The 224,506-nt window shown below is 69.1% G+C and carries 199 protein-coding genes, 8 tRNA genes, 1 pseudogene and 1 riboswitch (2 of these 209 only partly in view); of the genes and pseudogenes, 111 read left to right on the top strand and 97 right to left on the bottom strand.

Annotated features, from left to right (window positions below; translation table 11 throughout):
* The 3 genes in view from hrpB to ABOD76_RS18385 are tightly spaced (at most 17 nt apart) and all read right to left on the bottom strand, a layout consistent with a single transcriptional unit that may run on beyond the window.
* Positions 1-2,005, bottom strand: the 5' portion of a protein-coding gene (hrpB, locus tag ABOD76_RS18395; RefSeq protein WP_350243409.1) for an ATP-dependent helicase HrpB. 488 nt of this gene lie to the left of the window's left edge; only the first 2,005 of its 2,493 coding nucleotides appear in the window; the start codon lies at positions 2,003-2,005; the stop codon falls past the left edge of the window.
* A gap of 1 nt (position 2,006) precedes the next feature.
* Positions 2,007-2,678 (bottom strand): HAD family hydrolase, encoded by a 672-nt coding sequence (locus ABOD76_RS18390; RefSeq protein ID WP_350243408.1) that lies wholly within the window; start codon positions 2,676-2,678, stop codon positions 2,007-2,009.
* A 17-nt stretch (positions 2,679-2,695) separates the two neighbouring features.
* Complete coding sequence (locus tag ABOD76_RS18385) at positions 2,696-3,385, bottom strand: SDR family oxidoreductase (RefSeq protein WP_350243407.1); 690 nt, start codon at positions 3,383-3,385, stop codon at positions 2,696-2,698.
* Between the two features lie 103 nt (positions 3,386-3,488).
* Here ABOD76_RS18385 and ABOD76_RS18380 point away from each other — a divergent pair, with 103 nt between their 5' ends.
* On the top strand, positions 3,489-4,004 hold the full coding sequence (locus ABOD76_RS18380) for a phosphatase domain-containing putative toxin (RefSeq protein ID WP_350243406.1): 516 nt from the start codon (positions 3,489-3,491) through the stop codon (positions 4,002-4,004).
* 65 nt (positions 4,005-4,069) lie between these two features.
* Here ABOD76_RS18380 and rho read toward each other — a convergent pair whose 3' ends face one another.
* Entirely contained in the window at positions 4,070-5,359 is a 1,290-nt protein-coding gene (rho, locus tag ABOD76_RS18375) for a transcription termination factor Rho (RefSeq protein WP_350243405.1), read from the bottom strand.
* 636 nt (positions 5,360-5,995) lie between these two features.
* Here rho and ileS point away from each other — a divergent pair.
* The 4 genes from ileS to ABOD76_RS18355 all read left to right on the top strand — a co-directional run bounded on the left by ileS (position 5,996) and on the right by ABOD76_RS18355 (position 10,843).
* Positions 5,996-9,160 (top strand): isoleucine--tRNA ligase, encoded by a 3,165-nt coding sequence (gene ileS, locus ABOD76_RS18370; protein ID WP_350243404.1) that lies wholly within the window; start codon positions 5,996-5,998, stop codon positions 9,158-9,160.
* A 130-nt stretch (positions 9,161-9,290) separates the two neighbouring features.
* Positions 9,291-10,067 (top strand): methyltransferase domain-containing protein, encoded by a 777-nt coding sequence (locus ABOD76_RS18365; protein WP_350243403.1) that lies wholly within the window; start codon positions 9,291-9,293, stop codon positions 10,065-10,067.
* Positions 10,068-10,117: 50 nt separating this feature from the next.
* The gene (locus ABOD76_RS18360; protein ID WP_350243402.1) at positions 10,118-10,495 is read left to right on the top strand and encodes a DUF1622 domain-containing protein; all 378 of its coding nucleotides are present in this window, start codon (positions 10,118-10,120) and stop codon (positions 10,493-10,495) included.
* Positions 10,496-10,843, top strand: a complete 348-nt coding sequence (locus tag ABOD76_RS18355) for a DUF1622 domain-containing protein (RefSeq protein ID WP_350243401.1) — start codon at positions 10,496-10,498, stop codon at positions 10,841-10,843.
* 9 nt (positions 10,844-10,852) lie between these two features.
* Here the strand turns inward: ABOD76_RS18355 and trpA are convergent, their stop codons facing one another.
* The 3 genes from trpA to gluQRS are packed head-to-tail and all read right to left on the bottom strand — an operon-like array spanning position 10,853 to position 13,837.
* Positions 10,853-11,662, bottom strand: a complete 810-nt coding sequence (gene trpA / locus ABOD76_RS18350) for a tryptophan synthase subunit alpha (RefSeq protein ID WP_350243400.1) — start codon at positions 11,660-11,662, stop codon at positions 10,853-10,855.
* Complete coding sequence (gene trpB / locus ABOD76_RS18345; protein ID WP_350243399.1) at positions 11,659-12,903, bottom strand: tryptophan synthase subunit beta; 1,245 nt, start codon at positions 12,901-12,903, stop codon at positions 11,659-11,661. Before trpB ends, trpA begins: the two co-directional genes overlap by 4 nt.
* 55 nt (positions 12,904-12,958) lie before the next feature.
* Positions 12,959-13,837 (bottom strand): tRNA glutamyl-Q(34) synthetase GluQRS, encoded by an 879-nt coding sequence (gene gluQRS / locus ABOD76_RS18340; RefSeq protein WP_350243398.1) that lies wholly within the window; start codon positions 13,835-13,837, stop codon positions 12,959-12,961.
* 40 nt (positions 13,838-13,877) lie between these two features.
* Here gluQRS and ABOD76_RS18335 point away from each other — a divergent pair, with 40 nt between their 5' ends.
* On the top strand, positions 13,878-14,375 hold the full coding sequence (locus ABOD76_RS18335) for a DinB family protein (protein WP_350243397.1): 498 nt from the start codon (positions 13,878-13,880) through the stop codon (positions 14,373-14,375).
* Positions 14,376-14,420: 45 nt separating this feature from the next.
* On the opposite strand, the gene ABOD76_RS18330 is transcribed toward ABOD76_RS18335, so the two are convergent.
* Complete coding sequence (locus tag ABOD76_RS18330) at positions 14,421-15,419, bottom strand: PhoH family protein (protein WP_350245305.1); 999 nt, start codon at positions 15,417-15,419, stop codon at positions 14,421-14,423.
* Positions 15,420-15,843: 424 nt separating this feature from the next.
* Here ABOD76_RS18330 and aroE point away from each other — a divergent pair, with 424 nt between their 5' ends.
* The 4 genes from aroE to ABOD76_RS18310 are packed head-to-tail and all read left to right on the top strand — an operon-like array spanning position 15,844 to position 21,312.
* Positions 15,844-16,614: a shikimate dehydrogenase gene (gene aroE / locus ABOD76_RS18325; RefSeq protein WP_350243396.1), complete on the top strand. Its 771-nt coding sequence runs from the start codon at positions 15,844-15,846 to the stop codon at positions 16,612-16,614.
* The gene (locus ABOD76_RS18320; protein WP_350243395.1) at positions 16,611-19,628 is read left to right on the top strand and encodes a CHASE domain-containing protein; all 3,018 of its coding nucleotides are present in this window, start codon (positions 16,611-16,613) and stop codon (positions 19,626-19,628) included. Before aroE ends, ABOD76_RS18320 begins: the two co-directional genes overlap by 4 nt.
* Positions 19,625-20,833 (top strand): ATP-binding response regulator, encoded by a 1,209-nt coding sequence (locus ABOD76_RS18315; RefSeq protein ID WP_350243394.1) that lies wholly within the window; start codon positions 19,625-19,627, stop codon positions 20,831-20,833. Before ABOD76_RS18320 ends, ABOD76_RS18315 begins: the two co-directional genes overlap by 4 nt.
* A 56-nt stretch (positions 20,834-20,889) precedes the next feature.
* Positions 20,890-21,312 (top strand): OsmC family protein, encoded by a 423-nt coding sequence (locus ABOD76_RS18310; RefSeq protein ID WP_350243393.1) that lies wholly within the window; start codon positions 20,890-20,892, stop codon positions 21,310-21,312.
* Here the strand turns inward: ABOD76_RS18310 and ABOD76_RS18305 are convergent.
* Complete coding sequence (locus ABOD76_RS18305; RefSeq protein ID WP_350243392.1) at positions 21,309-22,355, bottom strand: lactonase family protein; 1,047 nt, start codon at positions 22,353-22,355, stop codon at positions 21,309-21,311. The genes ABOD76_RS18310 and ABOD76_RS18305 overlap by 4 nt on opposite strands.
* A 135-nt stretch (positions 22,356-22,490) precedes the next feature.
* Here ABOD76_RS18305 and pgi point away from each other — a divergent pair, with 135 nt between their 5' ends.
* The 3 genes from pgi (at position 22,491) to ABOD76_RS18290 (ending at position 25,707) form a co-directional block, all read left to right on the top strand.
* Positions 22,491-24,122, top strand: a complete 1,632-nt coding sequence (gene pgi / locus ABOD76_RS18300) for a glucose-6-phosphate isomerase (protein WP_350243391.1) — start codon at positions 22,491-22,493, stop codon at positions 24,120-24,122.
* Between the two features lie 95 nt (positions 24,123-24,217).
* Positions 24,218-25,318 (top strand): butyrate kinase, encoded by a 1,101-nt coding sequence (locus tag ABOD76_RS18295; protein WP_350243390.1) that lies wholly within the window; start codon positions 24,218-24,220, stop codon positions 25,316-25,318.
* A gap of 5 nt (positions 25,319-25,323) precedes the next feature.
* Positions 25,324-25,707 (top strand): hypothetical protein, encoded by a 384-nt coding sequence (locus ABOD76_RS18290; protein WP_350243389.1) that lies wholly within the window; start codon positions 25,324-25,326, stop codon positions 25,705-25,707.
* A 120-nt stretch (positions 25,708-25,827) separates the two neighbouring features.
* Here the strand turns inward: ABOD76_RS18290 and ABOD76_RS18285 are convergent, their stop codons facing one another.
* Positions 25,828-27,000, bottom strand: a complete 1,173-nt coding sequence (locus tag ABOD76_RS18285) for an MFS transporter (RefSeq protein ID WP_350243388.1) — start codon at positions 26,998-27,000, stop codon at positions 25,828-25,830.
* 232 nt (positions 27,001-27,232) lie between these two features.
* On the opposite strand from ABOD76_RS18285, the gene trpS reads away from it, so the two are divergent.
* Both trpS and ABOD76_RS18275 read left to right on the top strand, forming a co-directional pair.
* Positions 27,233-28,237, top strand: a complete 1,005-nt coding sequence (trpS, locus tag ABOD76_RS18280) for a tryptophan--tRNA ligase (RefSeq protein WP_350245304.1) — start codon at positions 27,233-27,235, stop codon at positions 28,235-28,237.
* Between the two features lie 15 nt (positions 28,238-28,252).
* Positions 28,253-28,993: a ScpA family protein gene (locus ABOD76_RS18275; protein ID WP_350243387.1), complete on the top strand. Its 741-nt coding sequence runs from the start codon at positions 28,253-28,255 to the stop codon at positions 28,991-28,993.
* Between the two features lie 108 nt (positions 28,994-29,101).
* On the opposite strand, the gene ABOD76_RS18270 is transcribed toward ABOD76_RS18275, so the two are convergent.
* A complete protein-coding gene (locus tag ABOD76_RS18270; RefSeq protein ID WP_350243386.1) occupies positions 29,102-29,725 on the bottom strand; it encodes a CBS and ACT domain-containing protein in 624 nt (207 codons plus the stop codon).
* Between the two features lie 63 nt (positions 29,726-29,788).
* Here ABOD76_RS18270 and ABOD76_RS18265 point away from each other — a divergent pair, with 63 nt between their 5' ends.
* The 3 genes from ABOD76_RS18265 to ABOD76_RS18255 all read left to right on the top strand — a co-directional run bounded on the left by ABOD76_RS18265 (position 29,789) and on the right by ABOD76_RS18255 (position 32,368).
* On the top strand, positions 29,789-30,298 hold the full coding sequence (locus ABOD76_RS18265; RefSeq protein ID WP_350243385.1) for an OmpH family outer membrane protein: 510 nt from the start codon (positions 29,789-29,791) through the stop codon (positions 30,296-30,298).
* Positions 30,299-30,387: 89 nt separating this feature from the next.
* Positions 30,388-30,873: an OmpH family outer membrane protein gene (locus ABOD76_RS18260; protein WP_350243384.1), complete on the top strand. Its 486-nt coding sequence runs from the start codon at positions 30,388-30,390 to the stop codon at positions 30,871-30,873.
* A gap of 211 nt (positions 30,874-31,084) precedes the next feature.
* On the top strand, positions 31,085-32,368 hold the full coding sequence (locus ABOD76_RS18255; protein ID WP_350243383.1) for an MFS transporter: 1,284 nt from the start codon (positions 31,085-31,087) through the stop codon (positions 32,366-32,368).
* Between the two features lie 65 nt (positions 32,369-32,433).
* On the opposite strand, the gene ABOD76_RS18250 is transcribed toward ABOD76_RS18255, so the two are convergent.
* On the bottom strand, positions 32,434-35,337 hold the full coding sequence (locus tag ABOD76_RS18250; protein WP_350243382.1) for an insulinase family protein: 2,904 nt from the start codon (positions 35,335-35,337) through the stop codon (positions 32,434-32,436).
* 114 nt (positions 35,338-35,451) lie between these two features.
* Here ABOD76_RS18250 and ABOD76_RS18245 point away from each other — a divergent pair, with 114 nt between their 5' ends.
* From ABOD76_RS18245 to ABOD76_RS18230, 4 genes are read left to right on the top strand one after another with little or no spacing between them, the layout of a single operon-like run.
* A complete protein-coding gene (locus ABOD76_RS18245) occupies positions 35,452-36,456 on the top strand; it encodes an Ig domain-containing protein (protein ID WP_350243381.1) in 1,005 nt (334 codons plus the stop codon).
* Positions 36,453-36,902 carry a hypothetical protein gene (locus tag ABOD76_RS18240; protein ID WP_350243380.1) on the top strand — a complete coding sequence of 150 codons (450 nt, stop codon included), beginning with the start codon at positions 36,453-36,455 and terminating at the stop codon, positions 36,900-36,902. Before ABOD76_RS18245 ends, ABOD76_RS18240 begins: the two co-directional genes overlap by 4 nt.
* Entirely contained in the window at positions 36,899-37,438 is a 540-nt protein-coding gene (locus ABOD76_RS18235; protein WP_350243379.1) for a hypothetical protein, read from the top strand. Before ABOD76_RS18240 ends, ABOD76_RS18235 begins: the two co-directional genes overlap by 4 nt.
* Positions 37,435-37,644 (top strand): RNA-binding S4 domain-containing protein, encoded by a 210-nt coding sequence (locus tag ABOD76_RS18230; protein WP_350243378.1) that lies wholly within the window; start codon positions 37,435-37,437, stop codon positions 37,642-37,644. The genes ABOD76_RS18235 and ABOD76_RS18230 overlap by 4 nt, the downstream gene beginning before the upstream one ends.
* Positions 37,645-37,699: 55 nt before the next feature.
* On the opposite strand, the gene serA is transcribed toward ABOD76_RS18230, so the two are convergent.
* Positions 37,700-39,322, bottom strand: a complete 1,623-nt coding sequence (gene serA, locus ABOD76_RS18225) for a phosphoglycerate dehydrogenase (protein ID WP_350243377.1) — start codon at positions 39,320-39,322, stop codon at positions 37,700-37,702.
* Between the two features lie 103 nt (positions 39,323-39,425).
* Between serA and ABOD76_RS18220 the strand changes: the two genes are divergently transcribed.
* Entirely contained in the window at positions 39,426-40,220 is a 795-nt protein-coding gene (locus tag ABOD76_RS18220) for a hypothetical protein (protein WP_350243376.1), read from the top strand.
* Positions 40,221-40,429: 209 nt separating this feature from the next.
* Here the strand turns inward: ABOD76_RS18220 and recD2 are convergent, their stop codons facing one another.
* Positions 40,430-42,535 (bottom strand): SF1B family DNA helicase RecD2, encoded by a 2,106-nt coding sequence (gene recD2, locus ABOD76_RS18215; protein WP_350243375.1) that lies wholly within the window; start codon positions 42,533-42,535, stop codon positions 40,430-40,432.
* A 266-nt stretch (positions 42,536-42,801) separates the two neighbouring features.
* Between recD2 and ABOD76_RS18210 the strand changes: the two genes are divergently transcribed.
* From ABOD76_RS18210 to ABOD76_RS18180, 7 genes are read left to right on the top strand one after another with little or no spacing between them, the layout of a single operon-like run.
* A complete protein-coding gene (locus ABOD76_RS18210; RefSeq protein WP_350243374.1) occupies positions 42,802-43,464 on the top strand; it encodes a hypothetical protein in 663 nt (220 codons plus the stop codon).
* Positions 43,464-44,519, top strand: coding sequence for an AAA family ATPase (locus tag ABOD76_RS18205; RefSeq protein WP_350243373.1), 1,056 nt, complete (start codon positions 43,464-43,466; stop codon positions 44,517-44,519). Before ABOD76_RS18210 ends, ABOD76_RS18205 begins: the two co-directional genes overlap by 1 nt.
* The gene (locus ABOD76_RS18200) at positions 44,506-45,486 is read left to right on the top strand and encodes a DUF58 domain-containing protein (protein WP_350243372.1); all 981 of its coding nucleotides are present in this window, start codon (positions 44,506-44,508) and stop codon (positions 45,484-45,486) included. Before ABOD76_RS18205 ends, ABOD76_RS18200 begins: the two co-directional genes overlap by 14 nt.
* Entirely contained in the window at positions 45,483-46,496 is a 1,014-nt protein-coding gene (locus tag ABOD76_RS18195) for a VWA domain-containing protein (protein WP_350243371.1), read from the top strand. The genes ABOD76_RS18200 and ABOD76_RS18195 overlap by 4 nt, the downstream gene beginning before the upstream one ends.
* Positions 46,493-47,467 (top strand): VWA domain-containing protein, encoded by a 975-nt coding sequence (locus tag ABOD76_RS18190; RefSeq protein WP_350243370.1) that lies wholly within the window; start codon positions 46,493-46,495, stop codon positions 47,465-47,467. Before ABOD76_RS18195 ends, ABOD76_RS18190 begins: the two co-directional genes overlap by 4 nt.
* Before the next feature lie 59 nt (positions 47,468-47,526).
* A complete protein-coding gene (locus ABOD76_RS18185) occupies positions 47,527-48,708 on the top strand; it encodes an exonuclease SbcCD subunit D (RefSeq protein ID WP_350243369.1) in 1,182 nt (393 codons plus the stop codon).
* Positions 48,705-51,449: an SMC family ATPase gene (locus ABOD76_RS18180; RefSeq protein ID WP_350243368.1), complete on the top strand. Its 2,745-nt coding sequence runs from the start codon at positions 48,705-48,707 to the stop codon at positions 51,447-51,449. The genes ABOD76_RS18185 and ABOD76_RS18180 overlap by 4 nt, the downstream gene beginning before the upstream one ends.
* A 21-nt stretch (positions 51,450-51,470) precedes the next feature.
* On the opposite strand, the gene ABOD76_RS18175 is transcribed toward ABOD76_RS18180, so the two are convergent.
* The 3 genes from ABOD76_RS18175 to ABOD76_RS18165 are packed head-to-tail and all read right to left on the bottom strand — an operon-like array spanning position 51,471 to position 55,009.
* Positions 51,471-52,826: a hypothetical protein gene (locus ABOD76_RS18175; protein ID WP_350243367.1), complete on the bottom strand. Its 1,356-nt coding sequence runs from the start codon at positions 52,824-52,826 to the stop codon at positions 51,471-51,473.
* Positions 52,827-52,858: 32 nt separating this feature from the next.
* Complete coding sequence (locus ABOD76_RS18170; protein ID WP_350243366.1) at positions 52,859-53,995, bottom strand: vWA domain-containing protein; 1,137 nt, start codon at positions 53,993-53,995, stop codon at positions 52,859-52,861.
* 6 nt (positions 53,996-54,001) lie between these two features.
* On the bottom strand, positions 54,002-55,009 hold the full coding sequence (locus ABOD76_RS18165; protein ID WP_350243365.1) for an ATP-binding protein: 1,008 nt from the start codon (positions 55,007-55,009) through the stop codon (positions 54,002-54,004).
* Positions 55,010-55,329: 320 nt separating this feature from the next.
* Here ABOD76_RS18165 and ABOD76_RS18160 point away from each other — a divergent pair, with 320 nt between their 5' ends.
* The 9 genes from ABOD76_RS18160 (at position 55,330) to ABOD76_RS18120 (ending at position 68,894) form a co-directional block, all read left to right on the top strand.
* Positions 55,330-56,652 carry a S8 family peptidase gene (locus ABOD76_RS18160; protein WP_350243364.1) on the top strand — a complete coding sequence of 441 codons (1,323 nt, stop codon included), beginning with the start codon at positions 55,330-55,332 and terminating at the stop codon, positions 56,650-56,652.
* Between the two features lie 26 nt (positions 56,653-56,678).
* Positions 56,679-58,703, top strand: a complete 2,025-nt coding sequence (locus ABOD76_RS18155) for an HD domain-containing phosphohydrolase (protein ID WP_350243363.1) — start codon at positions 56,679-56,681, stop codon at positions 58,701-58,703.
* Positions 58,704-58,818: 115 nt separating this feature from the next.
* Positions 58,819-61,134, top strand: coding sequence for an endonuclease MutS2 (locus tag ABOD76_RS18150; RefSeq protein WP_350243362.1), 2,316 nt, complete (start codon positions 58,819-58,821; stop codon positions 61,132-61,134).
* Positions 61,135-61,204: 70 nt separating this feature from the next.
* Positions 61,205-62,293 carry a hypothetical protein gene (locus ABOD76_RS18145; protein WP_350243361.1) on the top strand — a complete coding sequence of 363 codons (1,089 nt, stop codon included), beginning with the start codon at positions 61,205-61,207 and terminating at the stop codon, positions 62,291-62,293.
* A gap of 58 nt (positions 62,294-62,351) precedes the next feature.
* The gene (gene rlmN / locus ABOD76_RS18140; RefSeq protein ID WP_350243360.1) at positions 62,352-63,386 is read left to right on the top strand and encodes a 23S rRNA (adenine(2503)-C(2))-methyltransferase RlmN; all 1,035 of its coding nucleotides are present in this window, start codon (positions 62,352-62,354) and stop codon (positions 63,384-63,386) included.
* Positions 63,387-63,500: 114 nt separating this feature from the next.
* Entirely contained in the window at positions 63,501-65,087 is a 1,587-nt protein-coding gene (locus tag ABOD76_RS18135) for a tetratricopeptide repeat protein (RefSeq protein WP_350243359.1), read from the top strand.
* Positions 65,088-65,154: 67 nt separating this feature from the next.
* Positions 65,155-66,231, top strand: coding sequence for an SPOR domain-containing protein (locus ABOD76_RS18130; RefSeq protein WP_350243358.1), 1,077 nt, complete (start codon positions 65,155-65,157; stop codon positions 66,229-66,231).
* Positions 66,232-66,241: 10 nt separating this feature from the next.
* Positions 66,242-66,988 carry a redox-sensing transcriptional repressor Rex gene (locus tag ABOD76_RS18125; protein ID WP_350245303.1) on the top strand — a complete coding sequence of 249 codons (747 nt, stop codon included), beginning with the start codon at positions 66,242-66,244 and terminating at the stop codon, positions 66,986-66,988.
* Positions 66,989-66,992: 4 nt separating this feature from the next.
* A complete protein-coding gene (locus ABOD76_RS18120) occupies positions 66,993-68,894 on the top strand; it encodes a hypothetical protein (RefSeq protein ID WP_350243357.1) in 1,902 nt (633 codons plus the stop codon).
* 58 nt (positions 68,895-68,952) lie between these two features.
* Here the strand turns inward: ABOD76_RS18120 and ABOD76_RS18115 are convergent, their stop codons facing one another.
* The 6 genes from ABOD76_RS18115 to ybeY all read right to left on the bottom strand — a co-directional run bounded on the left by ABOD76_RS18115 (position 68,953) and on the right by ybeY (position 75,344).
* Positions 68,953-69,786 carry an SDR family oxidoreductase gene (locus tag ABOD76_RS18115; protein WP_350243356.1) on the bottom strand — a complete coding sequence of 278 codons (834 nt, stop codon included), beginning with the start codon at positions 69,784-69,786 and terminating at the stop codon, positions 68,953-68,955.
* Between the two features lie 225 nt (positions 69,787-70,011).
* Positions 70,012-72,351 carry an ATP-dependent DNA helicase RecG gene (gene recG / locus ABOD76_RS18110; protein WP_350243355.1) on the bottom strand — a complete coding sequence of 780 codons (2,340 nt, stop codon included), beginning with the start codon at positions 72,349-72,351 and terminating at the stop codon, positions 70,012-70,014.
* A 64-nt stretch (positions 72,352-72,415) separates the two neighbouring features.
* On the bottom strand, positions 72,416-72,850 hold the full coding sequence (gene cdd / locus ABOD76_RS18105) for a cytidine deaminase (protein ID WP_350243354.1): 435 nt from the start codon (positions 72,848-72,850) through the stop codon (positions 72,416-72,418).
* On the bottom strand, positions 72,828-74,189 hold the full coding sequence (locus ABOD76_RS18100) for a hemolysin family protein (protein ID WP_350243353.1): 1,362 nt from the start codon (positions 74,187-74,189) through the stop codon (positions 72,828-72,830). Before ABOD76_RS18100 ends, cdd begins: the two co-directional genes overlap by 23 nt.
* A gap of 228 nt (positions 74,190-74,417) precedes the next feature.
* Positions 74,418-74,771: a diacylglycerol kinase gene (locus ABOD76_RS18095; RefSeq protein WP_350243352.1), complete on the bottom strand. Its 354-nt coding sequence runs from the start codon at positions 74,769-74,771 to the stop codon at positions 74,418-74,420.
* Between the two features lie 105 nt (positions 74,772-74,876).
* Entirely contained in the window at positions 74,877-75,344 is a 468-nt protein-coding gene (gene ybeY / locus ABOD76_RS18090) for an rRNA maturation RNase YbeY (RefSeq protein ID WP_350243351.1), read from the bottom strand.
* Positions 75,345-75,428: 84 nt separating this feature from the next.
* On the opposite strand from ybeY, the gene ABOD76_RS18085 reads away from it, so the two are divergent.
* On the top strand, positions 75,429-76,196 hold the full coding sequence (locus ABOD76_RS18085) for a hypothetical protein (RefSeq protein WP_350243350.1): 768 nt from the start codon (positions 75,429-75,431) through the stop codon (positions 76,194-76,196).
* A gap of 57 nt (positions 76,197-76,253) precedes the next feature.
* On the opposite strand, the gene ABOD76_RS18080 is transcribed toward ABOD76_RS18085, so the two are convergent.
* Positions 76,254-77,912 carry an acyl-CoA carboxylase subunit beta gene (locus ABOD76_RS18080; protein ID WP_350243349.1) on the bottom strand — a complete coding sequence of 553 codons (1,659 nt, stop codon included), beginning with the start codon at positions 77,910-77,912 and terminating at the stop codon, positions 76,254-76,256.
* 63 nt (positions 77,913-77,975) lie between these two features.
* On the opposite strand from ABOD76_RS18080, the gene ABOD76_RS18075 reads away from it, so the two are divergent.
* Positions 77,976-78,968 (top strand): heme-dependent oxidative N-demethylase subunit alpha family protein, encoded by a 993-nt coding sequence (locus ABOD76_RS18075; RefSeq protein WP_350243348.1) that lies wholly within the window; start codon positions 77,976-77,978, stop codon positions 78,966-78,968.
* Here the strand turns inward: ABOD76_RS18075 and ABOD76_RS18070 are convergent.
* The gene (locus ABOD76_RS18070; protein ID WP_350243347.1) at positions 78,953-79,564 is read right to left on the bottom strand and encodes a dihydrofolate reductase family protein; all 612 of its coding nucleotides are present in this window, start codon (positions 79,562-79,564) and stop codon (positions 78,953-78,955) included. The two genes, ABOD76_RS18075 and ABOD76_RS18070, sit on opposite strands and share 16 nt — an antisense overlap.
* Positions 79,565-79,663: 99 nt before the next feature.
* Complete coding sequence (locus tag ABOD76_RS18065) at positions 79,664-81,595, bottom strand: alpha-amylase family glycosyl hydrolase (RefSeq protein WP_350243346.1); 1,932 nt, start codon at positions 81,593-81,595, stop codon at positions 79,664-79,666.
* A gap of 160 nt (positions 81,596-81,755) precedes the next feature.
* On the opposite strand from ABOD76_RS18065, the gene ABOD76_RS18060 reads away from it, so the two are divergent.
* The 7 genes from ABOD76_RS18060 (at position 81,756) to ABOD76_RS18030 (ending at position 89,689) form a co-directional block, all read left to right on the top strand.
* Positions 81,756-82,163, top strand: coding sequence for a ribonuclease domain-containing protein (locus ABOD76_RS18060; RefSeq protein WP_350243345.1), 408 nt, complete (start codon positions 81,756-81,758; stop codon positions 82,161-82,163).
* A complete protein-coding gene (locus ABOD76_RS18055) occupies positions 82,160-82,531 on the top strand; it encodes a barstar family protein (protein ID WP_350243344.1) in 372 nt (123 codons plus the stop codon). The genes ABOD76_RS18060 and ABOD76_RS18055 overlap by 4 nt, the downstream gene beginning before the upstream one ends.
* 41 nt (positions 82,532-82,572) lie before the next feature.
* Positions 82,573-83,562 (top strand): tRNA (adenosine(37)-N6)-threonylcarbamoyltransferase complex transferase subunit TsaD, encoded by a 990-nt coding sequence (gene tsaD, locus ABOD76_RS18050; RefSeq protein ID WP_350243343.1) that lies wholly within the window; start codon positions 82,573-82,575, stop codon positions 83,560-83,562.
* A 17-nt stretch (positions 83,563-83,579) separates the two neighbouring features.
* The gene (locus ABOD76_RS18045; protein WP_350243342.1) at positions 83,580-84,749 is read left to right on the top strand and encodes a pyridoxal phosphate-dependent aminotransferase; all 1,170 of its coding nucleotides are present in this window, start codon (positions 83,580-83,582) and stop codon (positions 84,747-84,749) included.
* Between the two features lie 92 nt (positions 84,750-84,841).
* Positions 84,842-87,454, top strand: coding sequence for a preprotein translocase subunit SecA (gene secA, locus ABOD76_RS18040; RefSeq protein ID WP_350243341.1), 2,613 nt, complete (start codon positions 84,842-84,844; stop codon positions 87,452-87,454).
* Between the two features lie 195 nt (positions 87,455-87,649).
* The gene (locus ABOD76_RS18035) at positions 87,650-88,819 is read left to right on the top strand and encodes an ABC transporter ATP-binding protein (protein WP_350243340.1); all 1,170 of its coding nucleotides are present in this window, start codon (positions 87,650-87,652) and stop codon (positions 88,817-88,819) included.
* Positions 88,820-88,936: 117 nt separating this feature from the next.
* Positions 88,937-89,689: an ABC transporter substrate-binding protein gene (locus ABOD76_RS18030; RefSeq protein WP_350243339.1), complete on the top strand. Its 753-nt coding sequence runs from the start codon at positions 88,937-88,939 to the stop codon at positions 89,687-89,689.
* A gap of 43 nt (positions 89,690-89,732) precedes the next feature.
* Here ABOD76_RS18030 and ABOD76_RS18025 read toward each other — a convergent pair whose 3' ends face one another.
* Positions 89,733-90,422 carry a PIG-L deacetylase family protein gene (locus ABOD76_RS18025; RefSeq protein ID WP_350243338.1) on the bottom strand — a complete coding sequence of 230 codons (690 nt, stop codon included), beginning with the start codon at positions 90,420-90,422 and terminating at the stop codon, positions 89,733-89,735.
* Between the two features lie 110 nt (positions 90,423-90,532).
* Between ABOD76_RS18025 and rnhA the strand changes: the two genes are divergently transcribed.
* Positions 90,533-91,075, top strand: coding sequence for a ribonuclease HI (rnhA, locus tag ABOD76_RS18020; protein ID WP_350243337.1), 543 nt, complete (start codon positions 90,533-90,535; stop codon positions 91,073-91,075).
* Position 91,076: 1 nt separating this feature from the next.
* On the opposite strand, the gene ABOD76_RS18015 is transcribed toward rnhA, so the two are convergent.
* The 5 genes from ABOD76_RS18015 to deoC all read right to left on the bottom strand — a co-directional run bounded on the left by ABOD76_RS18015 (position 91,077) and on the right by deoC (position 95,690).
* Positions 91,077-93,002, bottom strand: coding sequence for a peptidoglycan D,D-transpeptidase FtsI family protein (locus ABOD76_RS18015; RefSeq protein WP_350243336.1), 1,926 nt, complete (start codon positions 93,000-93,002; stop codon positions 91,077-91,079).
* 19 nt (positions 93,003-93,021) lie between these two features.
* Complete coding sequence (locus ABOD76_RS18010; RefSeq protein ID WP_350243335.1) at positions 93,022-93,543, bottom strand: Rod shape-determining protein MreD; 522 nt, start codon at positions 93,541-93,543, stop codon at positions 93,022-93,024.
* A gap of 73 nt (positions 93,544-93,616) precedes the next feature.
* A complete protein-coding gene (gene mreC, locus ABOD76_RS18005) occupies positions 93,617-94,432 on the bottom strand; it encodes a rod shape-determining protein MreC (protein ID WP_350243334.1) in 816 nt (271 codons plus the stop codon).
* On the bottom strand, positions 94,429-95,019 hold the full coding sequence (locus ABOD76_RS18000) for a Maf family protein (RefSeq protein ID WP_350243333.1): 591 nt from the start codon (positions 95,017-95,019) through the stop codon (positions 94,429-94,431). Before ABOD76_RS18000 ends, mreC begins: the two co-directional genes overlap by 4 nt.
* An 8-nt stretch (positions 95,020-95,027) precedes the next feature.
* A complete protein-coding gene (deoC, locus tag ABOD76_RS17995; protein ID WP_350243332.1) occupies positions 95,028-95,690 on the bottom strand; it encodes a deoxyribose-phosphate aldolase in 663 nt (220 codons plus the stop codon).
* 68 nt (positions 95,691-95,758) lie between these two features.
* Between deoC and ABOD76_RS17990 the strand changes: the two genes are divergently transcribed.
* From ABOD76_RS17990 to ABOD76_RS17970, 5 genes are all read left to right on the top strand, one after another.
* A complete protein-coding gene (locus ABOD76_RS17990) occupies positions 95,759-96,268 on the top strand; it encodes a peroxiredoxin (protein ID WP_350243331.1) in 510 nt (169 codons plus the stop codon).
* A complete protein-coding gene (gene rpiA / locus ABOD76_RS17985) occupies positions 96,261-96,950 on the top strand; it encodes a ribose 5-phosphate isomerase A (RefSeq protein WP_350243330.1) in 690 nt (229 codons plus the stop codon). The genes ABOD76_RS17990 and rpiA overlap by 8 nt, the downstream gene beginning before the upstream one ends.
* A gap of 2 nt (positions 96,951-96,952) precedes the next feature.
* A complete protein-coding gene (gene proB, locus ABOD76_RS17980) occupies positions 96,953-98,041 on the top strand; it encodes a glutamate 5-kinase (RefSeq protein WP_350243329.1) in 1,089 nt (362 codons plus the stop codon).
* A gap of 267 nt (positions 98,042-98,308) precedes the next feature.
* Entirely contained in the window at positions 98,309-99,151 is an 843-nt protein-coding gene (locus ABOD76_RS17975) for a DegV family protein (protein ID WP_350243328.1), read from the top strand.
* Between the two features lie 39 nt (positions 99,152-99,190).
* On the top strand, positions 99,191-99,559 hold the full coding sequence (locus ABOD76_RS17970) for a hypothetical protein (protein WP_350243327.1): 369 nt from the start codon (positions 99,191-99,193) through the stop codon (positions 99,557-99,559).
* 59 nt (positions 99,560-99,618) lie between these two features.
* On the opposite strand, the gene rpsT is transcribed toward ABOD76_RS17970, so the two are convergent.
* A complete protein-coding gene (gene rpsT, locus ABOD76_RS17965; RefSeq protein WP_350243326.1) occupies positions 99,619-99,900 on the bottom strand; it encodes a 30S ribosomal protein S20 in 282 nt (93 codons plus the stop codon).
* Positions 99,901-100,084: 184 nt separating this feature from the next.
* Between rpsT and ABOD76_RS17960 the strand changes: the two genes are divergently transcribed.
* Positions 100,085-100,585, top strand: a complete 501-nt coding sequence (locus tag ABOD76_RS17960; protein WP_350243325.1) for a RecX family transcriptional regulator — start codon at positions 100,085-100,087, stop codon at positions 100,583-100,585.
* Here the strand turns inward: ABOD76_RS17960 and ABOD76_RS17955 are convergent.
* Entirely contained in the window at positions 100,571-102,016 is a 1,446-nt protein-coding gene (locus tag ABOD76_RS17955; RefSeq protein ID WP_350243324.1) for a nicotinate phosphoribosyltransferase, read from the bottom strand. The genes ABOD76_RS17960 and ABOD76_RS17955 overlap by 15 nt on opposite strands.
* Positions 102,017-102,076: 60 nt before the next feature.
* Here ABOD76_RS17955 and nadE point away from each other — a divergent pair, with 60 nt between their 5' ends.
* A complete protein-coding gene (gene nadE, locus ABOD76_RS17950) occupies positions 102,077-102,913 on the top strand; it encodes an ammonia-dependent NAD(+) synthetase (protein WP_350243323.1) in 837 nt (278 codons plus the stop codon).
* Between the two features lie 102 nt (positions 102,914-103,015).
* Here nadE and ABOD76_RS17945 read toward each other — a convergent pair whose 3' ends face one another.
* From ABOD76_RS17945 to ABOD76_RS17910, 8 genes are all read right to left on the bottom strand, one after another.
* Positions 103,016-103,474, bottom strand: a complete 459-nt coding sequence (locus tag ABOD76_RS17945; RefSeq protein ID WP_350243322.1) for a YbjN domain-containing protein — start codon at positions 103,472-103,474, stop codon at positions 103,016-103,018.
* A gap of 76 nt (positions 103,475-103,550) precedes the next feature.
* A complete protein-coding gene (locus tag ABOD76_RS17940; RefSeq protein WP_350243321.1) occupies positions 103,551-104,072 on the bottom strand; it encodes a septal ring lytic transglycosylase RlpA family protein in 522 nt (173 codons plus the stop codon).
* On the bottom strand, positions 104,069-105,127 hold the full coding sequence (locus ABOD76_RS17935) for a M24 family metallopeptidase (protein ID WP_350243320.1): 1,059 nt from the start codon (positions 105,125-105,127) through the stop codon (positions 104,069-104,071). Before ABOD76_RS17935 ends, ABOD76_RS17940 begins: the two co-directional genes overlap by 4 nt.
* A gap of 92 nt (positions 105,128-105,219) precedes the next feature.
* Positions 105,220-105,975, bottom strand: coding sequence for a triose-phosphate isomerase (tpiA, locus tag ABOD76_RS17930; protein ID WP_350243319.1), 756 nt, complete (start codon positions 105,973-105,975; stop codon positions 105,220-105,222).
* A gap of 47 nt (positions 105,976-106,022) precedes the next feature.
* Positions 106,023-107,192, bottom strand: coding sequence for a phosphoglycerate kinase (locus ABOD76_RS17925; protein WP_350243318.1), 1,170 nt, complete (start codon positions 107,190-107,192; stop codon positions 106,023-106,025).
* A gap of 102 nt (positions 107,193-107,294) precedes the next feature.
* Positions 107,295-108,290 (bottom strand): type I glyceraldehyde-3-phosphate dehydrogenase, encoded by a 996-nt coding sequence (gene gap / locus ABOD76_RS17920; RefSeq protein ID WP_350243317.1) that lies wholly within the window; start codon positions 108,288-108,290, stop codon positions 107,295-107,297.
* Positions 108,291-108,654: 364 nt separating this feature from the next.
* Positions 108,655-108,729 (bottom strand) — tRNA-Val (locus ABOD76_RS17915).
* A 16-nt stretch (positions 108,730-108,745) separates the two neighbouring features.
* Positions 108,746-108,821 (bottom strand) — tRNA-Ile (locus ABOD76_RS17910).
* Between the two features lie 87 nt (positions 108,822-108,908).
* Here ABOD76_RS17910 and apaG point away from each other — a divergent pair.
* Positions 108,909-109,319, top strand: a complete 411-nt coding sequence (gene apaG / locus ABOD76_RS17905; RefSeq protein WP_350243316.1) for a Co2+/Mg2+ efflux protein ApaG — start codon at positions 108,909-108,911, stop codon at positions 109,317-109,319.
* Positions 109,319-109,834 carry a GNAT family N-acetyltransferase gene (locus ABOD76_RS17900; protein WP_350243315.1) on the top strand — a complete coding sequence of 172 codons (516 nt, stop codon included), beginning with the start codon at positions 109,319-109,321 and terminating at the stop codon, positions 109,832-109,834. The genes apaG and ABOD76_RS17900 overlap by 1 nt, the downstream gene beginning before the upstream one ends.
* Here ABOD76_RS17900 and ABOD76_RS17895 read toward each other — a convergent pair.
* Positions 109,831-111,594, bottom strand: coding sequence for a GAF domain-containing sensor histidine kinase (locus ABOD76_RS17895; RefSeq protein ID WP_350243314.1), 1,764 nt, complete (start codon positions 111,592-111,594; stop codon positions 109,831-109,833). The two genes, ABOD76_RS17900 and ABOD76_RS17895, sit on opposite strands and share 4 nt — an antisense overlap.
* A 9-nt stretch (positions 111,595-111,603) precedes the next feature.
* Entirely contained in the window at positions 111,604-112,392 is a 789-nt protein-coding gene (locus tag ABOD76_RS17890; protein WP_350243313.1) for an RNA methyltransferase, read from the bottom strand.
* 201 nt (positions 112,393-112,593) lie between these two features.
* Here ABOD76_RS17890 and ABOD76_RS17885 point away from each other — a divergent pair, with 201 nt between their 5' ends.
* The gene (locus ABOD76_RS17885) at positions 112,594-116,079 is read left to right on the top strand and encodes a tetratricopeptide repeat protein (RefSeq protein ID WP_350243312.1); all 3,486 of its coding nucleotides are present in this window, start codon (positions 112,594-112,596) and stop codon (positions 116,077-116,079) included.
* 63 nt (positions 116,080-116,142) lie between these two features.
* On the opposite strand, the gene ABOD76_RS17880 is transcribed toward ABOD76_RS17885, so the two are convergent.
* From ABOD76_RS17880 to ABOD76_RS17870, 3 genes are all read right to left on the bottom strand, one after another.
* A complete protein-coding gene (locus tag ABOD76_RS17880; protein ID WP_350243311.1) occupies positions 116,143-117,243 on the bottom strand; it encodes a S8 family peptidase in 1,101 nt (366 codons plus the stop codon).
* Between the two features lie 10 nt (positions 117,244-117,253).
* Positions 117,254-118,585 carry a S8 family peptidase gene (locus ABOD76_RS17875; RefSeq protein ID WP_350243310.1) on the bottom strand — a complete coding sequence of 444 codons (1,332 nt, stop codon included), beginning with the start codon at positions 118,583-118,585 and terminating at the stop codon, positions 117,254-117,256.
* Positions 118,586-118,904: 319 nt separating this feature from the next.
* Complete coding sequence (locus ABOD76_RS17870; protein WP_350243309.1) at positions 118,905-121,418, bottom strand: heavy metal translocating P-type ATPase; 2,514 nt, start codon at positions 121,416-121,418, stop codon at positions 118,905-118,907.
* Between the two features lie 162 nt (positions 121,419-121,580).
* Between ABOD76_RS17870 and ABOD76_RS17865 the strand changes: the two genes are divergently transcribed.
* Both ABOD76_RS17865 and ABOD76_RS17860 read left to right on the top strand, forming a co-directional pair.
* The gene (locus ABOD76_RS17865; RefSeq protein WP_350243308.1) at positions 121,581-121,784 is read left to right on the top strand and encodes a CopZ family metallochaperone; all 204 of its coding nucleotides are present in this window, start codon (positions 121,581-121,583) and stop codon (positions 121,782-121,784) included.
* 72 nt (positions 121,785-121,856) lie between these two features.
* On the top strand, positions 121,857-122,120 hold the full coding sequence (locus ABOD76_RS17860) for a metal-sensitive transcriptional regulator (RefSeq protein WP_350245302.1): 264 nt from the start codon (positions 121,857-121,859) through the stop codon (positions 122,118-122,120).
* Between the two features lie 22 nt (positions 122,121-122,142).
* On the opposite strand, the gene ABOD76_RS17855 is transcribed toward ABOD76_RS17860, so the two are convergent.
* Genes ABOD76_RS17855 through ABOD76_RS17840 form a run of 4 tightly spaced genes read right to left on the bottom strand, consistent with a single transcriptional unit; the run spans position 122,143 to position 126,049 of the window.
* Positions 122,143-122,877, bottom strand: coding sequence for a glucose 1-dehydrogenase (locus ABOD76_RS17855; protein ID WP_350243307.1), 735 nt, complete (start codon positions 122,875-122,877; stop codon positions 122,143-122,145).
* Between the two features lie 60 nt (positions 122,878-122,937).
* Positions 122,938-123,996 (bottom strand): LysM peptidoglycan-binding domain-containing M23 family metallopeptidase, encoded by a 1,059-nt coding sequence (locus ABOD76_RS17850; protein ID WP_350243306.1) that lies wholly within the window; start codon positions 123,994-123,996, stop codon positions 122,938-122,940.
* 26 nt (positions 123,997-124,022) lie between these two features.
* Positions 124,023-125,249, bottom strand: a complete 1,227-nt coding sequence (locus ABOD76_RS17845) for a LysM peptidoglycan-binding domain-containing protein (RefSeq protein ID WP_350243305.1) — start codon at positions 125,247-125,249, stop codon at positions 124,023-124,025.
* A gap of 8 nt (positions 125,250-125,257) precedes the next feature.
* Positions 125,258-126,049, bottom strand: coding sequence for a M23 family metallopeptidase (locus tag ABOD76_RS17840; RefSeq protein WP_350243304.1), 792 nt, complete (start codon positions 126,047-126,049; stop codon positions 125,258-125,260).
* A gap of 174 nt (positions 126,050-126,223) precedes the next feature.
* On the opposite strand from ABOD76_RS17840, the gene ABOD76_RS17835 reads away from it, so the two are divergent.
* Positions 126,224-126,973, top strand: coding sequence for a carboxypeptidase-like regulatory domain-containing protein (locus ABOD76_RS17835; protein ID WP_350243303.1), 750 nt, complete (start codon positions 126,224-126,226; stop codon positions 126,971-126,973).
* Between the two features lie 93 nt (positions 126,974-127,066).
* Positions 127,067-127,276 (top strand): hypothetical protein, encoded by a 210-nt coding sequence (locus ABOD76_RS17830; protein ID WP_350243302.1) that lies wholly within the window; start codon positions 127,067-127,069, stop codon positions 127,274-127,276.
* Between the two features lie 283 nt (positions 127,277-127,559).
* Here ABOD76_RS17830 and ABOD76_RS17825 read toward each other — a convergent pair whose 3' ends face one another.
* Together ABOD76_RS17825 and ABOD76_RS17820 are read right to left on the bottom strand one after the other, a co-directional pair.
* Positions 127,560-127,955: a DUF1801 domain-containing protein gene (locus ABOD76_RS17825; RefSeq protein ID WP_350243301.1), complete on the bottom strand. Its 396-nt coding sequence runs from the start codon at positions 127,953-127,955 to the stop codon at positions 127,560-127,562.
* 149 nt (positions 127,956-128,104) lie between these two features.
* Positions 128,105-131,275 carry a glycoside hydrolase family 2 TIM barrel-domain containing protein gene (locus tag ABOD76_RS17820; protein ID WP_350243300.1) on the bottom strand — a complete coding sequence of 1,057 codons (3,171 nt, stop codon included), beginning with the start codon at positions 131,273-131,275 and terminating at the stop codon, positions 128,105-128,107.
* A gap of 377 nt (positions 131,276-131,652) precedes the next feature.
* Between ABOD76_RS17820 and ABOD76_RS17815 the strand changes: the two genes are divergently transcribed.
* The 5 genes from ABOD76_RS17815 (at position 131,653) to ABOD76_RS17795 (ending at position 137,193) form a co-directional block, all read left to right on the top strand.
* Positions 131,653-132,813: a benzoate/H(+) symporter BenE family transporter gene (locus tag ABOD76_RS17815; RefSeq protein WP_350243299.1), complete on the top strand. Its 1,161-nt coding sequence runs from the start codon at positions 131,653-131,655 to the stop codon at positions 132,811-132,813.
* A 443-nt stretch (positions 132,814-133,256) separates the two neighbouring features.
* Entirely contained in the window at positions 133,257-133,754 is a 498-nt protein-coding gene (locus tag ABOD76_RS17810; protein WP_350243298.1) for a GIY-YIG nuclease family protein, read from the top strand.
* A 190-nt stretch (positions 133,755-133,944) separates the two neighbouring features.
* On the top strand, positions 133,945-135,954 hold the full coding sequence (gene topA / locus ABOD76_RS17805) for a type I DNA topoisomerase (protein ID WP_350243297.1): 2,010 nt from the start codon (positions 133,945-133,947) through the stop codon (positions 135,952-135,954).
* A gap of 346 nt (positions 135,955-136,300) precedes the next feature.
* Positions 136,301-136,693 (top strand): helix-turn-helix transcriptional regulator, encoded by a 393-nt coding sequence (locus ABOD76_RS17800; protein WP_350243296.1) that lies wholly within the window; start codon positions 136,301-136,303, stop codon positions 136,691-136,693.
* A gap of 101 nt (positions 136,694-136,794) precedes the next feature.
* The gene (locus tag ABOD76_RS17795; protein WP_350243295.1) at positions 136,795-137,193 is read left to right on the top strand and encodes a hypothetical protein; all 399 of its coding nucleotides are present in this window, start codon (positions 136,795-136,797) and stop codon (positions 137,191-137,193) included.
* 202 nt (positions 137,194-137,395) lie between these two features.
* On the opposite strand, the gene ABOD76_RS17790 is transcribed toward ABOD76_RS17795, so the two are convergent.
* Positions 137,396-138,886: an alpha-N-arabinofuranosidase gene (locus ABOD76_RS17790; protein ID WP_350243294.1), complete on the bottom strand. Its 1,491-nt coding sequence runs from the start codon at positions 138,884-138,886 to the stop codon at positions 137,396-137,398.
* A gap of 497 nt (positions 138,887-139,383) precedes the next feature.
* On the opposite strand from ABOD76_RS17790, the pseudogene ABOD76_RS17785 reads away from it, so the two are divergent.
* A pseudogene (locus ABOD76_RS17785) lies at positions 139,384-140,509 on the top strand (IS630 family transposase).
* Between the two features lie 240 nt (positions 140,510-140,749).
* On the opposite strand, the gene ABOD76_RS17780 reads toward ABOD76_RS17785, so the two are convergent.
* From ABOD76_RS17780 to ABOD76_RS17760, 5 genes are all read right to left on the bottom strand, one after another.
* Positions 140,750-140,824: transfer RNA gene (locus ABOD76_RS17780), tRNA-Thr, on the bottom strand.
* 567 nt (positions 140,825-141,391) lie between these two features.
* Positions 141,392-144,175: a GAF domain-containing protein gene (locus ABOD76_RS17775; protein ID WP_350243293.1), complete on the bottom strand. Its 2,784-nt coding sequence runs from the start codon at positions 144,173-144,175 to the stop codon at positions 141,392-141,394.
* 149 nt (positions 144,176-144,324) lie between these two features.
* Positions 144,325-144,400, bottom strand: a tRNA-Phe gene (locus tag ABOD76_RS17770).
* Between the two features lie 25 nt (positions 144,401-144,425).
* Positions 144,426-144,501 (bottom strand) — tRNA-Asp (locus ABOD76_RS17765).
* An 86-nt stretch (positions 144,502-144,587) separates the two neighbouring features.
* Positions 144,588-145,676 carry a S8 family serine peptidase gene (locus ABOD76_RS17760; protein WP_350243292.1) on the bottom strand — a complete coding sequence of 363 codons (1,089 nt, stop codon included), beginning with the start codon at positions 145,674-145,676 and terminating at the stop codon, positions 144,588-144,590.
* Between the two features lie 54 nt (positions 145,677-145,730).
* On the opposite strand from ABOD76_RS17760, the gene ABOD76_RS17755 reads away from it, so the two are divergent.
* From ABOD76_RS17755 to ABOD76_RS17740, 4 genes are all read left to right on the top strand, one after another.
* A complete protein-coding gene (locus ABOD76_RS17755; RefSeq protein ID WP_350243291.1) occupies positions 145,731-146,504 on the top strand; it encodes an SDR family NAD(P)-dependent oxidoreductase in 774 nt (257 codons plus the stop codon).
* 125 nt (positions 146,505-146,629) lie between these two features.
* Complete coding sequence (locus ABOD76_RS17750; protein WP_350243290.1) at positions 146,630-147,724, top strand: App1 family protein; 1,095 nt, start codon at positions 146,630-146,632, stop codon at positions 147,722-147,724.
* A 196-nt stretch (positions 147,725-147,920) separates the two neighbouring features.
* On the top strand, positions 147,921-148,487 hold the full coding sequence (locus tag ABOD76_RS17745; protein ID WP_350243289.1) for a hypothetical protein: 567 nt from the start codon (positions 147,921-147,923) through the stop codon (positions 148,485-148,487).
* A gap of 88 nt (positions 148,488-148,575) precedes the next feature.
* Positions 148,576-149,448 carry a carboxypeptidase-like regulatory domain-containing protein gene (locus ABOD76_RS17740; RefSeq protein ID WP_350243288.1) on the top strand — a complete coding sequence of 291 codons (873 nt, stop codon included), beginning with the start codon at positions 148,576-148,578 and terminating at the stop codon, positions 149,446-149,448.
* Between the two features lie 97 nt (positions 149,449-149,545).
* On the opposite strand, the gene ABOD76_RS17735 is transcribed toward ABOD76_RS17740, so the two are convergent.
* Positions 149,546-149,620: transfer RNA gene (locus ABOD76_RS17735), tRNA-Val, on the bottom strand.
* A gap of 35 nt (positions 149,621-149,655) precedes the next feature.
* Positions 149,656-151,059, bottom strand: a complete 1,404-nt coding sequence (locus ABOD76_RS17730) for an amidase family protein (RefSeq protein ID WP_350243287.1) — start codon at positions 151,057-151,059, stop codon at positions 149,656-149,658.
* A gap of 55 nt (positions 151,060-151,114) precedes the next feature.
* Here ABOD76_RS17730 and ABOD76_RS17725 point away from each other — a divergent pair, with 55 nt between their 5' ends.
* Positions 151,115-151,960 carry a prephenate dehydratase gene (locus ABOD76_RS17725; protein WP_350243286.1) on the top strand — a complete coding sequence of 282 codons (846 nt, stop codon included), beginning with the start codon at positions 151,115-151,117 and terminating at the stop codon, positions 151,958-151,960.
* 1 nt (position 151,961) lies between these two features.
* Here ABOD76_RS17725 and ABOD76_RS17720 read toward each other — a convergent pair whose 3' ends face one another.
* The 4 genes from ABOD76_RS17720 to ABOD76_RS17705 form a co-directional block, all read right to left on the bottom strand.
* Complete coding sequence (locus tag ABOD76_RS17720) at positions 151,962-152,666, bottom strand: metallophosphoesterase (protein ID WP_350243285.1); 705 nt, start codon at positions 152,664-152,666, stop codon at positions 151,962-151,964.
* A 72-nt stretch (positions 152,667-152,738) separates the two neighbouring features.
* Positions 152,739-152,815, bottom strand: a tRNA-Pro gene (locus tag ABOD76_RS17715).
* Between the two features lie 77 nt (positions 152,816-152,892).
* Positions 152,893-153,501: an HAD family hydrolase gene (locus tag ABOD76_RS17710; protein WP_350243284.1), complete on the bottom strand. Its 609-nt coding sequence runs from the start codon at positions 153,499-153,501 to the stop codon at positions 152,893-152,895.
* A gap of 73 nt (positions 153,502-153,574) precedes the next feature.
* Complete coding sequence (locus ABOD76_RS17705; protein ID WP_350243283.1) at positions 153,575-154,084, bottom strand: DUF4142 domain-containing protein; 510 nt, start codon at positions 154,082-154,084, stop codon at positions 153,575-153,577.
* 290 nt (positions 154,085-154,374) lie between these two features.
* On the opposite strand from ABOD76_RS17705, the gene cysS reads away from it, so the two are divergent.
* On the top strand, positions 154,375-155,841 hold the full coding sequence (gene cysS / locus ABOD76_RS17700; RefSeq protein ID WP_350243282.1) for a cysteine--tRNA ligase: 1,467 nt from the start codon (positions 154,375-154,377) through the stop codon (positions 155,839-155,841).
* Positions 155,842-155,847: 6 nt separating this feature from the next.
* Here the strand turns inward: cysS and ABOD76_RS17695 are convergent, their stop codons facing one another.
* The 3 genes from ABOD76_RS17695 to ABOD76_RS17685 form a co-directional block, all read right to left on the bottom strand.
* The gene (locus tag ABOD76_RS17695) at positions 155,848-156,816 is read right to left on the bottom strand and encodes an adenylyltransferase/cytidyltransferase family protein (RefSeq protein WP_350243281.1); all 969 of its coding nucleotides are present in this window, start codon (positions 156,814-156,816) and stop codon (positions 155,848-155,850) included.
* A gap of 11 nt (positions 156,817-156,827) precedes the next feature.
* A complete protein-coding gene (locus ABOD76_RS17690) occupies positions 156,828-157,205 on the bottom strand; it encodes an NADH-quinone oxidoreductase subunit 15 (protein WP_350243280.1) in 378 nt (125 codons plus the stop codon).
* 69 nt (positions 157,206-157,274) lie between these two features.
* A complete protein-coding gene (locus tag ABOD76_RS17685; protein ID WP_350243279.1) occupies positions 157,275-157,868 on the bottom strand; it encodes a hypothetical protein in 594 nt (197 codons plus the stop codon).
* A gap of 82 nt (positions 157,869-157,950) precedes the next feature.
* Here ABOD76_RS17685 and ABOD76_RS17680 point away from each other — a divergent pair, with 82 nt between their 5' ends.
* Positions 157,951-159,774 carry an arginine--tRNA ligase gene (locus ABOD76_RS17680; RefSeq protein ID WP_350243278.1) on the top strand — a complete coding sequence of 608 codons (1,824 nt, stop codon included), beginning with the start codon at positions 157,951-157,953 and terminating at the stop codon, positions 159,772-159,774.
* Positions 159,775-159,860: 86 nt separating this feature from the next.
* On the top strand, positions 159,861-160,043 hold the full coding sequence (locus tag ABOD76_RS17675; RefSeq protein ID WP_350243277.1) for a hypothetical protein: 183 nt from the start codon (positions 159,861-159,863) through the stop codon (positions 160,041-160,043).
* A 55-nt stretch (positions 160,044-160,098) separates the two neighbouring features.
* On the opposite strand, the gene ABOD76_RS17670 is transcribed toward ABOD76_RS17675, so the two are convergent.
* On the bottom strand, positions 160,099-160,491 hold the full coding sequence (locus tag ABOD76_RS17670) for an Hsp20/alpha crystallin family protein (protein ID WP_350243276.1): 393 nt from the start codon (positions 160,489-160,491) through the stop codon (positions 160,099-160,101).
* A 70-nt stretch (positions 160,492-160,561) separates the two neighbouring features.
* Here ABOD76_RS17670 and miaA point away from each other — a divergent pair, with 70 nt between their 5' ends.
* The 3 genes from miaA to ABOD76_RS17655 all read left to right on the top strand — a co-directional run bounded on the left by miaA (position 160,562) and on the right by ABOD76_RS17655 (position 162,477).
* On the top strand, positions 160,562-161,479 hold the full coding sequence (gene miaA / locus ABOD76_RS17665) for a tRNA (adenosine(37)-N6)-dimethylallyltransferase MiaA (protein WP_350245301.1): 918 nt from the start codon (positions 160,562-160,564) through the stop codon (positions 161,477-161,479).
* Complete coding sequence (locus ABOD76_RS17660; protein WP_350243275.1) at positions 161,476-162,240, top strand: SDR family NAD(P)-dependent oxidoreductase; 765 nt, start codon at positions 161,476-161,478, stop codon at positions 162,238-162,240. Before miaA ends, ABOD76_RS17660 begins: the two co-directional genes overlap by 4 nt.
* Before the next feature lie 69 nt (positions 162,241-162,309).
* A complete protein-coding gene (locus tag ABOD76_RS17655; protein WP_350243274.1) occupies positions 162,310-162,477 on the top strand; it encodes a hypothetical protein in 168 nt (55 codons plus the stop codon).
* Here ABOD76_RS17655 and ABOD76_RS17650 read toward each other — a convergent pair.
* Entirely contained in the window at positions 162,460-163,230 is a 771-nt protein-coding gene (locus ABOD76_RS17650; RefSeq protein WP_350243273.1) for a hypothetical protein, read from the bottom strand. The genes ABOD76_RS17655 and ABOD76_RS17650 overlap by 18 nt on opposite strands.
* A gap of 83 nt (positions 163,231-163,313) precedes the next feature.
* Between ABOD76_RS17650 and ABOD76_RS17645 the strand changes: the two genes are divergently transcribed.
* Entirely contained in the window at positions 163,314-163,742 is a 429-nt protein-coding gene (locus tag ABOD76_RS17645) for a GNAT family N-acetyltransferase (protein ID WP_350243272.1), read from the top strand.
* Between the two features lie 205 nt (positions 163,743-163,947).
* Here the strand turns inward: ABOD76_RS17645 and uvrC are convergent, their stop codons facing one another.
* Positions 163,948-165,798 carry an excinuclease ABC subunit UvrC gene (gene uvrC / locus ABOD76_RS17640; protein WP_350243271.1) on the bottom strand — a complete coding sequence of 617 codons (1,851 nt, stop codon included), beginning with the start codon at positions 165,796-165,798 and terminating at the stop codon, positions 163,948-163,950.
* A gap of 189 nt (positions 165,799-165,987) precedes the next feature.
* On the opposite strand from uvrC, the gene guaB reads away from it, so the two are divergent.
* Entirely contained in the window at positions 165,988-167,490 is a 1,503-nt protein-coding gene (gene guaB / locus ABOD76_RS17635; protein WP_350243270.1) for an IMP dehydrogenase, read from the top strand.
* A gap of 44 nt (positions 167,491-167,534) precedes the next feature.
* Here the strand turns inward: guaB and ABOD76_RS17630 are convergent.
* The 3 genes from ABOD76_RS17630 to ABOD76_RS17620 form a co-directional block, all read right to left on the bottom strand.
* Positions 167,535-167,610, bottom strand: a tRNA-Ala gene (locus tag ABOD76_RS17630).
* A 66-nt stretch (positions 167,611-167,676) separates the two neighbouring features.
* Positions 167,677-168,441, bottom strand: coding sequence for a metallophosphoesterase (locus tag ABOD76_RS17625; protein WP_350243269.1), 765 nt, complete (start codon positions 168,439-168,441; stop codon positions 167,677-167,679).
* Positions 168,442-168,493: 52 nt separating this feature from the next.
* Positions 168,494-169,099: a single-stranded DNA-binding protein gene (locus tag ABOD76_RS17620; RefSeq protein ID WP_350243268.1), complete on the bottom strand. Its 606-nt coding sequence runs from the start codon at positions 169,097-169,099 to the stop codon at positions 168,494-168,496.
* Between the two features lie 120 nt (positions 169,100-169,219).
* Between ABOD76_RS17620 and ABOD76_RS17615 the strand changes: the two genes are divergently transcribed.
* Genes ABOD76_RS17615 through ABOD76_RS17585 form a run of 7 tightly spaced genes read left to right on the top strand, consistent with a single transcriptional unit; the run spans position 169,220 to position 174,224 of the window.
* Positions 169,220-170,116 carry an ABC transporter ATP-binding protein gene (locus ABOD76_RS17615; protein ID WP_350243267.1) on the top strand — a complete coding sequence of 299 codons (897 nt, stop codon included), beginning with the start codon at positions 169,220-169,222 and terminating at the stop codon, positions 170,114-170,116.
* An 11-nt stretch (positions 170,117-170,127) separates the two neighbouring features.
* The gene (locus ABOD76_RS17610) at positions 170,128-170,925 is read left to right on the top strand and encodes an ABC transporter permease (protein WP_350243266.1); all 798 of its coding nucleotides are present in this window, start codon (positions 170,128-170,130) and stop codon (positions 170,923-170,925) included.
* An 8-nt stretch (positions 170,926-170,933) separates the two neighbouring features.
* Positions 170,934-172,094 (top strand): sensor histidine kinase, encoded by a 1,161-nt coding sequence (locus ABOD76_RS17605; RefSeq protein WP_350243265.1) that lies wholly within the window; start codon positions 170,934-170,936, stop codon positions 172,092-172,094.
* Positions 172,091-172,693: a response regulator transcription factor gene (locus ABOD76_RS17600; RefSeq protein ID WP_350243264.1), complete on the top strand. Its 603-nt coding sequence runs from the start codon at positions 172,091-172,093 to the stop codon at positions 172,691-172,693. The genes ABOD76_RS17605 and ABOD76_RS17600 overlap by 4 nt, the downstream gene beginning before the upstream one ends.
* Positions 172,694-172,712: 19 nt before the next feature.
* A complete protein-coding gene (locus ABOD76_RS17595) occupies positions 172,713-173,270 on the top strand; it encodes a UbiX family flavin prenyltransferase (RefSeq protein ID WP_350243263.1) in 558 nt (185 codons plus the stop codon).
* Entirely contained in the window at positions 173,267-173,929 is a 663-nt protein-coding gene (ispD, locus tag ABOD76_RS17590) for a 2-C-methyl-D-erythritol 4-phosphate cytidylyltransferase (RefSeq protein WP_350243262.1), read from the top strand. The genes ABOD76_RS17595 and ispD overlap by 4 nt, the downstream gene beginning before the upstream one ends.
* A complete protein-coding gene (locus ABOD76_RS17585) occupies positions 173,922-174,224 on the top strand; it encodes a GNAT family N-acetyltransferase (protein ID WP_350243261.1) in 303 nt (100 codons plus the stop codon). Before ispD ends, ABOD76_RS17585 begins: the two co-directional genes overlap by 8 nt.
* 89 nt (positions 174,225-174,313) lie before the next feature.
* Here ABOD76_RS17585 and aspS read toward each other — a convergent pair whose 3' ends face one another.
* On the bottom strand, positions 174,314-176,059 hold the full coding sequence (gene aspS, locus ABOD76_RS17580; protein ID WP_350243260.1) for an aspartate--tRNA ligase: 1,746 nt from the start codon (positions 176,057-176,059) through the stop codon (positions 174,314-174,316).
* Positions 176,056-177,390 (bottom strand): histidine--tRNA ligase, encoded by a 1,335-nt coding sequence (gene hisS / locus ABOD76_RS17575; protein WP_350243259.1) that lies wholly within the window; start codon positions 177,388-177,390, stop codon positions 176,056-176,058. Before hisS ends, aspS begins: the two co-directional genes overlap by 4 nt.
* A gap of 214 nt (positions 177,391-177,604) precedes the next feature.
* Between hisS and ABOD76_RS17570 the strand changes: the two genes are divergently transcribed.
* Positions 177,605-178,378: an MHYT domain-containing protein gene (locus ABOD76_RS17570; protein ID WP_350243258.1), complete on the top strand. Its 774-nt coding sequence runs from the start codon at positions 177,605-177,607 to the stop codon at positions 178,376-178,378.
* Positions 178,379-178,433: 55 nt separating this feature from the next.
* Here the strand turns inward: ABOD76_RS17570 and ABOD76_RS17565 are convergent, their stop codons facing one another.
* Positions 178,434-179,138 (bottom strand): metallophosphoesterase family protein, encoded by a 705-nt coding sequence (locus tag ABOD76_RS17565; RefSeq protein ID WP_350243257.1) that lies wholly within the window; start codon positions 179,136-179,138, stop codon positions 178,434-178,436.
* 94 nt (positions 179,139-179,232) lie between these two features.
* Here ABOD76_RS17565 and lnt point away from each other — a divergent pair, with 94 nt between their 5' ends.
* From lnt to ABOD76_RS17550, 3 genes are all read left to right on the top strand, one after another.
* Complete coding sequence (gene lnt, locus ABOD76_RS17560; protein WP_350243256.1) at positions 179,233-180,687, top strand: apolipoprotein N-acyltransferase; 1,455 nt, start codon at positions 179,233-179,235, stop codon at positions 180,685-180,687.
* A 101-nt stretch (positions 180,688-180,788) separates the two neighbouring features.
* Positions 180,789-181,898: an acetate/propionate family kinase gene (locus tag ABOD76_RS17555; RefSeq protein WP_350243255.1), complete on the top strand. Its 1,110-nt coding sequence runs from the start codon at positions 180,789-180,791 to the stop codon at positions 181,896-181,898.
* Between the two features lie 120 nt (positions 181,899-182,018).
* Positions 182,019-183,197: an alanine--glyoxylate aminotransferase family protein gene (locus ABOD76_RS17550; RefSeq protein ID WP_350243254.1), complete on the top strand. Its 1,179-nt coding sequence runs from the start codon at positions 182,019-182,021 to the stop codon at positions 183,195-183,197.
* A 55-nt stretch (positions 183,198-183,252) separates the two neighbouring features.
* Here ABOD76_RS17550 and ABOD76_RS17545 read toward each other — a convergent pair whose 3' ends face one another.
* Positions 183,253-183,624: an IPT/TIG domain-containing protein gene (locus ABOD76_RS17545; RefSeq protein WP_350243253.1), complete on the bottom strand. Its 372-nt coding sequence runs from the start codon at positions 183,622-183,624 to the stop codon at positions 183,253-183,255.
* A 37-nt stretch (positions 183,625-183,661) separates the two neighbouring features.
* Here ABOD76_RS17545 and ABOD76_RS17540 point away from each other — a divergent pair, with 37 nt between their 5' ends.
* Positions 183,662-184,594, top strand: a complete 933-nt coding sequence (locus ABOD76_RS17540; RefSeq protein ID WP_350243252.1) for a diacylglycerol/lipid kinase family protein — start codon at positions 183,662-183,664, stop codon at positions 184,592-184,594.
* Between the two features lie 84 nt (positions 184,595-184,678).
* Here the strand turns inward: ABOD76_RS17540 and sugE are convergent, their stop codons facing one another.
* The gene (gene sugE / locus ABOD76_RS17535; protein ID WP_350243251.1) at positions 184,679-185,002 is read right to left on the bottom strand and encodes a quaternary ammonium compound efflux SMR transporter SugE; all 324 of its coding nucleotides are present in this window, start codon (positions 185,000-185,002) and stop codon (positions 184,679-184,681) included.
* 18 nt (positions 185,003-185,020) lie between these two features.
* Positions 185,021-185,089, bottom strand: a riboswitch (guanidine-III (ykkC-III) riboswitch).
* Positions 185,090-185,200: 111 nt separating this feature from the next.
* Between sugE and ABOD76_RS17530 the strand changes: the two genes are divergently transcribed.
* From ABOD76_RS17530 to ABOD76_RS17520, 3 genes are all read left to right on the top strand, one after another.
* Positions 185,201-186,193, top strand: a complete 993-nt coding sequence (locus ABOD76_RS17530) for a tyrosine-type recombinase/integrase (RefSeq protein WP_350243250.1) — start codon at positions 185,201-185,203, stop codon at positions 186,191-186,193.
* A gap of 117 nt (positions 186,194-186,310) precedes the next feature.
* The gene (locus ABOD76_RS17525; protein ID WP_350243249.1) at positions 186,311-187,192 is read left to right on the top strand and encodes a PhzF family phenazine biosynthesis protein; all 882 of its coding nucleotides are present in this window, start codon (positions 186,311-186,313) and stop codon (positions 187,190-187,192) included.
* Between the two features lie 43 nt (positions 187,193-187,235).
* Positions 187,236-188,030, top strand: a complete 795-nt coding sequence (locus ABOD76_RS17520; RefSeq protein ID WP_350243248.1) for a Cof-type HAD-IIB family hydrolase — start codon at positions 187,236-187,238, stop codon at positions 188,028-188,030.
* A 103-nt stretch (positions 188,031-188,133) separates the two neighbouring features.
* Here ABOD76_RS17520 and pepF read toward each other — a convergent pair whose 3' ends face one another.
* Positions 188,134-189,942 (bottom strand): oligoendopeptidase F, encoded by a 1,809-nt coding sequence (pepF, locus tag ABOD76_RS17515; RefSeq protein WP_350243247.1) that lies wholly within the window; start codon positions 189,940-189,942, stop codon positions 188,134-188,136.
* A 122-nt stretch (positions 189,943-190,064) separates the two neighbouring features.
* On the opposite strand from pepF, the gene ABOD76_RS17510 reads away from it, so the two are divergent.
* The 3 genes from ABOD76_RS17510 (at position 190,065) to ABOD76_RS17500 (ending at position 193,393) form a co-directional block, all read left to right on the top strand.
* On the top strand, positions 190,065-191,180 hold the full coding sequence (locus ABOD76_RS17510; protein ID WP_350243246.1) for an alpha/beta hydrolase: 1,116 nt from the start codon (positions 190,065-190,067) through the stop codon (positions 191,178-191,180).
* Between the two features lie 128 nt (positions 191,181-191,308).
* Entirely contained in the window at positions 191,309-192,889 is a 1,581-nt protein-coding gene (locus ABOD76_RS17505; RefSeq protein ID WP_350243245.1) for an L-glutamate gamma-semialdehyde dehydrogenase, read from the top strand.
* A 6-nt stretch (positions 192,890-192,895) separates the two neighbouring features.
* Positions 192,896-193,393, top strand: coding sequence for a DinB family protein (locus ABOD76_RS17500; RefSeq protein WP_350243244.1), 498 nt, complete (start codon positions 192,896-192,898; stop codon positions 193,391-193,393).
* 16 nt (positions 193,394-193,409) lie between these two features.
* Here ABOD76_RS17500 and ABOD76_RS17495 read toward each other — a convergent pair whose 3' ends face one another.
* A complete protein-coding gene (locus tag ABOD76_RS17495; protein WP_350243243.1) occupies positions 193,410-193,766 on the bottom strand; it encodes a DUF4180 domain-containing protein in 357 nt (118 codons plus the stop codon).
* Between the two features lie 45 nt (positions 193,767-193,811).
* Here ABOD76_RS17495 and ABOD76_RS17490 point away from each other — a divergent pair, with 45 nt between their 5' ends.
* The 4 genes from ABOD76_RS17490 to ABOD76_RS17475 all read left to right on the top strand — a co-directional run bounded on the left by ABOD76_RS17490 (position 193,812) and on the right by ABOD76_RS17475 (position 196,754).
* Positions 193,812-194,300: a DinB family protein gene (locus ABOD76_RS17490; protein WP_350243242.1), complete on the top strand. Its 489-nt coding sequence runs from the start codon at positions 193,812-193,814 to the stop codon at positions 194,298-194,300.
* Positions 194,294-194,773 carry a DinB family protein gene (locus tag ABOD76_RS17485; RefSeq protein ID WP_350243241.1) on the top strand — a complete coding sequence of 160 codons (480 nt, stop codon included), beginning with the start codon at positions 194,294-194,296 and terminating at the stop codon, positions 194,771-194,773. The genes ABOD76_RS17490 and ABOD76_RS17485 overlap by 7 nt, the downstream gene beginning before the upstream one ends.
* 24 nt (positions 194,774-194,797) lie before the next feature.
* Positions 194,798-196,087, top strand: a complete 1,290-nt coding sequence (locus tag ABOD76_RS17480) for an aspartate aminotransferase family protein (protein ID WP_350243240.1) — start codon at positions 194,798-194,800, stop codon at positions 196,085-196,087.
* Positions 196,088-196,151: 64 nt separating this feature from the next.
* Complete coding sequence (locus ABOD76_RS17475; protein ID WP_350243239.1) at positions 196,152-196,754, top strand: Rad52/Rad22 family DNA repair protein; 603 nt, start codon at positions 196,152-196,154, stop codon at positions 196,752-196,754.
* Positions 196,755-196,892: 138 nt separating this feature from the next.
* On the opposite strand, the gene ABOD76_RS17470 is transcribed toward ABOD76_RS17475, so the two are convergent.
* The 7 genes from ABOD76_RS17470 to ABOD76_RS17440 all read right to left on the bottom strand — a co-directional run bounded on the left by ABOD76_RS17470 (position 196,893) and on the right by ABOD76_RS17440 (position 202,275).
* Complete coding sequence (locus ABOD76_RS17470; RefSeq protein ID WP_350243238.1) at positions 196,893-197,885, bottom strand: hypothetical protein; 993 nt, start codon at positions 197,883-197,885, stop codon at positions 196,893-196,895.
* Between the two features lie 109 nt (positions 197,886-197,994).
* Positions 197,995-199,239, bottom strand: a complete 1,245-nt coding sequence (locus ABOD76_RS17465; RefSeq protein WP_350243237.1) for an ABC transporter permease — start codon at positions 199,237-199,239, stop codon at positions 197,995-197,997.
* Positions 199,236-199,976 (bottom strand): ABC transporter ATP-binding protein, encoded by a 741-nt coding sequence (locus tag ABOD76_RS17460; protein ID WP_350243236.1) that lies wholly within the window; start codon positions 199,974-199,976, stop codon positions 199,236-199,238. The genes ABOD76_RS17465 and ABOD76_RS17460 overlap by 4 nt, the downstream gene beginning before the upstream one ends.
* On the bottom strand, positions 199,963-200,178 hold the full coding sequence (locus tag ABOD76_RS17455) for a helix-turn-helix transcriptional regulator (protein ID WP_350243235.1): 216 nt from the start codon (positions 200,176-200,178) through the stop codon (positions 199,963-199,965). The genes ABOD76_RS17460 and ABOD76_RS17455 overlap by 14 nt, the downstream gene beginning before the upstream one ends.
* Positions 200,179-200,202: 24 nt before the next feature.
* Entirely contained in the window at positions 200,203-200,619 is a 417-nt protein-coding gene (locus ABOD76_RS17450; RefSeq protein WP_350243234.1) for a hypothetical protein, read from the bottom strand.
* 189 nt (positions 200,620-200,808) lie between these two features.
* Positions 200,809-201,534 carry a DivIVA domain-containing protein gene (locus ABOD76_RS17445; protein WP_350243233.1) on the bottom strand — a complete coding sequence of 242 codons (726 nt, stop codon included), beginning with the start codon at positions 201,532-201,534 and terminating at the stop codon, positions 200,809-200,811.
* A gap of 72 nt (positions 201,535-201,606) precedes the next feature.
* Positions 201,607-202,275, bottom strand: coding sequence for a YggS family pyridoxal phosphate enzyme (locus ABOD76_RS17440; RefSeq protein ID WP_350243232.1), 669 nt, complete (start codon positions 202,273-202,275; stop codon positions 201,607-201,609).
* Between the two features lie 178 nt (positions 202,276-202,453).
* Between ABOD76_RS17440 and ABOD76_RS17435 the strand changes: the two genes are divergently transcribed.
* Positions 202,454-205,096, top strand: coding sequence for a BamA/OMP85 family outer membrane protein (locus ABOD76_RS17435; RefSeq protein ID WP_350243231.1), 2,643 nt, complete (start codon positions 202,454-202,456; stop codon positions 205,094-205,096).
* Between the two features lie 63 nt (positions 205,097-205,159).
* Here the strand turns inward: ABOD76_RS17435 and ABOD76_RS17430 are convergent, their stop codons facing one another.
* The 3 genes from ABOD76_RS17430 to ABOD76_RS17420 are packed head-to-tail and all read right to left on the bottom strand — an operon-like array spanning position 205,160 to position 209,713.
* On the bottom strand, positions 205,160-206,767 hold the full coding sequence (locus tag ABOD76_RS17430) for a DUF3084 domain-containing protein (protein ID WP_350243230.1): 1,608 nt from the start codon (positions 206,765-206,767) through the stop codon (positions 205,160-205,162).
* A gap of 52 nt (positions 206,768-206,819) precedes the next feature.
* On the bottom strand, positions 206,820-208,850 hold the full coding sequence (locus ABOD76_RS17425) for a thioredoxin domain-containing protein (protein WP_350243229.1): 2,031 nt from the start codon (positions 208,848-208,850) through the stop codon (positions 206,820-206,822).
* A gap of 59 nt (positions 208,851-208,909) precedes the next feature.
* The gene (locus ABOD76_RS17420) at positions 208,910-209,713 is read right to left on the bottom strand and encodes a type III pantothenate kinase (RefSeq protein WP_350243228.1); all 804 of its coding nucleotides are present in this window, start codon (positions 209,711-209,713) and stop codon (positions 208,910-208,912) included.
* A gap of 88 nt (positions 209,714-209,801) precedes the next feature.
* On the opposite strand from ABOD76_RS17420, the gene asnS reads away from it, so the two are divergent.
* The gene (asnS, locus tag ABOD76_RS17415) at positions 209,802-211,151 is read left to right on the top strand and encodes an asparagine--tRNA ligase (protein ID WP_350243227.1); all 1,350 of its coding nucleotides are present in this window, start codon (positions 209,802-209,804) and stop codon (positions 211,149-211,151) included.
* A 76-nt stretch (positions 211,152-211,227) separates the two neighbouring features.
* Here the strand turns inward: asnS and ABOD76_RS17410 are convergent, their stop codons facing one another.
* From ABOD76_RS17410 to ispG, 5 genes are all read right to left on the bottom strand, one after another.
* Positions 211,228-211,401: a hypothetical protein gene (locus tag ABOD76_RS17410; protein WP_350243226.1), complete on the bottom strand. Its 174-nt coding sequence runs from the start codon at positions 211,399-211,401 to the stop codon at positions 211,228-211,230.
* 549 nt (positions 211,402-211,950) lie between these two features.
* Positions 211,951-213,375, bottom strand: a complete 1,425-nt coding sequence (locus ABOD76_RS17405) for an aspartate kinase (RefSeq protein ID WP_380129702.1) — start codon at positions 213,373-213,375, stop codon at positions 211,951-211,953.
* Positions 213,376-213,442: 67 nt separating this feature from the next.
* Positions 213,443-214,243, bottom strand: coding sequence for a type I methionyl aminopeptidase (gene map, locus ABOD76_RS17400; protein ID WP_350243224.1), 801 nt, complete (start codon positions 214,241-214,243; stop codon positions 213,443-213,445).
* Positions 214,244-214,298: 55 nt separating this feature from the next.
* Positions 214,299-214,697: a DUF4259 domain-containing protein gene (locus ABOD76_RS17395; RefSeq protein ID WP_350243223.1), complete on the bottom strand. Its 399-nt coding sequence runs from the start codon at positions 214,695-214,697 to the stop codon at positions 214,299-214,301.
* Between the two features lie 28 nt (positions 214,698-214,725).
* Positions 214,726-215,961 (bottom strand): flavodoxin-dependent (E)-4-hydroxy-3-methylbut-2-enyl-diphosphate synthase, encoded by a 1,236-nt coding sequence (gene ispG, locus ABOD76_RS17390; protein ID WP_350243222.1) that lies wholly within the window; start codon positions 215,959-215,961, stop codon positions 214,726-214,728.
* 213 nt (positions 215,962-216,174) lie between these two features.
* Between ispG and ABOD76_RS17385 the strand changes: the two genes are divergently transcribed.
* The gene (locus ABOD76_RS17385; RefSeq protein ID WP_350243221.1) at positions 216,175-217,197 is read left to right on the top strand and encodes a LysM peptidoglycan-binding domain-containing protein; all 1,023 of its coding nucleotides are present in this window, start codon (positions 216,175-216,177) and stop codon (positions 217,195-217,197) included.
* On the opposite strand, the gene ABOD76_RS17380 is transcribed toward ABOD76_RS17385, so the two are convergent.
* Positions 217,156-217,554, bottom strand: coding sequence for a M67 family metallopeptidase (locus tag ABOD76_RS17380; RefSeq protein WP_350243220.1), 399 nt, complete (start codon positions 217,552-217,554; stop codon positions 217,156-217,158). The two genes, ABOD76_RS17385 and ABOD76_RS17380, sit on opposite strands and share 42 nt — an antisense overlap.
* 226 nt (positions 217,555-217,780) lie before the next feature.
* Here ABOD76_RS17380 and ABOD76_RS17375 point away from each other — a divergent pair, with 226 nt between their 5' ends.
* From ABOD76_RS17375 to ABOD76_RS17360, 4 genes are all read left to right on the top strand, one after another.
* On the top strand, positions 217,781-219,673 hold the full coding sequence (locus ABOD76_RS17375; RefSeq protein WP_350243219.1) for an Ig-like domain-containing protein: 1,893 nt from the start codon (positions 217,781-217,783) through the stop codon (positions 219,671-219,673).
* Positions 219,674-219,759: 86 nt separating this feature from the next.
* Positions 219,760-220,779, top strand: coding sequence for a WD40 repeat domain-containing protein (locus ABOD76_RS17370; RefSeq protein ID WP_350243218.1), 1,020 nt, complete (start codon positions 219,760-219,762; stop codon positions 220,777-220,779).
* Between the two features lie 182 nt (positions 220,780-220,961).
* Positions 220,962-222,098 carry a GGDEF domain-containing protein gene (locus ABOD76_RS17365; RefSeq protein ID WP_350243217.1) on the top strand — a complete coding sequence of 379 codons (1,137 nt, stop codon included), beginning with the start codon at positions 220,962-220,964 and terminating at the stop codon, positions 222,096-222,098.
* A 42-nt stretch (positions 222,099-222,140) separates the two neighbouring features.
* Positions 222,141-224,506, top strand: the 5' portion of a protein-coding gene (locus ABOD76_RS17360; protein ID WP_350243216.1) for a DNA translocase FtsK. It continues 811 nt past the right edge of the window; only the first 2,366 of its 3,177 coding nucleotides appear in the window; the start codon lies at positions 222,141-222,143; the stop codon falls past the right edge of the window.

Here is a 224,506-nt window from a genome sequence, read left to right as displayed (position 1 = left end):
AGCCGTCCTGGGGCCGCCAGTGGCCCAGGCTCAGCACCCGCGCCTGCCACTGCCGGGCGTCGTCGGTCCAGTTCAGCCGGGCCAGCCCCTCCTGCCGCACGGCGCCCGTCATGGCGGCGGCCCGCAGCTCGGCCGGCAGCTGCCGCAGCGGTTCGGCGGCCAGGACCAGTGCGCCCACCCGCTGTTCCCGCTGGGCGATCAGCGTGCCGCTGCGGCTGTCCCAGCGCACGTGCTGCACCTCCTGCCTGCGGTCGTCCAGAGCCTCCGGGGCCAGCGGGGCCGCCAGATAGATGCGGCCCTCTCCGGCCCGCAGGCGCGAGTCCAGGTGCGCCACCGCCAGCAGCGGGGTGCCGGCCAGCGGGTCGGCGTCCGGCAGGCGCACCCCCTGCCCCCCAGCCAGCAGGTAGCGGGCCGGGTCGCCCTCCCGCTGCTGCGCCACCCGCTCCGGGTACGCCCAGGCCACCAGCTGCCCCACCCGGTGCGGATCGGCGGGCCGGTCATCGGGCCGCACGCCCAGCGCCTGCCGCCACTGCCGGCTCAGCCGCTCGGTGCGCTCCAGCACCGCCACGTCGCCGGGGGTAGGCAGCCGCGCCCGCCAGCGCCGCAGCGCCGTGAGCCGCTCGGTCAGGTCGCTGCCGGCGCCCTGCAGCGGGTCACGCTCCTCCAGCAGGGCGGCGAGGTCGGCGGCCAGCGCGCCTTGCCCGGCGCGCTGGCCCTCGCGCAGCAGGTGGGCCAACCGCGGATGGGTCGGCAGCGACAGCAGCTCCAGCCCACGGGAGGTGGCGCGTCCCGCGTCGTCCAGGGCGTCCAGCTCGCGCAGCAGCTCGCGGGCCGCCTCGACGCGGGGGGGTGGCGGCGTGTCGAGCCACTGCAGCGTGCCGGGGTCCGGCGTGCCCCAGCCGCTCAGCTCCAGCGTGAGCGGGGCCAGGTCTGCGCCCAGGATTTCCGGAAGAAAGCGCTCGGCCAGGGCCGCCTGGGTGCGCTCGCTCCACAGCCGCAGCGCCACGCCGGGCGCGGTGCGGCCCGCCCGGCCCGCGCGCTGGTCGGCGGCGTCGCGCGTTACGCGCACCGTGACCAGTCGGCTCAGGCCGCTGCCCGGGTCGAACTCCGAGCGGCGGCTGAGCCCGCTGTCAATCACGATCCGCACGCCGTCAATGGTCAGCGACGTCTCGGCGATGCTGGTGGCCAGCACCACCTTGCGCCGCCCCTGCGGGTCCGGCAGGATGGCGCGGCTCTGCGCGGCGAGCGGCAGGTCGCCGTAGAGCGGCAGCACGCTCAGCTGCGGGTGCTGGCCGCTGAGCGTGCCCGCCGCCCGCCGGATCTCGGCCACGCCCGGCAGGAAGGCCAGCACGTCGCCCGGTTCCTGGTCCAGCAGCCGGTTCACGGCGCTCACCACGGCGGCGTCCGCGGGCCCGCTGGGGTCTGACGGCAGGTAGCGCACCTCCACCGGGTAGGCCCGGCCCTCGGACGCCACCAGCGGCACGCCGCCCAGCCGGGCCGGCAGCTGTGGGTCCAGCGTGGCGGACATCAGCAGCACCCGCAGGTCCGGCCGCAGCGAGTCCTGCACCTCCCGGGTCAGGGCCAGCGCCAGATCCGTCTGCAGGCTGCGCTCGTGGAACTCGTCGAACAGGATCAGGCCGATGCCGGACAGTTCCGGGTCCGCCTGCAGCCGCCTTGTCAGAATGCCCTCGGTCATGACGATGATCCGGGTGCGCGCCGAGGTGCGGCTCTCGAAGCGCACCTGTGAGCCCACCGTGCCGCCCACCTCCTCGCCCAGCGTGGCCGCCATGCGCGCCGCCACGCTGCGGGCCGCCACGCGGCGCGGCTGCAGCACCACGATCTGCTGCTCGGCCAGCCACGGTTCCGCGAGCAGCGCCAGCGGCACCGCCGTGCTCTTGCCGGCGCCGGGCGGGGCCTGCAGCACGCTGAGCGGCGCCCCGGCCAGCACCGCCCTCAGCTGCGGCAGCACCTCGAAGATGGGAAGCAGGGTGGTCACGCGGGCCATGCTAGAGCAGATGGGGTCGGTCTGGAGGGGCGGTTCCGGTGAAGCGCCCCTCCACCACCGCCACCACGTCCCGCAGATCCGCCAGGACGAACTCCGGGGTCACGCCTTCCGGGAGCGGGTGGGAGGTGGGCAGCCAAGCGGCGCGCATGCCCGCCTGCTGCGGTCCCTGGACGTCGTTGAGCGGCGAGTCGCCCACGAACAGCACCTCGGCCGCGGATAGACCCAGGCCCTCCAGCGCCCGCCGGTAGATGGGCGGGTCGGGTTTGCGGCAGCCCGCCTCCTCTGAAATGACCACCACATCGAAGGCCTCGGTCAAGGCCAGCCCGGTCAGACACTCGCGCTGCTTGACGGTCCAGCCGTTGGTCACCACGCCCAGCCGGAGGCCACGCGCCCGCAGCGCCGCCAGCACCTGCTGGGTGTGCGGCATCCGGCCCAGGTCATTCCAGGCATGATCGTCGTAATCCTGCAGCAGTGCTTCCACACCGTGATCCAGCCGGAAGTCCTGCACCAGCTGTTCGAACACCCGCCGCTTGGACACGTATCCGAAGTCGTCCAGCAGGATGAAACGCTCCGCATAACCCTCCGGGACCGGAAAACGGCGGACATGCCCACTCAGATAGCGCCTCACCGTCTCGGCGCGGTCGTGCAGGGTGCCGTCCAGGTCGAACAGCACGCCGCGAATCGGCGGGGTCAGCGCGGCCCCGGCCTCAGGCTCAGCTCCGGCAGTACGGCGTCCCGGGGCAGCTCCAGCACGTAGCGGATCGCGTCGGCCACCGTGCCCGCCTGCAGGAACAAGCCGCCGTCATAGCGGCCGCCCTCCTGCGACACCACCTTCTGCTGCATGGCGGTGTCGGTGCGGCCCGGGAACACGGTGGTGACGCGCACGCCGTGTGGCGCCTCCTCGGCCCGCAGGGCGTCGGCCAGCGCCCGCAGCGCGAACTTGCTGGCCGCGTAGCTGCCCCACCCGGGGCTCGCCGCCAGTCCGGCCCCGCTGTTCACGAACACCACGGTGCCGCGCTCCGCACGGATCAGCGGCAGCAGCAGCCGGGTCAGTTCGGCGGGCGCCACCACGTTCACCGCCAGCGTCTGGCTCCAGATGTGGTAATCCTGCCCGGCCACCGGCCCCAGCTCCACCACGCCCGCGTTGTGAATCACGTTGGTGACGCGCTCCAACGGGGCGATGGCGGCGGCAAAACGCTCCGGGGCGTGCAGGTCCAGCAGCAGCGGCGTGGCGTGCGGCAGCTCGGCGCACAGGGCCTTCAGCCGCGCCTCGTCGCGGCCCTGCAGCAGCAGGTCGTGGCCGTCCAGTTGCTGGGCAAGGGCCGAGCCGATGCCGCCGCTGGCACCGGTGATGAGCGTGACGGGTCGGGGTGCAGTCATGGCAGGAGTGTAGCGGCTGGGCCGGCGCCCCTTCCGTGGGCTGTAAATCCGGGTGGAGCGGCTTCTCAGGTCCGGAGTGGCCGGAACCCGTATCCTGACCGATATGACGACCGAAGAACCCCCCTTGCGGGTGGACTGGATCGAGACTTCACTGTGGCCCGGACACCTGGGCCTGAGCGCCGCCCCGGGCCGGCAGGGCGGCATTCACAACCGGGACCTGGAGGCCGACCTGAAGCGGCTGCGGCATGACTACGGCGTGCAGACGCTGGTGTCGCTGCTGAGCGTGAACGAGGCCAAGGCCAACGGCCTAGGCCGCTACGACGCGCAGGCCGATGACATCGGCTTCGATGTGATTCACCACGCCATGCCGGACGTGCCCGCCGACCTGCGCGCCTACACCGCCTTCGTGGACGAGGTGATGAACCGGCTGCTGGACGGTGAGACGGTGGCGGTCCACGGGCTGGGCGGACGCGGGCGCGGCGGCGTGCTGGCGGCCAGCCTGCTGATCCAGGCGGGCATGGACGCGGAACAGGCCCTGGACGTGGTGCGCACGGCCCGGGCGGGTGCAGTCCCCACCGAGGCCCAGGAGCGCTTCGTGGAACAGTTCGCGGAAGTCTGAAGCGGGCTTTCACGGCACACAGAACAGGGGCGGCCCACACGTGGGCCGCCCCTGGCTGTTCCGGTTCAGTTGCCGGCCAGCGCCGAGAGGAACTCCTGGTTGTTGCGGGTCTTGTTCATGCGGCCCAGCAGCATCTCCATCGCGTCGGCCGGGTCCATGTCCGAGATGACCTTGCGCAGCAGCCACATCTTCTGCAGCACCTCGGGGGCCAGCAGCAGCTCCTCGCGGCGGGTGCCGGACTTCAGGATGTCCAGGGCCGGGAACACGCGGCGCTCCTCCAGCCGGCGCGACAGCACCAGTTCCGAGTTGCCGGTGCCCTTGAACTCCTCGAAGATCACGTCGTCCATGCGCGAGCCGGTCTCGACCAGGGCGGTGGCCAGGATGGTGAGGCTGCCGCCCTCGCGGATGTTGCGGGCCGCGCCCAGGAAGCGTTTGGGCCAGTGCAGCGCGTTGCTGTCGAGACCGCCCGAGAGCGTGCGGCCGGTGGGCGGCGTCACCAGGTTGTTGGCGCGGGCCAGTCGGGTGATGCTGTCCAGCAGGATCACCACGTGGCCGCCCTCCTCCACGATGCGCCGCGCCCGTTCGTGCACGAACTCTGCCACCCGCACGTGGTTCTGCGGCGGCTCGTCGAAGGTGCTGGCCACCACCTGGGCGCCCTGCACGCTCTCGCGGAAGTCCGTCACTTCCTCGGGGCGCTCGTCCACCAGCAGCACCATCACGGTCACGTCCGGGTAGTTGCGCACGATGCTGTTGGCGATCTTCTTGAGCAGGGTGGTTTTACCGGCCTTGGGCGGCGCCACGATCAGCGCGCGCTGCCCCAGGCCGATGGGGGTCAGCAGGTCCACCACCCGCAGGGCCAGCCCGTCGTCGCGGCCCGGCTCCTCCAGCACCAGCTGGCGCTCCGGGAAGGTGGGCGTCAGGTCATCGAAGCGCGGACGAGCGCGGGCCGCGTCCGGGTCCAGCCCGTTGATGGCCTCCACCTGCGAAAGGGTGCCGTAGCGCTCGTTCTCGCGCGGCCGGCGGGCGCGCCCGATCACCTCGTCGCCGGTGCGCAGGTGGTACTGCTTGATGACGCCGGCCGTGACCAGCACGCTGCGCGAGTTCTGGTCCAGCAGGTCCGACTGCAGGAAGCCGTAGCCGTCCGGCGCGATTTCCAGGTAGCCGCGGGCCAGCGTCTGGCCGCCGCGCTCCGCCTGACGCTCCATGATGCTCAGCGCCAGGGCGTCCTTCTTGAGTTTGCGGTACTGCTCGATGCCCAGGTTGGCGGCGATCAGGTGCAGTTCCGGGAGAATTTTCTGCTGCAGCTCGTTGTACTGGAAGATGGGTTCCCGCAGGGCAGACGTTAACTCGGTCATGAAACTCCTCTCTGCACGCCTGAATGAGGGGCAGGGTGTGTGCACCGGTGGCAGGGCCAGCCGGGCAGCCTTGTTCCGGCGCATTGGGCGGAAGACACCTTCAGAATAAAACAAAACGGGATGAAACATTGTCCCGCTGCTCAGGAATGGAAGCGGCCCGCTTGACCGGGCCGGGCCAGGCCCCTAGCATGAAGGCAGCCCCAGGTGGGCTGACAGTTCAGCAGGCGAACGTGAGGACAGTAGGCGTGGACAGCCACCACGAGCGAGTCAGGGACGGTGAGAGCCTGACGGAGCGGCCCCGCGACCGAACATCACCTCCCGCGCCGGAGGAAGAACCGCCGCCCACAGCGGCCCAGTAGACCCTCCCGGACGCTCCTCGGCAGTGAGCAGAACGAGGTTGCCTGCGGGCAACGAAGTTGGGTGGTACCACGCATCGAAAAGGTCCTTTTCGGCGCGTCCCAGCACACACGCTGAGACGCGCCGTTGTCGTTTGTCGCGGCGGTCCGAGGGGAGGGCACACATGAAACAGCACCGCAGACTGGTCCGGTTCGCCCTCACGCGAATTTCTCCAGCGGTGTGGCCCGCCTGAACCTTCCCGCCCGTGCCCCGGATTCCACCCTTCCCGACGAGGTCCCTATGTTCAAACCCGTGCAGCAGAACCCGCATTTTCCCAGCCTGGAGGAGCAGACTCAGCGCTTCTGGCAGGAGCGCGACATCTTCGCGCGCAGCCTGAAGCAGACCGAGGGCCAGCCGCTCTTCTCGTTCTACGAGGGACCGCCCACCGCCAACGGCCTGCCGGGCATCCACCACGTGCAGGCGCGCAGCTTCAAGGACCTGTTTCCGCGCTTCCGCACCATGCAGGGCTACCACGTGCCGCGCAAGGCCGGCTGGGATACCCACGGCCTGCCGGTGGAACTGGGCGTGGAGAAGCGCCTGGGCCTGAACAGCAAGCGCGAGGTGGAGGCCTACGGTATCGACAAGTTCAACGCCGAGTGCCGCGCCAGCGTGTTCGAGTACGAGAACGAGTGGCGGCGCTTCACCGAGCGCATGGCGTACTGGGTGGACCTGGACGACGCCTATATGACGCTCAACCGCGAGTACATCGAGAGCATCTGGTGGAGCCTCAAGCAGCTGGACGGCAAGGGCCTGCTGTACAAGGGCTTCCGGGTGGCGCCGTACTGTCCCAAGGACGGCACCACGCTCAGCAACGCCGAGGTGAGCGAGGGGTACAAGGACATCCAGGACCCCAGCGTCTACGTCACCTTCGACCTGAAGGAGCCGCAGGCGCTGGGCCTGCCGGACGGCAGCGCCTTCCTGGTGTGGACCACCACCCCCTGGACCCTGCCGTACAACGTGGGCGTGGCGATCCACCCGGACTTCGAGTACGTGGCCGCGAAGGACGAGCACGGCAAGGTGCTGATTCTGGCGCGCAGCCTGCTGACGGAAGTGCTGGGCGAGGACGCCGAGGTGGTCACCAGCTTTGCCGGGCGCGAGCTGGACCGCGTGCCGTACCGGCCGCCCTTCACCGAGGCCTACGACGCCGAGGGCGAGGGCAAGCCGGTGTGGACGAGCGGCCTGGACACCTACGTCTCCGACACGGACGGGACCGGCATCGTGCACACCGCGCCGGCCTTTGGTGAGGACGACATGCGGCTGGCCCGCAACTACGGCTTCCCGGTCATCGTGGGTGTGGATGAGGCGGGCAAGCACCGGTACGGCCCCTGGGCGGGCGTGTTCTTCCGCGACGCGAACACCGCCATCGTCCGGGACCTGCGCGAGCGCGGCATCATGTGGCGCGAGAAGAACTTCGTGCACAGCTACCCGCACTGCTGGCGCTGCGGCACCCCGCTGATGTACTACGCCACCGAGAGCTGGTACCTGAACAACACCCGCCTCAAGGACCGGCTGATCGAGCTGAACCAGCAGATCGACTGGCACCCGCCGCACATCAGGAACGGGCGCTACGGCGGCTGGCTGGAGAACCTGATCGACTGGAACCTCAGCCGCAACCGCTACTGGGGCACCCCGCTGCCGGTCTGGGAAGCCGAGGACGGCGAGTACCACGTGGTCGGCAGCTACGAGGAACTTGCGGCGTTGACCGGCCGCGACGACGTGGCGCAGGCGAGCTTCGATCCGCACCGGCCCTACATCGACGACGTGACCTTCGAGCGGGACGGCAAGCTGTTCCGGCGGGTGCCGTACGTGCTGGACGTCTGGTACGACAGCGGCAGCATGCCGTTCGCGCAGCACCACTACCCCTTCGAGAACCGCGAGGTGTTCGAGAGCCGCTTCCCCGCCGACTTCATCGCGGAGGCCATCGACCAGACGCGCGGCTGGTTCAACAGCCTGCACCAGATCGGCACGATGGTGTTCGACAGCGTGGCCTACAAGAGCGTGATCTGCTCCGGGCACATCCTGGACGAGAAGGGCAACAAGATGAGCAAGTCCAGGGGCAACATCGTCAACCCCTGGGACGTGTTCGCGGAATTCGGCGCCGACGCGGCCCGCTGGTACATGTTCGTGTCGGCCCCGCCGGAACTCAGCCGCCGCTTCGGCATGAACCTGGTGGGCGAGTCGTTCCGCAGCTACTTCCTGACGCTGTGGAACACCTACAGCTTCTTCGTGCTGTACGCCAACCTGGACCGGCCGGACCTGTCCAGCGCTCCGGCGGTGGACGAGCGCCCCGAGGTGGACCGCTGGCTGCTGGCCCGGCTGCAGGCAGTGGTGCAGACCGTCACCGAGCGGCTGGAGAACCTGGACCCCACCGGCAGCAGCCGCGCGCTGCAGGCCTTCGTGGTGGAGGACCTGAGCAACTGGTACGTGCGCCGGAACCGCCGCCGCTTCTGGAGCGGGGACGGGCAGGTGGACACCGCCGCCTACGCGACCCTGCACACCGCCCTCAAGACGGTGACGCTGCTGACCGCTCCCTTCACGCCCTTCCTGGCCGAGGAGCTGTACCAGAACCTGGTGCGGAGCGTGGACCCCGCCGCCCCCGAGAGCGTGCACCTCGCCAGCTGGCCGGTGGTGGACGAGGCGGTTCTGAACGCGCCGCTGGTGTCCGAGATGGACGCGGTGCTGCGGGTGGTGGGCCTGGGCCGGGCGGTGCGCGGTCAGACCAACCTGCGTCAGCGTCAGCCGCTGCCTCGGGTGCTGCTGCGGGCGCGCACCACCGACCAGACGGCCGCCCTGGGCCGCTTCGCGGAGCAGATCAAGGAGGAGCTGAACGTCAAGGAGGTGGAGCTGCTGGACCAGTTCGCGGAGGTGGTCAGCTACCAGCTGCGCCCCAACCTGCCGGTGCTGGGCAAGAAGTTCGGCAAGGCGGTGCCGCAGGTGCGGGCCGCGCTGCAGCAGGCCGATGCCAGCGAGATCGCTCGGGCGGTGCGGGACGGGCAGCAGTTCGAGGTGGTGGCCCCCACCGGCGAGCGCTTCGAGCTGGGGCCGGACGAGGTGCTGGTGGACGCCCGCAGCCCGGAGGGCCTGGCCGCGATGGAGGAGGCCGGCTACCTGGTCGCCTTCGACACGGAACTGACGCGCGAGCTGGTGCTGGAAGGCCTGGCCCGCGACCTGGTGCGCGGCATTCAGGACGGCCGCAAGCGGGCGGGCTTCGAGGTACAGGACCGCATCACCCTGCACCTGGACTTGCAGGACGACGCGCGCGAGGCGGCCGAGGCGTGGCAGGAATACCTGATGTCCGAGACGCTGGCCGAGACGCTCACCTTCGGGCAGGCCAGCGGGTTCGAGGCCGAGCTGGAGGGCGGAAAAGCCTACCTGGAGCGGGTGGAGATGATCAGCCACAACTGAGCTGAGCAGGGAAGGGGCCGCTCCGGGTGGGGCGGCCCTTTTTGTGTCGAACAGTGGAGGTGCGCCACTTCGTGGGTCTGTTACCACCAGAGTACGCACACCGACTCCTTCCGCCTGCCTACCCTGAGCCATGACCTGGAACCCGGACGTCTACCACCGCCACCGGACCGCCCGTGACGCCCCCGCCCACGACCTGATGGCCCTGCTGCCGCCGCACCCGTACCGTTCGGTGGTGGACCTGGGCTGCGGCACCGGGCAGCACACCCTGACCCTGAGCCGGCAGTTTCCAGAAGCGCAGGTGCTGGGGCTGGACAGCAGCGCGGAGATGCTGGCCCGCGCGTCGGAGCATCACGCGCCCAACCTGACGTTTCAGCAGGCGGATCTTCAGGACCTGCACGGCACCTTCGACCTGATGTTCTCCAATGCGGCGCTGCAGTGGCTCCCGGACCACCCGGCGCTGCTGGAACGACTCTGGCCCCACCTGAACCTGGGAGGGATGCTGGCCGTGCAGGTGCCGAGCAATCACGACCACCCCAGCCACCGCCTGCTCAGCGAGACGGCCGACGAGTTCCGGGAGGAACTGGCGGGCTTCACCCGCTTCGGGCCGGTGGCCGGGCACAGCCCGGTGCTGACGCCCGTGCAGTACGCCGAGGTGCTGCACCATCTGGGTGCCACAGACATCGTGGCGATGAGCCGGGTGTATCCGGTGGTGCTGCCGGGCGCGGAAGGGGTGCTGGACTGGGTGCGCGGCACGGCGCTGGTGCCGTACCTGGGCCGCCTGACGCCGGAGGATGGGGCGCGCTTCGAGGCGGCGTATCTGGCCCGACTGAAGGCCGAGTGGCCCGACCCGGAGGTCTACTACCCCTTCCTGCGGACCCTGTTCGTGGCGCAGAAGCCTCAGGGCTGACTCAAGATGTCGGGTGACGATACTTCGCCTCCGGCCACTACAGTGGCGGTATGGAGCAGTTGTTCAAGGCCTGGACCGGCTACCTCGCCTCCGGTGTGGAGGCGGCGGCCGGCATCATCATCGCCTTTGCCGCCATCGAGGCCACCTGGCGTGCGCTCGGCGTGTTTCTGGCCCGGCCCGCCGCTCCGGACGAGGCGAAGGAGGGCGTGCGGCTGCGGCTGGCCCGCTGGCTGGCGGTGGCGCTGGAATTCGAGCTGGCCGCCGACATCCTGCGCACCGCCATCGCGCCCAGCTGGGACGAGATCGGGAAGCTGGCTGCCATCGCCGCGCTGCGGACCATCCTGAACTATTTCCTGCAGAAGGAGATCGAACAGAACGCCGAGCGCCAGCGGGCCGTCCAGGGTCACACGCCGATCAAGGGCGGCTAGGTGGACGGCCTGCCGTTCCGCACCGTCTCGCTGCTGATCGAGGCGGTCGGGAGCCTGTATGTGGTGGGGTATGCCGTGGCCGCCCTGCTGACCCTGCTGCGCGGGCAGGCGGGCACCCGCATCACCGCCGCCCGCCTGCTGGTGGCCGAGGGCGCGCTGGCGGGCCTGAACTTCAAGGTGGCCGCCACGCTGCTGCGGACCATCGAGCTGCACAGCTGGCCGGAGATCGGGATGTTCGTGGCTGTCTTCGCGCTCCGGACACTGCTCAAACGGGTCTTCAGCTGGGAGCAGCGGCGGCTGAGGGCAGACGCAGCGGGCCGGGCGCCGTTGAATGCGCCCGGCCCCTGAGCGGCGCCTTTACTTGCCGCAGCCGCTCAGGATCTCGTCGGCCAGCGGGCCCAGGGGCTGCCCGTGCTCCAGCGCCGCGATGAACGCGCTGCCCACCACCACGCCGTCGGCGCCGGCGCCCTGAGCCACCGCCCGAGCCGTGGCCGCGTCCTTGACGCCGAAGCCCACCGCCACCGGCAGCTGGGTGTGCTGGCGGGCCAGCTGCACCAGCGCCGGCACCTCGCCCAGCGCGTTGCCCTCACGCGCGCCGGTCACGCCGGTCACGCTGACCGCGTACACGAAGCCGGTGCAGGCCTCCGTCACCAGCTTCACCCGCGCCGGGGTGCTGGTGGGCGCGATCAGGAAGGTCAGGGCCAGCCCGTGCCGGGTGGCCAGCTCGCGGATCTCGTCGTCCTGATCCGGCGGCAGGTCCGGCAGGATCAGGCCGTCCACGCCCACCTCGGCCGCCAGCCGCATGAATTCCTCCGGGCCCACTGCGTACACCGGGTTGATGTAAGTCATGATCAGCAGCGGCACGTCGGTGGTGGGGCGCAGCTGCCGCACGAACTCCAGCGTGCGGCGGGTGCTGGTGCCGGCCCGGATCGCCTGCTCGCCGGCCCGCTGGATGGTGGGGCCATCGCCCAGCGGGTCCGAGAAGGGAATGCCGATCTCCATCAGGTCGGCCCGGGCCAGCAGCTCGGCCGCCACTGCCGGAAAGCGGTCCTGGTCCGGGTAGCCGGCGGTCATGAACGGAATGAAGGCGGCGCGGCCCTGGTCGGCGGCCCGCTGGAAGGCCGCGTGGATGCGCTGGGTGCGGGTGGGGGCGTCCAGGGTGGTCATGCGCTCACCGCCGTCTGCCCCTCGGCCTCCACGGCCTGCAGCAGCCGGGCCACCTCGGCCACGTCCTTGTCACCGCGCCCGGAGAGGTTCACCACGATGGTCTTCCCGGCCCCCAGTTCGGCGGCCAGTTGCATCGCCGCGTGGATCGCGTGCGCCGACTCCAGTGCCGGAATGATGCCCTCCTCGCGCGCCAGCAGTTGCAAGGCGGCCAGCGCCTCGGCGTCGCTGACCGGCACGTACTCCGCCACGCCCTCGGTGCTGTAGTAGCAGTGCTCCGGCCCGATGCCCGGGTAGTCCAGGCCCGCGCTGATGCTGTGCGCGTGCTCGATCTGGCCTTCCGAGTCGTTGAGCAGGTACATCATGGCGCCGTGCAGCACCCCGATGCGCCCGCCCGCCACGCTGGCCGCGTGCCGCCCGCTGTCCACGCCCTCGCCGGCCGCCTCGGTGCCCACCAGCCGGGGACGCTCTTCAGCAGGCAGATACGCGAACGGCGCGAAGATGCCGATGGCGTTGCTGCCGCCGCCCACGCACGCCACCACCGCGTCCGGCACGGTGCGGCCCTCCAGCGCCTGAAGCTGCACCTTCACTTCCTCCCCGATCACGCTCTGGAAGTCGCGGACCATCGCGGGGTAGGGGTGCGGCCCCACCACCGAGCCGATGATGTAGAAGGTGTCGCGCACGTTGGTCACCCAGTCGCGGATGGCCTCGTTGGTGGCGTCCTTGAGGGTGCTGGTGCCGCTGGTGACCTCGCGCACCTCGGCGCCCAGCAGTTTCATGCGGAACACGTTGAGGTTCTGGCGGCGGATGTCCTCGGCGCCCATGTACACGATGCAGTCCAGGCCCATCAGGGCGCAGGCGGTGGCGGTGGCCACCCCGTGCTGCCCCGCGCCCGTCTCGGCGATGATGCGCCGCTTGCCCATGCGCTTTGCGAGCAGCGCCTGCCCGATGCAGTTGTTGATCTTGTGGGCGCCGGTGTGGTTCAGGTCCTCGCGCTTCAGGTAGATGGTGGCGCCGCCAGCCAGCCGGGTCAGGTTCTGGGCCAGATACAGGCCGCTGGGGCGGCCCACGTATTCGCGCAGCAGGGTTTCGTACTCGGCCAGGAAGGCCGGGTCCTGCCGGGCCTCGGCGTAGGCGGCCTCCAGTTCGTCGAGCGCTGGGATCAGTGTCTCGGGCACGTACCGGCCCCCGAAACGGCCGTAGCGGCCCCGCGCATCCGGCAGCGGGTAAGATGGAAGTTGCATACCCCAGGCTAGCCCCAACGGTCGTTAGGCCAGCACAGAAACTTAGACAAGTTGTCTAAGTTTGGAGCGCGGCGGGTTCCAGCACCTTCAGTCGGTACAGCCGGAGGAGCGCGTCCAGATCGGCGGTTTCATCAGTCTCCCAGCCCAGCGACCGGATCAGGGTGGTGCGGACCGCTGCGGGTGCGGCGCCACCTGCTCGCAGTTGCTGCACGCTGGGCGCGCCGCCGCGTTTGGCCAGCCGCTCGCCCTGGAAGTCGGTCATCAGCGGCACATGCCAGTAACGCGGCTCCGGGCAGCCCAGCGCCCGCTGCAGCGCCACCTGCCGGGGCGTGGCGGTCCACAGGTCCGCGCCACGCAGCACGTCGGTCACGCCCATCTCGGCGTCGTCCACCACCACCGCGAGGTGGTAGGCGTACACCCCGTCGTTGCGCTGCAGCACCACGTCGCCCACCTCGGTCGGCAGGTGCTGGCAGAGTGTCTCCGCAGTCCAGTGGTCGCGCACACACACGGTCTCGTCCGGCACCCGCCACCGCAGCGCGCCGGGGCGGCCCGGAAGACACCCGTTCCGGCAGGTGCCGGGGTAGACCAGCTCCGGCCCGTGCGGGGCGCCCGCCGACTCCAGAATCTCGCGGCGGGTGCAGGTACAGCGGTAGGTGGGCAGCCGCTCCAGCGCGTCCCGGTACAGCGCCAGCCGCGCCGACTGCCGGACCTCCCGGTCCCAGTCCAGGCCCAGCCACCTCAGGTCGTCGCGGGCAGTCTGCTCGGCGCCCGGCCGCACCCGGCCGGTGTCCAGATCCTCGAAGCGCAAAAGGTGGCGGCCGCCCAGCGCCCGGCTGTGCAGCCACGCCAGCAGCGCCGTTCGAAGGTTGCCCAGGTGCATCGGTCCGGTGGGGCTGGGCGCGAAGCGGCCCACGACCGGCGCAGGGAACAGCATGGCCCGAGGGTACCATTCGCCGCGGCGTGTGCTCGTCGGCATGACCAGTCCCGCTACCACCGATCCGCTGCGCCGCCAGCTGCGGGCGCTGCTGACCCGGCCCCAGGCCCACCTGACGCTGGAGGGTGTGGCGCAGGGCTATCCGCTCGACCGCATCAACACCACGCTGCCGGGGCTGCCCTACACCGCCTGGGCGCTGCTGGAGCACCTGCGCTTCACCCAGCGCGACATCCTGAACTTCGTGCGGGAGGGGGCGGCGTACCGGGCACCGGAGTGGCCGCGCGAGTACTGGCCGGCCCAGCAGCCGGGCGACCGGTCCAGCTGGCAGGCGAGCCTGCAGCAGGTACAGGCTGATCTGGAGGCGCTGCTGGCCCTGATGGACGATCCGGGCCGCGACCTGCACGCCCCGGTGGAGGGCGGTGACGGGCAGACGCTGCTGTGCGAACTGTTGCTGGTGGCTGACCATACCAGCTACCACCTGGGTCAGCTGGAGCTGCTCAAGCGGCTGCTGACCGAGACGAAGCGCCAGCAGGCATAAAAAAAGGCAGGCGGGACATTCCCGCCGGCCTCACGGCAGAGCAACTCAGCTGGTGGTCTTGCGGTCGCCCTCGTCCTCGGGGATGCTCAGGTCGCCGCGCCGGGCCGCGCGGCGGTCCTGCTCGGCTTCCTCGGCCGCCTCGTAGGCCTTGATGATGCGGCCGACCAGCGGGTGACGCACCACGTCCACGTCGGTGAACTCGTGGAACCCGATGCCCTCGATGCGGCTCAGGACCCGCTTGGCCATCGCCAGACCGCTGGTCACGTGGCGCGGCAGGTCGATCTGGGTGACGTCGCCGGTCACGACCACCTTGCTGGAAAAGCCCATGCGGGTCAGGAACATCTTCATCTGCTCGCCGGTGGTGTTCTGCGCCTCGTCCAGAATCACGAAGGCGTCGTTGAGGGTCCGGCCGCGCATGAACGCGAGCGGGGCCACCTCAATGACGCCGCTGGTCAGGTACGACTCGAACTTCTCCTGGTCCATCATGTCGTACAGCGCGTCGTAGAGCGGGCGCAGGTAGGGGTCGATCTTGGCCTGCAGGTCGCCGGGCAGGAACCCCAGCTTCTCGCCGGCCTCGACCGCCGGCCGGGTCAGGATGATGCGTTTGACCCGCTTGTTCTTCAGGGCGTTGACGGCCATCGCCACCGCCAGGTAGGTTTTGCCGGTGCCGGCCGGACCCACCCCGAAGGTGATGTCGCAGCGTTCAATCAGGTCCAGGTACAGCTTCTGGCCCGGGGTTTTGGGTTTCATGCCGCGCGGCAGCACCGGGCTGCCCTGGGTCTCGGCCGCCAGCGACCGGCCCTCGCTGCTCAGCCGCGACACGCGCGCGATGGCGTCGGGGGTCAGCTCGGTGCCGCCGCGCACCAGATCCAGCGCGTCCTGCACCAGCCGCTCGGACGCGGCCACCTGCGCCGCCTCGCCCTGAATGCTGATCATCTCGCCGCGCGCGGTGAGCCGGGCAGGCGCCAGTTCGCGCAGCCGGCGGAAGTTCTCGTCTCCAGCGCCAAACAGTGCCTTGGCCTCTTCCGGCGAGCGGAGCGCGATCTGACGGGCGACGGTGCCGGTCTGCGGGGCGGAACTGAGGTTGGGTTCGTTCAAGAGGACTCCAGACTGTCCGGTGATGTCACGCGTCCACAGGCCAGCCTCCCCCCCGGACTTGGTTCCGGGGGAGAGGAGGTAGCTTCGCGCATTTGGACGTCCTCATTCTCATCCGGCGCGGCGCAGGCCGACGTGGGGCAGTTCACATTGATGCGCCTCGGGCCGCTCGGCCAGGGCACGCTTCAGGCACGCTGAATGCCGCCTCAGGCCCATCACACCCGCACGGGCATGGGCGGTGCTCAACTCAGCCGTGATCCGCCGTCCCACCCGCCCACCTGCTGTCCCGATTCCCACGGATGCCAGCTACACTGCGGGAGTGAAGCGGGCCTATCTTTTCGCAGACCCAGCCGCCCACTCGCGGTCGCCGGCCATGCACAATGCTGCCTTCCGGAGCGTGCAGATGAACGGCGTCTATGAGGCGCGCCGGGTGACGCCTGCCGAGCTGGCCGGAGCGGTGGCCGGGCTGCGCGCCGACGACGTGCTGGGCGCCAACCTGAGCCTGCCGCACAAGGAAGCGGTGCTGCCGCTGCTGGACGACCTGAGCCCGGCGGCCCGGACCATCGGGGCCGTGAACACCATCATCAACAGGCATGGGCGCCTCACCGGGGACAACACCGACGCTCCGGGCCTGATCGAGGCGCTGCGGGAAGCGGGGGGCGGCGTGCCGGGCGCGTCAGCGGTCGTGCTGGGGGCTGGTGGGGCAGCCCGCGCGGCAGTGTATGCGCTGCGGGGCCAGGAACGCCGGGTGTACATCGTGAACCGGACGTTTCAGAAGGCTCAGGAACTCGCCGCCGACTGGCAGACGCCCAGCGCCGAATTCCAGGTCATTGCCGCCCGCCGCGAGGCTGTGCCCTGGGCCGACATCGGCCTGATCGTCAACGCGAGCAGCGCGGGGCTGGATGCCCCGGAGCAGACGCCGCTGCCGGACCTGCCCCGGCTGGCGCCCGGCGCGCTGGTCTACGACATGGTGTATAAGCCCGCCCGGACCCGGCTGATGCGTGACGCCGAGGCGGCCGGATTCCATGCCGTCAACGGCCTCGGAATGCTGGCCCATCAGGCGCGGCTCGCCTTTGAGCTGTGGACCGGACAGGCGGTGCCAGTGCAGGTCTTTCTGGACGCGCTGGAGGTGCCGGGAGCGTGAACACCCCGCCGGGCCAGCCACCCCGCCGGGGCGCGCGGCTGCTGCACCTGCTGCTGCTGCCGGCGGCGCCTGTGTATGTGCTGACCCTGGTGCTGCTGCTGACCGCGGTGCTGGCGGCGGTGGTGGCCCGGCTGGTCCATGAGCAGCAGCAGACGCGCTTCGAGCGCGAGGTGGTCGCCTACGAGCGCGAGCTGAACCAGCGGCTGGCCAGCATCTCCGACGCCCTGAACGCCACCCGTTCCATGTGGCAGGCCAGCGGCCCGGTGAGCCGGCCGACCTTCGAGGCTTTCGTGGCGGGCCTGAACCTGCCGCAGCGCTACCCGGGCCTGTCCAGCGTGGGTTACGCGCCGCTGGTGCCGGCTGAGCAAAAGGACGCCTTTGTGCGCCGGCAGCAGGCCAGTGATCCGGCGCATCCGCTTCAGCTGCATCCGGCCAGCATCCAACCGTATGTGGTGCCGGTGGTGTACATCACCCCGTCGGTCAACGCTGCGACCCGTGGCTACGACATGTACAGCGAACCGGTGCGCCGCGCCGCTCTGGAGCAGGCGCGCATCACCCGGCAGCTGCGCGCCTCGGGCCGGGTGACCCTGATGAACATGGCGGCGGGCGAACAGGACCGGCGCGGGCTGCTGCTGTACCTGCCGATCGTGGACCGGGGAACGGTGAGCGGCTACATTTATGCGCCGCTGCAGCTGACCCATCTGCTGCCCACCATCATCGGTCGGGGGGGCACCACCCCGCTCTCGCTGCATGTGCAGGCGAACGGGCAGAACCTGTACGGTGAGCCGCTGCCCAACGCGCCCTTTCGGCTGACTGATCAGCTGACCTTTGCCGGTCAGGTCTGGGACTTGACGCTCTCTGCCCCTGCGGGCTTCGGACGCGACGAGGCCGCCAACACTCCCTGGCTGGTGCTGCTGGCCGGATTTACGGTGGCGCTGCTGGCCGCGATGGCCAACCAGTCTCAGGTGCGGGCGCGGCAGCAGGCCGAGGAGGTGAATGGCCGGCTGGTGGCCTCGCGCGCCGAGCTGGAACGCTCCCGGGCCGAGTTCGAGGCGGTGTTCCGCTCGATGCAGGACACAGCGGTGTTCGCGGACCCCTCCGGGCAGGTGCTGTTTGCCAACGACGCGCTGGAGCGCTCCTTCGGGCTGCGGCCCCACGAGATCCGGGGCGCCCCGCTGGCCGGACTGCACGGCGACGACGCGCTGTTGGCGCAGCTGGACCGCCAGCCGGGACCACACACGGTGACCACCCTGTTCCGGCGCCGGGGCGGACAGACTTTCTACGGCGAGATGCAGCGCAACCCGGTGCTGAGCGAGCGGGGCGACCTGCTGGGCCAGCTGGAGGTGATCCGCGACATCAGCGAGCGGCGGCGCTCGGCCCAGGCGCTGCGCGACAGCGAGCAGCGCTACCGGGGCGTGCTGGAGAGCATGCCGCAGATCGTGTGGCTCACCGATGCCCAGGGCGTGATCACCCTGCTCAACCAGCGCTGGGCCGACTATGTGGGCGGCGAAGGCAGCGGGGAGCAGCGGACGCGCAGTCTGGCCCCTTACGTGCATCCGGCCGACCGCGAGCGGTTTCAGGACACCTGGCGGACCGCCGTCCAGAGCGAGACCCCTTTCGAGCTGGAGCACCGGCTGCGCTCCGCGTCCGGCGACTACCGCACCTTCGTGTCGCGCGGCCTGCCGGTGCGCGGTACCCAGGGACGGGTACTGGAGTGGGTGGGCACCAGCACGGACATCGATGATCAGGTGTACAGCGAGATGGCCAGCCGCCTGCTGGCGGACCTGGGTCAGGCGCTGAGCGTGCGCCTCACCGACGAGGCCGACCTGCGCCGGGTGCTGACGCTGCTGACCAGCACCTACGCGGACGCCGCCGCGCTGTGGCTGGCCGAGAACATGCACGAGCCGGTGGTCCAGGTGCGCGACGCTCAGCTGCTGGAGCGGGTGCCCGCTCTGTCACGCATCGGTCCGTTCGTGCAGCAGCAGCTGGGCACCGGCACGGTGCAGCGCTTCCGCCGCGAGCAGATGGAGCCGCTGGGCCTGCTCAGCGGGCTGCTGCTGCCGCTGACACTGCAGGGCGGCGACTCGCTGGGGGTGCTGGCGCTGGGCTTCCAGCACGCCGAGCGCGCCCGCGACCTGGAGGTGGGGCAGGAACTGGCCAGCCGGCTGGTGACGGCGCTGGAGAACCGGCGGCTGTACGCCAGCGCCGAGCAGGCCCGGGCAAGCGTGCAGGAGCTGAACGCCACGCTGGAGGAACGGGTGCGGCAGCGCACCGACGAGCTGTCCAGCCGCAGCGCGGAGCTGGGCGCGGCCAACCGCGAACTGGAAGCCTTCAGCTACAGCGTGTCGCACGACCTGCGCACCCCGCTGCGCCACATCACCGGCTTTGCCGACCTGCTGCGCAAGGAAAGCGAGCAGCCGGGCGGGGCCGGGCTGAGCGCCAAGGCCCAGCGCTACCTGAACATCATCAACGAGTCGGCGGCGCGCATGAACGTCCTGATCGACGATCTGCTGGAGTTCTCCCGCACGTCCCGCGCCGAGATGCGGCAGGTGCCGGTGGAGCTGGACAGCGTGGTGGCGATGGTGGTGCGTGAGCTGGCCCCCGATCAGCAGGACCGGAAGGTGGAGTGGCACATCGGGCCGCTGCCAACCGTAATGGGGGACCCGGCGCTGATCCGGCAGGTATACAGTAATCTGCTGTCCAATGCCCTCAAATACACCCGCCCACGCGAACGGGCCGTCATCGAGGTCGGGGCACACACTGAATCCGGAGAGACAATCGTGAGCATTCGTGACAATGGGGTCGGTTTTGATCCGCAGTACGTGGACAAGCTGTTCGGGGTGTTCCAGCGGCTGCACCGTGCCGACGAGTTTGAGGGCACCGGCATCGGGCTGGCCAATGTGCGGCGCATCGTCGCGCGCCACGGCGGGCGGGTCTGGGCCGAGTCGGACCTCCCGGACGGTCCGGGCGCGCGTTTCTCGGTAGTGCTGCCACTGGCGCAGGTGATGGCATGATGCCCGACGCGCCGCTGCGGGTGCTGCACCTGGAAGACAGCGAGCTGGACCATGAGCTGGTGCGGGCCGTGCTGGAAGAGCAGCTGCCGGAGCCGGAACTGCTGCGTGTGGAGGACGAGGCCGGCTTCCGGGCCGCCCTGCGCGACTTTCAGCCGCAGCTGATCCTGTCGGACTTCTCGCTGCCCACCTACGACGGTCTGAGCGCCTTCGAGGAGGCGCACGCCACCGCCCCGAACCTGCCGTTCGTGATCGTGACCGGCGCGATGGGTGAGGAGGTGGCGGTGGACACGCTGCGGCGCGGCGTGACCGACTACGTGCTCAAACAGCGGCTGGAGCGGCTGGCCCCGGCCGTTCGGCGGGCGCTGGCCGAGGCCGCCGAACGCGAGCGGCGCCGGCAGGCCGAGGAGGAGGTGCGCGGCCTGAACCTCAGCCTGCAGGCGCGGGTGGAGGAGGTGGAGCAGCTCAACCGCATTGCGGAGGAGCGGCGGGTGCAGCTGGAACAGAGTGCCAAACAGCTGGCCGAGTCCCTGACGCTGCAGAAGACCTTCCTGGCGGAAACCAGCCACGAGCTGCGCACGCCGCTCACGGCGCTGCTCGGCTACCTGCGGCGGCTGGAGCGCGAGATCGGGGTCAGCCAGACGCTCAGCGACGCGCAGCGGGTGGCCCAGAACATGACCCGCCTGGTCAACGACCTGCTGCAGCTGACGCGCGGCGAGCTGGTGCAGAACATCGAGCCGCACTTCGTGGACCTGGGCGAGCTGCTGCGCGCGGTGGGCCGCGATTACAGCATCCGGGTCCGCACGCCCGCGCTGGAGGTGGTGGCGGATCCGGGGCGGCTCAACCAGGTGTTCGTCAACCTAGTGAGCAACGCGCTGCGGGTCTGCAACGATCCGGCACTGGTCTGGATTGACGCGCATCAGGACGACCATCACGTGTATGTGGACGTGGTGGACCATGGGCCGGGCATCCCGGACGACATCAAGCCGCGCATCTTCGACAAGTTCTTCCGCGGCAAGGAGGCTGGCTCGGCCGGGCTGGGCCTCACCATCGCCCAGCAGGTGGTGCAGGCGCACCAGGGCAGCATCGTGGTGCTGGACACGCCGGGCGGCGGCGCCACCTTCCGGGTGCGGCTGCCGATCATCGACGAGGATGACGAGGCGCAGGACGACATGCTGCTGGAAACCTCGCTGCTGGATCTGGACTAGGCTGCAAACGTGCCGCACCTGCTGCGTCCGGCACCGGCAGGCGGTACGCTGGGTCCATGAAGAAGACCATGCATGTCACGTGGCTGGGCGAGCAGCGCTATGTGGCGCAGAACGAGACCGGGCAGCAGGTGATCATCGACAACAGCGAGCTGAAGCTGGGCGTGGGGCCGATGGAGGCGCTGCTCTCGGCGCTGGCCACCTGCACCGCCTACGACGTGGTGCAGGTGATGAACAAGCGCCGCACGCCGCTGCAGACCTACCGCATCGAGGTGGAGGGCGAGCGTGCCGAGGAGCATCCTCGCCGCTACACCACCATCACAGTGCGGCACATCGCGTCGGGCAAGGGCGTGACCGAGGAGCAGCTGAGCAAGGCGGCCCACCTCAGCCACGAGAAGTACTGCTCGGTGGCCGCCTCGCTCAACAGCGAGATCGTGGTGGAGACAGTGCTGGAGCAGGCCGCCGAGGTCGCCGCCGGCTAACCGAACAGCAGGTGGGTGGGCTGGCCCAGCTGGGCGAGCGGCTGCGGCTGGCCCAGCTGGCTGCCGTTCCAGTCCAGGCGGGTGACGGTGTCGCCCCGCTCACCGGCCACCAGCACCTGCCGCCCGTCCGGCGAGAAGCAGAAGTGGCGCGGCCAGTGGGTGCCGCACGGCACGTGCCCCTCCAGTTGCAGGTGCCCGTCCGGCTGCACCGAGAACACCGCGAGCGTGTCCGGGCCGCGCACCGACATCAGCACGTGTCGCCCGTCGGCGGTGCTGTGGACCTCTGCCGGCAGCCAGTCCGGCTGCGCGTCGTCGGAGAGCAACACGTTCTGCTGCTGGTGCAGCTGTCCGTCCGCGAACCGGAACACCGTCAGCGAGTTGCCCAGCTCTCCGGCCAGATAACAGGTCTGTCCGTCCGGCGCGAACGCGAGGTGGCGCGGGCCGGTGCCTTCCGGCATGGCCGCGCTGCCGTGCAGGTGGGGTCGGCCGTCCGGGTCCAGCCGGAAGATCACCACCCGGTCGCTGCCCAGGTCCGGCACCAGCAGCCACTGGCCGTCCGGAGACAGGTGCACTTCATGGGCGTGCGGCCCGTCCTGCCGCTCCGGGTCCGGCCCCTGGCCCTGCAGCTGATGCAGCACCTCGGCGGGGCCAGGGGTGCCGTCCTCGGCCAGCGGCAGCGCCGCCACCGTGCCGGAAACGTAGTTGGCCACGTACAGCATCCGCCCGGACGGATGCACGCTCAGGTGGCAGGGTGAATCGCCGCCGCTCGCCTGGGCCGGCAGCGGGTGCAGCGGCAGGCCCTCCGGCGACAGCCGCAGCGCCAGCACCTGCCCCGGCTGGCCGTCCTTGTCCAGCACCGTCTCGCTCGCCGCATAGAGGGTATGGCCCTGTGGATGCAGCGCCAGGTACGAGGGGTTGAGCAGACCGCGCTGCTGGTGTAGCAGCTGCAGCTGCCCGCTGGCGGGGTCGTGACGGAAGACGGAAATGCCCGGCTGCTCCGCCGTGGCGTAGCTGCCCACATACAGCAGGGACGCAGAAGTCATGCCTCAGACCTTAGCCCAAGCGGAGCGTGACAGGTCCACAGGTCTGGAGAAGCTCAAGCCGCCTCCCTTCGGCAGTGGGTATGCTCTGGTGAACTGGCTTTCTGACCCTTCCCGCCCGCTCTGAAAGGACCCACCATGACGACCCTGACCCAGCTTCCGGCCTGGACTGCCCTCGACGCCCACACCCAGACCCTCAAGCGCCTGCACCTGCGCGAGCTGTTCGCCCAGGACCCCCAGCGCGGCGAACGGCTGACGGTGGAGGCCGCCGGCCTGTACCTGGACTACAGCAAGAATCGTGTGACCGACGAAACGCTTCAGCTGCTGCTGGAGCTGGCGCGCGCGACGGGCGTGGAGCAGCGCCGGGACGCGATGTTCGCGGGCGAGCGCATCAACGTGACCGAGGGCCGGGCGGTGCTGCACACCGCGCTGCGCGCCCCCAGAGACGCAACCGTCTTGGTGGATGGCCAGAACGTGGTGCCGGAAGTCCACGAGGTGCTGGACCGCATGGCCACCTTCGCGGACCAGATCCGTTCGGGCGGCTGGCGGGGCCACACCGGAAAGCCGATCCGCAACATCGTCAACATCGGCATCGGGGGGTCGGACCTGGGGCCGGTGATGGCGTATCAGGCGCTCACCTTCTACAGCCAGCGCGACCTGACCCTGCGCTTCGTGTCGAACGTGGACGGCAGCGAGTTCGTGGAGGCGGTGCGCGACCTGGATCCGCAGGAGACGCTGTTCATTGTCAGTTCCAAGACCTTCACCACCCAGGAGACGATGGCGAACGCCCAGAGCGCCCGCGCCTGGCTGCTGGCCGCACTCCACGACGACGCGGCGGTGGCGCGGCATTTCGTGGCGGTCAGCACCAACGCGCAGGAGGTCGGCAAGTTCGGCATCGACACGGCCAACATGTTCGGCTTCTGGGACTGGGTGGGGGGGCGTTACAGCATGGACAGCGCCATCGGCCTGTCGCTGATGATCGCAGTGGGGCCGGACCACTTCCGTGAGCTGCTCGCCGGCTTCCACGACATGGACCAGCACTTCCGCACGGCGCCGCTGGAGCAGAACATGCCGGTGCTGCTGGCCCTGATCGGGCTGCTGTACAACGATTTCTTCGATGCCCAGACGGTGGCGGTGCTGCCCTACGACCACTACCTGAGCCATTTCAGCGCCTACCTGCAGCAGCTGGACATGGAGAGCAACGGCAAGCACGTGACGCTGGATGGACAGACGGTGGACTACCAGACTGGACCGGTGATCTGGGGCCAGCCGGGCACCAACGGCCAGCACGCCTTCTACCAGCTGATCCACCAGGGCACCAAGTTGATTCCCTGTGACTTCATCGGCTTCGCGCGCAGCCTCAACACCCTGCCGCCCCACCACGACCTGCTGATGGCCAACGTGTTTGCCCAGACCGAGGCGCTGGCGTTTGGCAAGACGGCCGAGGAGGTGGAGGCGGACGGGGTCAAGGCGGAGCAGGTGGCCCACCGGGTCTTTGAGGGCAACCGGCCCACCAACACCATCCTGGCCGAGGTGCTGACGCCGCGCATCCTGGGCGCCCTGATCGCGCTCTACGAGCACAAGGTGTTCGTGCAGGGCGCCATCTGGGACATCAACAGCTTCGACCAGTGGGGGGTGGAACTGGGCAAGGTGCTGGCCAGCCGCATCGTGCCGGAGCTGCAGGCGGAGCAGGAGCCGCCGCTGGACCACGACAGCAGCACCAACGCCCTCATTCGCCGCTACCGGCAGCAGAAGGCCAGCGGCAGCTGAGGCCGCGCCCAGCGCGTGCGGCGGGCCGGCCCGCCGCGGCCGGAACCTGACTGGTCTATGGCAGAACCGTGAGAGCTCTGCTAGCCTGGGCCAGCATGATCGCCTATGTGATCAACCCCGGCAGTTCCACCACCCGCCTCGCCCTGGCCGAAATCTCGGCCCCGGAGGCGGCGGCGCTGGCCGGACAGCTGCGCCTGACGCTGACCCGCGCCGAGGTGCAGCACGCCGAACCGCTGGACGCCGGCACCCCGCCGGACGAGCAGCTGCTGACGGTGCTGACCAGCCTGCGTGACCTGCTGCGCGAGTGGCCCGCCCCCGACGCGGTGGTGGCGCGGGGCGGCCTGATCGGGCAGGTGGAGGCCGGCACCTACCGGGTCACGCCGCAGCTGGCGGCGCACACGCTGGCCAGCCAGACCGGCGAGTACACCGCCCGCATCGGGGCCAGTCTGGCGCTGGCGCTGGCCGCCGACTACAACGTGCCGGCGTTCATTGTGGACCCGCCCAGCGTGGACGAGCTGATTCCGGAAGCGCGGGTGAGCGGCGTGCCGGAACTGGAGCGCACCGGGCGCTTCCACGCGTTGAATGCCCGGCTGGTGGCGCGGCGGGCCGCCTTCGAGGTGGGACGGCGCCTGGAGGACGCGCGGGTGGTGGTGGCGCACCTGGGCGCCGGGGTCAGCGTCACGGCCTTCGATCAGGGGCGGGCCATCGACACCAGCGGCATCGTGCTGGACGAGGGACCGTTCAGCGCCAACCGCGCCGGCACGCTGCCGCTCCGGGGCCTGCTGGACCTGGCCTACAGCATTCCGCGCCCGGAACTGGAGCAGCGCCTGAAGTACCAGTCCGGTTTCCGGGGCCTGACCGGCACCGCGGACCTGCGTGAGCTGGAGCGCCGCGAGCAGACTGACCCGGCGGTGCGGCTGGTGGCCGACGCCTTCGCCCATCAGGTGGCCAAGGCGCTGGGCGCCTACAGCGCGGCGCTGCCGGGTCGCCCTCACGCGGTGGCCATCTCCGGCGGCATCGCGCGCTGGGTGCGGCTGGTGGACCGCATCGAGCGCCGGGTGGCGTGGATGGCGCCGCTCACCGTGATTCCTGGCGAACTGGAACTCGAAGCCTTGGCGGAGGGCGCCGGCCGGGTGCTGCTGGGGCTGGAGGCCCCGCACGACTGGACCGCTCCGTCGCCGGACGTGTCATCCTGACGGGCATGGCACGCCGCACGCAGCGAAGAACCACCTCCTCAGACGCCGCCCCGATCCGGGCCACCAGCATGTGGCGGGTGGATCAGGTGTTCCTGAGCCGCAGCGGCATCCGGACCGAGGTGACGGCCAGCCTGGTGAACGACCAGGGCGGCCTGCGGAATCTGGCGGTGGTGGCGCCCACCGAAGACCCGCGCGAGGCGGTGCGGCACGCGGCCCGTTTCGTGGCCGGGAAGGGCAACGTCTCCAGCGCCCGCAACGCCCGGGTCCGCTGGGCACGCGAGCAGGCCGCCACCGAGCAGGACAACCTGGTGCGCGACTTTCAGCTGGAGGACGAATTCCTGGACGCCTTCGAGGAGACCCTGCAGGAGATCCGGGACCGGATGCGCTGAGCGGCAGCGCGCCTGACCAGAGCGGTGGCTCCGTTGAGATGCACATGCAAGCCCGTTGCCCGGCTCGGGCCACGACCTGCTTAGGAGCTCTGGTTTCCTGTTTTCTCCTTGCCTTCGGGTTCAGTCGGCGGCCACTGGGGCCGACTGAACGGCCGGACGGGCCCGGAATGCGCTCAGCAGCGGCAGCAGGCTGAGCGCCGCGCAGGTCCAGGCCAGTGGCGCGAAGCCGGTCTGGGCCAGCAGCCAGCCGCCCAGCAGGGTTCCGGCAGCCGAGGCGAGGTACCCGAGCGCGTCCACCTGCCCCTGCACGCTGCGGTAGGGCGTGAGGGCGGTGCTGCCGGCCACGAAGCACAGGCTCCAGCCGAGCCCCAGCACGAACATGCTCGGCCCCAGCCACGCTCCGCCCAGCAGGGCGCTCAGCGCGGCGGCCAGCAGCAGCAGCGCCCCCGCCACGTACCCGAAGCGCTGGCCCAGCCGGTCCAGCAGCGGCCCGCTCAGCCAGCTGAAGCCGAACATGCCAGTGATGTGCAGCGTGACCAGTCCCGCCACCTGCAGGTGGTCCATGCCCATGTGGTGAGCGCGCAGCGGCGTCAGACTCATCAGCGTGACCATCAGGCCCTGCGCCGTGACCACCGACAGCGCGGGCCAGCGCACCTCCCGGTCCCAGAGCCGCAGCTGGGGGGCAGCGCTGGCCGGGCGGGCGGGGTCGGCCACCACCCGCACCGGCCGCCACGCCGCGGTGAGCAGCGCGCCGCCCAGCAGGAAGGCGCCGCCCAGCAGCCAGCCGATCACCTCGCTGGAGGTGTACAGCCGCGCCGCCAGCGTGGTCAGCAGGCCCGACAGCGCGGTGGTGGCCACCGACCCCAGCACCGAGGCCAGCATCATCGCGCCCATCACGGTGCCGCGCACCCGCGCGGGCACATGTTCGGCCACCGCGTACCGGGCCTGCTGGTAGCCGCCCTGGGCCGCCCCGACCAGCGCTGCGCCCAGCAGGAACAACGGCACCACATGGTGCCAGCCGCCCAGGAAGCCCAGCAGGGCCCCCAGCACCCCCAGCAGATAGGCGGCGATCAGGCCCGGTTTGCGCCCGCGCACCATCAGCCGCCCGAACAGCCCGGCCGAGAGGGCAGCCGACAGCGTGACCAGCGTGCTGGGCAGGCCAGCCAGCGACTCGCGGCCCAGGCTGCTCATCACCAGACTGGCCAGCACGGTGCTGGCGGTGGTCGCGCCGGTCGCCAGCGCCTGGGCCAGAAACAGCAGCGCCAGGCCCGGCGCGGCGCGTGAAGGGGTCATGGCGGCAGTCTAGCGGAGGACCCCGGCGCGGGTGCGCTACACTGACACCATGAAGCTCCCCGCGACGTGGTGGTGGCCCAGCCTGCCTGGGTAGAGTCGCCGCATGTCTGTTGCGTCCGCCCAGGGAACGGTACCGGGCGGATTTTTTTGATGTCCATTTCCCCAGTTCAGGAGACCAGCCATGACCATCCAGACCGACACGGCGCCCGGCGCGTCCGCTAGCATGCCCCGCATGACCCGCGTGTTTTCAGGCATTCAGCCGACCGGAGAGCCGCACATCGGCAACTACTTCGGGGCGATGCAGAACTATGTGAAGCTGGGCGAGCAGTACGGCAAGAACGCCCTGTACTGCATCGTGGACCTGCACGCGCCCACCAACCCGGCCGCCTACCAGCCGGAGTTGCTGGCCGAGCGCACCTTCGAGATGGCGCTGGCCAACCTGGCGGTGGGCCTGGACCCGCAGCAGGTGGTGTTCTTCGTGCAGTCGCACATCCGTGAACACAGCGAGCTGAGCTGGATCCTGACGCTGCAGACCCCGGTGGGTGAGCTGGAGCGCATGACCCAGTACAAGGACAAGGCCCAGAAGCTGGAGAGTACCCCGGCGGGCCTGCTGATGTACCCGGTGCTGATGGCCGCCGACATCCTGCTGTACAAGGCCGACACAGTGCCGGTGGGCGAGGACCAGACCCAGCACATCGAGCTGGCCCGCGAGATTGCCCGGCGCTTCAACCACACCTACGGCCCCACCTTCCCGGAGCCGAAGGCGGTGTACGCACAGGACGCGCTGCGGATTCCCGGGGTGGACGGGCAGGGCAAGATGAGCAAGAGCAAGGGCGAGAGCAGCACCCTGGGCCTGTTCGAAAGTCTTGACAGCATCTGGAACAAGCTGCGGGTGGCCCCCACCGACCCGGCCCGGGTGCGCCGCACCGACCCCGGCGACCCGGAAAAGTGCCTGGTGGGCGACTACCACAAGTTGTTCAGCGACGACCAGACGATCCTGGAGGTCTATGACGGCTGCCGCACCGCCGGCATTGGCTGCATCGACTGCAAGAAGCGGCTGATGGTGGGCATCGAGCGCACCCTGGTCCCGATCCAGCAGCGTGGGGCGGAACTGCGGGCCCAGCCGGACGACGTGCGGGACGCGCTGGAGCACGGGGCAGCCCAGGCGCGTCAGATTGCCGAGCCAGTGATGGACGAGGTGCGCGGGAAGGTCGGCTTTCTGGGAAGCCGCCGCTAGGGTGCGGCGCCGGGCATGACCGTGCTGGACGCCGGCAGGGCAGCCGCCTTCGAGGTGCGGCTGCCCTGCCATCACGGCGATCTGGCCGGGCTGGCCCAGCGGCTGCGCTCCGGGGCGGTGCTGCCCTCGGAGGTGCCGCTGCTGGCGCTGACGCGAGACGTGCTGGCCTGGGCGCAGCGTTCGGCTCAGGCCCAGCCGGAGCGGTACGCGGAGCTGCTGCCGGCGCTGGCCGGGGTGATCGCGCTGAAGGCCCGGCTGCTGCTGCCGCGCCCTGAAGCGGAAGCGCTGCCCGACGACCCTGACGACGATCCGCTGGACGAGGTGGTGGAGGCGGTTTCGGCGCTGGCCGAGCTGGAGACGCTGGTGCAGCTGTTGGCCCAACGTCGCCGGGAGCGGGAGCGGCTGATTCCTGCAGCGGCGCTGGATCTGGGCCTGCCGCGCCGGGAACGCCGGCAGGACGGCCGCAAGGGGCTGGCCCGCCTGCTGAAAGCGGCACAGAACGCTGTGCGCGACGTGCAGGTGCCGCTGCTGGCCCGTGACCGCCTGACCCTGCAGGACGCGCTGCGGGCGCTGCGGGCCTTCGCGGGGCGGCTGAGCAGCTTCACCTTCCGGGCCGTGCCCACCCAGGACTGGGCCGAGCAGGGCACCTACTTTGCCGCACTGCTGGAGGGCGTCCGGGAGGGGGACTTCGAGGTGGAGCAGCCGGATCAGTACGGCGACATCCTGATCCGGCGCCTCGGCCCCGCCAGTGAGTAAAGGTTGGGGCCAGGGTCTAGGGCGAGCAGAAGACGCGGATGTAGACCCGTCCACAGGGCAAGTGCAGGCTCAGAAAGAGCGGCGCGTCCCCTGAGGCGTCAACAGCCCTCAGTCCTGCACCTCAATGCCAGCCGCCCGCACCCGTTCGGCCAGACCGGCGGTGTCCTCGCCCACCGCGCGCATCACGAAGCGCCGCTGGCCCTCGCGCGCGCCGAAGGTGGCCACGCTGATGATGTTGCTCGGCTGCACCGCCGCCGCCGCCCGGCTCAGGCTCCCCGGCACGTCCGGCATCATCAGCGTCAGGCGCCGCCCGCCCTCGTGCATGCCCAGAATGTCAATGAACGCGCGCAGCACATCGCTGACCGTGATGATGCCGCTCAGCTGTCCGGCGCTGTTCAGCACCGGCAGGCCGCCCACCGCATGGTCCTGCATCCGCAGGGCCGCGTCCTCCATGTACTCGTCCTCCTGAGCGGTGATGACCGGCCGGGCCATCATCTCGCTGACCTCGAGCTTGGAGAGCATGTAGTTCAGCTCCCAGACGCTCAGGGTGGTGGCGCGGCTGGGCATGGCATCTTTGAGGTCCTTGCGGGTGGTGATGCCGATCAGCTCACCGTGCTCCACCACCGGCAGGCGCCGGAAGCCGTGCTCCTTGAGCAGCTTCAGGGCGTCCATCACCGGGGTGGAGGGGGCCACCGTCACGGGGCCGGCGGTCATCCAGTCGCGTACCAGCATGGGCCCAGTGTACGCGCCGCTTTGCCTGACGTGCCGCTGACCACCCCTATCATGTTGCTCAAAGTGAGCCATGCTAACTTTCCGTTTATGAAGGCGAAATTACTTGCTCCCATCGCTGTCGTGGCGGCGCTGGGTTTTGGAACCCTGGTCCCGCACGCGCAGACCGCTCCCCAGAAAGTCGGCTTCGTGGACGTGCAGAAGGTGCTGCAGGCGCACCCGAAGAACGCGTCCGTCAAGGCCATTCAGGACAAGGCCTCGGCCGAGCTGAACGGGCTGGACAAGCAGATCAAGGCCATTCAGGCCAAGGGCACGGCGGCCACCGCCGCCGAGAAGGACCAGCTGACCCAGCTGACCACCACCATCCAGGCCAAGGCCAAGGATTATGACGCGCAGCTGAGCAAGGCCGTGGCCCCCATCGAGACGGCCGTGGACGCCGCTGTCGCCTCCACCGCTAAGGCGCAGGGCTTCTCCATCGTGATGGACCGCGCCCAGGCCGCCACCAATGGCCTTGTGGTGTACGCCGACCAGAGCACCGACATCACCGACGCGGTGGTCAAGAACCTCAAGCCCTGAGCAGTGCCCGCGCAGCGTCACCAGAGCGCTGCGGCCCCCGGCGATCCGGGGGTTTTTTTCGGCCCGCCAGGGCCAGGTCAGGAGATGACATGAAGACTTGGATGCTGCTTGCCCCGCTGGCCCTGCTGGTAACGGTGCCGCACGCCCAGCAGGCGAAGGCCCGGGTGGGCATCGTGAACGTGCAGCTGGTGGTGCAGGCGATGCCCGGCGGCGCGAACTACGTGGCCCTGAGCAAGAAGGCCGACACCGACCTGCAGGCCCGGACCCAGAAGGTGCAGGAGCTGGCCGCCCGGCTGCGCAGCGGCAAGGCCACCGCCGCCGACCGCACCGCGTATGTGGACGCCCAGAAGGCCTACACCACCACGGCCCAGAGTTACAGCAAGCAGCTGAGCACCGCCTTCACGCCGCTGGCCAGCAAGGTGAATGCCGCGGTGGCAGCCGTGGCCAAGAGCAGCGGCTACAGCGTGGTGCTGGACCGCCGCGTGGCGCTCACCAACGGTCTGGTGGTGTACGCCAACGAGCAGGCCACTGACCTGACGGCGGCCGTCAAGGCGCGGGTTGTCAGCGGGAAGTAAAGGGGGAAAGGGGCGGGCCGGGGAATTGGATCCCCGGCCCGCCCTTTGCGTTGTTCCGGCGCAACCCGCCGAGTAACACCTCCCATAAGGGCGGTGCTCACGCCCCCTCAAACATACCGGGCCTATGCTGGGGCCATGCAGTGTCGTTCGTTCCACGCGCGCCCACGGGCGTGAACAGTCTGCCGTCGTTCGGGCCGGCACAGGTGACCCGGTGAGTGCCGTCCAGCGTCTGCAGGACTGGCGCTTCAACACCTTCCGTGCCCTGCGGCATCCGAGCTACCGCCGCTTCTGGCTGTCGCAGATGCTCAGCCTGGTGGGCAGCTGGATGCAGACCACCGCCCAGAGCTACCTGGTGCTGGAACTCACCGGCAACAACAGCGCCGCGCTCGGCTGGGTCACGGTGGCGCAGTTCACGCCCAGCCTGCTGCTCTCGCTGTTTGCCGGCGCCATCATCGACCGCACGCCGCGCCGCCAGATCCTGCTCACCACCCAGGTGGTGCTGATGGCCACCGCCATCGCGCTGGCGGTCACCACCCAGCTGGGCATCGTGTCGCTGCCACTGGTGCTGATGCTGGCCGCCATAGCCGGCACCGCCAACGCCTTTGACATGCCGGCCCGTCAGAGCATGGTCGCGGATTTCGTGCCGCGCGAGGACGTGCCGAACGCGGTGGCGCTCAACAGCCTGAGCTTCAACCTGTCGCGCACACTTGGGCAGGCGGTGTTCGGTCTGGTGGCCGCGCTGGGCGTGTCGCTGCTGGCCGGCGGCAACGAGAACAACATCGCCCGGCTGGCGTTTCCCTTCTACCTCAACGTGGTGTCGTTCGTGGTGGTGATCGTGGTGATCGCCACGCTGCCGTTCCCGGCCCGCGAGCGAGGCAACCGCCCCGCCATGCTGCAGGACATCCGCGAGGGCCTGCACTACGTGCGCGGCACGCCCAGCATCCGCACTACTCTGCTGCTGGTCGGGCTGCTGAGCGCCACCATCATCAACTTCAACGTGATCATTCCCTACTTCGCCCGCGCCGTGTTTGGCCTGCGCGAGGCCGGGTTCGGGGCACTCAACGCCGCGTTCGGGCTGGGGGCGATGGTGGGGGCGCTGTGGCAGGCCAGCCGGCCCAACCCGCTGCGCAACATGCGGCTGGGGGCCGTGCTGCTGATCATCAGCGGCGCGCTGCTGGCGGCGGTGCCGAACAGCCTGCTGGCCGCCCCAGTGCTGGCGGCCTGCGGCTTTGCGATGCTGACCTTTCTGATCAGCGCCAACAGCTCGGTGCAGCTGAGCATTCCGGACCTGCTGCGGGGCCGGGTGATGAGCCTGTACTCGTTCGTGCTGGTGGGCATGGGGCCGCTGGGGGCGGTGGTGTCCAGCTTCCTGATCTCCAGGACCGGGCCGTTCGGACCGCGCTGGGGCATCCTGGTGCTGGCCGGGCTGGCCGCCGTGGTGGTGCTGCTGCTGTGGCGGCAGGTGCCGCGCGAGCTGCCCAGGATCCGGGGCTAGCCGGGCAGCCAGCAAAAAAAGGGGCCACGGCATGCTCGCCGTGGCCCCCTTTTGCTGGCCGCGCTTCAGATCGCCTGCACCTCGAAGGTCAGGCCGGCGGACGCGGTCTCGGGGTTGGGGTCCTTGCCGGCCACCAGCGCGTAGGCGGCGCGCTCGGGGGTCAGGTAGGTGTCCATCACCCGGCGCAGGTCGTCGAGCGTGACGGCCAGCAGGCGGGTCTTGTACTGCTCCTGCAGCTCGGCGGTGTAGCCGCCCAGGTCGCCGTAGAAGCGCATCCGGCCCACGGTGTCGGGGCTGGTCAGCGGGTCCAGCTGCTTGCTGGCCGACAGGATCGCCTCGGTCAGCTCGCGGTCGGACAGGGCCGTGTCCAGGAAGGCGCGGGCCTCGCGGAAGGCGCGGTAGGTGCGTCCGATGTGCGGGTCGCGGTAGCTGGTCATCCGGAACACGCCGCTGTGGGTGTCGAAGCCGGCGTTGCCGCCGTATGCGCCGCCCTTCTCACGCAGCTCGCGCAGCAGGTACTCGGTGCCGAGCAGCTTGCTCAGCGCCAGCAGGGCCGGGCTGTCCGGATGGGTGTACGGCACCGTCTGGAACGCCACAGCGTTGTAGGCCACCGGGGTGTCGGTGGTGCGCGCCTGGGGCACGCGCGGGGCCAGCGGCACCTGCAGCGAGGGGGCGGCCTGTCCGCCGAACAGTCCGGTCAGGCTGGACAGCTCCAGTCCCAGGTCCGGCTGGCTGGCGGTCAGGGCGATGCGGGCCGCGCCGGTCAGGATCGCCTGCTGCAGGGCCTGGAACCGGTCCATCACTTCGCTCCAGCTGGCGGTGCTCAGCAGCGCCTCCAGCCGCTTGAGGGCCTCCAGGCCGCTCTGACGCTCCTCCAGCGCCGCTTCCGGGCTCAGCTGCGCCGCGGCCAGCCGCCCGGCGTAGGCGTTGCCGCTGCTCACGATGCTGGCCCGCACGCCGGCCACCCGCTGCTTGACCAGCTGCTCCAGCCGGCCCGCATCGAACTGCGGCTCCGCCAGCACGTCGCGCAGCAGCGTGACCAGTTCAGCGGCGTTGCGGCTGAGCGCCTTGCCTCCGAAGGTGATGCTGACCCGCAGGTCGTCCAGCCGCTCCGGCCCGGTGCCCACGCCCGCCGAGGCGCTGATGCCGCCGGTCAGGGCCTCAATGCGGCGCGTCAGGGCCACGTAGTCCTGGCCGGCCGCGCCGCTGCGCGTGACCGCAAAGGCGTACAGCGGGAGCCACTCCAGCAGGTCACCGCTCAGCTGCGGCAGCCGCACCTGCACGTCCAGGTACACCAGCCCGCTGGTCGGCTGCTCGATGCGGCCCACCACCGCCCCGCCCTGCTGGTCCAGCGTGTAGGCGGGGCGCGGCACGGTGCGGGTCACGTCGTCCAGCGTCAGGGTCGGCAGCAGGCTCAGGTCGTCCTGCTCGTCCTGGCTGGCCTGCAGGCTCAGCGCCTCCTGCACCACGCGCGCCTTGTCCTCGTCGGTGAAGTTGGCACTCAGCCGCGCCACCATCTCGCGTTCGGCCTCCACCTGCCGGGCCGGCTGCTCCGGGTCCGGCACCAGCGTCAGTGAGACGCGGTGCGGGTTGGTGAGCAGCTGCTCCCGGATCGCCTGCTCGAACACCGGCCCCTGGGCGCGCTGCTCGGCCAGCCACGCCAGCGAGGCGTCCAGGTTCAGGCCGCTGACCGGGTCGCCGCCGTACAGCCACGGCCCGATGGCCCGGAACATCACCTTGAAGCTGTAGGGCCAGCCGGCGTTCGAGACCTCCTTCTGCGCGATCTCGAACTGGTGCAGCGCGCTGTCCACCAGCGCCGGGTCAATGCCCGCGTCCGCGATCTGCTGCAGCGTGTCCAGCACCACCCGATGCACCTGCGGGGCCCTGTCGGCGCTGAGGCCCTTGAGGCCCACCGCGAAGGCGCCCTCGCGGAAGTTGTCGTGATAGCCGCTGCCGTCCGAGAGGGCGCTGCCCAGCCCCGACTCGATCAGCGGGCGGTACAGCGGGGCCGCCGGGTTGCCCAGCAGCACCTCCGAGAGCACGCTCCACAGCAGGTTCTGGTGCGGATCGAAGCTGTAACCGAGCTTCCAGGCCACCAGGGCCTGCGCGCCGCGCTCCACGTCACTGGACGGGTAGCTCACCTGCTGCTCGATGGGCGCGCTGTAGGACGGCTGATCCGGAATCGAGACGTCCAGCGCGTTCGGCTGGAAGTGCTGCATCACCCCGGCCTCAATGGCGTCCAGGTAGCGCTCCAGCGGCAGGTTGCCGTAGGTGTAGAAGTAGGCGTTGCTGGGGTGGTAGTGCGCGGCGTGGAAGTCCTTGAGCCCCTGGTAGGTGAGGCTGGGAATCTCCGACGGCTCGCCGCCCGAGTTGTTGGCGTAGGTCAGGTCCGGGTACAGGCCCTTCTGGACGGCCTTCCACAGCACGCTGCTGGGCGTGGCCATGGCGCCCTTCATCTCGTTGTAGACCACGCCCTGCATCTTCAGCTCACTGCTGCTGTCGGCGGGGTCCGCGTACTCAAAGCGGTGGCCGTCGCGGCGGAAGCTCTCGTAGCGCAGCAGCGGGAAGAACGCGGCGTCCAGGTACACGCCCAGCAGGTTGAAGTAGTCGCGCTCGTTGCGGGTGGAGTAGAGGTAGGTGGTCCAGTCGGACGCCGTCATGGCGTTCATGAAGGTGTTGAGCGAGCGCGGAATCATGGCGAAGAACGGGTCCGGCACCGGGTAGGTGCGGCTGCCCATCAGCGCGATGTGCTCCAGGATGTGCGCCACCCCGGTGCTGTCCTGCGGCACGGTCGGAAAGAACACCGCGAAGGTCTGGTTGTCGTCGTCGCGCGCCACATGCAGGTGCCGGGCGCCCAGGTCGTGGCGCAGCACGTAGACGGTGGCCTGAATGGCGCTGAGGGGTTCGACCCGCTCCACGGTGTAGCGGCCCAGCCGGGTGCCGGCCGAGATCTGATCAGTCACGGTCATGCGGGGATGATAGCGCTTGCTCCGCGGCCGCCTGGAAGCCAGGGCACACGTCGCGGCGGCCGGGCACATGAACCGTGCCGCCGCCTCCTCATCCGTTGCGGGTAGACTGCCGGTATGCGACGTCGTCTCCTGTGGCCCCTGGGGCTGACCCTGAGCGTGGTGCTGGCCGCCTGCGGCAGCACCGGCACCAGCAGCACCACCAGTACCAGTGACGCCCTGTATTTCGCGACCTCCAACGTGCCGGTCGGCTACGTGGGCGAGAGCTACAGCACCGATATCCAGATGGCGGGCGGCATCGGCCCGTACAGCCTGAAGCTCACCGACGGCCAGCTGCCGGAGGGCCTGACGCTCAGCGGGCGCACCATCACCGGGCGGCCCAGCAAGGCCGGGCTCTACACCTTCACGCTGGAGGCCAGCGACGCCGCGCTCTCCAGCAAGGTCCAGAAGATCACGCTCAACGTGGCGGCGCTGCCGCCGCTGAGCCTGAACCTGCAGCTGCCCAAGAGCGAGGTGCGCGGCGAAACGCGCCTGCCGCTGACCATCAGCGGGCCGCGCGGGGTGCGGGCCGCCCGGTACGTGTGGAAGATGCCCGCGGGCCTGAATGTCACGCGCATTGTGCCGTCCAACAACAAGACGGTGATCTTCTGGAAGGTGTCGTCCGGAACCCTCACCATGGACCTGGGCTTCAAGAGCACGCCGGCCAACGGCGCCCAGCTCGCCATGCTGACCGTGCGGCCCAGCAAACCGGTGACGCTCACGGCGTCCGGCGCCGTCACGACCGCGGTGGGGGCCGACGGTGTGGCGCTCGGCCAGCCGGTGACCGCCTCGGTGCCGTCCGCCCCGGCCGGTTCGCCCAGCACGCCCGCCGCCGGGCAGCCGTCGGTGCCGTCCACCACTGAACCGTCCACCCCAGCAGACCAGACGCTCTCGGTGCCGTCCACGCCGGTCAGCGTGCCTACCCCACCGGTCAGCACTCCGGCCACCCCCACCACGCCAGACCCGGCCCCCGCCGACCCCAACACCGAGGACTCCGGTTCCGATGAGCCCGGCAGCATTCCGCTTCCGCCAATGGAGCAGCAGACCCCGCCGGCACCCAGCACTCCGGGAGGTGGCTCGTGAGGCGCGCTCCCTATGCGCTGGCCGCCCTGCTGCTGGGCAGCGTCTCGGCCACCACCGCGCCGACCCTGACCCTGGCCCAGCAGGCGCAGCGGGCCCAGGTGATCGTGCGCGCCACGCTCGGCACGCCGCTGCAGGTGACGGAGGAGGGCGTGGGCTACACGGTGGTGCCGCTCAAGGTGACCGAGACGCTGGCCGGTGACGCGGCCCAGCTGCCGCAGAACCAGGGCGGGCCGGCCCTGTACTTCCTGAGTGGAGCAGAAGGCCTGCCCACCTTCCAGGCCGGACAGGACGCGATGCTGCTGCTCTACACCGGACGGCTCGACAGCCCCCTGGTGGGCTACAACCAGGGGGTCTACGTGCAGGTGAACGGCCAGCTGACCAGCGGGACCCTCAAGACCATGGACGCCCTCAGGTCCGCCATCGTGGCGGCGCGGGGGCAGCGATGAGGCGGGCGGTGATGCTGGGTCTGGCGGCGCTGCTGGGCAGTGCCTCGGCCGCCACGGTGCGGCTGCGGCCCCAGAATCCGCAGATCGAGCAGATTATCGCGGACGTGCTGAAACGCATTTCCAGCGAGGGGCTGCCGCTCACGCTCGACAAGAGCAGCGGCACCATCCTCGCACTGGGCGGCAGTGGCGCCACCGCCCGGGTGGCCTTCAACCCGGATGTGAGCGCCCGCACCCTCAACACTGCCGACGGCAAGCGGATCGAGTTCAATCCCAAGGGGCCGCAGCCGCTCAAGGACGCGGTGGAGGCCGAGCTGCTCAAGGAACTGGGACTGAGCGCCCTGACGCCCGAGGCCGCCCGTCTGCGCTTTTCGGGGGTCGACATCAACGGCGACGGCAAGGTGGACACCGCCGATCTGGCGCTGCTGATGGGCAGCTACGGTCAGAGCGGCAGCAACCAGCGCGGCGACCTGAACAACGATGGCCACGTGGATGACCTGGACCTGCAGATTTTCAGCAAGGCCTACCGGCTGCCATGACAGACGCGCCCGAACGTTCCGAGGTGATGGACCTTCAGGACTACCTGAAGCTGGCCGGGCTGGTGGGGACCGGCGGTGAGGCCAAATTCATGATTCAGACCGGCGAGGTGCGGCTCAACGGCGAGGTCGAGACGCGCCGCCGCAAGAAGATCCGCCGGGGTGACCGGGTCTTCATTGACGGCAAGGAGCACGTGGTCGAGTTCTGAGAGCAAAAGACGGCGGGCGGCCAGAGAAATCTGGCCGCCCGCCTGTCACACCTGCCTACACGCGCACCAGGAAGGCCGAGTCGATCACGTCCAGGGCGCGGACCTGCTCCAGCTGCTCGGCGCTCAGGCCGTCGTCCAGGGTGAGGGTGAACAGGGCCTCGCCGCCCTTCTCGGCGCGGCCCAGGGCCATGCCGGCGATGTTCACGCCCCACTCGCCCAGCAGGGTGCTGAGCTTGGCCACCGCGCCCGGCTTGTCCTGGTTGCTCGCAATCAGGATGTAGCCTTCCGGCTCCAGCTCCACCCGGAAGTCACGCAGGCGGGTCAGCCGGGCGTTGCGCCCGAACACGGTGCCGCCCACCGTGCGGAAGCGGTCGCGGTCGCCGCCCTGGTGCGCCTGCACGATCACCTCGGTCTGGTAGTCGGGGCTCTCCGGCTGCTCGCGCACCGTCACGTTCAGGCCGCGCTCGCGGGCCAGGGCACGGGCGTTGATCATGTTGGGCCGCTCGTCGGTGGTGGCGCCCAGGTACCCGACCAGCACGCTGGTCAGCACCGGGGTGGGGTCGGCGGGGAATTCGCCCCGGAAGGTGACTTCCAGGTCGCCGGCGCCCGGCAGAAGCTGCGCCAGGATCTTGCCGAGCTTCTCGCCCAGGTCCAGGTAGCCGCCCAGCGCCTGCATGGTCTTGGGGTCCAGTGCCGGGGCGTTCACGGCGCCCTTGCTTACGTCGCCCTGCAGCGCGGCCAGCACCCGGTCCACAATCTCAGCCCCCACCCGTTCCTGCGCCTCGAAGGTGTTGGCCCCCAGGTGCGCGGTGATGCCCAGGTTGGGCGCGCCCAGGAAGATGTGGTCCGGGGTGGGCGGCTCGTCCACGAACACGTCCACGCCGGCGGCGAACAGGTGGCCGCTGTGCAGCGCGTCCACCAGCGCCTGCTCGTCGATGATGCCGCCGCGCGCCGCGTTCACCGCAATGGCGCCGGGCTTCAGGCGGGCCAGTTCGGCCGCTCCGATCATCCCGCGCGTCTCGTCGGTCAGTGGCGTGTGGACCGTCAGGAAATCCACCTGCGAGAGCAGTTCGTCCAGGGTGGCCGCCCGGCGCACGTCCTGGCGCTCGAACTTGTTCTCCGGCACGTAGGGATCGTAGGCCACCACGTTCATCCGCAGGCCCTGGGCACGGCTGGCCACAATGCTGCCGATGCGCCCCAGCCCCACGATGCCGAGCGTCTTGTCCTTGAGCTCGATGCCCAGGAACTTGCGGTCCCAGACGCCCTTGCGGGTCTGGCTATCGCTGCGGGTCAGGCCGCGTGCGGCCGCCATCAGGTGCATGATGGCCAGCTCCGCCGCCGAGACGTTGTTGCTCTCGGGGGCGTTCAGCACCAACACGCCCTTCAGGGAGGCGTAGTCCAGGTCGATGTTGTCCACACCCACCCCGCCACGTCCCACCACCTTCAGGCGCTCGCCCGCCGCATCCAGCAGTTCCCGGTCCACCTTGGTGCGCGAGCGGGTGATCAGGGCGTCGAACTCCGGCAGACGGCGCAGCACGTCCGCGCGCGGCATGTTGGCCACGTACTCGATGTCGAACCCGGCGAAGTCCAAGGTGCCGGGATTCATCTCGTCGCAGATCAGCACCCGGAACGGCTGAAGCTGGACGGCGGCCTGGGCGGTGGGGGCGGCTGAGGTCATAGGTCAGGGTAACGCAGCGTCACATGGGCCACGAACATTTGTCTGTGGGAGCGGACCACAAGTGTGGGCGGATTGCGGCCAAGGCCGGGCTACAGTGCCGGGCGTGAAGACTCGAATGATGCTGGGTGTGGTGGCCTTGACGGCGGTATTGAGCGCGTGTGGTGGACCGGCCGTGACCGGCGGTGGGATGCCGGCCGACCCGAACGTCTCCACGTTGAGCACGCTGAACGGGCAGGTCTCCGGCTTGGGCAACGGGGTGGCTACGCTGGAACTGTTGGTGGACAACTCCCGTCAGAAGTCGGCCAGCAATCCGGTGATCGCCAAGACGCAGGTGGGTGCAAGCGGTGCGTTCGGTCTAAAGCTGCCGGGGGCCACCGCTCTGGACTCGTACCTTCTGCCGGTCAGCTTGACAATCAGCACGGCACAGTGTTCTGGAGAGCTTACCTCCAGCACGCCCGGCGCGAGGAGCTTCGAGTTCGCGGTGCTGGACTTGACCCGCAATTCTATCTACGTTGACTCGCTGCTGAATGTCAGCGCAGAGGATCAGAGCGACAGCACAACGTACCGCGTAACGGTGACCGGTCGGCGCTGGGCCTATCTGGATCAGGCCACCACCATGGGCGGCTCCTATGCCTGTCAGGATGTGGACGCGGACACCGCCACCACGATCAACAGCACTTACCATTGGAACTCGGTGGTGAAGGCCGGCTGGAACGTACAGACGGAGACGACGGTCTTCACCGGCCAGCGGGATGGCCCCGCCCTTACGGCTGAGACCACCGTCACCACGGCCGCTGATGCACCCACCACCTGGATCCGCGCAAGCAGTCTGACCACGCTCTCGCTCCACGATAATGTCCTGCGTTCAGCGGCTCGTTTGGTACGCTCTCACCTGTGAGCTGAGCGCTGGCTCTACTTCAGGGCTCGGGAGTGAATATAGCCGTCTCTATAAATTGTTCTTTGAAGCAGCTCAGGGCACGGTTCTAGCATTGCAACCAAACCAACGGAGCAAGGGTCGGCGTGAAGGGGCAGTGGACAGCACCAATGAAGAGAAACGACACTCAGCATCTGCTGAGTGTCGTTTCTTTGATGTGGAATCTCCAGAACCTATGCGCTGCGAATCCGTTCCAGCAGATGTGTGCAGCGCTCCTCGCGCTGGCGGCGGGCAGCCACTTCCCAGGCGCGGGTGGATCCGGCCGCCACGAAGCGCTCGCGGGCGCGGGTCAGGGCGGTGTAGGCCAAGTTACGGCTGAGCATCGGCGCGTGGACCTCGTGCAGCACGCCCAGCACGGTGCCCCACTCGCTGCCCTGGGCGCGGTGAACGGTCAGGGCGTAGCCGAGCGTCAGGTTGAACAGCTCGGCACCGCTCAGTTCCACCACGTTGCCGTCAAAGTCCACCTGCAGGCGGCCCGGCCCGGCACTCAGCACCGTGCCGAGCGTGCCGTTGAACACCTCGTTTTGGTAGTCATTCTTGGTCTGCACCACCACGTCGCCTGGCCGGGCCTCACCGTCCGCGATGCGGGTACCACCTTCGCCGGGGTTGAAGATGCCCTGCAGGTGGTGGTTGAGCATCTCCACGCCCAGTGGTCCCTTGCGCATGGGCGTCAGCACCTGCACCTGTGAAGGCCCGCCCAGTTCGCGCACCAGCAGCGCCACCCGCCGCGCCCCGCCGTCCGGTTCCACCGCCACCTGACTCAGGCGGGCGTCGCCCCACTGCGGCGCCTCGCCGTGCTGCAGGCCGTGCGCCGCCGCGATGATCGGGTTCTGGGCCGCCTGACGGTAGACCTTCTGCAGCCGGATGGTGGGGGCAGCCTGGGTGAGTGCCATCAGGGGCAGCCCCGCGTCCACCGGGGGCAACTGGTCCACGTCGCCCACCAGCAGCACCCGCGCGCCCGGGGCCACCGCCGACAGCAGCGACAGCATCAGCGCGTCGCCGCACATGCTCACCTCGTCCACGATGATCAGGTCGTGCATCACCGGTTCCAGGTGGTTGTTCCGGAAGCCGCCGGGGCCGTACCCGAGCAGCCGGTGGATGGTGCTGGCGGTGCGCCCGGTCAGCTCGCCCAGCCGCCGCGCCGCCTTGCCGGTGGGCGCGCACAGGCCCACGTCCAGGCCCAGCGCCTCCGCCAGATCTGCCACCCGCCGGGTGGTGGTGGACTTGCCGGTGCCGGGGCCGCCGGTCAGCACCACCAGCCGCTGGTCGCGCAGCAGTTCCAGCACCTGTGCCTGGGCGTCGTCCAGCCCTCTGGCAGCGTTGTCCCGGACCTCCCAGGCCTCGGCGGGCGGGGTGGCCAGCAGCACGCGGATGGTCTGGGCCAGCTTGCGCTCGGCGCGCAGGGCGTGCGGCAGGTAGATGCGCCCGTCGTCGTCCTTGAGGCGGGAGAACTCCAGCGCGTTGTCCAGCGCCAGCTGCGCCTGCGGCAGCCCCACGCGGGTGTAGTGCATGATGCCCTTCACTGCCCGCTCGCGCGGCAGGTAGCTGTGGCCGCCCTGAAGCGCCGCCTGCTGCAATGCGTACACGGCGGCGGCCGTCAGGCGGCGCGGGTCATCCTGCGGCACGCCCTGGGCCTGCGCCAGCCGGTCGGCCGTCAGGAAGCCGATGCCTTCCACCTCGGTCAGGGCGTACAGGTCCTGCTGCAGGTGGTCGAGCGCCGGCTCTCCGAAGTGTTTCAGCGCCTTCTGCGCCTGCGAGATGCTCAGGCCCAGGCCCTGCAGCCCCGCCAGCAGCCGCCGTTCCGAGCCCTGGGAACTCCAGCTCTGGACCATCTTGTGCAGGGTGCTCTGGGTCACGCCCGGCACCTGCAACAGCAGCTGCGGCTCGCTGCCCAGCACGTCGAAGGTGCCGGCCCCGAAATGCCGCGCGATGCGCCCGGCCAGCACCTTGCCCACCCCATCCACCCGCGCTTCCAGGTAGGCAGCCACGCCCTCCGGCGTGAGGTCTGCCGGCACCGCCTCTAGGATCAGGTTCAGCACTCGGTACTGGTAGCCGTACTCGCGGTGTTCTTCCATCACGACGTCGGCACTGAAGGTGTCACCCACCTCGATGGGCGGCATCAGGCCCACCAGGGTGGCGTCCGGGTCCTCGCCCTCCTCGTTCTTCAGGCGGGCCAGCGCCACCGTGAAGCCGCTTTCGGCCCGGAAGCGCACCTTGTTGACGCTGCCCGTAACGCGCAACTGAACCGGAGCGTGGACATCAGAGTGAGGGGCGGCCATTTCGTCCTGAGCATAGCATCCGTGCCCGGCCGGCTCCCGGCGGCCGGCCGCGCCGGGAACGCCCCAGCCGGGCAGAGCGGATTTTCATCCAGCCTTTACCCTTGTGCCGGGAGCGCCGGATTGGTGAAGCGCTTCAGGCTTCTCGCAGAAGGAGGGCCTACAGTGAAGGCCAGGGCCAACAGGCAACTTGCCAGCGCGGCCCGGGAGGTCGGCGTGGTCGGTTCTGGCAACGTGCATCCGCATCTCATTGCGCCGGGAAATGCCCCGTGAAGGCCCTCCTCTGTGGAGTGGCGCTGCTGGCTGGAAGCCTGGGCTTTCTGGCCGGGCGCGGCAGCGTGGGCGAATCTGCCCCGGCCCTGTCGCTGACGGTCCCCCAGAAGCAGACGGCTGGGCCACGCGTGCAGCGGGTGGTGGACGACACCCTGCGCGATCAGCAGAAGGTTCCGGGCGATGAAGCCCCTGCCGCCCCGCAGGCCGCGCCGGGAGGCGTGCCGGAGGCCCCAGGTGGAGCGGCGCCCCCATCCCAGTCGGCCCCCGACCAGGCACAGCAGGCCCCCAACGATCCGCAGGAACTGGTGCCGCTGGCGCCCGGTCAGCAGCCGGGCCAGGGGCAGGGCCAGCCGCAGCCGGGGCAGGGTCCGCCGCCGCCCGCCGGTCAGGGCCAGTGCACCCTGCTGTACATGAATGGCCAGCTGTACCAGCTGCAGCCGGGGCAGTCCCCCCCGGGCCAGCAGCCGGGACCGGGCCAGGGCAACCAGCCGGGTCCCGGTCAGCCGGGCGGCGACAACGAACTGATCCCGCTGACCCCGTATACCGGCCCCTCCCCGATTCCCGGCCTGCCCACCACGCCGTTCGGCTCGCCCACCACGCCAGACCCGACCGCCCCCACCACCCCCGCCCCCAACTTCGATCCCCGCCTGAGGTCCTGATGACGAGTGAACCCAAGCTGACCCCCCTGTCGCCCCAGGCCGTCACCCAGGCTGCCGCCCGCCTGCGCACCCTGCTCTTCGAGGTCAAGCGGGTGATCGTGGGGCAGGACCTGATGCTGGAACGGCTGCTGGTGGCCCTGATCGCGCGCGGCCACGTGCTGATCGAGGGAGTACCGGGGCTGGCCAAGACGCTGGCCATCCGCACCACCGCCGACGCCATCGGCGCCACCTTCCGCCGGGTGCAGTTCACCCCGGACCTGGTGCCGGCGGACCTGATCGGCACGCGCATCTATAACCAGCGCGACGGGCGCTTCGAGGTGGAACTTGGGCCGGTCTTCGCCAACCTGATCTTGGCCGACGAGATCAACCGCGCCCCCGCGAAAATCCAGTCGGCGCTGCTGGAGGCGATGCAGGAGCGGCAGGTGACTATCGGCCTGGAGACCTTCCGGCTGCCGGACCCGTTCCTGGTGCTGGCCACCCAGAACCCGATCGAGTCGGAGGGCACCTACTTCCTGCCGGAGGCGCAGGTGGACCGTTTCATGTTCAAGGTGATGATCGGGTACCCCGGCTTCCACGAAGAGATGACGGTGGTGGAGCGGGTGTCGCAGCGCTTCCCGGCCATTCAGGAGCAGCTCACGGTGGATGAGCTGCGCGAGCTGCAGGGCATGGCTGATCAGGTGTACGTGCATCCGGCGGTCACCGAGTACGCCGTCACGCTGGCGCGCGCCACCCGTGACCCCGGCGAGGTGCGGCTGCCGGAACTGAAGCGCGCCATCACCTACGGCGCCAGCCCGCGCGCCAGCGTGAACCTGATCCTGGGCGCCAAGGCGCTGGCGATCGTGCGGGGCCGCGAGTACGCCCTGCCGGAGGACGTGCGCGACTTGGCCCCGGAGGTGCTGCGTCACCGCATCATGCTCAGCTACGAGGGGCTGGCCGAGGACGTGCGGCTGGAGGAGGTGGTGCAGCGCATCGTGGCGGCCGTGCCGCTGCCGCGCGTTCACCTGGGCGACCCGCATCAGGCGCCGGCGGCGCCCTCTCCTCATGAGCCTGCTTAGCCGCCGCCGGCGGGCGGCCCCCCCCACACCGCCGCCCGCTCCGGCCAGCCCGGCACGCGCGCCGCTGGAGCTGCCGGCCCACCTGCTGCGCCGGCTGGAGATGCAAGTGCTGCGCCGGCTGGACGGCTTCCTGTTCGGCGACTATCGGGGGCTGTTCTACGGCCCCAGCCTGGACCTCGCGGAGGTGCGCGAGTACCAGCCGGGCGACGAGGTGCGGCGCATGGACTGGAACGTGACGGCCCGCACCGGTCGCCTGCACGTCCGCCAGTATCGCGAGGAGCGCGAGCTGACTGCCTGGCTGGTGGTGGACACCTCCAGCAGCCTGAACTTCGGCACCCGCCGGGTGCTGAAGCGCGATCTGGTGCGCGAGTTCGTGGGCCTGGCCAGCCTGGTGATCACCCGCCACGGCGACCGGGTGGGGGCCATGACCTTCGGGACCGGCGCCCGGATGGCCCCGCCGCGCACCGGCCGGGCGCAGGCGCTGGCGGTGCTGTCGCTGCTGACGCCCGGTCCGGGGTCCGGCGTGCCGGCGCCGACAAAGAGCAGCGACCTGGAGACGGCCCTGACCGGGGTGGAACGCACCCTGCGCCGCCGCTCGCTGGTGTTCGTGATCTCGGACTTCCTAGAGCTGGCCACTCCCGACGGCAAGGGCTGGTCCGGGGCGCTTGGGCGGCTGGCGCAGCGGCACGACGTGGTGGCGGTGCGTGTCTCAGACCCGGCCGAGCGGGTGCTGCCGGACGTGGGCGGCGTGCGCCTGCGCGACCCGGAGAGCGGCGAGGAGCTGTGGCTGGACACCTCCGATCCGCAGGTCCGGGCCGCGCACGCCCGGCTGGTGGCGACCCGCGACGCGGCGCTGCGCCACGCGCTGCGGGCGGCCCAGGTGGACCTGCTGGACCTGGACACCCAGCACGACCCGGTGGCCCCGATGCTGCGCTTCACGGCGGCGCGGCGGGGGAGGCGCGCATGACCTTTACCTTCCCGGCGCTGCTGTGGCTGCTGCTGCTGGTGCCGCTCGCGGTGTGGGTGCTGTGGGCGGCGGCCCGGCGGCGTGACCTGCGCCAGCGCGCCTACGCCGACGCCCACCTGCTGGGGTCGGTGCTGAGCCCTGGGCGGCCCTCGCGCGCCCGCTGGCCGCTGGGGTTGCAGCTCGGGGCGCTGGCGCTGCTGCTGTTCGGGGCCGCCCAGCCGGTGGCCCAGCCGATCCTGCCGCAGAACCGGGCGGCTGTGATGATCGCGCTGGACGCCTCGCGCTCGATGCTCGCCGACGACGTGAAGCCCACCCGGCTAGAGGCGGCGCGGCAGGTGGCCCGCGAGTTCGTGCGGCTGGCGCCGCGCAGCACCCGCATCGGCCTGCTGACCTTCTCGGACAACGCCTCGGTGCTGGTGCTGCCGACCACCGACCGTCAGGCGCTGCTGGACGCCATCGGCCGGGTGCAGCCGGCCCAGGCCACCAGCTTTGCCGGCGCGCTGGTCAGCGGCGTCCGGGCGCTGCCGGGCCGCGCCGCCGTGGTGCCGCCCAAGGAACTGACCCCCGACCGGACCGTCACGCCGTCCACCCCCTCCACGCCCACCAACCCGGCCACGCTGCCGCCCGGCGCCATCCTGATGCTCTCGGACGGCATCTCCAACCGCGGGGCCAGCCCGCTGATCGCGGCCCGCTTCGCCTCGGACAACCGGGTCAAGCTGTACGCCGTGGCGCTGGGCAAGCCGGGCGGCTCGGTCAGCGTGATCGGCGGGCAGACGGTCTTTGTGCCGTTCGATACCGCCACGCTGCAGCAGCTGACCCAGCTGACCGGTGGGCGCTTCCTGTCGCCGCCCGGGGCCGAGCAGCTGAAAGCGCTCTTCCATGAGCTCGGCACCGTGATTCGCTGGGAGCCGGGCCGACTGGACCTGGGCGGGGTGCTGGCCGGCGTGTCGGCGCTGCTGCTGCTGATCGGCGGGGCGCTGTCGCTGCGCTGGCAGCGGAGGGTCCCGTGAGTTTCCTATGGCCCTGGGCGCTGCTGGCCCTGCTGGCGGTGCCGCTGCTGGTGTGGGTGTACCGGCGCGGCCTGGGTGGCCCGGCGCACTCGGCGGCGCTGCATCCGGACCTGCGGCTGCTGGCGCAGGCCAGCCGTCAGCCCCGCTCACTGCGGCGTCACCTTCCGGCCGGCCTGTATCTGGCGGCCCTGGCGCTCGGGCTGATCGCGCTGGCGCGGCCCACCGCGCCGCTGCCGCTGCCGGACAACCGCACCACCATCATGCTGTCGCTGGACGTCTCGCAGTCGATGGACGCGGACGACATCGCGCCCAACCGCATCCAGGCGGCCCAGGAGGCGGCCCGGCGCTTCGTGCGCTCGCTGCCGGACGGGGCGCGGGTGGGGCTGGCCAGTTTTGCCGGCTACGCGGTGCTGAACACGCCGCCCACCACCGAGCACCAGCGGGTGCTGGACGCGATTGACCAGCTGAACCTGGGCCGCGGCACCGCCATCGGCGCCGGGCTGCTGACTGCGTTGCAGGCGCTGCCGGAGCGCGGACCCAGCCAGACCGGAACCAGTACGGCTCCAGCCGGCGGCAAGCGGCCCCCGGCGGCCATCGTGCTGCTCTCGGACGGGCGCAACAACCGCGGCATCGATCCGCTGCAGGCGGCAGCCCAGGCCCGTGACCTGGACGTCAAGGTCTACACGGTGGGACTCGGCACGGAGGGCGGTCAGATGACGCTGGGCGGTTACCGGGGCTTCAACGCGGGGTTCGATGCGGAGACGCTGACCGGCATCGCCACCACCACCCACGGGAAGTACTACGCGGCTGGGTCGGCCGGGCAGCTCAACAGCATCTACCGAAGCCTGGGCCGTTCGCTCGGCTGGACGGTGCAACCGCGCGAGGTGTCGGGCTTCGTGGCCGCGCTGGCCGGACTGCTGCTGCTGGCCAGCCTCGCCAGCTCCGAGCTGTACACCCGCCGGATGCTGTAGCGCCACTCAACCGTGCATTCGCGCCGGGCGGGCGCCATCAAAGCTGATAGCGTGAAGGTATGCGCGTCCTGCACACCGCCGACTTTCACGCTGGGCGGAACACACGCGGCTTTGACCGCACTCCCGAACTGCACGACGCCCTTACCGAGATCGTGGGGCTGGCCCGGACCGAACGAGCCGACGCCGTGCTGGTGGCGGGCGACCTCTTCGACACCGTCAACCCCGGCGCCGACGCCGAGGGCATCGTCTACGACTTTTTTCTGCGATTGCGCGACCTGGGCATTCCCAGCGTCGTGCTGGCCGGCAACCACGACAGCGCCAGCCGCCTGAACAGCCTCAGCGGCCTGCTCGGCTGGGTGGGCGTGCAGATGGTGGCCGAGCTGAGCGCCAACCCGTCCCGGCTGGTGCGGACCGTGCAGGCCAAAAACGGCGAAACGCTGGTGGTGGCCGCGATTCCCTACCTGTCGGAGCGCCGGATGCTGCGGGCCGCCGACCTGTTCGGGCAGGAGGTGGGCGCGTGGCGTCAGCGCTACCGCGACGGCATGGGCTTCCTGATGGGGCAGCTGGGCCAGCACTACCAGGCGGGCGCCGTCAACATGATGATGATGCACGCCACCCTGGACGGCGCGCAGCCGAGCGGCCAGCGCAGCGTCACGCTGGACATCCACAACAGCTACACCGTGTCGGGGCTCCAGTTTCCGGCCGGCACCCAGTACGCCGCGCTGGGGCACGTGCACAAGCCGCAGGTGGTGGGGGAGAGCCGCATCGCCCACTATCCCGGCAGCCTGATCCAGCTGGATTTCGGGGAGGGGGGGGAGCAGAAGCAGGTGAATCTGGTGGAGGTGGAGCCGGGCCGCCCGGCCCACGTGACGGCCATTCCGCTGGCCAGCGGCCGCACCCTGCGCACCCTGCGGGTCACGCACGCCGACCTGGAAGCGCGGCTCACGGCGGCCCGGTCGCTGGATGGGCTGCTCAAGGTGGTGGTCAGTGCCCCGGCCGGCACCGCGCTGCCGGGCCTCAAGGATCAGGTGCTGCGGATGCTGCCGAACGTGCTGGCGGTGGAACTGGACGCCGACGCGCTGCCCGAAGCGCTCAGCCCGCTGGCCTCGCGCGAGCACCTCAGCCGCCTGCAGCTGTTCGAGCAGTACTACCGTGAGCGGCGCGGACAGCTGCCGGACGCGCTGCGCACGGCCTTTCTGGAAGCGCAGCAGGCGGTGCAGGCGGGCGAGGTGGAGGCGTGAGGCCGCTGGCCCTCAGCGTGCAGGGCTTCATGCCGTTCCGCGCTCCGCAGCACCTGAGCTTCGATGGCCTGGACCTGTTCGCCATCGTCGGTCCGACCGGCAGCGGCAAGAGTGCGCTGCTGGACGCCATGACGTTTGCGCTGTATGGCCGCACGCCCCGGCTGGGCGGCAGCGGCATGGAGGCCCTGATCAGCCAGGGGGCCAGCGGCTGCGCGGTGGAACTGGAGTTCGAGGTGCGCGGGCAGCGCTACCGGGTGGCGCGCAGCCGCGGCCGCAAGTCGTCCGGCAATCAGGTGAAGTTCGAGCAGTGGCTGGCCCCGGAGGGCCGCTGGCAGAACCTCAGCACCGACAGCAAGGTGGCCCAGACCGACGCCCGCATCGAGGAGGCGGTGGGCCTGGACTACACCGCCTTCACGCGGGCCGTGCTGCTGCCGCAGGGCGAATTCAGCAGCTTCCTGAAAGGCAAGAATGCCGACCGGCAGAAGCTGCTGGGCGAGCTGATGAACATGTCGGAGGTGGCGGACATGGCCAAGTTTGCGCGCGACCGCACCCGGCAGCTGGACCTGGAGCTGAAGGGCGCCCAGACCCGGCTGGAACGCGAATACGGCGACATCAGCCCCGAGGTGCTGGCCGGCTGGCAGGCCGATCAGGTGGCCGCCCACACCCGCATCGAGACGCTCGACGAGCAGCGCGGTCAGCTGACCCTGAGCGTGCAGCGGCTGCGCGAGGTGCAGCAGTCGTGGAGCACCATCCAGCGGCTGCAGGCGGGCGTGCAGCGGCTGGAGCAGCAGGCGGGCGCGGTTCGCGAAGGTGCGGAGCGTGCTGCCGCGGCCCGGCGGGTGGCCGGCGTGCTGCCCCTGCTGGACGTGGCCACCCGTGCCGAACAGGCGGCGGCCCGTGCGGCCGGTGAGCTGCGCCGACAGCAGGCGGACGCGGCCGAGGCGCGGCGGACGGTCGAGGCGGCCACAGCCCGTCTGACCACCGCCGAGACGCAGGCGGCGGGGATTCCGGCGCTGCGTCAGCGCTCGGAGCAGCTGCGGGAAGGTGAGGCGCTGGCGCAGCGGCTGCGGCGGGCCGGTGGCCGACCGGACGCCCAGCACGCCCAGCCGCTCCCCTGGGACGAGGAGCAGCATGCCGAGGCGCACGCGGCGGCCGAGCGCCAGAAGCGCAACAGTCTGGAGCGGGTGCAGCTGGACGCCGCCCGCTCCGCCCACGAGCGCCGCGCCGCCGACCTGGCCACCGAGGAGCTGACCCAGCGCCGAGAGCTGGCCGAACTGGAGCGGCTGAAGGGCGAGGGCGTACGGCTGAAGCAGGACGCCGACGCGACCAAAGCGCGGCTGACCGAGGCGGAGGCCCACGCCGGGGTGCAGGCCTTCCGCCACCTGCTGCACCTGGGTGAGCCGTGTCCGCTGTGTGAGCAGGGCGTGCAGCACCTGCCGTCTACCCCAGCGCCGGACCTCAGCCCGCTGCGCGATCAGCTGGCGCGGCAGGAGCAGACCCTGGAAACGCTGCGCGAGCGCTGCAAACAGCTGATGGCCGAGACGCGGGTGCGTGCCCGTACGCTGGCCGAGGGACAGCAGCAGCTGCAGGAGGAGCGGCAGCACCTGCAGGCCCGCGAACAGGACCTGCAGCTGGCCGAGGCCAGCGTCACCGGTCAGCCGGCCGAGCTGGCGGCCCGGCTGCTGGCGGGTCTGGCCGGGCTGGTGCGGCAGGCAGGCCCGGACCCGGCGGCGGCCCTGCGGCGCTGCCAGGAGCAGATCGAACAGCTGGGACAGGCGGTCGAGGCGGCGCGTGTGGCGCTGGCCCGGGCCAGCAGCACGCTGAGCGGCGCCGAGGCTCGCCTGGAGGCGGCCCAGGTGGTGGCCAGCGACCGGCAGCAGGAGGGGGAGGCCGCACGCCACGCCGCCCAGTCTGGCCTGACCGAGCTGCGGCTCAGCGAGGCGGAGGCGCGGGCGGCGGCGCTGCCGGAAGCGCAGATTGCGGCTTTCGAGGAGGCGGTGCAGCAGCACCAGCAGGAACGGGTGCGGCTGGAGGCAGAGCTGCGGGAGCAGCAGCGCAAACTGGGCGGCCAGGACCATGATCCGGCCGCGCTGGGGGCCGCCGAGCGCAAACTGGCCGCCACCGAGACCGAGCTGAACGCCGCCCGCGAGCATGCCGGGCGGCTGGCCGAACAGCTGCGCTCGGGGCGGGAGCGGCTGGCGCGCAAGGGTGAGCTTGAGGCCGAAGCGCAGCGCACCTCGTCTCAGCTCGATACCTGGAAGACGCTCTCCGGCAGTCTGGCGGTGGGCGAATTCCAGCAGTACCTATTGCAGGAGGTGGAATCGCGGCTGCTGTCCGGTGCGGGCCAGCTGCTATACGACATCAGCGACCAGCGCTACCGGCTGGGGCTGCAGGACGGCGACTACGTGGTGCAGGACCTCTGGAACGCCGGTGAGGCCCGGGCCGTGCGCACGCTGTCGGGCGGCGAGACCTTTCTGGCCAGTCTGAGCCTCGCCATCGCGCTGAGCGACTACCTGGCTGGCAATCAGGTGCTGGGCGCGCTGTTTCTTGACGAGGGCTTCGGCACGCTGGACCCGCAGGCGCTGGAGGCAGTGGCCGGCGCGCTGGAGAACCTGCGCACCAGTGGCCGGATGGTGGGCGTCATCACCCACATCGAAAGCCTGTCGGAGCGGCTGCCGGTGCACCTGCTGGTCAGCAAGAGCACCCTGAGCGGCAGCACCGTGCAGCGGCTGGACACCTGAGGGTTGGCCCGCAGCGCCCGGTCAGGGCCGGGTCTGCGCCTCAGCCCGCACCGTGGCCTCGCGGTCGTGCAGCAGGGCGCTGCGGGCCGGGTCCGGCAGGCCAGGGCGACCCGCCAGCGCCAGCCGCACCCCCGCGTCCGGGTCCGTGAGCAGCGCCTCCAGGCCCTCGTCCGGCAGCGCTGGATGGGCGGCCACCGCCCGCCGCACGCCAGCATGGGGATCGCGGCTCAGCTGCAGCAGCAGCGCGTTGCCCGGATGCTCGCTCAGCGCCACCGCCCGCCGCACCTCTGGCGACGGGTCGGCCGCCAGCCGGTCGCGCAGCTCCGGCGGCAGGTCCGGCCGCACGCACAGCACGGTGCGGATGGCCGGGTCCGGATCCAGGCTCAACGCCTCCAGCACCCCGGCCGGCAGCTGAGCGGCGGCGGCCACGTGCAGCCGCAGGTCCTGTTCCGGCGAGCGGATCAGCGCCAGGATGGCGGCTTCCGGCAGGTCGTCGCGCTCCAGCAGGGCGCGCCGCACCACCTCGGACGGGTCCTCGGCCAGCTGCCTCAGCAGCTCTGGCGTCACGCCGGGCCGCCGGGCCAGCGCGGCCCGGACATCCGGGTCGGTGTCTTGGGCAGCCCGGCTCAGCCAGTCCGGCGGCACCTGCCACGCCTGCATCGCGGCGGCCCGGACGCCCGGCGCGTCGCTGGTGGCCAGCGCCAGCCGCACCGCGCCCGGCAGGTCGCCGCGCCGTGCGATGGTCGCCTGCACGTCCAGGTCATGATCGGTGGCCAGGGCCAGCAGGTGCGGCAGCGACAGGTCCAGGCGCCGCGCCATCACCGCCCGCACGAAGGCGTGGCTGTCCTGCAGCAGCAGGTCCTGCAGCTCGGTGGGCAACTCGTCGCGCGCCGCCACCGCCTTGCGCACGTCATAGTCCTGATCGGTCGCGAGGGCAGGCAGCAGGTCCGGCGGGAGGTCCGGCCGCCGGGCCGCCGCCTCGCGCAGCTGCCACTCGGCGCTGCCGGCCAGCTGCCGCACCCGCGCCTCGCTCAGGTCGCTGCGGCCGGCCACTGCCAGCTTGGCCAGCACCTGATCGTGGCGCATGGCCGCCTCCTGGACCCAGTCGGGCGCGTCCGGCAGCGCGGCCAGCCGGGCCACGGCCTCCCCGGACCAGCTGCCCAGCAGCCCCGGGCGGGCCAGCCGCAGCAGCGTGAGGGCCGGGTTGTGCAGCACCGCGTCCGGATGCTGCTCGGCCAGTTCGCCCAGCCGCTCGGGCGGGGTGTTGGGGTGGCGGGCCACGGCCTCGCGGACCTCAGCGGCGGGGTGCTGGCTCAGCTGGGTCAGGCGATCGGCGGTGGCGGTCGGTGGGGGAAGGTCCGGGTGGGTCTGGGTCATAGGAAAGGTGGGAGCGCGCTCCTGGGCACAGCTTATGCCCGTTCCTCCAGCCGCAGCACCTCGCCGAACGGGAACCCCTCGTCTTCCAGGCCGCCGGGCGGCACCACCCACAGCACCGGACTGCGCGGCACCAGCTCCGGAAAGTCGCCGTAGCCGTCGGTCAGGTAGATGATCACGTCCGGCTCCTGCTCCGTGGCCCGCACGAACACCGGCCGGAAGTCGGTGCCGCCTCCACCCTGCGGCGGCGGAATCTCGGACCCGGCGGTCAGCGGGTACGGGCCGTAGGCCTCGGTGTCGGCGTAATACAGCTCCGCCTGCACATGCGGATAGGCGCCCAGCACCCCCTGCACCTCCGCGATCAGCGCCTGCACCGCCTGGTCGTCCACGCTGCCGGAGGTGTCCACCGCAATCAATGCCCGCAGGCTCTCGTCGTCCAGCGCCTCCAGGTACAGCCCGCGCCCGATGAACCGCCGGTCGAAGCCGCCGAAGTCGGTGGGCGTGCGCGCCAGGAAGCGCCACAGGTGGCTGCGCCAGTCGAGCCGCGCGGGCGCCAGCCGGGCCAGTTCGCGGTGCAGCCCCAGCGGGTCGCTGCCGTGCCCGCTGAGGCTCTCGGCGGCCCGCGCCTGGGCGAGCGTCTGGCTCCAGCGCCGGGCCTGCCGGGCGGGTGTGTCGCCGGAGCGGCCGCCCTCGCGGGGAGGAGCGTCGGACGGAGGCGCGTCCAGCAGGTCCTCGTCCTCCTCGTCCTGCGACTGCTCCTGGCCTTCCAGCGCGGCGTACACCTCCTCCACGCTCAGGGTCTCCAGGTGCGCGTCGCGCGGGGCCGTTTCCAGGGTCGGCAGGCCGGCGCTCGCCACCATGCCGTTCACGATCAGGTCGGCGGCGCGGTTCCAGCGCTTCGCCTCGCGCGGACCGCGCCGCTGAACGTGCGAGAGGGCCGCGTGCAGCACCTCGTGCAACAGCAGGCCGTCCAGCAGGGCCGGTGGCAGTTGGGCCGCCGCCTGCGGGTTCAGGAACACCCGGTCGCCGTCGGTGGCGGCCAGCGCCACCTCCTGCGACGGCACGATGTCGGCCTGCAGCAGCAGGGTGGCAAAGAATGCACTCTTGCCGCGCAGCCGCAGCCGCGACCCGGACAGCAGCCGGGCGAAGGCGGGATCGGAGGGAGTGGCCACGCCCGGCTAGCCCGCGCTCAGCTCGGCCGCACCCTGAATCAGCTGGGCCAGCCGGGGCTCGCGCTCCATCAGGCCCAGCAGGTCTCCGAGCTGCCCCAGCGCCTGGAATTTGCTGACCAGGGTCGCCACGTACAGCTGCAACCACTCCGGCCCGGCGTGTCCGGCCAGCCACGAGAAGGCGTGGAAGCCCTGCTGCGCGTCGGCGGCGCGGGCCGCCAGACCCACCACGGCGGCGTAGCGCACGCTTGGCTCCTCCGGCAGCGGCAGGTCGCGGCCCTGCCCGCTCAGCACCACGCCCAGGTCCGGCAGCTGCTGGTACAGCTGCACGAAGGCCGCGAACTCGGCGCCGGACGCCTCACCCACCGCCGGGGCCACGTCCAGCCCGGCCCGGTGCAGCGCTGACGCCATCTCCCACGCGCGCGGGCTGGGCCACGCCGGCTGGGTGGTGTCCAGGCGGTGCAGCAGTTCGGGACGGAAGGTCAAGAACGCCAGGATGTGCTCGTGCAGGCTGCGGCCCAGCGCGTAGCTGCGGAACGCATCGAAATCCGGGCGCACCGTCAGGTGCAGGAAGCGGTTGGCCAGCGGCGCCGGCATGTCGAACACGCTGGCCCGGTCCTCCTTGCGGTTACCGGCCGCCCACACGAACCAGCCGGCCGGCAGCACGTAGCTGCCCACCCGGCGGTCCAGAATCAGCTGCTGCGCCATGCCCTGCATGGTGGGCGGAGCCATGTTGACCTCGTCCAGAAACAGCACGCCGCGTCCGCCCTGCGGCAGAAACTCCGGTGGATACCAGCGGCTGATGCCGTGTTCGGCCACCGGCAGGCCGCGCAGGTCGGTGGGGGCCAGCTGCGAGAGCCGCACGTCCACGAACTCCAGGTCATGTTCGGCGGCCACCTGCGCCACCACGCTGCTCTTGCCGACGCCCGGCGGCCCCCAGATCATGGTGGAGAGCGGCAGCTGCCGTGCCACCAGGGCACTCAGATAGGTCCTCAGTTCGGCGGGGGTCATGCTCACGGTCAGGGGCTCCTTCTGGCAGCGCGCGCTGCTGCCCTGAAGGGTAGCATCCGGCTCGCGGCGACTGACCCGGTCCCGGCTCGGTCACCATGAAGTTTTTCACGCAGGGCCGCCGGTCTCGGGGGGCAGGCCCCTTCATTCGCAAGGGGAATTGACAGTGTGCCAGAGGGCCTGTCACCCTGAATAGTAGTCTGGCTTAACACTTAGGAAGCCAGAGCCTGCCCCCCAGCAGCGGTCGTCGGTTCCTTTCCAACCTGCCTGCGCCAACGTGTTTCCGTCCCGTTTCGTCGTTCCCGGTCCCTGCTCTGAGAGGAGCTTCCATGAACCTGCCCCGTTCTTCTCTGATGTTGGGCCTGCTGACCAGCGGCCTGCTGAGTGCCTGCGGCTCCGTCGCGCCGGCCCCCTCGCTCACCGCTGCAGGGGACGCTGTCGCCACGCCCACCGCCAGTTACCCGTACGCCGTCACGCTCGCGGTCACGGCGGCCGACGCTCCGGAACAGCTGGCGGCCCGCTACGACGGCAAGGTCATCGCATTCCGGCCGCAGCAGGGCTATGCGCTGCTGGCGACCCGCAGCGCCACCCTGCCTCAGGACAGCGCCCACGCCCCGGTGCGCGAATCGAACGCGCGCGCAGTCAGCGGCGGCGGCATGACCGCCTTCGCCAGTGGCAAGGCGACCGTTTGGGCCAGCGGCAAGGCCACAGTGTGGGCCAGCGGCCAGTTCCAGGTGGTGCCGGAGAACACCAGCATCTGGACCCAGATTCATCTGGAGCAGGCCCAGAAGCTCGCGCCGCACCTGGGCCAGGGCGTCAAGGTGGCGATGATCGACACCGGCCTGGACCTCAGCCATGAGGCGTTCCAGGGGTCGCTGGCGCCGCAGAACGAGTGGCGCGACTTCTACGACGACGACAACGATCCCAGCGATGTGGGTACCTTCGGGGAAGGCGGCTACGGACACGGCACCAACACCGCCGGCATCGTGCTGCAGATTGCCCCGGCGGCCACCATCCTCCCGCTGCGCGCGCTGGGGCCGGACGGCAGTGGCGACGTGCTGAGCGTGGCCCGCGCCATTGACTGGGCGGTCAGCTGCCACGCCAGCGTCATCAACCTGAGCCTGGGCACCGGTAGCCGCTCCAAAATTATCCAGGACGCGATGGACCGGGCGAGTGAGGCGGGCGTGCTGATCACCGTCTCGGCCGGCAATGAGGGGCAGAACCGGCTGAACTATCCGGCCGACGACGCCGCCTCCGGGAAGCACAAGGACCGGGTGATCAGCGTGGGCAGCGTGAGCCGCCTGGACCTGAAGTCCAGCTTCTCCAACTACAGCAGCCACCTGGAACTGATGGCCCCCGGCGAGGAGGTGTACGGCCCGGCCCCGCACAACATGCTAGCGGCCTGGAGCGGCACCTCCATGTCGGCCCCGGTGGCGGCCGGAGCGCTGGCGCTGGCGCTGGGCGAGCATCCGGACGCGCGTCTGGCGGCCCCGTCCTCCAGCCCGGAGGCCGTGGCGGCGCACCTGCTGGCCAGTGCTGATCCGGTGGACGCTCTGCCGGGCAACCTCCCGTACCGGGGCAAGCTGGGCAGCGGCCGGGCCAACCTGGAAACCTTCCTGCGCAGCCTGAAGGCCGGCGACAAGGGCAACTGAGTGGCGGTCAGGAAGGGTCGCGGGGCATGATCGGGTGGCTGCTGCAGGCGTCCCTGACGCCCGGCGGCAGTGTGGAGGCGCGCCGGCTGGTCGGTGAGGCTCAGCCGCTGCTCAAATCTGACGTGCCGGGGGCACTCGCGCTGGCGCGGCAGGCGCGTGAGGTTGCGGAGCGGGATGGCGACACCGAGGCGCAGGTGTGGAGCCTGCTGATCGAGGTGGAAGGGCACTTTGAGGCCGGCCAGCTGATGGAAAGCGAGCTGACGGCCGAACAGCTGCTGGAGCTGGTGTCGGACCAGCCAGAGACCTTCGATCGGCCGCGCAGCGCAGCGTATCTGCGGCTGGCCTACCTGCGGCTGCAGTCCGGCAACCTCGCCGAAGCGCAGGATCTGGTCGGGCGCTGTCTGTACCTGGCACGGCAACAGCAGGTGCCGGAGCTGGAGGCGGCCGGGCTCAACGCCCTGTCGGCGGTGTACCGCACCCGGGGGCTGTATGCGGACGCCATTGCCGTGCTGCGTGACGCGGCCCTGCTGTACCACTCCTGCGGCGACACGCACGGCGAATGCGTGGCGAGCTGCAACATCGGGCAGCTGCAGAGCAGCATCGGGCGCACTGACGACGCCATCTCGTCGCTGCGCTGGGCCTACTCGCTGATCGAGGACCATCCGGACGAGCGGAAGCTGCGGCTGAACATCATGTTCAATCTCGGCAGCGTGTACCTGGACGCCGAGGACTACCCGGGTGCCGAGAGCAATTTCCGGCAGGCGCTGCAGGAGAGTGCCGAGCTCGGCGACCGGCAACTGCAGGCGGCCACGCTGATTAACCTGGGGCTGGCGCTGCAGCATCAGCGGGCGGATCAGGAGGCGTTCGCCTGCTATCAGGCCGCGCTGGAGCTCACCAAGACGCACGGCTTCCTGCCGCTGCGGGTCAACGTGCTCGACAGTCTGGGCAGCTGGTACGAACAGGCCAGCGACCCGGTGCAGGCGCTCGACTGTTACCGTTCGGCGCGCGACATCGCCCGGGGCATCGAGTACGCCGACGGCGAGCTGGACGCCCTGCTGAGCGTGGGCCGGCTGACGGCGGCGCAGGGTGACCTGGAGACGGCCGCCGGGCTGCTGGGTGAGGCGCTGGACCTGGCCGGTGTGGGCGGCCGGGCCAAGGGCCTGCGCGACGCGCACCAGATGCTTTCGGATCTGTACAAACGCCAGGGCCGGCTGGCCGAGGCGCTGGAGCACTTCGAGGCCTACCACGCCCAGGAGCGGGAGTTGTTCAGCGCCGAACGGGACCGCACCACCCGGACCCTGATGATGCAGTTCGATGTGGAACGCTCGCAGGCGGAGGCCCGGCTGAGCCGCGCGCAGCGGGCGGTGGCCGAACAGGCGCAGGCGGAGGCCGAGGCCCTGGTGCAGGCCCGGACCGCCGATCTGGAACAGGCGCAGATGGAAGTGGTGGCGCGGCTGGCGATGGCGGCCGAGTTCCGCGACGACGCCACCGGAGAACACACCCGCCGGGTGGGGATCGGGGCGGCGCTGATCGCTGAGGAGCTGGGCCTGTCGCGCAGCCAGGTGGACACGCTGCGGGTGGCGGCCTGCCTGCACGATGTGGGCAAGATCGGCATTCCCGACGCCATCCTGTTGAAGCGGGGCAAGCTGACGGCCGCCGAATTCGAGGAGATGAAGCGCCATACCCTGATCGGGGCGCGGCTGCTGTCCGGCGGGCAGTCGGAGGTGCTGAACATGGCCCGCCAGATCGCGCTGACCCACCACGAGCGCTGGGATGGGGGAGGGTATCCGAACGGGCTGGCCGGCCGCGAGATTCCGCTGATGGGCCGCATCGTGGCCCTGGCGGACGTGTTCGATGCCCTGGTGCATTTCCGGCCCTACAAGCTGGCCTGGGACCGGCAGGACGCCCTGGCCGAGCTGGTGCGGCAGCGCGGGCGGCAGTTCGACCCGGAGCTGACGGACGTGGCGCTGCGGGTGCTGGGCAGCGCCCGTTACGACGCGGAGCTGCTCAACCGCGAGGTGCTGGCCCGCGAGTGGCTGCCGGAACGGTAGGGCCCGTACAGGTGGCCGCCCATCCGGCGGCTCGGCCAGCTGGCTCAGGCAGCATGGCCCTTTGATAAGCCACCTGGCGCACGGTTGTCAGCGGCGGTCCCCGTATAATCCGGGCGTGCCGTCCGATCTCTCTGTTCCCACCGTCACCACGTTTCCGGAGGCAGCGCTCGCGACCCTGGACTTTCCACGCATCCGTGAGGCGCTCGCCACGCGTACCGCCACCCGCATGGGTGTGGAGCGGGCGCGGCAGCTGTGCCCCAGCCCGGACGCGGGGCGCATCGGACGGGAACTCGACGAGCTGGAAGACGCGTTGTTCGGGGTGTCGCTGAGCCTGGGCGGCATCCAGGACATCCGGCCGGTAGTGGAGCGGGCGCGTGACGGCCGGGTCCTGCTCGGCCAGGAGCTGCTGGAGGTCGGGTACACCCTGGACGCCAGCATGAGCGTGCGGCGGGCGGTGGCCCAGAACTCGCGCGGTCCGCTGCGCGAGGTGGCGATGGGCCTGGGCGAACACGGCCTGCTGGTGCGGCGGGTGCTGGAAAGCCTGGACCGCAGCGGCGAGGTCCGCGACGACGCCAGCCCCCGCCTGCGCGACCTGCGCCGGCGCATCGGGCCGCTGCGGGACCGGATCCGCGAGCGCCTGACCAACACGCTGGAGCAGTGGAGCGACGTGCTGCAGGAACACATCGTGACGCTGCGCCGTGACCGCTACGTGCTGCCGGTGCAGGCCAGCCGGGTGGGGCAGGTGCAGGGCATCATCGTGGACAGCTCCGGCACCGGGCAGACGTACTTCGTGGAGCCGGCGGCGGTCACGCCGCTCAACAACGAGCTGGCGCGCCTGCTGCTCGACGAGGAGGCCGAGGTGCGCCGCATCCTGACCGAGCTGTCGGGCCTGGTGGCGCAGGATGAGGCCATTGAGCAGACGCTCAGCACCCTGGCCGAGCTGGACCTGATCGCGGCCAAGGCCCGGCTGGCCCGCGACTGGCGCCTGAACCGCCCGGAGCAGGCCCCTGACGGCCTGTATACCCTGCGCGAAGCCCGGCACCCGCTGATTGAGGACGCGGTGGCCAACGATCTGGTGCTGGGCGACACGCGCCTGCTGCTGATCACCGGTCCCAACATGGGCGGCAAGACGGCCACCCTCAAGACCCTGGGGCTGGCGGTCCTGATGCACCAGTGTGGCATGTACGTGGCGGCCAGCAAGGCGGCGTTGCCGGTGGTCCAGGACGTCCTGGTGGACATAGGGGACGAGCAGAGCATCGAGGCCAGCCTCTCCACCTTCGCCGCGCACCTGCAGCATCTTCGTCAGGTGCTGGAAGGCGCCAGCATCCGCACGCTGGTGCTGGTGGACGAGCTGGGCAGTGGCACCGACCCGGCCGAGGGCGCGGCGCTGGCGCAGGCAATGATCGAGCAGCTGCTGGCTCAGGATGCGCGCGGCGTGATCACCTCTCACCTCGCGCCGCTCAAGCTGTTCGCGCTGGAAACGCCGGGGCTCAAGAACGCCAGCATGGGCTTTGACCTGTCGGCGCTGCGGCCTACCTACCGGCTGCAGGTGGGCCAGCCGGGGCGCAGCTATGCGCTGGCGATCGCGCGGCGCATGGGGCTGCCGGAGGGGGTGCTGGGCCGGGCCGAAAACATCCTGGGACCGGAAGGCGGTCTGCTGGAGGCGCTGCTGGAGCAGTTGGAACGTGAGCGCGATCAGCTGCGCGGCGAACTGGAGGCCGCCCAGGTGGCGCGCCGCGGCGCCGAGGGCGAGCTGAGCCGCATTCAGCAGGAGCGCGCCACGCTGAACAGCCGCCGTGACGAGCTGATCGCCGAGGCGTCGCAGAAGGCCGAGACGCTGTATGTAAACGCGCTGGAGCAGGTGCGCGGCCTGCGCGGCCGGGCCCGCGAGGAGTCGGCGCGGCCGCGAGTGCTGGAGGAGCTGCGGCAGCTGCGGCGGCAGGCGCAGGCGACCCGGCCGCAGCCGGCCGCCCCGGAGGCGCCGCGCGGTGACCCGCTGCGCAGCGGCAGCACGGTGGACGTGCCGGCCTACGGCGCCACCGGGCAGGTGCTGGAGGTGCGCGGCGACGAGCTGGTGGTGCAGCTGGGCGTTATGAAGGTCAACGTGCGCCGCCGCGACGTGCGGCTCAAGCCGGAAGAGAAGCCGAAGGTCCGGACCAGCTTCGGTGGGACCTCACCCACCACCTTCCGCTCCGAACTGCAGCTGCGCGGTCAGCACGTCGAGGAGGCCGTGGAGGAGCTGCGGCAGGCCATTGGAGAGGCCCACGCCCTCAAGGAGTCGCCGCTGCGGGTGGTGCACGGCAAGGGACAGGGGGTGCTGCGCCGGCTGCTGCGCGACTACCTGAAAACCGACAAACGGGTCGAGAGCTTCCACGACGCCGAGCCGAATCAGGGCGGACACGGCGTCACCATCGTGAACATCCGGCGCTGACGGGCTGCACGGGCCACCCCCATCCGGCGCTGGCTGAGGTGGGGGTGGCCCGCTATCATCAGCCTCGATTGTGATGCAGACCAGAGTGCTGAAGACGCTGATGGGCCTGCTGCGCTTGGGTGTGGTGGCCCTGTGCGTGGGCGGGCTGGCCGCAGCACAGGAGCAGGCGGCGCCCCAGCCGTTCCTGATCCGGCTGATGAACCTGTTTCCTCCCGGCTACGCGGACCGCTTCGGCGGCGTGCAGGTGCTCGCAGATCCGGGCAGCGGCTACGGCGTGCGCGGCTTTCCGCTGCCGTTCCGGGTGGACGCGCGCGCGACGTTCGTGGACCATCCGGCGTATCTGGAGTACAGCATGGGGGTGCGCTACCACGACACCAGCTTCGTGGCCGGCCGCTTTGAGAACCCGGACGCCGGCGCCACGCTGGGGGTGGGCCACCTGGAGGTCACGCACAATCCCGGCAGCGGCTGGCAGTACGGCCTGCTGGCCCAGGATCAGGGGCGCAGTTCGCGGGCCACCGTCGGGTACGTGCTGGTGGACGGTCCGGTGCGGCTGCTGAGCGAGTTGGGGTACGGGGTCCAGGGAGCCGTCCGCACCCCGTACGTGCATCTGGAGACGAGCGGCGGCGGCTCGCTCTCCTCCGGGCCGTGGAGCGTGGGGGTGGGCAGCGCCGTTCGGGGGTACGTCTACCCGCAGCAGGGGCAGTTCAGCGTGGACCTGTCCGGCAGCCTGACCCTGCGTCCGGATCCGCACAGCACCGTCACGCTGAGCCACTTCGAACGGTGGGTGCTGGGGGACAGCGCCCTGCCGGACCTGGCGGTGGGCCGCTACAACCAGACCAACCTGGATGTGGTGCTGTCGCCGGACATGCGGCTCGGGCTGCTGTCGCTGCGCAACGTGCAATACCACTACCAGCGCAGCTGGCTGAACGCCGCCGCCAGCGTCAATGGGCTGGCCGCCACGGTTCGCGCCGATCCGGCCGGGCCGCTGCTGGTGGACCTGACGCCGCACTACGACTGGGTGGCCCACGAGGCGGGCGTGCGCGCCGACCTGTACTACCGCGCCCCCTGGCTTTCGGTGCTGGTGGGCCCCAGCGTGGACTACCTGTGGGGTGCGGGTGGCGGCCACTGGAATGTAGGCCTGCGGGTCGGCGTCAAATGAAGGCCGAAGGTGCCGGACCTTCCGGTGCGCTGCCCGCCTGTCCCGCTATACTCTCCTGATGCAACTGCTCCTTGACCTGCACCCCGACGCCTACCCGCTGGAGGGATTCCGCCGCCGCCAGCTGCTGGAATGGGTGTTCGTCCACGGCGCGGCCGACTTTTCGGCCATGACCAGCCTCAGCGCCGGGGTGCGTGCCGAGCTGAGCGAGCAGTACACCCTCAATCCCTTCCGCAGCATCGAGACGGTCCGCAGCACCGACGGCAGTGTCAAGTACCTGTTCACCCTGCCGGACGGCCGCCAGATGGAGGCGGTCTACATGCCCTACCTGGACCGCAAGACCATCTGCGTGTCCACCATGGTGGGCTGCCCCGCCAAATGTGCCTTCTGCGCCACCGGCGCGCTGGGCTTCGGGCGCAACCTGACCGCCGGCGAGGTGGTGGGCCAGATTCTGGCGGTGGCGCGCGGCGAGGGCATTGCCCCGCGCGAGCTGCGCAACCTGGTGTTTATGGGCATGGGCGAGCCGCTGCTCAACTACGACGCCACCATGCTGGCCGCCCGGATTCTGCTGCACCCGCTGGCGCTGGGCATGAGCAAGCGCCGGGTGACGCTCAGCACCGTAGGCTTGCCCAAGGGCATCCGTAGATTGGCTGCCGAGGACGACCTCGGCATCAAGCTGGCCATCAGCCTGCACGCGCCTGACGAGGAGACCCGTCAGCGCATCATTCCCACCGCACATGCCAACACCATTCAGGAGATCATGGCCTCGGCGCGCGAGTATCAGGCCGTCACCGGGCGGCGGGTCACCTTCGAGTACGCCATGCTGCGCGGCGTGAACGATCAGCTGTGGCAGGCCGAGCTGCTTGCTGACCTGCTGCGCGGCCTCGTATCGCACGTCAACCTGATCCCGATGAATCCGTGGGAGGGCAGCGGCTTCGAGGAGAGCAGCGAGCAGCAGCTGCAGGCCTTCTACGACGCGCTGGAGCAGCGGGGCGTCGAGGTCAGTGTGCGCCGGTCGCGTGGGCGGGACGCGGGAGCCGCCTGCGGTCAGCTGGCGCTCAAGCAGCCGGGTGCCGGCGTCTCCGCATCTGCCTGACGCCCCCTGCAACGCCGCTCCACCGCACTTTCGTAAGGGTTACGAAAGACCCCCATGCTACGATGACGCCAGATTTTCCCTCAGGAGGAGCTGGTGTCTCATAAACTCCACACAATGTTGTTGAGGGCCACGCTGGTGCTGGCGATGGCCGGCACCGCTCAGGCCCAGACGATGGTCGAGCAGGTGGGCGCGGCCCAGATTTCCACCACGCTGCAACAATCCGCCCCGGTCATCAAGCCGCCGGCCGTGATCACGCCCTCAACGCCGGCAGCGGAGGCGGGCGCGACAACGCCCAGCGTGCCGTCCACCCCCCCGTCGCCAGCGTTCCTGGCGGCGCTGGATACCGCCCAGAAGAGCTATCAGGCCGGGAACTACCGGCAGGCCCAGACGCAGTACGAGGCGCTGGTCGGCCAGAATTATCAGAACGCCCAGGCGCACTTCGGTCTGGGCCTGACGCTGTTCGCGCTCAACGATCTGGCGGGGGCCCGCTTTGAGTTCGGCCAGCTGAGCGCGCTGGACCCGGCCAGCTTCGAGGGGCCGTACAACCTGGGCGTGGTGGCCAGCCGCCAGAACCAGAACGATGAGGCCCTGGCCGACTTTGCCAAGGCGGCGGAGCTGGCCCGGGGCAAGGTGTCGGCCCCTGTGCTGCGGCAGGTGCTGGAGGCGCTGGCCGGGGAGCAGGCACGCGCGCGGAACTACCCGGCGCTGGCCACCACCCTGGCGGAACTGGTGAAGACCGCCCCCGATGACCTGGACCTGCAGGTGCGCGAGGCCCAGGCGCTGACCCTGGCCGGTCAGGGCACCGCCGCCCTGCCGCTGCTGTATGCGGTGCGGGCCAAGGCTCCAGCCAACGTGGACGCCGCCCTGCTGACCGCCGACATCTATGCCTCGCAGCAGCTGGCCGACCGGGGTGTCCGGGAGCTGGACAGCGCGGTGGCCGCCACTCAGGACAGTGCGGCTCGCGGCCGGTTGCTGCTGCGCAAGGCTGACCTGCTGGCCGGCCTGAGCCGCAGCAAGGACGCGCTGCAGGCGGTGCAGGCGGCGGTGAAGGCTGACCCCCGCAACGCCGCGGCCCAGGCCCGGCTGGGTGAGCTGCTGGTGGCCCGCAGCGACCGCGGCGGCGCCCTGAGCGCGTGGCAGACGGCCGTGAAGCTGGAACCGGTCAATGCCCTCTACCGCACCAACCTCGCGGCGGTGCGGCTGAGTCTGTCCCAGTACGCCGCTGCGGCGCAGGATGCCCGGCTGGCGCTGCGGGCTAGCCCGGATGCCGCGACCCAGGCGCGTGCCCAGCTGGTGCTGGGCGTGGCGTCCTACCGGCTGGGCCGCTACAGCGAGGCGCGCAGCGCCTTGCAGTCCAGCGCCCTGGCCGCGCCGGGGGCGGAGGCGTCGCTGTGGCTGGGCCTGTCCAGCTACGCGCTCAAGGACTACGCCGGGGCCGTGACCGCCCTGAGCGAGAGCGTGCGGCTGCAGCCGACCCCCAACGCCCGGCTGAACCTCGGTTCGGCACTGCTGTCGTCCGGCCGCTACGCCGAGGCCGAGACGGTCCTGCGGGCGCTGGTGGTGGAGCAGCCGAAGAATGCCGAGGGCTGGTATCAGCTGGGGCTGGCCCGCCGGGCCCAGGGGAAGACGGCCGAAGCCACCAGCGCGCTGAAAACCGCCGCCAACCTGGGCAACAGCAAGGCGCAGGGGTCGTTGAAGTGAGCTGCATCGCCGGACTGGCCGTCATGGACGGGCCGGTCCGAGGGAAGGGGGAAGTGCTGTGGGTGCAATGAAACGCCGCTGGCCGGATCTGCTGATCGGCCTGCTGGTGGTGCTGCTGCTGCTGGGATTTGCGGGGCTGCTGCTGCGGCCGGGAAAGCGGACCACCGCCACTGGAACGACCTCGGTGCCGGACGCGGCCCAGGGAACGCAGGCCGCGCCGAGTGGTACCGAACAGACGGGCACGGCGGACACGGGGGAGACCGCTGACACGACCGACACGACTGACACGACGGCGCCCACCACGGGGTCGTCGGACGTGCAGGTGATCCCGGCCAATCCGGTGGCCCAGCCGGACCAGACGGCGGACAACGGCAGCGCTGCCGCGCCCGACACGACGGCGGACACCGATCAGGCGGCGGCTCCCGACGCGGCGCCCAGCACCCCCTCGGTGCCGGCACGCACGGGCAATGCGGTGGCCACCTCTGAGGCACGCACGCCCACCCGCAATGACTACCGCATCAGCCTGGGGACCTTCTCCGGCGAGGCGGCGGCGCAGAGTGGGACGGCCGTGGTGAGCGGCCTGGGCTATACCGTCTACCCGATCGCGATCGAGAGCGGCGCGGTGGCCCAGGTGGGGCCGTTTGCAGACCGTGAGACGGCAGAGCGCGCGCTGGCCGACATCCAGCGGGTGTACCCGGGAGCCCTGCTGTATGCCCCTCGCAATGCTCCGTCGTCCAGCACCACCACGCCGTCCAGCCCGGCGGTTGCGGCCCCGACGCCGGCGGCCGTCCCGCAGCGGACGACCACCACGCAGGACCGCGCCCCGGCAGCCACCACGCAAACGACTCAGCCCACTCCGACGCCCGCCACCACCATGCCAGCGCCCGCTGCGGCCAGCACCGGCACGGCGGCTCCGACCAGCGCCAGCACTGGGCCGGTCTACCTGCAGGTGGCGGCCTACAACTCGGTCGAAGCGGCCCAGAAGTTCGTCGGTCAGGTGCGGTCACTCGGCTTTGATCCGACGGTCAACGCGCCGGCCGGGCAGAAGGTCGCGGTGCTGGTGGGGCCCTTTCAGGGTGACGCCCTCAGCAGCGCCGAGGCCAAGCTGAAGGCCAGCGGCCTGGATTACTTCCGGGTCCGGTGACGCGGTGAGCGTGAACAGTGGCATTCCGACCGCCGCCATCTCCCGGCTGGTCACCTACCTGCGAATCTTGGAGCAGCTGGAAGCCCAGGACCAGCTCAAGACCAGCAGCACCGATCTGGCAGAGCGGGCGCAGGTCAGCGCTTTTCAGGTCCGCAAGGACCTGGCGTACTTCGGGCGCTTCGGGACGCGGGGCATGGGCTACACGGTGCCGGTACTGAAGCGTGAGCTGATCCGGGTGCTGGGCCTGAACCGCAACTGGAATGTGGTGATCGTGGGTATGGGCCGGCTGGGTCAGGCGATCGCCAACTATCCGGGCGCCAGCGATTACCAGTTCTCCTACGTCGGGCTGTTCGACGTGAAGCCGGAGCTGATCGGACAGCAGGTCCGGGGCCTGGAAGTCGGGCATGTGCAGGACCTGCGGGCCTTCGTGCGTGAGCGCGCCGAGGCCGATGCCTGGGCGGCCGCCCACCGGGTCACGCAGCACGTCCGCAAGACCGTGGACCTGGGCTTCCTGGCGGTGCCGCCCGAACATGCCCAGGCTGCTGCGGAACAGCTGGTGGCCGCCGGCATCCGGGGCATCCTGAACTTCGCGCCGGTCGTGATTCAGCCACGCACCACCGGTTCAGGTGAAGCGTCGGACGTGGCCGACGAGTGGCGGCAGGTCACCATTGAAAACGTCGATTTTCTGGCGGGCATGAAACGCCTGGCCTTTTATACTCTCAATCCGAACCTGCATTACGACCTCACGGAGGAATGACCGAATGAAAAAATGGCCCCTGCTCACCCTCGCAGTCCTTCTCGGAGCCTGCTCGACGACCCCTACACCGACCTCTGGTTCCGGAACCGTGACGGTAGCGGCGGACAAATCGGCCATTGTTCTGGCTGCTGACGGCACCTCGGCCAGCAGTGCAACCACCAAGTACACCTTCACCAATGGAGCAGGCGCCGGCAAGTTGAACATCAGCAAGGCCACCCTCACCAGCGCCGGCGTTAGCACCGATGTGGCATTGCCGACCATCGTGGTGCCGGCCGGTGTGAGCTGCACGGTGACGGTGTCGCCCTGCCCAACCGGCAACGTGCAGTTCGGCCCGCAGACGGTGGAAAAGGCCCTGAACGACGCCGATGTGTTTGGCAAACTCGTGACCGCCAACGCCGGCAAGAGCAGCTTCCCAGTCACCGTGTCGTTTCCGGGCGTCAGCAACACGCTGAACTTCACCGTCTCCGCTGGAAGCGCCAGCACCCCGACGGACCCGACCGTTCCCGCTGCTCCCTCTCCGGTCATCGTGGTGACCAGCAGCGGTACGGCCCCCTACAGCAAACTGCTGGGTGTCAACGTATCGGGCGGCTTTGCCGCAGGTGTCGCGCCCAAGCAGATGGTGCTGACTGTAACTGGGGCGGACGGCCTGAGTGACAGCGCCAGCTACGTCTCAACTCAGTCCAGTGCCACTTTCAGCGTGGACACGACCAAGTTCCCGAACGGTGCATTGACCATGCAGGTCACGGCCATTGATGCAAACAGCCAGATCGGCAAAAGTGCCGTCAAAACCGTGCAGATCGCCAACCGGGTGGCTCCGACCCTGACCATCAACACTCCCGTCAACGGAAGCACCACGACGCTGACGTCTCAGGCGGTGCAGTTCAGCGTCATGAAGAAGAACAGCGCCTTCAGTGTGACCGGGGGAACGGCAACGGTCGAGCTCCTCGACTACCGGGGCAAAATAGTGGACACACGCACTGTGGCCGTGACGGACAACGTAGATGGAAATTACACGGCGGACGCCTTCGACATGGCGGGGCTGCCCGCAGACACGTACACGGTGCATGTCAAGTTGGGCGTGACGCTGGACCCTGGAACCGCCACCGCCATCACCCAGGCGCTGGATGCCACCAGCCAGGTCACCACCAACACCACCAGCGTCCTGCCGCCTGCCGCCACCATCCGTTTTCCGGCCATCACCAACAACAGGACGCCGGGTCGCATCGACAGCTCCTCAGGCTTCATGGTGGATGTGAGTGACAACACGGGTGTCTCGGTGGTGGAGGCGCGGATCGTTGGTCCCTATGATGCCACCAAGGCGCTGGCGCTCAACGGAACAACACAGTGCCAGGAGAGCCAGACCGTGCCGGGAAGCGCCCCCGTCAACGTGTTGCTGTTGAACCAGGGCTTTAATCCGCCCCTCTCGCTCGGCAGCGTGGTCCTCCCCAGCATTGATATTGACGGCTCTGCCTATGTGCCGGACAACGCGCCGAATCAGCGGTATGACATGCGCGTGACCGCCGTGGATACCGACGGGAACCGCAACATCCAGTGCATCCCGGTGCTTATCAACCGTGCAGCGACCAAGGCAGCGCGGATCAGCTATACGACGAGCGTAGTGACCAATCCCAGCCCGGCCAATACCAGATCTGGGCAGTTGAATTACAGCTCTGGAAACTTCACGATCGGTGGGATCACCAGCAGCAGCCGTGTCACGGGAGTGCTCTATCAGAACGGTGCTCGTCAGTCGATGGCTTTCACCGCTGATGCGACTGGCTCAGTCGTCGACTCTGTCGGGTTCGGAGCTGCCGGAACGTACCAGGTCGTCTGGATCGTTGAGGACATGAATACGGGCATCGTGACCCAGACCACTGGACCGAGTGTTTCCGTCATCCAGAACCCGTAAAACGGTCATGAGCAGAGGGGCGCACAGAAGTGCGCCCCTCTGTCTTAGGATCAGCTGTTCAGCGGTTCACGTACTCCTCGCTTAGTCGCCACAGCCGCTCGGCCGCCGCGTCATCTAATGCCTGTGGCGCGGGCTTAATGGGCTGCTCGTTGCTGAAGTAGAGGCCGCTCATGCCGGCCACTTCTGGGCTGCTGCTCAGGTAGATGCTGGTCTGAGCACCCTGCTCCTCGGTCTTGGCAAATGGGCGCAGCAGGCTGAAGACCCGGCTGATGCGCGAGCCGTTGTTGTGGGCAAAGCCGGTGGCCACCATGCCGGGGTGCAGCGCGTTGGCCGTGATCCCGCTGCCAGCCAGCCGGCGGCTGAGTTCACGGGTGAACAGGATGTTAGCCAGCTTGCTCTGCCCGTAGGCGGCCCAGCCGCTGTAGCCCAGCCGGAACTCCGGGTCGTCCCAGCGGATGCGGCCCATGGTATGGGCGGCGCTGCTCACGTTCACGATGCGGGCCTGCGGTGTCGCGCGGATCAGCGGCAGCAGTTCCTGGGTGAGCAGGAAGTAGCCCAGGTGGTTGAGCGCCCAGGTCATCTCGATGCCGTCGGGCGTTTCCTGGCGCTGGTTCAGGTACATACCGGCGTTGTTCAGCAGCACGTCAAGCTGCGCCTCCTGGTCCAGCACGTCCTTGGCCGCCTGCCGCACCTGGGCCTGCACGCTCAGGTCCGCGATCACGAAGCGGGCCGCCCCGATCTCGGCGGCCATGCGCTCGGTCTTGGCCGGGTCGCGGCCCACGATCACCACGCGGGCGCCCTGCTGGGTCAGCACGCGCGCGGCCACCTTGCCAATGCCGTTGGTCGCGCCGGTCACCAGCACCGTCTTGCCCGCCATCTGAGGAGAAGTCATGGGCACAGAATAGCGGCTGGGACATCACAGAAAGAGAAGCCGCAGCGACAGGAACGGGTCCGGCCGTGAAGCTTCTCTGCGCTTGGGCTTTACTCGCCCGATATTGGGTTGCGCTTGACTTCCAGATGTTACGTCAAGTCATGTCACAGGGGTGTCACATGGTAAGGCTTGCTCAGGCCAGGGGCCATCCGGCACGCTGATGACAGCGCTGCGTGTGATCGCACTTCAGATCACTTCACGGTAGGCGACCTGGGAACTGCGGGCCTGCAGCTCGGAGCGCAGGTAGGCGAGACCGGGGTGCGTGAGCTTCGGGTCGTGGGCCAGGATGTGTTTGGCCAGCGTCCGCGCCGCCTCGATGATCTCCACGTCCGAGGTCAGGTCGCCGAGCTTCAGGTCGGGAATGCCGCTCTGGCGGGTGCCTTTCAGCTCACCCGGCCCGCGCAGCTTGAGATCCGCTTCCGCAATCACGAAGCCGTCGGTGGACCCCTCAATGATCTTCAGCCGCTTGCGGGTCTTCTGCGAGTGCTCTCCCGCGACCAGCACGCAGTAACTCTGCGCCGATCCGCGGCCCACCCGCCCGCGCAGCTGATGCAGCTGGGACAGCCCGAAACGCTCGGCGTTCTCGATCACCATCACGGTGGCGTTGGCCACGTCCACCCCCACCTCGATCACGGTGGTGGACACCAGCACGTCGAACTCGCGGCGGCGGAAGCGCTCCATCACGTCGTCCTTCTCGGCGGCGCTCATGCGCCCATGCAGCAGGTCAATGCGGGCCTCGGGCAGCAGCACCCGCAGGTCGTCGGCCAGCTGGGTGGCGGCCAGCAGCTCCAACGTGTCGGATTCCTCGATCAACGCGGTAACCACATACGCCTGCCGCCCCTCGCGGATCTGCTTCATCACGAAGCCGTAGGCCTGCCGCCGGGCGGTGTCCTGAATCAGCTTGGTCTCGATGGGCGTGCGGCCCGGCGGCAGCTCGTCAATGACGCTCAGCTCCAGGTCGCCGTAGGCGGTCAGGGCCAGCGAGCGCGGGATCGGGGTGGCCGACATCACCAGCACGTCCGGGCGTCCGGCGAGCAATTTGCGACGCTGCATCACCCCGAAGCGGTGCTCCTCGTCCACCACCGCCAGGCCCAGGTTCTGGAAGCGCACCGCCTCCTGAATCAGCGCCTGCGTGCCCACCACGATGTCCAGCTCGCCCGCCGCGATCTGCGCCTGCACCTCGGCCTTGAGCTTGGCGCCCATCGCGCCGATCAGCAGGCCCACCCGCACGCCCAGCGGCGTGAGGTAGCCCTGCAGGTTGGCGAAATGCTGCCGCGCCAGAATCTCGGTGGGGGCCATCAGCGCGCCCTGGTAGCCGTCCTGCACCGCCAGATACAGGGCGCAGGCGGCCACCGCCGTCTTGCCGCTGCCCACATCGCCCTGGACCAGCCGGGCCATCTGCCGCTCGCTGCGCATGTCGTCGGCGATCTCGTACAGCACCCGCCGCTGCGCCCCGGTGAAGCGGAAGGGGAGGCTGGCCTCGAAGGCCTGCATGTCGCGGTCGAGGGCCGTAAAGCGCTTGCCCAGCAGCACAGCGTCCTCGCCCTGCAGCAGCACCCGCAGCTCCAGAAACAGGTACTCGTCGAAGCGCAGCCGGGCCAGCGCGCGTTCCAGCTGGGCCTCGTCGTGCGGGAAGTGGATGCCCCACAGCGCGTCACCCAGGTCGGTCAGGCCGTACTGCGCCCGCCAGCGGGCCGTGAGGTAGTCGTCCAGCGGCACGCGCGACAGCGCCGTGTGAGCGGTGCGCCGCAGGAAGTCCTGGCTGATGCCGTCCTTGCTGTCGTAGACGCCCACGATCCGGCCGCTGCTGAGGCTGTTGGCAGCGTCCGCCACGCTCTCGACATGCTCCACAGCCACCTGCACCGAGCGCCCGAAGCGCTTGGCCCGTCCGGTCACGATCAGGCGGGTGCCCTCGCGCAGCCCCTTCTCAATCCACGCCTGATTGAACCAGCTGCACTTGATGCGCTCGCCCCAGGGGTTCTCCAGGGTGGCCTCCAGAATCAGCATGCCGGGCTTGGGGGTGCGGCGGTGCTTGCTGACGATCACGCCCTCCACCGTGACCCGCGTGCCGTCCTCAACCTCGGCCAGGCTGGGCAGGGCGCGCCGGTCCTCGTGGCGGCGCGGGTAGGCGTGCAGCAGGTCGCGCAGGGTGTGCAGCCCCAGCGACCCCAGCTTCTTGGCAGCGCCCGGCCCCAGCGGCACCCGGCTCAGCTCGGTGTCGGGGGAGAGTGGGCCGCCCACGTCGGCCGGCTGCACCTCCACCCGGCTGGCCGGACGGCGAACCGGTGCGGGCGCTGGGGTGGGTGGAGTCAGCAGGTCGAGCGCCGACTTCAGCGCCCCAACACGCTCGTCCGGGCTCAGCGCGTCGTAGCCACGGAGCGCCTCACGGACTTTGGGAAACGGCCGGGCGAAGTTTTCCAGCAACCGCTCCATGCCGCCCGCCACCGCGCGGTTCTGGCAGCCCTGCTGCAGCTCCAGCTCCAGCGGCCGGCGAAGTTTCAGCTGTAGTTCGGCCACCGTTGCCATACAAACTCAGGATAGCAGGCGGTCATGGGGTACGTTCCGAACAGAATAACCGGTGACGGGCCGCTCAGCGCTTGTTTTCTTCCAGACGAAAGCCGTGCGGGAGGAAGTCCTTGACCTGCCCCGAGATCACCTCGCCCAGGTGATTCACGCAGGTCACGCTGGCCTCCGGGGCGAACTCGAACAGCACCTGACGGCAGGCTCCGCACGGGCTGGCCGGCGGGCTCGCCTCGCTGTACACCAGCACCTCGCTGAAGTCGCGGCCACCGTCGCTGGCCAGCGCCTGCACCGCCGACTGCTCGGCGCAGCGGCCCAGGCCGTAGCTCGCATTTTCCACGTTGGCGCCGGCGTAGGTGCGGCCATCCGCGGTCCGCAGCGCGGCCCCCACATGGAAACGGCTGTAGGGGGCATAAGCGTTCGCGTAGGCCCGTCGGGCCAGCGCCAGCAGCTCCGTGTCGGGGGCGGCAGCCGGGCGCGTCTCAGGCATCTCGGGTTGACTCATGTATGGCCTCTTCTTCCTCAGCGAGCGGCATGTTCGGCTCGTTGCCGCGTTCCACCCGGACCTGGATCACCCTGCGCGGGTCCGCTTCGGTCACGGTATAGCACCAGCCCTCGTACGCGAAGGCCTCGCCCACCTCGGGAATGTACCCGAAGTGATGGGTGATGAAGCCGGCCAGCGTGTCGTACTCGCCGTCCTCGTCCTCATCCAGTTCGGTGCCCAGCCGCTCCTCCACCTGATCCACCGTGACGGACGCGTCCATCAGGTAGGTGTCCTGGTCCAGCACCTCCACCAGCGACACTTCCTCCTCGTCGGTCTCGTCGTAGATCTCCCCGACGATCTCCTCCAGGGCGTCCTCCAGCGTCACCAGCCCGGCTGTGCCGCCGAACTCGTCCACCACGATGGCCATGTGGCTCTTGCGCTCCTGCATGTTCTTCAGCAGGTCGTTGATCCGCATACCCTCCGGCACGTAGAAGGTCGGGCGCATCATCTCCTCGATGGTGATGTGGTCCAGTTCCTCTAGGTGACGCAGCACGTCGCTGGTGTGCGCCACCCCCACCACGTTGTCGGCGGTGTCCAGGTACACCGGCACCCGCGAGTAGCCGTGCTCGGTGTTCAGTTCCAGCAGGCGGCGCAGCGGGGCGGCCGCGTCGGCCACGATCATGTCCACCCGCGGCGTCATGATGCTGCGGACCATCGTGTCCGACAGGTCGAAGACGTTGTAGAGCAGCTCCTTCTCGTCGTTCTCCAGCACGCCTTCCTGGCTGCTGGCCGACACGATCATCCGGATTTCCTCTTCCGAGTGCGCGGTGTGGTGGCCGCTGGTCGCCTTCAGGCCGAAGAGGCGCACCACCGCGTTGCCCAGCCAGTTCAGGAAGTAGATCAGGTAGCGGAACACGGACGCGAACACCAGCAGCGGGCGGGTCACGAACATCGCCACCTGCTCGCCGCGCTGCAGCGCCCAGCTCTTGGGCGCCAGCTCCCCGATCACGATGTGCATCACGGTGCTGACCGCGAAGGCGATGCCGAAGCTGATGGGGCGCATGGCCCCCGGACTGACGCCGGCCGACTCCAGCACCGGCTCCATCAGGTGCTCGATGGCCGGTTCGGCCACGAAGCCGATGGCCAGGCTGGCCATGGTGATGCCCAGCTGGGTGGCCGCCACCATCAGGTCCAGGTGGTTGATGGCACGTTGGGCCAGCTGCGCCGAGCGGTTACCCTCCTCGGCCAGCTGATCGATGCGGGTGCGGCGCACGCTCACCAGTGCAAACTCGGCGGCCACGAAAAAGCCGTTGATCAGCACCAGCACGAACAGCGCCGCCAGCCCTAGGTAATCATTCATCTGTGGGCACGCTCCATCGTGCCGGGGACGCGCGGAAGTCTCTTCCAGTGGTGCGCGTCCAGGATGGTTTGCCGGAGCCGCGAGGCCCTACAGCAAAAACGCCGCCCGCAGGCGGTGTCGGCCATCCGTGTTGGGGTGCCGGAACCAGAACTGGGCGGCTCGTCCATTGAGGGCATCTTAGCATGGCGGCGCTCACCCCCGGACGTGCCAGGTCACCATCGCTGCCGCTCACAGGCCGAGCAGCCGCAGCAGACGAGGCAGCAGCTCCACCACACCCACCAGCAGCGCGGCAGCGCTTCCCACCAGCACCGCTCCCGCCGCGCAATCCTTGGCCACCCGGGCCAGCGGATGCTGCTCCGGGCTGACCAGGTCCACCACCGCCTCCACGGCCGTGTTGATCAGTTCCAGACCCAGCACCAGCCCGCAACACAGCAGGATGGGGGCGAGCGGGGCCTGCAGACAGATGGCCAGCACCAGGGCCAGCAGCGCCAGCCACGCTTCGATGCGCAGGTTGGGCTGGGTGAGCCAGGCGTGCCGCACCCCGGCCCAGGCAAACCCCGCTGACCGCCACCAGCGCCGCATCTCAGCGTGCCGCCTGACTTTGGAGGTCAGGCGGATCAGGGCGCCGCCCACAACCGGGCCTACCGTTAGAGAGCAGCGGACCCGCCCCGGACTGTTCGCAGCGCATCAGACGCTGGGTTCCAGCGCCGCCTGTGCCGCCAGCCACGTCTGGTGGAATACCTGCCACTCCGGTCCGGTGGCGCCCTCCTCATAGCCCAGGCCCTCCGCGTGCGGGTGATCATGGCCCACCAGATGGGTCAGGCCATGGCTCGCCAGCAGCGCCACCTCACGCGTCAGGCTGTGGCCGCGCGCCTCGGCCTGCCGCAGCGCCGTGTCCAGGCTGATGAAGATGTCGCCCAGGTGCGGCGGCATGAAGGGATCGCCCGGCTCGTAGGTGGGGAAGCTCAGCACGTCGGTGGGGGCATCCTCGCCCCAGGTCTCGCGTTTCAGCTGTCGGATGGCCCGGTCGCCTACCAGCACCACCGTCACTTCACGGTCCTGCACCTGCAGGTGCTGCATGGCGGCTTCCAGGCTGGCGCGTACGGCGGAACGCAGGCCTGCGGGCGGGGTTTTGCGGACCACCAGATCGATCACGCCGGTCAGTATGCCTCAGCTCTGCTGGGGGGGAAGTCAGCTGGTTCAAAGTGAGTCCTCATTTGCGACCCGTAGCATGCCTTCATGTTGACCCGCATCGCTCTCACCTTCTCCATGCTCGTGGCCTCCGGGCTGCCCCTGGCCTCCGCTCAGACGGCCACCCCCAGCACGCCCGCCGCCCGGACGGTGACGGCGGCCTCCGGGGAGGTCTCGGCGCTGGCCGTGGAGATCAGCGGTGCCGTCAAGGGTCGTCTGATTGACTGTCCGGCCCAGCTGAAGCTCAGCACCGGCTCGGTGTGCCTGTACAGCCAGAACGTGCTGCCGGCCCTGCGGACCCTGATCCGCAGCAAGGTCGCCACCCGCGCGGTGGGCGCCTGGAAGACCGACCCCGCCGACAAGGCCAGCAGCCTGCTGCTGCGCACCGGCAACGCCACCATCTCGGTGCTGCTGGCCCGGCTCTCGGCGCAGGAAACACTGGTGATTCTCAGCCCGCTGCAGACCCAGACGCAGGCGGCCGCCACCCGGCCCGCCATGCCGGCCGGCATCGTGAAGGGCGAGCCGTATGTGCTCGACACCGACCTGAAGGGGCTGGTCACGGTGGCCAACCTGGGCAGCGGCAGCTACCGCCTGACCTCCGGCAGCACCGTGCTGACGCTCAGCAGCGGCAAGCGCACCGCCACGCTCGGCAGCGGCACGGTGGAGCTGGCGAACCCGGCGGTCAGCGACGGCCGCAACCTGCTGATTCCGCTGAACAGCCTGCGCTCGCTCGGCTGCACGCTCACCACCGCCCAGGCGGGCGTGGCCGTGAGCTGCGGCACGGCCAGCGCCACCATCCGACCGATCGTGTTCTGAAGGCAGCAGCAGGCCGGCCCGCCCCAGATCAGGGCGGGCCGGCTTTTTCTGCTCTCGTTACACCTGGAACACGCCCACCCGCAGTGGGTCCTGCTGCGGGTTCTGGGCGCACACCTCCAGCGCCCGGATCAGGCGCTCGCGGGTGTCCTGCGGCACGATCAGCTCGTCCACCCACAGCCGGGCGGCGGCGTAGCGCGGGTCCAGCTCGTGTTCGTACTTGTCGCGGATCAGCTGCGACAGCTGCTGCAGCTCCTGATCGTCCGGCTCGTGCCCGGCGCGGCGCAGCGCCGCCAGCTGGATGTCCAGCAGCGTGCTGGCCGCCGCGTTGCCGCTCATGACCGCGTACTTCGCACTGGGCCACGCGTAGATGAAGCGTGGCGCGTACGCCTTGCCGCTCATGGCATAGTTGCCGGCTCCGAACGACCCGCCCACAATCACGGTCAGGCGCGGCACCACACTGTTGCTGACTGCGTTCACCAGCTTGGCCCCGCGCCGGATGATGCCCTCCTGCTCGCTGTCGCGGCCTACCATGAAGCCGGTCACGTCCGACAGGAAGATCAGCGGGGTGCCGGCCTGGTTGGCCTCCAGGATGAAGCGGGCCGCCTTGTCGGCACTGTCGCCGTAGATCACGCCGCCCACCTCAATGCGGGTGTTGAGGCCGGGAATGCCGCCGGCCTTCAGCTGCTTGCGGATCACGGTGCGCTGGTTGGCCACCAGCCCCACCGGGTAGCCGCCCAGCCGGGCGAAGCCGCACACCAGCGTCTCGCCGTAGCTGGCCTTGAACTCCTGAAAGCTGCTCCCGCCGTCCTCACCGGCGTCCACCAGCGCCGCAATCAGCTCCCGGGTATCGTAGGGCGCGGCGCTGTCCAGGCTGACCACCTCGTGCGGCAGCCGGCTGCTGGCTGGTGGGCGGGCCTCCACGCGGCTGCGGGCGTAGGGGGCCTGATCGCCGCGCGCATACAGGCCCGCCAGCGTGCGAATGCGGCGCAGGGCCGCGTCGTCGTCCGGCTCACGGTAGTCCACCGTGCCGGAGATGTCCGCGTGCATGGTCGCCCCGCCCAGCGTCTCGCTGTCCACCGTCTGCCCGATGGCGGCCTTGACCAGTGCCGGCCCCGCCAGATACAGCCCGGAGCCCTCGGTCATGATCAGGGTGTCGCACATCACCGGCAGGTACGCGCCGCCCGCCACGCAGTTGCCCATGATCGAGCCGATCTGCGGCACGCCCAGCGCCGAGAGCCGCGCGTTCAGGTAGAACACCCGCCCGAAGTCGTCCTGGTCCGGGAAGATCTCGTCCTGCATCGGCAGGTACACCCCGGCCGAGTCCACCAGATAGATCACTGGCAGCCGGTTTTCCAGGGCGATGGTCTGCGCCCGGATCACCTTCTTGGCCGTGATGGGGAAGAAGGCGCCCGCCTTGACCGTCGCGTCGTTGGCGATGATCATCCACGGCCGGCCGGCCACCGTCCCTACGCCGGTGATGGTCCCGCCGGACGGGCAGCCGCCCACCTCCGGGTACAATTCCCAGCCGGCGAAGGTCATCAGCTCGTCGAAGGGGGTGCCGGGGTCGATCAGGCGGGCCACGCGCTCGCGGGCGGTCAGGCGCTGCTTCTGATGCTGTCGCTTGATGGCGGCCGGGCCGCCGCCCTGCTGTACGGTGTCGCGGTCCCGCTCCAGCGCCGAAAGCGCCTCGTCCCAGGCGCGTGCTGTCTTGGTCATGCGCCGAGTGTAACGCAGTCGGGCCTAACGGGCGTTAGGCACCGTTCCTTCTAGAATGACGGCATGCTGGATCAGGCGCCCACGGTGTATCACCCGTATCTCTCCGGCCGCTACACCGTGTCGGCCGGGCTGTACCGGCTGGGGGTGCAGCCGGTGGAGGGCCGGGTGGAACACCACACCTTCGCCTTCGACCGCAGTTATCCGGCGTTCGTGGCGAGCAAGGTGCAGGCCCGCCGCCGTGCCCTGCACGAGTACGTGGCCGAGGCGGCGCTGCAGCCGCGGCTGCGCCGGGCGGTGCTGGCGTGGCTGGTGCAGGCCGCCGTGCACGATGCGGGCGGCGGCCTCACCTGGGACGGCCATACGTTCAGCAATCGCTGGCTCGGCTGGGCCGCCGGTCTGGACCTGGAGGGGGGCAGTTGCGGCCCGGTCCGCCACTTCCCAGCTCCGCTGGCGCATCTGGTGCAGGGCGTGGAACCGCTGAACGCGCTGGACTTCCTGGCGATGAACGTGCCGGAGGACCTGGCGATCGTGGCGCGCACCGCTCAGGGGCACGACTATCTGGCGGCGGTGCATGTGCTGTCGCCGCAGCACTGGAACCCGCTCGACAAGGTGGGCCGCAATTTCGTGACGGTGCATGCCCCGGTGGCCGGCAGCGGCCCGATGAACGCCACCGCGCCCCGGCTGCTGGACGCAGTGATCGGACGCGGGCCGTTTGTGCGCTTCGCCTGGGGGCTGGCAATGTCGGCCTGGCTGGACCACCACCCGAATGCCGAGCCGGACGGCGACCGGGACGGCACGCCGGACTTCGACCCGGCGCGTGCCTATCTGCGGGTGGAGCGGCAGACGCTGCACGGTTTTCCGGTGGCGCAGGGCGCGCTGTTCACCATCCGGCCCTACGTGTACCCGCTGGCCGAGGTGTTGAACCCGGAGCGGGCCGCAGCGTTGGCCTCGGCGCTGCGTTCCATGACCCCGGAGCAGCAGCTCTACAAGGGCATGGCGCACACGATGCCGGCCGTGCTGGCGTGGCTGGACCGGCAGGCTCAGCCGCTCACCTGATAGCAGGCGAGGATGTTGCCGGACCCCTGCCACGTGCGGGTATGCAGCAACCGCAGCGGCACCTCGGGGCGGCGGACGAACAGCGGCGTGCCCTCGCCCGCGATCAGCGGGAAGATCATCAGGTGCAGTTCATCCACCAGGCCGTGCGCCAGCAGGTGGTTCCACAGCACCCGGCCGGCGAACATGAAGATGTCCTGGCCGGGCTCCTGTTTCAATGCTCCGATCTCGCGCACCGCGTCGGCCACCCGGATGATGCGGGTGGTGGCCGCCCAGCTACCCAGGTCGCTGTCGGTGAGCCGGTCCGACACGACCCGTTTGTCGGCCTGCGCCTGCACCTGCGCCATCTCCTTTCGGACCGCTGAGGCCTGCGGGTCCCCCGGCACGCCCTGCCAGTACCGCATGTTGTCCACGAAGTTGGTTCGCCCGTTGTACAGCAGCGTCCCGGCCGCCCGCATCCGCTCGGCCATGTAGTCGTCGAAGGTCTGGTCGCCGGCGTAGTCCGGGTGGAAGTGCTGAAAGATCGCGTCCAGCTGCCGGTCCCTGCCCTCGTAGTAGCCGTCCAGCGTGGTCAGGTTGCCCACAATCAGTTTCCGCATTCCGCTCCTTGAGGGGTCTGGCTTGACGTGCCCAGCATACCCAGCACCACAGGCGGAAGCGACACGCTTCCGCCTGCTGACTGGCCTGCGGTTCGGGGCTTACTGCCAGGTGCCGCTGAGTGTGGTGCTCCCGCTGGCGGGGGTGGTGGCAGTGCGGTTGCTGCCGCCCTCCCAGGTGACGGTGCCGGAGCCGTCCTTCTTGATGTACTTGTACTGGATGGCGGTGCTGGCCGGCAGCGACACCGTGGTGGTCCAGGTGCAGGTGCTGGCGCTGCAGGTGCTGGCGCTCATGCTGAGGGCGCTGGCGGTGTTCCAGGCGCCCAGCGCGGCGTTGTCGCCGCTCAGGTAGACGTTCTGCCCGAACGTGGTGCTGGCCGTGACCTGGAAGTTCACGCTGACGGTGCCGCTGCCCCCGGTGCCGGTGGCGCCCGCCACATAGATCCCCATGCTGCCGGCCGGCAGCGTGACGCTCAGCCTGCCGCCGCTGACGGTGGCCGTGGCCGGCGCGCCCTTGCCCAGTTGATCGGTGAACACGGTGCCGTTGGCGAGCGCACTCTTGTCGGCGGCGCTGATGCCGGCATTGCCCTGGATGTCCAGATTCAGGGTCGCGCTGCTGGCGCTGCTGTTCATCGCCACGACGACCCGGCTCGCGTTGCTGCTGCGGAAGTAGGCGTAGGCGCTCTGGCCGCCGTTGGGCCGCCACATCTCGGCGTAGCTGCCCTTCCACAGCGCCTCGTTGTTCTGCCGGATGGAAATGAGTTTCCTGGTGTAATCGAAGGTGGTCTTGGGGGTGCCGCCGCCCGCGAGGTAGCCGCTCTGCACCGCGTTGCGGCCCGTGTCGGTCCAGGCCCAGCCGGGCATGTCCTTGCGGTTGTCCGGATCGTTGCCGCCGTACACGCCCAGTTCGTCGCCGTAGTACAGCTGCGGAATGCCCGGCAGGGTCATCAGGGCCCCCAGGGCCAGCTGGTAGCGGGTGCGGATGGTGGCTTCCGGCACGCTGGTTCCGGGCTCGTTCAGGAAGCGCTGCACGTCGTGGTTGTCGAGCAGGTTCACCTGCAGCAGCGCCCGGTTTAGCCCCAGCGTGCCGATGGTGTCCTGCACCTTGCCGGCCAGCAGGTCCAGACTGCCGCCCTGCCCGAGGCTGCCGACCAGCGCCGTGCGGGTGGGGAAGGCGAAGGTGCTGTCGAAGCCGGCGTCCAGGAACGGCTTCAGCTGGCTGGCGCTGCTGTCCAGGAACGCCTCGGCCAGCAGAAAGGTGTTCGGGCGCGCGGCCAGCACGCCCGGCACCCAGCTGGTCTGCCAGTAGTTGAGCGGCACGTGCTTGGCGGTGTCCATCCGGATCGCGTCGATGGCATAGGTGCTGGTCCAGGTCTTGCTCAGGCCGGTGAGGTAGTTCGCCACCGTGCTGTTCTCCTGGGCGAAGTCCGGCAGGCCCGCCAGCGGGCAGTTGATGTCGTCGCCGGTGCAGGTGTTGTGGAACCAGCCGGGCTGCTGGCTCACGATGCGCGCCCCGTAGCCGGCGTGGTTGACCACCATGTCCATGATGAACTTCTGGCCGCCCGCGTGCAGATCCGAGATCAGGCCGCTCAGGTCGGTGCTGGTGCCCAGCTTCGGCTCTACGGCGGTGTCGTCGGGGCTGGTGTAGTCAGCCCAGTAGCCGTGGTACCCGCACGAGTTGCCGTTGACGAGCCCCACCTGCTTGTAGACCGGGGTGATCCACAGGGCGGTGGCGCCCAGGTCACGGATGTACGAGAGCTTGTTGCGCATGCCCTGCAGGTCGCCGCCGTGGAACTTGGTGCCGCTGGTGGTGTCCAGGCAGTTCGGCTGACCGCTGTTGTCGTTGGCCGTGTTGCCGTTGCTGAAGCGGTCTGGCAGCGCCAGATAGATCACCTGTCTGCGCCAGGCGTCGATGTTGCTGCCGCTGATGGTCTGCGGTTGAACGGCCGGTGAGGAAGCCGGCGTGGTGGAGGACTGGCTGCAGCCAGCCAGCAGCAGGGCAGAGGACAGCGCCAGCAGGGACCGTTTCGACATGCGTGCTCCTGTTCGGGCCGCAGGACGTGTCGCCTGGCCCGCTTCTGAATTTGGAAACGCTTCACTTTGTACCTGCTGGCAGGGGAGCGGGGGTGTTAGAAACTTCACACCCCGCGCCTTAAGCTCGCCTTGGGGCAGTGGTAGCCCGCTATGCTGACGTATGCATTTCCGAGTGGTTGGGCTGCTGACCGTGCTGACGCTGGTGGCCTGTCAGAAACCGGCGGGTCAGGCTGGCGCGGTGCAGGTGAGTCCACAGACGCGGGCCACCTCGGTCCGCGATCCGTTCAGCGGACTGCCCTGGATCTCGCGGGCCGCGCTGCCCCCGGAGGGCCGGCAGACGCTGCAGCGGATCGAGGCGGGCGGGCCGTTTCCGTATGCCCGCGACGGGGTGGTGTTCCAAAACCGCGAGGGCCGGCTGCCCCGGCAGCCCGCCGGCCGCTACCACGAGTACACGGTCCGCACGCCCGGCAGCCGGGACCGGGGCGCGCGCCGGATCATCTGTGCGGCCGTGCCCGAGTGCTACTACACCGCCGACCACTACGCCAGCTTTGCGAGGATCCGGCCATGATGGACTTCCCCCATACCGACGAGTTGCCGAGCGGCCTGCAGCCCGCGCCCGCCGAGCCGCGCCTGTGGGCGGCCGGTGCCCGCCTGATGTTCCGCGAACTGGAGCTGCAGCACGTACAGGACAAGGACGACCTGATGCAGGCGCTGGGCCGCGACCTGACGTTGCCACCGCACTTCGGGCACAACTGGGACGCGCTCTATGACGTGCTGAGTGACCCGGCGACGGCCCGGCCCGAGGCGATCCACCTGTGCCACCTGGAGGCGTTCCGGACGGCGCATCCGAAGCTGGCTGCCGATCTGCTGGACGTGCTGCTGGATGCCCAGAGCGAGCGGGCCCGCAGCGGCGTGGGGCTGTGGCTGCTGACCTAGCCGGACCGGTGTGAGGCGGAGCCGCCTGCTACACTCCCCGCATGTTAATTCTGGGCGTTGACACCTCCTGTGACGACACCGGCGTGGGCGTGGTGGAGCTGCGGCCGGACGGCAGCGTCGCGGTGCGCGCCAACCGGGTCTGGTCGCAGGCGGTCCACGCGGCCTACGGCGGCGTGATGCCGGAGCTGGCCAGCCGCGAACACGTCGAGCGCATTGACCGGGTGATGCAGGACGCGCTGCAGGAGGCGGGCATCACCGTCTCGGAACTGGGCGCGGTGGCGGCCACCTCCGGGCCGGGGCTGGTGGGCGCGCTGCTGGTGGGGCTGATGTACGGCAAGGGGCTGGCGCAGGCGCTGGACATTCCCTTCTATGCCACCCACCACCTGGAAGGCCACATCTACGCGGCGGCCAGCGAGGAGGCCCTGAGCGCCCCCTACCTCGCGCTGGTGGTGTCCGGAGGCCACACCCACCTCTTCGACGTGCCGCAGGACGGGCAGTACGTGCTGGTGGGCGCCACCCGCGACGACGCCGCCGGCGAGGCCTTCGATAAGGTGGCGCGGCTGGCCGGGCTGGGGTATCCGGGTGGCCCGGCGGTCAGCGAGGCGGCGAAGCGCGGCGACCCGAAGGCCGTGGCGTTCCGGGTGCCGCTGGCCGGGCAGAGCGGCTACGACTTCTCGTTCAGCGGCCTCAAGACGGCGGCGCTGCTGGCGCACCGGGCCGGTGCGAAGCCGGAGGATCTGGCCGCCAGTTTCCAGGCGGTCGCCGTGAAGAGTCTGGTGCAGACGAGCGTGCGGGCCGCCCACGACCTGGGCCGGCAGACCCTGGTGGTGTCGGGCGGGGTGGCGGCCAACGCGGCGCTGCGGGAAGCGTTCGGGCGTACAGGCCTGCGGGTGGTGTTTCCAGGCCGGGGCCTCAACACGGACAACGGCGCCATGATTGCGCTGGCGGGGGCGGCCGCCATCCGGGCCGGCCGCGCCCCACATGGGCTGTCCGACGGGGCTGAGGCCTACGCGCCGCTTGCCCGCGCCTGACCTATGATGCCCTGGTCATGCAGAGCCCGTTTACGCTGTCCGCCCGCGCCCGCAGCCTGAAGCCCTCCTCGACGGTGGCCGTGACCTCCCGCGCGCTGGAACTGCGCCACGCCGGGGTGGACGTGATCAGCCTGGGGGTGGGCGAGCCGGACTTCGACACGCCGCCGCACATCAAGGCCGCCGGGATCGCCGCCATTGAGGCCGGACGCACCAAGTACACCGGGGTGAACGGCATTCCGGAACTGCGCGAGGCCATCAGCCAGAAGTTCGAGCGCGAGAACGGCCTGCACCACGCGCCCGACGCCGTGACCGTGACGAGCGGCGGCAAGCAGGCGCTGTTCAACGCCTTCTTCGCGCTGCTCAACCCCGGCGACGAGGTGCTGGTGCCCTCACCCTACTGGGTCAGCTACCCGGAGATGATCGCGCTGACCGGCGCGGTGGCCGTCCCGGTGCCGACCGTCCCGGAGGAGGGCTTTCAGCTGGACCCGGAGCGGCTGGAGCGGCTGATCACGCCGCGCACCCGCGCCGTCCTGCTCAACAGCCCCGGCAACCCCACCGGCGCCGTGTTTCCGCCGGAGGTGCTGCAGCGGGTGGCGGAGCTGGCCCAGCGACACGGCCTGATGATCATCACTGACGAGATGTACGAGCATCTGGTGTACGGCGCCGAGCAGGTGAGCATCGGGCGCTACGCGCCGGAGCACACCCTGACCGTCAACGGCGCCAGCAAGGCGTATGCCATGACCGGCTGGCGCATCGGCTACGCGGGTGGCCCGAAAGCCGTCATTTCGGCCATGAACAGCTTCCAGAGCCAGAGCACCAGCAACGCCTCCAGCGTGGGCCAGTACGCGGCGCTGGCCGCCTTCCAGCAGCACCAGGAAACCCTGCGCTTCATCGAGATGGCCCGCCGCGCCTACCATGAGCGCCGCGACTTCCTGGTGGCGGGCCTGAACCGGCTGGGCCTGCCGACCCCGCTGCCGGAGGGTGCCTTCTACGTCATGACCGACACCACCCGCATCCACCCGGACGAGCTGGAGGCGGCCCGCATCATCCTGGACGACGCGCTGGTGGCGGTGGTGCCCGGCACCGACTTTGCCGCGCCGGGGCAGGTGCGGCTCAGCTACGCCACCAGCATGGACCAGCTGCAGGAGGTGCTGCGGCGCCTGGAACAGCTGCTGGCCCGCCGCTGAGCGGCCCGGGAGCTACCACTCAGCCATCCTGAGTGCGCCTCACTCACATCCTCGGCTCCGGCTCATGGCGGGCGCGGTATAGTGGAGCCTGTATGTTCCGTGTCCTCAATAAGATTTTTGACAACAACCAGCGAGACGTCGCTCGGATCACCAAGACCGTGGTCCAGCCGGTCGCCGCCCTGGAAGAGCAGACCAAAACGGTTGAGGATCTGGCCGCCGCCTTCCTGGCCCTGCGTGAGCGGGTGCAGACGGGCGGCGAGACGCTGGACGACGTGATGGTGGAAGCCTTCGCGCTGATCCGCGAGGCGGGCCGCCGCAGCATCGGCAAGCGCCACTACGACGTGCAGCTGATCGGCGGCGCGGCGCTGCACCAGGGCCGCATCGCGGAGATGCGCACCGGTGAGGGCAAGACGCTGGTGGCCACCCTGGCGCTGTGCCTGAACGCCCTGAGCGGCAAGGGCGCGCACCTCGTCACGGTGAACGACTACCTGGCGCGGGTGGGCGCCGAGGAGATGGGGCTGCTGTTCCGCACCCTGGGCCTGACGGTGGGCCTGATCCAGCGCGACATGCAGCCGATGCAGCGTCAGGCCGCCTATGCCTGCGACATCACCTACGTGACCAACAGCGAGCTGGGCTTCGACTACCTGCGCGACAACATGGCTCAGGACCCCTCCCAGCTGGTGCTGCGTGCCGACACGCCGCTGAACTTCGCCATTGTGGACGAGGTGGACAGCATCCTGATCGACGAGGCCCGCACCCCGCTGATCATCTCGGGGGCCGCAGAGAAGGCCACCGACCAGTACTACGTGATCGCCAAGCTGGTCAAGCGCCTGAATCGCGGCGAGCCGGCCGAGCCGGGCAAGCGCACCGAGCCAACCGGCGATTACACCATCGACGAGAAGAGCAAGGGCGTGCACCTGACCGAGCAGGGCATCACCCGGCTGGAGCGGCTGCTCTCCATTGACGACCTGTACAGCCAGGAAAACATGGAGAAGGCCCACATGATCACCCAGGCGCTGCGCGCCAAGGACCTGTATCACCGCGACACCGACTACATCGTGTCGGCGGAGGGCGAGGTGATCATCATCGACGAGTTCACCGGGCGCAGCATGGCGGGCCGCCGCTACGGTGAGGGGCTGCACCAGGCCATCGAGGCCAAAGAGGGCGTCAAGATCGAGAACGAGAACCAGACGCTCGCCACCATCACCTACCAGAATTTCTTCCGCCTGTACCAGAAGTTCTCGGGCATGACCGGGACCGCCAAGACCGAGGAAAAGGAATTCCTGGACATCTACGGCAGCGACGTGCTGGTGATCCCCACCAACCTGCCGATCATCCGCCAGGACGCCGAGGACCTGATCTACCGCACCAAGGTCGGCAAGTTCGGCGCGGTGGTGCAGGAAACGGTCCAGATGCACGCCACCGGCCGCCCGGTGCTGATCGGCACGGTCAGCATCGAGACCTCGGAGCTGCTGTCACAGCTGCTGCATCAGGCTGGGGTTCCGCACAACGTGCTGAACGCCAAGTACGAGGCGCAGGAAGCGAGCATCGTGGCGCAGGCGGGGCGCAGCAATCAGGTGACCATCGCCACGAACATGGCCGGACGCGGCACCGACATCATGCTGGGCGGCAACGCGGAATTCATGCTGGGCGAGGCGCTGGAATCCATGGGCCTGTCGCGCTACGACCAGGCCACCGAGAACTTCATCAAGTCGGTGATGCGCAAGGACGGTCAGGCGCAGCAGCTGGCCACGCTGCTGCCGGGCGTCACGCCCGAGTTCGTGCAGCAGGCCGAGCAGATGCGCGACGCGGTGGAACAGGACCGGGTGCGGGTGCGCGAGGCCGGCGGCCTGCACATCATCGGCACCGAGCGGCACGAGTCGCGGCGCATCGACAACCAGCTGCGCGGCCGCGCGGGCCGTCAGGGGGACCCGGGCAGCAGCCGCTTCTACGTCAGCTTCGAGGACGAGCTGATGCGTCTGTTCGCCAACGACCGGGTGGTGGCCATGATGGACCGCCTGGGCATGGACGACAGCCAGCCGATCGAGGCCAAGATGGTCACGGGGGCCATCGAGCGGGCGCAGGCGCGCGTGGAGGACCGCAACTTCGGCACCCGCAAGCAGCTGCTGGAGTTCGACAACGTGATGAGCAAGCAGCGCGAGATCGTGTACGCCCAGCGCCGCGAGGTGCTGCTGGGGCCGGACGCGGACGTGGAGGAGAGCACCGAAGGGATGGTCGCGGACTTCGTGGAGATGCAGCTGGCCGAGTTCGCCCCGCTGGACGGCGACCACGAGCAGTGGGACCTGGAGGCGCTGAAGGCGGCCATCGTGGACGCGATTCCGGCGCTGGAAGCGTTCGACTTTGAGACGCTGCGGACCCTGCCAGCCGAGGACGCCCACCGCCACATGCTGGAAGCCGCCGCCGACGCCTTCGACGAGCGCAAGGCAGAGCTGGGGCCGGAGCTGCTCAACGGGGTGTCGCGCTACGTGCTGCTGCAGGTGGTGGACCAGTACTGGAAGGAGCACCTGCACGGCATGGATGTGCTGCGTCAGGGCATCGGGCTGCGCGGCTACGGCCAGCGCGACCCCTTCTCCGAGTACAAGTTCGAGGCCACCAACATGTTCAACGAGATGATCGACAAGCTCAAGGGCGAGGTGACCAAGTACCTGTTCCGGATGCAGGTGGGGGGCACCGCCGCCGCCTGAACAGGCCAGGCAGAGCGGTGCCGCCAGCCCATACGGCTGGCGGCACCGCTCTGCTATACAGCGTTTGCAGCGCTCCAGCGCTGAATGGTACACTGCCCCTGTCCGCACGGCGTCCCAGTTGAATACACCCACTCCACACGCACCCCAATTGCCCGAGGAAACTCACGGGTAAGAGTCGGGGAAAGGTAGGCGACTATGGCAGAAGTTGTGCTCGAACACGTGGTGAAGCGCTACGGCAAGACCCAGACGGCTGTCCAGGATTTCAACCTGCACATCAAGGACAAGGAGTTCATGGTGTTCGTGGGGCCGTCCGGCTGCGGCAAGTCCACCACCCTGCGCATGATCGCGGGCCTGGAGGACATCAGCGAGGGCACCCTGCGCATCGGCGACCGCATCGTCAACGACGTGCCGCCGAAGGACCGCGACATCGCGATGGTGTTCCAGAACTACGCGCTGTACCCGCACATGAACGTCTACGACAACATGGCCTTCGGCCTGAAGCTGCGCAAGACCCCCAAGGATCAGATCGACAAGCGCGTGCGTGACGCCGCCAAGATCCTGCAGATCGAGCACCTGCTGGGCCGCAAGCCCAAGGAGCTCTCGGGTGGTCAGCGTCAGCGCGTGGCGCTGGGCCGCGCCATCGTGCGCGAGCCGAAAGTGTTCCTGATGGACGAGCCGCTCTCGAACCTGGACGCCAAGCTGCGCGTGGAGATGCGCTCGCAGATCTCCCAGCTGCACCGCCGCCTGGGCACCACCATCATCTACGTGACGCACGACCAGGTGGAGGCCATGACCATGGGCAGCCGCATCGTGGTGATGCGTGACGGCGTGATCCAGCAGGTGGACACCCCGCTGAACCTCTACGACTTCCCGCGCAACAAGTTCGTGGCCGGCTTCATCGGCAGCCCCAGCATGAACTTCCTGAACGGCAAGATCCAGAACGGCCAGTTCGTGGTCGGCGGTGCACCGGTCGCGGCCCAGGGCCGCCTCTCGGAGAGCATGCGCGCCTACGAGGGCAAGGACGTCGTGATGGGCATCCGTCCGGAGCACATCGGCCTGCGCGGCATGACCAACCTGCCGGAAGGCACCAACATCATCCGTGGCCGCGTGCTGGTGGTGGAGCCGCTGGGCGCCCAGACCGACTTCATCGTGGAGATCGCCGGGCAGACCCTCACCGTCAAGGTGGAGGGCCAGGCGCGTATCCAGCCGGGTGACAGCGTGGAACTGGTCGTGGACCAGCGCCGCCTGCACGCCTTCGACGCCCAGACCGAGATGGCCATTGACCGTGGCAGCCCGGTGGGCACGCTCGGCCAGGCCGACCTGGACATGAGCCAGACGCAGGCGACCGTCATCTCGGCCGACTGAACACCCCGAAAACAAAGCCCGGCTTCGGCCGGGTTTTTTTTTGTGCCTGAGCTGGATTGCGCGGCTGACGCGCATCCGCTAGATTAAGCAGACTTTATACAGCACCGGAGGCCCGCTATGAAGAGCACACTGTTTGCACTGACCGTCCTGGCGCTGCTGGGCAGCACCCAGGCGCGCACCTGGGACGAGATCAAGTCCAGCGGCACCATCAAGATCGCCACCGAGGGCGCGTTTCCGCCGTTCAACTACTTCGAGGGCAAGAAGCTGACGGGCTTCGAGGTGGACCTGGGGAACGCCCTGGCCAAGCAGCTGGGCGTCAAGGTGGAGTGGATCACCCAGCCGTTCGACAACCTGCTGATCGGGCTGAACCAGAACCGCTACGACTTCGTGATCGCCTCGCACGGCATCACGCCGGAGCGGCAGAAGGCCGTGGACTTCTCCAACCCGCACTACTGCACCGGCGGCGCCATCGTGAGCCGGGTGGGTGGCCCCAAGACGGCCGCCGACCTGAAGGGCAAGACCGTGGCGGTGCAGGTGGGCACCACCTACCTGGAGAACGTGCAGAAGGTGGCGGGCGTGGGCAGCGTCAAGACCTTCCCCAAGGACACCGACGCGCAGGCCGCGCTGATGGCTGGCCGGGTGGACGCCTGGGTCGGCGACAAGTTCAGTGCCCTGGACGTGGTGAAGGCGCAGAAGGGCAAGCTGCAGCAGGGCGACCTGCTGTTCCAGGAAAAGATCGCCATGGCGGTCAAGAAGAACAACACCACCCTGACCAAACAGCTCAACACGGCCCTGAGCGCCCTGGAGAGCAACGGCGTGTATGCCAAGCTGAGCAAGCAGTACTTCGCTCAGGACGTCCGCTGCAAGTAAGAGGGTGCAAAAAGGGGGCGGGCCAGCGGCCCGCCCCCCTCGCTTATCCCAGGAACTCCCGGGCGCCGGTGTGGGCCGCCCGCAGCGTAAAGCGCTCCGCGAACTTGGCGTTGCACATGGCCCCGGTGCGGGCGCGCCCTTCGCGGTACTGCTCGGGCGTGAACTGCCACTTGTAGAACTGCTGGTAGAAGGCGGCCACCTCCGCCGAGACCTCAATGGTGCTCTCGATGTCCACGAACACCTCCGGGTAGCGGCTCACCTCCGAGTGGTACTGGTAGAAGCGGATGCCCTCGCGCCACGGCTGAAGCGGCGTCTCCAGGCCCTCGTTGATGATCTTGGGGATCCGGGCCAGCGTGATGGCGTCGAAGGCGATCTTGGCGCTCATGCGATGGTCCGGGTGCGGGTGGTCGTCGGGCCAGGCGATCACGGCGTTCGGCTGGAATTCGGCGTACAGCCGGGCCAGCTGCAGCGCCTCGTCGCGGCCTCCGGTCATGCGGCTGTCGCCCATGTCGAAGAAGCGGTGATCGGCGCCGATGCGCTGGGCCACCCACGCGCCGTGTTCCTGACGGATGCGCGTCACTTCCTCGTGCGGCGCGTCGCCGAACTGACTGGCCAGTTCGCCCAGGGTGGTCCATACCAGCATCACCTGGTCGCCGCGTGCCGCGTGCTTGGCGAGCGTTCCGATGCAGCCGATCTCGTCGTCCGGGTGGGCAAACACAGCCATGATCCTCATGCGGGCCACTCTACGGCTTTGCGCGCCGGCAGGAAAGGGCGGCAGGACGCCATCCGCAGCGCCGCGCCCTCGCTTGACAGCGGCAGCGTGCGCCCCTAGAGTTGCGCATCGTGACCCGCACCTTTCGTCCACAGCCCAGAAAAGATGCCGCCCGTGACCTGCTGCCGATCCAGGCGTGCATCCAGCCGGCCACGCCCATCGCGGGGGAGAACGTCGAGCTGTATGCCGACGGCGCCTGCGACACGGCCGCCGGCCACGGTGGCTGGGCCACCATCCTGCGCTACCGGGGCACCGAGCTGGAGCTCAGCGGCCACGAGGCCGGCACCACCAACAACCGCATGGAGCTGACCGCGCTGCTGCAGGGCCTGCAGGCGCTCAAGCGGCCGTGTCAGGTGCGGGTGGTCACCGACAGCCAGTACCTGCGCAAGGCGTTCACCGACAAGTGGATCGTGAAGTGGCAGCGCAACGGCTGGAAGACGGCCGGCAACGACCCGGTCAAGAATCAAGACCTCTGGGAGGCGCTGATCGAGCAGGCCCAGAAGCACGCGTTGACCTTCGTGTGGGTCAAGGGCCACAACGGGCACGGCGAGAACGAGCGGGTGGACAAGAAGGCGGTGGAGGAGCGGCTGAAGTTGCGCAGGAGCAGCCGCTGACTTACTGCGCCGCCTGTGCCTCGGCCTCGGCCTTCCTGGCGTCCTTTTTCATGCGCTCATGCATCTGGCTCAGCTCGCCGGTGCACGGTGTCTGATCCGGGAGCGCGTGGTTGCGGTCATTCAGCTTGATGCACCAGCGGGCCGCGAACATCTTGGTGGCGGCCGTCAGGCCGGGGCCGGAGCCCTCGCCGCCGTTCTGGAAGAAGCTGACCACCAGAAAGTTCGGGTTGCCCAGCGGACCGTAGCCCTCATAGAAGGCGTTGGTGTAGCTGTAGTTGTACTTGCGGCTCAGCCCGTTCTCGGCGGTGCCGGTCTTGCCGGCGGTCCGCACCGGGAAGAAGTCCGGCCCCAGCATGTGTTTGGCGGTGGCGTAGCGGTACTGGTCGCTGGTGGTCATGCTCAGGCCCTCCTGCACCAGCCGGAAGGTGGCTGTCTCGCCGTTGCTCACGTCCTGCACCGGCTTGGGCGGCAGCACCTTCCCGCCCTCCTTGCGGATCACGGTCAGCGGACGCTTGTGGCCGTTGTTCAGAATAGTGCTGAGCGCCAGCGCCAGCTGGGCCGGCGTCACCTGCACGTCGCCCTGACCGATGCTCATGTTCAGGCTCATGCCCGGCTGCCAGCTCTTGTCCCGCCGGTCGCTGTGCAGGAAGCCCTGCTCGCTCGGCACGTCGCCGGTCTTCTCACCCACCAGTTCCAGGCCGGTGGGGTGCCCGAAGCCCAGCTGCTTCACCCGCTGGGCCACCACGTTGCTGTACTCCACCGGGTGCTGGGCGGCGCTGTCGTAGTACCACGGGTTGCATGAGTACGCCAGCGCCAGCCGGGCGTCCACCATGCCCAGCGAGTAGTGCGCCCAGTTGTGCCACGTGCCGGACCCGAAGCGGTAGGCCGGAGCGCACGGCACCGTCCGGTTGCCCCACTTCTCCACAAAGGCGAGGGTGGTGCTGGGCTTGAACACGCTGCCGGGGTCGTAGGTCTGCACCACCCGGTTCTGCATCACCGCGTCCAGGCTGCTGCTCAGCAGCGCGGCAGCCTTGGCCTTGGGGTCGGGGCTGGGCGTGCGCGAGAACCAGTTCGGGTCGAAAGTGGGGCTGCTGGCCATCGCCAGCACCGCTCCGGTGCGTGGGTCCAGCGCAATGATGGCGCCGCGCACCAGCGGCTCCGGCGGGCTGTGGTACTTGGCGCGGTTGCGGTTGATCTCCGGCAGCGCCTCCCGCAGCGCCTGCTCGGCGGCCCGCTGGAGCGCGCTGTCAATGGTCAGTACCACGTCCCGGCCCTTCTGCCCGGGGTCCACGGTCCGGGTGCTCTGTGGCCGCCCGGTGGCCGTCACCTCCACCCGCCGCACGCCGTTCTTGCCCATCAACGTCTGCTGCAGGCTGTACTCCAGCCCGCTCTTGCCCACCAGGTCGCCCAGGGTGTAGCCCTCGTCCTCCACCTCGCTCTCATCGGCTTCGGCGGTGTAGCCCAGCAGATGTGCGGCCAGCTTGCCTTGCGGATAGATGCGCTCCACCCGCTCGCGCAGCTCCAGGTTCGGTTGCAGCGCCGTGTACTCGTAGAGCGCCGGTAGGTTCTCGGCCTTGATGTTGCGGGCCAGCACCACCTCGCGCTCGTGGCTGAAATCGGGCGGCCTGGGGGCATCTCCCTGCGTCTGATCCGGCTGCACGCCCGCGAGATAGCGGATCTTGTCCCAGCTGCCCACCTCGCCGCCGGTGTAGATCAGGTCCACCGCCAGCCGGTTGGTGGCGAGCAGCACACCGTCGCTGGTGCGGATCTCCCCGCGCAGCGCCCGCACCACCTCGTCCTTCTGGTAGTTGCTCTCGCTCTGCACCGCGAACTGCGCGTGATGTACCACCTGCAGGTTATAGAGCCGCACCCCGAATACGCCTAGCGCCACGCTCATGCCCAGCGCCAGCCAGCGGATGCGGTTCATCGCCGCTCTCCGGAGGTGCTCATGCGGCCAGCTCCGCGTCGGCGCCGGGGCGGGGTCCCAGACCCCAGCTCATCAGCCGGTTCCACAGCGGATACACCAGCACCGTCAACGCCAGTTCCCAGGGCAGCACCCGCATCAGGGCGTCCACCGTCACGAGGCCGCCGCGCAGCCAGTAGGTCAGAATCAGAAACGCGGTCCACTGCCCCAGGATGGCAATCACCACCGTGAGAATGGCCCCGACCACGCCGCCGTCCGTGAGTTGCCGGCGCGCGCCCAGCACCAGCAGCACTCCACCAGCCACCGCCGCCGCGTGCAGGCCCAGCAGGCCGTGGCCCAGCACGTCCTGCAGCAGCCCCACCCCGTACCCGGCCAGCAGCGCCGGCACGGACCGCAGCCGTAGCGCCAGCGCCACGCCGGTCAGCAGGAACAGGTCGGGTGCCGTGACGCCCAGCGGGGCCAGCAGGCTGGCAAGCGCCCCCTGCAGGCCCAGCAGCAGCAGAAAATACACGATGGCGCGCACGACGCGGAAGGTGATGTTCATAACGGGTCCCGGGGCCAGCCAGCCCCGGTGGAGCAGCATAGTGCAGCAGGGCGGCTTCGGGGTGGGGCGGCGCTCACAGGCCGCCCAGCACGGTCACGTCTTCTGTGAGGTTCACGTCCACGGCCGGCTTCACGATCACGGTGCGGTTCACGTCGTTGGGGCCAAGCGGCAGCACCCGTTCCACCGTGCCCACCTTGATGCCCACCGGAAACACGCCGCCCAGGCTGGACGTGACCAGCACATCGCCGGGGCGGATATCCACGCCCAGCGAGAACTCGGCCCGCAGTCGGTCCGGCGGCGCGCCGAAGGCCAGCCCGCGCCCGCCCTTGTTGCGGGCCAGCGTGACCCCCACCCGGCTCTCCGGGTCCACCAGCGACAGCACCACTGCGCTCTCGGACGTCACCTGCACCACCTGACCCACCAGCCCGGACGGGACCGTCACCGGCATGCGCACCCGCAGCCCGTCGGCGGCGCCCTTGTTGAGCGTCAGGCGGCTGAGCAGCGGGCTGGGGTCCACGGCCGTGACCTGGGCGATGCCCACCACGTTGGGCGCCTGGGTGGCGATGATCTGCGTGACCTGCCGCAGCCGCGCCACTTCCCGGCTGAGCAGCTCGTTGCGCTGGCGCAGCACGTCGTTCTGCTGCTGCAGCGTGTAATAGCGCTGGCTCAGGTCCCGGTCGCGCACCAGGGTGTTGTAGGCGAAGCGGATGTTGGCCGCCCCCTCCAGAAAGGCGCGGGTCAGCGGCGCAATGCCGCTCGACAGCGAGGCCGGGGCCACCAGCTGAAACCGCAGCGCCACCATGCTCAGCGCCAGCAGCAACAGGTACAGCAGCGCCGCCCGTCGCCAGATGCGGCCCTGGGTGCGCGGCCGGCCGGACCGGGACGTCACTGCCCCACGCCCCAGACCGGCAGGCCCGCCCCGCGCAGCAGCCGCATGACCAGCCCCAGCGGAAAGCCCACCACGTTGGAGTAGTCGCCCTCAATGCGGGCCACCAGCGCCATGCCCAGGCCCTGAATGCCGTACCCGCCCGCCTTGTCCAGTCCCTCGCCGCTGGCCGCGTAGTGATCCAGTTCGGCCGGCCGCAGCGGGCGGAACTGCACCTCGGTGCGCTCCACGCCGCTCGCCAGCCGCCCGGCGTCCATCACGGCCACCCCGCTGTACACCTGATGCCGCTGGCCAGACAGGCGCGACAGAAAGACCCGGTTCTCGGCCGTGTCGCGCGGCTTGCCGAGGATCTGCCCGTCCAGCGCCACCAGCGTGTCGGCGGCGATCACCAGCGCGTCCGGATGCCGCTCGGCCACTGCCCTGGCCTTCTGCCGCGCCAGATCTTCGGCCACGCGCTCGGGCGCGGTCTCGTCGCTCACCTCATCCAGGTCGCTCACCACCACCGTGAACGTGAGTCCCAGCCCGGTCAGCAGGTCGCGCCGGCGGGGGCTGCCCGACGCCAGGATCAGGCTGCGGCCCTGTGCCTCCACCGCCACCGTCAGTACCCGGCGGTGTTGCCCTGCCCGGCCACCAGCCCCACGCCACCGGAGGTGCCCAGCCGGGTCGCTCCCGCCGCAATCATCGCCTCGGCGTCCGCGGCGGTGCGCACCCCGCCCGCTGCCTTGATCTGCGCGCGGCCCGCGATCACGCGGCTCATCAGCTGCACGTCGGCCAGGGTGGCGCCGCCCGTCCCGAAGCCGGTGCTGGTCTTAACGAACTCGGCGCCCGCCGCCACCGCCGCCTCGGTGGCGCGCACCTTCTGCTCGTCCGAGAGGTAGCAGGTCTCGATGATCACCTTCAGCACGGTGCCGGGAATCGCGTCCCGCACCGCCTGAATATCGGCCTGCACGTACGCCCAGTCCTCCGCCAGCGCCGAGCCGATGCTGATGACCATATCCACCTCATCGGCGCCCTGCTGCACGCTCCGGCGGGCTTCCTCAGCCTTCTGGTCGCTGGTCAATGCCCCCAGCGGAAAGCCGCAGACGGTGGCGACCCTCACCTCGCTGCCCTGCAGCTCCGAGCGGCACAGCGCGATGTGCTGCGGATTGACACACACGGCCATGAAGCGGTGCGTGCGGGCCTCCTGACACAGCTGCGCGATGTCAGCGGGCGTGGCGGTGGCTTTCAGGAGGGTGTGGTCAATGTACGGCGCGAGATTCACGCCTCCCAGCATAGCGGTCCGGGCGGCAGGGGCCTCGCCGCAGCGGCCGGAAGCCGTATCCTGCCTGCATGACCACCGACGCTGACGCTGTCCGCCTGACCCCCGGCGACCCGTTTCCCGCCTTCTCGCTCCCGGACGCCTCCGGCCAGGTGCACCAGCTCGGCGACTATGCCGGGCGATATCTGGTGCTGTACGTCTACCCCAAGGACGACACGCCCGGCTGCACCAAGGAGGCCTGTGACTTCCGTGACAACCAGGCGCTGCGTGCGGCCGGGGCGCAGGTGCTGGGCCTGAGCCGCGACGATGCCAGCAGCCACGAGCAGTTCGCCGAGAAATACAGCCTGCCGTTTCCGCTGCTCAGCGACCCGGACGCCACCTTCATGCGCGAGATCGGGAGCTGGGGCACCAAGAACATGTACGGTAAGGTCTCGGAGGGCGTCAAGCGCAGCACCTTCCTGATCGGCCCGGACGGGCGGCTGGTCAAGGCCTGGTACGCGGTCACGGTAGACGGCCACGCCGACGCGGTCGTGAAGGCCATCGAGGCCGACCAACAGCGGCAGGGCAGCGTCCGTGGCTGAGCTGGAGGCGCTCAAGCAGCAGGCCGCCGTCCGGGCCGCCGCGCTGGTGCAGAGCGGCACCCGCATCGGCCTCGGCACCGGCAGCACCGCCCGCTACGCCATTCTGGAGCTGGGGCGGCGGCTGGCGGCGGGTGAACTGGAGGGCGTGATGGCGGTGGCCACCTCTCAGGCCAGTGAGGACCTGGCGCGCAGCCTGAACATCCCGGTGGAGCCGCTGACCCCGGAGCCGCTGGACATCGTGATTGACGGCGCCGACGAGATCGATCCGCAGCTGAACCTGATCAAGGGGCTGGGCGGCGCCCTCACCCGCGAGAAGCTGGTGGAGGTGCAGGCCCGACGCTTTGCGGTGATCGCCGACCACACCAAGCTGGTGTCGCGGCTGGGGGAGAAGGCCCCGCTGCCGATCGAGGTGGTGCAGTTTGGCGTGGACAGCACGGTGGAGCGGCTGCGCGCCCTGGGCGCGCGTGGAGAGCTGCGCCGGGACGCCGGAGCGCTCTACATCACCGACAACGGCAACTACATCTTTCACGCCCACTTTCCGGAGAACGCCTCGCTGGCCTCGCTGGAACGCTCGCTCAAGGGCGTGCTGGGCGTGGTCGAGACCGGGCTGTTCCTGGGCATGGCGACGGTGGCCTATGTGGCGACGCCGGAGGGCGTGCGGGAACTGCACGCCGGAGCCTAGCGGTGCGGGTGGTGCTGAAGCTGGGCACCTCGGTGCTCACGGCCGGGACCGACCGGCTGCACCGGCCCCGGCTGGTGGAACTGACTCGCCAGATCTCGGCGCTGCGGGCGGCCGGGCACACGGTGGTGCTGGTGAGTTCCGGGGCGGTGCTGGCCGGCTGGGAAACGCTGGACTTTCCGCCGCGCACCCGCACGCTGGCCGAGAAGCAGCTGCTGGCGGCGGTGGGGCAGGGCACCCTGATGCACACCTACGCGATGCTGGCCGAGCTGTACGGCATCCGGGTGGCGCAGGTGCTGCTCACCGCCGACGATTTCCGTGACCGCACCCGCTACCTCAACGCCCGCACCACGCTGCTCGGCTGTCTGGAGCGCGGGGTGCTGCCGATCATCAACGAGAACGACGCCGTGGCGGTGGAGCAGATCAAGGTAGGCGACAACGACACCCTGTCGGCCTTTGTGGCCAACATGCTGGAGGCCGACCTGCTGGTGATCCTGACCGACGCGCCGGGCCTGTATACCGCCGACCCCAGATTGAACCCGCAGGCCACCCTGATTCCGGAGGTGGCCCGCATCGACGCGGACATCTGGGCGCTGGCGGGCGGCGCGGGCACCCACCGCGGCACCGGGGGCATGTACACCAAAATCCAGGCGGCCGAGATCGCCACCCGCGCCGGAACGCCGGTGGTGATCGCGCCGGGGGACGCGCCGGACGTGTTCGTGAGGGCGGTGCAGGGCGAGTCGCTCGGCACCCGCTTCCAGGCGTCGGGCAGCCGACTGGAGGCCCGCAAGCGCTGGATTCTGGCGGAGATCGCGCCGGGCCGCCTGCTGCTCGATGACGGCGCTGCCCAGGCGCTGCGCGGGCAGGGGAGCCTGCTGCCCGCAGGCGTCCGAGGTGTGGAAGGACAGTTTGAGCGCGGCCACACCGTGCGCCTGCTGGCTCCTGACGGCGCCGAGGTGGGCCGTGGCCTGGCCCGGTACCGCGCCGATGACCTGCGGCGGGTGCAGGGCCACCATTCGCGCGACATTGCGGCGTTGCTCGGCTACGATTACGGCCCGGAAGTGGTCCACCGCGACGACCTGATTCTGCTGTAGCCATCTCTCCCCGCCGGCTTCAAATCGTGGCGTTTCTCACTCCGGTTCACCCTCCTGTCAGATTGATGTGGGCATTTCTGCGTACAATATGAGGCGAGTGGCGGTTCCCCACCGCCCTCACCTTCCCTCAAGAACGCGTGGCTCCCCCCGCCACGCGTTTGTTTATGTATAAAAGATGAGGAACACTCTGCCCCCTATCGGGCGTGCTGACGCGCAGTGAAGATATTCACAACAATGGTGTCTGAAGACTTTTAACATGAAAAGGTCATGTTCACCCTCGTCACTGATTCTACCTGCGACCTCGGCGTGGCCGAACTGCAGCGCGCCGATGTCCGCTGCGTCCCGCTCAACATCCAGATGCAGGGCCGGCAGTACGCCGACTGGAGTGAACTCGATCCCGACACGCTGTATCAGCAGATGAAGGAGGGCCAGCAGGCCCAGACGGTGCCGCCCAGCGTGGCCGCCTTTATGGACGTCTATCAGCCGCTGGTGCAGGCCGGTCAGCAGGTGCTGAGCATTCACCTCTCGTCCCAGATCTCCGAGACCATCACTGTGGCGCGCAACGCCGCCGCGCAGCTGCCGGGTGGCGACCGGGTACACCACTTCGATTCCGGGTCGGCGTCGTGCCAGCTTGCCGAGTACGTGCTGACCGCCGTCCGCGCCCGCGACGCCGGCCTCACGCTGGAGCAGACGGTGGCGGAGCTGGAGCGCGTGCGCAGCGAAATCTACGCCGAGTTCTGCGTCACGGATCTGGAATACCTGCGGCGCGGCGGCCGGCTGTCGCGCTCTGCCGAACTGGTCGGCAACCTGCTGGGCGTGCGGCCGGTGCTGGGCTTTCAGGAGGGGCGCATCACCGCTCGGCGGCGGGTGCGGGCGTCCGGGGCGGGCCAGGACATCATCCGGCGCATGGAACAGCACTTCGGGCAGACGCCGCTGTCGGTGGCGGTCGTGCATGCCGGGCGCGACAGCGAGCGGATGCAGGAACTTCAGGCCGCCCTGCGCAGTTCCAAACTGAATATCGTGCGCGGACGGATGCAGCTGATGGGCTGTGTGATCGGGGCCCACGTCGGCCCCGGCACCTTCGGCTATCTGGCGGTGCCGACACGCTGACCGCCTGAACAGGTGACCGGTGCTACAATTGGAGGCAGGATGCGGATCGTCATCGCGATACTTCTGGTGGTCCTGGCGGCCACCCTCTACTTCACCGGCGGAATCCGTCTGGGCATGGTCACGGTCATGCCCACCTGGCTGGTCAATGCCCAGGGCGCCAGCGAATACAGTTACCGGATGGCCGGCGACAGCGTGCCGGTTCAGGTGAAAGGCACCTGCAACGGGAAATCTGGCCGGATCGTGCTGCGCCTGCGCGATCCGGCGGGCAACCAGGTCGGCGGTCAGGAGTGTGTGCGCGGTGACTGGGCCATCAACCTGCAGGGGCACAACGACCCGGGCTCGTATCGTCTGACCCTGGAATACGACCACTTCACCGGGCGGGTGGACGTGCGGCACGTCCAGAACTGAGACCTAAAAGAAGCGGGGCACCAGGTCAATCTGACCGGTGCCCCCACTCCGTCTGAGTTTTACTGCTGGGCCTTGGCGGCCTGCTCGCGGTTGATGCGCTTGGCCAGACGGCTCTTCTTGCGGGCGGCGGCGTTCTTGTGCATGGTGCTGCCCTTGGCGGCCTTGTCGATCAGGCTCTCGGCCTTGCGCTGCATCTCGGCGGCGTTCTCAGCGCCGGCGCTGAACGCTTCCACGGCCTTCTTGGTGAAGGTGCGGATGGTGCTCTTGCGGCTGCGGTTGATGGCGCGGCGCTTGAGGCTCTGACGGTGACGTTTCTGGGCAGATTTGTGGCGCAGGGCCATGGGATTCCTCTTTCTCCTGCGGATGCAGGGCGGTTCCTGGTGTGCCCACCGGGAACACGAGCGTCGGGGGCTGGTCGGCCGTCCCGCGCGGTGCAGCGGAGGCTGCACGCTGCTCACCTCTCGGGAAGCAACTTTGTTACTTTACAGGCTCCGGCGACCCACTGCAAGCGGCACAATGGAGGCCATGAACCGCCCTCACCGTCCGGACCCCCCAGCCAGCGCCGACGAGGCCCGCGAACAGCTGCTCGCGTACGCCTTCCGGGCGCTGGGCCAGCGGATGCTCAGCGAGGCCGAACTGCGGACCCGGCTGCTGCGCCGCACCGACGACGAGGCGCTGGCCGAGGCGGTGCTGACCCGCGTGCGCGAACTCGGCTACCTCAGCGACGAGCAGGTGGCGCGGGCCGAGGGACAACGGCGCGGCGTGGGCGGGTACCGGGTGCGCCAGAAACTGCGCCAGCGGGGCCTGGACGAGGACCTGATCGAGGAGACGCTGGAGGCGCGTGACCCACAGGCCGAACTGGAGGACGCCCGGCGCGTGCTGGAGCGCCGGTGGGACAGCTTTCAGCGTGCTGCTGATCCCCGGGCGCGTGCCTACGGCTTCCTGATGCGGCGCGGCTATCCGGGCGGCGTGATCCGGCAGGTGCTGGACGAGCTGCAGGCGTCTGCGGAGTCAGCGGACCGGTAGGCTGGCGCGCAGCTGCTCGGTCAGGGTCTCGCGGCGGCCCTGCAGGGTGTCGCTCACGCCCACCCGGTACAGGTGCGGATTGAGCAGCCGCCGGGTCCCGGCTGGAAGCCGGGCCAGCTCCGCCTGAGCGCGTTCCTGCAGCGAAGGCAGGGAGGCGGCCGGGGTGGAGCGCTCGCCCCGCTCCACCACCCGTTGGCGCGGATCGTGCCAGTCCAGCCCGCCGGGCAGCCGGGAGCTGCGCAGCGGGTTGCTGGGGTCACTGACCCTCAGGCCACTGCTCGGCACCTCATCCTGCGCCGTCAGCACGTCCAGCACCGCGTGCCCCTGCGCGTCGGTGGCCCGCCAGACGCGTTTGGTGCCGGGCAAGCTGGTTTTGGTGGGGTCGCCGGTCAGCTTGATGCGGCCGATGCCGTTCAGTTCGACAAGCTTGTACACGCCGCCCAGTGCGCCACCGCCCGCGCCGCCGCCGGTGGCGAGCTGGGTGCCGACGCCGTAGGTGTCGATGCGTCCGCCTTCCCGGATGATGCTTTCGATCACTTCCTCCGAGAGGTCGTTGGAGGCGGTGATCTTCACGTCCGGGAACCCGGCCCGGTCCAGCTCGGCCCGCACCTGTGCCGACAGCCACGCAAGGTCGCCGGAATCCAGCCGGACTCCGCGCAGCTCGTGGCCGCGTGCGCGCAGCTCACCCGCCACCGTGATGGCGTTGGGCAGGCCGCTTTTCAGGGTGTCCACCGTGTCCAGCAGCAGCGTGGTCTGGTCCGGATACAGCTCGGCGTAGGCGCGGAACGCCTCCAGCTCGCTACCGAAGCTCTCGACCCAGGCGTGCGCGTGGGTGCCGACCACCGGCAGACCGTAGCGCTGCCCGGCCTCCACGTTGCTGGTGCCCACCGCGCCGCCCACGAACGCCGCGCGGGCCGCACTGAGCGCTCCGTTCGGTCCCTGGGCCCGGCGGGTGCCGAATTCGATCACCTGTCCACCGTGCGGCGACTGCTGCGCGGCCCACACACACCGGGCGGCCTTGCTGGCGATCAGGGTCTGGAAGTTGACGATGTTGAGCAGCGCGGTCTCGATCAGCTGCGCCTCCCAGAGCGGCGCCGTCACGGTCAGCAGCGGCTCGTGGGCGAACACCACCGACCCCTCCGGGAAGGCCTCGATGGTGCCGCTGAAGCGCCAACCGGCCAGGGCCTCCAGGAAGTCAGCCGGAAACAGCTGCAGCCCCTTCAGGTACGCCAGCGCCGCGTCGTCGAAGCGCAGCGACAGCAGGTGATCCAGGGCCACTTCCAGGCCGGCCCAGACCGCGTACCCGCCGCCAAACGGATTGCGCCGGAAATAGAGGTCGAACACCGCCTCCTGGGTGTGCAGCCCGCGCTGCCAGTAGCCGCCCAGCATGGTGAGCTGATACAGGTCGGTGAACAGGGGAGACGCGTCCATGACCGCAGTGTAAGGGTCCGTGCTTGGCGGCCCTCTTGAGCCTTATGCCAGACTTGGGACATGACCACGCCGATGCAGAACCAGATCATGCAGGCCCTGAGCGTGCAGTCCACCATCGATCCGGCCGCCGAGGTGCAGCGGCGCATCTCGTTTCTCAAGCGCTACCTGCAGAGCACGCCGGCGCGCGGATTCGTGCTGGGCATCAGCGGCGGTCAGGACAGTAGCCTGGCCGGGCGGCTGTGTGCGCTGGCGGTCGCCGAGCTGAATGCCGAGCACGGCGGCGGCTACACCTTCATCGCAGTGCGGCTGCCCTACCACCGTCAGGCGGATGAGGACGACGCCCAGGCGGCCCTGGCCTTTATTCAGGCGCCTGAGACGGTGGTGCTAAACGTGGGACCGGCCACCGACGCGGCGGCCGAGAGCGTGCGTGAAGGCACCGGCCAGCCGCTGGCCGACTTCGTGCGTGGCAACCTGAAGGCACGCATGCGCATGGCGCTGCAGTATGCCCTGGCCGGTGAACGCAACCTGCTGGTGGTGGGCACCGACCACGCGGCCGAGGCCGTGACCGGCTTCTACACCAAGTACGGCGACGGCGGCGTGGACCTGACCCCGCTGACCGGCCTGACCAAACGCCAGGGCCGCGCCCTGCTGAAACACCTGGAGGCGCCGGAGCGACTGTATCTGAAAGTCCCCACTGCCGACCTGGAGGACAACCGGCCAGGACTGCCGGACGAGGTGGCGCTGGGCCTCACGTACGAGCAGCTTGACGATTATCTGGAGGGCAGGGCCGTCTCCGAGGAGGTGGCCGGGCGCGTAGAGCGGCTGTACCGCACAACTCGCCACAAGCGGACCATGCCGGTTTCGCCGGCGGAGACATGGTGGGAGTCCGAGAATTGATCTCAGCAAAGCAAATTTTCACGAGCTGGATTATCGTGAAATAATTCACTTGATAGAAGAAAAGAGTGGCAGCCGTAAAGGCTGCCTGAGGGACCGGGTCGGTCAGGCCTGCGGCTGCTGCGGCTGAATCTGGAAGCCTTCCAGGGTGGCGTAGTCATCCTGGAAGTGCATCAGCACACCGCCGAACAGCGTGTCGAAGGTCTCCTGCGGCATCTCAGCCAGGGTGGGGTAGAAGCCCACGTACTCCAGCCAGACGTTGCCGTCGGCGTCGATGCTGCGGCTGAAGGCGCGCTCGCGGTTGCGCTCGTTCAGCATGCCCATGACCTCGTCCTTGCGGTTCTGGTAGGTCTTGTGAGTCACGCAGGTGATCTCGAGGCGGCTGGTGTTGTTGGGGCCGTCGTTGACGCTCACCAGCACGGCGGCGTCTCCCATCTCGAAGCGCCAGCCCATCTTGACGAAGCGCTGACCGTTGTTCTCCTCGATGTCGAGCTGGACGTCCTTGTCCTTGAGGTACTTGGCGACGGTTTCCAGCGTCAGCAGCGCAGTGTCTTGGTTGGTCATGGTGAGTGAATCCTTTCGTGGTGCAAAGACTTGAGTGTAGCCCGAACGATTCTACACCCTGAACTCCGGAGCAGGCTCAGGGCTGACGCAGCACCGTCAGGGTCACGGCCGCCACGCCATCGTCCAGCATGCCCAGCGCCCGCGCCGCCTCCGTGGACAGGTCAATGATGCGCTCCGGATTTCCGAACGGCCCACGGTCATTGATCATCACGTCCACGCTGCGCCCGCTGCGGGCCAGCTGCACCCGCACCCAGGTGCCGAACGGCAGGCTGGGGTGGGCGGCGGTCAGCGCGGTCAGGTTGCTGAAGCGGCCCGGGTAGTACACCGCCATTCCCCGCTGGCCCGGCGTGGCGGGGGGCGGGGTGTCGTCCGTGGCGGCAGGCACCGGAGCCGGCGTCTCTGCCTCCAGCTGCAGCTGCAGCACCTGCCCGGCCCGCAGCGCGTCGGTGGTCAGGTGATTCAGTTGCATCACCTGGGCGACCGTCAGGCCGTGCGCCCTGGCCAGCGACCAGAGGGTGTCGCCCGGCTGGACGGTGTACGGCGCGGCCAGCGTCAGCCCTCCACCCAGCAGGACCGCTGTCCAGAGCGCTCGCTTCATAGCGTGTCCATCGGACTGCCGGACAGCACCTCGTACCCGTCCGCCGTCACCAGCACCAGGTCCTCGATTCGCAGGCCGCCCACGTCCGGCAGGTACACGCCCGGCTCCACCGTGACCACCATGCCCGGCTCCAGGACCTCCTCGCTCTTCTGGCGCAGCCCCGGGCCTTCATGCACCGCCAGCCCCACGCCGTGGCCCAGTGAGTGGGCGAAGTACTCGGCCAGGCCATGCCGCTCCAGCACCCCACGCGCCAGCTGATCCAGTTCCGCGCAGCTCATGCCGGGACGGATCGCCTTCACGGCCGTCTGCTCGGCCTCCAGCACGGCGCGGTACAGCCGCCGCAGCTCCTCGCTCGGATTGCCCACCGCCACGGTGCGGGTCATGTCGCTGTTGTAGCCGTTCAGTTGCGCCCCGAAATCCAGCGTGACCAGCTCATCCTCTCCGATGACGCGTTCCGAGGCCGCTCCGTGCGGCATGGCTCCGCGCGGCCCGGACGCCACGATGGTGTCGAAGGCCGGCATGGCCCCGCGCTCGCGCATGTACGTTTCCAGCGCCAGCGCGACGTCCAGCTCGCGGACGCCCGCCCGGATCATCGGACGCACGGCGGCGAAGGCCTCGTCGGCCAACCGCTGGGCGGCCCGGATTGCCTCCACCTCCTGCGCGGTCTTGAGGGTCCGCAGCCGCGCGATCAGACCGCTGCTTGAGACGAGCTGCACGGCGGTCCAGTGCTCCCGCAGCTGCTCCAGCTGGGCCACGGTCAGGTGGTCCGCTTCGAAGCCCACCCGCAGCCCCTCCACCAGCGGGGCGGCTTGCACCAGCGTCTCGGGTGGCCGGGCGATCACGGTGGGCAGCGCGGTTTCCTCACGGGCCTGCACGGTGTAGCGCGCGTCGGTGTAGAGCGTGGCCTCGCCGCTGGCCAGCACCAGCACCTTGGCGTCGGCGGGGCTGCTGAAGCCCGACAGGTAACGGACATTCTCGGGGGTGCTGACCCACAGGGCGTCGAGGCTGGCCTGCTGCATCGCCCCGGTCAGGCGAGCCAGAAGTTCCTGATTCATAGGCGGCAGCCTAACATGCCGGGCAATTGTAAGGCTGTGCCGGATTGCAAAAACCCGGCCAGGCGGCCGGGTCGGGTGAAGCAGGTGTGGCCTCAGCGCAGCGCGCTCGCCATGTCCAGCACGCTCTGCACTTCCAGCGCCGCGCCGCCCACCAGCGCGCCGTTCACGTTCGGCTGGTCGCAGATCTCACGGATGTTGCCGGGCTTGACGCTGCCGCCGTACAGCACCTGCACGTCCTGACCGGTGGGGCCGTACAGCCCCACCAGCGCGGTGCGGATGGCGCTGCACAGCTCCTCGGCGTCGGCAGCGGTGGCGGTCTTGCCGGTGCCGATGGCCCACACCGGTTCGTAGGCCACCACCAGCGCGCCGGGGCGGTCCAGCCGCACGCCGGCTAGACTGTCGCGCAGCTGGTCGAGCGTGTAGGTCACGTGCTCGCCACGCTCGCGCACCTCCAGCCCTTCGCCCACACACACGATGGGAATCAGGCCCGCCTCGATAGCGGCGCGCGTCTTGGCGGCCACCAGCTGGCTGCTCTCGGCGTGGTATTCCCGGCGTTCGCTGTGGCCGATCACCACATGGCTCGCGCCGGTGTCCAGCAGCATCGCGGCGCTGATCTCGCCGGTGTAGGCGCCGGAGGCATGCGCCGACACGTCCTGGCCGCCGACGGCCACGCCACTGCCCTGTAGGGAGGTGGCCAGCGCCGGCAGATCAATCGCGGGCGCCATGATCGCCAGCTGGGCGCTGCCCGGCTGCAGCTGGGCAGTCAGTTCTTTGGCCCAGGCCGTCGCCTCGGTGGGCGTCTTGTTCATCTTCCAGTTGAGTGCCAGCAGGGTGGGGGGCTTTGCCATGGAAACCTCGGGGAGGGGAGAGAGGAGGAAGAGACGGTGGGGCCGGGTTACTTCATGGCTTCCACGCCCGGCAGCTGCTGGCCTTCCAGCAGTTCCAGGCTGGCGCCGCCGCCGGTGGAGATGTGGCTCACCCGGTCGGCCTGCCCGCTCTTGTTGATGGCCGAGACGCTGTCACCGCCGCCGATCACGGTGTAGGCGCCCTCGCCCAGCCCGGCCACCGCCTCCGCGATCGCGTTGGTGCCGGCCGCGAAAGCCTGGAACTCGAACACGCCCAGCGGGCCGTTCCAGAACACCGTTTTCGCGCCCTGCAGCGCGGCGGCGTACGCCGCCCGCGTCTGAGGCCCGGCATCCAGCCCTTCCCAGCCGTCCGGAATGGCATTGGCCGGGACCACCTGGGTGGTGGCATCCTCGGCAAAGCGGTCGGCCGCCACCACGTCGGTGGGGAGCAGCAGCTTGTCGCCGTACTCGCTGAGCAGGCGGCGGGCCAGGTCCAGCTGATCGTCCTCGTGGATGCTGTTGCCGATGCTTCCGCCCTGGGCCTTGATGAAGGTGTACGCCATGCCGCCGCCGATCAGCATCCGGTCCACCTTCGGCAGCAGGTTCTCGATCACCTTGATCTTGTCGCTGACCTTGGCCCCCCCGATGATCACCACGTACGGGTGCTCCGGGTGCTCCAGCAGGCGCGACAGCGCCTTGACCTCGGCCTCCAGCAGCAGGCCGCCCGCGTGCGGCAGCAGGCCTGCCACACCGCTCACCGACGAGTGGGCGCGGTGCGCGCTGCCAAACGCGTCCAGCACGAAGGCGTCGCCTAGCTGGGCCAGCCGCCCGTTCAGGCCGGCATCGTTCTTCTCCTCGCCGGCCTCGAAGCGCACGTTCTCCAACAGCGCCACCTGACCCGGTTGCAGCTGGCTGACCGTTTCGCGCGTCTCATCGCTGCCGGGCAGCGAGCCGATGAACTGCACCGGCTGGCCCAGCAGTTCGGACAGGCGTTCGGCCACCGGCTGCAGGGTGTACTTGGGGTCCGGGCCACCCTTGGGGCGGCCCAGGTGGCTCATCAGCACCACCGAGGCGCCCGCGTCCAGCAGGCGGCGCAGGGTCGGCAGCGAGGCCTGGATGCGGGTGTCATCCTGAATCACCCCGTCCTTGATCGGCACGTTGTAGTCCACGCGCACCAGCACGCGCTTGCCGGCGACATTCAGGCTATCGAGGGTCTGCATGGGTTCTCCTTGGGCGCCGCTGCCCGGCGCCGGTCTCATAGGGATGGGCGCCGGGCCAGAGCAGTCATGCCCCCGGCCCGGCGCCCATCCCTCACGCGCCGTTCAGTTGGCTTTGCTCTGGACGAACTGCACCAGGTCCGCGATGCGGTTGCTGTAGCCCCACTCGTTGTCGTACCAGCTGAAGAACTTGACGAGGTTGCCCATCGCCATGGTCAGGCCGCCGTCGATGATGGCGCTGTGGGTGTCGCCCACGATGTCCTGCAGCACGATCGGGTCCTCGGTGTAGCTGATGATGCCCTTGTGGCTGCCCTCGGCCGCCTGCTTGAACACCGCGTTGACCTCCTGGGCAGTCACGTCACGGCCCAGGATTACCACCACGTCGCTGATGCTGCCGACCGGGGTGGGCACGCGCAGCGAGGTGCCGTCGAACTTGCCCTTCAGCTTGGGGTACACCTGCGACACGGCCTTGGCCGCGCCGGTGCTGGTGGGGATGATGTTGATGGCGGCGGCGCGCGCCCGGCGCAGGTCGCTGTGCGGCAGGTCCAGCACGCGCTGGTCGTTGGTGTAGCTGTGCACCGTGGTCATGATGGCCTTCTCGATGCCGAAGGCCTCGTCCAGCACCTTCATCGGCGCGCCCAGGCTGTTGGTGGTACAGCTGGCGTTGCTGATGATGTTGTGGTTGGCCGGGTCGTAGTCCTGCTCGTTGACGCCCATCACCACGCTGAAGTCCTCGTTCTTGGCCGGCGCAGTGATGATGACCTTCTTGGCCCCCGCTTCCAGGTGCTTGCTGGCCCCCTCGCGGCTGGTGAAGATGCCGGTGCTCTCGATCACCAGATCGGCGCCCAGCTCACCCCACGGCAGGTTGGCCGGGTCGCGCTCGGCCAGCGCCTGGATTTTCTTGCCGTTCACGGTCAGGCTGGTCTCGTCGTACTCGACGGTGCCGTCGAACTTGCCGGCGGTGCTGTCGTACTTCAGCAGGGTGGCCAGCGTCTTGTTGTCGGTCAGGTCGTTGATGGCGACCACTTCCACGCCACGCGCTTCCAGAATGCGGAACACCAGTCGGCCAATGCGTCCGAATCCGTTGATGCCTACCTTCATACGTCCTCCTGAGTCCGAAGCCAGCTCTCGCTGGGGCTGAACTTCTGCACGGGCAGTGTAACGCACGCCGGCCAGATTCCAAGTCAGTAGGTGTACACAGGACACCAATTGGCCTAGACGTTCGTGATCCATCTGGCCCGGCGGGGGATGTGGACCCGGCCAGGAACCCTCGGAGCGATGACGTGGGGTGCAGGCCCTCCAGCCGCGGAGGTTTCTCGGTCTGGGCAGAAAAGCCGGGAGAGCCGTGCCTGCCAGAAGGAGGGTTGGGGTATCCAGCGTTCTACAGCCCCGGCTAGATGACCTCAGCTCTGACGCCTCCCCGCTGAACAACAAAAGAACCCCGACACTGTCGGGGTTCTTGATCTGGTGGGCGGTACGTGATTTGAACACGTGACCCTTCGCGTGTGAAGCGAATGCTCTACCGCTGAGCTAACCACCCACGGTTCCACCTGTGCTGGTGGGCCCTGCCGGATTTGAACCGGCAACCAATCGGTTATGAGCCGACTGCTCTGACCGTTGAGCTAAGAGCCCTGGCCTCAGGCGAAGCGAAATATAGCAGCGGCCCAGGGTGTTGTCAAACGGCGGCGTCCGGACCTCCCGAACCGCTACACTTCCGGCGTGACCGACGACCCGCCCCGCCCTGAACTTCCCGCCCCGGATCTGCGCGTCCAGGTGCAGGTGCAGCTGCGCCCGGAACCCACCAGGGCCGGCGGCCAGCTGTACCAGTACGTGATCCGGATCGAGAACCACTCCGACGAGAGCTGGCAGCTGATGGCCCGGGAATGGACCATCACTGACGCGACCGGCCAGGTCACGCAGGTCCAGGGCGAGGGCGTGGTGGGGCAGACCCCGATTATCGCTCCGGGCGGCGTGTTCGTGTATGACAGCTTCGTGACGCTGCAGCGCTCGCCCGGCACCATGCGCGGCGCCTACCTGCTGCGCGACGCCTGGGGCGCCACCACCCGGCTGGCGATTCCGGAGTTCCGGCTGGGCAGCGGCCCGGACAGCGAGGACCGGGTGCTGAACTGATGGCCGCTGACCTGCTGATCCGTGTGCTGGAGCCGGACGATGCGGGGCGGTTCTTCGCCCTGCGGCTGGCGGGGCTGGAGGAGTCGCCGCTGGCCTTCGGCACCCACGCCGACGAGTACCGGTCAGAACCGCTGGAGCGGGTGGCCGCCTTTCTCCAGCCGGGCCAGGGCCGGGTGGTGCTGGGCGCCGAGCAGGGCGGGCAGTTGGTGGGCACCGTCTCGCTGGTGCGGCAGCTGCGCCGGAACGTGCAGCACAAGGCCAGCGTGAATGCCGTGTACGTGAAGCCGGAAGCGCGGGGGCAGGGGGTGGGCGAGCAGCTGATGCGCGAACTGCTGGCTCAGGCGCGGCAGATGGAGGGGCTCCGGCAGGTGCAGCTCTCGGTCACCACCTCTCAGCAGGCGGCGCTGCGCCTGTACCGGCGGCTGGGCTTCGAGACGTACGGCCACGAGCGTGAGGCGCTGATCGTGAACGGGACGCCCGTCGACGAGGATCACCTGCAGCTGGACCTGACCTAGCCCTGCGCCAGGCTGGCCTCGACGCGGGTGCCCTGCCCCGGCATGCTGATCACCTGATAGTGCCCGCCCCGGCTCTCGACCCGTTCGCGCATCTGCGAGAGGCCCAGGCCGCCCGCGCTCGACACCCGGCCCGACACCGCCTGCGGGTCAAAGCCCTCGCCGTCGTCCTCCACGCGCAGCCGGACGGTGCTGCCACCGGTGAGCGTCACCTGCACCATGCTGGCGCGGGCGTGTTTCGCCACGTTGTTGAGGCTTTCCTGCAGGATGCGGAACACCACAGCCTCGTCGCTGGGGGCCAGCGAGATGCTGCCCTGCACGTCCAGCCGCGCCTTCAGGTTGTGCTGCTCGGCAAAGTCGCTGACGTAGCGCTGGACCGTTTCCAGCAGGCCGTAGCGCTCCAGGTCGATGGGGCGCAGCGCGAAGATGCTGCGCCGCACCTCCCGAATCTGCTCGCGCAGCAGCGCGCTGGCGGCCCGCACCTCCTGGGCCGCCTTGTCCGGGTCCCGCACGATCAGCCGCTCCACCAGGTCCAGCCGGATGGCACAGAAGGCCAGCGACTGCGCCACGCCGTCGTGAATCTCGCGGGCGATGCGGCTGCGCTCCTCCCCGATGGCCACCTCCTCGCTGTGCAGGTAGGCGCGGGCATTGCGGACCGCCAGCGTGGCCTGCGACGCCAGCAGCGCCAGCAGCGGCACCCGCATGCCGCTGAACGCGCTCTCCCGGGCGGCCCCCAGCACGATCACGCCCACCAGTCCGTCCTCACCGCGCATCGGCAGGCCCAGGGCGCTGCGGGCGCCGGCCAGCACCTCGGCCGCCTCCTCGGGGGTGCTGATGATCGGGGTGCCCTCACGGCCCACCCGCGTCACGAAGGCCGGGACCGCGCCGCCGTAATGCGCCTCGCCGTCACCCTCGCGCGCGTATTCCAGGCGCAGCGTGCCGTCCTGGTCAGTGAGATAGGCGGCGCGGCTCTCGGCGCCCACCCGCTCGGCCATGTTGCCGGTCACGCGGGCGAGCAGGCGGCGCATGTTGCGCTCGGCCCGAATGGACTGGTCCACCTCGTAGAGCGTGATCAGGTCGCGGCTGCGCTGCTGGGCCGCCGCCAGCGCCGCGCCCACCTCCGCCCCGATCGCCTCGGCGAGCGCGCGGGTCTGCTCGCTGGGCGGCGCCTCGAAGTACAGGCTCATCTGGCCCACCCGGCCGGGACCGGCACTCAGCGGCAGGCTCAGCTCCCTCAGATCGGCGCTGGGCGCGGCCAGCAGTGTGTCGCCCTGGGCGCTGCTGGACAGCTCGGCGCCCAGCGCCTGTCCGCCCACCTCCACGCCCTCCAGCCGCAGCCGGGCGTGCGCCGCGCCGGTCGCCTGCACCGCCCCCTGCGCGGACGCGCTCAGCACCGCCTCCAGGTCCGGGGCGTCGGCCACCTCGCGCATCAGCGTCTGCACCGCCTGCATGCGGGCGTTCTGGGCGCTGAGCTCGGCGTACAGCCGCCGCATCACATGCTCCGCCTGCTCTCTGGCCCGCGCGCCGTCCGCGATCCACTGGATGGTGAAGAAGGTGACGAGCGGACCCAGCAGGCCGTAGAACAGCAGGTGGGCCGTGACCTCGGTGCGCGGGCTGTGCAGGCGCGACACCAGCGTCTCGTACAGCACCACCACCAGCAGGATCAGCGGCGGCAGGATGGTGCGCGAGAAGCGGAGGCGGCTGGACAGTGGCGTGCCGGGCAGCTCAGGCTGAGGCTCGGCACCGTACGCGGGAACGGACATACCGGCAGTCTAGGACGTGGGCCCGGCCTCAACAGGTGCTTCCGGTGCAGTTGCCGCTGCCGCCTTCCTGGCGTCCTGAATCTTCCAGCGGGTCTGCCGCAGCAGGCCCCGGAACAGCCGGGTGTCGGCGGTGGTCATGCGGGCGCGGTCCATCCAGGCGCGCCACAGCCGCAGGGTGTGCTGCACCCGCACCTCGTCCGAGTAGCCGGTCAGCAGCATGGTGTCGCGCAGGTGGCCGTACATGTGCTCCATCTCCGCGTGGGTGGCAGCGCGGCGCTCCAGCGGGGCTTCGCGCTCGACGTCGTCCTGGCCCTGCAGGAACTCGTAGCACACCAGCAGCACGGCCTGCGCCAGGTTGAGGCTGGCGTACTCGGCGGTGGGCACCCGCACCGCCGCCTGACACAGCTCCAGGTCGTCGTTGGACAGGCCGGACTCCTCCGGCCCGAACACCAGGGCCGGGGCGCTGGCGGCACGCACCAGTGGACGCACGGTGGCCGGATGCTGCGGAGGCGGCAGGTCGGCGCGCAGCCGGGCGGTGGTGCCCACGCTCAGGTCACGGTCGGCCAGGGCCTCGGCCAGGGTGGGGTACAGTCGGGCCTGGCGCAGCACGTGCTCGGCATGTACCGCCATCGCCACCGCGCCGGAGTCCAGGTGGTCGCCCCGGGGCGCCACCAGCCGCAGGTCCGAGGCGCCCATGTTGAGCATGGCGCGGGCGGCGGCCCCCATGTTGCCGGGCGTCTTGGGGGAGACCAGGACCACCGCCAGCCGGCTGGCCATTCCTGTAGGCGGAACGTTCATGGCAGGCATGCTAGCGCAGGCACCCCCCTGGGTACCCCCTCCGCCCGAAGTCATCTATAAGGCCGCTGTCAGACGCTGCACCGTAGGCTGGGCGGGTGGAGGTTCTCCGCACGTCTTGCATGTCAACGTCATCAGGAAGGGACCACCTTTGAACTCCGTTACCCCACAGTCCTGGGTCCGCTCCGCCGCGCCGGTGCGGGCATGACCGGTCCCGTCGCTGACCCGCAGCAGGGCAGCCGCGACGCGCCCTCCTGGTCAGAGCTGCCGGGCGAGGCCCAGACCGCCGTGCCCGCCACCCTGGACGGTCTGGTGGCCCGCATGGTCCAGCACGACGAGGTCCAGGAATATCAGGCGGTTGTGGGCCTGGAAGAGGAGGCGCTGCGGCTGGTCGGCGCCCCGGCCTCCGAGCGTGCGCTGGTGCTCAACCTGCTCGCCAAGGCCCATTTCTTCCTGGGCCACACCGATGACGCGGTGCGGCTCACCGAGCTGGAGGCGGCCGTGTGTGCGGAGGCCAACGACCAGGAAGGCCATGCCAAGAGCCTCAACAACCTGGGGCTGATCGCCCTGAGTGCCGGCCGTTATCACGTCGCGCTGGAACACCTGCTCGCCTGTTTCGATCACATCATTCACAGCGGCCTGCCGATGCACGCCCTCGCCAGCGCCTGCCTGACCAATGTCGGCAACCTGTACCACGACCTGTCGGATTATCCGCGGGCCATCCAGTACTTCCAGCTGGGCATCGAGGAATCGTTGCAGGCCGGGCACGTCGCCAACGAGATCGCCGGGCTCACCGGCCTGGGCCTGACCTACAAGGACAGCGGACAGCTGGAGGAGGCGCTGCAGCAGCTGTGCCGCGCCCTGGCGCTGGCGCAGGCGCACAACCGGCTGCAGGACGAGGCCGAGCTGCTCGATACCCTGGCGCAGGTGTACCGCGCCTCGGGCCAGACGGACCTGGCCCGCCGGATGTGCCTGGACGCCCTGGACCTGGCGCGGCGGCTGGGGGCCGGGCCGAGCGAACTGAACGCCCTGCTCAACCTGGGCCGGCTGGAACTGGAGCAGCCGGAGGTCGCCGTGGGCCACCTGGAGGCGGCGCTGGCCCTCGCCACGGCGGCCGACAATCCCAAAACGACCCTGGCAGTGTGCGAGGTGCTGGCCGAGGCATACCTGCGGGCGGGCCAGCCGGAGCGAGCCGCTGCGCCGCTGCGGGAGGCGCTGCAGCTGGAACGGCGGGTGCGGCAGGAGGAACACGAGCAGAAGGTGGAGGACCTGGCCCGGCAGCTGGAGATGGAGCGCGCCACCCACCAGGCGGAGGCCTACCGGCTGCTGAACGAGGCCGCGCAGGAGGCCCGCCAGCAGGCCGAGGCGGAGGTGCTCCAGCGGACCCGGGAGCTGGAAACGGCCCACCAGGAGGTGGTGGTCCGCCTGGGCATCGCGGCCGAGTACCGCGACGACAAGACCGGCAGCCACACCCTGCGCGTGTCAGAGCTGGCCGCCCACCTCGCGATGCAGATTGGGCTGCCCACCGATCAGGTGGAGCTGATCCGCCTGTCGTCGCGCCTGCATGACATCGGCAAGATCGGCGTGCCGGACGCGGTGCTGCTGAAAGTCGGCAAACTGACCAACACGGAATTCGAGATCATGCAGCTGCACACCACCATTGGCGCGCGGATGCTGCAGGGCAGCACCACCCGGCTGCTGCGGATGGCCGAGGAAATTGCCCTGCATCACCACGAGCGCTGGGACGGCAGCGGGTATCCCCATGGCCTCAGCGGCCAGGACATTCCCCTGTCGGCCCGGATCGTCTCGCTTGCCGACGTCTGGGACGCGCTCACCACCGAACGCCCCTACAAGGCCGCGTGGACGGTGGAGGCCGCCCGCGCCGAAATCCTCGCGCAGTCGGGCCGCCACTTCGACCCGGACCTGACGCGGGCGTTCCTGGAGATGGTCAACGACAGCGGGCTGGCGGCCGTCGCGCCCCGCCTGGACCCGGACGGCGATCTGGGCCGCGAGGCGACCTCGACGGTGCGCCGGGTGGTGGTGCCGCCGGCGGTGCTGGAGCATCTGCAGACGTTGAACACCTCGGCCTGGGACTGCCGGCAGACCGACCCCGAGCGCAGCAAACGGGAGGCTCAGGACGCCCTGGCGCTGGCCGAGCAGCACGATCATCCGCCGGGCGTGATGGCCAGCCTGCGCACCCTGGCGTTTTCCGACCTGCGGACCGGCGACCCGCGCAGCGCCCTCCACCGCCTGAACCGCGCCCTGAATCTTCAGACGCCCGGCAGTGACCTCGCACTGGAACGCGACTGCAAGAACCTGCTGGCCTGGCTCTACAAGGACCTGTTCAACACCGAGAAGGCCACCCAGTACCTGCTGGAGAGCCTGGAGCTGTCGCGTCGCCTGGAGGACGCGAGCGGACAGGCCAACGCCCTGGGCAACCTGGGGGTGGTCACGGCGGCCCGCATGGGGGACCGGCGTTCCGCCCTCGGCTATTTCGAACAGGCGCTCGCCCTGCATCAGCAGAGCGGAAACCTGCCGGGTCAGGCCAACTGCCTGTACAACATGGCGGATAATCTGGTGGAACTTGGGGAGTATGCCCTGGCGCAGCAGGTGGGCCGGCAGGCGGTGGAGGCCGCCCGCGCCGCCGGCAATCCGGTGCTGGAGGCGGTGTCGTGCTCGGTGGTGGGGCGGGCGCTGGACGGCACCGGCGAGCTGAAGCGGGCCATTGTGCTGCACGATGAAGCGCTGGAGACGCTGCGGCGCTCCGGCATTGATGCCCCGGATGCCTACGGCTGGATGCGGCTGTTTCAGGCGCACAGCCTGACCCGGCAGGGACGTACCGACGAGGCCGCGCAGGCCCTGGGCGAGGTGCGCGAGGTGGCCGAGCGTCTGGACATCAAGGAGATGCTGGTGCGCGTGCACCACGAACTGGCCGGCATGCACAAGGCCCGGGGCGCCTTCGATGAGGCGATGCGGCACCTGGAGGTGGAACGCGATGTGGACCGAGCGCTGAATGAGCAGCTGACCGCCCACCGCAACGAGGCGCTGCTGATGCAGTTCGAGGTGGAACGGGCCCAGTCGGAGGCCGAACTGTACCGCCTGCGGACGCTGGAACTGGCGAACGCGAACGTGGCGCTGGAACGGGCCAACCGTGAGAAGAGCAGCCTGCTGGTCGCGTTGCAGGAACAGGCCGACCTGCTGGAGCGGCAGGTGCGGGAGGACGCGCTTTCGGGCCTGTACAACCGCCGGCACATCGAGACGCTGTTGCAGCGGGCCTACGAGGACCACCGGCTCCGGGGGGCCACGATGGCGGTGGCCATGATCGACATCGACCACTTCAAGCAGGTCAACGACCGCTACTCGCATCCGGTGGGCGACGAGGTGATCCGGCAAGTGGGCCGCCTGCTGACGGAAAGCCTGAGTGGCCAGCAGGCCGCTGCCCGGTACGGCGGCGAGGAGTTTCTGCTGCTGCTGCCCGACACCACGCTGGAGCAGGCCGCCCGCCATATTGAACGGCTAAGGGTAGCAGTCCACAGCCATCCCTGGGATCAGGTGGCGCCGGGGCTGCACGTGTCGGTGTCGGCGGGAGCTGCGGTCAACGACCAGACCAGGGATTACGAGAAGCTCGTTTCGGCGGCGGATTTCAAGCTGTACCGGGCCAAGCAGACGCGCAACACCGTGGTGGTCTGAAGGCCCGCGGCACCAAATAGGCGGACCCGGCATACCTGCCGGGTCCGACGTCCATTTCAGGGTTCAGCGCAGGGTGTTCAGGAAGTTCGCGGCACTGATCAGGTTGAAGGGCATGCTGCCGACCTTGTAGGCGGCATTGGCAGCGCTGACATCCCGGGCGGAGCCCACGATGCGGCTGACGAGCTGCGTGCGGTTGGTGGTAGACAGCGGCTCGCCCAGCGCCAGCGCCAGCACGCCCGACACCACCGGGGCGGCGAACGACGTGCCGGTGGCCTGGGCAAACTGGCTGCCGGGATAGGCGGTGGTCATCAGGCGACCCGGCGCCAGCAGCGACAGCTGAGTGCCGTAGTTGGAAAAGTCGGATTTGGTGGTGCTCAGCTCCAGGCTGCCCACGCTCAGGGCGTACTGGCCCAGGGTGGTGGCCTGCGCGCTGGACCGGGCCGGGTACATTGGGGGTGCCACGCCCTCGTTGCCCGCCGCCATCACCAGGTACACTCCCTTGGCCGCCGCGGCGCGCAGGGCGTCCGTCAGGGCCGAGTCGACGCTCGACACCACCGACAGGTTGATGACGGTCGCCCCGTGCTGCACCGCCCAGTTGACGGCGCTGGCCACCACCGAGGGGGTGGCGAGGCCGTTCGGGGCAATGACCCGCAGCGGCATGATGGTGGCCTTCGGCGCGACCTGCAGCACCAGCGAAGCGATGGCCGTGCCATGGCCGTACGCGAGGTCCGCCGGGCTACCGCGCTCGGCAGGGGAGGTATCGTTGTCGAGGAAGTCGTACTGGTCGGCGGCCGGGGCCAGGTGGCCCTGGAATGCGGGGTGGCTCAGGTCCAGGCCGGTATCGATGACCGCCACCTTGATGCCGGCGCCCAGGTGCGGCGCGGCCACCTGCGCGGCAGACAGCTGCACCATGTTCCAGGCGGCCAGGTTGTCGGTGAAGGTGTTGGGTACGCCGCTGGGCAGGGTGCTGGCGGTGGACCCGCTGGCCCACGCGCCGATCTTGCCGCTGGCCCAGGCCCCGATCTTGCCGGTGGCCTCGGCAGTGCTGTATTGACCAGACGGCAACGCCAGAGGATGAAGCTGTGTAGGTGCGACGCTGCCGCAGCCGGTCAGCAGCAGCAGACTCAGGCCGGCCGCAAGGCGATTGGATAGAGACAGGGACATTGGAATCTCCTTAGCGGTACTTGTGAATAAACGCGGTGAGATTGAGGGTACCGTACCCCAGCCGGTAGGTCGAATCGTTGTTTAGGGTGGCGGTGCTGTCCAGGGCGTTCAGCAGGGCCGAGACATCGTACCGGTTGGCGCTGGGCACGCCCGCAGACAGCGCCAGCGCCAGCGCCCCGGACACCACGGGGGTGGAAAAGGAGGTGCCGGTGGCCAGCACGGTCTGGTTGTTGGGGAAGGCGGTCTTGAGCCCCTCGCCGGGCGCCGTCAGCTCCAGATAGCTGCCATACGTGCTGAACGCCGACTTCGTCAGCGAGTTGGTGACGCTGCCGACGCTGACCGAGCCATAGGCCTGCAGGTTGTTGCCGTTGGCCAGCGCGTTGCGGGCCGGATAGAGGACGTTGGTATCCCCGCTGTTGCCGGCGGCAGCCACCACCGTTACGCCCCGGCTGATGGCCGACTGGATGGCGCTGTTCAGGGCCCAGACGTCCGTGGTGGAGCCCAGCGACAGGTTGATGACCTTGGCGCCCGCGCTGACGGCATAACTGATGGCGTTGGCGATGGTCTGGATGTCGCCGCACCCGTTGGTGTCCAGGACCCGCAGCGGCAGGATGGTGGCTTTCGGGGCAATCTGCAGCACCAGTGAAGCGACGGCCGTGCCGTGGCCGTAGCCCTCAGAGCCGGAACTGGTGCCGTTGCTGACGTCCTGAGGCGTCGGGGTGCCGGCCACGAAGTCGTACATGTTGGCGGTGTCCACGTGCCCTGAGAAGGCCGGATGATTCAGATCCAGGCCCGTGTCGAGCACGGCGACCTTGATGCCCTGGCCCAGTTCCGGCACCAGCGCCTGGGCGCCCGACAGCTGAATGGCGTTCCAGTCGTCCATATTCTCGGTGAAGGTGGTGGCCAGGGCGCTGTTGCCCGTGCTCCAGGTGGTGAAGCCGCTGGACCACGCGGTGAAGCCGCTCGACCAGGCATTGAAGCCGCTGGACCAGGCGTTGAACCCCTGCATCCGGGCATCCCCGATCTTCAGCCGGGTGGTGTTGGACTCCACGGTCACGTCATAGGGCTGCCGGGCTGCCACATTGTTGGCCACGATGGCGCTGCCCAGATCCGGATAGAACTCCAGGACCCTGCCTCCGGAACTGCTCTGAAGCGCACTGAGGGTGAGCGTGGACGGGATGCTGAGCGTATGAATGAACGCGTACTTCTTGGCGCTGCCCATGCTCAGGGCCTGCAGCGACAGAGGCGGCGAGTACGCCGGAGGTGCCGGGTTGCCACAGCCGACCAGCAAGGCGAGCGTGGCCAGGGGCACAGCCACAGGCAGTGCGGAAATGCGGGGCATAGTTTCTCCTGAAGATGAAGCAGAGAAGGCGACGGGAAACTGGTGGCACGGGGGGCCGTTCATCAGTTTGATGGAGCACTTATGACGAATTTCTTACACGCAGCCACGCCGGGATGGCACGGGGGGGAACCCGGCCCGCCATCCCAGTGGCCCCGCTCCGCCGGCAACACTTGACCAGTGAGGGCGCCAGCAGGGGCCTGCCGGCCCGAACCAAGGAACCCCCCAGGAAATTCCCGGCGTTGTCTGCCTCGACGCCGGGTCCAAACAAACGTCCGGGCGAGGTCCACTGCACGGACCTCGCCCGGACACCCCAGAGGGATTAAGTCAGCTGGCGGCTGCCGGAGGGCCGGGCCGTGGCCGGCCGGTCCAGCGGGCCCGGCTGAACCGGTGGCCGGAACCGGCGCAGCCGCAGGGCATTGCTCAGCACGAACACGCTGGAAAAGCCCATGGCGGCGGCGGCCAGCACCGGGCTCAGCTGCCAGCCCAGCGCGGGAGCCAGAACGCCTGCCGCCACCGGAATCAGCAGGACGTTATAGGCAAAGGCCCAGAACAGGTTCAGCCGGATGTTGCGCAGGGTGGCGCGGCTGAGCGCGATGGCGTTTGGCACACCGCGCAGGTCGCCGCTCATCAGGACCACGTCGGCGGTCTCCACGGCCACGTCAGTGCCGGTCCCGATGGCCAGCCCCACATCCGCGCGGGCCAGGGCCGGCGCGTCGTTGATCCCGTCCCCCACGAACGCCACCCGCTGGCCGGCGGCCTGCAACCGCTGCACCGCGTCGCTCTTGCCGCCGGGCAGCACCTCGGCCAGCACCTGATCGATGCCCAGCGGCTCCGCGATCGCCTGGGCGGTGCGGGCGTTGTCCCCGGTGATCATGGCCACCTGCACCCCCTGGGCCTTCAGCGCACGGACCGCCTCGGCGCTGCCCGCCTTGACCGGGTCGGCCACCGCCAGGAGCGCTGCCAGCTGACCGTCAATGGCCGCGTAGAGCGGAGTCCGGCCCGCCTGGCCCAGCTGAGCTGCCTGCAGCGCCACAGGGTCCACATCCAGGCCGAGCTGCTGCATGTACCGGTCGGCGCCCACGTTCACCAGGCGGCCTCCGATCGTGGCGGCCAGGCCGTAGCCGGGAACCGCCTCAAAGTACTGCGCCGGCTCCAGCGGCAAGCCCTCCCGACCGGCCGCCTCGACGATGGCGCGGCCCAGCGGGTGCTCGCTCTGCGCCTCGGCGGAGGCGACCAGGCTCAGCACCTCGGCGCGTTCCAGCGTGGAGGTCAGCACCAGGTCGGTCAGCTGCGGGCGCCCCTCGGTCAGGGTGCCGGTCTTGTCGAGCGCCACCACCTGCACCGCGTGCAGCCCTTCCAGCGCCGCGCCGGTCCGGAACAGCACGCCCAGTTCGGCGGCCTTGCCGGTGCCGACCATGACGCTGACCGGCGTGGCCAGCCCCATGGCGCAGGGGCAGGCGATGATCAGCACCGCCACCGTGTTCACCAGCGCGGAGCTGAGCGCCTGCGGCCCTCCGAACAGCAGCCACGCCAGGAACGTCAGCGCCGCGATGCCCAGCACCACCGGCACGAACACCCGCACCACCCGGTCCGCCAGCCCCTGAATCGGCGGCTTGCTGCCCTGGGCGTGCTCCACCATCCGGATGATCTGGGCCAGGGCTGTCTCGGCCCCGATGCGGGTGGCGCGGAACACCAGCGCGCCATTCTGGTTGATGGTGCCGCCCACCACGCTGTCTCCCGGCTCTTTCAGCACCGGCATCGGCTCGCCGGTGATCATGCTCTCGTCGAGGTAGCTGCGCCCCGACACGACCTCCCCGTCCACCGGCACCCGCTCCCCGGGGCGCACCGACACCAGGTCCGCGCGTTGCACCTCGTCGGTGGGCAGTTCCAGCTCGGCGCCGTCCCGCACCACCCGCGCCACCTTCGGCTGCAGGCCCAGCAGCCGCTTCATCGCCTCGCTGGAGCGGCCCCGGGCCAGCGCCTCCAGGTACTTGCCCAGCAGAATCAGGGTGATGACCACTGCCGAGGCCTCGTAGTACACGTGGGCGGTGCCGGGCGGGAAGATGCCGGGCGCCAGCGTGACCAGCAGGCTGTAGAAGAACGCGGCGCTCGTCCCGATCATCACGAGGCTGTTCATGTCTGGCGACCGGTGGCGCAGGGCGGTCCAGCCCAGCCGGTAGAAGCGGCGGCCCGGGCCGAACTGGACCGGCAGGGCCAGGGCCAGCATCACCCAGTTCAGGGCCGGGCCCAGGCGCTCCATCAGCCACATCTCTGCGGACAGGGACAGCATCGGCAGCATGGCGAGCAGCAGCAGCGGCACCGCGAACACGGCGCTGAAGCGCACCGCGCCGAGCAGCTCGGAAAGGTGTGCGTCTCTGAGCGCCTGCTCCTGATCGCTGCGGTCCTGCCCGGCCGGGGCGTCGAGCACGCTGTACCCGCTGTCGCGCACCGCCGCCTTCAGGTCGCCCGGACCGACCGCCGCCGGCAGGTACTGGACGGTGGCCCGCTCGGTGGCCAGATTGACGCTGGCCGACACCACGCCGTCCATCTTCTTCAGCGCCCGCTCCACCCGGCCCACACAGTTGGCGCAGGTCATGCCCTGCACCCCGAATTCCAGGGCGCTGAGCACCGGTTCGTACCCCACGTCCCGGACGGTGTCGAGCAGGGTCTGGGGTGAGGTCCGAGCCGGGTCGTACTGCACGGTGGCCCGCTCGGTGGCGAGGTTCACCGCCACGTCGTCCACCCCCTCCACCCGTTTCAAGCCGCGTTCCACCCGGCCCACACAACTGGCGCAGGTCATGCCCTGCACGCCGAGTTCCAGTGTCTTCGTCATCTCCGCTCCTTATCCCCCCCTGGGGGATATGCCCGAAGGATATGCCCAGAGGCTGGAAAGGTCAAGGTCAAGATGCCCGTTGAGAACGAATGTATGGGTTACGCCCACCGGTGGGCCCTCCTCCGGATTGACACCCCCGGTGGGAGGGTATAGCCTATGGACATGAGCACGGAACTGAACATCAGCGGCATGACCTGTGGACACTGCCAGGCAGCTGTCACCAAGGCCCTCAAGCGCGTTCCCGGCGTTCAGGACGCCGAAGTGGACCTTCAGACCGGGCGGGCCACCGTCCAGGGCGAGCCGGACGTGCAGGCGCTGCTGTCGGCCGTCAGCGAAGAGGGCTACACCGCTCAGGTCCGGCAGTAGGGTCGGGTGACGCCCGCCGCCAAGGCCCACGCGCCCACCCCCGAGGCGGGTGCCGATCACGCCCACCTGTGCATGCCGGAGGAGGCCCGCAAGCGTGCGTCGCGCCGGCTGGCCATCGCCCGGGGCCATCTGGAGAGCATCGTCCGGATGCTGGACGATCCGCACGTCTACTGTGTGGACGTGCTGCGCCAGATCAAGGCCGTACAGGGCGCGCTGTCCGGAGCCGGGGAGGTGGTGCTGCGCGGGCACCTGGAGGCGCACATCTCCACCGCCCACGAACGCGGGGACGCCGCCGACCTGATCGAAGAACTGATGGAAGCGCTCAAGTACACCTGAAGGGAAACGCTGCCTGAGCGGTTCAGGAGGTCAGAAAGCCGCCGTCCACCGGAAGCGTCACGCCGTTGATCATGGCGGCGGCGTCGCTCAGCAGGTAGGCCACCGCCTGGGCCACGTCCAGCGGCTCAGCAAAGCGGCCCAGCGGGATGCGGGCCAGCATCGGGGCGCTGCGGGCCGGATCGCTCCAGGCCCGCTGGCCCATCGGGGTGAGCGTGACCGTGGGGTTGACGGCGTTGACCCGGATGCGGTGCGGCCCCAGCTCAATGGCCATCACGCGCGTCAGCTGATCCAGGGCGCCCTTGGACGCGCAGTAGGCCGCGTGGTTCGGCAGCCCCACCATCGAGGACTGGCTCGACACGTTCACGATGGCGCCGGGCGACGACCGGGTGATCAGGTCGCGGGCCACCGCCTGCCCGAGCAGCAGCGCGGCCCGCACGTTGACGGCCATGGTCCGGTCGAACGCTTCCGGGGTGGCCTCCAGAAACGGTTCCAGCAGCGCAATGCCCGCGTTGTTCACCAGCAGGTCAATGGCTCCAGCGGCCCGAACGGCCTGCTGCACCCCCTCCACCGTCTCCAGGTCGGCCACCACCGGCAGACAGCCGGTCTCGCGCTGCAGGCGGGTCAGGTCGTCGGCGCTGCGGCTCACCGCCACCACCTCGGCGCCGCAGGTGGCCAGCAGCGCCGCGATCTCGCGCCCGATGCCCTTGCCGGCGCCGGTCACCAGGGCCCGGCGCCCGCCGAAGTCAAAGACGGTCATGCGGGGGCCGTGAAGCTGGAGGCCGGTGTGGTCGATGCGTCCAGTATGCCACGGCCCGTTTCACGGCAGCATCCGGCCCAGCCACTCGGCCGGCTCCACGGCCTCGCCGCGCAGCCGCAGTTCCAGGTGCAGGTGAGGGGCGTTGGAAATGCCGGTGGTGCCGACCCGGCCGATGATGTCGCCGCGCCGGACCACCTGCCCCACCTTGACCAGCGTGCGCGACTGGTGAAAATACAGGCTCAGCAGCCCGGCCCCGTGATCAATGATCACCAGCCCGCCCCGCACCGGATACGTGCCCACCATCACCACCGTGCCGTCATTGATCGCATGAATGTCGGTGCCGATGGGGGCGAGGTAGTCGGTGCCGTAGTGGTACTGGACCGGTCCGCCTCTGGAATAGGTGCGGGACTGCCCGAACACCGTGGCGATGCGCGGCGGGATGGTCAGCGGGGCGGCGAAGGGCCGGGTCCAGACCTGGGGGGTGCGGCGCAGGTAGGCGCGTTCCACCTCGGCTTCCTCGGCCGCGCGGGCCGGGTCCATCAGTTTGTCGGTGATGCTGCTGGCCATGTTCAGCTGCTGCAGGCCCGTGACCTGACCCGAGACCGGAATCTCCCCGGTCAGCACCTGTGCGCCCACCGTCACCCGGTAGCGGACCGGCGTGGTCTTGCCCAGCACCACCCGGCCCAGCACCAGGGCACCATCGGCCGCCGGCAGCGGCGTGAGCAGCTCGTTCGGCTGACGCACGTCTTCGCCCACCTCGCTGGGAAACTGAACCCGCGCCCCTGCCGCCCCGGGCCCACTCAGCCGCAGCACGAAGGCGTCGCCCATCCGCAGATGGGTCGGCACGCTGACCGTGACGCCCCCAACGCTCCGGGTGGCCGGCGTCGGGGCAGCGGGGGCAGTCCCGGCCACCGTCGGAGCCCTAGGCAGCTGCAACGTCTGCCCGACTTGCAGGGCGGTGCTGGTCAGGTGGTTCAGCTGCTGCAGGGTCGCCACCGGCACGCCGCTGCGGGTGGCGAGGCTGTAGAGCGTGTCGCCCGGCTGCACCACATAGCTGATCTGGGCGCTGCCCAGCCCACCCAGCAGCAGGGCGACGAGCATGAAGTGTCGTCGGTTCATACGGACCTCCAGAGGGGGCCGGCGGCTCACGGGGCCTCCGGGGCCGGGCCGGGGTCGGCCGGAATGGGGATTGGCGGGAGCGTTGGGGGCAGGGGCAGCACCAGCAGGGCGCGGCTGGTCTGACTGAGGTAGGCGACGCGCAGACCGTCCGGCGCCACCTGCCAGTCGTCGTGGGCGATCCTGTCCTGCAGCGTCAGCAGTGGCCGGACCTCGCCGCTCTCCACGTCCAGCTGCACCAGCCGCTGACTCGGCTGCCCCGGCTCGAACGGGACCATCAACAGGTGGCCGGGGTCCTGCCAGCGGGCCGAGCCGAACAGCGGCAGCGGCGTCACCCGCCGGTCCTCGGTGCCGACCACGAACATGCCGTTGCGTCCGGGCATGTCGAGCGTCACCCGGTACACCACCCGGCTGCCGTCCGGACTGACCCGGACGCCGCTGAACATCTGTCCCTCAGCCAGCACCTGCGGCGGGCCACCCTGAATGTTCACGCTCACCAGCGAGCGGCGCGGGTCGGTGCGGGTCAGCCGGCCGGTGAGCAGCACGGTGGTGCCGTTCAGCCAGCCGACAAGGCGCCCGCCATACACGGTCGGCAGGCGGCGCGGGGCCGCCACGCTGCCGTTGACAAAGGGGTCCGCCACGAAGACGGTCAGCGGAATCCAGTCGTCCCGGTCCGCCGTGCCGTAGGTGGACCACGCCAGCGCCCCCTGCGGCGACCACGCGGCGTCCCGGCCGCTGGTGGGCACCGCCGCCCGGGCTCCGTCGGAAAAGCGCACGGCGGTCGCCGAGGAAGCGCTGCGCGGCTGAAGCGCAAAAGCGCCGTCCGGGGACAGCAGCGCGGGCGACAGGTCCAGAAACCCGGCGGGGGCCGAGCCGTCCGCCGGAATCCGGTACAGGCCCGGCTCGCCGCCGGCCGGGCGGTCCAGCACGATCAGCTGCGTGCTGTCGGCCGTCCACTGCACGTTGGCGCAGCAGCCGGGCCGAGAGACCTGAACGGCAGGTCGGGCCGTGCCGGGCATAGGCGGCGGCAGCGTCTCGGTGGGGGCCGGTGGCGCCGGCGGCTGAGCCGGACCCGCCGGCAGCTCCAGCGTCTGCCCGACCTTCAGGTCCGTGCCGGTCAGCTGATTGAGCGCCTGCAGCTGCGCCACCGTCAGGCCCACCGAACGGGCGAGGCTGTAGAGCGTGTCGCCCGGCTTCACCACGTAGGTCGCGGCAAGGGCCTGTCCGCACAGCAGGGCCGTGAGCACCCCGCTCATCCTGCGCTTCACCGGGCCGCCGGGGTGGCCGGGGCCAGGGGAGGCCACGGCTGCGGGTAGGCGTTCAGCAGGGGCCCGTGCAGCCGGACAGTGGGCTGGGTGTCCAGGAACTGCCATTCCTCCGGGCGCTGCAGGTCCTGCTGGAAGGCGGGCCCGTCCACGTCGGGGTCTACCAGACTGAGCGCGGCCCAGTCCGCGTTCAGGTAGCCGACCGGGTTGAGCAGGATCTGGTGCGAATGGTCCCGGATCTCCAGGTGCAGGTGCGGCTCGGACACGCAGGTGTTCTGCGAGTCGCCCGAGACGGCCACCACCTCGCCCCGCCGCACCCGCTGGCCGACGCGCAGGGCGGAGCGGCGCAACAGGTGCCCGTACAGGCTGGACAGGCCGTCCGGATGATCGATCACCAGGTTGTGGGGCGCCGCGCCGTGCGGGCCGTCCACCTCCGACACCACCCCGTCGGCGATGGCCACCACCGGGGTGCCGCACGACGCGCTGAAATCCAGGCCGAAATGGACGCCCTGGCCATTCTGATACTGGGTCTGGCGCTGCTGATAGGCAAAGGTGGTGTTGCCGTAGAACTGGCCGAGCAGCCAGGTGTCGGGCCCGGGTGCCGATGCGAACGGCAGGCCGTACTGGGCGGCCGGTTTGGGCAGAGTACTCAGCGGGGCCGGCTGCCCCGAGTGGGCGCCGGCCAGGCCGGTCAGGCTCAGCGCAGCGGCCAGCATTCGGGCGGGGAGGAGGCGGGTCGGGGTGAGGGAGGCCGCCAAAGGAGGCCGGACACGCGGAGCAGGGGGGTGCATCCCCTCCAGCCTAGCGAACTGACCGGGAACGTGCAGGTGTGGGCCGGTTCAATGGGCCGCCCGCCGGGTGATGGCCGCCGTGCTGAGCCCACCCTGCCATCCGTGGGCCATCCTGTCCGGCCTACCCTCAGGGCACCAACGAGCGCACCCGACCGGGTGGCCAAAGGAGCAACCATGATCCAGTCCCGCCTGACCGCCCTGACCCTGCTGACCGTCACGGCCTGCACCCTGAGCACCGGACACGCCGCCACGGCCGCCCAGAAGGGCTTCATCACCGGCACCGTCGTGAACGAACAGGGCGTGCCGATTCCCGGCGTCGAAATCGATGCCGACAACACGCTCTCCTACGACAGCAACCTGATCACGACCACCGACGCGAAGGGGCAGTACCGGATCGACGTGCGCAAGTTTCCCGTCACCTTCAAGATGTACGCCAAGATGCGGTTGAAGTACGAGGATTTCACGGTGGCGGTGGAGCTGCTGCCCAAAAATCCGGACGCCGTGCCGGGCGTGGCGGGCGGGGTGCGCGACTTCGTGTTCAAGCCCAAGCCCGTCACGGCCGACGACCCCTACGGCAACCTCGCCTGCGTCTTCGTGGAGCGCGGGATCGGGGAGTATGACATCGACACCAAGCAGGTGCAGGTCACCCTGACGCCCGTGGGCAAGCTGGCCGACGGTTCGACCGGCAAGGCGCGCACCTTCAGCCTGATCTCCAGCTACTCCGGTCCGGTCATCCCCAACGTCATGTGGGGCACCTACACCGTGACCGCCACCCTGAACGGGAAGCCGCTCGAAATCCATCGGCGCACCAGCCCGAATACCTTCCCGTGGGGCCCGAGTTACACCGGCGGGTTCGTGCGTGATTACAACATCAATCAGCCGAACATGTATCTGGAAGTCCGCCTGCCCAAGAGCGGGCAGTGAGCGGCGAAGACGAGCCGCGCCCCCCACCTGAGTTCACCTCCAGTGGCTCCCTCACCGGTCAGGCCGCGAAGCACGACGAAAGGAGCAGAAGACATGGACGATGAACCCGGGACACACGTGATTGGACAGGACGGGCGGGTCTACGTGCTGCGGGTGTGGTACGAGCCGCACGACGCGGCACTGGGCCCGCAGACCCGGCACTGGCGGGCCTCGCTGCGGGAGGGCACGCACGGAGAGCGGCGCCACTTCGCCACCGTTGACGAGTGTATCGAGCATCTCTACGGCGAACTGGTGCGGCGCTGAGAAGGAAACAACCAAGCCGCAGCTGTGACGACCAGGGTCACGCTGATGGGTCGCCCGTCTGTGGGTAGACCCAGGAGGCTAAGCCTCCGGCCCTGGCAACCGCTTTGAATGGATGCGATGCGTTGAGGCGGCCTCCCAGAGGGGTCAGACGATTCTGACGGGCGAAAGGAAATGAGACAGCTCGGCTCAGGCGGGCGCTGAAGTGCAAACTACCTTTCCGTCTGGAATGCCTTCTGAACAGGCTGCACGACCAGCCGTATTGCGGAGCGGGCGGTTTGCCGGCTCAGTTCCTGGTCCGCGACATGTTCAACGAGACGGCCGTTCGGATCAAGGCTTTGAACGCCTGCTCGTCCACCATTCCGCCCTCACGCACATCAATGGCGCGCCGGGTGTTGCCCTCCAGGCTGGCGTTGAACAGGCCAGCCGGGTCATCCAGTGAGGCCCCCCGGGCAAAGGTCAGCTTCACGGCGTGTTTGTAGGTTTCTCCGGTGCAGATCAGGCCAGCGTGCGACCACACCGGAACACTCCACTTCCACTCCTCGACCACTTCCGGGTCGGCCTGCTGAATCCAGAGGCGAAGCTGGCCAAGTGTCTGGCCTCGCCAGTCGTCCAGCGCCTGAATGCGCTCATCGATCATCTGAGAGGCGGGCACGCCCTGCTGAGGCTCTCTCTTACTCATGCTGTCTCCCTGTTCCGTCAGTATGGCGGGTCGCCACCCGTCCGAGCCGCAGAGTTGCGGCTGGGTCTGTTGTGAGATGTGCAGAAGCCGCCTGAGCATGACCGCCTGTCCGGCCCGGGTCAAGGTGCACAGGGCAGAGCGCAGGCCTGCTAGGGCCGGTCTGCCTCACCCCGCACCGCCCTCAGGGTCTGCCGCGACACGTACAGTCCAGGCCGGATCCGGAAGGCCTCGGCGGTGTCTGGACCGCAGCTCGCGGTGCCCAGGCCACGCTGCAGATGGTCGAGGTGCAGGGTGATGGTCGGCCGGGGAGTCAGCTCGTCGGTGTGCAGGGCATACTCCAGGTCCCGGGCGGTGTAGTGGCTCGCGCTGGCCTCCAGGCCCGTGTCGCCCGCCTCCACCAGCAGGCCCGCCTGTCCGTCCTCGCCGCCCAGCTGGAGCCACCGCACATCGGTCCTGTTGCCGTGCTCCTGCGGCATCACATACGGCACGTACTCGGCCTGAACGGTGGACGTGTAGCGTCCGACGTGCGCGGCGGCGCGGCGATCCCGGTAATTCTCCCATGGGCCGCGTCCCAGCCACGTCAGCGTCTCCAGGCCGGCGGGCACGTCCAGCGTCACGCCCAGCCGGGGCAGCTCCGGCAGGCCCGGGTCCAGGTCATAGGTGTGCTCGAAGTGCAGCGCGCCATCGGTGGTCATCCGGCAGCGCTGGTGATGGCGCACCTCACCGGCCCGCGTCTCACGGGCGGTCCGGAGTTCGATCAGGGCCGAGCCGTCCGGCTGTGCCTGCACGCTCGCCTCCCGCACCGCCAGCGGGGCCTCGTCGTATCCGGCGGCCAGCCACACCGGCAGGGCACAATTGACCCACGCCTGATCCACCTCACCTCCGGTGAACCGCTGGCCGGCCGCCTTGCGGTGCCACGCGAGCTTCAGCCCATCGTTGTCGGTGGGCGCCCGCCAGAGGTCCAGTTCCGGTCCGACGTTGAAGAGGAGCTCGTCCCCCGCCTGATACTGTTCCAGCCGCCCCCGCGTGGCCGACACCCGCACCTGAACGTCGCCGGCCTGCAGCGTCCAGCCGTCCTGCGTTTCTGTGATCTCGACGGGCGGCCGTGGTGGCGTGGCGGGCGCGTCCTGCGGCACGGCCTCCAGCAGCGTCGTCAGGTCCAGCTGATCAGTGCCGAGCACATGCCCTGCGGGCGCCCACGGTGCGGCGTCGCGCAGGGCAAAGGTGACGTTCAGGTACAGGTCCCGTCCAGCGGGGAACGGGGGCAACGCCAGCGGCAGCGTCTCGCGTTGCCCCGGGGCGGTCTGGAGGGTCGGCAGCTCGCCCTCTGTTACCGGCACCCCGTCCAGCAGCAGGGTCCAGCTGCCGCGCAGGTCGGCCAGCGTGGTGAACGACCGCCGGTTTTCCACGGTCAGCAGGCCGGATGCCCATCCGGTAACCCGCACCGGGCGGGCCAGATGGCGGTACTCCAGCAGGCCGGTGTGTGGGGTGCGGTCGGGGAATACCAGGCCGTCACACACGAAGTTCATGTCGTTGGGAACGTCGCCGAAATCGCCGCCGTAGGCCCAGTGGGTGCCGTCGCCCGAACTGTTGTTGACCCGCAGACCGTGATCGCACCACTCCCAGATAAAGCCGCCCTGCAGCCCAGGGTACCGGTCAAAGGCGTCAAAGTAGGCGCTCAGCCCACCGTTGCTGTTGCCCATGGCATGCGAGTACTCGCACATGATCAGGGGCCGGCGGCGCTCCGGGCTGGCCTCGTCCTCCGCCCAGGCCACGATCGCCTCGGTGGACGGGTACATCGGGCACACCAGATCGGTGGCGGCGGTCCCGGCGGCCCAGCCGGCCACGGCCACCGCCCCCTCGTAGTGCAGCGGTCGGCTCGGGTCACGGTGCCGGATCCAGCCGGCCAGGGCGTCGTGGTTCGGGCCGTAGCCGCTCTCGTTGCCCAGCGACCACACGATCACCGCCGGGTGGTTCTTGTCGCGTTCCACCATCCGCAGGCCGCGCTCCAGAAAGGCGGCCGCGTAGCGGGCATCCTGGCACAGGTCATGGTAGAAGGCGTGGCTCTCGATGTTGGCCTCGTCGAAGACGTACAACCCCAGCTCGTCGCACAGGTCCAGCCAGTAGGGATCGTTAGGATAGTGACTTGAACGCACCGCGTTGATGTTGTGCTGCTTCATCAGCAGGGCGTCGCGCCGCATGTGGTCGCGGGAGAGGGCGCTGCCCGTGCGGTCGTCGTGGTCGTGGCGGTTGACGCCCAGAATCCGCACCGCCTGCCCGTTGACGAGCAGCTGGCGGTCACGCACCTCGATGCGCCGGAAGCCGGTCCGCACCGCCGTCACGTCCAGCAGCTCCCCGCCCGGCCCGTGCAGCGAGACCACCACGCGGTACAGGGCCGGCCGTTCGGCCGACCACAGGTCTGGGGTCGCCACCTGCGCCGAGAAGCGAACCTGGCCGCGCGGCGTGCTGGAAGACCGGGCCAGCGGCGTGAGCGGTTCGCCGACCTCCTGGTCGTCCGGGCCATACAGCTGCACCGTCACCGCTCCCACGCCTGCAGGGTCGCCCCCCTGGCTCACCGTCACCGCCAGCTGTCCCTGGCCATCCTCCTGGGGCTCGGCCCGGACCTGGACGTCCTGAATGAAGGTGTGCGGCGTGCTGTACAGATACACCTCGCGGTGAAGGCCGCCCATCCACCACTGGTCCTGATCCTCGACGAAGCTGGCGTCGGACCATTTCACGACCGCGCAGGCCAGCAGGTTCTCGCCCGGCTGCACAAAGGGCGTCACATCGAATTCTGCCGGCAGCCGCGAGTCCTTGGACAGCCCCACGAACGCCCCGTTGACCCATACATACAGCAGGCTTTCCGCGCCGCCCACATGCAGCACGGTCCGGCGGCCAGTCCAGTGCGGGGGCAGGTCGAAGGACCGCTGGTACAGGCCGGTCGGATTGGCATCCGGCACCTGCGGCGGCAGCTGCGGAAACGGCATCTGGACGTTGGTGTAGTGGGGAACGTCGCCCGTGTGCAGCGTCCAGTTGCCCGGCACCGGCAGGGTGGTCCACTCCGGTGTTCGGCCCGCTGCCATCATGAAATTGGCCGCCACCTCTTCCGGCCGCGCCGCCAGGAAAAAGGTCCACTCACCGTTCAGGCTCTCGACCCAGGGCGAGTGCGCTCGTTCGCCGGCCCGCGCCTGATCTGGGGTTTCAAAGGGATACAGCGTGGCGCGGGCCGGCAGACGGCCCAGCTGTTGCAGTTCCGGTGTCTGCCAGGGCCTGACGGCGCCCCACATCAGCGGGCTGGCGTCCTGAGGAGAAGGTGTCATAGGTGCTCCAAGAATGACAGGCCAGCGCAGGGGGTGTGGAGGGCAGATCAGCTGGACCGTGCAGACGCTCCTGGCCCCAGGGCGGATCCGGGAGCCCTGGCAGCCCGTCCGGCTGCCGTCCCGGTGGACTGACGGCTGTCTGGACCGCCGCTGGCCAGAAGTGCCGCTCACTGTTACCGTGCCGTGAGGAGACGCATGCCAAAACCAGTCGCGCCCAGGCCAGCCCGCGTTTCACTGCAGCCTGGCCGCCATCTGCTTTCGTCCCGCCGGCCGGTGCCGCGCGGGCGTCCTGTCCAGTCGCTGTGCCTGATCCGGGCCCGCTCCACGCCCGGTGCTGGGATGAGGCGCGTCCCTTGCGCTTAACAGGCCGGCTGCCGATGACCGCCCTGGTGGCCGGATTGGTCGCCGTGCTCGTGAGTGCGTCCAGCAACCTGCCGCTGTTCGTTCAGATGTTCGCGGCCGTTCACTTCACGTCCGGGCAGGCGGTCAGCAGCCTCACCAGCATGTATCTCGCCCTGGGTGTCCTGGGTGCGGGGCTGTCGCTGGTGTACCGGTCGCCCATCATTCTCGGCTGGAACACTGCTGGGCTGGCGGTGCTCATCGCTGAAGGCCCCCGGTTTTCTCCCGGTGAGGCGGTCGGTGCCCTACTGCTCGCTGCCCTCGTGCTGGCCCTGCTGGGACTCACCGGCCTGTTTGACTGGATTGCGCGGCACCTTCCAAGACCGCTGGCCTCCGCCCTGCTCGCGGGTGTGCTGCTGCCATTCGTCCTGCGCGGCTTTATGGCCATTCCCACCGCCCCCACCTTCCTGCTGCCGATGTTTGCCGCGTATCTGCTGGGCCGCGCCCTGGTGCCGCGCTGGGCGGTGCCGCTGGCCCTGCTGGTGGGTCTGAGTGCGGCGGTCCTGGGGGGCACACTTCACTCGGGCGCCGCCCACGTGGCTGGGCACCTGACGCTGATCCGTCCGAGCTTCAGTGTTCAGGCCATCCTGGCCATCACGCTGCCGAGCGTGCTGCTGGCGGTGGCGTCCCAACACCTGCCGGGGCTGGCGATCCTGAGTGCCAGTGGATACGGTCACGTGCCGCCGCGCCCACTGGTGACGCTGACCGGGCTGGCCGGGCTGGTTGCCGCACCGTTCGGGAGCATCACACTGAACCTGGGAGCCATCACGGCCGCCATCTGCACCGGGCCGGACGCCCATCCTGACCCGGCCAGACGGTACATCGCCGGCCTCAGCTGCGCGGGCGGGTACCTCGTGCTCGGCCTGAACGCCGGAGCGCTGCTCAGCCTGGCCAGCGTGTTTCCGCCGCCGCTGCTTCAGGGATTGGCGGGGCTGGCGCTGCTGGGTCCGCTGCTGGTGGGACGGGAGGGGACGCTGGTGACTGAACCGCGCTGGCGGGAGGCCGCGCTCCTGACCCTGGTCCTGACTGCCTCCGGGTTTTCCTGGCTGGGCATCAGTGCCCCGGTGTGGGGGCTGGCACTGGGCTGGGGGCTGGCCGAACTGCGAGGCTGGAGAGAGCGGACACGTCCAGCTGTATAGCGGGACGAAGGGCGAGGAGATGCGGTCCCAAGGGCTTTCCCACGAGCGCCATCAATTCCAGCAGGCGGCTCTGGTCGGTAGTCGGGGGCCACACCAGAGCCAGCCACGTATCCGGTGAGTCGGGGACGTCAGGCGGCTCTGTCGGGACTTTGCCTGGAACAGGGGGCGTACCCACGTCCCTCCTGTCTATATTGAGCGATGCAAAAAAAAGACGTCCCTTCCGGACGTTGATGAAAAAAGTATAGCGTCATATGCACCGCGCGTCAATCTCATGCAGGCCTAGGCAGATAGGTCTGTTCCGTCGGGCTTCCTGCCACGTCCATCACCTGCTGTAGATGATTTCGGCCCACGCTGGTCTTGCCGGTGGACACGCCGTGGGCATCGTCGGCCCCCGCCCACGGCGTGTCACAGAGCTGCCTGCGCCGAACCTGCCACAATACGGCATGACCGGCACAGCCGACTCCGCGGTGGCGCGACGACACTTTGAAGGCTGGCTGGCCGCCCATCAGGGGTACGGCTTCGTGCTGGCGAATGCAGGTGAGCCGATGGTGCGTGGCCGGATGCTGGCCCAGCTGACCAGCCTGACCGGGCGGCAGCAGGACCCTGAGTACATCTGCCTGCTGATGGAGCAGCGGCTGGGGGACGAGACGCCCGCCCACATCGGCCGCACGCGCACACCCGGCAGGTACTGGAGCGATCACCTGCGTGGGCTGCTGGCCGCTCAGGGTGAGTATGCCCGCTGGCGCCGCCGGCTGCTGCGCGAGGGGCACGACACGGTGCGCTACGACCTGCACCTGTATGTGATCGGTCAGCGTCACGTCGCGTTTGCGCCGCAGCCGGACGGGCCGGTGAGTGCCGAGGCTGTTGAACGGCAGCTGGTGGCCCTGGCCACGGAAGGGTTTCCTCTTCGGCTGCTGAACGATGGGGACCAGACCGGATGACCGTGCGCCTTGCCCGGACTGGTCGGAGATGGGCGCACCATCGCCTGCCGGCCGCTGACCCTCTGGTGAGCCAGAAGTGCAGGCGTGCTTCCACCACCCAGGATCCACAGCGGATCAGGCCGATGGCCGGTCATGGCCGAGGCAGCGCTGCCCCTGCTCGCGCCCCTTCTCCCCGTCGCTCCCGGCCATCATGACGACCCTGGTGCTGGTGGAAAGCCCCAGCAAGGCCAGAAAGATCGCGGCGTACCTCGGACAGGGGTATCAGGTGCGCGCCAGTCTGGGCCACGTCCGCGACCTTCCCGCGAAGAAGGAGGACGTGCCCGCCCGCTACGCGAAGGAACCCTGGGCGCGCCTGGGCGTGGATGTGGCCCACGGCTTCCGGCCGCTGTACGTGATTCCAAAGGCCAAGGCGGGCGTCGTGAAGGAACTCCGGCAGGCCGCCGAGCGGGCCGGACGCGTAATCCTGGCCACGGACGGCGACCGGGAGGGCGAGAGTATCGCGTGGCACCTCGCGCAGCTGCTGGGGCTCAAAGACCCCGAGCGGATGGTCTTTCACGAGATCACGCCGGACGCGATCCGGCAGGCCGTCGCGCATACCCGACCGCTGGACTACCGGCTGGTCGGCGCGGCAGAAACCCGCCGGGTCCTCGACCGGCTGAGCGGTTACGGCGCGTCTCCGCTCCTGTGGGACGCCATCGGACCGGGCCTCAGTGCGGGGCGGGTGCAGTCTGCCGCCCTCGCCCTGCTGGCCCAGCGCGAGCATGCGCGGCTCAACTTTGTGGCCGCCGCGTTCTGGCGCGTCACCGCACGCATCGGCCAGCCCACGTTCACAGCGGCCGTGACCCACGTGAACGGTCAGGCGCTCGCCACACCCAAAGACTTTGGACCGGACGGAACCGTGAACCCCGGCGTGCTCCTGATGACGCCGGAGCAGGCCGAGAAACTCGTGGCGTTCCTGAAGGCCCGGCCCGCCGCCGTGCAGTCGGTGGAGGCGACGCCTTTCAGCACCCGGCCGCCTGCGCCGTTCACCACCAGCACCCTGCAGCAGGCCGCGTCCATCCAGCTGAAACTCGCCCCGAAGCAGACGATGGACGAGGCGCAGCGGCTCTACGAGGGTGGATTCATCACCTACATGCGCACCGACTCGCCCGGCCTCTCGGACGAGGCCACCCGCGCCGCACGCGCTGCGGCCCAGGCGGCCCACGGCCCGGACAGCGTGCCGGAGCGCCCCAGAACCTACGCGCCGAAAACCAGCACGGCCCAGGAGGCGCACGAGGCCATCCGGCCCACCGGGAGGGCGTTCCGCACCCCCGCCGAAACAGGCCTTGCCGGCACTCAGGCGGACCTGTACGACCTGATCTACCGCCGCACCGTCGCCAGCCAGATGACGGACCTGCGCGGTACCCGCACGCAGGTCACCCTGGCGGTGGGGCGTGTGACGCTCGGCGCGTCCGGGCGCGTTATCACGGACCCGGGGTTCACCCGTGCCTACCAGGACGAGGAACCGGACCCGGACGAGCAGGCCCTGCCGCCAATCCAGGCAGGGGAGATGCACGACGTCCGGGACGCCAGTGCCGAGCGCCGCACGACCCCGGCCCCCAGGCGATATTCCGAGGCGTCGCTGGTGCGGGCGCTGGAGCGACAGGGAGTCGGGCGGCCCAGCACCTTCGCCAGCATCCTCAGCACGCTGGCCACCCGGGGCTACACCACCGTGCGGCAGCGCCAGCTGGTCGTCACGTGGCTTGGTCTGCTCGTCACGCAGTACCTTGGGCGCTCCGCTCCAGATCTGGTGGACCCCGCCTTCACCGCCAAGATGGAGGCTGACCTCGACCGCATCGCCGAAGGGCAGCTCACGCGCCTGGAGTGCCTGACCGGGACCTGGACCGACAGCCTGGACCCCACCTTCAGGCGCGCGCCGCGTGACGCCCCGACCCTCGCCCTCCCGAAGCTGCCCGGCGTGGTGGTGGGGGTGCGGGGCGGGCAGCCCACACTGTTTGGTGACGGCCGCTTGGCAACGTTGCCGCCGGACCTGCTCCCCGAGGACCTGACTCCCGAGCTTGCGCAGGCCCTGCTGGCCGGCGAACGTGTCCCGGCCAGGAGCAGGCGCACGCCAAAAGCCGATGTGCCGAAAGGGAAACGACAAAGAAAGGCCAGAGGCGAGCCGCACACTCCCAGAACACCACGGCGTTCCAAGGGCTGAAGCTGTATGGAAGCTTTTAAGGGAACCCTGCCGGTACCCGTGACGGGTGCAGCAGGGTGGAAGCTTCCTGGGCGGAACCGGCCCCGGTACAACGAGGAATCAAAAGGGTTCCGCGAAAGCTCACCGCGCGTTCGGCCCGTATTGTGGTGCTGCGGCGATTGTCCAGATCCAGGGATCGTGGCCCTGCGCGCGAGGTGCCGACGACTCACGGCTTCGGCTCCTCAGGCGTCTCAGGTCCCGGCCGTCCTGCTGACTTGAGCAGCGCGTCGTGCAGTGGGACAATCGAAGGGTGCCAGCATCTTCTGCAGCCGCACCGCATCTGCGCGAACTTGTGCGGCTGCGTCGTGTGCGTGATCGCATTGACCGGGAGTATGCCCAGCCGCTGGACGTCGAGGCACTTGCGCAGGGTGTGAACATGTCGGCCGGACACCTCAGCCGCCAGTTCCGGCTGGCCTTCGGAGAGTCTCCCTACGCCTATCTGATGACGCGGCGCATCGAGCGTGCCATGGCGCTGCTTCGCCTGGGCCAGCTCAGCGTGACCGAGGTGTGTTTTGAGGTCGGCTGCTCGTCGCTGGGCACCTTTAGCACCCGCTTCACTGAACTCGTGGGGGTGTCGCCCAGCGTCTATCGGCAGCAGGCAGCGGGCGCGACCGAGGGCATGCCCCCCTGCGTGGCGAAGCAGGTGACCCGGCCGATCCGCATCCGGGACGGGTCCGAACGCCGCATTCCCCTTGAGTGACGAAGATGTTCTGAGCAGGTGTTCTGCCTGGATGCGTGTGTGCCGCACCGAAACTAACCAACGTGCAACTTGAAATCTACCGATAATGACAAGGAGCCATCATGCGTGTGCTCGACCGACTGCTCGGAGACTGGGAATTCACGATGCAGCATCCGGCCGTAGCCGGGCCAGTGTCAGGCCGGCAGCGGTATGAATGGGTGCTGGATGGGGCATTCATCCTGCAGTACTGGACGTACGCGCACCCCGACTTCCCTGACGCCATGGCGCTGCTTTCACATGACCAGTACCACTACTTTGATGTTCGGGGAATTGTCCGCATCTTTGAACTGCAGATCAACGTCGAGGGGTGGTCCATGATCCACCTGGACCCAGATTTCGCACAGCGCTCCACGTCACGCTTCCAGGAGCGAGACATTTTGGAAACAACGGGTGAACAGTCGCAGGACGGCGGCGTGTCATGGCAATCCGATTTTGCCATGATCTGCCGGCGCTTGAACTAGAGGATTTCATGGAGATGTCAATCCGTCAGGCAGGCGTTTGAGCGGAAGGCTTGCTGTGAACATGAATGCCATGGTCCATCTGTCGAATCATTGGATCGATGTTTGGTATTTCGTGCGCGGAAAATTGAGTTGAAGGCGTTCACTACAGGTCTTGGCGCGGCCGGCCCTTCTAAAAGGCGGCCGGTACAGTGGCAGTCTCAGCTCAGGCCACTACAACTTCCAGAACCGACACCGACATGGCGGGCAGCGTCAACCGGACTGTGGTTCCGTCCACGGTGATGCGCTCCAGAGGCCGTGGAACCACGGTTTCCGGATGGTCGAAGCTGTTGTGCGCGTCCTTCATGCGCCCCTCCAGGCATTCGCCGCTGACCTGCAGCTCTCCAGCACCCAGCCCGCGCACATCGAGAATCAGGTCGGCCGATTCATCAAGCGTTGCGTTGCACACGCTGATATGAATCCGTCCGGCGTCGTCGCGGCTCCCTGAGACAGAGAGTGGAGGGTAGGGGGACACGTTGTTGCCCGGCTCTGGCACCGTATGCGTGTCGATCAGTTGGGCATCCTGATGGACCCGATACATCCGAAACACGTGGTACGTCGGCGTCAACACCATGCGGGCGCCCTCGGTCAGGATCACGGACTGCAAGACGTTCACCAGCTGGGCGAGGTTGGCCATCACCACCCGCTCGCAGTGGTGGTTGAAGATGTTCAGTGAGATGCCGGCCACCAGGGCGTCGCGGATGCTGTTCTGCTGATACAGGAAGCCGGGATTGGTGCCGGGCTCCACATCAAACCAGGTGCCCCACTCGTCCACGATCATGCCGATGCGGCGCTGCGGGTCGTACCGGTCCATGATGGCTGAATGGTTGGTGATCAGCTCGTCCATGAACCAGGCCTTGCGGATCGTGGCGTGCCACTCGTCGTCGGCAAAGCCAGTGGCTGGTCCTTTGTGTTGCCAGGTGTCGCCGGGCACAGTGTAGTAATGCAGGCTGATCGCATCCATGTATGGGTGCGCGTTGTGCATCACGGTTTCCATCCACCGGTAGTCATCGACATTCGGGCCGCAAGCCACCTTGTAGACCCGGTTGTCGCCGAAGCTCCGCACATAGGTCTGGTAGCGCCGGTATTCATCAGCGTAATACTCCGGGCGCATGTTGCCGCCGCAGCCCCAGTTCTCGTTGCCCACCCCGAAATACCGGACCTTCCACGGGTCAGTGCGCCCATGGCGACGGCGGAGGTCGGCCATCGGGGATTCGCCGTCAAAGGTCATGTACTCCATCCACTCGGACATTTCCTGAACCGTGCCGCTGCCGACGTTGCCACAGATGTAAGGCTCGCAATTCAGCAGCTCGCATAGCCGCAGAAACTCGTGCGTGCCAAAGTGATTGTTCTCCACCACCCCGCCCCAGTGGGTATTCACCATCCGCTTGCGCGCTTCTCGCGGGCCGATACCGTCTTTCCAGTGGTATTCGTCAGCGAAGCAGCCGCCTGGCCAGCGCAACACGGGCATCTGCAGGTCGCGCAGGGCGGTCAGAACGTCGTTTCGAAGACCCTCGGTGTTGGGGATAGGGGAGTCTTCGCCCACCCACAGGCCTTCGTAGATCCCACGGCCGAGATGCTCCGAGAAGTGGCCGTAAATGTTGCGGTTGATGGTGCCCCTGGTGATGTCGGCGTTAATGACGACCTTCGCGTGCATAAGCTCCTCCAAGATTGGGTGGCGTAAGGGTGTCAGGATGCGACAAAAGAACGGGGCAACCCGTTTTTCCGGACCGCATTATGGTGTGATCGTTCACAGCGTAATGAGCTACTTGCTCCATGTCAACCCACCAACGGAGGAGCGCAGGTCTACCAGAGTAAAAGCGAAGTTGAAGGAGCAGTAGAGCTTTTGATGACCGACAAGGCCCGGCTTATAAGTGAAAAACTGTTGTCGGAATTGGCTTACTGGAGGCTCACAATGCCTTTTATTCAACTTGGCTGGATGCCCTTGATTGTGAACGGAGCAATGCTCTGCCTTCAATATAGCGATAGGCAAAGAAGTATCGTAAGCAGCTGAATGTTCGTGCCAATTCCCACGAACAGCTACTCAAACGGACCGGGAAACGATGGTTTTCTTTCATGATCTCCGATCTGCCGCCGGCAAACACTGAATAGTGGATTGTCAACAAAGGTCAGGGGCATCGGGTAGGCTAGGCCATGAAGCTGAGATACGCGGTGTATCTGGATGACGAGCAACGCGACGCCCTCAAGCGCCTGCTGAGCGCGGGCAAGACCCATGCTCGTCGCCTCACCCACGCTCGCATTCTCCTGGCGGCCGATAAGAACGGCCCTGCTCATTCCGATCAGGAGATCGTTGAGTTCTGCACGTCAGTGATAACACCGCGTTCCGTGTTCGAAAGCGCTTCGTCGAAGGCGGCCTGGAGCACGCGCTCAACCACATGCACCCTCAGCACCTCAAGCCGCACACCCTGTCACCAGAAGCTGAAGCGCACCTCATCGCGCTCGCGTGCACGCCCGAGAAGGGTCAGTCCAGGATGTCGCTGCGTCTCCTTGCCGACAAGATGGTCGAGCTCGGGCACGTGGAGACAGTCAGTCACGAGACCGTGCGCAAAGCGCTGAAAAAAACGCGCTCAAACCGCATCTGAAGGAGCAGTGGGTCATCCCACCCCTCCAGAACGCTGCGTTCGTGGCCGCGATGGAGGATGTGCTGGATCTGTACGCCAGACCCTACAACGCGTTCTTCCCGGTGGTGTGCTTCGATGAACGGCCCTGCCAGCTGATTGACGACGTCATGACGCCGTTGCCCCTGAAGCCAGGTCAACCGGAACGGTTTGACGACGAGTACGTCCGAAACGGGACTGCGAACGTGTTCGGGATGCTTGAACCCCTGACCGGGAGACGCTGGCTCAGGGTGACCGAGCAGCGCACGAAGCGTGACTTCGCTCACGCGATCAAGCACGTCGTCAACGTGCTTTACCCTGAGGCCGTGCTGATTCGGGTCGTACTGGACAACCTCAACACGCATTCGCTGGCGGCGTTGTACGAGACGTTTCCGGCGGCGGAGGCCCGATGCCTGGCGAAGAAGCTGGAGTTCCACTTCACACCGAAGCGCGGCAGTTGGCTGAACGCCGTGGAGATTGAGTTTGCGGCACTTTCGAAACAGTGTCTGGATCGGCGCATTGGGAGGATCGAGCGGTTGCGGGAGGAGGTAGAGGCGTGGTGTGAGCGTCGGAACGCACGGGGCGTGAAGGTGGAGTGGCGGTTTACCGCGGAGGTGGCCCGTACGAAACTGGACCACCTCTACCCCTCAAATCAAAATTGACAATCCACTAGAGGCAATTGGCGGATCGGCCACAGTGATGTGGCAATGCGCACCTGTGTACCGAATAGCATCTTGACCCGGTCGCCAGAATAGACATTCAGCTGATGTGAGTGGGTCATCACCTGCCTGTGATTGGAGAGAAGAGTGAAGTACTGACGAGGTGAGGTTGACCGGCTGAAAATGAAGGATAGTTTTATCCGGCACAAACAGGAAAAGACCGCGCTGGGCGGTCTTTTGTCTTGGAGCCAGAGGTCGGATTTGAACCGACGACCTACTGATTACGAATCAGTTGCTCTACCCCTGAGCTACACTGGCGGGTATTTTCCCCCTGCTGGAGCGAGTGTACGCGCCTGGAGAGGTCGTGGCAACTTCAGTCTGTCCAGGTGAGACCTGGTCAGCCGCGTTTGTTGCTGCGACAAGATAGCGGCTTCCGAGAGAAAAAGAAACCCCCCATTGGACTCCTGATGGGTTGCAGAGCATCCACCAGATCAGTCGACCACTAAGGTTACACTTGCACGCATTCGACGAAACAGCTGTTCAGAGCTGACCAGGACACCCACGATCATGAAAGCGCGAAGCCAATTTGCTGCAGTCATGGCCACGCTTCAGCCCTTGCAACCTGAGCCACTCCCATACGGTCTGCAGAGCCATGGTGTCACTCTGCCTGATGGAGCTGGATATGCATTGCCAAAACCCGAAGGTCGCCGTGACTGCTCCAGTACAGTAGTGAACCGAAATCCCGTCAAGTCAATGCACTGTACTGCCGCTGTACAACCGACCACGAATTGGGACAACGGCCTTGCCCTGCTGCCGGCTGAACACGGGCTCTTTTAATCCCACGGTCCGATGTCGTGCGACAAGGTGGACTCCTGCTCGCATCGTTCAGCTGGGCATGGGAAGGGAGAAGCTGAAGGTGGCGCCGACGTCTACCGTTCCCTGGGCGAAGACCCGGCCGCCATGCTTCAGGATGATGCGACGCACGATGGCCAGGCCGACGCCCACGCCCTGAAAGTCACGCTCCGGATGCAGCCGCTGGAACACCCCGAACAGCCGCTGTGCATACTGGGGCTGGAAGCCCACACCGTTGTCCTGCACATGGATGACCCATTCCCCAGGCTGTTCATCGGCCCAGACGCTGATCCGGCTGATCTCCCGCGTGCTGGAGTACTTGACCCCGTTACTGATCAGGTTGGTCATCACCTGTTGCAGCATCGTCGCGTCGCCCCACACGGTGGGGAGTCGGCTGATCTGCCAGTGGATGGGGCGATCAGGGTATTCGAGCCCCACATCGTTCTGGGCCTGCGTGACCAGCTTCTGCAGCGGCACGCGGCGCGGCTTGAGGTTGGCCCGGCCCGCCTGTGAGAGCACCAGCATGCCGTCGATCATGCTGGTCATGCGTTCGCCGGCCTGTTCGATGATGGTCAGGTGACGGCCGACCCGGTCGTTCTGGTGGGTCGCCAGATCCTTCTGGGCCAGCCGGGCAAAGCTCATCACGTGGCGCACCGGGGTCCGGAGGTCGTGGGAGGTGGAGTACGTGAACGCTTCCAGTTCCTCGTTCGCAGCTGATAGCTCGCGTGTCTGGATGTCCAGGGTGTCGCGCTGCTCCTGCAGCATCCGGGTCTGCCGGGCACGGAGCAGGGCCAGGTCGAGGCTGCGGCCCACCGCACGGAAAATCCCCCGTGCCCGTTCGTCCCAGCTCAGCGACGTGCGCGAGCCGACCATCAGGACGCTCTGCAGTTCACCTTCCACAAAATAGGGATAGCCCGCCACGGCCAGATAGATGCCTGTCTCGCGGATCAGCAACCCCGTGTCGTTCCAGTGATCAATGAAGGCGGCCGTATTCTGCTTCAGCAGCAGAGCAATGCTGGAGTTGACCAGGGGAAACCCGCCCTGCAGGAGGGAGACGAGCGTCTCGTCATCAACTTCACTCCACGCCCGCGCCTTGAACAGGTCTCCGTCGCGCTCAAAATAGGCGGCGTCCACGTCACAGGTATCCGCGAGCAGGGTGATGGCCTGGCGCACCAGCATCTGAACGTCCGTTTCGCCGCCCACAGCCTCGGTGAAGCGTGTGAAGGCCTCCAGCGCGGCCCGTTCCTCCTCCAGGTCCCGTGCCTGGGCAGAGCGGTCCAGGGCCAGCTCCAGACTCCGGACCACCGTCTCCAGCAGCACCCGGTCCACCTTCGACCAGGCCCGCTGATGAAACAGGCCGAGCGCGAGCACGCCGGCCGGACGACCTCCCACACGCACCGGCAGGGTTGCCGTCGCCCCGATATGGCCCACCACCATGGACAGCTGATCGGTGTCGTGGTGATACACGTCCTGAAAGTACGGCTGACCCGTGGTCCAGGGGGTCAGCAGGTTCTGCGTCTCTGCATAGGGCAGTCCAGCGTCGACGGTCGCCTGCAGCTCCGGAGACTGCAGATCACCAAGCTGCATCCGGCAACGCCAGAGGTCGCCCTGCGGTTCGTAGTACAGGGCAAACCCGTCCGGGAGCATCGACATCGCCACCTCCTGGGCGCGCCGGACCAGCAGAAGCGGCTCGGTGGAGAGCGCCAGGTCACGGGTCAGGTCCGCGAACACCTGCAGGGCGCGGGTCTGCGCGGCAAGTTCCGCGTTCTGCTGCGAGAGCCGCTGCACCGCTTCGGCGCGTTCGATGGCCAGATTCAGGCCCCGGCCGACCGCCCGCACCAGCGCCCGGTCCGCCCCAGTCCAGCGCTGGCTGTGGCGCAGGCCGACGGACAGCATCGACCACACCACGCCTTCAACCACCACCGGATAATTGGCCACCGCGCCGTACTCCCCGGTGGTGGCGAGCTGCTCCTGTTCGGCGTTCCAGCCCTCCCGAAACTCCGGCTGCCGGGTGTGGAGCACCCGTGCGATCATCGGCGTCTCTGGAGTGAGTCCGCTGGCGATCAGGGCGGCCACCTGTGGAGTCACGTCCTGGCTCCAGACCCGCGCCTTCCACCGACCGTTCTCCGGTTCGTAATAGCCGATGCTGGCATCCGGAAACCGCGCTCTGAGCACCTCGATGGCCTGACGCGCCAGGGCCAGCAGGTCGGTCTCGGTTCCAATGGCGTCGCTGAAGGCCATGAAGGCGTCCTGAGCGCGGGCCGCCATCTCGATCTGCCGGGTCCGGCCCTGGAGCCGATCCAGCTGTTCGAGGCCCACGGCCCGCCCCAGTGCCACTGCCCCCTGTCCCGCCAGGGTCCCGAGAAATAGTCGCTCTGGCTCTGTGAAGGTGTGCGGCGCGTGGTAGTCCAGCACCAGCACGCCCAGGGCTTGCCCGTCCAGCAGCATCGGAACGGCCGCTTGAGCGCCAGGTCCGGCCGCCTGCTCCGCTGAACGGCCCGGGCGCGAAGCAGGACCCTCGACATACTGTGCCTGCCCGCACCTGAAGGCCGTGTGCGCCAGCAGCCCGTCAGCATCCGAACCCCCCGGGAGGTTGTCCGGGGAACCGCTGCTGGCCGCCACCGCCAGGCCGCCTGTCTGTTCGTCCGGCAGCAGCACCACACTCGCCGCAGCATCGAGTGCCGCCAGGGACCCGGCCACCATGACCTTCAGGACGGCGCCTCGGGTCCTGGCAGAGGCCAGGTCACCCAGCACGTGATGAAGGTGCCCGGTCAGGGCGGCTGAAGCGCCCCTGAGCGCCTCCGGTGATGACGACATGCGCCCAGCATAGCGTGGCGTGCCCGACGGCCCGTCTACACGGCATGAACACGGGCCTTCTGACCGTACCGGCAGGCCGTTTGACAGTGTGCGCGCCCCAAACCAGCAGGCAACAAAAAAGCCCCGTCTGTGACGGGGCCGAACTCGTGTGGTGGCAAAGGGCGGACTTGAACCGCCGACCCAACGATTTTCAGTCGTTTGCTCTACCAGCTGAGCTACTTTGCCGTGCTTGCCCCGAGGGTTCAGGGCTTGGCGGTCCGGACGGGATTTGAACCCGCGACCTTCTGCGTGACAGGCAGATATGCTAACCGCTACACTACCGGACCAGGCCTGGCGCCATCTTTGTGGTGCCCGCCGCTTTCGCAGCGGGTCTAAGGATAGCCGCGCCCCCCCAGCTTGTCAACACTGCTGCTCAGCGAAGCGCCGCGGCCGCCCGCAGGGCCGCACCCGCGTTCAGGATTCCCGTGCCGCATCGGTGGTCCGGGCTCGCCGGGTCACAGGTGCCGCCCGGAAACGCCGCAGCGGTCTGCTCCAGCACTTGCCGCAGCTGGGCCGGCGTGAGCGTGGGACGCAGGCCCAGCATCAGGCTGGCCACGCCGGTCACGTGGGGCGCGGCGAAACTCGTGCCGTTCTTGCGCGTCACCTGTCCCTGACTTACCATCGGCACGCCGTCCTGCGCGTCTCCACCGGGGGCCGCCAGCCCCACGCTCAGGCCCCAGTTGGCGTACGCCGGGCGGTGCCCACTGCGGTCCACCGCCGTGACCGTCAGCACGTTCGGACAGCCGGCAGGGGTGTAGCCGGCCGCGTCCTGGCCATCGTTGGCGGCCCCCGCGATCACCAGCGTGCCGCGGGCGGTCACGTCCTGAATCGCTCTCTGAATACGCGCGTCGCAGCCGGTCAGCGGAATGAAGTCAGCATAGAGGCTCAGGTTCAGCAGTCGGGCGGGGTTCGGGTTGACCGGCGCGCCGTCCACCCGCAGGCCGGCGGTCCAGCGGATGGCGTCGGCGAGGTCCTGCGGGTCGATCATGCCGTCGGTGCCGGCCACCCGCACCTCCACGATGCGGGCCGCCGGATTGATGCCGGCCATGCCCTGGCCGTTGTGAGATGCGCCGATCAGGTTGGCGACCACCTCCGCGTGATATGCGAGCGGACCCACCCCGCTGGCGTTGCGGTCGCGGCCGTCGCCGTCGCCGCTGCGTGCCGGGTCCGACACGAAATCGTAGCCGTTGATCGCCCGGCTGCCCAGTTCGCTGCTCGCCACATACCCGGTATCCAGCACGCCCACCGTGACCGACGCGCCGGAGCGCACCCGCCAGGCGTCCGGCATCCCGATCTGGGTCAGATTCCACTGCTGCGGATACAGCGGGTCGGTCGGCTGCTGCATGGCTGGAACGGACGGTGTGGTGGGCAGAACCGTGACCCGGATGGCGGCAGACAGGCCCGCCAGGGTCAGGACGGTGGGCAGCAGGGCGGCAAGGCGGCGGACACGCAGAGAGGACACGCCCGCATTGTGCCGCCCGCAGCTGACGGGCGGCTGAGCCGCTAGCATTCGCACATGACCACTTCTCACATGCAGGCGGCAGAACGGCGCACGGTGGTGCTGCTGACCGGAGCGTCCAGCGGCATCGGCGCGGCGACGGCGAACGAACTGGCAGGCCGAGGCTACGCCCTGCTGCTGACCGGGCGGCGCAGCGGCGCGCTGGACGACCTCGCCCGTCGCCTCGACCCCACCGGCCAGCGGGTGGCGGTGCAGGCGGGCGACGTCACCGTGGACGCGGACCGGCGCCGGATGGTTCAGGCGGCGCTCGACCGCTTCGGGCGGGTGGATGTGCTGATCAACAATGCCGGCGTGAGCATCGCGCATGGGGCGTGGTGGGACGACCCGGATCCGATCCGGGTGCTGCACACCAACCTGACGGCGCCCATCGAGCTAACCCGGCTGGTGTTGCCGGCCATGCGGGAACGGCGCGGCGGGCACATCGTGAATATCGGCTCGGTGGCGGGGCGGGTGGCGACGCACGGCATGTACTCGGCCAGCAAGTATGGCCTGCGCGGCTTCTCGCTGGCGCTGCGCCGTGAACTGCTGGGCAGCGGCGTGCAGGTGAGTCTGGTGTCGCCGGGCTTCGTGCGTACCGAGCTCACCCAGGACGCCAGACTCCCGATGCCCGGCCCGGAGGGGGTGGCCAGGGCCATCGCGGACGTGCTGGAGCGCCCGCGCCGCGAGGTGGTGTCGCCCGCGTGGTACGGCCCGCTGTCGGTGATCGAGGGGGTGCTGCCGGGGGTGGCGGACCGGGTGATGCAGGTCATCCGTGCCCGCCGCTACGGTTGAGGCCTGGTTCAGGCAGCCGGCACGGCCACCCGCTAGACTGACCGGGTGAGCCGTCACCCCGCCGTGCCTGCGTCTGAACTGGTGGCTGTCCGGTCCGGCCCTCTCCGGCTTCCCGGAGCGTGGCGGTGAGTGTCTTCCGTACCCTGACGCCGGTGCTGGAGCGGGCGCTGCAGACGGTGGACCAGCGCTTCAGCCGCTTTATCCAGCCACGCCGGCTGCGCGGCAAGATCATCATCCTGAGCTACTGCGGCTGGGGCACCCCGCAGCGGGTGGAACTGACCGGCCGGGTGGTGCTGCCGCGCACCCTCCACCCTCCGCAGAACGCCGACCCGCGCTGGCGCAACTTCGCCAACGTGCTGCGCCGGCTGTCCTCGCGGGAGGTGGGCGGCGTGGGTGTGGACGGCACGCTGGGCGGCGCCTCGGCCCACGCCGAGTCGGACGCGGACGGGTACTTCACGCTGGTCTTCGAGGCGAAGGAGCCGTTTCAAGCCGGCTGGCAGAGCGCCGAGCTGCAGCTGACCGGTCGCAACCGGATGACCCACGGCTGGGTGCAGGTGGTGGATCAGGCCCGCTTCGGGGTGATCAGCGACCTGGACGACACGGTGATCCGCTCGGACGTGACCAGTCTGCCGCGCATGCTGATGACGGTGCTGACCGGCAACGCCCGCTCGCGCTCCCCGTTTCCCGGCGTCGGCTCGCTGTACCGGGCGCTGACCCGCGACGGTCGGCGGCGCAATCCGGTGTTCTACGTGTCGAGCAGTCCGTGGAATTTCTTTGACCTGCTGTGGCAGTTTCTGGATTACCGCCGCATCCCGCTCGGCCCGATGTTCCTGCGCAACTGGGGGGCCGAGCTGCTGCACGGCCACAACAGCTACAAGCACCGGGTCATTGACCGCATCCTGCGCGCCTATCCTCATCTGCCGTTCGTGCTGGTGGGCGATAGTGGCGAGAAGGACCCGGAGATCTATGCCGAGGTGGTGCGGCGCTTTCCCGGCCGGGTGCTGGGCGTGTACATCCGCGACGTGACCGCCGGACGCGGCGACGAGCGGGTGCTGCGGCTGCGCGATGAGCTGCAGCGGCTCGGGGTGGACATGGTGCTGGCCCGCGACAGCTTCGCGGCCGCCGCCCACGCCATGGCCCTGGGGCTGATTACACCGGGTGAACTGCGCAGCGTGGCCGAGTCGGTGGAGCGCTGGCAGCACGGCCTGATCAAGATGTGAACCTGAGCAGGAAGCCGAATGTCTGGGGGTTCACCCCGGCAATCATGAACCTGCCATATCAGGGAAACGGCTTCACCGGACCTTGCACATTCTGGGGCTGGCCTTCGCTGAGGCTGCGCTGAACCTCGGGCACAGGACCTCACGCTGTGAAGCAGGAGAGGCGCGACCAGGCGCTCCCTGCATCACCGGAGGTCATATGTTCAGGAACATCAGGATCCTTGCCGCCCACCGTCTGCCCCGCACCCTCCTGGCCCTCAGCGTGGCCGGCATGATCGCCGCTCCCAGCATGGCGGCCGGTCAGGGCACGCCGAGCACGGCCACACCCACGCGTCCACCAGCCGCTCAGGCCGCGCCCCGTCAGGGAGTTCCCACCTCCCTGCAGGTCAGCTACTACGCCGGAGATCCGCTTGCCGGAGGAAAACTGCTCCAGACGGTCACGCTGAAGCCGCCTCAACAGGGCGCCGGGCCGATGACGTCTCAGCAGGCGCCGGGCCAGCCGGGCGCTCAGCAGGGTCATCGGGGCACCGGGGCGACTCCGGACCGGCAGGACCCGGTCCACGCCAGTGCTCCGGCGGGTGCCACCTTTGCCGTGATCCGGGATGGACGCGGCGGAGCGCGCATCGTGGACCTGTCGCAGCCGATGCAGGGGCCCGGCGGGATCGGCCCGCGGATGCAGGGTCCGGCCGGTCCGGATCAGGGGGGCCGTGGACCGGGCACTCCCGGCCGCGGAGGTCAGAACCCGGGCGACCCCCAGGGCAACTGAGCCCACCTGCCCCACCCCTGAGGGCCGGGATTGACGGTGTGAGGCCGACATGAGAGTGTACGGAGCAGAGTGCAACTCAGGAGGTTTCATGACGTCACCGGTCCGCTCCCTGTCGGTCTCGCTGCTCATGCTGGCCTGCACTGTTCCCCTGGCCCTCGCTGTGCCCACGGTGCGGCCCGGCTACGCGGTCGGGCGGATCACTCGTCCGGATGGTCAGCCGGTCGCGGGGGCCGTCGTCCGGGTCGAGGGCACCAACGATCTCGGCGGGCTGCAGAGCTTCACCGCCAACACGGACGCGCAGGGGTACTACGAGCAGCGGCTGGTGGGCGGGATCTACCGGATTCAGGCCTGGGTGCCGCGCAGCTACAACGGCGTCACCGGCTACATCCTGAGCGCCGAACCGACCCAGGGCGGCGACGATGATGAATTCGACACGCACAAGGGGGGCATCCGGCGCGACTTCGTGTGGAAAACCCAGGGCCTCAAGCCGGGCCGGCAGCCGGGACCGGGCAAGAACTACTACGGCGGCTGGGGCCAGGTGCTGCTGGGGTCCCCGAAGTCCGATGACCGGCCGGCCTTTGCCCGCTTTCCCACCGACGCCCGGGTAGAACTCACCTTCACGCCGGCCGGCCCGCTGGTGGACGGCCGGACCGGGCGCGCCGTCACCGTCACCCTCGCCGGGGTCAACCCCAAGACGCTCTCCGAGGTCAACGACTGGGGCAGCGCGGCCCTCGGAACGTACCAGGACATGCCCACCGGGCGGTACACCGTCACGGCCCGGTTCATCACGCCGGCGGGCGCGGTGCCGGCCCGGGTGGGCGCGTACGTGATGAGCGGCGCGGTGGGCGGGGCCACCGTGTGGCTGGCGCCGGCGGCGCAGCAGGTGATCCAGTGGCAGCCGAACCTGACCGACCTGACCGCCCGCAGCGTGCAGGACATCAACCTGTACGTCCTGCCCTGAGCCGGGCGCCGTGGCCTTCCAGCCGAGCCGGGCCACGCGGATGCGGCTGCGGTGTGCGGCAACAAAGAAGGCCCTCCGCTGGGAGGGCCTTTGTCCGTGGTGGGCGGTGAGGGATTCGAACCCCCGACCCGTCGCGTGTAAAGCGAAAGCTCTACCGCTGAGCTAACCGCCCGCGCCCGGCACTATAGGCGGCAAAGCTGAGGCGGGTCAAGCGGGGTCGGGAGCCGGCTGGAAGCCGCCGATCCGCTGGTGCAGGTCCTGGGCCAGCGAGAGCAGCCGCACGTCGCTCCAGGCGGGCCCGCACAGCTGCAGCCCCACCGGGACCCCGGCCGCCAGCCCCACCGGCACGCTCACGCTGGGATACCCCGCTTTGGCGCCCACCGCGGCGCCCAGGTACTTGGGAAAGACCAGAGCCTGCAGGCCCTGCTCGAACCAGGGGTCCAGGCCCTCCGGGCCGCTCAGCCGCAGGTCGCGGGCCCTGGAGAGCTCGTAGGCGCGTTCCGACAGGTCGCCGCGTGTTCCCTGGGCCGCCTGGAGCAGCGTCATGCCGTAGCGCTGCAGGGTCTCCGGGTCCTCGTCGCTCCGCTCAATCACCTCCGCCAGGCTGCGCGGCCCCTGCGTCACGCCGCTCAGGTACCGGTTCAGGTCGTGCTTGAACTCGTACACCAGCACGTCCAGCAGCCAGCCCTCCAGCTCGGCGGCGCTGCTCAGCTGCACGTCGCTCAGCACCGCTCCGGCCTCGCTCAGCACCTTGAGGGCGCTCTCCAGCTGCTCGCGTTCGGGCGCTGTCAACCGCTCCCAGGCGCCGTCGCGCACCACACCCAGCCGCGCCCCCTGGAGCGCGCCCGGCTGCAGCGTGAAGTCCAGCTGGGGCGCGGCCTGGCTGGCCGGGTCCTGCTCATCGGCGCCCTGCATCACCTGCATCAGCAGGGCCAGGTCGCCGGCCGAGCGGCCCATCGGCCCGGCGGTGTCCTGGCTGTGCGAGATCGGCACCACGCCGGTGCGCGGCACCAGCCCCACGGTCGGCTTCAGCCCGATCACCCCGTTCTGATGGGACGGCGAGAGGATGCTGCCGCTCGTCTCGGAGCCGATGGCGATCGGGGCCAGCCGGGCGGCCACCGCCGCGCCGCTGCCGCTGCTGCTGCCCCCGGTGTCGTGGCCGGCGCGCCAGGGGTTCACCGTCTGCCCGCCGTGTGAGCTGTAGCCGTTCGGCATGCCCAGCGTCATGAAGTTGGCCCACTCGGTCAGGTTGGCCTTCCCGATGATGATGGCGCCCGCCGCCCGAAGCCGAGCGGCCAGCGGGGCGTCGGCCGCCGGCTGGTGTTGCGCCATCAGGCGGCTGCCCGCGGTGGTGTGCAGCGGCGCAGCGGTGTCAACGTTGTCCTTGAGCAGCACCGGCACCCCGTGCAGCGGGCCGCGCTGCTCCTGGGGCAGCCGGTCCAGCCGCGCCGCCTCGTCGCGCGCCTGCGGGTTGACCTCCAGCACGGCCCGCAGCGCCGGGTTGAAGCGCTCGATGCGCCCCAGGTACAGCTCCACCACCGCACCGGCGGTCAGGCTGCCTTCCCTCAGTGCCGTGCTCAACTGTTCCACCGTCAGGCTCAGGATGTCCATATGGCCAACCATACGGCTTTTTGCCCGGCTGCCCAAGTGCGCTAGGCTCGCTGCTATGACCACCGATGCCGCACCCACCATCGCCTACCAGGGCAACCCTGGAGCCTACAGTGAAGTCGCTGCGCTGAACGCCCTGCCGGGCCAGCCGGTGAACACGCGCGGCTACGTCACCTTCCACGAGGTGCTGGCCGCCGTGAGCAGCGGCGAGTGCGATCTGGGCGTGATTCCGGTCGAGAACAGCCTGATGGGCGCCATCCTGCAGGCGGTGGACCTGCTGCTGGAAACCGAGCTGCACGTGGTGCGCGAGCTGACGGTGCGGGTGAGCCATACCCTGATGGCGCTGCCGGGCGTCACGCTCGGCGAGGTGAAGCGGGTGTACTCGCAGCAGCCGGCGCTGGACCAGTGCACCGGCTTTATCGAGCAGCACGGCCTGAAGGCGGTGGCCTCCCACGACACGGCCGGCAGTGCCAAGGACCTGGCGGAGCGCCGCACTCTGGACGAGGGCGTGATCGCCTCCAGCCGCGCCGCTGAGCTGTACGGCCTGGAGGTGCTGGCGCGCGGCATCGAGGACGAGCCATTCAACTACACTCGCTTCCTGGTGCTCTCGCGGCAGGTGCCGGAACCGAGCGACGTGCCGCACAAGACAAGCGTGGTGTTCGCGGTGCGTCACACGCCCGGTTTCCTGCTGGAGACCCTGGCGGAACTGCGCGGCCTGAACCTCTCCAAGATCGAGTCGCGGCCGCGCAAGGACCGGGCCTGGAGCTACCTGATCTACGTGGACATCGAGGGCAACGCCAACGACCCGGAAATGGCGCGGGCGCTGGGCGGGGTGCTGCGCCGCGCCGCCTTCGCGCGGGTGATCGGCAGCTATCCGCGCAGCCTGGAACCGATCGAACCCTGACCTACACCTCCGCGATCAGCTTGGGCGTGAAGCCCAGGCTGTCGGCGGCCACCAGATAGGCCGGAATGCCCTGCCACTCGCGCAGGCTGCGGCTCTGCGGTACCCCGTGCAGGTGGCCATAGACCACCGCGTCCGGGCGATACTGTTCGATCAGGTCGGTGAAGGCGGTGGGCGTGCCGCCCGGGCCGGTCGGCGGGTAGTGCAGCATCAGCACGTGAAAGGTGTCTGCCAGATCGGCCCCCAGCCGCCGGGCCGCCTCCAGCGACAGCCGCAGCCGCTCCTGTTCGCGCAGATAGATGGCCCGGTCTTCCGGCCCGAAGCTGTCGGCGCCGGGCGTGAGCCACCCGCGCGTGCCGGAGACCACCACCGGCCCGACGCGCAGCGCGTCGTTCTGCACCGCCAGCATCCGGGGCGGCAGGCTGGCCCGCAGCTTGCCGATGGCCGGCCACCAGTAGTCGTGGTTGCCGCGCAGCAGCACCTTGGTGCCGGGCAGGGCCGCCACCTGCACGAGGTCCTCCAGCGCGCCGGGCAGCCGCATGGCCCAGCTCAGGTCGCCCGGCAGCAGCACCAGATCGTCGTCGCCCACCACCGTGGGCCAGCGCTCGAAGATGGCCTGCGGATGGCCGGCCCAGCCGGGGCCGAAGACCGTCATCGGTTTGGGCGCGCTGATGGAAAGATGCAGGTCGGCGAGGGCAAATATACGCATGAAGGCTCCGGTCAGGAGGGAATGGGCAGGCCAGCAGAAGAGGCGACCCCCGCGAAGGAGCCGCCTCTGGTGTGGTCGGGGCGAGAGGATTTGAACCTCCGACCCCGTCGTCCCGAACGACGTGCGCTACCAAGCTGCGCTACGCCCCGAACCACTGTGCATCCTGTGCGTCAGGTGCAGCAGAAAGGATAGCCGCGCCAGGAGCGGGTGTCAAGCACCCCACCCGTCAGCGCACCTCCAGGGCCTCCAGCGCCTGTTGCAGCTGCGGCAGGTTCTGATACTGGACAGCGTGCATCCCGACGCTGCGCGCCGCCTCCACGTTCTGCGCCCGGTCGTCAATCATCACGGCCTCGTCCGCGTCCACACCGGCCAGATCCAGCGCCAGGCGGTAGATGGACGGATTGGGCTTCATGATGCCCAGGTAGCAGGAACTGTAGAAGCCGAGCAGGAATTCGTGGAGCTGCAGCTGCCGGATACGGTGGTCGTTGAGCGTCCGGCCCTCGTTGTTCAGGCTGTACATGCGCCAGCGCCCGGCCAGGGAGCGGGCATACGCCAGCGTTTCGGGGTGCGGCTCGCTCTGCTCCAGCATGGCGGTCACGAAGTCGGCGCGGGTAAACGGACGCGGACGGAAGAAGACCGTCTGGTCAAGGTAGGCGTCCAGCGTCAGCCGGCCCAGCTCCAGCTCCGAGACGATCAGCTTGTGCCGCTCCTGAAAGTCGGTGGCGTCCAGCCCGAAGCGCTGGACCACCTGCGCCCGCTGGTCCCGGTCCCAGCCGTTGGAGGCCAGCACCCCACCGATGTCCCAGAAAATCGCGCGTACAGGAGGCACAGTCATACCCGGAGCCTAGCGCGTAAGTGCAGAAGGGCGGGGCCGGCATTGCTCGCCGGCCCCGCCCGCCCCGTCCAGCTCAGGGCTTGAGCGCCTGGGCCTCCTGGAGGTGCATCTGGATGGCCGGCAGCAGCGCGGTGGCCAGATTCCGGGTGTCGGCCTTCTTGCCGGCCGTGAGTTCGTTCTGGAAGATGCTGAGGGCCAGCTGGTGGCCGAGCGTCTGCTCCTGAATGTAGGCGGTGTCGAAGGCCGCGCCGTTCAGGCCGCTGAGCGTGACGACCTTGATCTGCAGGTCCGGCGGAAGCATGGTGGGCAGCGGCACACCCTGCGACTTCGCCAGCGCCTCAAGCTGCGCCTGGGCCTTGGTGTGGTCGTCGATCATCTGCTGCGCGAAACTCTTGACGGCGGCCGAGCTGGACTTGGCCAGCGCCAGTTGCGACGTCTTGATCTCGAACATGTTGCTGCCGGCCACGGCCTGCTCGAACAGGGTGTCGGGGTCCATGCTGGCGGGGGCCATGCCCATGCCCATCATCGGGGCACACGAGGCGAGGGCCAGGGAGAGCATCACAGCGGCGGGAAGAATCTTCATGGGGGTACCTCCGGGAGAGTGCGGATGAAGCCGGGAAGTCGGCGTCTGCAGCCATGGTGTGCGCCCGGACATGGAGGTTCACGCGAGGCGGCTAAATCGCGGTTGCAAGGCGGCTCATGCTGTAGCCCCAGCTACACTTCCCCAGGCCTCAGCGCGGCGGAGCCGGCTGAGCTATACTTTCCGCATGTTCCGGCCTGCCTGTTGCCTCTCGATGCGGTAGCAGCCCCGTTCTGCCGCCGCGCTCCACCCTGCCCGGGAGCGCGGCTTTTTTGTGTGTTCAAGGAGCCTCCATGACCGATCAGCAGCCCACCGTCTTCCCGGACCTGTACCTCCACGACACCCTGCAGCGCAAGAAGGTGCTGTTCACACCCACCACCCCGGGCCGGGTTGGCATGTACCTATGCGGACCAACCGTGTATTCCGACGCGCACGTGGGGCACGCCAAGAAGGAAGTGGCCTTCGACGTGGTGCGGCGCTACCTGATGCACCTGGGGTACCGGGTACGCTACGTCAGCAACATCACCGACGTGGGCCACCTGCAGAACGACGCCGACGAGGGGGAGGACAAGATCGCCAAGCGGGCCGCGCTGGAGCAGCTGCAGCCGATGGAGGTGGCCGAGAAGTACTTCTGGAGCTTCATGGACGACATGGCCCGGCTGAACGTGCTGCGGCCCGACATCCAGCCGCGCGCCACCGGGCACATCACCGAGCAGATCGAGCTGATCCGGGAACTGATCGAGCGCGGCCACGCCTACGAGTCGAACGGCAGCGTGTACTTCGATGTCCGCAGCTGGCCGAACTACGGCGAGCTGTCGGGCCGCCGCCTGGACGATCAGGAGGAGGGCACCCGCGAGGCGGTCCGCAGCGAGAAGCGAGACCCCCGCGACTTTGCCCTCTGGAAACGCGCGGAGCCGGCGCACATCATGCGCTGGGACTCGCCCTGGGGGGTCGGTTTTCCCGGCTGGCACATCGAGTGCAGCGCCATGAGCCTCAAGTACCTGGGCGAGGGCTTCGACATTCACGGCGGCGGCCTGGACCTGGAATTCCCGCACCACGAGGCCGAAATCGCCCAGGCGGAGGCGGCGGGCCACCCGTTCGCCCGCTACTGGATGCACAACAACATGCTGACCATCGGCGGCGAGAAGATGAGCAAGAGCAAGGGGAACTTCACCACCCTGCGCGACCTCTACACCCGCCTGGACCCGATGGTCGTGCGCTTCCTGCTGGTCAGCAGCCATTACCGCAGCATCACCGAGTTCAACGACGAGGCGTTCGTGGGGGCCCAGAACGGCTACCGGCGCCTGACCGACGCGCTGAACGAAGTGGAACGCCGGCTGCCGGACGCGCCCGAACGCGACGACTCGGCCCTGATCGCCCGCATCGAGGCACACCGGGCCGATTTCGAGCGCGCCATGCAGGACGACTTCAAGACTCCCGAGGCGGTCGCCGCGTTGTTTGGCCTGACCCGCGACGTGAATGAGGCGCTGGCCGGCGAGGTGGGCCGAGCAGGGCTGGAAGCGGCGCAGGCCGCCTACCGCACGCTGGGCGGTGAGGTGCTGGGGCTGTTTGCCGGGGGGCAGGGGCCGCAGCAGGATGACAGCCAGCTGCTCGACACCCTGATGGAACTGGTTCTGCAGGCGCGTCAGAACTACCGCCTGAACAAGCAGTACGCCGAGTCGGACCGGCTGCGCGACCGGCTGACCGAGGTGGGCCTGACCATCGAGGACACCAAGAACGGCCCGCGCTGGAAGAAGTAGCGCGGCCTACCCGGGCGGGGCGCTGAGCACCGTCCGGTCGGGTTCGGCCGGCCAGTCCTCCACCAGCGCCTGAATGCCCCGGGCATGGTCGGCGAACACCTGCTCCGGATGCTGCAGCAGCTGCGCCAGAGGAACCCAAGCCGCGCCCGGCGCAGCTGGCGGCGGCTCCGCCAGCACGGTCAGTTCTGCCAGGGTCACCCACTTCAGCCCCGCCACCCGGTCCGGATGGTCCAGCGTGCGGGACCGGAGCGGGGGCGGGAGGTGGTCCGCCCCCACCGCCAGCTGCGTGGCGGCCTTCCAGGACGCGGCCTCCGGGATGGCCAGCAGGCCCAGCCCGGGCCGTTCGGTGCGCGGCCGCAGCAGCACTGCGTTCCCATGAACCAGCACCGCGCCCACGGTCCGGATGGGGGAGACGGCCTGCAGCGCCTGCACCGCCGCCTGATCGGCCCAGACCTCGTCAAAGACGCCCTCCTGCGCCCACGCGCGCAGCTGGTCCAGCACCGCCGGCGTCACCGCCTGCGCCACTGCTGACCAGTCCCCAGCGGCCAGCCCGTCCCGCACGGCCGTGGCGTTCAGCGGCGAGACCACCCGGGTAGGCAGCAGGATCCATTCCGGGAACAGCCGCAGGTAGAAGCTGCTCTGGTCCTTAGCAAAGCCGCACAGCACGGTCCGGGCCGGGTCGCCACTCACGCCACGGCGCAGCTCCTCCACCCACAGCGGCAGCCGGTAATAGCTGTCGCGCAGCCGCACAAAGCGCACCCGCTCCAGCGCTACTCCGGCCTCCTGCAGCATGGAGCGGATCAGCCGCTCGCGCTCGCCGTCACTTAGCGGGTTCTTGGGCGTACGGGCCGCGCGGGCGCTGCCCAGCACTACGCACAGCTGCTCAGCGTGCTGCAGCGCCTCCAGCATCAACGCCAGATGGGCGCGGTGCGGCGGTTGGAAGCGGCCGATCAGCACCGCTTGCTGGGCCTGCATCGCTGGGCGGGTCAGGCGCGCTGGGCCTGCAGCGCGCCGTCCAGCACCTTGTGCAGCCGCTCGCGATCGAACAGCCGGTGGCCCTCCATCAACCCGCGCTCGCCGGCGTGCAGGTGCCAGTGCTTGCTGCTGCCCATCAGCCGCAGTTGCACACTCTTGAGGTCCACATGACGTGGGCTGACCGCCGCGATCAGCACTGGCTGACCCGCCGCGTTGAGGCTCGCGCTGGCGGTGGTGGTGGGCAGGTCGTAGGGGCGCTCCATGCGGTAGATGTAATCCGGGAAATCGCTGACCTTGACATACTCCAGGCCGCCGCTCGCGGCGTACTCGCGCATCCAGCCGAGCAGCTCCACCCACTGCTGGTACAGCTTCGCATCGTCATGTGACATGTGGAACAAGTGTACCAGACAGGGAAGCGCCGCCCCCTACGTAGGGGGACGGCGCTTCGCATTTTAGGGTCAGAGTGTCTCTGTGGTGTCACCTTGAATGTTACATGTGGTGTAAGTGCCTACTCTTGGAATCACAATACCGCTGGTATCGGCTTTTACATTCCTGCCAGTGCTAGTGTTGACTGTTACAAATGTATAAAAGCTGCCAACTCGATCTGCTTGATTTACAGTCACAAGCTTGACTTTCGTGGCGATTGGCTTTACTACAATGCCTTGGGGAAGAAATCCAGATTCGCCAGGGGCTGATGAATCTGCATAAAACGTCAGTCTATAGTCATTGGTATTAAGTGCAGCGAGCTCGCTGGCAGAGATGGTTTTTACGTAATTGTTATCGTAAGCACTAGTAGTCGAGCCTTTCAGCTGGACAGTTAGATCTTTTATTCCGCCCACAAGGGTGAAGTATGTAGCAACTGCAGTCTGACTGGCATATGTCCCATCCAACTGTTTTACATTGTCGCAGGCTACGTATTCGCCCTGGCCGGTTTTATATTCTGTTTTTAGATTAGTGATTCTGATGCTCGCACTACCATCAGGGGCTACACCGGAACTTCCACACGAAGCGAGTATCGCCGCCAACCCGATCAGACCCAGGAGTTTGTTCATAGCTCTCACTGTTGCCCACCAAGCTGACGGCCATGTGACCTCCCCTTAAGCAACCCTGAGTGAACTGATAAACTCAGCAGTTATGGACGTGAAGGTACAGCTCAAACAGGCCGTCGAGCAGGCCGCGCAGCAGCTCGGGGCCAGCATCGAGGCGGTTATCCAGGAGACGCCCGCAGATAAGCCGGGCGATTACGGCACGCCCGCCGCCTTCCTGCTCGCCAAGGCGCTGCGCCAGAATCCGGCCCAGATCGCCGCGCAGCTGGCGGCGTCGGTGCAGCTGCCCCAGGGCATCGCCCGCGCCGAGGCTGTGGGACCGTACCTCAACTTCTTCGTAGATGCGGGTGCCTTCGTGCAGGGCGTGGTGGAGCAGCGTCCGCCGGTGCCGGAACCGGCCGGCAAGGTGGTGATCGAGCACACCAGCGTGAACCCCAACAAGGAACTGCACGTGGGGCACGTGCGCAACGTGGTGTTGGGCGACAGCATGGCCCGCATCTTCCGGGCGGCCGGCTACCGCACCGAGGTGCAGAACTACATCGACGACACCGGGCGGCAGGCGGCCGAGAGCCTCTATGCCCAGCAGCACTACGGCCTGGAGTGGGACGGGGTGCAGAAGTACGACCAGTTCATGGGTCAGGGCTACGTGCGCCTGAACGCCGACCCGCAGAAGCCGGAGCTGGAGCCGGGCATCCGCGAGGTGATGCACCAGCTGGAGGCCGGGGAGCGCCGGGCGGAGATCGAGCAGCTGGTCCGGGCGCACCTGATCACGTGTTTCCGGCTGGGCGCGCGCTACGACCTGCTCAACTGGGAGTCGGACGTGGTGGGCAGCGGCTTCCTGAGCAAGGCGATGCAGATCCTGGAAGCGTCGCCCAGCACCAGCCACCCCGACGAGGGCAAGTACCGGGGCGCCTTCGTGATGGACGTGTCCGAGTTCATGCCGGGGCTGGAGGAGCCGAAGGTGGTGCTGATCCGGTCGGATGGCACCGCCATGTACGCCGCCAAGGACATCGGCTACCAGTTCTGGAAGTTCGGGCTGTTCGAGGGGATGCGCTTCCGGCCCTTCGAGACGGACCCGGAAGGCCGGGAGATCTGGACGAGCCATCCACAGGGCGAGCCGGACCTGGAGCGACGCTTCGCGCACGCCTACGAGGTCATCAACGTCATCGACTCGCGTCAGGAGCACCCGCAGCGCATCGTGGCGGCCAGCCTGGGCGTGGCGGGCCATCCGGACGAGGAGCGGCGCAGCATCCACCTCAGCTACGCCTTCGTGACCTTCGAGGGGCAGACCATCTCCGGGCGTAAGGGGGTGGGCGTCAGCGCGGACGAGGTGATGGACGAGGCCGAGCGCCGGGTGACGGCCCTGATGCAGGAGCTGAAGCCGGACGTGGTGGGCACCGAGGAAGGCCGGGAGATCGTACGGCGCATTGCCATCGGGGCGATCCGCTTCGCGATGGTCAAGGCCGAGCCGACCCGCACCATCGACTTCCGCTGGGATCAGGCGCTGGCGCTGCAGGGCGACACCGCCCCGTATGTCCAGTACGCGGCGGTGCGCGCCGGGAACATCCTGAACCGGGCGGCGGCGGAAGGGTACACCCCAGGCGGCCCCGACTGGAGCCAGGTCACCCCGCTGGAACTGGAACTGGCCAAGGTGGTGGCCCGCGCGCCGCAGGTGGTCCAGACGGCCGTGCGGGTCCACAGCCCGCACGTGGTGGCGCAGTACGCGCTGGACCTGGCCACAGCCTTCAACGCCTGGTACAACGCCAAGGGCCCGGACGGCCGCCCGGCCACCAATGTGCTTCAGTCGCCCGCTGGGCTGCGCGAGGCGCGGCTCAGTCTGGTGGCGCGGCTGCGCGAGGCGATGGAGGAGTCGCTGGCCCTGCTGGGCATCGAGGTGCCGAGTGCCATGTGAGCGGGGCGGTGTGACGCCGGCACCACAGCGCCGCGGGCCGGCGCGGCAGACTGCGGGCATGCCCCATCCCTGTCTGGAGTCCGCTCATGAATGAAACGCCCGCCTGGCGCGTGTGGCTGGTCACGGCGCTGTGCGCCGGCTGGGCGATCCTGGCGCTGGCCAGCGTGCGCGGCGGCAAGTGGCCGGTCGCGGCCATCTGCGTCGTGCTGCTGGCCGCCAACCTGCTCACGCTGTATCGCCTGACCCGCAGAGACAGGCCGGGCCGGTAAAGCAATCCATTTGGAGTGGCGGTTACAAGACCGCCACTTCTCCTTTTCTCCTTGCCTACTCTCCGCTGCCGAGCTGCAGCAGGGTCTTCTGCCGCTTCTCAAAGCGCACCGTCAGCACGCCGCTGCCGAGCTGCGCCTGGGCGCTCTGCGACACCACCGGCTCCGGGAAGCGCATGGTCCGGCTGAAGGTGCCCAGCGGCCGTTCGCGGCGCAGCGGCTCGGCGTGCAGCAGGGTGGTCCGTTCGCCGGCCACCGTCACCTCGTCGCCCTCCTCCAGCAGTTCCAGACGCTGCGGGTCCACGCCCGGTACGTCCAGCATCAGCACCAGGTGGGTGCCCTCGTCCAGCCAGTCGGCCGCCGGCTCCCAGGGGCCGGTGGTGGCCAGGGTTTCGACCTCCTGGCGCAGTTGCATCAGGTTGTTCAGTCGGGTGAGCACCGGCTCGTTCATACCCACGAGCGTAGCACCACGCCCGTGGGGGCGTGGGGTGATGGCCGTCCCATTTTCCCGGGCCGCTACAATCGCTGGCGTGCTGGTGCCGATCCTGACCGCCCCCACCGCCTCCGGCAAGACCGGCCTGAGCCTGATGCTGGGCCGGCGCGTTCCACTGGAGGTGATCGCCGCCGACGCCTTTACCGTCTACCGGGGCCTGGATGTGGGCACCGCCAAGCCCAGCGCCGAGGAGCGGGCGGCGGTCCCGCATCACCTGATCGACGTGGCGGACGTGCGGGAGACGTTCGATGTGGCCCGCTACGTGCAGCTCGCGGAGGCAGCCATCCAGCAGGTGCTGGAACGTGGCCGGCTGCCGGTGGTGGTGGGCGGCACCGGCTTTTACCTCTCGGCGCTGATGCAGGGGCTGCCGCTGACCCCGCCCAGCCGTCCGGAGCAGCGGGCCGCGCTGGAAGCCGAACTGCAGACGCGCGGCCTGGACGCCCTGCTTGCCGAGATGGAGGCGCTTAATCCCGCCGAGGCCCGGCGGATGGAACGCAACCCGCGCCGGGTGGTGCGTGCGCTGGAGGTGTACCGAGAGAGCGGCCGCTGGCCCGGCGAGTACGGCCGCAGCCAGCCGGCGCACCGCTACACGGTGGTGGCCTTCGCCCCACCGCTGCCGGAGCTGGACCGCCGCATCGAGGCGCGCACCCGCGCCATGCTGGACGGCGGCCTGCTGGAGGAGGCGGCGTGGCTGAGCCGGGAGGTGCCGCCCACCCTGGACCCGCTGCCGACCGTCTGGCAGGCCATCGGGTACCGCGAGGCGCTGGCGGTGCTGGACCAGACCCTGACCCGGGAAGCCGCCGCCGAGCACATCACGGTGGCCACTCGCCAGTACGCCCGCCGCCAGCTGACCTGGATCCGCCGGCAGCTGAAGGTGGAGGTCCAGACCCCTGAGCAGGCCGCCGAGACGCTGGGGGCCGCCGTGTCTGGCAGACTGACGCCATGAGCGAACAGACGCGTGTCACGGTCATCACGGGAGCGGCGCAGGGCATTGGGCGGCGTACGGCCGAGCGGTGTGCAGAGCGGGGCGATCGGCTGGCCCTGCTGGACCTGCAGCCCTCCGAGGTGCCGGCCGGCGCCGACGCCCTGGTCCTGACCGGCGACCTGAGCGACGAACAGGTGGTGCTGGGCCACACCGCCGCCATCCTGGAGCGCTTCGGCCGGGTGGACGCGCTGGTGAACAACGCGGGCATCAGTTTCATCACGCCCGCCGAGGACACCACCGCCGCAGGCTTCCGGCGGGTGCTGGACGTGAACCTGCTGGCCCCCTTCCTGCTGAGCCGCGAACTGGGGCGCGTGATGCTGCAGCAGGGCTCTGGCAGCATCGTAAACGTGGCGTCGGTGGCGGGCCTGCTGGGCATCGCGGACCGGGCCGCCTACAACGCCAGCAAGCACGGCCTGATCGGGCTGACCCGCACCCTGGCCGCCGAGTGGGGCGGGCGCGGCGTGCGGGTCAACGCGGTGTGCCCCGGCTGGGTCAAGACCGAAATGGACGTGGCGGACATGGGCAGCGGCGCCTATTCCGATGCGGACATTGAGGCGCGGGTGCCGATGGGCCGCTTTGCCGCCCCGGACGACATCGCGGCGGCGATCCTGTACCTCACCGACGCCTCGGCCAGCCCCTTCGTGAACGGCATCGCGCTGAGCGTGGACGGTGGCTGGGCCGCCGACGGCAGCTGGGACACGCTGCGGCTGCGCAAGCGCTGACGCGAGCCCCAACGCCGGGTGAAGCCCCCGCTTATGTCCGGCGGTCCCACGCCGCGCATGCTGGGCGGCATGACCCAGCCAGACGAGCAGCAGCAAGGCGGCCAGACCCCGGACCCCTCAGACCTGGACGAACTGAACAGCGGGATGGCCGAGGTACGGACCGGCGACGCCGACCGGGTGGAGGAACCGGAAGCCGGTGAGGCTCACCCCGCCGACGACTCACCCGGCGACCACTGACGTCTCGGCGAGCGCCAGACTGAACCCGGTCAGTGAGGACAGGCCCAGCGCCGGATACCCCACCTCCCGGGCCGCCTCATCCCCGTAGAGGGCCGCGAAACAGGCGGGCCAGTGGTCGCTGTTCCTCAGGGGGGCCAGCACCTCGCGGGTGTAGGCCAGATCGTCCGGGTCGAGTGGCAGAGGCGCCCCGCCGAAGGCGCCGTCGCCAGCGGCCAGCGCGGCGCCTTCCTGCTGCAGCATGGCGTCCAGCGTAAGTGGCCGTCCGTGGTGCGCCTGCCACGCGGCCCGGCGCACCGCCGACCGCAGCTGCGAGCGCAGATAGGCGGGCGTGGGCTCCACATGGGTCCACAGCTGCACGGTGATCCACCGGCCAGCGGCGGTCTGCTGCGCCGAGGGCGGCAGCTTCTCCCCCTCAAAGCGCCAGGCGGCGTCGGTGAGCCAGCGCTGCGTCCAGCCATTGCCCGGCTGGTCCGCCACCACCAGCAGCACCCGCCCGTGCAGACCAGCGCTCCACGGCTCGCTCTCCACTGCCTTCAGAAATTCAGCGGCCTGCCGCTCCGCCTCCATCCCGATCAGGCGGTCCAGATACTCCGGCTGCCGCTTGCCCATGGGCGAGAAGTCGCCCAGCGGCAACAGCTCCGGGCCGTCCACCATCAGCCGCTTGTAGGCCCAGTACCGCTCCATGCTGTACAGCTCGCCCACGTCATAGACGGCGCGCAGTTCACGCAGAATCGGGTGGAGGATCAGCCGCATGGTCACAGTCTGACGCCCCGTGCCGCCCCCGGCATCGGCCAGATGACCGATGCTGCGCGCCTGTCTGGCCGCCATCCTAGGGCATGGTCATCACTGCCTCCGGTCCCACCCTGCCCGAACTCCTGTCGCTGTACGGCTCGGTGGGCTGGACCAGCTACACCGCCGACCCCGGCATGCTGGAACGCGCCGTTCAGCAGAGCAGCCACGTGCTGTGCGCCCGCAGCGGCACCGGCGAACTGATCGGCCTGATCCGGGCGGTGTCGGACGACGTGAGCATCTGCTACATCCAGGACCTGCTGGTACGGCCCGAGCATCATCGGCAGGGGGTGGGGCGGGCGCTGATGGTGCAGCTGCTGGACCGCTACGCGCACGTGATGCAGCGGGTCCTGCTCACCGATAACGGCGAGGCCCAGCACGCCTTCTACAGTTCGCTGGGGTTTCACGATACCCGGACCCTGGTCCAGCTGCCCACCACCTGCTTCTACCAGGACACCCGGCACCCGCTGGGCTAACTGGCGGCGGACCCCCCTGGTCCTCCACCAGGAGTACGACTTTGTTTTGGTGGAGGCCGCATACCGTCAAGGCTGGCCCGAGGCTGGCGCGGACCAATACAAGACGCACCCGCGCGCGGCCCAGGGATGATGGCTGGTGCAGGTGCTGCTGGACCAGTCGGTCGTCGAGTACGTGCTGACCTTCGAGCGGCCGGTGGCCTGAGCCTCAGACCGGCGCTTCGTTGCGGGCGCGCTCGGCCAGGAAGTCCTTGACCGCCTGGGCCGCCCGCAGGTTCATGCCCGGCACCTGGGCTATGTCCTGCACGCTGGCAGCCGCCAGTTCCTCCAGGCTGGTGAAGCTCTCCAGCAGCGCGTCCTGCCGCTTCTGCCCGATGCCCGGCAGCCCGTCGAACACGCTGCGCAGCATGTCGGCGCCGCGCAGCTTGCGGTGGTAGGTGATGGCGTAGTTGTGCACCTCGTCGCGCACCCCGATCAGGGTCCGCAGGGCCGGGTGGGTGTGCGGCAGCAGCAGTTCGCGGTTCACGCCCACCTCGCTGCCACCCTCCAGCCACCACTGCGCTCCGAAGCGCCCCGGCAGGATGATGCGCTCCTCGCGCTTGGCCAGCCCCACCACCGGCAGCTGCAGGTTTAGCGCCTTGAGGGCATCCAGCGCGGCGTTCACTTGTCCGCGTCCGCCGTCGATCAGCAGCAGGTCCGGCAGCGGCAGCTTGTCGGCCAGACTGCCGGAGAAGCGCCGGGTGATGGTCTGGTTCATGGCGGTGTAGTCGTCCGGGTGGTCCAGGCCCTTCACCTTGAAGCGCCGGTGCTCGCCGCGCCGCGCCCGCCCGCCCTCGAACACCACCATGCCCGACACGATGTTGGTGCCGAACAGGTTGCTGTTGTCGTAACCCTCGATGCGCCAGGGCCGCTCCGGCAGGCTCAGCACCTCGCGCAGCGCGTCCAGGCCCGGGTGGTCGCCGCGCTTCTCCAGCAGCGCCAGCTCGCTCTCCAGCCCCGCCTGGGCGTTGCGCCCGGCCATCTCGATCAGCTCCAGCTTGTCCCCGCGCTTGGGGGTCCGCATCTCGATGCGCCGTTCGGCCCGCTCCGAGAGCAGTTCTCCCCACAGCGGCGCGTCCTCGTACTCGGTGGGCAGCAGGATCAGCGGCGGTACGTGGGTGGCCTGGGCGTAGTAGTCCTGCACGAAGGCCCCGATCACCTCGCCGGCATCCGACTCCTCGGCGCCGGTCAGGAAGCGCTTGTCGCGCCCCACCACGCGCCCGCCGCGCATCCGGAACAACTGCACCATCGCGAACTCCCCCGCCTGCGCGAAGCCCAGGAAGTCCAGGTCGGTCTCGTCGCTCACATACGCGCTCTGCTCGGTGCCGAACAGCTTCTCGGTGGCCTGCAGCCGGTCACGCAGCCGCATCGCCTGCTCGAAGTCCTGCTTCTGGGCGGCCTCGCGCATCGCGTCCTTCAGGCCGCTCAGCACCGAGGCGGCGCGGCCTTCCAGCAGCGCCTTCACGTCGGCCACCACCCGGGCGTACTCGTCCGGGTCGGCGCGGTCCACGCACGGCCCCAGGCAGCGGCCCATGTGGTAGTTCAGGCACGGGCGCGGCTTGTGCTGCATCGGCAGGCCGGAATTCTTGCGCAGCGGATACATGGTGTCGATCAGGTGCTTGACCCGCCGCACCGCGCCCGCGTCCGGGTACGGGCCGTAGTAGCTGGCCCCGTCCTTGATGACCCGGCGCGTCACCACCAGCATCGGGTAGGCCTCGTTGGTCAGCTTCAGGAACGGGTAGTGCTTGTCGTCCTTGAGCAGCACGTTGTAGTGCGGGCGGTGCTGCTTGATGAGGTTGGCCTCCAGCACCAGCGCCTCCACCTCGTTGCGGGCGGTGATGAACTCCAGCTGTTCGGCCTCGGCGGTGAAGCGCCCGCTCTTGCCGCCGGCCTTGAAGTGCTGGCCCACCCGCGAACGGATGTTCTTGGCCTTGCCGATATAGATGGGCGTGGTTCCCTTGCCCCGGAAGATGTACACGCCGGGGGAGGTGGGCAGCACCGGAAGGTCTTCGAAGCGCACAGGTCCATATTACGCCCCAGGCAAAATCCGCACCGTGAGCCGAAACGTGCCCGGCCTTCACCCGGCGCCAGGGAAAGTTATGCAGCTTTCAAGGCGGTTCCGGGGGGGCGGGGTATGCTGAACCGAGCGCGGCCCTGGCCGCAGAAGTCACCGCACCCACCCGCCCCGAGCCGGGGCCAAGGAGCAGGAATGTCAGATCGCAGCGCCGTACTTGAACCCGCCCCCCAGACGCAGGACCGTTTCGCCTACAAGTTCGGCCGGGAAGGCATCACCTTCGACGACGTGCTGCTGCAGCCGCGCCACTCGCAGGTGCTGCCGCATCAGGTGAGCGTGGGCACCCAGCTGACCCGCCGCATCCGGCTGAACATCCCCTTCCTGTCGGCGGCCATGGACACCGTCACCGAGACCGGCATGGCGGTCGCGATGGCCCGCGAGGGCGGCATCGGCGTGATTCACAAGAACATGCCCATCGAGCGTCAGGCCGAGATGGTCCGCAAGGTCAAGCGCAGCGAGAGCGGCATGATCGTGGACCCGATCACCCTGCCGGTCACCGCCACGGTGCGCGAGGCCGAGGCGATGATGGCCGAGTACCGCATCAGCGGCGTGCCGATCACCGACGAGCACGGCACCCTGCTGGGCATCATCACCAACCGTGACCTGCGCTTTGTCGAGGACCTGAACCTGCCGGTCTCGGACGTGATGACCAAGGACGAGCTGGTAACGGTGCCGGTCGGCACCACGCTGGAGGAGGCGCAGCAGATCTTCAAGCGCACCCGCATCGAGAAGCTGCTGGTGGTGGACGACGCCTACAAGCTGAGGGGCCTGATCACCATCAAGGACCTGACCAAGCGCGTGAAGTACCCGAACGCCGCGAAGGACCACCTGGGCCGCCTGCGGGTGGCGGCGGCCATCGGGGTCAGTGCCGACCTGATGGAGCGCGCCGGAGCGCTGGTCGCGGCCGGGGTGGACGTGCTGGTGCTGGACAGCGCCCACGGCCACTCGGAGGGCATCCTGCAGGCGGTGGCGCAGGTCAAGGCCGCCTTTGACGTGGACGTGATCGCCGGCAACGTGGCGACCCGCGAGGGCACCCTGGCGCTGATCCAGGCGGGCGCCGACGCGGTGAAGGTGGGCATCGGGCCCGGCAGCATCTGCACCACCCGGGTCGTCACGGGCGTGGGCGTGCCGCAGATCACCGCCATCTTCGAGGCGGCCGAGGCGGCGGCCCCGCACGGCATCCCGGTGATCGCGGACGGCGGCATCAAGCAGACGGGCGACGTGCCCAAGGCGATTGCGGCCGGGGCCAGCGCGGTGATGATGGGCAGCATGCTGGCCGGCACCGACGAGGCCCCTGGGGAGCTGGTGCTGCGCGACGGCCGCCGCTACAAGAGCTACCGCGGGATGGGGTCGCTGGGCGCGATGGACCAGGGCTCGGCCGACCGCTACTTCCAGGGCGGCAGCCGAAAGTTCGTGCCAGAGGGCATCGAGGGCATTGTGGCCTACAAGGGCACCGCCGGCGAGGTCATCTACCAGTTCGTGGGCGGCCTGCGCAGCAGCATGGGCTACTGCGGCGCCGCCGACCTGCCCAGCCTGACCCGCGACGCCCAGTTCGTGCGCATCACCGGGGCCAGTCTGGTGGAGAGCCACCCGCACGGCGTGACCATCACCCGCGAGGCGCCGAACTACAGCAAGTAGGCCGGAAACAGCAGCAAGCCCGCCAGAAATGGCGGGCTTGTCTTTGGTGGAGCCGAGGGGGATCGAACCCCTGACCTCGTCATTGCGAACGACGCGCTCTCCCAGCTGAGCTACGGCCCCGCAGCGCTGCTCGGTTGCGGGCGAGACAGAGACTAGCATGCGCCCCCGGAGCGCGCAAGGGGGCGCTCAGAACGGCACCGGGCGGCTGCTGACCAGCGGCTCGCGCGCCTCGGTGTCCACCAGCACTTCCAGGTACTCGCGGGCCGTCAGCGCGTCGATCATGGCAAAGCGGTTGGTGCTGTTGACCATGATGCCGTCCTTGATCTGGGTATGGCCGTACACCCCGTAGCTCAGCCCCGACATCTGCACGTACTCCGGGTGCTCGTGCCACCAGCGCTTGTGGGTGTGGTCGGCGTAGAACAGGTCGTCGTAGTGGGTCATGGACGGCAGCGGCCCCACGTGCGCGAACTGCAGCCGGCCCACCCGCAGCTCGCGCAGGAAGCTCTGGAACCACGCTTTCAGGTCCGGGGGCAGCAGGATGCCACCCCGGTTCGGGTCGAATTCGATGTGCACCAGCCCGCCGGCGGTGCCGAGCAGGTAGCCGGCGTTGATCACCACGTCGTCGTGATTGCCCAGAATGATGTGCACCGATGCCGGGGCCGCCTGCTGGTAACGCCGCAGTCGTTCCAGCTGCCGCACCTGGGCGCGCGCCGCCAGAAACAGCTGCTCCGGGTCCTGAGCGTCGAAGCTGGGCCGTCCGATCAGCCGGGCGTACTCGCGCTCCGACTTGGGATGCACCAGGTCGCCGATCAGCACGACCTGAAAGGTGCCGTTCAGCACCGGCGGCGTCGGCAGGCCCGCCGCGTCCATGCAGCTGGCCGCCCGCAGCGCCTCCCACAGTAGCTCGAAGTCAGCGTGCACGTCACCGATGGCGATGAACTTACATCTCAAGCGCTTGCCTCATTCCCGTGACAGGATAGCGGGCCGGGTGGGGAGAGGCGCGTCAATGGCGCGGCAGGCCCTTGAGTTCCTTGTAGACCTCGCGGCTCTCGTCCAGCGTGTTGCCGTAGCCGCGCCGCGCCAGCACCCGCGCCGCCTGGGCCCCCAGCCCCGCCTCGCGCAGCTGTTCCAGCAGGTCGTCGATGTGCTGCCGCGCCCGCTCCAGCTGCGGGTCGCGCGGCGGGGCGGGCGGCAGCGTGGTGGCCGGCGCCGCGGTGGCCGGGGCCTCCTGATCCAGCTCGTGAACGTTGGCCCCCTCCTCCTCGTCGTACTCCACCCACTGCGCCTCACTGGCCGCCGGAGTCACCCCGAAGGCCCGCAATGCGTCGGCCAGCGCCAGCCGGCGAGCATCGTCCAGGCTGTGGCCCTGCGCGAGCCCCTCGCGCTCCATGCCGCTCAGCGTCAGGCGGGCGACCACCACGGGCGGGGCCACATGTTCGGCGCGGTAATGCACCGCCCACTCGTTGCCCAGGGTGCGGTCCAGCCCGGCGTACAGCAGGTCGAGGTCGGGCGCGGGCATCACCTGGGCGCGGTCGCCCCGGACCGTCAGGACGGCCCAGCTGTGGAGGGCCTGCCGCAGCGCCTCGCGGGCGCGGTCGAGTTCGGACATGCGCTGAGTCTACGCGGCCAGGCGCGGGCTTGTCAGCCGCCCGCCGGGGTGACAGCTGTCACCCGGTCCGGCTGACGGCTGGGTCTGGGCGGCGCATCGGCCGAACCGCATGATGGACCCATGACGACCGCCGTGATCGAGCTGCAGAACGTCAGCAAGCGTTTCGGAGCGCAGCAGGCGCTGAGTGACCTCACCATGCAGGTGCAGCGGGGCGAACTGCTGGCGCTGCTGGGGCCCAATGGCGCCGGCAAGACCACCCTGATCAGCCTGATGCTGGGCCTGCGGCCCACCGACACCGGCACGGTCCGGCTGCTGGGCGGCGATCCGCGCCAGCCGGCCACCCGCGCCGGGGTGGGCGCGATGCTGCAGGACTCGGATGTGCCGGGCCTGCTGACGGTGCGCGAGACCGTGGACCTGTTCCGGGCGATGTACCCGGCCCCGCTGCCCACCGCGCAGGTGCTGCGGCTGGCCGGGCTGGAGGAGGTGGCGGGCAAGCGCACCGCCCAGCTGTCCGGCGGGCAGCGGCGCCGGCTGGTGTTCGCGCTGAGCATCGTGGGCGACCCGGAGGTGCTGTTTCTGGACGAGCCCACCACCGCCATGGATCCGGGCAGCCGGGTGGCGTTCTGGGCCGCCACCCAGGACATGCAGCGCCGGGGCCGCACCATCCTGCTCACCACCCACCACCTGGAGGAGGCCGAGCAGGTGGCCGACCGGGTGGTGGTGATGGACCGGGGCCGGGTGATCGCGGACGGCAGCAAGGACGAACTGCGCGCCCGGGCCGGGACCGCGCGCGTGCGCTTCCTGTCTTCTGCGCTGCCCGAGACGCTGCGCGAACTGGCTGGCCCGGACCCGCTGAGCCAGGACGACGCCGGGCGGTACACCGTCCGCACGGCGGCCCCGGAGCAGCTGCTGGCCCGGCTGTTCGCGGCGGGCGTGCCTCTGGGCGAGCTGGAAGTGACGCGCGCCAGCCTTGAAGACGCCTTCCTGAGCCTCACCGGTACCGGCCTCCGCGCCTGAAAGGAACTGCCATGACCACCCGCACCCTGACCGCCCAGCCCGCCGCCGCCCGTCCGCTCCAGATGTGGGCCGCCCTCACCGGCGCCGAACTGCGCCGATTCCTTCGCAACCCGTTGCAAGCGATGGCCACCATCTTCTTCCCGCTGTTCTTCTTCGCGCTGTTCGGGCTGTCGGCCAGCAAGGCCACCATCGAGGGCGTCAACGGCGGCGTCTACGTCTACATCAGCTTCGCCACCTACAGCCTGATGAGCACCGCGCTGTTCACCTTCGGGGTCAGCGTGGCCAACGAGCGGGCCTCCGGCTGGCTGCGGCTGCTCAAGATCACCCCGCTGGGGGCGGCCCAGCATCTGGCGGCCAAATTCGCGCTGGCGCTGATCGTGGGGCTGTGCAGCCTGCTGCTGCTGCTGGCCTTCGCGGTGGTGGCGGGCGGGGTCCACATCGCCCCTGGGCTGGCCGCCGGCCTGATCGGACGGCTGCTGCTCGGCAGCGTGTGTTTCGTGGCGCTGGGCTTTGTGCTGGGCTTCGCGCTGAGCGTCACCAGCGTCACCCCGGTGGTGAACATCCTGTGGCTGGCGCTCAGCTTCGGCTCCGGCCTGTTCGTGCCGCTCAGCAACCTGCCCGTCTTCATCCAGCGGCTGTCTCCCTGGCTGCCCAGCTCGCACCTGGCCCGGATCGGCTGGCGCGCCGCCGGGGTCCCGCTCGGCGGCAGCGAGGCCGTAGACTGGCTGTGGCTGGCGGGGTATACCCTGGTGTTCCTGGTGCTGGGCCGGCTGGCCTACCGCCGCGACAGTGCCCGCCAGTACGGCTGAGGGAGGCGATGACCGTGATGGATGTTCCGGGCCGCACACCGCCACGCAGCCAGCTGTTCTGGCGGCTCTTTCCGATGGTCTGGCTGCTGTACCTGTACTTTCCGGTCCAGTCGTTCGTCTCGGCCGGCCGCCCCGTCTGGCAGCTGCTGCTGGGCGGCGGCGCGCTGGCGGTGTTTCTGCTGGTGTGGTTCAAGGTGTACGTGGAGCGTCGCCGGCTCGCCCCGCCAGGCTGGCTTGCTTTCGGGTACGGCTGGTGCGTGCTGCTGTACGTGGTGTGCCTGCGGATCGGTGAGGGCAACGGCCTGACCTTCCTGGTGTACGCCGCCGCCCTGCTCGGCTTCCAGCGCTGGCTGGGCCTCACGGTGGCGGGCGTGGTGGGGGTGCTGGCCGCCCTGCTGCTGCCGGCCGCCGTGGGGGCAGAACCGTACGAGGCCCCGGTGGTGTGGCAGTTTCTGATGCTGTCGGCGGTGGCGGGGCTGGGCAATCACGCGTCGTACCGTCACATCGTGGCCACCATCCGGCTGGCGGCGGTGCAGCGCGACAAGGAACGACTGGCCGCCGACGCCGAGCGCGAGCGTATCGCCCGCGATCTGCACGACCTGCTGGGCCACACCCTCAGCGTGATCGTGCTCAAAAGCGAGCTGGCCAGCCGCCTGGCCGAGCGGGACCCGCGGCGGGCCCAGCAGGAGATCCGCGAGGTGGAGCAGATCAGCAGGGAGGCGCTGTCGGAGGTGCGGGCTGCGGTACAGGGCTACCGCGGCAGCGGCCTGAGCGCCGAGCTGGCCCGCAGCAAGGTGGCGCTGGACGCGGCCGGCGTGCGCCTCGACCTGGAAACCGAATTGGAGGCGCTGCCCCCGCCGGCCGAGTACGTGGCCGAGATGGTGCTGCGCGAGGCGATCACCAACGTGGTGCGCCATGCCCGGGCCGGAACGTGCCGGGTGCGCCTGACCCAGCAGGGCCGCACGCTGCTGCTGGAGGTCCAGGACGACGGCCGTGGCGGGACCCTGAGGGAGGGCACCGGCCTGACCAGCATGCGCGAGCGCGTGCGCGCGTTGGGTGGCCAGCTGGAGGTGGGCGCGGGCGACGACGGGCGGGGGACCCGGGTGCGGGTCCGGGTGCCGCTGACGCCGCCTGAGCTGAGCGGGGCGGCCCAGGTGGTGCCGGCGTGATCCGGGTGGTGCTGGCCGAGGACCAGGGGCTGGTGCTCGGCGCCCTGAGCGCCCTGCTGTCGCTGGAAGACGATCTGGAGGTGGTGGGCCAGGCGGCCGACGGCGCGGCGGCGCTGGAGCTGGCCACCCGGCTGAACCCGGACGTGCTGGTGACCGACATCGAGATGCCGGCGCTGTCGGGGCTGGACGTGGCGGCCCGCCTGCAGGCCCAGGGGAGCCGGGTACGGGTGGTGATCGTGACCACCTTCGCGCGGCCCGGCTACCTGCGCCGCGCCCTGGAGGTGGGGGCGCGCGGCTACCTGCTGAAGGACGCCCCGGCCCAGCAGCTCGCGGACGCCATCCGGCAGGTGCACGCGGGCGGCCGGGCCATCGCGCCGGAACTGGCGGCCAGCGCCTGGGACGTGCAGAACCCGCTGACCGAGCGGGAGCGGCAGGTGCTGGCGCAGGCGGAACTGGGCGCCAGCACCGCGCAGATCGCCCGGCTGCTGCAGCTGTCGGAGGGCACGGTCCGCAACTACCTCTCGGAGGCGATCAGCAAGCTGGAGGCGGCCGGCCGGGTGGAGGCGGCGCGGCGGGCCCGGGAGCGCGGCTGGCTGTGAGGTGCACTATCCTGCCGGCATGAGACTGGTGGTGGGGGTGTCGGGCGGAAGTGGAATTCCCTATGCCCTGAATGTGCTGCAGGCGCTGCAGCAGCTGGACGTGCAGACCGAGCTGGTGGTGTCCAGCGGCGCGAAACGGGTGATGGCAGCCGAGTCCGGGCCGCAGCTGGCGGACCTGACGGCCCTGGCCGCCCACGTCCACGACGACCGCGACCTGGGGGCCAGCATTTCCAGCGGCTCGTACCGCACCGACGGCATGCTGGTGGTGCCGTGCAGCGCCGGCACCCTCGCCCGCATCGCCGGAGGCTTCGCCGACAACCTGCTGTCGCGCGCGGCCCACGTGACGCTCAAGGAGCGGCGGCGGCTGGTGCTGGCCCTGAGGGAGGACCCGCTGCCGCGCCCGATGCTGGAGAACATGCTGCGCGCCCACGATGCCGGGGCCACCGTGATGTCGGCCAGCCCCGGCTTCTATCACGCCCCACAGAGCATCGAGGAGCTGCTGCACTTCGTGACGGTGCGGCTGCTGGACCAGTTCGGGCTGGACGTGCCGGGCTTCCGCCGCTGGGACGGCGCATGAAGGTCGCGGCGCTGGTGCCGGCGGCCGGCAGTGGCCAGCGCCTGGGGCTGGGGCCCAAGGCAATGGTCGAGGTGGCGGGCCGCAGCCTCCTGGCCCGCAGCGTGGCGGCGCTGCACCCGCATGTGGATGAGGTGGTGGTGGCGCTGCCTTCGGGCTTGACGCCGCCTGCCGATGTGCCCGCCCGCTTCATCCTCGGGGGCGACACGCGGCAGCGGTCGGTGCTGGCGCTGCTGCAGGCGAGCGACGCGGACGTGGTGCTGATCCACGACGCCGCGCGGCCGTTCCTGCCGCCCACCGTGGCCCGGGCGGTGCGGGCGGCGGCCGTACAACACGGTGCGGCCACCGCCGCGTTGCCGGTGGCCGACACGCTGGTGCGCGCCACCGCCGACCGCTGGGAGGAGCGGGTGGAGCGGCAGGGCCTGTGGGCCGTGCAGACGCCGCAGGGATTTGTACGTGAGGTCCTGCTGGGAGCCCACCTGGACGCAGAACGTGCCGGTCATCTGGCCACCGACGACGCCGGGCTGGTCCGCTGGGCCGGAGGAGAGGTGGCGCTGGTGCCGGGAGACGCCCGGCTGTTCAAGGTAACCACCCCCGGAGACCTGAGACTGGCCGACGCGCTGGCCCGGCAACTGGACGATATGGAGGAACCGTATGCCTGAAGTGATCGATAACCCTGAACAGAAGCGGTACGAGCTGCGCGACGGTGCCCGGCTGCTGGGCTTCGCGGAATACCGCCCGGTGACCGGCGCGCTGCTGTTCCCGCACACCGAGATCGAGGAGGGGCACGAGGGGCAGGGGCTGGCCAGCCTGCTGATCCGCACGGCCCTCGACGACGCCCGGGCGCGCAGCCTCAATGTCATTCCGATGTGTCCGTTCGTGGCTGGCTTCATCCGGCGGCATCCGGAGTACCTGTCCCTGGTCCAGCCGGCCCAGCGGACCATGTTCAAGTTGTAAGGAGCCAAAAAATTCACGAGCAGGCTCTATCGTGAAACAATTCACTTGCTAGTCTTGAGGAAAGGGGAGGTCAGTGCCTCCCCGTTGTCTTACTCCGAAGCCGGACGCAGCTGAATGCCCACCTCGGTCAGCTGGCGGTCGTCGACGGGGGAGGGCGCCTCGGCCATCAGGTCCACGCCCCGGTTGTTCTTGGGGAAGGCGATCACCTCGCGGATGCTGCCCGCGCCGCTCATCACCATGATCAGCCGGTCAAAGCCCCAGGCGATGCCGCCGTGCGGCGGGGTGCCGCTGCTCAGCGCGTCCAGGAAGAAGCCGAACTTCTCCTGCGCCTGCTCCGCCGTGAAGCCGATGGCGGCGAACATCTGCTGCTGGACGTCCGGCTGATGAATGCGGATGCTGCCGCCGCCAATCTCGTAGCCGTTCAATACCAGATCGTAGGCCTGGGCGCGGATGCGGCCCTGCTCCGGCGTGCCGAACAGCCCGAGGTCGTCCGGATGCGGCGCGGTGAACGGGTGGTGCATGTAGGTCCACTGCCCGGTGTCCGGGTCCTGGTCCAGCTGCGGAAAGTCCGTGACCCAGCCGATATGGAAGCGAGGGCCGCCTGCCGTCAGGTCAAACAGGTCGCGTAACGCGTTGCGGACGGCGCCCAGCGCCTCCACGGCGGGCCGCCACCCACCGGCCGAGAACAGCAGTGTTTCGCCGTCCTGCACGCCGGTCTGCTCGATCAGCTGGGCCGCCACCTCGCCCACAAATTTGCTGATGCCGCCGGTGAACCCGTCCCCGCTGCGCTTGAGCCACGCCAGCCCCTTCGCGCCGTTCTGCTTGGCCACCCGCTCCAGCTCGTCAATCTGCTTGCGGGTCAGCTCCGGGGCCACCAGCGCCTTGACCGCCTCCGCGCTGGCAAACGCCTGGAAGCTACCCCCGGCGAACAGGGTGGTCACGTCGGTAAAGGCGTGCCCGAAGCGCAGGTCCGGCTTGTCTGAACCGTAGCGGCCCATCGCCTCGAAGTAGGTCAGGCGCGGGAAGGGGTCGGGCAGGGCCACCCCCAGCACCGCCTGGAAGACGTGGCGCAGCAACCGCTCGTTCAGCTCCAGCACGTCCTCCTGCTCCACGAAGCTCATTTCCATGTCCAGCTGGGTGAAGTCCGGCTGGCGGTCGGCGCGCAGGTCCTCGTCGCGGAAGCAGCGCGCGAACTGGTAGTAGCGGTCCAGGCCGGCGATCATCAGCAGCTGCTTGAACAGCTGTGGACTCTGCGGCAGCGCGTAGAACTCGCCGGCCGAGAGGCGGCTCGGCACCAGGAAATCGCGGGCGCCCTCCGGCGTGCTGCGGGTCAGCATCGGTGTCTCCACGTTCACGAAGCCCTCGGCGTCCAGGAACCGCGTGACCTCCGCCTGCACCCGGCTGCGCAGCCGCAGCACGTCCTGCATCTCCTTGCGCCGCAGGTCCAGGTAGCGGTACTTCAGCCGGATGTCCTCGTTGACCGTGACGGGCGAGCCGTCCACCTGGAAGGCCGGGGTGGTCGCGCGGTTGAGCAGCCGGATGGCGGTGGGAATCACCTCGACGCCGCCGGTGGGGTAGGCGTCGGTGCGCTGGGCCTCGCCGCGTTCACGCACGGTGCCGCTCACCTCGATCACGTACTCGCCGCGCAGCTCGCCCGCCACCGCATAAGCCGGGTTGTCCTGCTCCACCGTGACCTGCACGATGCCGCTGCGGTCGCGCAGGATCACGAAGTACTGGCCGGGAAAGTCCCGGACCCGGTTGACCCAGCCGGTCAGGGTCACAGCTTGCCCGGCGTGCTCGGGGCGCAGGTCGGCGGCGTAGTGGGTGCGTTTCATGCCCGCGAGTCTAGAGCCTGGGACGCGGGCATGTCAGCCGCGGCCTGACCGGTCAGGTACGCCACCAGCTCCGACACCGGCAGCGTCTGCTGCTCGCCGCTCTGCAGGTGCTTGAGCGTGACGGTGCCCGCGGCGGCCTCATCGCTGCCGATCAACCCGGCGTAGCGCGCCCGCTTGCGTTCGGCGTCGCGGAACACGTTGCCGGGCTTCTGGGCCTTGTACCCGAACTCGGCCGCACCGATGGCCCGCACCGAGAGTGCCACCCGCGCCGCCACGCCGATGTGCTCCGGGTCCAGCGCCGCCACGTACAGCAGGGGGCCTTCACTTTCCGGGAGCGTCACCCCTTCCTGTTCCAATGCCAGCAGCAGTCGCTCCACCCCGAAAGCCCAGCCGATGCCGGGCGTCTCGTGGCCGCCCAGCTGCGCCGCGAGGCCGTCGTAGCGCCCGCCGCCGCCCAGGGCGCTCTTGGCCCCGATGTGCTGGTGGTGCAGTTCCCACGCGGTGCGCCGGTAGTAGTCCAGCCCGCGCACGATGCTGGGGTCCACCTCGTACTGCACCTCCCAGGCGTCCAGGTGGCCGCGCACCGCCTCGAAATGCTGCTGCGCCTCCGGCCCCAGGAAGTCCAGCATCGGCCGCACCTGCAGCTCCTGAATCAGCGCCTGGTCCGCCTGGCTCTTGCTGTCCAGGATGCGCATCGGGTTGCGCTCCAGCCGGTCCCGGCTGTCGTCGGACAGGCGCTCCACATGCGGGGTGAACAGCTCGCGCAGGTAGCTGTTGTAGCGATCGCGGTCCTCCGGGTCGCCGATGCTGCCCAGCTTCACCTGCACGCCGGTCAGGCCCAGGCCCTGAATCACCTGCACCATCAGCAGGATGGCCTCCGCGTCCACCAGCGGGTCGGTGCTGCCCAGCACCTCATAGTCCACCTGATGAAACTGGCGCAGGCGGCCCTTCTGCACGTTCTCGGCGCGGAACATCGGGCCGTGGGTCCACAGCTTGAGCGGCGTGGGCAGCTGCTTGAGGCCGTTCTGCAGGTAGGCGCGCACGATGCCGGCGGTGCCCTCTGGCCGCAGCACATAGCCGCCGTGGTCGCCGAAGTAGTACACGCTGAACATCTCCTTGCGGACGATGTCGGTGCTGCCCCCCACCCCGCGCTTGACCACCTCGGCCTCCTCGAACATCGGGGTGGCGATGAAGCTGGCGCCGGCGCGCTCCAGCACCCTCCGCGCCGTGTCAGTCACATACGAGAAGGCGCGGGCCGAGATGTCCGACGTGAGCTTCGGACTGCCGTCCGGGAGATGGTCCTGGGTGCCCTTGGGCCGGTTGATCGCCATGGCCAGAAGTGTAGCGCGGCCCGCTTCCTTCCCCCAGCCAGGGGAAATTGGAAGCAAAACGTACGGTTCCCCGGCGGTCTGGCCGCTTTTATGGCTGCTGTTGCATGGCGCGCTGGACTGCGGCCTGCTTCCACCTTCCCCTCCACTTTGCCCGAAGCCGACCCACCGTCCCCATTCAGCGGGCTGCCTCCCGGCGGCCCGGTTCAGGAGCCCCATGACCGATGCCATGTTGATGTCCCACAGCTGGAACCCGTTCTACATCGTGCTGTCCTTTGTGATTGCCTCTGTGACCTCCTACCTCTCGCTGGAACTCGCCCGCGACGGCGACGCGCAGGACCGCACCCGTCGTCAGGTGGGTCAGGGCCTGCTGCTCGGGTACGGCATCTGGGCCATGCATTTCGTCGGCATGCTGGCGTTCCAGGTGCCGGTGGGCCTCAGCTTCAACGTCCCGCTGACGGTGGTGTCCGGTCTGGTGTCGGTGGCCTTCCTGGTGGCGGCGGTGATGTTCCTGAACCGTGGTCCTCAGACGCTCGTCCGGATCATTGCCAGCGGGACCATCGCCGGGACCGGCATCGTGCTGATGCACTACTCGGGTATGGCGGCCATGCAGGTGGACGCGGTGAGCCGGTATGTGGCGCTGCCATTCCTCCTGTCGGTGCTGATTGCGGTGTCGGCGGCCTCGGTGGCGTTCTACCTGTTTTCCCGGGTCATGACCACTCGGCTGGATGGCCCGGCCCGGCTGGCCATTCAGGGCGGCGCGGCTCTGGTAATGGGCGTGGCGATCGTGGGCATGCATTACACCGGCATGGCCGCTGTGCAGTACAGCTATCGCATGAGCCCCATGGTCGGCTCCCCGCTGAGCGAAGGCGGTGCGGACCAGAGCACCCTGGGCATGATGGTCGGCGGCGCCTCGGTGCTGGTGTTCGTGTGTACCTTCGCGCTGATCCTGGCCGACTCGGTCGGTCGCCGCAGCGCGCTGACCCGCTGAGCGGGGTACGGAAAAGGGGCGGCTGGAACTCCAGCCGCCCCCTCATCGTGTTGCCCTAGCCCATCTTGCCGGTCTTGATCACGTCAGCGATAACCGGTGGCAGGTTCCAGGCCATGATGTCGAAGGCGGCCGAGTGGAAGTCGTACAGCACCTTGTGCAGCGTGATTTTGGGCAGCAGCCCGTTGAAGTCCACGATGGCCACGTCGGCGCCCGGCTCGTGGTTGAGGCTCAGGCCCACCGAGCCGGGGTCCAGGAACACGGTGTCGCCCACCTTCCGGGTGAACGGGATGTGCGTGCCGGCCACCACCACCACCCGGCAGCCCAGCGACTGTGCCAGTGTCTCCATCTCGCGTTCCTGCGCCATCAGGTCCAGGCGCTGTTCCGGATCGTGGGGGGAGCCGTGGCAGTAGCGCAGCCGGCCAAGCGGGGTCTGCATCCGGCCGCCCACCGGCAGCTTTCTCAGGAAGTCGAGCTGTTCCGGTGCGAGCGTCTGACGGGTCCAGCCGAGCACCGTGTCGGAGACGCCCTTGCGCTCGCGTTCCTTGCCCATTTCGAAAGCCACGCGGGCGTCGCTGGAACCCATGCCGGTCTGCCAGCCCTCGCGCCGGATAAAGTCGATCACCGGTCCTGGGCTGGCGCCATAGCCGACCAGGTCGCCCACGACGATGATCTGGTCCACCGAGTGCTCGCTCAGGAACCGTTTGACCGCCGTCAGGGCATGAATGTTGCCGTGGATGTCACTCAGAAACGCAATTCTCACCGTAGGGTCAAGGGTACATCAATTGCTGCTCCGGGGCATGTGGCGCGTGCTGCCTCTGCTTGGGGGGGGTGCTGGCGCTTGCTAGAGTGTCCGGGTGCCTGCGTTGTTCACTGTGCTGCTGTCCCTTCTGCTGGGGGCCGCCCTCGCCCTGTGCGGCCTTCCGCAGCCGTGGAGCGCGCTGACCCCGCTCCCGCTGGCGGCGGTGCTGTACTGGATCGCGGGCGGCCCCAGACCCCGGCAGGTGGCCGGCCGGGCGTTCTGGACCATGAGTGCCTACTTTGCGGTTCAGCTGTGGTGGCTGGCCCGCTTTGCCGCCGACCTGAGCGGCCTGGGAACCGGCGGAGAGCTGCTGATGATTCCGCTGTACCTGATCGAGGGTGGCTTCTGGGCGGTGATGGCGGCGCTGTGTGTCTGGCGACTACGCGACCGGCTGGCGCGGGTGCTGGCGCTGGCGGGTGGCTGGGTGGTGCTGGAATGGCTCCGGACGCTGGGCCCGCTGGCCTTTCCGTGGAGTGGGATGGGGTACACGCTGCTCCCTTCTCCACTGGTGCAGACCGCCGACCTGTGGGGCGCTCTGGGGCTGAGCGTCCTGGTGAGCGCTACCGCTGCGGCGGTGGTGGCGATGCTGTACCGCCGCTGGCGGCTGCCGCTCGGTATGGCGCTGATATGGCTGCTGGGGCTGGGCTATGGCCTCAGCCGCATGCCGGCTGCCGGGCCGCAGCAGCGAGCGTTGCTGGTCCGCACAAACTTTGACAGTTTTGGGAAGGCGAGCGGGTCCGTCGGTCCAGAAGAGCAAATGCAACGGCTGCTCCAGCTCTCGTCGGCTCGGCAGCCAGGTGAATTGACTATCTGGAGCGAGACGGCTGTAAGTGACCCCTCGCTGCTGCCCCTCACTCCAGCCCCTGGCATCTACGGCGTGCGGGATCGAAACCAAAACACCGTCCAGACCTGGAATGGTCTTTCACAAGGACCGGTAATTTATCAGAAGCTGAAGCCAGTGCCGTTCGGCGAATATTACTTATTTGCCGGGACTGAGCAGCGGCCGGGGCCGCTTCGGCCCATTTATTTACAAATCTTTCGGCTGCTGAATCTGGGTTTTGCAAATGAACTGTCAGGCGGAGTCACTTCACCGTTGGAAATCGAGGGCGGTCGCTACGGCGCTTATGTGTGTTATGACAGCATTTTCTCGTGGGTGACGCGGCAGCTGGCGCGCAATGGGGCAGAAGTCCTGGTGAACGTCAGCAATGACGGCTGGTACCGCGGTTGGGGCGTGGTGCAGCACTTTCAGATGGGCCGGGTGCGGGCCATTGAGACACGGCGCTGGATGTTGCGCAGTGTCAATGCTGGGATCGTGGCGGTGGTGGATGATCTAGGGCATACACGTCAGCAACTTAGTGCCGGCGAGGGTGTCCTGCACGCCCGCTATCCGCTGCTGGAAGGCCAGACAGTGTATGTGCGCCTTGGTGATGCCCCAGCATTGATCCTGGCACTTCTGCTGTTTTTGCCGGCTATACGCGCTGAACGTCGCGCCCGCTGGCAGCGGCTGTAGGGACCCAAAGTTAGTAGATAGTCGAAGAAACATTTCACGACCTCACTTTATCGTGAATATTTTCACTTGCTGCCTCTCTATCTTGCCGGTAGGGTAGAGCCATGACGATTCTGGTATTAAACGCCGGCTCCAGCAGTCTGAAGTATCAGCTGTGTACTCCAGAAGGCCAGACGCTGATGCGCGGGCTCATCGAGCGAATTGGTGAGCCGGGCGGTCCGGTGACCGACCACCGATCGGCGGTGGAGCAGGTGTTGAGTCAGCTACCCCCCGGAACAGAACTGTGGGCCATCGGCCACCGGGTGGTGCATGGGGGAGAACGTTTCCGGGAAGCCACGCGCCTGACACCGGAGGTACTGGCGGCCCTGCAGCAGCTCACCCCCTTGGCCCCGCTGCATAATCCTCCTGCCCTGGCTGGGATTGATGGAGCCCTGGCGTTGCAGCCGGACGTGCCTAATGTGGCCGTCTTCGACACTGCGTTCCACGCCACGCTGCCGCCGGAAGCGTATCTGTACGCCCTGCCGTACCGGCTGTATCAGGAACACGGCCTCCGGCGCTACGGATTTCACGGGACCAGCCATGCCTACGTCGCCCGCCGCGCTGCCGAGATGCTGGGTCGTCCCCTGGAGCAGCTGAAGCTGGTCACGCTGCATCTGGGCAACGGCGCCAGCGCCTGCGCTGTGCAGCATGGCCGGAGTGTGGATACCAGCATGGGCTTCACACCCCTGGAAGGACTGGTCATGGGCACGCGCAGCGGCGACCTCGACCCGGCAGTGGTGGTATGGCTCGCCGAGCGCGAAGGTCTGGCCAAGACGAATACCCTGCTCAACCGCGAGTCCGGCGTGCTGGGCCTGTCCGGGATCAGCAACGACCTGAGGGACCTGCACCGCGCCCGCGAAGACGGCGATGAGCGGGCCACCCTTGCCCTTCAGGTCATGGCGAGGCGCATTCGCAAGTACGTGGGTGCGTATGCCGCAGCCATGGATGGCCTCGATGCCGTGGTCTTCACTGGAGGCGCTGGCGAGCACGACACCTGGCTGCGGGCGGAGGTGGTCGGGCGCCTGAACGTGCTGGGGCTGAGGCTGGACGCGGAGGCCAACCAGAGCCGTCAGCCGCTGATCAGCAGGCCTGGCCCTGTCGCCGCCCTGGTGATCCCAACCGATGAGGAAGGAGAAATCGCCCTCCAGACCAGCCGACTGCTTGAGCTCGGCTGAAGAGGAGACCAGTTGCAACATTTTGTCGAAGAGAAATTGGCCCGTTTGGCAATACTGTTGCTTATGTCCCGCTCTTTTCCAGGGCATGCGCAATCAGCAGCTGCTTCTATGCTAAATTCAATGGCAATGTTGCCGAACGACGTGTTTCAGACCGAGCTGGGCCATGTGGCCCATACCCTGCTGACTCCCGGGCCCACACCGATCCATCCGGACGCCGTGCGGGCCCTGATGCGGCCGATGCTCGGCCATATGGACCGCGAGGTCTTCGCGCTGAACCGTGAGATCCAGGCGGACCTGCGTCAGATGTATGGCACGGCCCCGGACACCTTCACGGCGCTGCTGGCCGGGACCGGATCGCTGGGCATGGAGGCGGGGTTTGCCAACCTGGTGGAGCCGGGTGACACGGTGTTGGTGTGCGCGAACGGTTCGTTCGGGCGCCGGATGGCGGAGATGGCCGCCCGGGCCGGCGCCCAGGTTCGGGTGGTCACGGCGCCGCTGGGGGAGGCCATTGATCCGGCGGACGTGGCCGATCAGCTGGACGGCGCGCAGTTGGTGGCGGTGGTGCACGGAGAAACCAGTACCGGCGTCTTGAACCCGGTGCCGCAGATTGCCGAGCTGGTGCGCGGCAGTGGGGCGCTGCTCACCGTGGACGCCGTCACCACGGCGGGAATGGAGCCGTTCTCTATGGACGCGTGGGGGGTGGACTACGTGTATACCGGGGCTCAGAAGTGCCTGTCGGCCCCGCCGGGTCTGGCCCCGGTGGCGGTCAGCGAGCGAGCATTCGAGCGCTTCTTCGCCCGCCGCACGCCCAATCCCTCCTGGTATTCAGATTTCGGTGGGCTCCGTGACTACTGGGTGCACCAGACCTACCATCACACGGTTCCGGTCAACCTGCACTTCGCGTTTCACGCCGCCCTGCGGGCCGCGCTGAACGAGGGTCTGGAGACGCGCCAGCGCCGGGTGCAGCAGATGGGGGAGGCGATCTTTGCAGCGCTCGCCCCGCTGGGCTTCAGCCATTACGTGCCGCAGCCGGCGGCTCGCCTGCCGACGGTGCTGGCGCTCAGGCTCCCAGAGGGACTGGATGACGCCGGCACCCGCACCCGCCTGCGCGACCGGGGCATCAGCATTACCGGTGGGCTGGGCCCCACCGCCGGCCTGATCTGGCGGCTGGGCCTGATGGGCGAGGCGGCCCGCCCGGAGCCCTACCGCGACCTGATGGTGGCGCTGCAGGAGCTGCTGGACGCGCCGGGCCTGGTGCAGCGCTACGACGAGGCGTTGACGCCGGTTCTGCAGCGGTAGGAAGAATGTAGTGCGGGGCCGAGGCTGATGCCTCGGCCCCGCACTGGTTTTTGCGTTATTGCTGAACGCTGAAGGGGAGACCGGTGGAACGCATGTCGCCCACCTGCACGAACAGCCAGCTGCCCCCGACCGGAGCGTCGCTGGGTACGGTGAAGACGATCTGCGAATCGGTCCAGCTCTGGATGGCGTTGGCCGGCAGGGCGTAGCCGCCCTTGCCGTCCTCGTCCGCGCCCAGCAGGATCTTTGCGCTGCTCGGCCCGCCCAGGTAGCGGCCCTGAATGGTCGCGGTCCCTCCGCGGGCCGCCGAACTCGACACCTTGATGAGGACAGGGGTGACGGTGACGCCCGCAACCGCGCTGGTGCGGGGCGCACATGAGGTGGCGATGGCCCCGATGGTAAGTAAAGAACTCAGTAAGATGAAGCGCATTCACTGTCCTCCGTCCTGGCAGTGTAATGGAGCTTGCATGACCGGTCAAACCCCCCCAAACAAGCGGATTCTCGTTCTCTTCAACCCCAAATCCGGCAAGGGAGATCCGACGGTCCTGCAGTGCATCGAGTTTCTCAAGGCGGCCGGCGCCATCGTCGAGCTGCGCGAGCTGGAAAAAGACGTGCCGATGGCCACCTACCTGGAGGACCGCGCCAGCTTCGATGTGGTGGTGGCCGCGGGGGGAGATGGCACCGTGAGCAGTGCGGCCTATGCACTGCGCTACAGCAATATTCCACTGCTGGCGTACCCCGCAGGTACAGCCAACCTGATCGCCCAGAATCTGGAGCTGCCTGAGGACCCGCAGGCATTGGCTGGTCTGGTGCTGGACGGAGGCGTGGTGCGGGTGGATCTGGGCGAGATTGAGGTGCGCGGCGAGAAGAGCGGCTTTGCCATGCTGGCCGGCGCGGGTGCCGACGCGAGCATGATCAAGGACAGCGAAGAACTCAAACCCAGGTTCGGGGTGATGGCCTACGTGATGAGTGCCCTGCGCCAGGTGAACCCGCCGCGCACCACCTTTACGCTGACCGTGGACGGAGAACCGCGCACCGTTGAAGGCATCGGGGTGATGGTGGCGAATTTTGGGAAGGCCAACTACGGGCTGCCGATCACCGACGACATCAGCCCTTCGGACGGCCGACTGACGGTGGTCGTGCTGAAGCCGGGCAACCTGCTGCGCTTTCTGCCAAACCTGATCGACAGCGTGCGGGCCAAGCTGAACCTGGGCGACCCGATGTTCAGCGGGAACCTTGATACCTTCACGGCGCGCGAGATTCAGGTGGAAGCGGCTAACCCGTTCCCGCTGCAATACGACGGTGAACTGCACGTGGAAACCACGCCGTTCGTGGCGCGGGTGCTTCCGGGCGCGATCCGCTTTGTGACGCCGGCCCGCAAGACGGCCCTCAACACCTGAGCAACAAAAAAGCGACCCGGAGGCCGCTTTGATTTCTCTACTCTAGCGTCGTATGCAGCGGGCGTCAAGCGGATGCAGTGGCGTTCAGCCGTGGCCTCCGGTGGCCTTCAGGCCGATGATCGCCACGACCATCAGGAACAGGAAGGTCAACCTTGCCGGCGTGGCCGGCTCTTTAAACAGCACGATGCCCAGCACCGCCGCGCCCACCGCACCGATGCCGACCCACACACCATAGGCGGTCCCAATCGGGAGGCTCCGGGTGGCCAGCCCCAGCAGGCCCATGCTCGCCAGCATGCCGAGCACCGTCAGGATGGAGGGCAGCGGCCGGGTGAACCCGTCGCTGTATTTGAGGCCGATGGCCCAGGCGATTTCCAGACTTCCAGCTATAAACAGCAAGATCCATGCCATGGCACGACACCTCCCAGTGTCGCGCCGTCTTGTCGTCACCGGGTACGGCGCTGCTCTCGTCCGGGTCCTGCACCGCAGCCGGTCACAGGTACGGGCGGAAGTGTACCGGCCGCTTGCAGGTGGATGGTGAGCACCGGATCAGCTACCTCTCCCCGTCCACCTGATGCATCCGATGATAATTTCACTTATCATCGGAGGGTGACCGAGAAGCCACCGACCCCGTCCACCGCCCTCCAGACCTACGACGGCGACCGCCTGGCCCAGGCCCGGAGCCTGGCTGGGCTAACCGACGAAGCACTTCGGGTCCGTGCTGTGACTGCAGCCCGTGACAAATCCTTCGAAGACCTGTGGGCACTCACGCTGGCGTATCTGAGCAGCGACTCGCAGGCGGGCATCTCGGCCAGTCCGCATACCTTGCGGTCCTACCGCACCGGCATCCGCCTGTTTGTAGAGCACGCCCAGGACCATGCTTGGAATCTGCTGCGCCCGGGCCGCCGCGAGCCGTCCCTGTATGTGGCGAGCCTGGGAACTGCCGGCCTGAAACCCGCCACTATCCAGAACCGCGTGGCGGCCGCCACAGCGCTGTACCGTGCACTGCGCTGGGCTGGGGCCACCGAGGCCGACCCGTTCACCGATGTGAAGCGCCCGCGTGACCGCACTCGCGGCATCGTCAAGAATCCGCCGTACAAGGCCGACTTCGTGCGGGCCATGGTGGACGCGGCGGCCCCGGATGAACGGGCCCTGCTGCTGCTGATGGCCCATGCCGGGCTCCGGATCACGGAGGCACTCAGCGTGGAGTGGCAGCATGTCAATCTTCCGGGGCGACGGCTGCTTGTGGCGCACGGCAAGGGCGACAAGGCACGCCTGGTGCCGATGAGTGCGCGGCTCCGGTCGGCCCTCCTTGAGCTGCAGGGCGACCGCACCCTCCCCCACCACGGCCCACTGTTCAGCTTCCACGCCTACTCAACCGCCTACGAGCGCCTGCAGCGGCTGGCGCTTCAGCTGGGCCGTGAGCATGAATTCCGGGGCTTCCATGCTGGGCGGAAATATGCCGGCACCCAGCTGTACGCTGCCGTCAAAGACTTTACCCGTGTGGCTGGCTTCCTGGGCCACGAGCAGGTGGATACCACCCGCCGGTATGTGGAACTTCCGGAGGATGATTTGAATGATGCAGTTGAACAGTTCGATTGAGCAAAAGTTGTTTCTGGACCTATGAGGAGTGGGATAGTAAGTGAAACTATTCACGATAAACAGGAATCGTGAAATGTTTCTTCGATCTAAAGATCGAACTCTTCTACACTCAGAGACATGAACTATTGCGAGGTCAGTGCGTTTACCCGGACGCCGGGGCTCGGCAACCGGGCGGGCGTTGTCCTGACGGAGCATCCGGTCGAGGACGTCTACATGCAGCAACTGGCCCGGCATATCGGCGCGCCGGAAACAGCCTTTGTCGAGCAGCCAGAGGGTGGAGCCGTGCGGGTCCGGTATTTCACCCCTACGCAGGAGGTGGAGTTCTGCGGTCATGCAACGGTGGCGCTTGGCCTGGTGCTGGCGCAACGCGGTCTGTGGCGGGGTCAGCCGATGACGGTCCAGAGTATGGCCGGAGACGTCCCCCTCTCACTCGAAACTGAGGCCGGATTGCCGGAGCGCATCTGGATGCAGCAACCGAAGTTGCGGGTCCGGCCCGTTGCCCCAGCCCTGCGCAAGCCCCTGGCCGAGGCGTTGGGCCTGGACGCCCGGATGCTGGACCGCCGCCTGCCGTTGAGGGCGGCCTTCACCGGACTGTGGTCCGTGTTTGTTCCCCTGGTAGACGCCAGACTACTGGAGACACTGCAGCCCGATCTGGGCAGCATCTCCGCCCTGAGTGAGCAGCTACAGGTCGGTTCGGTCTATGCCTACGCACCGATGGGAACCACTACCTTCGCGGCCCGCGATTTCGCGCCGCTGCTGGGCATCCCAGAAGACCCGGTCACCGGCAGCAGTGGCGGTGCCCTGATCGCCATGCTCACGGACCACGGCCTGCTGCCGCTCCAGAGCAACTGCGCCCGCGCGACGGTGCTGCAGGGCCATCATCTCGGCACGCCGGGCGAGGTGCATGTGGAGGTGCACACGTCCGCGGGGCCGGCTCCGCAGGTCTGGGTCGGGGGATGTGCGGTGCTCGAGCGAGAGGGCCGCTGGACCCCCTGCTAGGTCGGGCGGTCGACTGAGGCGGCTCGGCGGGTAGACTGCGCCGATGCTAGGACTGATCTGTATTGATGTGGACGGAACGCTGGTCGGCAGCAGCAACGAAGTGTTTCCCGAAGTCTGGGCCGCCGCCGCGGATGCCGTCCGGGACGGGCTGCATCTGGCCGTCTGCAGCGGACGGCCAGCGTTCGGCAAGGCCTTCAACTACGCCAGGAAACTCGATCCCAGCGGCTGGCACGTGTTCCAGAACGGGGCAAGCATCGTGAACGTGGAGAGTGGCGCCTCGCTCAGCACGCCATTTCCTGAACACGAGCTGCACCGACTGGTGGAGCAGTCCCGCCGCACGGGCCGCATTCTGGAGGTGTACACCGACACGGAGTACGCGGTGGAGTCCACTGAACGCCGCGCTGTGGAGCATGCGGCCCTGCTGGGCCTGCCGTACGTGCAGCGGGACCTGCTGAGCCTGCAGGGGCAGGTGGTGCGGGTGCAGTGGGTGGTGCCGCTCAGCGAGACGCAGGAGGTGCTGGCCGAACCGCACCCAGGGCTGGAACTGCATCCGGCCGGGAGCCCGGGCATGCCCGACACGATGTTTATCAGCGTGACCGATGCGAGCGTCAATAAAGGCACCGCCATCCGTCAGATCGCCCAGAAGTACGGTCTGTCCCTGGACCGGGTCATGATGGTCGGGGATGGCCACAACGATGTGCTGGCCATGGAAGCGGTGGGGCACCCGGTCGCCATGGGCAACGCTGACGCGGAGGCGCTGGCCGCCTCGCGATATCAGGTGGGCCGCGTGGATGATCTGGGCCTGCTCGACGCCTTCGCGCTCGCGCGCCAGCTTTAAATGCAAGTCTGCCCTCTCCACCTGGGAGAAGGGCAGACTCGTCTCGCTCTTTTAGTAAGTGAAAGTATTCACGATAGCCCCGGCTCGTGAAAATTTTGCCTGATCAGGCATGTTGCTCCCGATGGCTCAGCAACTGCTCGAGGCGGTCCACGTAGCCAGACAACACCTGGAAGGTGCGTTCCACTGCAGCCGGTCCAGTCATGTCCACGCCCGCGTTCTGGAGCGCCTCCAGCGGGTCAAGTCTTCCCCCTTCGCCCAGGAAGGTGAGATAGCGGGTCCGGGCCGCCTCGGCGTCTTCATCGAAGGAGGCCAGCAGCTGATGGGCCGCGCTGATCCCAGTGGCGTACTGGTACGCATAGAACGGGCTGTACAGGTGGGTGGAGAACTCAGCCCAGGTGATGCCGCTCCGATCCCGGTCCATCTGCACCCCGTCCCCGTAGCCGTCATGCAGCAGGTCAGCCATCAGCGCATTCAAATCCGGGGCGGACAGGCCGCGCCCGGCCTCGACCCGGCGATGCGCTTCCAGCTCAAAGCGGGCCAGCGTGGGCATGATGAAGAAGTAACGGTGGAAATTGCTCATCGCCTCCTCGATCAGCGCCACCTGAAACGCCGGGTCCGGCTGCGTCGCGAACAGATGCCGCCGGACCATCGCCTGATTGAAGTTCGAGGCCACCTCGGCAGCGAACAGCGTGTAGCGGGCGTGGGCAAACGGCTGGTGTTGCCAGCTCAGATGAGTGTGCATGCTGTGCCCGATCTCGTGAGCCAGCGTGCTGAGACTGCCCAGCGAGTCATTCCAGCTCATGAAGATGTACGGCTTCACCGGATACACCCCGTTGCTGTACGCCCCCTGGCGCTTATGCAGGTTCAGGCCGTAATCCACCCAGCGCTCGTCCGTCAGACCGCGCCGCATGGCCGTCCCATACTCCTCCCCCAGCGGCGCCATGCCCTCGCCGATCCAGTCCACCGCCTGGGCATACGAGACCTGCGGGGCCCGGTCCGAGAGTGGCGCCTTCACGTCGTACTCGCGCAGCCGCTCCAGGCCCAGCCAGCGGGCGCGCACCTGCCAGTACCGGTGCCAGATGCCCACGTTGTCCTGATAGGTCCGGATCAGCGAGTGAAACACCGACTCGGGAATATTGCCGGGAGCCAGGGCCGCGCTGAGCGCGTCCGGATAGTGCCGCGCCCTCGCCGTAAACACGTTCTGCCGCACGCCGGTCACGTAGCTGGCGGCCATGCCGTGCTGCACCGACAGGTGCGCGTCGGCGTACTGTTCCCAGGCCTGCCGCCGCACCTCGCGGTCGGGCGAGACCTCCAGGGCGCCCACCGTCCCGTGGCCCAGTGGGGTGCCGGCCACCGAGCCGAAGTCCAGGTCCATGTTGGCGATGGTCGGGTGAATGTTGCGTGCGCTCCCGAACGGCGAGCCGAGCGCACCCAGCAGCTGTTCCACCTCTGCACTGCGCACATGCGGGCGGGTCCGCAGCACCCGCTCGATCGGCACGCGGTATTCGGACAGCGGCGCCTGATCCAGCCAGCCGCGCAGGGTGGCCTCGTCCAGCGCGAGCAGCTCCGGCTGGGCAAAAGCGGTGGCCGCCGCGTGCCGGCTCGCCACCTCGGTGGACCGGTCGCGCCGGTCGGCCGCCACGGTGTCCTGACCATCCACGCTGGCGCTCATGCTGGCGTAGCTGGTCAGGCGGTTCAGCCGCAGCCGCAGCGCTTCCTCGTCGCGCAGGTAGGCGGCCAGCTGGTCGGGCGAGTGGCCCAGCTGACCCTGGTGCTGGTTCAGGGCGTCCAGCTCGGCCGGCAGACGGGCGGCTTCGGCCTCCCAGTCGTCCGGCGTGGCGTACAGGGCTTCGATGTCCCATTGCTGGTCTCGGGACAGCTGCTGGCGGGTGGGCAGCGTGGATTGTGGCATGGCGCAGCCTAACAGATGGCGCCCGGCGCACCCCAAAGGTAAAGGAACGCGTGGAAAGGGGCCACCGGTGATGCACCGACGCACAGCGCACCCCTGAGGCACCCCGCCCCGTACCATGCGGCATGCCCTTTCAACCTCTGGCGCGACTGCGCTTCGAACTGCACCTGCCGCCCGGCACCCCCACCGAACCCGGCTTCTGGCTGACCGGCACCCACCTCGACTGGCAGGACCGGGTGGACGGCTGGCAGTTTCACCAGCAGGACGGGCGCTGGGTGCTGGAGCAGACGGTTCCGCTGGGCCAGCTGCTCGAGGTGAAGGTGCGGCGCGGTGACGCCGCGAGCGAGGAAGGCGACCGGTTCGGCGGGCGCGCACCCGGCCACCGGCTGGTGGTCCGGCAGGACGCCACGATGCCGCTCCCGGTGGCCGGGTGGCAGGACCGGCCCGGCCCGGAGCGGCCGTCCACCCGCAGCGGACAGATCGAGACCCTGACGCTCACCCACCCTCAACTGGGCCGGCAGGAAGTCTTGGTCTGGCTGCCACCCGGCCACGGGCAGACCGGCCGGCGCTATCCGGTGCTGTACCTCCACGACGGGCAGAACGTCTTCGATGCGGCCACCGCCTGGGCCGGGGTGGAGTGGGGGGCCGACGAGGCTGCCGGTCAGCTGGCGGAGGCGGGCCTCCCGTGCATCCTGGCCGCGGTGCCGGTGGACGAGCGGCGCAGCCAGCTGTACACCCCGTTTCCCTCGCGCATCAATGGCCACGCGCCGCTGGGCGATGCCTATCTGGACTTCCTGACCACCACCCTCAAACCGGCGCTGGACCGGCAGTTCCAGACCGAACCGGGGGCGGCCCACACCGCCGTGGCCGGTTCGTCGCTGGGCGGTCTGATCAGCCTGTATGCGGGGTACCGGCGGCCGGACCTGTACGGCACGGTGGGCGCGTTCAGCCCGGCCGTCTGGCCCGGCGATTTCGCCCTGCTCGACTGGCTCAAGGGGCAGGCCACCGGGCCACAGCACGTGTATCTCGACATGGGCGATCAGGAAGACCGGACGCTGGAGGCGGCGGCCCTGCTGGTGCGCCAGACCCGCGCCCTGGCCGATCAGCTGGAAGCGCAGGGGGCGGCGGTGGAGCTGATGATCGGAACCGGACACTGGCACGACGAGGCGGCCTGGGCCCACCGCTTCCCGGGTTTTCTGCGCGGCTGGCTGGAACGGCTGGCCCGGCGACCTGGCATTTGAAAGGTCAGGACCACAAGGGTACGGGACCGTATCCACTCTTCGGATCCATTTTCTGGCGTCTGACAGCGCACTTGGCGGGGTCCGGGCCGACGTGTTAGCCTGCCCTTCATCTCAAGAGGAGGTGGCCCATGGCCCCATCTGGACCTGCAGTGCTCGAAGGCTTCCTGCCGTTCGAACACGAACCGTATTTCGACTACTCTCAGCCCGAGGTGACTCAGCAGCAGCGTTTCGCGTACCAGCAGGTGAGGCAGCGCTACGTGGGCCAGCGTTTCCCCCTCCTGATCGGGGAGCGGGCCGTCGACGGCGACGGCACCTTCGCGGTGACCAACCCCGGCGACACCCGTGAGAGCGTCTGGCACTTCCAGAACGCCACCGCCGCCCAGCTGGAGGAGGCCATCGGCTGCGCGCTGGAGGCCTTCGAGAGCTGGCGCTGGTCGGAGCCGATGCAGCGGGCCAGCATCTTCAAGCGGGCCGCCACCCTGCTGCGGGCGCGGCGCATGGAGTTCAACGCCGTGATGAGCCTGGAGAACGGCAAGAACTGGGCCGAGGCCGACGGCGAGGTGGCCGAGTGCGTGGACCACTTCGAGGTGTTCGCCCGTGAGACGCTCAAGTGGGCCGAGGGCAAGCCGGTCTATCCGATGCCCGACGAGCACGTGACAACCGTGTACGAGCCGCTGGGCGTGGTGGCGGTCATCTCGCCGTGGAACTATCCGGCGGCCATTCCGCTGGGCATGGCGCTGGGCGCCATCGCCGCGGGCAACACGGTGGTGTGGAAGCCAGCCTCCGAGACCCCGCTGTCCAGCCTGCTGATGATCGAACTGCTGTTCGAGGCGGGGCTGCCGCGCAACGTGATCCAGTTCCTGACCGGCCCGGACGACGTGTTGGGGGACCCGCTGGTGGACCACCCCCGGGTGCGCATGATCGCCTTCACGGGCAGCCGCGAGATCGGGTGCCGCATCGCGGAGCGCGCCGCACGGGTGCAGCCAGGGCAGCGCTGGCTGAAGCGGGTCATGGCCGAGATGGGCGGCAAGGACGCCACCGTGGTCTGCGCCGACGCCGACCTGGACGCCGCCGCGACCGGCATCGTGCAGTCGGCCTTCGGGTACGCGGGCCAGAAGTGCAGCGCCTGCAGCCGCGCCATTGTGGAAGACAGCGTCTACGATCAGGTGCTGGAGCGGGTGGTGCAGCAGGCCCGCGCGCTGCACGTCGGGCTGCCGGAGGACAACGCCGCCGTGGGGCCGGTGATCCACCAGGGCAGCCTGGAGCGCATCCTGCGCTACATCGAGGCGGGCCGGCAGTCGGCCACGCTCGCGCTGGGCGGTCAGGCGGTGGAGGGCCTGCACGGGGCGTATCTGGCCCCCACCATCTTCGGGGACGTGCAGCCGAACGATCCGCTGTTCCAGGAGGAGATTTTCGGGCCGGTGCTGACCTTTACCCGCGCCCGCGACTGGGAGCACGCGCTCGAACTGGCCAACGACAGCGACTACGGCCTGACCGGCAGCTTCTACAGCCGCGATCCGCAGAAGATCTCGGCCGCCCGCCGCCGCTTCCACGTGGGCAACCTCTACATCAACCGCAAGTGCACCGGCGCCATGAGCGGCACCCACGCGTTCGGCGGCTACGGCATGAGCGGCACCAACGCCAAGGTCGGCGGCCCGGATTACCTGTTCTGGTTCCTGCAGACCAAGACGGTGGCGCAGAAGTACTGAGGCGCCATGACGCAGGCACCTGACCCACCGCCGCTGCTCGGCCCCTCGCCAGAAGCGCTGGAACTGCTGCTGGACCAGGGCAGCGCCTTCGTGCCGCCGGGCCGGGCGCTGGACGGGCTGAGCGCGGAGGACGCCTGCCGCCCCGTGGGCGGGTCCCCGCATACGGTGGCCGAACTGGTGGCGCACCTGCGCTTCTGGCAGCAGTACACGCTGGCACTCGGCCGGGGCGAACCGGCCGCCCCACCGGCTCAGGCCGCCGACGGCTGGCCCAGCGTGGATCCGGACGGCTGGGACGCGCTCAGGGCGTCCTTTCTGGACGGGCTGGAGGACGTGAAGCGGCTGGCCCGCGAGGCGGACCTCACGCGGCTGGTGCGCGGGCGCGACACGCTGGGCCACGAGCTGACGCTTCACGCCCTCCACAATGCCGTGCACCTGGGGCAGGTGATCCTGCTGCGCCGGATGCTCGGCGCGTGGCCACCACCCGGAGGGGGCGACACCTGGTGATGAGGCACGGTCTCGGTCAGCCTCGGGCGAGCCGTGCGGTCAGCCAGGCGCGCCCCTCGGCCTCCGAGTGGACGAACCGCACGTCCGGGTGCCGGGTGTGCTCGCGGGCCAGTTCGGCAAAGCGCTCGCCGTATGCGGTCATGTCCGGCAGCACCAGCGCGACCGGCAGGCGCAGGTTCACACAGGTCTGAAACAGCTCGCCCGCCAGACCGCTGGCGAGCCGGAACACCTCCGGCCCCAGGTCGGCCTCGGACAGCAGCAGGCCGTCCAGAGGGTAGGACGCGCCGATCAGCTGCGCGATGTCTGAGCGGCGCTCGACCCGGACCCCCAGGTCCGTGGCCCGTCCAATCCTGACTTCATCCGGTTCCGGCATCCTTCACCTCCGTGTCTTCCTCCACGATTCTGCGACACTGACCGCATGACTGATTCACCGACCCCTCCCCCACTCGCCCGCCTGCTGCCCCGGCTGTTCCGGGGCGGTCAGGCGTATGTCGGCGTCGAAGCGGCGCTGGGTGGCCTGAGCGGCGAGCAGGCGACCACCCGGCCCGAGCACCTGCCGCACTCGGTGGCCGAGCTGCTCGCACACGTCAACTGGTGGCTCGGCTGGATGCTGGAGGTGATCGAGACCGGCGCCCCGGTGCCGTATCCGGCCCACGCTGCCGACACCTGGCCGGCCGTCACCCCGGACGACTGGGAGCCGCTCAAGGCCGCCTTCTATCAGCTGCTGGCCCGCACCGACAGCCACGCCGCCCGCCCGGACCTGGCCAGCCCGGTCAACCACCAGGAAACCATCGGGGAACTGCTGGCCGACTTCGCGCTGCACACCGCCCACCACTTCGGGCAGATCATCACCGTGCGGCAGGCGCTCGGCTCGTGGCCGCCTCCGGGGGGCGGCGACACGTGGTGAAGACGCTGCAGGTCAGCACGCTGGACGCGGTGTCGTCGTTGTTTCATGGCGGCAACGCCAACGTCAGCTGGGTGCAGGCGCTCGATGGCCTGAATGCGGAGCAGGCCCACACCCGCCCGCCGGGGCTGCCGCACTCGGTGGCCGAGGTGGTGGCGCATGTCCAGTTCTGGCAGGCCTACCTGCTCTCGGTGCTCCGGGGCGAGCACCCGCCGGACGTGGCGCACGCCGCCCAGGGCTGGCCTGAACCCGGCGAGTGGGCGGTCCTCCAGGAGACCTTCTTCCGCGACCTATCCGCGCTGGCCGCCCTGGCGCAGGATGAAGCCTTCATGTCCGAGCTGGACCCCCAGGACCGCTTCCGCATCGTTCCCCTCACCAGCTACGCCGGCCACGGGCTGTACCACCTGGGGCAGGTGGTCACGGTGCGCCAGCTGATCGGCGCGTGGCCACCCCCCGGCGGCGGCGACAGCTGGTAGCCGCTTCCCAGAAAGGTTCACGCCATGTCCAGTGTGTTTTACCGTACGTCCCGCACCTATCCCGTGGCCGTCCGCGCCGAGGGCCCCTATCTCTGGGACCGCGAGGGGCGGCGCTACCTTGACGGCGCGTCCGGCGCGCTGGTGGCCAACATCGGCCAGGGCCGCCCGGAGATTGCCGACGCGGTGGCGCAGGCCGCCCGCACGCTGGCCTTCGTTCACGGCTCGCAGTTCAGCTCCGAGGCGCTGGAGCGGTACGCGGAGCGGCTGATGGCCTTTCTGGACCTGCCCGGATACCGCTTCTTTGCGGTCTCGGGCGGTTCGGAGGCCACCGAGAGCGCCATCAAGCTCAGCCGTCAGGTGCAGGCGGAGCGCGGCCAGCCGCAGCGCTTCCGGATCATCACCCGGCGGCCCAGCTATCACGGGGCCTCGCTCGGCAGCCTCGCCGCGTCCGGGATGGGGGCGCGGCGCGAGCTGTATACCCCGCTGATGAACGAGGACGCCTGGCCCAAACTGCCGAAGCCGGACCCCCGGCGCGACGGCGCGGAGGACGCCGAGCAGCTGCGGACCCTGATTGAGCAGCTGGGGCCGCAGACGGTGGCGGCGTTCATGGCCGAGCCGGTGGTGGGCGCGTCGGACGCGGCGCTGGCCCCCGCAGACGGCTACTACCAGCGGGTGCAGCAGATCTGCCGGGAGTACGGCGTGCTGTTCATCGCCGACGAGGTGATGTGCGGCATGGGACGCTGCGGCACCCCGCTGGCCCTGCAACCGTGGGACGTCACGCCGGACATCGTGGTGCTGGGCAAGGGTCTGGCGGCCGGGTACGTGCCGCTGGCCGGCATCGCCGCCTCGCCGGAACTGTACCGCGCGGTGATGGACGGCTCCGGCGCGTACAAGCACGGCTACACCTACGCCGGCCACCCGCTGAGCGCGGCGGTGGGCGCCGCGGTGCTGGATGTGCTGGAGCAGGAGCGGCTGGTGGAGCGCTCCGCGGTGCTGGGCGCACAGCTGCTGGACGGGCTGCGCGGGCTGGCCGCCCGCTTCCCGCAGGTGCTGGAGGTGCGTGGCCGGGGCCTGATGTTCGGGCTGGTGCTGGGTGACCCCGCTACTGGCGAGGCGTACCCCCGCCCCGAGCTGGCCGAGCGGCTGGGCCGACGGGCCTTCGAGCTGGGCCTGATCACCTACCCCGGCAGCGGCGCGGTGGACGGCGTGCGCGGCGACCACCTGCTGCTGGGGCCGCCGCTGAGCATCACCGATGGGCAGGCCGACGAACTGCTGTCGCTGCTGGGGCAGGCGCTCGGGCAGCTGCACGACTGAACCGGGAAGCCGGACTGTCACATTCTGTCTTGACCGTAACTGGATTACGTTGTAAACTAAATGCATGAAGCTGAGTGATGTTCAGAGACGACTGCACGCCCCGTTTCCGAGTCACCTCGTGAACTGGAAGCCCCAGGTCATCAGCAAGGATCGGAGCCGGGCGCTGCTGCTGGCCTACGTGGATGCCCGCGCGGTTCAGGACCGCCTGGACGCCATCTGCCCCGACGGCTGGAGCTTCGAGATCGAAGTGATCGCGGGAACCCAGACGCCCACCGTCAAGGGCCGCCTGACCGTGCTGGGCGTGACGCGCGAGGACATCGGCGAGGCGGGCGAGGGCGAGTTCGGCACACTCAAGGCGGCGTCCAGCGACGCCCTGAAGCGCTGCGCGGTGCAGTTCGGCATCGGGCGCTACCTCTACGACCTGCCGAAGGTGTGGGTGGACTGGAACGACCAGAAGCGCGAGGCCGTGGCCCAGCCGGAACTGCCGGAATGGGCCCGCCCGGACTTCGAGCGCAGCCCCGGCGGCGCCCACATCGTGCAGGCCATCGACCAGCTCAAGTACGAGCTGCCGGACGACCTGGACCTGCAGCGCGAGGTGTACCGTCACCTCAAGGCGGCGCTCCACAGCCTGGAGCCGCAGCCGCACAAGCCGGAGCAGGCCGCGTGATCCGGCTGCGGCTGCTGGGCGTGCTGTGCTCGGTGGTGCTGCTGATGCTGGCCGGCGGTCTCGCCACCCGGCTGATCTGAAGGAAGAAAAGAAGGCCCGCTCCCAACACCTGGGAGCGGGCCTTTTTATGCGCTGACGTCAGTTCTTGGCGCTGCCGGCATCCTTGGGCTGCTCGCCCTGCGGCTTGGCGTCGCCGGGCTTGCTGCCGTTCGGTTTGGACGCGTCCGCGGCGGCGCCCGGTGCGGTGGAGGCCGCTGCCGCGCTACCCTGGGCAGCGGCCGGAGCCGGTGCGGTGGAGGCCGCTGCCGCGCTACCCTGGGCAGCGGCCGGAGCCGGTGCGGGCGCGGGCGGGGCCGCAGGCTCCAGGTGCTCCAGCCACACGTTGCCCACGATGTTCCGCACCTGACGGCTCGCCTGGTGCAACGTGACGGACGCCTCCGGGCTGAAGCGGCCGACCAGGTTCAGGATGCCCTGACGGGCCGCCGGCACACGGGCCAGCACCACGCCGCCCGCCACCAGCAGCAGCAGGGAGAACAGCCCGCTGCCCGAGCGGCGCTGCGGCACCTCACGGTCCAGGCGGGCGGTCAGGCGCGCCGTCTTCTTCTCATATTTGTTCAGCCGCTTGAGGGTACGGCGCTGGGTGCGGCTCGCCTTGACGCGGCCCTGGCGCTGGACCGCCTTGACCTGACGCCGGCCCTGCTTGAGCTGCTGGCCCACCACCTGCCCGGCCTGCTGCTGTACCTGATGGGCGGCCACGCCGGCGCTCCCGACCAGGGCCTTGGCGCCCTTCACCCCGGTGTCGCGCAGCTGCTCGCCCGTTTCCTTCAGGCTGGCGGTCACCTCCGGCACGCGCTCCAGCAGCGACGAGGCGACCTCGCTGCCCTTCTCCACCACCCCGGCGGCCACCTTCTGGGTCAGGCCCGCCACGTCCTGGGCGCCGCTCTGAAGGCGGCCACCGGTTTCCTGCGCCAGCGGGAGCAGGCTCTCTTCGTACAGCTTGCCAGCGCTGTCCGCGGCCCCATGCAGGCCGTCCACCAGCTTCTGGCGGGTGGCGGGGTTGGCGACGGCGGCGGTCAGCCCGCCCAGCAGCAACAGACTGCGTTTGGAAACTCCGTGAGGTTGAGTGGTCATGTGGCTCCTTTCGCTGGCCTCAGGGGCCAGCCATCGGAATATTGTGCCGTCAGACACGTCTGAGGAGGGTGGGGCGTTCTTGTCGGGATGCTTAGATTCGGCGCTCGCCTCAGTTGCGGAAAATCACCTGCTCGCGCCCGAAGGACCGGATCGCCAGCAGCACCAGCAGGCCGGTGAACACCAGGTTGATGATCAGGGCCAGCACCGCGCCCGGCGCGTTGAAGGCACCTTTCACGATGTCCAGGATCACCAGCATGCTGTTGATCAGCGGCACTGAGTACAGGCCCAGTCCCCGGCCGATGAAGTCGGCGAACTGCAGCCCCACCGCCGGCAGCACGATCAGCAGCGAGATGGGGGTCAGGTAGGTCTGGGCCTCCTTGTAGCTGCGGGCGAAGATGCTGACCGCGATCAGCAGCGCGCCCAGCAGCAGCGCCGCCGACACCGCCATCAGCACCAGGAACAGCCCCGAGGCCAGCGACACGCTCAGCTGGCCGCCCATCACGCCCGCCACCTCCTTGGTGTCCTGGCCGGCCAGCACCACCCGGCCGAGTGGGCCGGCCACCGCCAGGCCCAGCAGGCTGCAGCTGGCGGCCACCAGCGCCGTCAGGGTGGTGGCGATCAGCTTGCCCACCACCACCTCGCTGCGGCGAATCGGCGACACCAGCAGCACCTCCAGCGTGCCGCGTTCCTTTTCCCCGGCGGTGCTGTCGATGGCGGTGGCCATGCCGCCCGCCAGAATGAACTGCAGCATGAACATCGGGATGATGAAGGCCAGCTGCCCGCTGGCCGCCTCCTGCGGCTTGCTGGCGTCGATGGTCTGCACGCGCACCGGGGTCAGGAAGTCGCTGCCCAGCCCGCGCGCCCGCAGCGCCGTACCCACCAGCCGGGCGTTGTACTCGTTCAGAGCCGCCTGCACCTTGCTGATGACGCCCGCGCTGGCCTTCAGGTTGCCCAGCTTGGCGTACAGCTGCACCGTGCCGCTGCCCTGGCCCGCCGCCTGCGGCAGCGGCTGGCGCACCTGCACCACCGCCTCCACCGTGCCGTCCTGCACCGCCTTCACCGGGTCGGCGACCGGCACCAGCACCACGCCCACGCCGGTCTGTTTGCCGGAGGCGTCGCGGGTGTCCTCGGTCAGCTGCGCCCGCAGCGCGGCCGGCAGGGTGCCCACCACGCCCACCCGCTGCCGCTCGGTCTGCTGGCCGCTGAAGGCCTTGCCCAGCAGCAGCGGAAACAGGATGGTGAACAGCGGAATCATGATCAGCGGCAGCAGGATGGTGCTGGTTAGGGTGCGGCGGTCGCGGATGGTGCTGGTCAGTTCCTTGAGGGCCACCTGCCAGATGAACGGCCACCTCATGCGGGCACCGCCTGCTCGGCGCGGGCCTGCACCATGGCGAAGAAGGCGCGTTCCAGGTTCGGCTGCCCGCTGCGCCGGAGCAGCCCGCCCACTGTGTCCACTGCCAGCAGCTCGCCGCGTTCCAGTACCGCCACCCGGTCGCACACCTCCTCCACCTCCGACATCACGTGGGTGCTGTACAGCACCAGCCGCTCGCTGCCCCGGTAGCTCAGCACGAAGTCCAGCAGCGCCCGGCGGGCCATCACGTCCAGCCCCGAGGCGGCCTCGTCCAGCACCAGGACCGCCGGGTCATGGATCACCGCCCGGGCGATCACCACCTTCTGCTTCATGCCGGTGCTGAAGGTGGCCGCGCGGCGGTCCAGGGTGCCCTCCAGGTCCAGGCTGGCGTCCAGCACTTCGATGCGGGCGTCGGCCTGGGCGCGGGTCAGCCCGTACAGGCCAGCGAAGTAGCGCAGGATCTCGCGGCCGGTCAGGCGGTCATACAGGCCCATGCCGCCGTTCACCACCCCGATCAGCCGCCGAACCCGCTCTGGCTCACGCTGCACGTCGTGGCCCGCCACGCTGGCGGTGCCGCTGCTGGGCCGCAGCAGGGTGGCCAGCACCCGCAGCAGGGTCGTTTTGCCGGCGCCGTTGGGCCCAAGCAGCCCGAACACCTCACCGGCCTGCGCGGAGAAGCTCACGTCACGCAACGCCTGAAAGCTGCCATAGGTCTTGCTGAGATGCTCAATCTGCAACATGGGGGGTCTCCTCGTCCTCGATAAACAACTGCTCGATGCTCTGCCCGAACAGCCGGGCCAGCCGGAAGGCCAGGGGCAGGCTGGGGTCGTAGCGGCCGGTCTCCAGAGCGTTCACCGTCTGGCGCGACACATCCAGCCGCTCGGCCAGGTCCGCCTGGGTCCAGCCGCGCTCGGTGCGCCGCGCCCGAATGTGATTACGCATCCGGTTCGGCGGGCGTTCCGCCGCTCAAGACTGGCGCCCCCTGACGCTCAGCCAGATCACGGCCGCGGCGTACCCGAGCATGCCCGCCACATACAGCGCCCAGAACGGCAGCCGGCCGTAGCCGTGCCCTTCCACCATCGCCAGCACGCCGCTGGTCGCCATCAGGGTCAGGAAGCCGACGGCGGCGGCTTGCTGGTGGAGCCGCCGGCCGTACTCGTCCATCTCCCGGTAGCCGGCCAGCACCATCACCAGCAGGCTGACCGGCAGCGCCACCGCCCCACCCAGCGCCAACCCCCGGTTGAAACTTGTGGGGTGCTGCTGGGCCAGTACGCTGAAGATGACGGTGATCAGCCCACCGGCCACGGCGCCTCCGACCCCGCCCAGCATGGCGCGGGTGATGCGGCGGTCCCGGGTGGCCGGACGCTTGCGGGCCGCGCTCACCGGTGAACCGGCCCTTGGGATGGGCTGCAGGGGGGGCGGGCACCGACGGACGATGGAGCATTCCTCGACTGGGGCATGTCAACTCTCCTTGACATTCACAGTAGGCGGACAGTGCAGCCGATGTCAAGCGTGCTTGTCATGATCGGCCAAGAAAAGGGTGCCCGCAGGCACCCTGGGAACGCCAGCTGGTCAGACGAACTGCTGTTCCTCGACGCGCGCATTGCTGGGCGCCGCCTCAGCCGCGGCCGGTGCCGGCGACAGGCCCGGTTCCGGCACCGGATGCTGGGCCGCCAGGTCGTGGAACGAGCCGACGAGGGTCCGGTACTGCGACAGGAACTGCACGTACTCCTGACGCGCGTGGGTCAGCAGGCCGCTGAGCTCGTTGTGCCGCGCGGTGTACTGGTGCTCCAGCTGGCTGGCCCGGACGTTGAAGCCCTGCTCCAGTTCGTGATGACGGCGCTGGTACGCCGCTTCCAGCTCGGCGAAGCGGGCCTGATAGCTGGCCTCCAGCTCAGTGCTGCGGGCGCGCTGGACGGCCTCCAGCTCATTGGAGCGCGCCTGGTGCTGCGTCTCCAGCGCAGCGGCCAGCTGCTCGCCCTCGCGCGTGACCTGCTCGCGGTAGCTGTCGGCCTTGGAGACGATCAGCTCCGCTTCCTTGCGGGCGTTCTCGCGCAGCTCCTGGCCGATGCGCTCGGCGCTCACCACCGCGCGGCGCAGGTCGTCCTCGTTCTGGCGGTACTCCTCTAGCCGGGTTTCCAGCGCCCGGACATGCTCGATGATGTCCTGCCGGCTGTGCAGCAGCGTTTCGATGTCGTCGGCCAGTTCACTCAGGAAGGCGCGGACTTCCGGGCGCCGGTACCCGCCCATGGTGCCGGGGAACTCCTGGTGACGGACGTCCAGCGGGGTGTATTTCATCCCGCCCACCCCCGGACGCCCGGGACCGGGGCGGCCCGGCCGAAGTTCAGCTCGCGGTTCATGGCACCCAGTCTAGCCGATGAGCGCGCCAGGGTGTGCAGCCGGGTCGTCCTCGAACAGCAGCCGGCCCACCCGCACCAGCGTCGCGCCGTACTGCACCGCCAGCGGGAAGTCGTCGCTCATGCCCATGCTCAGCTCGCCCAGGCCCAGGTCATGCGCCTGCCGGGCCGTGTCAGCGAACACCTGTTCGGCCCGCTGCGGGTCGCCGTAGGGGGCCATGGTCATCAGGCCGCGCACCGTCAGGCCGGTGTCCTGCACCGCCCGCAGCAGGCCCGGCAGCTCGTGCGGGTCTGAACCGTGCTTCTGGGCCTCGCCGTTGTGCCGCTGCAGCAGCAGCTCCGGGGCATGGCCCCAGCCGTGGGCCGCCTCTGCCAGTGCCTCGGCCTGCCACAGCGTCTCAATGGTGTGAATCAGCCGCACCGGGCGCAGGTACTTGATCTTGTTGCGCTGCAGCGGTCCGATGAAGTGCCACTCCACCTCCGGGCCCAGCTGGGCCGCCTTGTCGCGCAGTTCCTGGCCCCGGTTCTCGGCCAGCGGGAAGTGGCCCCGCGCCAGCACCTGCTCGCGGATGCGCTCCAGCGGCTGCCCTTTGCTGACCGCAACCAGCCGCACCGAGCCGGTCGGACGCCCCGCCTGCTGCTCAGCCGCCCTCAGGCGTTCCAGGACCTCTGTCAGACTCATAGGGCACCATTGTGGCCCGCCCGCCAGGCCGGAACAACCGCACGTGCTCGCGCGTCAACAGCCGGTCAACCAAACTTCACGATTCTCAGGGCTACAGCCACGAATGTGACACCTGAGATCATGCGCACCGTATGCCACGGCGGCGACTGACATTTCATGAGAGTCTTCAGGAGGAAGAATGCGTACCCCATTGACCCTGGCCATCACGGTGGCCCTCAGCGCGCCCGTCGCGCTGGCCCAACAGGCCGCCACCCTCACCGACGTCACGGTCCAGGGCACCACCGACCTGCTCGCCAACTTTCTGAAGGCCAGCCTGAGCGTGCAGCCGGGCGCGGCGCTGTCCAGCGTGAACCTGCGGCAGGTGGAACAGGACGCCCTGGCCACCGGCTACGTGAAGACCGCTTCTGCGAAACTCAGCAGCGCGAACGGGCAGAACGTCCTGACGCTGACAGTGGTGGCCAATCCGGTCATCAAGAGCGTCGCCGTCACCGGCATGACCTTCCTGCCGGCAGACGACTTCAAGACCTCGCTGGGCAACGTGCTGAACATCGCGCCGGGCGCCACCCTCAACACCGCGCGGATCGACCAGTCCAAGCAGGCGCTGGCCGAGAACTACCGCGCCCAGGGCTACCCCTTCGCGCCGAACATCAGCACCCAGACCAAGGCGGCTGCTGACGGCACGGTGGACCTGACTTACGTGATCGACGAGACCGCGCCGATCAAGCGCATCGAGGTGAGCGGCAGCACCCTGCTGCCCAAGGACACGGTGGTGTCGGCGTTCAAGCCGCTCTACGACGCCAAGAAGTTCACCCCTGAGGTGTATTTCGCCGGGGTGCAGCAGATTCAGGACGCCTATCAGGCGGCCGGCTACCTCGCCAGCGGCGTAAACCCGGCCGGCAACAGCCTGCAGGACGGCGTGCTGAAGATCAGCGTGGTGGAGGGGCAGGTGGCGGGCGTGGACCTGTCGAACCTGGGCCTGAGCGCCACCGACGCGGCCACGCTCCGGACCAAGGCCGGCGGCGTGCCGAGCCTGAGCGTGCTGGAGCAGGACGTGCGGGCGCTGTCGAACCGCACCGGCAAGTCGGTGGGCTTCGCGCTGCAGGCGGCGGACCCCACGGTGCCGAACCGCGTCACGGTGCTGTTCGGGGTGGCCGACGCGGTCAGCGGGCCGGTCAAGGAGATCCGCTTCGCCGGCAACACCGCCATTCCCACCGCACAGCTGCAGGCGGCCGTCAAGACGAAGGTGGGCGACATCTTCTCGCGCCAGCTGGCGGAGAGCGACTTCATCGCCGTGCGCGACCTGTACCGCAAGGCGGGCAACGACATCAGCACCCGCGACGCCGTGAGCTTCAAGGATGGCGTGCTGACCTACACCATCCACGAGGCGCGGGTGGCCGGGTACGAGATCCAGTGGACCGGCAAGAAGAACACCCAGGAGCGGGTGCTGACGAGAGAGCTGCCGGCCGCGGGCGGGCTCTACAACGAGAAGGCCTTCCGCAGCGCCCTGGACCGCATCACCGCGCTGGGTGTGGTGCGCGTGACCGGCGTGACCACCAAGGCCGCCGATCCGAAGACCCCCGAGAACCTGACTTACGTGATCAGCGTGTCGGAGGTGAGCGGCTCGCGCAGCATTCCGGTGGGGCTGCAGTACGACAGCCTGAGCGGCTTCAGCGGCACCCTGGAGTACCAGAACAACAACCTGTTCGGGCTGGGCCACACCCTGAACGCCGGGGTCACGGCCGGGGCCAACGACGCCGGCCAGTCACTGAGCGGCAACCTCGCGTACACCATTCCCTGGCTCGACATCGACTTCCTGGACTTCCGCACCAACCGCACCCGCCTCACGCTCAACGCGGGCAGCAACGCGTCCGGCAACAACGCGCTCACCTACACGACCGCCGGCACCTCCGACACCACCCAGGGCGTGCCGCAGGCGCACGCGGCCGGCCAGGACACCCTGCGCGACTACACGGTGCGCACCACCGGCTTCGGAGTCAACGTGGGCCGCAACCTGACCACCAGCCTCTCGGCCAGCGTCGGCGTCAACACCCAGTACAGCACCTACTACCTGGAGAAGCAGACCGCTGGCGAGAAGACGGCCGACACCGACGCGGTGGCCGCCAACGCCGCCAACCCCACCGCCACGCCCAAGCCGATCGCGGCCTCGGATGACGTGGCAAAGGCCCTGCTGCCCAAGAACAACCTGACCACCGTGGTCGGCACCGGCCTGAGCTACGACACGACCGTCACGCCGGACTTCCCTACCGGCGGCGTGCGCGCCAGCGTGTCGGCCGGCTACGGCTTCGGGCGCAGCGGCACCGACCCGCTCAGCTGGACCAAGCTGGAGGGCGGCGCCAGCACCTACTACGGCCTGGGCAAGACGCTGACCAAGGGCTTCGGCACCGAGCAGAAGCAGCAGGCGTTCGCGGTGCGCGTCAACACCGGCACCTTGATCGGCACGCCGCCTCCCGGCACCAAATTCTCGGTCGGCTACTCGAACGTGAACCCGGCCTATGAGCTGCGCGGCTATGACGCGGGCGCCTTCAGCGGCACCAACTACATCACCAGCAGCGCCGAGTATCGCTACGACTTCAACGTCAGCAACAGCATCGCGCAGGGCCTGTACGGCATTGCCTTCGTGGATGCCGGCACCGCCTGGAACGCCGGCGACGCCATCACCCTGCACTACGCCGTGGGCCTGGGCGCCCAGCTGAACCTGGGCTTCAACAACACGCCGCTGGCGCAGGTGCGCTTCGACTACGGCTTCAGCCCGCAGACCGGCAGCAGCAAGTTCCACTTCCGCCTTGGGCCGGTCTGGTAAGGCCCTGACGGAAAAAGAGAGGCGGGACGTCCAGTGCTTGGACGTCCCGCCTCTCCTTTCGGCTTACTGCACCAGATCGGCGTAGAGGTCCACCCGGCTGCCGGGACGCACGTCGGCTTTCGGCATCACGCCGATCACGGCGCTGCTGCCGCCCCGGGCGGCCAGCCGGTTCAGCACGCTCAGCAGGTCGCTGGTGTCCAGGCTGTTGTTCAGCACGTACTCCAGCGGCACACCCCGGCGCGTCAGGTCGAGGATCGCCGCCGACATCAGGTCCTGCAGCTGCGAGCGCAGCGCCTCGTTGCTGATCTGCAGCGACACCCGCACCTGACGGATCACGCTGCCGTGCGGATACAGCACGGTGTTCGGCTGCGCCGCGCAGCTGAGGTCCACTGCGGAGGTGGCCGCCGCGTTGCCCTGCGAGCGGCACAGCACATAGGTGCTGGCGTTGAGGGTCCGCAGCGTGGTCTCCAGCGCCTGCCGGGCCGGCACGGACAGCCGCACCGCCGGGCTGCTGCGGATGCCCTTGCTCTGCGCCGCCGCGTCCGCCTGCTGCAGGAACGTGTCGAGGTTGCGGACGGTCGGCACCACCGCGCCGTACACGATGGCATTCTTGGGGAAGATCAGCTCGGCGTTGCGGGTCGCGCTCAGCTCGCTGGTGGCCCGGGTGTACTCGTCCTCCAGCCGGGTGACGTCCGCCTGGGAGCTGCTCAGGTTGCGCCGCAGGGTGGCATTGTCGGCCTGCAGCGCCTGACTCTGCGCCTTAAGGCCCGCCACCACCTGCTGCAGGCCGGCCACATCCTTGCGAATGCGGTCCCGCTCAGCCGCCAGCCGGGTGCGCTCGGCCTGCAGCTGATTGCGCTGCGCCGCCAGCTGGTCACGCTGCGCCTTGAGTTGATCGCGCTGCGTTGTCAGCTGGTCGCGCTGGGCGCTGAGCTGCCGGCTGGAGGCCTGCAGCGTCCCCACCTGCTGCTGCAGCTGAGCCGCCTGCTGCTGGGCCTGCTGGGCGCGCGCCTCGGCGGCGGCCGTCGCCTGACCGGCCTCCAGATTGCGCTGGTCCAGCACCGCAATCTGCTGCTGCACGGTGCCGAGCCGGCCGTCCAGCTCGTGCACCTGCGCCTGCGCGCGCGCCAACTGCTCGTGCGAGGCGGTCAGCGCCGCCTGATTGCGCTTGGCCTGCGCTTCCAGGCTGCTGCGCAGAGTAGTCAGCGCCTGAACACGCTCCCGGAGCGCCTGGGCCTGGGTCTCCAGCCGCTTCGTGGTCGCGCGCGCGTCCTGCAGCTCGCTGTTGGCCGTGTCGTACTGCGCCTGCGCCAGACTGGCGGACGCGCCCGCCAGTCTGGCCTTGCTGTTGGCCTCGTCGCGCTCCTTCTGCGCCGTCTTCAGCCCGGCCTGCACCTTGATCACGTCGCGCTTGAGGCCGCGCAGTTCCACGCGCAGCTGATCGGCCTGCTCAATGTTGCGGATCGCCTGACGGTTGAGCACGAAGAACGCCAGCAGGCTCAGCAGACTGATGCCCATCCCCGCCGCCACCGCCACCAGCAGCGCGGTGGTCTTGGGGCGCAGTCCGAACAGACGCAGGTGCTTGCGGCCCACCCGCCGTCCAATATTGTCGGCGGCGTAGGCCACCACTCCTGCCAGCACCACCACAAACGCCAGAAACGCGAGCAACATCCGCTACAGCATAGGGCCTGAAGGGTCCGGAGGTTCCCGGCCCGCGTCTCAATCAGCCGTGTAGGGCCTCCAGCTGCTGCCTGAGGGTGGGCACGTCGCGGGCCGGCAGCTCGCAGGCGCGGCCCCGGCACACATACGCCACACCCTCTCCGCCGCGCTCCTCCAGCACCGGCAGACCACCCGCCTGCTCGGCCGGCGCGATCAGCACAAACGGCAGGGCATGCCGGGCCAACTCCCGCTCCAGCGGGTGACGGGCGGCCGGTGTGCCCAGGATCGCCACCTCCTGCTCGGGCGCCGCCAGGTGGGCAGCGGCCAGCAGCAGGCCACCCATGCCGCCCGGCGCCGCCGCCAGTTCGGCGCCGTAGCTCTGAACGGCGCGCCGGGCAATCCGGGCCGCGTCCTCGTCCTGGTCGTAGCGGGCCATCCAGACGGCCAGCTGGGCGGCCGCCGGGTGCGGGGCCAGCACGGCGGCGTCGAACCCCTCGGCCCGGCGAGCGATCAGGTCGGCGCCCGCTGCCGGCGTGCTGTAGAACACCCCGGCCTCCTCGTCCCAGTGGTGCGCCAGGATGTACCGCCACAGCGTCCGGGCGCGGGCCAGATCGGTGAGGTCGCCGCCCGCCTGGTACAGCGACACCAGCCCCAGCGCGTAGATCGCCTGGTCTTCCAGCAGGCCCGCCACCCGCGCCTCGCCGTCCTTGAAGCTGTGCAGCAGCGAGCCGTCCGGCCCGGCCATGTGGCTCAGGATGAAGTCGCGGTTCTGACGGGCCCGCTGGAGGTACCGATCGTCGCCGGTGAGCCGGGCGGCGTCCGCGAGGGCGCTGAGCATCAGGCCGTTCCAGCTGGTCAGGATCTTGTCGTCGGTGCCGGGATGCACCCGCTGTTCCCGCGCGGCCAGCAGGGTGGCCCTGGCCCGCTCCAGCCGCTGCTCCAGTTCCGGCAGCGGCCGGTTCAGGTCGGCCGCCAGCTCTTCCAATGGGTGCGCGAGGTGCAGCACCGAGCGCCGACCGAATTGCGGGTGGTGCGGGTCCATGAAGTTGCCGGCCGCGTTCACGCCGTAGGCCCGGTTGAACAGCTCGGCGTCGTCGGCCAGCAGGGCCTGCGTCTCCTGCGGCGTCCACACGAAGAACTTGCCCTCAATGCCCTCGGAATCGGCGTCCTGGGCGCTGTAGTAGCCGCCCTGCGGGTGGCGCATCTCACGTTCGAGGTAGGCCAGGGTCTGCTCCGCGCCCTGGAGGAACGTTGCGTCGCCGCTCAGCTGCCACGCCTGCATCAGCACCTGGGTGAGCTGGGCATTGTCGTAGAGCATCTTCTCAAAGTGCGGCACCCCCCAGTGCGCGTCCACGCTGTAGCGGTGAAAGCCGCCGCCCAGCTGGTCATAGATGCCGCCCGCCAGCATGTGCCGCAGGGTGGCGAGCGCCATCGCCTGTCCGTCCGGGCGGGTCAGCAGGAAGCGCAGGGTGGTGGGCGAGGGAAACTTGGGCGCGCCTCCGAAGCCGCCGTGCTGCGGGTCAAAGGTGCGGGCGATGCGCGCCACCGACTCGGGCAGCAGGTCCGGCGGCAGGTCCAGCTCCCCGGCGCGCGGCTGGCTGGTCTCGCGGATGTGGGCGCTCAGCGCCTCGGCATTGCCCTCCAGCTTGTCGCGCTGCTCGGCCCAGGCGCCTGCCACCGAAGCCAGCACCCGCCGGAAGGCCGGCATGCCCTGCATGTCGTGCGGCGGGAAGTAGGTGCCGGCGTAGAAGGGGCGCAGGTCCGGGGTCAGGAACACGGTCATCGGCCAGCCGCCGGACCCGGTCATGGCCTGCACCGCGCTCATGTAGATCGCGTCCACGTCGGGGCGCTCCTCGCGGTCCACCTTCACGCACACGAAGTCGCGGTTCATCTCGGCCGCCGTCACCTCGTCCTCGAAGCTCTCGTGGGCCATCACGTGGCACCAGTGGCAGGTGGAGTAGCCCACCGACAGCAGGATCGGGCGGTCCTGGGTGCGGGCCGCCTCGAAGGCCGCCTCGCCCCAGGGGTACCAGTCCACCGGGTTGCTGTCGTGCTGCCGCAGATACGGACTGGTTTCCTGTGCGAGCCGGTTCATGGCTTCAGGCTACAGGCTGCGGTTGGGGCCGGGTGAGCGGCGGGTCAAGGCGCGGCCGGTCAATCGAGGCGGCCCAGCACCCGCTGCTGATGCGACCACAGCAGGGTCATGCCGCGCAGCGTCAGGGTCTCGTCGTAGTGGTCGATCTCGCGGCAGATGCCCTGGATGGTGCGCGCGAAGCCGCCGGTGGCGATGGCCACCGCGTCGCCCGGCAGTTCGCGGCGGATGCGGCGCAGCAGGCCGTCCACCATCTCGGCGTAGCCGTACACCAGCCCCGACTGCAGCGCGTGCACCGTGTTGCGTCCGATGGCCGACTGTGGCGCTTCCAGCGCGATGCGCGGCAGCTTGGCCGCCCGCGAGAACAGCGCGTCGGCCGACACCTGGGCGCCGGTGGCCAGCACGCCGCCCAGAAAACGGTGTCCCCGCCCCACCACGTCGAAGTTGGTGCTGGTCCCGAAGTCCACCACCACCCCGTACTCGTGGCTGGTGAGGTACTCCTCCGCGCCGAACATGTTGCACAGCCGGTCCGCGCCCACCGAGCCCGGCTGGTCGAGTTCGATGCTCACCTGCGGCAGCGTCTCGGCCGAGACCTCCAGCGCCTCCAGGCCGAAGTGCTGCCGCAAGGCCAGCTGATAGTTCTGCCCTACTGGCGGGGCCACGCTGGACAGCACCGCGCTGGCTGGCAGCCGGGCGCCGGTCAGGGAGAGCAGGCTGTGCAGCTGCACCGCCAGGTCGTCGGGCAGCAGATCACGGTTGGTGCGCACGCGCCAGGTGTGGGTGAGGCGCAGGTGCTCGTCGGCCAGGCCCAGCACGGTGCTGGTGTTGCCCACATCAATGGCAAGCAGGGGAAACAGGGTGGACATGTGAGCGCATTAGACAGCTTCGTGGCGGCGGCTGTCATCCGGGTGCGGCACCTGGCCCGGCAGCCGGCAGATGCCTATACTGACCCGGATGACCATCCTGCCTGACACCAACATCCGGAACCTGAGCCACCACGTCGGTGAGGAGGTGCGCCTGACCGCCTGGCTCACCGACAAGAGCGGCAAGGGCAAGCTGCAGTTTCTGAAGCTGCGCGACGGCACCGGCTTCGTCCAGGCGACCGTGGTCAAAGCCGAGGTGAGCGAGGCCGTATTCGAGCTCGCCAAGCGCCTGACCCAGGAGCAGGGCGTCACGGTGATCGGCACCGTGCGGGCCGACGAGCGCGCGCCGGGCGGCGTGGAGCTGAGCGTGCGCGACCTGGCGTCCGTCTCGACGACCGGCCACGAGTACCCGATCACGCCCAAGGAACACGGCATCGAGTTCCTGATGGACAACCGGCACCTGTGGCTGCGGCACCGCCGGCCCTGGGCCATTCTGCGCATCCGGGACGCCGTGCAGCGCGCCATCGTGGACTTCTTCCACCAGCAGGGCTTCATCCGCTTCGACGCGCCCTTCTTCACGCCCAATGCCGCCGAGGGCACCACCGAGCTGTTTGAAATCGACCTGTTCGGTGAGGACAAGGCCTATCTGTCCCAGACCGGACAGCTGCACGCCGAGGCCGGCGCGCTGGCATTCGGGAAGGTCTACACCTTCGGCCCCACCTTCCGCGCCGAGAAGAGCAAGACGCGCCGGCACCTACTGGAGTTCTGGATGATCGAGCCGGAAGTGGCGCCCAGCAACCATCGCCAGAACATGGATCTGCAGGAGAAGATGATCAGCTTCATCGTGGGCCGGGCGCTGCAGGAGTGCGAGGTGGAGCTGGGGCTGCTGGGCCGCGACCTGGACAAACTGCGGCCCGCCGCCGAGGGCAACTTCCCGCGCATCACGTACACCGAGGCGCTGGAGATCGTGCGCCAGCACATTGAGGCGGGCGACCTGCCCCCGAACGTGCAGGCCGACGTGCAGCCCGTGGAGTGGGGCGACGACCTGGGTGCCCCGCACGAGACGATCCTGGGCTACCACTACGACCGGCCAGTCATCATCGAGCGCTACCCGGCGGCCATCAAGGCCTTCTACATGCAGCCGGACCCCGAGGACCCCCGCGTGGCGCTGTGCGACGACATGATTGCGCCGGAAGGCTACGGTGAGATCATCGGTGGCTCGGAGCGTATCCATGACTATCAGCTGCTCAAGGAACGCATTGAAGGTCAGGGCCTGCCGCTGGAGGCCTTCGAATGGTACCTGGACCTGCGCCGTCACGGCAGCGTGCCGCACGCCGGGTACGGCATGGGGCTGGAACGCGTGATCGCCTGGATCAGCGGCATCGATCACATCCGCGAGGCCATCCCCTTCCCGCGCATGCTGACGCGGATGTCGCCCTGAAGCACAACTGACCAGCCAAACGAACACCGGGAACCCTAGGGTTCCCGGTGTCTGCTGTGGAGGATGGCGGCTGGACTCATGCGGCGTGGCGGGCCGGGTGCGGAGAGCGACGGACGTTGAGCAGGTCGCGCAGGCGCTGGAGCAGGCTGGGCGCGGCGGGCAGTCGGCTGGCCTCGCGGGCCTCGTTTCGCAGTTGGTGGAGCCGGTCGAGGTCGTGCTGGAGCTGGTGCTGATCGTAGGCTGGATTCATCTGCTGGTGCCTCCTGGGGTGGGGTGCCGGAGGTTGTTCCCCGGGTACCTGTATGGTCGCAGAAGGCCGTCTGGGGGGCATCAGCCGGATGTACGCCCCAGGTCAGGTCAAATGGCCTAGCCCTGACGTAGGTGTTTCAGACGTGGATTCGGAGCGGTCCTTCGTGAATGGGCAGATAACTCGTCCGCTCGCGATGCCGCTTCAGGGTTGTCTCTGCACCACTGCAGCCAGACAGCCATAGGTTCCCAGGATTGGCTGTGGGTGCGAACTTGATCGATTGATCGAGTTGAGGTTCTTCCATTTTTGACCTTCCCTCTTCCTCCGTGCCCAGTACTGCTCTTTTCCGGATTGGCTTCTCAATAGGATCGTTGCGCCGGAACGCGTTCACCCCTCGCTTTCGTCCGCTTCTTGACTCCATAAGCAGGGGTAACAGAGAATTTAAGTGAATACTTTCACAATCAACCTAGCTCGTGAATTATCTATTTCCTTCAAATCCTACGGCACAACAGGGCGGGCTGAACTTCCAGCCCGCCAGAAATTCCGTATTGATCAGTCGCCAGAGACCACCGCTGCGTCCAGGCCGAACGCAGCATGCACTTCCCGCGTGGCCACATCCACGTCCTTGCCCTCGATGGCCACGCTGATGTTCAGCTCACTGCTGCCCTGCGAGATCATCAGAATGTTGATTTCCTCAGTGGCCATCGCCCCGAACAGGCGGGCGGCGACACCCTTGGTCCCGCGCATCCCGGCCCCCACGATGGCCAGCACCGCCACACCCTCCTGGATGGCCACTTCCAGCTGACGACCACCCAGCGCGCGCTGGAGCGCCGCCACCGTTCGCACTGCACTCACGCTCTGAATGGCCAGCGAGACGTTCGACATGCTGCTCGACTGCGACACCATCAGCAGCGTGATGTTCTCGCGCGCCAGCACCTGGAACAGCTCGGCCACCACATCCGGCACGCCCAGGATGCCCGCGCCCGATACCGTGATGATGCTGACCCCCTTGATGGCCGTCACCGCCTTCACCGACTGCCCCTCGGCCGTGGTGGGTTCCGCCGTGACCAGCGTGCCGGCAAACTCCGGATCGGCCGCACTCTTCACGCGCAGGGGAATGCCGTGCTCCTGAAGCGGCGTGACTGCCAGTGGATGCAGCACCTTGGCCCCGAAGTACGCCAGCTCCATCACCTCGCCGTAGCTGAGGTGGGCGATGTTCTGCGCCAGCGGGACCGCGCGCGGGTCAGCACTCATCACGCCGTCCACGTCCTTCCAGGCCCACACCTCCTCCGCATGCAGCGCGGCGCCCACGATGGTGGCGCTGAAGTCGGTGCCGCCGCGCCCGAGGGTGGTGATCGCGCCGCGCTCGGTCTCGCCCATGAACCCGGCCACCACCGGCGTCAGCCCGGCGCCCAGCAGCCCGTCCAGGCGATCGCGGACCCGCTGGTAGGTGCTGGGTAACGGCCGGGCGTTGCCGAAGTGATCATCGGTCAGGATGCCCGCCTGCCCGCCGGTCAGGTGATGGGTGCGGATGCCTGCCTGGGTCAGCGCCAACGTCATCAGCGGGGCGGACAGCCGTTCACCGAAGCTCACGATCAGGTCGCGGCTGCGCGGGGTCAGTTCGCGCAGCAGGTACACGCCGTACACCGCCTGACGCAGCGTCTCGTGCATCTCGCGGATCTCGCGCACCGTCTCGCTGTCGGGCGCCGCGCCCAGCTCCTGGGCCGCCGTGAAGTGCCGGTTGCGCATCAGCGCGATCTCGTCGTTGGCAAAGGCGATGTCGCCCTGCTCGGCGGCGTCGGCCAGCCTCAGCAGCTGATTGGTCACGCCGGTCATGGCGCTGACGACTACCACCACCCGCACGCCCTGGGCGGTGGAGCGGCCCACCAGACTGGCCGAGTGGCGGATCGCCTTGCTGTCGCCCATCAGGGTGCCGCCGAACTTCATCACGAGCAGGTGAGGCTGGGAATCCTTCATGCCCCACATGGTAAATGACCCCCGCCGTGGCGGGGGCGGGGGCTGTCTACTGCTGCCGGGGTGCGGCTCAGGCGCGCGGTTGCGGGCTGGCGGGCGTCAGGTGGCCGGGCAGCGTCAGCACGTCATACCCGTCCTTGGTGACCACCAGGGTGTGCTCGAACTGGGCGCTGGGCTTGCCGTCGGCCGTGACCACGGTCCAGCCATCCGGCAGCAGGCGGGTTTCCGGGCGGCCCAGGTTGATCATCGGCTCGATGGTGAAGACCATGCCCGGCTGCAGCACCAGTCCGGTGCCGGCCCGGCCGTGGTGGTAGATGGTCGGCTCCTCGTGCAGGTTGCGCCCGATGCCGTGCCCGGTGTACTCGCGCACCACGCCGTATCCACGCTCCTCCGCAAGCTTCTGGATCGCCGCGCCGATGTCGCCGGTGCGGGCGCCGGGCTTCACGGCGTCCAGGCCCGCCTGCAGGCACGCGCGTGTCGTTTCGACCAGCTGCTGCACCGCCGGGGCCGCATTGCCCACCACGTAGGTGTAACACGCGTCGCCGTACACGCCGTCCATCTTCACGCCGATGTCCACGCCGATGATGTCGCCCTCCCGCAGTTTGCGCGGGCTGGGGATGCCGTGGCAGATGACCTCGTTGATGCTGGCGCAGATGGTGGCCGGAAACGGATTGGAGCGCTGCCCGTACCCGATGTAGGCGGGAATCGCGCCGTGCGAGCGGATGAAGGCCTCGGCGATCTGATCGAGTTCCAGCACGCTCACGCCCGGCTTGACGTGGGGTTCAAGGACGTTGAAGGTCTCCGCGACCAGGGCGCCGGCCCGGCGCATCGCCTCGATTTCGCGGGGGGTTTTGAGGGCAGTTCTGGCCATAAGGCATCAAGCGTAGCACCGGCCACCGCCCCCGGCGGGCAACTGGCTCACGGTGTTACAGACCGGCGCGCAGGCCCTCCACCGTCCCGCGCCACGCCTGACCGTCCTCGGCCTCCTCCCACAGGTCCGGCAGTTCCGACTGCGGTCCCAGGACCCGCTCCAGCGCCTCGGCCGCCACCTCGTGTAGCCCGGCCAGACTCCCGGCCGGCTGTTCCGCCAGCCAGCTTCGCAGGGCCGCGTCCGTCAGGGGGGCCGTGTCGCCGCTCAGGTGCACCTGCAGAATCTGGGCCGCCGCGACGGCGCGCGCACCCTCCTCGGCCTCAATGAAGTCGGTGTCGGGGTCCAGCACCACCTCGAAGGCTTCCTGCAGCGCGGGCAGGCCGTCACTGACCACCTCGCTGGCATAGGCGGCGGCGCTGTCGTTGTCAAAGGCTCCGGTGCCCCATACGTTCATGCGGTCAGCATAGCTGCTCAGGCGCGGGTCAGGAGACGCCGGCCTTCTCGCCGTAGGTCTGCTCCACGTAGCGTTCCAGCAGTTCCTGGAAGTCCTCCACGATGCGCGGGCCCTTCAGGGTGGTCAGCAGCTTGCCGTCCTGGTACACCGGGGCGCGCGGGTCCTCGCCGGTGCCGGGCAGCGAGATGCCGATGTTGGCGTGCTTGCTCTCGCCGGGACCGTTCACGATGCAGCCCATCACCGCCACCTGCATCTCCTCCACGCCGGGGTAGCGGGTCTTCCAGACGGGCATGCTCTCGCGGATGTAGCCCTCGATCCGCTGGGCCAGCTCCTGAAAGAACTGCGACGTGGTGCGGCCACAGCCGGGGCAGCTGGTGACCTGCGGCAGAAACGAGCGCAGGTTCATGCTCTGCAGGATCTGCTGGGCCACCTCAACCTCCAGCTTGCGGCTGGCCCCCGGCTCCGGGGTCAACGACACGCGGATGGTGTCGCCGATGCCGTCCAACAGCAGCGGGGACAGCGCCACGCTGCTGGCCACCATGCCCTTCATGCCCATGCCCGCTTCGGTGAGGCCGAGGTGCAGCGGGTAGTCGCACTCGGCGGCCAGCTGACGGTACACCTGCCACAGCTCCGGCGCGCTGCTGACCTTCACCGAGATGATGATGCGGTCATGCGGCAGGCCCAATCGCTCGGCGTACTGGGCGCTCTCCAGCGCGGACGTCACCATCGCGTCGATCATCACGTTGGTGCCGCTGCGGGGGGTGGCGAGCAGGGCGTTGCGGTCCATGAGCCGGGCCAGCACACTCTGATCCAGGCTGCCCCAGTTGACCCCGATTCGCACCGGCTTGCCGAACTCCTTGGCCACCTCGATCATGGTGGCGAAGTTGGCGTCGTGGTGCTGCCCGGCGCCAACGTTGCCGGGATTGATGCGGTACTTGGCGAGCAACCGGGCCGTTTCGGGAAACTCGCGCAGCAGAATGTGGCCGTTGTAGTGGAAGTCACCCACGATCGGCACTTCCAGGCCCACCTCCGCCAGCCGCGCCACGATCTCCGGGATGGCGGCGGCGGCCTCGCGGGTGTTGACGGTCACCCGCACGATCTCGCTGCCGGCGCGGGCCAGCTGGGCCACCTGAATGGCGGTGGCCTCTGCGTCGGCGGTATCGGTGTTGGTCATGCTCTGCACCACGATCGGGTGGCCGCCGCCGATGGGCACGCCGCCCACCCAGGCGGTCACGGTGGGACGACGGGTGATGGAAGGGCTCATAAAGTTCAGTCTAGCGGTGATCCTGGCCAGGAATGGCGCGGGAAGGCACAACCGCTTCCCCCACTTCGGAGAGAAATGCTAAACGCACCATGAACATTGGCTGAACCGGACCGGGTGAGTCGTGTTACACTGCCTGCGTTTCCTGCGCTCATCTGGATTTCATTCTTTCTCCATGTCCCAATTCCGAGGTGTGATATGCGCCCTGTTCCGTTGATGGCTGCCTTCAGTCTGCTGCTCGCCTTTTCGGCGGCCCGGGCACAGGGGGACAGCAGCTACACCGTTCAGACAGGTGACACCGCCTACAGCATCGCCCGTCACGCTGGGCTCAGCGTGGAGGCCCTGCTCCAGCTGAACCACCTGAGCGGGCCGGACCTGCACGTGGGTCAGACGCTGACCCTCACGGCCGCCACTCCGGTCACCGGGAGTTACACCGTGCAGCCGGGCGACACTGCCTACAGCATCGCGCGGGCCCATGGGCTGAGCCTGGACGCCCTGCTGACCCTGAACCATCTGGACACCTCCGACCTGCGGGTGGGACAGCGGCTCCAGCTTCCCGCCGGGGTGTCCACACCGGTGCCTGTGGCCGCTCCAGCAGCGCCAACCTCCAGCACCACGCCTCAGGCCAGGGTCCATGTGGTGCAGCCCGGGCAGACCGCCTACGGCATCGCCCGGTTGTACGGCCTCAGTGTTCAGACGCTGCTGGATGCCAACGACATGGACGCCGCCGACCTGAAGCCAGGGCAATCGCTGAAGGTCCCCTCTCTGACGGTGGAGGCGGCACCTACCCCTCCGTCTGCTCAGCTCTCGCAGGGCGTGCCTCTGCCAGAGCAGGCAGAGGCCACGCCGGCCACGAACGACTGGCGTCAGATTGCCATGAGCTTCATGGGTGTGCCATATGTGTACGGGGGCAATAGCCGGTCCGGACTGGACTGCAGCGGGCTGGTGCTGCAGGTGTTCGGGCCGCTGGGGGTGCGGCTGCCGCGTCAGAGTGAACAGCAGGCGATGGTAGGCCTGAGCGTGGATCAGTCCAGACTTCAGCCGGGCGACCTGGTGTTCTTCGATACGGAAGACCTGGGCACCGTGTCGCACGTGGGCATCTACCTCGGCGACGGCGAGTTCATCCATGCCAACAGCTATGACGGCCGGGTCAGCATTAACCGACTGAGCGAGCGGTACTACACCCAGCGGTACCTCTCAGCTCGCCGGGTGCTGGGCGTGCTGGCCCGGCAGCCCTGAGCGCTGCAACTCCACTTCCTGTCCTCCCGGCAGCAGAAAGGCGCGCAGTTCTCCCCGCCGGGCGTCCGCAATCAGGTACGGCAGGCGGTAGGTGGCCCGTTCCAGGTCCGTGCGGCTGGGCCAGGCGGGGCCCTGAGGATGGCTATGGTAGATGGCCAGCCAGTCCTGGCCGTCTGCTTGCATGGCCTTGAGCACCCGCACCAGCGCCCCTGGGTCCGCGAGGTACGTCCGCAGCGGATCCTGAGCCCGGTTCGGCAGTGGATACACCGCCTGGATCACCCCTGCCCGGCCGCCCAGCACGCCCACCGCCTCCTGCGGGAGGGCCTGATTCACGTGCTGCCAGAGGGCCGCTTCCATGACATGAGGCAGTGTGAGCTTCACCCCTTCACTATGCCGGAGGGGACCGACCCGGGTTCTGTGCTTGAAGGGGTCTCCGGTGAGCCTGCCGCTGTGACCGTAACAGGAACGCTGATCACGGCCCTCAGCTGTTACGAAGGATTTACAGCCGGCGCGGCATCATAACCACGCTGGACTTACTGTTCTTCATCTCGCTCTCTGATACGCCTAAAGGATGACCGTACGCATGCAAAACCCTTTCCTGCTCTCTCACTCCCGCCTTGCAGCTTCCGCCCTGCTGCTTACGGCTCTGCTGGCCGCCTGTAATCCACCTGTCGTCGATCCGCCGCCTCCCCCACCGCCACCACCCCCAACCAACCTCCAGATCATCAACGCGGAGTGCCAGCCGGCGACCACTCAGGCGCTGCAGACGCTGGCCGACACCGCGCCCTCGGTGCGGACCGTTACGCCCGCCAACAACGCCACCAACGTGTCCACCCTCAGCGGTGTGACGGCTGAGGTCAGCCTGCTGTCCAACTCCAACGGCGGCAACGGCATTGACCCGCGTACCATCAGCAGCGCAACCATCTACCTGACCGACAGCAGCGGTGCGGTGGTCCCGTCCAACGCCAACACCTCCGGCGGCGGGGACACCATCGTGCTCACCCCCACCGGCACCCAGCAGCTCAAGGCCTTCACCACCTATACCTTCCACGTGACGAGCGGCCTGAAGGACCTGAACGGTGTGGGCTTCACGCCGTTCCAGTCCAGCTTCACCACCGGCGCGACTCAAACGCTCCCGCCCGCCTCGTTCACCAAGGTGGCGCTGGGCACGGTCCCGCAGGACAACTACACCAACCTGACGATCGGGCCGGATCATAAGCTGTACGCGGCCACCCTCAAGGGCGTGATCCGCCGCTTCACCGTCAACGCCGACGGCACGCTCGGCGCTGCAGAGGACCTCCGCTCCCTGGTGGGGCGCGACGCCGATGCAGGGAACCCCAGTGGGTACCGCAGCATCATCGGGCTGACCTTTGACCCGGCGTCCACGGCCAGCAACCCGATCCTGTACGTCAGCAACAACTACTACTACGACTTCCAGAAGAAGATGCCCGACTGGACCGGCAAGATCACCCGCCTGTGCGGCCCGGGCATGACCAAGGTCAAGGATCTGGTGGTGGGCCTGCCGCGCTCCACCAAGGACCACATGACCAACAGTGTGTCCTTCAGCCCCAAGGACCCGAATTCGCTGTACATCCTGCAGGGGGCCAGCAACTCGGGTGGCGCGCCGGACCCGATCTGGGACTACCGGACCGAGCACCTGCTGACGGCCGCCATGCTGCGGCTGGACTTCAACAAGGTGGATCCCAAGGCGCTGCCGCTGAACGTCAAGACCGAGGATGATTCGGGCAACCCGGCCGGATACAACCCCTACGCCAGCGGCGCCCCGCTGCAGCTGTACGCCACCGGGATCCGCAACGGGTACACCATGGTGTGGCACAGCAACGGTCAGCTGTACGTGCCGACCAACGGCTCGGCCTCCGGCGGCATCACTCCGGAGCGTCCCGCGACCCTGCCGGCGCTGTGCGCCAACCGGCTGGTCAAGGCCAGCAGCCTGCCGTACGCCCCGCAGATCACCATGAAAACCCCCGAGGCGGACTTCCTGTTCCGGGTGGATCAGAACGGCTACTACGGTCACCCCAACCCGACCCGCTGCGAGTACACCATGAACGCGGGTCACACCAGCGGCACCGACGCGGTCAGCGTGGCGGCCAGCGGGCAGGTGCCGGAGTACCCGCTGAACACCCTGCCGGACCCCAACTACCGCACCCCCGCGTACATCTTCCCGACCCATTCCTCGGCGGACGGCGCCGTGGAATACACCCGCGCGGGCTCGTCGCTGAACGGCAAGCTGCTGGTGGTGCGCTACAGCACCTTCAAGGACATCGTGGCGCTGGACGTGAGCGGCACGGGCGGCAGCGTGAAGGGCAGCATGCAGCCGGGCGTCATCGCGTTCAACGGCACCAACGAAGCCAGCCCGCTGGCCGTCACCGAGGACGTGCGCACCGGCAACCTGTACGTGGCTCAGCTGAACGAGACCACTGGCAGCGGCACCATCTCCCTCGCCCGCCCCCAGTAAGGTTCACTTCACCTCCCTGCGGCACCCTCGAAAGGACCTCCGGTCCTTCCGGGGGTGCCGTCCTTCATTCCTCCAGGAGAGCCTCCATGCCTTTATTCCGTCCCACCGTCCGCCTCCTGCTGGGCCTGCTGATGGCCGGCTCGGCCCATGCCGCCCTCCCGCTCACGACACCAGCGGCGCTTCTGGCCGTAGTCACACCAACCACCTCTACCCTCACCCACCTGAACGGCGTCAGCAGCGATGTGCGGGCGCTGGGCGTGACCCGCAGCGGCACCCTGCTGGCCATCGGCGGCGAGGAAGGCCGCGTGCTGCTCTGGGACCTGCAGCGGCAGCACGCGGTTCGCAATTTGCGCCAGCCCGGCGCGGTGCAGGCGCTGGCCTTCAGCCCGGACGGCAGCCGCCTCGCTTCAGCCGGCGCCGATGGGCGCACGCGGGTGTGGCGGGTCAGCGACGGCGCGTTGCGGCTGCGCCTGGATTCTGGAGCCTCCACCGCCACGTCGGTGGCATTCAGCCCGGACGGCCGCCTGCTTGCGACCGGGCTGGGAGGCACCACACCGCTGTCCGGGCCCCAGAACAGCGTGCGGCTGTGGGAGGTGGCCCACGGTCATCCGGTGGCGACCCTGATCGGCCACACCGCGCAGGTCACGGGGGTCGCCTTCAGCCCGGACGGGTCGCTGCTCGCCAGCAGCAGCCGTGACCTCACGGTGCGGGTATGGAATGTGGCCAGCCAGCGCGAGTGGCGAACCCTGCGCACCCACACGGACGCAGTGAGCACCGTGGCCTTCAGCCCGGACGGCCGGCAGCTGGCCAGCGGCAGCGAGGACGGCACCGTCCAGCTGTGGACAGTGGCCAGCGGTCTGCCGGGCCGTCACCTGGACCCGGGCCGCGGCCCCCTGACCAGCGTGACGTATACCGGGCCGGATCAACTGGTCACCGGCGGCGAGGATGGCCGGGTACAGCGCTGGAATACGCAGACCGGTGTACCACTCGCGTCGGTGCAGGCCCAGGTCAATGCAGTCAGGGGCGTGGCGTGGGACGGCCGGCAGCGGCAGGTGCTGGTAGGTGGTGGGCGCGACGGCAACGTGAGTTTCTGGCAACTGCCGTAATGCCGCTGTGCTCCTCATGATAAGCGTGAAAAAAGTCGTCAGGGACGTACTCTTGAGCAAGTCTCCATCTCTGACGGAAGGTAAAGGCAGAGGACCAGGGCGCTGGGTAGCATGCCCCTGAACACCGCCGGTCCGACCAGGACGCCATCACCCACGCCATCATTCCTGACCTGAGGAGGACCATGCCATCCCACCGTCCCGTGCCGGAACGCCGCGCTCCGCCCCTGGCGGCGCTGCTGAACGAGACGCTGACCGGCACGGTCGCGGCCGGAGGACTGTGGCTGTACAGTTCAGCCCTGCGCCTGCCTCCGGGTCCGCTTCACTGGGGACCGCCCGCCGCCCTGCTGATGGTGTGGACGACGGCGGCCCTGGTCCGGCGGGGGCATCTGTCGCTCGCCGTGTTTCGCCGGCTGCTGCTGCTCATCCTCAGCGCCTCGACCCTGCTGTTTCTGGCGTGGCGCTCTGCCGTGCCTGCCTCTGCAGACAACGGCCTGACCGTGTTAAGCGTGCTGCTGGTGCTGCTGTGTGCGCTGGCCCTGACACAGCGCCGGCCACTGCGGGAGGCCCTGCCGTTGGTCGGGCTTTTGCTGGCCCTGCAGGCGCTCCCGGAACTGCTGGCCGTGCATGCCGGTGCGCTCAGCGGCGAGGCGCTGGGGCGCTGGCTGCTGCTGGAAGCGATGTGTGCGGCGGTGGGCGCCCTGCTGCTGGTGCTGGGCTGGACCCGGCAGTGCCTGCAGGCCACCGCGCGCCGCACCCTGGAGCTGGAGCGGCAGGCCCAGACCGATCAGCTGACCGGCCTGCCGAACCGCTGGGGCCTGTCCAGCCGCGCCAGCGCGCTGCTGCAATGCCCCACGTCTGGGGCCGGCTGCCTGCTGCTGCTTGACGTGGACCATTTCAAGCGCCTGAACGACACCTTCGGCCATGCCCAGGGAGACGAGGTGCTGCGCGGTCTCGCCCGGCTGCTGGTGGAGGGGGTCCGCGCTCAGGACCTCGCCGGGCGCTGGGGCGGCGAGGAGTTTGTGGTGGTGCTGCCTGGAGCCGACCTGCAGAGCGCCGTGCAGGTGGCGGAGCGGCTGCGCCTGAGCATTTCGGGTGCTGATCTGGCGCCAGCCCAGCCGGTGACGGCCAGCTTTGGAGTGGCCGCGTCCCGGCCCGGCGACACGCTGGAGACGCTGGCCGCCCGCGCGGATCTGGCGCTGTATCAGGCCAAAAGGACCGGGCGGAATCGCGTGTGCTGCAGTGACAGCGACTTCGGGATGCTGGGCGCTGCGGGCCGGGACGTGGTCCCCCAGCCGCTGGGAAATGCGGCCACGGCGTAAAGTGTCCTGCGCAATCGGCCTGGGGCTGATAAACTGCTGCAAGTGGCGACCAAACGTGTCAAACGCAATCTGAATACCAACCGCTTCGACGGCGAGGTGCTGGGGTTGGTGCTCTTCGCGGTGGGCATCTTTCTGGGCATTACCGTGGCCCTGCCGGTGTCGGGCGCCGGCTTCATGTCGCGGGCCAACGGCGCCCTGAGCGGCTCGCTCGGCTGGGCCAGCACGCTGCTCCCGCTGATTCCAGCGTGCTACGGCGTGCTGGTGTTCCTGGGCCGCGACCTGAACCGCCTCACCCGCCGGGTGCTGGGCGGCGTACTGGTCACCGCCTCGGTGCTGGCGCTCCAGGAACTCTTCTGGCCCGGCACCGCCGGTCAGCTGGCCGAACTGGCCATGCAGCCGCTGTTCGGGGCCATCTCGTATGCCGCCGCCCTGATCCCGCTGGTCACGCTGACGCTGGGCCTGGAGATCATGTTCGCCTGGGCGCCCACCACGCTGCTGCGGCGCTTCTTCATGGGCGTCAGCCTGCTGCTGGCGGGCAGCGCCTCGGCCGCTCAGGGCGCGCTGGAGGCCCGTCAGGAGGGGCGTGACGCGGCCCGCCTGCGGCATCACCTGCGGCAGGGTGTGGCGGCGCACATCCGCGACCTGGAAGCGCTGCGCAAGCTGTATCCCGATGCCCGCGAGCTGAGCGGCTGGCAGGACGAAGCGCGCAAGACCAGCCGCACCCTGGGCACCCTGAACGAAACCGAACTGAAAGCCACCGAGAAGCAGCTCAAGGGCTGGCGCGACGTGAGTGCCAGCTTCGTGAGCAGCGCGGCCCGCGAACTGCTGGACGCGGTCAAGGCGGAGGCGCCGGAAGCGGCCGCCCAGGCCGAGGCGCTGGCCAAGGACCAGAAGGCTGGCCGCTCGGACCTGAGCGCCGAGCTGCCGTCCACCATGGCGAGCGGCGCGCTGGAGCGGCTGCGCCGGGCGATGGTCATGGACCTGCAGCGGCTGGCACACCGGGCCGGCACCCTCGAACAGCTGCGCAAGCGCTCGGAGCAGGCCCTGAACAAGGCCGACGCCGCCGTGCTGCTGCGCGAACGCCCGGCGCATCAGGCACGGCTCAAGGACTGGCAGGAGCTGCAGACCCGCTTCCTGGAGTGGCGCACCCGTGCCGAGCTGTACCCCGGCTGGCCAGACCGCACCGCGCGGTTTGACCGGGCTCCGGCGGAGCTGGCCGCCGAACTGTCGGAAGCGCTGGGCCGCGACGCCGAGGAGACGCTGCGGGCCGGTGCCCACTGGGACCTGCGGCTGGAGCAGGAACTGGCAGCGCAGGCCAGCCGGGCCGCCGCGGAGGCGCAGGCGAGCGTGACGGCCCCCTCGGAGGCGGAGAAGACCGACGACGCACCTCCGGTCATCACCGAACCGCCGGTTCAGACGGAGCCGCTGCCCGCCCTGGATTTCAGCTTCGACGAGCCGTCCGCAGCACCGGAGCCCGCCGTGCTGGTGGTCTCCCCTGCCGCGCCGGTCAACGTGACGGTTCCGGTGACGCCCCCCACGCCCGTTGCGGTCACCCCGAGCATGCCGGTTCCTCTGCCCACCGAACCAGTGTCGGTGCCCGCGGCCCCGGACCGGATGGTCATCTCGGCGGCGCCGGTGGCCGACCTGCCGCTGGACGACCTTCCGGTCCCGTCCGGCCGCAAGCTGGCCGAGACGCCGCCCTGGGAGGACGACGACGCGCTGGCCCCCGAGAAGCCTGCGCCGAAGCCGAGCGTCGGCGCCATTGACATCGCCATTCCGGGGCTGGACCTGCTGGACCCGGTGCCGGCGTTGCCGATGGGCCTGGCCCAGCTGGATGCCCAGGCCCGGATGCGCGCCGAGCTGATCAACCAGACGCTGGCACAGTTCGGGCTGAGCGCCCGGGTGGTGGACTTCGCGCGCGGGCCGACTGTGACCCGCTACGAGATCGAGCCGGCCCCCGGTGAGAAGATTTCACGGATCGCCGGGCTGAGCAACGACCTCGCGCGGGCGCTGGCGGTGGGCGGGGTGCGCGTGGAGGCGCCGGTGCCGGGCAAGAGCGTCATCGGATTGGAGGTGCCGAACACCGACCGCGAGCCGGTTACCTTCCACACGGCGGTGGCGGCCCCCAGCTTCCAGCAGACCCGCGCCCGCCTGCCAATCATCCTGGGCAAGAGCATTGACGGCGACCTGATGGTGGGCGACCTCGCCAAGATGCCGCACCTGCTGATCGCGGGCAGCACCGGCAGCGGCAAGTCGGTGTGTGTGAACACGCTGATCACCAGCCTGCTGTACCGCTACCTGCCCACTGAACTGCGCTTCCTGATGGTGGACCCCAAGATGGTGGAGCTGACGCCCTACGACGGCATCCCGCATCTGGTGCGCGGCGTGGTCACCAACCCGATGGACGC

Origin of the sequence: Deinococcus sonorensis KR-87, assembly GCF_040256395.1 — a bacterium.
In the GTDB taxonomy this organism is placed as follows: Bacteria; Deinococcota; Deinococci; order Deinococcales; family Deinococcaceae; genus Deinococcus; species Deinococcus sonorensis.
The sequence above is the reverse complement of the archived record's forward strand: the minus strand, read 5'-3'. Positions and strand labels throughout refer to the sequence as shown.

Excerpts from the sequence above, each read along its gene's own strand:
- ABOD76_RS18385 (WP_350243407.1), bottom strand. The coding sequence starts at position 3,385 with ATGACTGCACCCCGACCCGTCACGCTCATCACCGGTGCCAGCGGCGGC.
- ABOD76_RS18380 (WP_350243406.1), top strand. The coding sequence starts at position 3,489 with ATGACGACCGAAGAACCCCCCTTGCGGGTGGACTGGATCGAGACTTCA.
- rho (WP_350243405.1), bottom strand. The coding sequence starts at position 5,359 with ATGACCGAGTTAACGTCTGCCCTGCGGGAACCCATCTTCCAGTACAAC.
- ileS (WP_350243404.1), top strand. The coding sequence starts at position 5,996 with ATGTTCAAACCCGTGCAGCAGAACCCGCATTTTCCCAGCCTGGAGGAG.
- ABOD76_RS18365 (WP_350243403.1), top strand. The coding sequence starts at position 9,291 with ATGACCTGGAACCCGGACGTCTACCACCGCCACCGGACCGCCCGTGAC.
- ABOD76_RS18360 (WP_350243402.1), top strand. The coding sequence starts at position 10,118 with ATGGAGCAGTTGTTCAAGGCCTGGACCGGCTACCTCGCCTCCGGTGTG.
- trpA (WP_350243400.1), bottom strand. The coding sequence starts at position 11,662 with ATGACCACCCTGGACGCCCCCACCCGCACCCAGCGCATCCACGCGGCC.
- trpB (WP_350243399.1), bottom strand. The coding sequence starts at position 12,903 with ATGCAACTTCCATCTTACCCGCTGCCGGATGCGCGGGGCCGCTACGGC.
- gluQRS (WP_350243398.1), bottom strand. The coding sequence starts at position 13,837 with ATGCTGTTCCCTGCGCCGGTCGTGGGCCGCTTCGCGCCCAGCCCCACC.
- ABOD76_RS18335 (WP_350243397.1), top strand. The coding sequence starts at position 13,878 with ATGACCAGTCCCGCTACCACCGATCCGCTGCGCCGCCAGCTGCGGGCG.
- aroE (WP_350243396.1), top strand. The coding sequence starts at position 15,844 with ATGCACAATGCTGCCTTCCGGAGCGTGCAGATGAACGGCGTCTATGAG.
- ABOD76_RS18315 (WP_350243394.1), top strand. The coding sequence starts at position 19,625 with ATGATGCCCGACGCGCCGCTGCGGGTGCTGCACCTGGAAGACAGCGAG.
- ABOD76_RS18310 (WP_350243393.1), top strand. The coding sequence starts at position 20,890 with ATGAAGAAGACCATGCATGTCACGTGGCTGGGCGAGCAGCGCTATGTG.
- ABOD76_RS18305 (WP_350243392.1), bottom strand. The coding sequence starts at position 22,355 with ATGACTTCTGCGTCCCTGCTGTATGTGGGCAGCTACGCCACGGCGGAG.
- pgi (WP_350243391.1), top strand. The coding sequence starts at position 22,491 with ATGACGACCCTGACCCAGCTTCCGGCCTGGACTGCCCTCGACGCCCAC.
- ABOD76_RS18295 (WP_350243390.1), top strand. The coding sequence starts at position 24,218 with ATGATCGCCTATGTGATCAACCCCGGCAGTTCCACCACCCGCCTCGCC.
- ABOD76_RS18290 (WP_350243389.1), top strand. The coding sequence starts at position 25,324 with ATGGCACGCCGCACGCAGCGAAGAACCACCTCCTCAGACGCCGCCCCG.
- ABOD76_RS18285 (WP_350243388.1), bottom strand. The coding sequence starts at position 27,000 with ATGACCCCTTCACGCGCCGCGCCGGGCCTGGCGCTGCTGTTTCTGGCC.
- trpS (WP_350245304.1), top strand. The coding sequence starts at position 27,233 with ATGACCCGCGTGTTTTCAGGCATTCAGCCGACCGGAGAGCCGCACATC.
- ABOD76_RS18275 (WP_350243387.1), top strand. The coding sequence starts at position 28,253 with ATGACCGTGCTGGACGCCGGCAGGGCAGCCGCCTTCGAGGTGCGGCTG.
- ABOD76_RS18270 (WP_350243386.1), bottom strand. The coding sequence starts at position 29,725 with ATGCTGGTACGCGACTGGATGACCGCCGGCCCCGTGACGGTGGCCCCC.
- ABOD76_RS18260 (WP_350243384.1), top strand. The coding sequence starts at position 30,388 with ATGAAGACTTGGATGCTGCTTGCCCCGCTGGCCCTGCTGGTAACGGTG.
- ABOD76_RS18250 (WP_350243382.1), bottom strand. The coding sequence starts at position 35,337 with ATGACCGTGACTGATCAGATCTCGGCCGGCACCCGGCTGGGCCGCTAC.
- ABOD76_RS18245 (WP_350243381.1), top strand. The coding sequence starts at position 35,452 with ATGCGACGTCGTCTCCTGTGGCCCCTGGGGCTGACCCTGAGCGTGGTG.
- ABOD76_RS18235 (WP_350243379.1), top strand. The coding sequence starts at position 36,899 with ATGAGGCGGGCGGTGATGCTGGGTCTGGCGGCGCTGCTGGGCAGTGCC.
- ABOD76_RS18230 (WP_350243378.1), top strand. The coding sequence starts at position 37,435 with ATGACAGACGCGCCCGAACGTTCCGAGGTGATGGACCTTCAGGACTAC.
- serA (WP_350243377.1), bottom strand. The coding sequence starts at position 39,322 with ATGACCTCAGCCGCCCCCACCGCCCAGGCCGCCGTCCAGCTTCAGCCG.
- recD2 (WP_350243375.1), bottom strand. The coding sequence starts at position 42,535 with ATGGCCGCCCCTCACTCTGATGTCCACGCTCCGGTTCAGTTGCGCGTT.
- ABOD76_RS18205 (WP_350243373.1), top strand. The coding sequence starts at position 43,464 with ATGACGAGTGAACCCAAGCTGACCCCCCTGTCGCCCCAGGCCGTCACC.
- ABOD76_RS18200 (WP_350243372.1), top strand. The coding sequence starts at position 44,506 with ATGAGCCTGCTTAGCCGCCGCCGGCGGGCGGCCCCCCCCACACCGCCG.
- ABOD76_RS18195 (WP_350243371.1), top strand. The coding sequence starts at position 45,483 with ATGACCTTTACCTTCCCGGCGCTGCTGTGGCTGCTGCTGCTGGTGCCG.
- ABOD76_RS18185 (WP_350243369.1), top strand. The coding sequence starts at position 47,527 with ATGCGCGTCCTGCACACCGCCGACTTTCACGCTGGGCGGAACACACGC.
- ABOD76_RS18175 (WP_350243367.1), bottom strand. The coding sequence starts at position 52,826 with ATGACCCAGACCCACCCGGACCTTCCCCCACCGACCGCCACCGCCGAT.
- ABOD76_RS18160 (WP_350243364.1), top strand. The coding sequence starts at position 55,330 with ATGAACCTGCCCCGTTCTTCTCTGATGTTGGGCCTGCTGACCAGCGGC.
- ABOD76_RS18155 (WP_350243363.1), top strand. The coding sequence starts at position 56,679 with ATGATCGGGTGGCTGCTGCAGGCGTCCCTGACGCCCGGCGGCAGTGTG.
- rlmN (WP_350243360.1), top strand. The coding sequence starts at position 62,352 with ATGCAACTGCTCCTTGACCTGCACCCCGACGCCTACCCGCTGGAGGGA.
- ABOD76_RS18135 (WP_350243359.1), top strand. The coding sequence starts at position 63,501 with ATGTTGTTGAGGGCCACGCTGGTGCTGGCGATGGCCGGCACCGCTCAG.
- ABOD76_RS18130 (WP_350243358.1), top strand. The coding sequence starts at position 65,155 with ATGAAACGCCGCTGGCCGGATCTGCTGATCGGCCTGCTGGTGGTGCTG.
- ABOD76_RS18120 (WP_350243357.1), top strand. The coding sequence starts at position 66,993 with ATGAAAAAATGGCCCCTGCTCACCCTCGCAGTCCTTCTCGGAGCCTGC.
- ABOD76_RS18115 (WP_350243356.1), bottom strand. The coding sequence starts at position 69,786 with ATGACTTCTCCTCAGATGGCGGGCAAGACGGTGCTGGTGACCGGCGCG.
- recG (WP_350243355.1), bottom strand. The coding sequence starts at position 72,351 with ATGGCAACGGTGGCCGAACTACAGCTGAAACTTCGCCGGCCGCTGGAG.
- cdd (WP_350243354.1), bottom strand. The coding sequence starts at position 72,850 with ATGAGTCAACCCGAGATGCCTGAGACGCGCCCGGCTGCCGCCCCCGAC.
- ABOD76_RS18100 (WP_350243353.1), bottom strand. The coding sequence starts at position 74,189 with ATGAATGATTACCTAGGGCTGGCGGCGCTGTTCGTGCTGGTGCTGATC.
- ABOD76_RS18095 (WP_350243352.1), bottom strand. The coding sequence starts at position 74,771 with ATGCGGCGCTGGTGGCGGTCAGCGGGGTTTGCCTGGGCCGGGGTGCGG.
- ABOD76_RS18085 (WP_350243350.1), top strand. The coding sequence starts at position 75,429 with ATGTTGACCCGCATCGCTCTCACCTTCTCCATGCTCGTGGCCTCCGGG.
- ABOD76_RS18080 (WP_350243349.1), bottom strand. The coding sequence starts at position 77,912 with ATGACCAAGACAGCACGCGCCTGGGACGAGGCGCTTTCGGCGCTGGAG.
- ABOD76_RS18075 (WP_350243348.1), top strand. The coding sequence starts at position 77,976 with ATGCTGGATCAGGCGCCCACGGTGTATCACCCGTATCTCTCCGGCCGC.
- ABOD76_RS18070 (WP_350243347.1), bottom strand. The coding sequence starts at position 79,564 with ATGCGGAAACTGATTGTGGGCAACCTGACCACGCTGGACGGCTACTAC.
- ABOD76_RS18065 (WP_350243346.1), bottom strand. The coding sequence starts at position 81,595 with ATGTCGAAACGGTCCCTGCTGGCGCTGTCCTCTGCCCTGCTGCTGGCT.
- ABOD76_RS18060 (WP_350243345.1), top strand. The coding sequence starts at position 81,756 with ATGCATTTCCGAGTGGTTGGGCTGCTGACCGTGCTGACGCTGGTGGCC.
- ABOD76_RS18055 (WP_350243344.1), top strand. The coding sequence starts at position 82,160 with ATGATGGACTTCCCCCATACCGACGAGTTGCCGAGCGGCCTGCAGCCC.
- tsaD (WP_350243343.1), top strand. The coding sequence starts at position 82,573 with ATGTTAATTCTGGGCGTTGACACCTCCTGTGACGACACCGGCGTGGGC.
- ABOD76_RS18045 (WP_350243342.1), top strand. The coding sequence starts at position 83,580 with ATGCAGAGCCCGTTTACGCTGTCCGCCCGCGCCCGCAGCCTGAAGCCC.
- secA (WP_350243341.1), top strand. The coding sequence starts at position 84,842 with ATGTTCCGTGTCCTCAATAAGATTTTTGACAACAACCAGCGAGACGTC.
- ABOD76_RS18035 (WP_350243340.1), top strand. The coding sequence starts at position 87,650 with ATGGCAGAAGTTGTGCTCGAACACGTGGTGAAGCGCTACGGCAAGACC.
- ABOD76_RS18030 (WP_350243339.1), top strand. The coding sequence starts at position 88,937 with ATGAAGAGCACACTGTTTGCACTGACCGTCCTGGCGCTGCTGGGCAGC.
- ABOD76_RS18025 (WP_350243338.1), bottom strand. The coding sequence starts at position 90,422 with ATGAGGATCATGGCTGTGTTTGCCCACCCGGACGACGAGATCGGCTGC.
- ABOD76_RS18015 (WP_350243336.1), bottom strand. The coding sequence starts at position 93,002 with ATGAACCGCATCCGCTGGCTGGCGCTGGGCATGAGCGTGGCGCTAGGC.
- ABOD76_RS18010 (WP_350243335.1), bottom strand. The coding sequence starts at position 93,543 with ATGAACATCACCTTCCGCGTCGTGCGCGCCATCGTGTATTTTCTGCTG.
- ABOD76_RS17990 (WP_350243331.1), top strand. The coding sequence starts at position 95,759 with ATGACCACCGACGCTGACGCTGTCCGCCTGACCCCCGGCGACCCGTTT.
- ABOD76_RS17975 (WP_350243328.1), top strand. The coding sequence starts at position 98,309 with ATGTTCACCCTCGTCACTGATTCTACCTGCGACCTCGGCGTGGCCGAA.
- ABOD76_RS17970 (WP_350243327.1), top strand. The coding sequence starts at position 99,191 with ATGCGGATCGTCATCGCGATACTTCTGGTGGTCCTGGCGGCCACCCTC.
- rpsT (WP_350243326.1), bottom strand. The coding sequence starts at position 99,900 with ATGGCCCTGCGCCACAAATCTGCCCAGAAACGTCACCGTCAGAGCCTC.
- ABOD76_RS17960 (WP_350243325.1), top strand. The coding sequence starts at position 100,085 with ATGAACCGCCCTCACCGTCCGGACCCCCCAGCCAGCGCCGACGAGGCC.
- ABOD76_RS17955 (WP_350243324.1), bottom strand. The coding sequence starts at position 102,016 with ATGGACGCGTCTCCCCTGTTCACCGACCTGTATCAGCTCACCATGCTG.
- nadE (WP_350243323.1), top strand. The coding sequence starts at position 102,077 with ATGACCACGCCGATGCAGAACCAGATCATGCAGGCCCTGAGCGTGCAG.
- ABOD76_RS17945 (WP_350243322.1), bottom strand. The coding sequence starts at position 103,474 with ATGACCAACCAAGACACTGCGCTGCTGACGCTGGAAACCGTCGCCAAG.
- ABOD76_RS17940 (WP_350243321.1), bottom strand. The coding sequence starts at position 104,072 with ATGAAGCGAGCGCTCTGGACAGCGGTCCTGCTGGGTGGAGGGCTGACG.
- ABOD76_RS17935 (WP_350243320.1), bottom strand. The coding sequence starts at position 105,127 with ATGAATCAGGAACTTCTGGCTCGCCTGACCGGGGCGATGCAGCAGGCC.
- tpiA (WP_350243319.1), bottom strand. The coding sequence starts at position 105,975 with ATGGCAAAGCCCCCCACCCTGCTGGCACTCAACTGGAAGATGAACAAG.
- ABOD76_RS17925 (WP_350243318.1), bottom strand. The coding sequence starts at position 107,192 with ATGCAGACCCTCGATAGCCTGAATGTCGCCGGCAAGCGCGTGCTGGTG.
- gap (WP_350243317.1), bottom strand. The coding sequence starts at position 108,290 with ATGAAGGTAGGCATCAACGGATTCGGACGCATTGGCCGACTGGTGTTC.
- ABOD76_RS17900 (WP_350243315.1), top strand. The coding sequence starts at position 109,319 with ATGGCCGCTGACCTGCTGATCCGTGTGCTGGAGCCGGACGATGCGGGG.
- ABOD76_RS17895 (WP_350243314.1), bottom strand. The coding sequence starts at position 111,594 with ATGTCCGTTCCCGCGTACGGTGCCGAGCCTCAGCCTGAGCTGCCCGGC.
- ABOD76_RS17890 (WP_350243313.1), bottom strand. The coding sequence starts at position 112,392 with ATGAACGTTCCGCCTACAGGAATGGCCAGCCGGCTGGCGGTGGTCCTG.
- ABOD76_RS17885 (WP_350243312.1), top strand. The coding sequence starts at position 112,594 with ATGACCGGTCCCGTCGCTGACCCGCAGCAGGGCAGCCGCGACGCGCCC.
- ABOD76_RS17880 (WP_350243311.1), bottom strand. The coding sequence starts at position 117,243 with ATGTCCCTGTCTCTATCCAATCGCCTTGCGGCCGGCCTGAGTCTGCTG.
- ABOD76_RS17875 (WP_350243310.1), bottom strand. The coding sequence starts at position 118,585 with ATGCCCCGCATTTCCGCACTGCCTGTGGCTGTGCCCCTGGCCACGCTC.
- ABOD76_RS17870 (WP_350243309.1), bottom strand. The coding sequence starts at position 121,418 with ATGACGAAGACACTGGAACTCGGCGTGCAGGGCATGACCTGCGCCAGT.
- ABOD76_RS17865 (WP_350243308.1), top strand. The coding sequence starts at position 121,581 with ATGAGCACGGAACTGAACATCAGCGGCATGACCTGTGGACACTGCCAG.
- ABOD76_RS17860 (WP_350245302.1), top strand. The coding sequence starts at position 121,857 with ATGCCGGAGGAGGCCCGCAAGCGTGCGTCGCGCCGGCTGGCCATCGCC.
- ABOD76_RS17855 (WP_350243307.1), bottom strand. The coding sequence starts at position 122,877 with ATGACCGTCTTTGACTTCGGCGGGCGCCGGGCCCTGGTGACCGGCGCC.
- ABOD76_RS17850 (WP_350243306.1), bottom strand. The coding sequence starts at position 123,996 with ATGAACCGACGACACTTCATGCTCGTCGCCCTGCTGCTGGGTGGGCTG.
- ABOD76_RS17845 (WP_350243305.1), bottom strand. The coding sequence starts at position 125,249 with ATGAGCGGGGTGCTCACGGCCCTGCTGTGCGGACAGGCCCTTGCCGCG.
- ABOD76_RS17840 (WP_350243304.1), bottom strand. The coding sequence starts at position 126,049 with ATGCACCCCCCTGCTCCGCGTGTCCGGCCTCCTTTGGCGGCCTCCCTC.
- ABOD76_RS17835 (WP_350243303.1), top strand. The coding sequence starts at position 126,224 with ATGATCCAGTCCCGCCTGACCGCCCTGACCCTGCTGACCGTCACGGCC.
- ABOD76_RS17830 (WP_350243302.1), top strand. The coding sequence starts at position 127,067 with ATGGACGATGAACCCGGGACACACGTGATTGGACAGGACGGGCGGGTC.
- ABOD76_RS17825 (WP_350243301.1), bottom strand. The coding sequence starts at position 127,955 with ATGAGTAAGAGAGAGCCTCAGCAGGGCGTGCCCGCCTCTCAGATGATC.
- ABOD76_RS17820 (WP_350243300.1), bottom strand. The coding sequence starts at position 131,275 with ATGACACCTTCTCCTCAGGACGCCAGCCCGCTGATGTGGGGCGCCGTC.
- ABOD76_RS17815 (WP_350243299.1), top strand. The coding sequence starts at position 131,653 with ATGACCGCCCTGGTGGCCGGATTGGTCGCCGTGCTCGTGAGTGCGTCC.
- ABOD76_RS17810 (WP_350243298.1), top strand. The coding sequence starts at position 133,257 with ATGACCGGCACAGCCGACTCCGCGGTGGCGCGACGACACTTTGAAGGC.
- topA (WP_350243297.1), top strand. The coding sequence starts at position 133,945 with ATGACGACCCTGGTGCTGGTGGAAAGCCCCAGCAAGGCCAGAAAGATC.
- ABOD76_RS17795 (WP_350243295.1), top strand. The coding sequence starts at position 136,795 with ATGCGTGTGCTCGACCGACTGCTCGGAGACTGGGAATTCACGATGCAG.
- ABOD76_RS17790 (WP_350243294.1), bottom strand. The coding sequence starts at position 138,886 with ATGCACGCGAAGGTCGTCATTAACGCCGACATCACCAGGGGCACCATC.
- ABOD76_RS17775 (WP_350243293.1), bottom strand. The coding sequence starts at position 144,175 with ATGTCGTCATCACCGGAGGCGCTCAGGGGCGCTTCAGCCGCCCTGACC.
- ABOD76_RS17755 (WP_350243291.1), top strand. The coding sequence starts at position 145,731 with ATGACCACTTCTCACATGCAGGCGGCAGAACGGCGCACGGTGGTGCTG.
- ABOD76_RS17745 (WP_350243289.1), top strand. The coding sequence starts at position 147,921 with ATGTTCAGGAACATCAGGATCCTTGCCGCCCACCGTCTGCCCCGCACC.
- ABOD76_RS17740 (WP_350243288.1), top strand. The coding sequence starts at position 148,576 with ATGACGTCACCGGTCCGCTCCCTGTCGGTCTCGCTGCTCATGCTGGCC.
- ABOD76_RS17730 (WP_350243287.1), bottom strand. The coding sequence starts at position 151,059 with ATGGACATCCTGAGCCTGACGGTGGAACAGTTGAGCACGGCACTGAGG.
- ABOD76_RS17725 (WP_350243286.1), top strand. The coding sequence starts at position 151,115 with ATGACCACCGATGCCGCACCCACCATCGCCTACCAGGGCAACCCTGGA.
- ABOD76_RS17720 (WP_350243285.1), bottom strand. The coding sequence starts at position 152,666 with ATGCGTATATTTGCCCTCGCCGACCTGCATCTTTCCATCAGCGCGCCC.
- ABOD76_RS17710 (WP_350243284.1), bottom strand. The coding sequence starts at position 153,501 with ATGACTGTGCCTCCTGTACGCGCGATTTTCTGGGACATCGGTGGGGTG.
- ABOD76_RS17705 (WP_350243283.1), bottom strand. The coding sequence starts at position 154,084 with ATGAAGATTCTTCCCGCCGCTGTGATGCTCTCCCTGGCCCTCGCCTCG.
- cysS (WP_350243282.1), top strand. The coding sequence starts at position 154,375 with ATGACCGATCAGCAGCCCACCGTCTTCCCGGACCTGTACCTCCACGAC.
- ABOD76_RS17695 (WP_350243281.1), bottom strand. The coding sequence starts at position 156,816 with ATGCAGGCCCAGCAAGCGGTGCTGATCGGCCGCTTCCAACCGCCGCAC.
- ABOD76_RS17690 (WP_350243280.1), bottom strand. The coding sequence starts at position 157,205 with ATGTCACATGACGATGCGAAGCTGTACCAGCAGTGGGTGGAGCTGCTC.
- ABOD76_RS17685 (WP_350243279.1), bottom strand. The coding sequence starts at position 157,868 with ATGAACAAACTCCTGGGTCTGATCGGGTTGGCGGCGATACTCGCTTCG.
- ABOD76_RS17680 (WP_350243278.1), top strand. The coding sequence starts at position 157,951 with ATGGACGTGAAGGTACAGCTCAAACAGGCCGTCGAGCAGGCCGCGCAG.
- ABOD76_RS17675 (WP_350243277.1), top strand. The coding sequence starts at position 159,861 with ATGAATGAAACGCCCGCCTGGCGCGTGTGGCTGGTCACGGCGCTGTGC.
- ABOD76_RS17670 (WP_350243276.1), bottom strand. The coding sequence starts at position 160,491 with ATGAACGAGCCGGTGCTCACCCGACTGAACAACCTGATGCAACTGCGC.
- ABOD76_RS17660 (WP_350243275.1), top strand. The coding sequence starts at position 161,476 with ATGAGCGAACAGACGCGTGTCACGGTCATCACGGGAGCGGCGCAGGGC.
- ABOD76_RS17655 (WP_350243274.1), top strand. The coding sequence starts at position 162,310 with ATGACCCAGCCAGACGAGCAGCAGCAAGGCGGCCAGACCCCGGACCCC.
- ABOD76_RS17650 (WP_350243273.1), bottom strand. The coding sequence starts at position 163,230 with ATGCGGCTGATCCTCCACCCGATTCTGCGTGAACTGCGCGCCGTCTAT.
- ABOD76_RS17645 (WP_350243272.1), top strand. The coding sequence starts at position 163,314 with ATGGTCATCACTGCCTCCGGTCCCACCCTGCCCGAACTCCTGTCGCTG.
- guaB (WP_350243270.1), top strand. The coding sequence starts at position 165,988 with ATGTCAGATCGCAGCGCCGTACTTGAACCCGCCCCCCAGACGCAGGAC.
- ABOD76_RS17620 (WP_350243268.1), bottom strand. The coding sequence starts at position 169,099 with ATGTCCGAACTCGACCGCGCCCGCGAGGCGCTGCGGCAGGCCCTCCAC.
- ABOD76_RS17615 (WP_350243267.1), top strand. The coding sequence starts at position 169,220 with ATGACGACCGCCGTGATCGAGCTGCAGAACGTCAGCAAGCGTTTCGGA.
- ABOD76_RS17610 (WP_350243266.1), top strand. The coding sequence starts at position 170,128 with ATGACCACCCGCACCCTGACCGCCCAGCCCGCCGCCGCCCGTCCGCTC.
- ABOD76_RS17605 (WP_350243265.1), top strand. The coding sequence starts at position 170,934 with ATGACCGTGATGGATGTTCCGGGCCGCACACCGCCACGCAGCCAGCTG.
- ABOD76_RS17595 (WP_350243263.1), top strand. The coding sequence starts at position 172,713 with ATGAGACTGGTGGTGGGGGTGTCGGGCGGAAGTGGAATTCCCTATGCC.
- ispD (WP_350243262.1), top strand. The coding sequence starts at position 173,267 with ATGAAGGTCGCGGCGCTGGTGCCGGCGGCCGGCAGTGGCCAGCGCCTG.
- ABOD76_RS17585 (WP_350243261.1), top strand. The coding sequence starts at position 173,922 with ATGCCTGAAGTGATCGATAACCCTGAACAGAAGCGGTACGAGCTGCGC.
- aspS (WP_350243260.1), bottom strand. The coding sequence starts at position 176,059 with ATGAAACGCACCCACTACGCCGCCGACCTGCGCCCCGAGCACGCCGGG.
- hisS (WP_350243259.1), bottom strand. The coding sequence starts at position 177,390 with ATGGCGATCAACCGGCCCAAGGGCACCCAGGACCATCTCCCGGACGGC.
- ABOD76_RS17570 (WP_350243258.1), top strand. The coding sequence starts at position 177,605 with ATGACCGATGCCATGTTGATGTCCCACAGCTGGAACCCGTTCTACATC.
- ABOD76_RS17555 (WP_350243255.1), top strand. The coding sequence starts at position 180,789 with ATGACGATTCTGGTATTAAACGCCGGCTCCAGCAGTCTGAAGTATCAG.
- ABOD76_RS17550 (WP_350243254.1), top strand. The coding sequence starts at position 182,019 with ATGGCAATGTTGCCGAACGACGTGTTTCAGACCGAGCTGGGCCATGTG.
- ABOD76_RS17545 (WP_350243253.1), bottom strand. The coding sequence starts at position 183,624 with ATGCGCTTCATCTTACTGAGTTCTTTACTTACCATCGGGGCCATCGCC.
- ABOD76_RS17540 (WP_350243252.1), top strand. The coding sequence starts at position 183,662 with ATGACCGGTCAAACCCCCCCAAACAAGCGGATTCTCGTTCTCTTCAAC.
- sugE (WP_350243251.1), bottom strand. The coding sequence starts at position 185,002 with ATGGCATGGATCTTGCTGTTTATAGCTGGAAGTCTGGAAATCGCCTGG.
- ABOD76_RS17525 (WP_350243249.1), top strand. The coding sequence starts at position 186,311 with ATGAACTATTGCGAGGTCAGTGCGTTTACCCGGACGCCGGGGCTCGGC.
- ABOD76_RS17520 (WP_350243248.1), top strand. The coding sequence starts at position 187,236 with ATGCTAGGACTGATCTGTATTGATGTGGACGGAACGCTGGTCGGCAGC.
- pepF (WP_350243247.1), bottom strand. The coding sequence starts at position 189,942 with ATGCCACAATCCACGCTGCCCACCCGCCAGCAGCTGTCCCGAGACCAG.
- ABOD76_RS17510 (WP_350243246.1), top strand. The coding sequence starts at position 190,065 with ATGCCCTTTCAACCTCTGGCGCGACTGCGCTTCGAACTGCACCTGCCG.
- ABOD76_RS17505 (WP_350243245.1), top strand. The coding sequence starts at position 191,309 with ATGGCCCCATCTGGACCTGCAGTGCTCGAAGGCTTCCTGCCGTTCGAA.
- ABOD76_RS17500 (WP_350243244.1), top strand. The coding sequence starts at position 192,896 with ATGACGCAGGCACCTGACCCACCGCCGCTGCTCGGCCCCTCGCCAGAA.
- ABOD76_RS17495 (WP_350243243.1), bottom strand. The coding sequence starts at position 193,766 with ATGCCGGAACCGGATGAAGTCAGGATTGGACGGGCCACGGACCTGGGG.
- ABOD76_RS17490 (WP_350243242.1), top strand. The coding sequence starts at position 193,812 with ATGACTGATTCACCGACCCCTCCCCCACTCGCCCGCCTGCTGCCCCGG.
- ABOD76_RS17480 (WP_350243240.1), top strand. The coding sequence starts at position 194,798 with ATGTCCAGTGTGTTTTACCGTACGTCCCGCACCTATCCCGTGGCCGTC.
- ABOD76_RS17475 (WP_350243239.1), top strand. The coding sequence starts at position 196,152 with ATGAAGCTGAGTGATGTTCAGAGACGACTGCACGCCCCGTTTCCGAGT.
- ABOD76_RS17470 (WP_350243238.1), bottom strand. The coding sequence starts at position 197,885 with ATGACCACTCAACCTCACGGAGTTTCCAAACGCAGTCTGTTGCTGCTG.
- ABOD76_RS17465 (WP_350243237.1), bottom strand. The coding sequence starts at position 199,239 with ATGAGGTGGCCGTTCATCTGGCAGGTGGCCCTCAAGGAACTGACCAGC.
- ABOD76_RS17460 (WP_350243236.1), bottom strand. The coding sequence starts at position 199,976 with ATGTTGCAGATTGAGCATCTCAGCAAGACCTATGGCAGCTTTCAGGCG.
- ABOD76_RS17455 (WP_350243235.1), bottom strand. The coding sequence starts at position 200,178 with ATGCGTAATCACATTCGGGCGCGGCGCACCGAGCGCGGCTGGACCCAG.
- ABOD76_RS17445 (WP_350243233.1), bottom strand. The coding sequence starts at position 201,534 with ATGAAATACACCCCGCTGGACGTCCGTCACCAGGAGTTCCCCGGCACC.
- ABOD76_RS17440 (WP_350243232.1), bottom strand. The coding sequence starts at position 202,275 with ATGAGTCTGACAGAGGTCCTGGAACGCCTGAGGGCGGCTGAGCAGCAG.
- ABOD76_RS17435 (WP_350243231.1), top strand. The coding sequence starts at position 202,454 with ATGCGTACCCCATTGACCCTGGCCATCACGGTGGCCCTCAGCGCGCCC.
- ABOD76_RS17430 (WP_350243230.1), bottom strand. The coding sequence starts at position 206,767 with ATGTTGCTCGCGTTTCTGGCGTTTGTGGTGGTGCTGGCAGGAGTGGTG.
- ABOD76_RS17425 (WP_350243229.1), bottom strand. The coding sequence starts at position 208,850 with ATGAACCGGCTCGCACAGGAAACCAGTCCGTATCTGCGGCAGCACGAC.
- ABOD76_RS17420 (WP_350243228.1), bottom strand. The coding sequence starts at position 209,713 with ATGTCCACCCTGTTTCCCCTGCTTGCCATTGATGTGGGCAACACCAGC.
- asnS (WP_350243227.1), top strand. The coding sequence starts at position 209,802 with ATGACCATCCTGCCTGACACCAACATCCGGAACCTGAGCCACCACGTC.
- ABOD76_RS17410 (WP_350243226.1), bottom strand. The coding sequence starts at position 211,401 with ATGAATCCAGCCTACGATCAGCACCAGCTCCAGCACGACCTCGACCGG.
- ABOD76_RS17405 (WP_380129702.1), bottom strand. The coding sequence starts at position 213,375 with ATGAAGGATTCCCAGCCTCACCTGCTCGTGATGAAGTTCGGCGGCACC.
- map (WP_350243224.1), bottom strand. The coding sequence starts at position 214,243 with ATGGCCAGAACTGCCCTCAAAACCCCCCGCGAAATCGAGGCGATGCGC.
- ABOD76_RS17395 (WP_350243223.1), bottom strand. The coding sequence starts at position 214,697 with ATGAACGTATGGGGCACCGGAGCCTTTGACAACGACAGCGCCGCCGCC.
- ispG (WP_350243222.1), bottom strand. The coding sequence starts at position 215,961 with ATGAGCCCTTCCATCACCCGTCGTCCCACCGTGACCGCCTGGGTGGGC.
- ABOD76_RS17385 (WP_350243221.1), top strand. The coding sequence starts at position 216,175 with ATGGCTGCCTTCAGTCTGCTGCTCGCCTTTTCGGCGGCCCGGGCACAG.
- ABOD76_RS17380 (WP_350243220.1), bottom strand. The coding sequence starts at position 217,554 with ATGGAAGCGGCCCTCTGGCAGCACGTGAATCAGGCCCTCCCGCAGGAG.
- ABOD76_RS17375 (WP_350243219.1), top strand. The coding sequence starts at position 217,781 with ATGCAAAACCCTTTCCTGCTCTCTCACTCCCGCCTTGCAGCTTCCGCC.
- ABOD76_RS17370 (WP_350243218.1), top strand. The coding sequence starts at position 219,760 with ATGCCTTTATTCCGTCCCACCGTCCGCCTCCTGCTGGGCCTGCTGATG.
- ABOD76_RS17365 (WP_350243217.1), top strand. The coding sequence starts at position 220,962 with ATGCCATCCCACCGTCCCGTGCCGGAACGCCGCGCTCCGCCCCTGGCG.